The following is a 230,686-nucleotide window of genomic DNA, read 5'->3' as shown; positions in this document are numbered from 1 at the left end:
TAAACATCGATAACATAACGACGTTCTTCTCTTAGCTGCGACAACTGCATTTTCCCCAGGATATCTTCCAAAGTCTTTTTCACTTCTTGTCCTAAAACTTTGCTTCCACAAACGAAAAAACTCGCCCCCTCTTCATAGGCTTTCGTAACAAGATCTCGATGTTCCCTTAATATATCTTGGACATAAACTTTTTTCTCTCCGTCTCTAGAGAAGGCAAGAAATAAATCCACAAGCTGTTGTGCAGCAGCTTGCTTCCAGAAATCCTGGTAATAAAAATTTGCTTTCTCAAAACGCTCACCGAAAAAGAGGATATTCTTTCCAGCATCACCAGTAGCAATACGCTGCTGAACAAAAGCTTTATAAGGAGCTATCCCTGTTCCAGCTCCGATCATGACTAAAGGCTTATTCCTTAAATGAACCCCAAGAGTGAAATGCTGCGTAGGTTGGATAAAAACCTGACAAGACGTATTTAGCTCTAATTCCCTACATAGAAAAAAAGAACACACGCCATAACGTTGCTCATCTACACCAGGATAACTAATTAAACGTACGAGTAACTCCAATTCTTCTTCATTGGCTTCTGGAGAGGACGCTAAAGAATAAAATCGTGGAAGTAATGGTAAGAGAGCACTAGTGAATTGGTCCATGGGGATGTTGGGCCTTTCTTTACAAATGGCTTCATAAAGATTCCCTGAGGCGACCTCTTCGGAGAAAAAAGATTTTAGCTTCCCAGGAAATTTATCTAGATTTGCTCGAGTACGTAAAAATTCGTAGATTGTAGTAGAAGAATCATGTATTTTTACACTATGTTGAGGAGAATACCCTAGAGATGCTAAAACCTTTTCTACTACGTGTTTAGGATTTTTTGGCAAAACACCTAAAGAATCTCCGACTTTATAAGCTAGAGGGTTTTCTTTTATTTGAAACAGCAACTGATAGACATGACCTTCTGCTTCTACCGATGAGGCTGCCGAGGAATCACAACAGGAGAGAAGCTTTCTGGAAATAAGAAATGCTTCTCGAACATCATATTTTTCTAAAAACCGCATGGCTAAAACAAATATATGAAGCCCTATGCCGCCTTAATCTTAATATCAACTCCTGCGGGGAGAGACAACATTTTTAAAGCATCTATAGTCTTTCCTGTAGGATCTAAAATATCTATCAAACGTTTATGCGTACGAATCTCAAATTGCTCTCTAGACTTTTTATCTACGTGAGGAGAGCGTAATACAGTGTACACTTCTCTTTTCGTAGGCAAGGGGATAGGACCTGCAACACGAGCACCTGTTCTTTTAGCAGTCTCAACAATATCTGCAGTTGATCGATCTAATTGCTGTTGATCGAAACCTTTCAGACGAATACGAATTTTTTGTTTTTGCTGCTTCATATATTCCTACTTCTTAACAATCTCTTCTTGAATCTTTTGAGGAACCTTAGCGAAGAATGCTGGTTCCATAGTGGAAGTTGCTCTTCCAGAAGTTAAAGACCTTAGGGAGGTAGTATAACCAAACATTTCACTTAAAGGAACTTCAGCGTTCACTTGTGCCATACCTCGAGAAGATTCCTGACCTAAGATTTTTCCTCTACGACGGTTTAAATCTCCAATAACGTCTCCTAAATGCTCTTCAGGAGTAGTCACTGATATTTTCATGATGGGTTCTAAAATCACCGGCATAGCTTTTCTACATGCTTCTTTGATTGCCATAGAACCGCATATTTTAAATGCCATTTCACTGGAGTCTACTTCATGGTAAGATCCAAACACAATATTTACCTTAATATCCACCAGGCCATAGCCTGCGAGAACACCCGTATTTAATCCCTCTTCTACTCCTTTAATTACTGCGGGGATATACTCCTTAGGGATAACTCCTCCAACAATCTTACTAACAATTTCGTTCCCTTTACCTGGCTCATTTGGCTCAATTTCTAGACATACATGAGCGTATTGTCCGCGACCACCTGATTGCTTAACGTATTTTGTCTCACTATTTCCATTTTTGGTAATCGTTTCTCTATAGGAAACCTGAGGCTTACCTACATTAGCCTCTACTTTAAATTCACGAATCATGCGATCACGCAAAATATCTAAATGCAGCTCACCCATTCCTGAAATAATGGTCTGCCCAGTTTCCTCATTTGAAGCAACCCGAAATGTAGGATCTTCTTCAGAAAGCGCGTTCAAAGCTTGGGCTAGCTTTTCTCTATCCCCCTTAGACTTGGGTTCAATAGCCATGTCAATCACAGGTTCAGGGACTTCTATCCTTTCGAGGACGATCTCTTGATTTTCATCACAAAGAGTGTCTCCTGTCACCGAATACTTTAGTCCTACACAAGCCCCAATATCACCAACAGTAAATTCATCCCGATCTGTTCTTTCATTGGCATGCATTTCTAGTAGACGAGAGATGCGTTCTTTTTTATCTTTCGTCGAATTAAGAATTGCAGATCCTTTTTTCAAAGTTCCCGAATAAATACGAATAAAGGTAATTCGACCAACATAAGGATCTGTCATAATTTTAAAGGCAAGAGCAGCCAAGGGCCCGTCTTTCTTCGGCTCCAAACTCACTTCTTCATTATTTTTAAGATTGACCCCATGAATAACCCCACGATCTAGAGGAGAAGGCAACCATTTTACAATAACATTAAGGAGCTGCTGCACACCCTTATTTTTAAAGGCTGTTCCACATAAAACAGGATTGATCTTATTTTCAATAACCCCTTTACGCATAACAGCATGAATCTCATCTTCAGTAATTGCATCGGGGTTTTCTAGGACCTTCATCATGAAAGCTTCATTACTCTCATCAATAGTAGCTAACTCCTCTAGCAGGGCATAACGGAGCTCAGCGCACTTGTCCTTAAGATCTTCGGGAATCTCTCGCTCTTCCCACTTAGCTCCTAGAGTTTCATCTAAAAAATAATAAGCCTTTTGAGAAATGAGGTCTACCATACCTACGAATTGGCTTTCCGAGCCAATAGGGCAATGCACAGCTACAGCATTAGCTCCTAACTTTTCTTTCATCGACTCTATGGCTGCAAAATAATTTGCCCCCATACGATCCATCTTATTAACAAAGGCAATTCGCGGAACACCGTATTTATCAGCTTGTCTCCACACAGTTTCTGACTGGGGCTCAACTCCAGATACGGCATCAAATACAGCTACAGCTCCATCTAAAACTCGGAGAGAACGCTCAACTTCAATAGTAAAGTCTACGTGCCCAGGGGTATCAATAATATTAATCTTACAGCCCAACCAAAAAACCGTTGTTGCAGCAGAGGTGATCGTGATACCTCTTTCCTGTTCCTGCTCCATCCAGTCCATAGTGGCGCCACCTTCATGAACCTCACCTATCTTATGCGTTCGCCCTGCATAATAAAGAATTCTTTCTGTAGTGGTTGTTTTTCCCGCATCGATATGTGCCATAATACCGATGTTTCTAATTGCGCTTAAATCGAATTCTTTGTCGCTCATGAACTTATTACGCCTCTCCAAATCGAGATTAAATTATTACCATTTATAATGAGCAAATGCTTTATTTGCTTCAGCCATGCGATGTGTATCTTCACGCTTCTTAATTGTTGTCCCTTGCTTATTGAAGCAATCCACAAGCTCAGCAGCTAACCCAACTTCCATAGACTTTCCTGGCTTAGCTCGAGCATGTTTAATAATCCACTGCATAGCCAAGCAGTTTCTTCTTTCTGGGGCAACTTCTACAGGAACTTGATAGGTAGCTCCCCCAACACGACGAGAACGCACCTCCAATAGAGGTTTTGCGTTTTCTAGAGCTTCTTCAAAAGCCTCTAAAACATTATCTGTGCCTAATTTCTTGGCAAACCTTTCTAAGGCAGAATACACGATTCTTCTTGCGACACTTTTCTTGCCGTGCAACATAACCTTATTAATAAATCTTTCTAAAGTTACACTCCCATAAATAGGATCCGCCGGAATTTCCCTTTTCTCAGCGGCATGTCGTCTGGACATATAAACTAACCTCTAATCCTTCTTTGTAAATTAAAGAGAACACGCCCCTACTTAGGACGTTTTGCCCCGTAGCGGGAACGACTTTGCTTTCTATTTTTAACAGCAGCACAATCTAGCGCTCCACGCACAATGTGATAACGCACCCCGGGCAAGTCTTTAACTCTCCCCCCTTGAACTAACACAATACTATGCTCTTGAAGGTTATGTCCTTCACCACCAATGTAAGCGATAACTTCTTGGCCATTAGAAAGACGCACCCAGGCTACTTTACGTAAAGCTGAGTTTGGTTTTTTAGGAGTTTTTGTTTTTACCTGTAAACAGACCCCACGTCTTTGCGGACATCTTTGCAGGGCGGGGGATTTTTTCCTAGACGCGCTAGATTGACGCCCTTTACGTATCAATTGATTAATGGTTGGCATGTATCCTTCTCAGTTCAACCTAACTACTACAAGGGGAAAATATAGATAAGGATCCCTTTGTTTGCAAGGTCTTATTTTGGAATAGAATAGAATAGCTCAAATAGCAAAAATACTTTCTAATTCCCTAGAGTTGTACACTATTTATATAATTAAAACACTACAGCCCCTTTATGTTTCGGGAAAGACTGTAGGTGCTAGCTAGGATTCAATAAGGCAAATAGAGGAATTCACACCAATATCAGCGTGGGTATTGATGTAACTAAAAAGAAAGTTTAATACTATTTCTTGAGAATTGTTTGGTGTATTATAGACAATTTCTTCTCCGTGCTGAGCTACATGCACTTGAGATGGGCTTTGTATAAAAATGCTAGGAACTATGCGAGAAAGGAACTGCTTCCCCTGAAGAACATAAGGGAGTCCAGTTAATTCTTGAATAGAATTTTCAGATAAAAATAAAACGTCAATATAAGATAAACACGACCAAATTCTCTCTCGGAATTGCAAAGCAACTGCAGAATTAATCAAATCGAGAAGAATTTTATTCCCCATTTTCTTTGCTTTATTTAAAAAATTTTCTATAGCACAATCGCAAAGAAATAATTCACCATCAACTAAAAGATACCCAGTATTTCCTAATAGCAATTCCATAGAACGCTGCATACTTTCTTGGACTCCTTTTATAGAATAACAGATGGTTTCTCTTTGACCAGGGCAACGTAATCTCAAGCGTATTTGATCCAATTCATTGAATGCAGGACCATATTCTGTATATTCTAAATAACCATACTGTTGCCCATTCCGAAGACTAGAAATCCCTAGATTAGCAAGTTGTTCTTCGGTAAGACTTAAAGGCTCTTTCCTTGTAAATATACAATTTATGGAAGAGCTTTCTTTATACAGCAAAAAAATACGTTTAATTTCATGACTTGCTATTGGCTGGCTTTCCCCTACCTTGAGACCACAGCTTTCTATAAACTCCTTGGAAGTATCAAGAATAACATCCAGAAAAGGACTCCCTAAAATGGCGAGAGACTTCGGCTCCTCCCAAGGGAAAGAAATTGCGTGAAAACTAGAACTATTAAAAATAATAAAAAATAACAGAAAAAAGCGGTGGTAGCGCATAGAAAACTTTCCGGCAGTGTAATTTAAAAATAGATTTAAAATTTTTCTTTTCAGTGTTGTCTTATGTTTATCTGTTTTATACTCTTGATTTAAAAAAGAAAACTTATGAACATAGCTGCAGCTTCATCTCATTCCCAAGTTAATTATCAAAAGTACATCTACGCCTCATCGCTTAGTATTGCTATGATTGCTATGGCCACGATGTTCTTTATTATTTCCCTGGTTTTATCTGGCGTAAGCCTTCTCCCCCAAACAACCCTGCCATTTTCTGGAGCCTATTTTGTCATAGGTTCGTTCCTTGTTTTTATTGCTGCGGGAATTTTATTAATCAATACATTGTGTAATCACTACTATTTATACGTCACGTAGTTTCATCGTAGAAAGATTTTTTTGCCAAATTACTTATAATGAATCAGTTTTTCTATTAAAAGCAAATCCCCATTCAAGTCCTGAAATTTTCTGTCGATTTTACAAATATCCACGATAAACAAAGATATTTGTAATGATTAAAATACTTCGTCTTTGCACACTTATCCTTGCTGTTCTACCTCGTTTTTCTTTTTGTTCTGAGCTATTACATGAATCCGACATTAGAAAAACTATGGATAAACTCATTGAATATCATGTAGGAACTCAAGATATTTCTTCAGAAATTCTCCTACGTTCCTTACTAGGGTATTCTCAAGCTTTTGATCTTCATAAAGCCTATCTTACTGAGCAAGAAGTAAATAATTTTATCCAATCTACAGATATTAAAAAACGGCTATTAAAAAACTATAAGACGAATAATTTTTCCATTTATCAAAATTTAAATGATATGATTAAGCATAGCATCCTTCGCGCACGTCATTGGCGTGAAGAATGGTTGAACAATCCCCAACAATTAGTTGCCCAAGCACAAACGCATGCGCCAATGAGCAAACTTAAAAAATGGGGAAGTTCTCTTGAAGAGGTTCGCGAAAGACACCGTGCCCTACTTTTATCTTATATTTCTATTTATCTATCTGATAGCAATAAAGAACGCTACCTAGGGAAAGAATCTGCTCTTACTCAGCTCTGTGTTCGTCAATTGGAAACTCATGAAAATGCTTACCTAGGAATTAATAACTATGGCCAGAAAATGTCTATAGAAGAAGAAGCTCACCATTTCCACGTGCGCGTTGTGAAATCTATGGCCCATAGTTTAGATGCGCATACCACATACTTTAGTAAAGAAGAGGCCCTGGCTATGCGTATCCAACTAGAAAAAGGCATGTGTGGTATTGGAGTTATTTTAAGAGAAGATATTGATGGTATCATCGTAAAAGAAATTCTTCCTGGAGGTCCTGCAGCAAAAACTCAAGAACTTCAGGTACACGACATTATTTACCGTGTAAATGGAAAAAATATTGAAGGTCTTTCCTTTCAAGCTGTTTTAGATATCCTCCGAGGAGAGCAAGGATCTGAAGTTATTTTAGATGTTCATAGCCAACAGGGTGATCGCACGATAAGACTGACTAGAGAAAAAATTAGTTTAGACGACCATCGTATTGATGTCTCTTATGAACCTTATGGTGATGGCATTATTGGGAAAATTACATTGCATTCCTTTTATGAAGGAGAAAATCAGATTTCTAGTGAACAAGATTTAAAGCAAGCTATCCAAAATTTAAAAGATAAAAATCTTCTAGGTTTAGTTTTAGATATTCGTGAAAATACAGGGGGATTTCTTTCCCAAGCAATCAAAGTTTCAGGCTTATTTATGACTAACGGTGTTGTTGTTGTATCACGCTATGCTGATGGAAGCATTAAGCGTTATCGCACAATATCGCAGAAAAAATTTTACTCTGGTCCCCTAACAATTTTAGTCTCGAAAAACTCAGCATCCGCTGCAGAAATTGTTGCGCAAACACTACAAGATTACGGTGTGGCTATCATTATTGGTGATGAGCAAACCTATGGAAAAGGAACAATTCAACATCAAACAATCACAACAGGTTCAGAAAAAGAAGGTTTTTTTAAAGTCACTGTAGGGAAATACTACTCTCCTTCAGGAAAATCTACTCAACTGTGTGGAGTTCGATCTGACATTCATGTAGCTTCACATTATGCCGAAGAACCTATAGGAGAACGCTATTTAGACCATCCATTGCCTTCTGATACTTGTGACAATGTGATTAACGACAACTTATCTGATTTAGATATACATGTTCGTCCTTGGTTCCACAAATACTATATTCCTTATTTACAAAAGCAAGAGACATTATGGCGAGAAATGTTGCCACAACTCATTGCTAACAGCCAAAAACGATTGGAAATGAATAAAAATTATAAAATTTTCCAAGAAAAATTAAAACATACGATAGAAGACAACCAAACTTACGGAAGTAATGACTTACAAATGGAAGAAGCTGTAAATGTAGTAAAAGATATGATTCTTCTGTACCATAAATAATGGAAGATTCCCTAGGAGGTTAACACAAGCCTCCTAGAATATACCAATAATCCCTTGGTCAAGGGTACGGCATTTACCCTGTAAATACAATATTCGAGTTATTGCGTTCGCCGTCATCCAATATATCTTCTGCTATCCCTAACAAGTGCTTACACAACCGCCACTTTTCTGGAGTACAGGGAGCTTCCAAACATACCGATGAAATTAGCAACTTAATTAAACCCACTACTGCAGGAATGAGGAACAAGAAAGCATTGCGACCAAGTTCTGCCTGTAAAACAAAGCTTAACACAATACCAGAAAGCAACAATAAGACTCCTAAAACAACTGTCATCACTCGAAAAGCTCTTGATTGAACAATTTTGGATGTTCTTATTGGGTCGACAACATTAGTTTTTAACCAACCCAATGCTATATTAATCATAGAAGCTTGCACAGTCTCGTTGTGTATCAATTCCTCGAGTTCAGGATGCAAGCTGTCAAATGAGGGAGCTGTACCCGTACTCACAGCACTAGAAGAAGTCGCTATGCCTTCCATTGTTCTCTCCTGTATTTTAAAATGAATCCAATATGGAGAAGAAGTTTATCCCACACAAATAATTTATTAAAATTTTAATTTAACTTTTTTGAGGAGATCAGAGAGAAACTGGACAAATAAAAAAGCCATCCTAAAGGTTTTAGGATGGCTTCGTGTTGACAATCTTTAAAAAATTTAAAGATTAATACACATGGGTATTTTCAACATCTGTAACAGGAACAGTCAACGTATCTGATGAAAGAATTGCTTCCCCACGAGCATCTCCAGGAGCAATTCCTTTCAATGTTACAGAAAACTCTACAGATTCTTTTGAACCTAACTTAGGAAGAGCATCAAATACTACTGTATTTCCAGTGATTGTTCCTTTTGTTGGACCTGAAGAAGATACAGGTTGTAACTCCTTAGAAAACTTCAGGATTAATGATACATTCGTATCCTCTGCAGAACCGCGGTTGGTTACACAGATACGATACACTGTATTCTCTCCTACACAAATAGGATCATTGGTATCGATTACACACATATGTGTAGCTGCGAGTCCTTTCCAATGTGTTGTTATGTCAGCACAAGAAGTACAAGATCCACAATCAGACTGGGTTTTTACAGAAACTTGATTTGTGAATTTTCCTGGGTTTTGTGCTTTAACAACAACTTTAAATTGTAAAGTTTCCCCGGGGCATATTTCTTTAATACACCACACGGCTTTATTGCAGCAAATCTCAGCTCCTGCAGCTTCTAAGATTGTAATTCCTGAAGGAAGAAGATCTTCAATAACAACATCGTATAATTTCAAATCCCCTGGATTAGATACAGAAATCATATATTCTACAGGCTTACATACGTAAGACCAGTCAGCTCCAGAGATATTTACTTGTACACAAGGTTCATTCACTATAGTAGTTACGTTAGCGGAACACTTATGTCCTCCACAGTAAGATACTGTAGCTACGTTAGTAATTCTTCCTCGTTTTTGTGGGCAAAACTCCACAGTAAATACTTTAGATTCCCCAGGACGCATATCTCCTAAATTAAAGGAAAGTACACGTTGTCCTGAAGAATGATAAAAACCATCGGGTACAGGATTATCTACAACAACATTACGAGCAATAGCTGATCCTGTATTGCAAACTTCAATTTTGTAGCATACAGGGCAGCGTAGGCAAGCGCATTCAGGGCCTTCTTGCTTGATGCAAATGGCTGGTTGGCCGCATTTGGTATAAGAACGAAGTTCTGGGCAAGCGCATACAGTAGCAGCTGTAAAGCAGCAACCTTCTTTAAGAGGTTTTACCCAAACAGTGATTTTGCATTTTTCACCCTGTCCTAAACGATCAATGGTCCAAATTAATTTTCCATCTGCAGTAGGAGTGGAAACAGGATCACTACTAATAAACTCTACTTCACAAGGAAGCTGTTGAGTAATAACTACGTTTACGCAATCTTTTTTACCCACAGCAAAAATTTCAATAGGATAAGGAGATCCTACTGTTGCATATTCAGGTACAGACTGACTAATTTCTACATTACAGTCATCATTTACCCGTGTGCTGTACATTTTACCGTAGCAAGATTCTTGTTTCGTATCTACGGGTGTTTGGCATCGGTTTCCTTCACATGGATAAAATTCACCATCACAGAAAGAACCTGCCTTATCTCTTTTATTTTGGCTTCTTTGTTTACGATCAAGTCTAACTTTCTTTGCAGTATTTTTTACAACATCCGCATTAGCAACAACTTGTGTGGAAAGAGACTCTGCAGCGGCCTCTATCTTCCCGCTGGCAAAGGAACTCGCCATACTAGTTAGCGCGAGGATCGTAACTACTCGTCTAATGAGTTTGGACATAGGGATCTCCTATCGCGTATTTTATTTTTTCTTCTGCCATCGGGTAGAGATTTTGGTAACTCGTACCCTCAACATTTAGTTTTATTTTCTATTGAAGGCAGTTAGCAGGAAATTAATTCTCTCCTAACTACCTCATGAATTTAAGTAAACAGTGAAAAACTGTTACTTATTGTCTACATCTACCGTCAGGAGATGTACAACCCTTAGCCTGAGGGCCTCGTGCTTCACTTTTATTGCACTCACCGCATGGCTTAGAACAAGAAGGTTGGTAGCCACCACAAGGGTTGCATCCAGTATCTTTCTTTTTCATCATATCGCATGGATTGCATCTAGGACCACAGGGATCTTCAAAACAGCAATCTACAATGCGGCAACAGCTACTTAAGCCAATAACACTGCAACATACCGCAGCTAGCAAAACAGCCTTTTTCATAAGTTTATAACTCCTTTCTAATTAGAAAACCTTTCACGCTTGACTTCTTATTAAAACGATAATTATTTTTAGTAATTAATTAAGCGCTTTCCCATAAACATTATTACAATAGAAAATAAAAATTTTATCAATTATTTTTTCTATTTATATTTTATAAACTAACTAGTTTGTATAAACTTCAGACTGATATTGAGAATTAAAAGAGCGAATCATGAAATGCACTAGATCTAATGAACTAGATAATAAGTTAATTAGGTATGTTTCTAGTTCAAAATACACAATAAAAAGAACGCTCTAAATTACTTAAAATCATTAGGATAGAATTTTATTATAAGAAAGTGCTTTTTTTAACTAATGACCAATAAACAAAAATTAATCTAAGATATAAATAAACAGGGAGTTGAGATATGAAAAGATTTTCTTTTTTATATAGTATATTCTTAACCTCCTTGTGCATATCTAGCTGTGATTATGTCCCACCGCCTCGCCAGTATATCCTTACTTATAAGAATACGGCTCCCCTGACTAAACAAGCACACTTTCTAGGGCTTTCCCTAGCTAAATCCGTATTACGTGCTTCCTATCATTCAGAAAATAAAGTTCTATAAATCATTCTTGAGAAAGACGGAATAACTCGCCCAGCATTTGATTTTCAAGGTCCTCGTCTTTAAAAGCTTTATTGATCTTCTCTTGGATTTTCTTAGTCACACTACCAAGAAGCTTTTGTGCATGAACCAAACGAGCGCGTGTACGAGGTTTCCCCAGTAGCTCCATAGAATCGAATAAGGGCAGCCCCTGTCTTTGTCCTGTAATGGCTACATAAAGCAGAGGAATGACTACTTTTTTATGATGTACTTGAAATGCTTTTGCTAGCCACAATGATCCCTTATAGAATTGGTCCTTAACCCAAAGATCACTCTTTTCTAGATATTTGATATAACTATACAAAAGAACGGCTCCCTGAGTTTCAGAAATCATAGGAGGAAGAAGGGCCTCTTTAGAATACTGAGGAAGAATAGAAAAGAAAAATTCAGTTAATTTGACAAAATCTGCTAGCGTGGTCATCCGTGATTGGCATAAAGAGAGAATCTTTAAAAAAAATGTATCATTCAACATCCATTCTTTTAATAATCGAAGCAAACTTTCTGGCGACCCTTTATGGTTTAAATAATACTTATTCATCCAATCAAGTTTTCGGATATCAAAAACAGCACCAGACTTTCCAAGTCTTTTAGGATCAAAATTTTCGATTAATGTTTCTAAAGAATAAATTTCTTCGTCATTTTCCATACTATATCCCATAAGAGTAAGGAAATTCACGAAGGCTTCTTTAGTGTATCCCGCGTCACGGTAATAAAAGATGGATGTGGGATTTTTTCTCTTAGATAACTTTGTCCCATCAGGATTAAGTAGCAGGGGCATGTGGAGAAATTCGGGGGGCTTCCAGCCAAAAGCTTCGTAAAGCAATAAATGCTTGGGCGTGGAACTTAACCATTCTTCTCCCCGAAGAACATGAGTAATCCCCATCAAGTGATCATCAACAACATTAGCAAAATGGTATGTGGGGAAACCATCGGACTTCATAAGAACTTGATCATCCACATCTGCCCAGGGAAAAACTATACGCCCTCTGCAATAATCTTCGAGGACACACTCCCCTGTCAGGGGAACTTTTAATCGAATCGTATAGGGTTGGCCTGCTTGAGTACGTTCTTCAACTTCTTTAAGAGAAAGATGACGATACCGCCGATCATATCCTCCGCGGTATCCTAAAGTTGAGGCTACTGCTCGCATTTCCTCAAGTTCCTGAGGAGTTGCAAAACATTTGTAGGCGTAGCCTGTTTTCAAAAGAACTTGAGCATACTCACGGTAAATACTTGTACGTTCTGACTGCCTGTAAGGACCGTAAGGCCCTCCAATATCTGGCCCCTCGTCCCATTGAATCCCGCACCACTTAAGTGCGGAGAAAATATTTTTTTCATAATCATCTCGGCTTCTTGTTTGATCCGTATCCTCAATTCTGAGAATCATCTGTCCCTGAAATCTTTTTGCGAAGATCTCGTTGAACAAAGCCATATAAGCAGTCCCTACATGGGGATCCCCTGTAGGAGACGGAGCAATTCTAACACGTACGTTTTTCCAAACCATGTTTTTCCCTAGGACCTAGGGAAACTTTGATAACTGGAATCCCGCTATTTCTTCAAGAAAAATTCTTCAAAGCTCCGCCTTAAGATGTTCTTAAAGAACGACTTCTTCCTGTTATTAACTATACAAACAACCTAGCAAACTAGATTCTAGGAAAATAAAACCGGGTAGAAGCATGTAAATTAAATCGTAAAAGCAGTAGCAGCAGTAGAGGACGAAAAGTAAAAGAGCGAGAGTGAACTAATCATTATCAAATAGAGAGGCCCCTGAGACAGAATCTTCTGCAGTAGAGGCTGAGTTCGCAGTAGCTGTAGTATTTTTGATTTTCTTAGCTGCCTGCTTACTTAGATACTCATTTTTATATCTTTCAATCTCAGAATGATGTATTACCCAAGCAGCACCCTTACGTTCTCCACGCATGGTTCCGGTACGGGTAGCATAGTACACTTTCTGAACCGGAATACCCAACATTTCAGCAACTTGATTGACAGAGTAGCATCCTTTAGAATTATCAAAAAGTAACTCCCCCTGGTACAAGGATTTCTTCCTTGAATAACGATTACGTTTATAATCCTCTAAATCCTTAATATCTATTTCCCAACGGGTTGTCTTAGAAGCTTTCAGTTTTTTTTGTTTAATAGCTACATAAATCGCTTGACGCGTAACATTGTGTAGTCTTGCTGCCTGCGTAATGGAAACCCATTGGATTTCTTGATCTCCGGCCTGCAGCTGTACGTCTTCGTTATTATCTAACTCAACATAGCTTTCTTGTTGTAAGCATTCCATAATGCTAGTACTCCCCCTCAACATATTCTAGAATTAAAATAACCTCATTCAGCTCATTCAGCTCATTCAGCTCATTCAGCTCATTCAGCTCATTCAGCTCATTCAGCTCATTCAGCTCATTCAGCTCATTCAGCTCATTCAGCTCATTCAGCTCATTCAGCTCATTCAGCTCATTTTTTAGAATTTTTAAATAAAGATTTTCCTAAGAAAAGATTTATTAATCAAGCTTTTTTATAATACAAAGTTGCTGTTTTTGTTAAAACTGAATGAAATTAAATTATTCTTTCATTTTATTAATATTTCTTAATATTAAAATAAGAACAGCGGTATGGAAAAGCTGATCTTCGCTCCCGGTGCTTTAACAAAACACGTGCTGTAAATAGGGTCGAAAAAACGTATTTTCCACCGGGCTCCGAGGATCATAACAGGCTCCCCCACAACCATAACTGGAGACGTGGCAAAGTTTTTGCTTAATTAAAACTTAAAAAGACGAAAGAAAATTCTTCCATAAAGCCAAGCTTCTAAAAATTGGGAATTGCAAAGATATCTTTAATCTTCATGAAATTCTACAAAAGCATAAAATCCCTTCTGAAAACAGAATTTGAATGGCTACTTGTGCTTGTCCAATCATCCCAGATCTCTGGATTATAGTTCTTCCTTCTCAGTAGGGGCCTTATCAAAATGCTTTACAATTTCTCCGGCAACCCTGCTTATCTCCTCGGAAGGTAGATTATTGGCGTGATATAAGCAGGGTACACCTATAAAAATTTTATTCTCCACGGAATTTGTATCCAAAAGTGCGCTTGCTAAACACGTGTTTCTAGAGAACACCCCATCGCCAAGTACTTCCCCTTCAAAAGTGCAATTATGAATTAGCAGTGCGGTGGGAAGGGTCTTACTTGCTGATTCAATATCGACATTCCAGCCTGTCCACTTAATCCCCCACTCCCCAAATATTCCGGCCAACTGTTTTGCAACAGCAGCTAAAGACCTTGGAGCACGATCTTGTATGACCATCCAATGTACCCCATCAGAACCATCTGTGACTTCTCTTGCTAAAGCAGCAGACTGCACTGCTGTTCCTAAAGAGTAACCATAGGCAATGATTTCTTTTGCTTGAGGACCTTCGGGATAATCTCGAAGATAAGCCACGCATGCAGCATGAGCTTTAATCAAAGATTCTAAACTCACTTCTCCCTGACTTTGCATCACTCCAGGATAATTCATCATCAAAAAATTCGATTGAGCTTCTGCAGCAATATCCTGAGCCCAATTCCAATTGGAAAGCACACGATGTTCAAAACATTCTGCCTGTCCCGGAGCAAAAATCATCCATCTATCTGGCTTTGCATTAGGGAACGTAATTGCCAATGTATCAATTAGTAAATTATCACATTGAATAGGAATACGTTTTATGGTTTTGACGCATTTCTGTTGTAATAATCGTCGAGCTTTTTGTGCAAAACTTTGCTGTACCTGTTTTTTCACTTCACACAGAGGCTCTGTGATAATCCCCCCGGCACTAGGTGTACAAGCATTTTGACATACTTTCTCTAAAACCCAGTATAATCCCAGAGGAAGACAAATAATTCTAAAAATTGCTTTAACAACTTCCCAAATTAACCTAAGAACTCTAAATAAAGTGGCATGACATTTTCTGAATTTATAATTTGCGTAGGCTTTGTTTGATGAAAAAATAAATACTTCGGGAGTAGCTTGTAAATCTTCTAGCTGAGTACAGGGCCGGCCTTGATTATTACCCGCATATATTATTGAAAGCATAAATTATAGATAAAACATATTAAAAAATTAATTACGCGTTCATTTTATAAAATATGATCAATTAATTAATACTAAAACATTATTAAAAGTGCTTTATAATACACCCAATCAAAAGTAGTTTTGAGAGATAATCAAAAAATATATTTATTATTATAGAAACATAAACTCTGGCCTTCTGTTCTTACGCTTGACATCTTTCCTGTGTAAAAAGATTTTTAAAAATCGAATACTTTGCCTAGAATACAAAAGATCCTACCATTTCTTCCATAATACGAGAAGTAGCTGTCTTAGAGCGGTTGCAATAAAATTTCCCGAAACTCACTTAAATACGTTCTGTATCGCCTTGCAATCCACCTAACGACTTCAGATAAGTGGAATCTATCTAGAAATCTTACTAGAAGACATTAGCAACGATTATTGAAGTTCTTTCTCATTACGCATCATAAATAACAAAAGGGGGGGGGCAATGTATAGAGAAGACAAGGTGCCCAAAAGAATTCCTATAGTTATGATAAAAGCAAAGTTAAAAATCGATCCTCCACCGACAAAGAGTAAGATTAATAAAACGGATAACGTAGTAGCTGTCGTCATAACAGTACGTCCCAAAGTTTTTTGCAGCGCATCATTAATCAAAATTGGCAAAGGTGTGAATAGCTTCTTCTGACGATCTTCACGAATGCGATCAAATATAATCAGAGTATTATTTAATGAATACCCCAGGACGGTCATTAGAGCTCCAATAGCTTGTAAATCTATCTGTATTCTTTGTAAAAAGAAATGAGTGGTTACTAATACAGCACAAGTCGCAATAAGATCATGAATTAATGCAAAAATGGCGCTTAATGCGTAACGCCATTCAAAACGCAAACTGACATAAATCAGAATGACAAATAAAGCTGATGTTAATGCTAAGCATGCCTGTATACGCATTTTATTAGAAAACTGCCCACTTACTTTAACCCAAAAATTTTGCACTTGCTTCAAACTATCATTAGAAGAAACATCAAGACCTGTATCCGAAAGAATCCCTAGGACTCTTGATAGATTTTGATCATGAATATCTTGAGTGCCATTCTCTGGGGTTGGCACGTGAGATAAAGCATTTTGACTAAAGTAAATTTTTATTTTTTCTGAAGAATCCAAACTTTTGATGCGGAAATCCCGTGAGGATAGTCCTAGCTGTTTAAATTTTGTGCTTAATTGTGTGCGAAATTGCGAGACGTCCAAAGATTTTTGCTCCGTCATATTTAAGGTAAGAGCATAACCTCCTTGAAAATCCATACCTAATACGGAGTGCCAAGCACCAAAACCTAAAGCAATGGCTCCTAAAACGATGATACCTCCTGATAGGAACCATAGTTTCCTGCACTCCTTCAAAAAATCATGCTTACTACCTAAAAATTTATTCATCATATGAAGTTGTGTTTCTTGTGTTCTATGCATCCACACAACAAAGAAAAACTTCGTCATGAATAGTGCCGTAAACATGGAAGAAAAGATGCCCAAAATAAGAGTCAAAGCAAATCCTCGAATAGGGCCAGTATCTAACAGCAAAAGAATCACCGAAGCGAATACTGTTGTTAAATTCGAATCTAAAATAGCTCCAAAAGCCTTGCGGTATCCTGCTTCTACAGAATGAGTCAGGCTGTTTGATAAGAGATACTCCTCACGGATTCGTTCAAACACTAGAACGTTAGCATCTACAGCCATGCCCATAGCTAAAACAATTCCTGCTAGCCCTGTCAGGGTAAGTGGTGCATCAAGATACTGTAAAGCAGCCCAAATTAAAAGTAAGTTCAGAAGAACAGCCCCAGAAGCAATGACTCCTCCAAATCTATAGTAAATACTCATCAAAGCCATTAATACAAAAAGCCCGAGACAAATGGAAATAACCCCCTGGGTACGTTGTTGTTTACCTAATTCGGGGGAAATCATCTCCTCACTTAAAATTTCGGGGACAAAAGACATAGCTCCTGATTTTAAATCTGTCGCTAATCGGCTCACTTCCCGATGAGAAAATTTTCCGGAAACGCTTGCGTGATCTCGTAAAGGAGCGTTTAATACGGGATCGCTAATTACATAACCATCGAGGATAACAGCCATACGCCATCCTCTTCCTGAAGAGAATTGACTTTTTTCCGTGCCATAAACCCCATCTTGACAATAGGTAGATGTCCATGCATGAAAACTATCGGTAGGAGATAGATCCTTAACTTGCTTCACGTTGGTATGGTTCTTTACGGAAAAATTCAATACATAACCTTCACCAACAGCAAATTCAGGGCGTATATCTTTTAAAGAAGCCCCATCTAATGCATGATTGCGAAAAACAATCATCAAAGGATTAGCTTCCTTATGATCTCTCTTAATAGCGATCATAGAGTACATCGTATCAAGCAGAGAAGAAGGGCTGTCATGATTTTCCTGACAAAATGCTAAACCTTCTTGTCGCAGCTTAAGAATAGCTTCTTTTACACTCACAGGCAAATGCAAAGCTGCATCATAGTTAAAAATACGATGAGCCAAAGTATTAATATCCTTTGGAGAAGTCATCCCTTGGTTTTGCGCCGTGAACCATAGGTAATCTAAAAATCTTTGCACTTCGTAGCGAAAAGGAGAATAAGGAGAAAACTTCTCATTAACGACATGAAAAGTCATTCTTGAAGTCCCTAGAATCTCTTCCGAAGAAATATTCATAGATCCAGGGACACAAAGATGAAGATTATCTCCTTCTTTGTGTATAGTGACTTCAGAAACACCTAACTTGTTTAAACGAGCATACAACTCATCAGAAACTCGAAGAATTCCTTCTTTATCTGTAACCTGTTTCCCCTGATGATCTTTAAACGCTAACCGAATTTGTTTCCCGCCAACGAAATCAATACCTAAACGTAAGACATGATCACCTCGAGAGTATTTGCGGATATTGAGTTTGAGATTTTCCATAAATGCGCTGCGATGAGGCACAGCAGCTCGTCTCTGTGTTTGTTCATCTACAGAACAACGGGCATGATTATATTGTTCATGCCAACGTACCCACTCGTCTTGACGATGTTTTTCAATACGATTTACAGTATCCAAACGATCCCGGACATTGCGAACCTCAAGACATGCTGTTTCACCTTCATTAACAATCACAAAATCCTCTCCCCAAGCATCAAATAGCCTTTGCAGAGGATCATGAACTTCTAAAATTTCATCATCACCTACGTTATAGGCACGAATATTCATATGTGCAAAACAATTGTAGAGATCCTGCAAGTCTTTATGGAAAATTTCAGCTTCTTCTACTGAGCCTTTCTCATATTTTGCTACAATCGAACGTAGTCCTTTAAGGACAATATACACTGACCCTTTAGCAAAGTGGTTACAACTATGTTGAGGAGAGAAAATAAAACAACCAAAAGTATCACTTTCTTTGGGCAAACGACAATGCACAGGGAAATGCTCACGAATAAGATCACAAGATTGTGCAGGAGGACGATTTAACGCTAAAGTAACTAAATGTTCCACCATGCCTTGATAAATCCGTTGGCAATGTAAAATGATATTTCCACTTACTTCTTTATCATTAAGATAATATAGGAACCCCTGAGGAGATTCTTGCATAGTTTTACAAAACTTTTGTGCTAATCTCTGTTTTTCTTTTGCTAACCATGCATTAAAATCTAAACGCTGTTCTAAGGAGAGCTCGTCGCATTTAGCCATGATATGAGGGTCAAGGCAAAACACAATTTTTCTATCTTCAGCGCAAAACTCTACTGAAGAGAAAAAAGGAGAAACAGCGCTACAATCTAAAGAGGTATCGATAATCTGCGGGGATGCTTTCTTCCAGCGCTGTGATCGACTCTTAAGTATTTGATAAAGTGAATGAAGGATTTGTTGTTCTTCTTCAGAGAGATCTGGATGAGAAATATTGCTTTCTACTCGCGAGAAAAAAGCAATATAATCTTTTTCTGAAGAGAAAAAGTAATTCAAAAGTGCCCCTGTTTTAGATTTCGGGAGGATTTCTAAGCCTAGGGATAAATTCTTTGCTAACTGAATTACTTGCTGTAGGGGAGCACCTTGCCAGAGAGAACTGTACCCACATACACAAGGATCACAAGGTGCTAAGGTTAACGCAGAAGCAATGGTCTTCAAAGATTCTTTCGCTACGGCATCATCACAAGAAACAAAAGAAAAATCATTTTCTGTTAACGCTGTGACTAAAGATCCTGTAACCTGAACGATAGTACTCTGTTCTTTCTTTTCATATCCCAAAACGTAAAGACGAGCAGATTTTATAGGAACTGTAGGCTCTCCATAAATCATATTTTCTAGGAAAATCTGTGCATCTGTATCATCTTTAAAATGCACATTAACTACTCCAGGAATACTAGGATGTTGTTTAATCTGTCCCCGTAATTTTAATACGGAAAGCACAGAAGATATCCTAGGGAACACATCATTTCGCACTTCCATTACTTGATCGGTTAATCTGCGGATAATTTGCTGTGCTTCCTTTTCTTCTATTTTTTTATTTAAAGGACGTGAGTAATACAGACATGTGGGTAGGATATAATACAGAGCTAGCGCAAAAACAAAAATGATTATACCTAAATTGCGTCCAAATCTATGTTTCATTGTGAAGCTCTTTATATTTTGCCTAGGAATACTAACGGATGAAAATACCAAGTAAAAATAAAATCGTCAAATGAAGATCTAATTCTCGGAATTTAATTAATACAATAAAAGTTTCAATTAAAATCTGCTACTTATCTTAACAAACCTCCTCTTGAGAAGGTTCCTAAATTACGAAAAAGATGTCGTCATCAGCTCTGTAAAGCAAATGCGTAGTTCCCTAGAAGAACAGACTTGAGGTGTCTCTATAGCCCGTAAGGGTGCAATACTCTGATGATCAATAAGCACAGCTGTAATGGGAAGGTTTCGTACATCTACGGGGAGAATAGCTTCTGTGGCTAAAAACTCCATAGCTTGTAAAAATGCTATTTTTGAAAGAATTTTCATCATGCGAATTGCTTTCGGAGCTTTTCCCTTTACAACTCCTAAAAGAGGAACTAATAAACAGATTCCTTGTTTTTTGACAAAACGAGATGGCGACGTTCTTTGTATCGCTTCAACAAATGCCTGTGTGTAAACTCTTACGTACATAGTAAGTTGAGAAATCTCTTCTTCTAGACAAAATCTAGGAATACTTGTGTAGATGACCTCTTGGGGGGAGGGCACTAAATTTTCTAACCAAGAAACTGCTACGACTTGTAAACCTGCCCCGGCTGTTTCTAATAAAGCGTGGACACTGGAACGCGTTTTTTCAGGAATATGAAAAATGTTTTGATATTCTGTTTCTATGCCTAACTGGTGTTGGCGCATCGCCTCCAAATCTAATTCTTGAATTAAAAAGACTCCGTTTTCTTTCCCTACTCTTGATGCCAAAATGTCTCGCAATCTTTCTTTCGTTCCCTCACAGATATGCACATGTTTGTTCCATTTACAATGATAACTTCCTAAAGAAGTAACATGCCATGTATGAAATAGTAGAGAATGATATTCTTCCTCGGTAATGGCGGACACTGCATATTTCTCAAACTGCTGCTGAGGAATTTCTAAACGCATCTCTGCTTTTACATAATGACAATACGCAAATATAAATAAAAGCATACCTAGGATTAATAACCCTATGCAGGGCAGAAACGTTTGACACATACCAGCTGCTAAAACGCTACATGCTAAAGCACTGACACCCAAAAGAGCAAAAATACTCGCCAGGATTTTTTTTGCCAAATGACGCGCCACAGGAATGTAATGGTAAATATTTCTTTGTGTTGTGCTCATAAATGTGAACTTTGGCACACATACAAAGCATATTTGCGCCAACTTCATGCAAAACACCCCAGAATATTCAAAGTATTCTCCTTATTTATTCAGAAAATAAAACTAGAATTACATACAACTATACTCAATACAACTAACTATGTAAAATAAAGAAATAAAAAAATATTCTCCTGTATCGACAAAAATATTATCTTAACCTTTATTTTGAATTCTTTTTGTTAACCGTATCGAAGCAAAATAATTAATAAATCAATTATAAATTTTATTTTTGTTTTACCTTATCTATAGTGGGTTGATCTGTACCTAGAAGAGGGTTTATCATAAAAAAGCAAACGATTTGCTTTAAGAATGTCATCTTGTCAAGATATAGGTTTTTCTTCTACTATGCCAGGAGGGTTTTAACTTGATTCCCAGTTTCTCAAATATGTCCGCGGCATAATGTAGGCATAATACAACAGTTCCTGTAATGCTTTGTAGCTACATATTGGGTTGGTTGTAAACTGTGGACTTAAAGTCTCGTCACCAAGTGATGTATAAACATGTCTCTACTTTTAACTCAGGAAGATCGAACAATTTTATCTACCAAGCCCTTACCTAGGCACATTGCGATTATTATGGATGGCAACCGACGTTGGCATCAACAACGGGATACAGATTTGCAAATTAAAGAAAATTCGGCCCACTATTATGGAGCAAAAATTGTACCGAATATCGTTGAGTTTGCATTTTCTTTAGGCATTGAAGTTCTCACACTATTTGCATTTTCTACAGAGAACTTTTTAAGATCAGAAGACGAAGTACAACAACTCTTTTCTATTTTTGATTCACAACTAGATGAACAGCTTCCATATCTTCTTCAAAATCATGTTCGTTTACGTTACATAGGGAATTCCCATGCTTTACCTCAAACAATACAGCAGAAACTTAAAAAAATTTTGAAACAAACTGAAAAATTTTCGAAAAACACGCTTGTTTTAGCTTTCAACTATGGAGGAAAAGACGAACTCGTCCGTGCATTTAAAAAGCTACATCAAGATTTGATAAACAAAAAAATATCTTTAACATCAATTTCAGAAAGCACAATTTGCTCTTATTTAGACACTTCAGGCATTCCCGATCCCGACTTATTAATCCGTACGGGTGGCGAAATGCGTGTCAGTAATTTCCTCTTATGGCAAATAGCATATACAGAGCTGTATGTAACTGACGTTCTATGGCCGGATTTTCAACCCTGCCATCTTGTAGAAGCTATTAAAGATTATCAACAACGACCACGACGAGGAGGCAAATAACTATGAAGCTGACTAAGTTTAAAACTCCTATCTATGGCGATCTTTTTCAACGAGTTGTTGTCCATTCCCTAGTGTTAACTTTTCTCGTACTTCTCTTATATAGTTCGTTATTTCCTATTACTTCCCTGGCTTTAGGATTCACTCTTGCTCTATGTGGCAGCATAGGAACATATGAATACGGAACTATGGCTAAAGTAAAACTAGGTTACACCTACCGCACGTATAGTGCTTGCGGCTCATTCATTTTTCTATTAATGAGCTTTTTTGCTATTCGCTGGCATCCGACTTTTCCTAATCTTTCTTTACTTTCTTGGGTTTTCCTTTTCTCCTGGCTAGTCATCCACACCTTTCAATCTAGGAAACGCTCACCCGGCCCGATAGAAACCACGGGAATTACTCTATTTGCTATTATGTATGTGAGCATCCCCCTACGTTTATTTTTAAATATTCTCTATGGATTTATTCATACTGAAGAACCTTTTTTAGGAGTTTGGTGGGCGAGTTTTCTGATTGCCGTAACAAAAGGTGCAGATATTTTCGGATACTTCTTTGGCAAGGCTTTGGGACAAAAGAAAATTTCTCCAGAAATTAGTCCAAATAAAACTATTGTCGGCTTTGTTGCCGGGTGTCTAGGAGCAACTTTAATTAGTATTCTATTCTTTTTACAAGTGCCTTCGCGTTTTAATCATTACATTACTATGCCCGGGATTCTTATTTTTCTGGGAATAATTTTAGGTATTAGTAGTTTTTTCGGTGATATTATAGAATCAATCTTCAAACGCGAAGCGCGGATGAAAGATAGCAACCGATTACAAGCAGTCGGGGGAATTTTGGATACGTTGGATTCTTTACTACTTTCGACTCCTATTCTATATGTTCTACTTGCTATTACTCAAAAAACTATGTTTATCGGATGATAATTACAATAGATGGTCCCTCGGGGACAGGAAAAAGTACTATAGCACAAGCTCTAGCTAAGGAGTTAGGTTTTAACTACTGCAACACTGGGGCTATGTACCGCGCACTAGCGTATACGCGATTACAAGACAATTGGTCGAATCTATCCATAAAAGAACTTCTCGCTCATCCTCCTTTTTCTTTTTCCTTTGTCCCCGGGCGGCCTTTGGAAGTTTTTTTAAATGGTCTGCAACTTACTACAGAATTAGGGACACAAGAAGTTGCTCGTATGGCATCACAACTTTCTCAGAATCCTGAAGTTCGTTCTTTTATGCAACAATTGCAAAAAAAATACGCTAAACTCGGCAATTGCATATTCGAAGGGCGCGACATGGGGTCGAAAGTTTTCCCTAATGCTGACATTAAAATCTTTTTAACAGCGAGGCCTGAAATCCGAGCATCGCGTAGGTTAAAAGATTTATCCGAAACTTCCTTATCAAAGGAAGAGCTGTTAAAAGAACTCCTCCAGCGTGATGAGGCAGATCGTCAACGTCAACTCGATCCCCTAGTCATTCCAGAAGGAGCTGTAATTTTAGATTCTTCAGAATTGACAATAAGCCAGGTTCTAAAGCAAATTTTAGCCTTAATTTCTCAAAAACAGTTATGATTTTTACCATTTGTAAATTCCTAACCCGTATTATATTTCTTCTTTTCTATAGGTTAAAAGTTTACGGAGTAAAGAAGAACTTAATTAAAGGAGCAGCTATTGTTGCTTCTAATCACAATTCCTATTTTGATCCCATCGCGATAGAATTGTCAGTACGAGGATGTCTATATCATTTAGCGCGGTCCACTTTGTTTAGTAATCCTGTAGTTTCTTGGCTACAAAAACAATGGGGGTGTTATCCTATTAAACGAGGTAAAGGGAATTCCGAAGCCTTTAAAGCTGCGTCTTACTTATTTAAAAAACAAAAAAAGCTAATTATCTATCCTGAAGGTGAGCGGAGCTCCACAGGGCAACTACTTCCTGGGAAAGTTGGCGTAGGCCTAATGGCAATCAAGACTCGCGTACCGGTAATTCCTGTATATATTGGTGGTACGTATGAAATTTTCAATCGCCATCAGAAGTTTCCTAAACTATGGAAAACAATTACCTGTATTTTTGGAACCCCTTTAACTTTTAATGATTTAATTGATAATGACTCTATCAATAAAAAAGAGGCATATCAAATCGCTACAGATAGAATCATGCAAAAGATCGCTGAGTTAAAATCTTGGTATGAAAACGGTTGTATAGGTGAGGTCCCTTAGTTAAAACATATGTCAACTCTTTTGTCTTTTTTATCTTCTTTGTGTACTACAGCAATACGTTCTGCCTTTCCTCAGATCAAGGATATTTCCCCTGATATCACGCAATCAACCAAAGATCTCTTCGGCCACTACCAATGTAATGATGCAATGAAACTTTCACGTACGTTACACATGGCTCCACGAGATATTGCACAAGCTATTATTCGATATATTCCTCAGGAAGCATTCTCTTCTATAGAAATTGCTGGTCCTGGGTTTATTAATTTTACTTTCTCTAAAGAATTCTTATCCCACGCCCTACATACATTTTCTCAAGATCTTTGCCAAGGATTCCGCGTTCCTTATCCTCAAAAGATCATTATTGACTTTTCTTCTCCTAATATTGCGAAAGACATGCATGTGGGGCACTTACGATCTACTATTATAGGGGATTGCCTAGCTCGTGTGTTTGCCTTCGTTGGTCATGAGGTGATTCGCCTGAATCATATTGGTGATTGGGGTACAGCTTTCGGCATGTTAATTACTTATCTTCAAGAACAGGGTGCTGAGAATATACATAACCTAGGAGATTTAACTGAATTATATAAACAGGCTCACATCCGTTTCTCTCAGGATGAGGATTTCAAAAAGCGTTCTCAACATAATGTTGTCGCCTTACAATCGGGAAATCCTCAAGCCTTACAGCTATGGAAATCCATCTGTGAAATCTCTGAACAAGAATTTCAGAAAATCTATACTATTTTAGACATCACTATCGAAAAACGTGGTGAATCCTTTTACAATGCTTTCCTTCCTGAAATTATACAAGATTTAGAAGATAAAAATTTAATCACCATCTCTGATCATGCTAAGTGTGTTTTCCATGAAGGATTTCCTATCCCTCTCATGGTACAAAAAAGTGATGGAGGATATAACTATGCTACTACAGATTTAGCTGCTATGCGCTATCGCGTACAACACGACCATGCAGATCGAATTATTATCGTTACTGACCTTGGCCAATCATTACATTTTCAATTAGTTGAAGCTACAGCATTAGCTGCAGGTTATCTTCCTCGTAAGGGAATATTTTCTCATGTAGGTTTTGGCCTTGTCTTGGATTCTACAGGGAAAAAATTTAAAACACGTTCTGGCACGAATATCAAACTCAAAGAACTACTCGATACAGCTATAAATCAAGCTGAAGCTACACTAAAAAAACACCGCCCTGATATGTCGGAAGAGGAAATTAAAGAACGTGCTCCTATTTTAGGAATTAATGCGATTAAATATGCGGATCTCTCTTCTCATCGTACAAGTGATTATGTCTTTTCTTTTGACAAAATGCTACGCTTTGAAGGAAATACGGCTCTATTTCTACTGTATGCTTATGTACGTATTCAAGGAATTAAACGTCGTTTAGGAATTTTTCAATTAAGCCTAGAAGCTGAAGCAAATATTCAAGATCCCTCTGAAAAAGCATTGGCTATAGCTTTACTACGCTTTCCTGAAGCTATTGAAGCTACCCTGACTAGTCTATGTCCGCATATGCTTACGGATTACTTGTACATGTTAATCAATAAATTCAATGCTTTCTTCCGCGATTGTCATATTGAAGGATCACCTTACCAAAAAGAGCGCTTATACCTCTGTGCTCTTGTTGAAAAAACTTTAAAAACAGGAATGCAGTTATTGGGGTTACAAACACTGGATAAACTATAAAATAGCTGGCTCTACTAAATATATTTGCGCGCCCAGGGCTCTAAGCTTCTCTATCCAATTGTAATATCCCCGATCAAGTATCTGGATATTGTCTATTATAGAAGATCCTTTAGCGATGAGCGCAGCCATAATATAAGCAAATCCCGCACGAAGATCAGGAATAACTAAATGCGCTGCTTTCAAAGGCGTTCCTCCATGAATAACTGCACTATGAGGAAAGTTCCCTGTTGAATAACGGCACGCTTTTGAACTCAAGCATTGATGAAATAATTGACAACTCGCGCCCATTTTCTGTAATCCCTGGAGATATCCCAAACGATTTTCATGAACAGTTTCGTGAATCACAGAAGACCCCTGAGCTTGGGAAAGAAGGACAGAGAAAGGCTGCTGCCAATCGGTAACAAACCCCGGATGTACATCTGTCTCTACAACAATTCCTCCCCGTAAGGGGCCGTTATAAAAAAATTCAATGCCCTTATTCTGTACTGAAAATCCTCCCCCTACAGAGCGTAATGTCTTTAAAAAGGGAATCATGGTATCCTGAACAGCATTCTCAACAAAAACCCTCCCCCCAGTCACTACAGCTGCCATTCCAAATGACGCAGCCTCAATCTTATCGGAAATCACCCAATGATCCACCTCATAAAAATCTTTACAGCCAAAAATTTCAATGGTGCGATCATTTCCCGCTGTGATCTCTACCCCTGCTTTCTGCAAAAATAAAATAAGATCTAGAATCTCGACTTCTAAAGCTGCATTCTTAATTATTGTTCTTCCCTGAGCACGAGCAGCAGCTAAGATAAGATTTTCCGTAGCGCCTACAGAAGGATAAGGCAGAGTTACATAGGTGCCAAAAAGGCCTTGAGGAGCTCGTGCACAATATCTTTCCTGTCCCTCATCATAAAATACTTGGGCACCCAGTTTTTCCAATCCCTCGATATGAAAATTTAACGAACGCTCTCCGATCGCATCCCCCCCAATACTAGGAACCTGAATACCCTCGGGGCAACGAGCTATAAGAGCCCCCAATAATAAAATGGGGACACGATTTACTCGAGAAAACTGTGCTGACACCTGAGTCACATGGATCTCAGGAGTTTGAATTTCAATGATTTCTTCCTGTTTATCCCAAAGCACCTGAGAACCTAGGGATTGGCAAAGTTCTACTGTTAAACGAACATCGCCAATATCAGGAATATTACGTAATATGCATTTACGATTAGATAATAATGAAGCTACAAGCAACTTAGTTGCAGAGTTTTTTGCTCCAGAAACGCGTACTGCGCCTTGAAGTGAACATCCACCGAAGATCTCTGCTGCCAGCATATTCTTCTCCACTACTTTCTCATCATCTTTAAAGAAAAGTTAACCTTCTCTGAAGTTATTTTCCATATAAACTTTCCACGTTCTTGCAAAGAAATGTCGCTTAATTACAACAAGTAAACAAAACCTTATTTAAGATTTTAAAATAAAATAAAAGATAATAATAAATAGTTTCGTTTACAATTTAATTAAAATAAATATTGTTTATTTTAGTTGTAAATCATGACTTCTCCTATTAATAATAATACGTCTACGACAAGTATTACCACTACAACAACGGCTGCACCTACAGTAACAGTCTCAACGTTAGGGGATCATAGTATAACATCCGTTGGCTCAGGAGCTGCTGCAAGCACGGCTGAAAATGTAAGTTCTACAGCAGAATCAGTGGTTTCACAATCAGGATCCTCATCCTCAACAGATAGCGTAATTTTTACAAAAGAACATTCGGTTACGACAACAAGTTCAGGAACTACACAAACTACAGCTACAGCAGCTAGCCTTACGGGTAGACGTATTCTTCTTGGAGATCGCTCTAGAAGCGAAAGCACTTCAAGTAGTGATAGTGATAATTCTATATCCTCAGATAGTACAGTAGAAGGAGCACCAGGAGGAGAAAATCCTGTCAACACTGAGACAGATCTAGGAAATCTTGCAGGACTCAGAGGAACTGTAGTCACCGAAGGGGCAGAACGTGCTGAGGGGCCTGGAGGCCTCCCCGACCTGCAACTCCCTTCTTATGATCCTACAGACAAGAGTTCGATTTTAAAATTCCTTTCGACTCCTTCTGTACAAGCTAAGCTTGTCACTAAAGGAGGCCATATCGTCTATCGCGACCATGCACGAGGAAGTTTTATTTTTGTAAGAAATGGGGATTGGAGTACCGCGTGTTCAATAGCCGTTACTAATGGAAGAACCAAAGCTCCTATTACTGATGTTGGTGAATTAGACAGATGTGTCGCGCGGTTTTGTGTTGGTTATGAAACTTTCCAAGGTGATTTTGAAAACCGAGTACGCCCCAATATAGAAGGGCGCACAGGAGAAACTGGAGACTACTCTCATCTATTAATGAGTATGAAATTTAAAACTGTAGTTGTTTACGGTCCCTGGAATCAAAGGGAAGCTAGTGGTAATTATACTCCTTCTGTATGGCGCCGGGGAACAAAAGTAGAGTCTGGAGAAATTTGGGGTGACATGGGTGGATTTGATGGTATTAACTGGAATACCACAACACGTCCTCCACAAGATGATGGCATCTCCTTCGCTAGTGAAACACATAGGCCTTCGGGTGGGGTTCCCCCAACTCCTTCAGGAATACAAATACCTACAATTAATATTAATTTGGGAGGCATTCATACTCGTGTAGATGTTACTGGTGGAACAACCTCAACATCGGTATCCACAGGAGGAGCTACAGGTGATGATCAGGTATCCAATAATAATAATGTATCAGATGAAAATACTGGTAGCGTAGAAGAAACTAGCAGTGAATCCGCATTTATTTCTGAAGAGGGTAGTGGTGGCAAAGATGTCGAAGCAGGGCCTCCTCTACCCCCAGGGCCTCCCCCACCATCTCAAAAAGGCACAAATATTACGGGAATGTCATCACAAACCCTCACAGAAGTTTTATCTCATGTGAGACAACACTTAGACACTGTCTACGATCAAGAAGGTAACCATCACCAAGGGAACCAAGATTTAGGCACTGTAGTGAGAACAACAGAAAATGGAACCTGGCAACCTACAGTATTACTAAATAAAAATCCACAAACTGACAATACCAGCGAAACAAATAACGATAATGATGACCAAGGTCCAGGAGCACTACAGGGTAGTCCTAGTGATGTTAACCGTGATGCAAAGATTAGTGACTCTCAAGATTCCAGACGTATTGGGGGTGGGAACAACGATGATGATGAACTTACACATATTCTAAGTCATGTTCGTAGCCACCTAGATGTTGTCTATCCCCAAGAAAACGGAGGAAACGCAATTCCTGTGAATCAAAATCTGGGTAATGTTATTGATGCTGTGGAGTCAGGGAAAAAACCAGAACCTACTAAGCCGGAAACGATAACTATAGAAACAACAAGTCAAAGCTCTAGAACATCAAAAACAAATTCTACAGAAGAAGGGGTAAATACTAAAGGAAAGGGACCCAGAACTGACTCTAAACCAACAACATCGAAACTGATTACTCCTCAACAAGGTCCTGAACCCACACCTTTAGAGCATTTACTACCGAGACTAAGAGCCCATTTAGATCAAAGTTTTGATAGACAAGGAAATTTAATTGGAAATCGAGGAAAATCTGTGGGAGGGATTATTTCTGATTTCCGAGCAAGGACAGGATCAGGAGGTCTGGTCGGCTCCCTACTAGCCCACACTGTAGTGACTTCAACAACTCCACAACAGAGTGCAACTATAGAACAATTACCGCGCGCTCAAACAGCACAAGTACTCTCAGCAGAAGAAGGAGGATCTCAACTCAAGGAGGCCGCAGCAGAAGTAACTAGTAGCCTATCTTCATTATTAAGCGCAGCAACACCTGCAACAACAGGGAGAACGGTAAGCACACCAGAACCCGAGACACAAACAGCAGTTTCAGAGTCAGTAGGTGGAACCAGAGAAATGGCATCTCCTCTTTCAAGTGGATCTCCTTCAGAACTGCCTCAAGCAGCAGCAGCAGTCACTCAAACTTTAAGTGCTGTAGTTAATCGCCTCACTTTAATGCAAGCGGGACAAACGATGAACGAGGCTATTTCAAATGCAGAAGACTCCTCTTCTAACAGTCAAGGGTTACAACTTATGCAGGCAGCAAGGCAAGTAGCCCAGCAGCTATCGGCAACCTTAGATAAAGTAACAGAGTAAATTTCTTTTATAAAAGAAATTTACTCTCACATCAAAAAGGAAAACACTTTCTCTTACTTTTTCTATGGAAAAGCTTTATGCCATATTGTGATACACATCATCCACATCATCAATGTTTTCTAACCAGGTGACCAAAGCAAGATTAGCCTCCCCGTCTTTTTCATCACAATCTACAAGACGTAAGGGAAGATAAATAAGTTTTTCTTCAGAACAAGGGACTCCCAAAGCAACAAGCTTTTCTTTAATCGTAGCGAGTTCTGCAGGATCACAGAGAACAACAAAAAACTCTTCATCATCACTCTCTAAATCTTCGGCTCCTATATCAACGACATGAGAAAGAAGAGTAGATTCATCTATAGCATTTTTAGGAACGTAGCATGCGCCTTTCCTTGAGAAATTGTAAAGAACACTTCCAGGTTCTACTAGAGAACCTCCACGCTTATTCACTGCAATACGCATATCCGATGCTGTGCGATTTTTATTATCTGTCATCGCTTCAACAATAATTCCTACGCCTCCATAACCATAGAGCTCGTAGGTAACTGTTTCGAAGTTTTTTTGATCTGAACTCGAAGCCTTTTTTAAATTCCTTTCAATATTCTCATTAGGAATATTTTGATCTCGCGCTTTTTGTATAATAACTCGTAAGCGAGCATTCGTTTTCGGATCGGGCCCTCCACTTTTCACAGCAGCCATGAGTTCCTTTATCGTTCGCGAAAAAATTTTTCCTTTTTTATGATCCGCTCGTTCTTTACGATATTTGGTATTGGCCCACTTACTGTGTCCCGCCATGTTTCTTACCTATTCTTATGATTTTGTTTTCTTCAACAATACATATCTATTAGCTTTTTCCCAGGCGACAGCCTTTTCATACAAAGGGAAACGCCTTTCGTATTCCTTAAACTTTGTCCCATGAAAAATAGTTCTTCCTGAACCCGAATACTCATAAGGCACAACACTGTGAACCATTTCATGATATACAAGGTATTCCATAAAAAATAGAGGAATAGCTTTACGATCTAAAGAACGGTGGATACGAATAGCTTTTTCTTCTTCATGATACGACCCAAGAACTGCCTTACGCACAGATTTCGAGCGTTCTCGCCCGAACCATCCAATCGTCAATTGCAATTCCTCTTTAAAAAATCGTATATTTAAATCTTGATAGATTTTCTTTAAGTCAAAAACTTTACCGGGAGTACAATCTATGGGAAGAATCGACCGAGAGCGTGCTCTTGGATAGGGCAGTTCTTCCTCAGAAGGGGCTGAAGACAAAAACTGCTGAGAAAACTTCCTCAAAACATAACGAGTTTTTGAAAATATCATAGAAATTCCCTCGTAAAAAGAGATTCTTCTTATAGATCCTTCTCCATAGTAATCTTTGCAAGATAACCGATTTCATCCTTATAAAATCGCTTTTGTCTCCCTACTTCTATAAAACCAAAGCGCTTATATAAACTGATAGCCGGATTCTCCTCATATACCTCTAAGTAGAGAATCTCTAAATGGAAGCGTGTCTTTGCTAAATGGCACAAATTATTTAATAAAGCTGTGCCTATCCCCCGATTACGATAAGGCTCTCCCACAATAATTGAGATTAATGCATGGTGAGAAACTTTAATATAGGGATTTAAAATCAGTGTAGCAACCCCGGAAACTTCTCCTTTATACACAGCAGTTAAACTACTATGATAACGATAAAAACCTACCCAAAAATTCACACTATCACGAATTTCTGCTTCCGTTTTCAATGGGAACCCACGAAGAATCTTAGGGTCATTTAACCACTGCTGCATGTAAGTCCCATCACTAGGCAATGTATAACGGATTTCTAGTCCAGGAACTCCTGTCCCCTTATCTTCTTCCATCACGAGACTTCTCCGTATTCTACTAAATATGCTTTAATGAAATCATCTAATAACTCCCCATCCATCATTGCCTGTACATTTCCTGTCTCATATCCTGTGCGCACATCTTTTACCAAGGTGTAGGGATGAAAAACATAATTACGAATTTGTGAACCCCAAGCAATTTCTTTTTTATTTTTTCTATCAAGAAGTTGCTTTTCCAATCGCTCCTGAAGGATCTGTTGATATATCCGTGCTCGTAGCATTTTCATACAGCTTTCTCGATTTTGGATCTGACTACGTTCACTTTGACAAGACACAACAATACCCGTAGGTAAATGAGTAATCCGCACGGCAGAATCCGTCACATTGACGTGTTGCCCACCAGCCCCAGAAGAACGGTACGTATCAATACGCAAGTCATTCTGACGAATATCAATTTCTATCCGGTCATCAATTTCAGGATATACATCCACAGAAGCAAAACTTGTATGACGCTTTGCATTGCTATCAAAAGGAGAAATACGAACTAACCGATGTACTCCACGCTCTGCCTTAGCATACCCATAAGCATACTCTCCAGAAATCTTCATGGTAATATGCTTTATGCCCGCAACATCACCATCCAAACGATCGATACTTTCCACACGCCATTGATGACTGGCTGCCCAACGAACATACATCCGATAAAGCATCTCTACCCAATCACAAGACTCTGTTCCTCCTGCCCCTGCATTAATCGTCAGAAAACATGCATTTTTATCTACTTCTCCAGATAATAAACGTTGTGTTTCCCACTCAGCAAGGATACGCTCGCAATAGGCAAATTCTTTTTCTAAATCTTTCCGAAACTCTGGATTCGCAATAGCATCATTATCATTTAAGAAAAAAGCAAGATCTTCTACCTTTTGCTTTAATTCATGGTAACTAGAAATTTGACGTCTTAAAAACGAAATACGTTCAGAAACTTTTCCTGCCTGAGAGGCATCTTGCCAAAACCCCTCACACAAAGTCTTCTCTTCAAGTTGTGTTAGTTCTTGTGTCTTACTTGTGAGGTCAAAAAAACCTCCTGGCCAAATCTAAGCCTACCAATAGAGCTTCCAACCGCTTATCTAAACTTTCATGCATATGAAGAAATCTCAGTATCTCGTAACTGGCTAGGATTCTAGAAAAGGAAAAATAATAAAGTCAATAAGTCTATATAACACAAATTTTTCTACTACATTCCCCCCAATTTCCCCTCCAAAATACAATTCTTAAAAAAGCTATCAAGCAAAGAAGAACCGCAAACTAAATTTGTTTTGACGAGAAACCTTCTTGAAAGATAAAAAAGTTGTGATGAAGAGCTTAGGTCTCTTCGTACCACCTTTACTAGGAGTAATCGATGAGTGAAAAAAATAAAAACTCTGCTTTTATGAACCCTGTCAATATTTCCTCTGAATTGGCAGTTATTGTTGGCAAGGGACCTATGCCCCGCACTGAAATTGTGAAAAAAGTTTGGGAATATATTAAAAAACATAACTTACAAGACCCAAAGAATAAACGAAATATCCTTCCGGATAGCAATCTAGCTAAAGTCTTTGGTTCGTCAAGCACAATGGATATGTTCCAAATGACAAAAGCTCTCTCTAAACATATCACAAAATAAAATCAGCATAGCAATTCTTTCGTGGGCTCCTCGTCCTAATAAGACGAGGGGGAAATTTTTTATAGTATCAATAGTATCATTGTGGGATTTACTATTTTATCCTCAGCAGCAGTTTCTTTGGCTGTCTTTTCTTGGGCTAATTTTATAGAGCCAAATCATTTGAAAACATCTCATCTTACCTGGAAATTGCCAAAAAAGTATGCCTATTTACACGGCTTACGCATCGTACATATTTCTGATCTCCATTTCCAAAAGAATGTGCCCTCCAGATTTCTTAAAAAAGTTTCTAAACAAATCACTGACCTCTCTCCCGATATTCTTATATTTTCTGGAGACTTTATTTGCCGCTCGCAGATGGAACATAAGGGACGATTAGAAGCTTTCCTAAATACTCTTCATGCTCCTTTAGGAGTATACGCTTCCCTAGGGAATCATGATTATCAAGAATATGTTTCCAGGAATACCCAAGGAAATATCGACATCATTCCCAAAAGTAAAAGTCAACCTTTGAAACGCGCATATGTCTCAATTGCTCAAGGACTTTTTGGTTCAAATCACTACTATTTTGCAGAAAAACTACAACCACAACCTCCCCATCAAGAATTAATCCACGTATTAAAAAATACTCCTATTCGTCTGCTACATAATGAAAGTTACGTAATTCCTGATATGATCAATGTTGTGGGGTTAGGCGATCTCTTTGCTAAACAATTCTGTCCCCAACACGCGTTTACTAACTACAACCCCACGTTACCGGGTATTATCCTTTCTCATAATCCGGATACCGCGCATACACTAGCAGATTATCCCGGAGACTTTATTTTTTCAGGGCATACCCATGGATCACAAATCTGGCTTCCTTGGCCAAAAATTGCCAATAAAATGTTAAACAAAATTTCAGGATTAGAAAATCCTCACTTAATACGCGGGCTTTTCCTATTACCTGACGGAAAAACACAATTATATGTAAATCGTGGCTTAGGAGGATTAAAACGACTCCGATTGCTATCTCCTCCAGAAATTTGTTTACTCAGGTGTATCTATGGACACTAACTGCTCGTTAGTTCTGCTTAGTGGAGGAAAAGGCACACGCTTCAAAGCTTCTCAGCCCAAACAGTACTTCCCTTTACAAGGGAAACCTCTGGTTCTTCATGCTTTAGATGCAGCTTTACAAATCAAAGAAATTACCGAAATTATTGTTGTCAGCCACCCAGACTATTATGATGTTTTCTCCCCCTATCCTATAAAGCTAGCACCCGCAGGAATCCTCCGCCAAGACTCTGTCCTTTCAGGACTACAAAAAGTTTCTCATCCTTGGGTGCTCATTCATGATGGTGTACGTCCCTTTCTCTATCCAGATGATATCTCTCAACTTTTAAAAAAAGCACAGGAAACAGGCGCTGCAGCCCTAGCTTCCGAAATTCCCTACACTATAAAACAACGCGATCCTGTGAAAACAATTAACCGAGATCAGCTAGCCATGATTCACACACCACAATGCTTAAAAACCACTACTCTTGTAGAAGGGATTTCTTTTGCGCAAAAACACCACCTAATCCTTAACGACGATACACAAGCTGCTGAACTCCTAGGCATGCCGATTTCTTTAGTGTTCACGTCTCATCCACAAATTAAAATTACCTATCCTAAAGATTTAGCCATAGCCCAAGCATTACTATGACTCGCGTTGTTTTACTCATTGCCTATCAAGGAACTGCCTATGCTGGATGGCAAAGACAACCTAATGCTCTCTCAGTTCAAGAAGTATTGGAAACAGCATTATCCCGCGTTATTGGCCGTCCTCTTGTTGTCACGGCCTCAGGAAGAACAGATGCTGGTGTCCATGCTTACGGTCAAGTCGCCCATTTCTCGCAACCCGATCATCCGGCATTTGCACAAGCTGCACAAATAAAAAAAATGCTCAATGCTCTCCTGCCCAAAGATATTGTTATTCGTGATGTCGTCATCACCAACACAAATTTTCACTCACGTTTTCATGTTGTGGCTAAAGAATACCGCTACTCTCTAACACGCCTAAGCAAGCCGCTTCCTTGGCAACGTTATTTTTATTATTCTCCTCGGCATATTTTAAAAACTGATCTTATGCGTCAAGGCGCTCAATACCTACTAGGAACTCACGATTTTGCTTCTTTCGCTAACCTAGGACGAGAATATACTTCTACAGTAAGGACCTTATTCGCCTTGGATATCATTGAGGAAAACGACACAGTAATAATTATCTGTAAAGGCAATGGCTTTTTATACAAAATGGTAAGAAATATTGTTGGATCGCTTCTAGATATTAGCAGACAAAAGTACCCCCCAGAATTTCTAATAGAAATCTTAAATAAGAAAAATCGCAGACAAGGTCCCCCAGCAGCACCTAGCTATGCTTTATCTTTGCATCATACTTGCTATCGTCAACCCTACCAGTGGTTTTGTTCACCTACATGTGCCATTAAATCACAGAAAGATGGGAAATAATACAACTCTTTGTCATAAAAATCCTGATGACTCGCAATCGAAAATGTACACTTAGAATTAATACCTACCAAAGCTGCTGGAATTCCTGCAAGAGCACGCAGACCCTTGACACTATCTTCAAAACCAATAACTCTTTCTCCTTCACGAACAAAATTCTGGTATGCATAGCAATAGCTATCACTATAAGGCTTAGGACGCTCATAGTCTTCACGAGTCACGAAAAATTGAAAATGTGCAAAAATTGGAAACATATCATAAAAACGCTCTACAGAAATGCGTGAAGAATTCGTCACCACCCCCAGAGTTTTTTTTTGCTTACTTAACAAGTCTAAAAACTCCTTAACTCCTGGTAAGAGCCTAGGGACCTCGGTAGAAAGAAACCGTTGGTAAAATTTCTCTCTTTCATAAAAACACTGCGGAAACAATGTCTGCATTTCTGGGAAACGAGTGACTATTTCTTTTTGGAATGCGTCCCTACCTAACATAGCGAATCGATAATACGTAAGGAAATCTATCGTGATGTTTACGTTATACTGACGACATACTGACAAAAAAGCACGGTAATACAGAGGTTCTGTATCCACAAGCAAACCATCTAAATCAAAAAAAAATACCTGGTAGTCCTGAATATGTAGAGTCACTGAAATCTCACTCCCATAAAAAGCCTATTAAACATAAAACCCTAACTCAAAATAAAAGATAATCTAAGGCGACCTACGAAAATTAAGCCATTATTTTTTATAAAATAGTATAATGATCCTTATGAGAAGACACTGTCTCCTTCTACTACTGTATATATTATGCGGATGCTCATCATCCTCTACAACTCGGAATATTCACTCCGGAAGAATTACGTCACAGCAAGGATACCCAGTAATTCTCTATCCTCAAGAAAAAGAATGTCCTTCTCCCCAATACCCATGGCCTTCCCTAAAAAAACCAATCATTACCACGTATTCCTTTTACTGTCGCGGAACCTCTCAATTCCTAGAAACAGAAACTGATATTCTCTATGACTGCGATGGTTTTACCCATAGTTTATGTAAAAATTTTCCTTTCCACCCACGACTTATTGATATTACACGTGTTTTAAATAAACAGTATTCCCTTTCCATTCGCGAAGGCTTTTGTTGTCAGAAACACCTAAATTTTCTTCAGGCTTTGGGAATAGCTTTGCCTAAGAAACATCTCCAAGGAAATGCTGTCCGTATCTGGATTTCTGAAACTCCCTCTGTAGAGGAGCTAAACCGCGCGCTACTTTCCTTATACAAAAAAACTTCCACCTATCCCATGACCATCGAGTTCTCTACTACAAATACAACATTGAGTAACGGAGAATTTTTCATTACACTAACTCCAGAAAATTTAGGTACTCTGCTATCCATCGAGCTTCTATACGACATAGAAACCCCCCAGAAAATTTCTTCCTCGCTATCTCATGTAAATTAAGAGATTTCCCTTGCGATTATTAGAAACGAACCCGTAAATTATACTCCAGTTAGTTACTATGCCGGCGTGGCGGAATGGTAGACGCGGTAGACTCAAAATCTACTCTTAGCAATAAGGTGTTGGTTCGAGTCCAATCGCCGGCATAGGTTTCTTCCTTGTTTTTTTCATGTTGCTAATAAATGCACGAGTAGTTTTTTTAAGGAAAAGCTACGTGCGAATCTCTAGTCTTTTATGAAAGAACAAGCTCTCCTTTTACTTTTAAAAAAAAAGAAAGGATTTTTCCTTGCTATTCTTGATCTTACCAAATCAGAGTCGTCTCTATCTACAACAGAGCTAGAAAAAGTATTACGGCAGAAAAAAATCCTTTTATCCTGTATAGAAAAAGTTGATACCAAAATTAAAGAATTTCGGTGTTGTTTTACCTCTGTTCTCCCTCAAGATATTCAAGAAGAACTCATGGAAATCCAAAAAATCATTACTCAAATTCTTGACGCAGACAAAATCAATTACCTGCAGAAAAAAAAGGAGTTAGGAATTTATGAACAACAACGATACACATAATTCCTGTTCTTCAACTCACGAGTTAATAGAAATCAAAACCCGCATTACTCAATCATACAAACAAGCAGATACTATTCTTACCTCAATTCCTGATGGAATTATTTTATTATCAGAATCTGGTCATGTTCTTATTTTCAATTCCCAAGCTAGAGAAATCCTAGGGGTGCCTGAAAATTTACATATTCTTGAACAACCATTTACAGACTTCTTCCCTGATATGTTTTTCGGATTTTCCATTACAGAAGCTCTCAGTTCATTACCTCTACCTAAAACCTTACGAGTCACTCTATCAAAGAATAACCAAGACTGTGAAACAGAAATTTTCGTAAAAAAAAACTCATCTAATGGATATTTATTTATTTTAATTCGCGACCGCTCGGAATATAAACAATTAGAGAATGCTATAGAAAAGTATAAAAATATCGCTGAGTTAGGTAAAATGACTGCTACTCTAGCCCATGAAATTCGCAATCCTCTAAGTGGAATTGCGGGATTTGCTGCTCTATTAAAAGAGGAGCTGCCTTCCTTGCGACACCAACGTATGCTGTCTTCTATCATTGAAGGGACACGTTCTCTAAGTACTCTTGTCTCTTCCATGCTTGAATATACAAAATCCCAACCGTTAAATTTAAAAATTATCGATCTTCAAGAGTTTTTTTCCTCTCTTATTCCTTTACTATCAATTACCTTCCCTTCGTGCCAATATCAACGAGAAACTACGCTGCCTTTAATCCGCTCTATAGACCCTGATAGAATCAACAGTGTAGTGTGGAATTTAGTAAAAAATGCTGCAGAAGCTACAGATCTACCGATGACATTAACATTACATACATCTGGGGACATTTCTGTAACAAATCCAGGGACACTGCCCGCTTCTATTATGGATAAGCTGTTTACACCCTTCTTTACAACAAAAACACGAGGCAATGGTCTTGGATTAGCCGAAGCTCTTAAAATTATGCGTTTACACGGAGGCGACATCCACGTGGAAAATAGCCAAGAACAAGTCACCTTTATTTTGAAAATTCCCTATTTGTAAAAAGTTATAAATCCTTAGGAGCTTGCCATCGAGATGACGAATACCTTTGGGATAGGGTAGCTAAATAAGCTTGGATGGATATTGTACTGAATACAACCTCACTAACACTATGGACATCGATAAGCTCTGGTCCATCTAGCAAACTTCGGATATGCAACAACTTCTTAACAGCTTGTACCACACGATCCCAAGAAACATTTTTAAAGGTAGAATAAGCAAAACTCCCTAAAGGATGCGCAATCCCTTGTCTACCACCAATACTTCCCAAAACTAAAGGAAGATTTCCCGAAAAATAGGATAATGTCTGGAAATAGGCCCGTTCTTTCGGTAAAAGAACACCAAAGGCTCCCTCCGGGCCTTCACACATATTCTGTAATAACTCAAATAAAAAAGCTCTCCAACGTGTAGAAGAATTAAAAATAGGAAGATGCGTAATATAAGGATAGCATTCCTCCAGCCACTCTTTTAAGGTGACTATTGCAGAACTTAATGCGGGGAACTCGTTTTCTAATTTAGACAATCCTTCTGATGAATTCTCTAGTACGGATTCCCGAACCAACTCCTTAGTTATTTTCACTAACGCCTGCACTTGATCAAAAGAAAAATGCCCTAATAAAGCAAATAACCACTCACGGAAACAACGATTACGCACAAGTACACGTTTTTCTTCCTCGGTACCTCCCCATCCTTCTTCCTCTAAGTTCACTCCTGGACGTAATAAACTACAGGAAATCTCAGCACCTAAACATCCAAAAAATCGAGGAGAAACAAATGCAAGTAGTCTATCACAGGGGAACCCCTTGATCTCCTCCTTGACACCTTCCTTAATATAAGGAGAATAAGAAATTAATTGTGATGCTAGCATGCGTAAAGCACCTTCTTCACTACCTTCAGCTAGTGTGAATGCTTCCTGAAGCTGAGTTGTTAGCTGCCGATTTATCGATTGTAAATCCACTACCTCTTCAGCATGGGAAAGATATCTTCGCAAAGCCTCTTCTTCTAACCGAGTTTTTTCCTGATTTAATTGTTCTACCTCAGAGTGATAACGTTGGCTTAATTCTTGCAGCTCTTGCAAAAGTCGTTCTTTTTCTCTTCCTAATTCATGAGAAGATTCTGCTGCAGCAAGATTTTGCTCTATAGCTTTCCTCATTTGCGCTTCAAGTGCCATATAATCATTTTCTAACCGGGATACTAGCTTTTGTAATGATTGATAGGAAACCAATAAGCCCTTGTGATCTGCCATACCTTCTTTTAAAGTACTAACCTCTTCTTCAGAAGAAGAAAGCTGATCCCGTAGTACTATCACTTCACTCCTGCTTTGCATCAATTCATTATCTTTCAACAACATCTCTCCTACTAAACTTTGGATCTTCTCTTGCGCATCACGCATAGTAATTTCAGATAAGTGTAAGTTATCCAGGAGTTCTCTTTTTTCTTTTTCAAGAGCTTGCATATGCTTTTGTGCCTGAGCCAATTCCTCTGTAAGGCGATGTACTTGCTCACTTTCCCAATAATACATTGTATCTCGCAGCTGAGTGTTTTCTTCCTTCAAAGCACGCTCTTGAGCAAGTTTACAGTCTAGCTGCTCCTTCTGCTCATGAATCTTCTTCTCAAGGACACGCTGCTGCCGTTCTAAAGCATCAATCAATAACTGATCCTGATGCTGTTGTTGCATTTTCTCTTCCAAGCGAGCATTGATTTCACCAATTTCTCTAAGAAGATTTTTACTATTCGTAATTTTCTCTTGCAGATCTTCTATCGTCTTTTTCTTAGATTCCACCTCCTCACGTAAACTCTGGAGCTCCTTTATAGTGGCGGCACTTAAAGGAAAGGACTCTTTCAATTGGTCCATTGCCTCACTTAGTCTATCTACTTCTTGAGTTAAAGCAAGTATCGCCGACTCCTTGCTTTGTAGATCTTCACGCAATCGCTGTATAACAAACTTCGCATCAAAATAGTGCGACTTGTAATCACGCTTTAATAAGACAGTTGCCGTCTCCATATCTAAAATACTTTGAATCGCTTTATCCAAATGCAAACGCTGTTGCATTAAATCTTGCTGATGTGAGGAAGACGAAATGAATTTATTGTATCCATCAGCCAGCTTACTTAATAAGTGATTGCGCTCCTGTAATAAATCCTGAAGAGCAAAGGTAGCCGTTTGTTTCGATTCACTAAAACCTAAAGATTCTTCTTCTCCTATTTGCTGTTCTACTTGACGAATTTGTTGAGAAAGAACTTTTAATTTTTCTCTCAGTTCCTCAATAACTTCCATGTTCTTACTTCTAGAAGCATCTAAATCTACTATCTGCTGTATTAATAAATTCCTATCGCTTTCCAACTGCAATAAACGCTGATCATTCGCACTACCAATCACACTATGATCACCATAGCAACTGTACAAAGCCCCTAACTCACTACTTACACGTTCCTGAATCTCACGAAGTTCCGATAAATCAAATAATAACTGATGTCTGTCCTCAGCTTCTTGTGATAATAAGGCATAAAAAGATCTCTCCTGCTCACGTAATTCCTTATCAAAAGTTGCTAACATCACCTCTTTTTCTCGGATGGTTGTCAACGCATCCTCTCCCCTAGGCTCACCTACACTAGGAGTACGTGCTTCTAACATATGACGGAGCTTATCTTGTAAATCACGAATACTTATACGAGGTGGTATAAATCTTTTAGAAAGGCGGATAGCTAAGCCTAGGGAAATACCGGTAATTAAAAGAACAGTTCCTATAGCCACACAAGCTATGCCTATAAAGGTTACAGTTAATTCGGGCAACAAGGTTAAACTTAATAAACCCAGAGAAATGGAACAAATACCCAAAACTAAACTTACTATACATGAAAGGGCCTGACAACGTGATTCCTCTTGTTCTTTAGGAGTTAAATCAGAAAACAAGGATAAAGAGGGTCGTTTCTCTAATGCCGTGATTGCAGGAGATCCACTGATCGCATTTGACGCCATATATAAAACCCAAACAGCAATTAACACAAAAAAGTTTATAGCCGAAAATAGTTGAAAATCAATAAAAAAACTTAATCAGTCAGAAACGACTAGAAAATAAAAATTACATAGACTAATTAAAACAATGAAAAGATTTGGTTATAAACGTTTATAATGGGCATCAAAAATATATTAATAATAGACGATGAACCCCTATTAAGAGATTTTCTTTCAGAACTTCTTTTATCTCGAGGCTATGTCCCCAGCTGTGCGGACAATGTAAAACACGGTTGTCACAAAATTAAAACAGAACAATTTGACTTGATTATTTCTGACATGAATATGCCTGATGGGACAGGTCTCGACATTATTAAAACAACAAAAAAATATGCTCCTCACCTTCCTGTTTTAGTCATTACCGCCTATGGGACTATAGAAAATGCTGTACAAGCTATGCGCTATGGAGCATTCAACTATCTTACCAAACCCTTTTCTTCGGAAGCTCTACTCGCCTTTATCCAGAAAGCCAAACAACTCCAAGATCTTGTCCATGAAAATTTACTTCTCAAATCACAAGTCCCTACAGAATCCCACCCTTTAATTGCGGAAAGCCCCTCGATGAAAGAGATTCTTTCTAAAGCCAAAAAAGCAGCTCGTAGTTCTGCTAATATTTTTATTCATGGTGAATCTGGATGCGGTAAAGAACTCCTAGCATTTTTCATTCATAGCCATTCCCCTCGCTCTTTACACCCCTATATCAAGGTCAATTGCGCTGCAATTCCTGAAACTCTTTTAGAATCTGAGTTTTTCGGTCACGAAAAAGGCGCATTTACAGGAGCCTCAGCAAAAAAAGCCGGGAGATTTGAGCTTGCACACAGGGGGACCCTCCTTTTAGATGAAATCACCGAAATTCCCGTGCACTTACAAGCAAAACTTTTGCGTGTCATCCAAGAAAAAGAATTCGAACATCTCGGAGGAACAAAAACTCTATCCGTAGACGTGCGCATTCTCTCTACATCAAATAGAAACTTAAAAGAAGCCGTTGAAGAAAAAACCTTTCGCCAAGATCTTTTTTACCGCCTGAACGTGATTCCCCTTTATCTCCCTCCATTAAGAGAACGTAAAGAAGATATCCTTCCCCTAGCACAGTATTTCTTAGAAAAATTCTGTGCTTTAAATAATCGTCCATTAAAAACCCTTTCAGAAAAAGCAAAATTGGCTCTAATGGACTATCCCTGGCCAGGGAATATCCGCGAACTATCCAATGTTATTGAACGCGTGGTGATTCTGGAAAATCCTACACACCTAACCGAGTCCATGTTAGCTTTGTGTTAAAAGACAAAGTAGGAAGAATCAGGAGTTTTTCTTGAACTCCAGGGAAACTTTTGCTAAACTCCGCCTCGATTTCTCCTCAGAGCAAGCCGTTATAAGCACCGATAGCTCAACCGGATAGAGTACCTGGCTTCGGACCAGGTGGTTGGAGGTTCGAATCCTCTTCGGTGCGTTAAACATTTTTTCAGAATAAAGATCCCCCCCTTTATAATAGTTCTTAAGGAAAGCCTCTTTTTCTTTTCCTATTTTTTCTAAGTTGCACGTCTTTATTACTCAAAAGGAGAAGGTATGCAAAATCCTCGGCGACGATCAACAAAAAAATCATCCCCCCAGCAACGGAAAAATGTTGAGGTAACCATTACGGGAAAATCCTTTCATATTTCCTCCCCTCTGCGCCAATTAATTTTAGAAAAAAGCCAGCACCTTCCTGTAACATCGATTCATATTGTTTTAATTTCACACAAGGATAAACAGGGAACAGAAGTCCATCTGCTTGCTTCTAAAGGGAAAGAATCTTTCCAAGTACAAACGCACAGCCCTAATCCCTATAGTGCAGTTATTTCTGCGTTTAAAAAAATACGCACACTCACTCATAAGCATCGAGAAATACGTCGCGATAAAAAGAAACATAATCTAGGATTATCAAAAAAAGAAGAACTCGTCCTTCAACTAGAAGAAGCTGATCATCAATATGATGATGTTTTACCCGTAGAAAACCTAGATGCCTGGGATGCTTTAAAATGCTATGGCTTCATTCCTAGTATGCTGAAAAAACACCTGTCTAAGAAAAAAGTCCCTCTTCCTATACTCTCTGAAGAAGAGGCCTTACAAAAATTTTCTTCTTCTCAGGATAAAGCTCTTGTATTCCTAAATGAAAAAGAACATAAAATTCAATTGATCTACAAACAAAACAACGACAAGTATGTCATCATCGAACCCCTTCTCCCCCCAGGATTCCACAATATCACGTAGGCAAAAATCTCCCCCTGCATTTAAATTATTTGATTCCCTACGGGACAAAATCTTAGTATCTACGCCCGAAGAGGAGGTACGACAAAAGCTCATCACCTTTCTTATTGAAGAGCTCCATTACCCCGCTAATCTCCTCATTATAGAAAAAAGATTGGCCTCTCTTTCCCCTCTTCTACAGCAACGACCTTCGCATTATCCTAAAAAATGTCGTCCTGATCTTCTCGTTACAACTCCCGTAACATATACTACTGCCGAAGGGAAAGCCTATAACCTGGGGCAACCCCGGCCCCTACTCCTTATAGAATGCAAAGCTCGCGTGATTAACCAGCGCACGCTAAATCAGGTATTAAGTTACAACTATATTATCGGAGCCCCATGCCTAGCGATTGTTTGTTATAACAAACAAAAAACAGGATTTCTCAATCCTAAAACTCATCAGTTTGATTTTTATCCTGGATTACCCAGTTATCCTCAACTACTTACGTATTATTTACATCTTAAACATAAAGTCTAAGCACTATGTACTGTTATCTACCCGGAATCGTATTACAAAATCTTCCTACAGAGCAAACGCATTGTATAACAACCATCTTTTCCCCCCGGGGTCTATTCACATTCTTCGTAAAACAAGGGCAAACCCTACATTATCCTTTTCGTGAAACCCTAATTCCCTTATCTTTAGGAACCTATACCATTCATTCTTGCCCGCCAAAGATGCCTCGCTTAGCATCCGCAGAATTACATGATGCGTTTACAGAAATTAAAACTACCTATGTCCACTTACAAGCTGCAGGGAAAATTATACAAAGCCTCTTAGCATCTCAATGGCAAGAAAAACCTTCTCCTAAGTTGTTCTGCTTATTATATAACTTCTTGCATCGCTTACCAGAAAGTAAAAATCCTAATATGTTTGCCGCTACTTTTTTACTGAAACTCTTACAATATGAAGGTTGCCTTGATCTATCAGCAACCTGTTCTCAATGTAAGCAATTCATCCATTCTCCCCAGTGCTACCGGTATCAAGGCTTGAAGTTCTGCAAACAACACAAACCTCCGAAAGCCATACCTATAGAATACCAGGAAGAACAGATTCTCCATGCCCTGGTACAAGCTAAACACTTTCACGAATTACTTCATCTATCAGATTTTCCTTTAGGATTATCAAAAAAAATTATTCATATGTTCGAAAGCACATTACCCAAAAACAGATAACTAACGTAAAACAATAGTACCACCAGAGCGACTCTGTACATTAAAAACTAAAGTTACAGGAGCAACATCAACTAAAGAATTACTATACGTCTTTTTCCAAATCCCCCGACCCCGTTGAACAAGATCTCCTTCTACCATGACCTTGCCTTTTGTAGATACTTGGGTGTGGACAACCACTCCAACATTCTTAGGCAGAACTAGGGTTACGCGCTCTGACTCGTTATTCACAGTGATATGTGTATGTTTATGCCATGTACCACGAAAATCCAAATCCATTTTACATGAAGAACAAGAAAACTCTAATGCAGTTAACTCAGGATAATTCCCTGTTAATTTGCCACGTAAAAATCCAAAAGACCCCTGATACACAATCGATGTTAATCTCGGAAAATCTCCGGAAGCATCAAAATAAACACGCTTTTTACGTTGAGCGTGAATTTCCATCGTTTCCATTTCAGGAAAGGCACCAGAAAAATTAAAACGATCTATATGAAATTGCTCGTCTTCAGAAATATAGTGCTGCTCAGAGAATAAAGAACTATTTACTAGGCCCAAAGAAAAACAAAAAAATAAAATAAGAGAAAACAACCTCAAGGTCTACACCTCAAATTTCAAATCAAATTTAATATGAAAATTCAAAACAAAGAAATCAAGAAGAGAAGAGGTGCGATAATCTGTATTGCGAAAGAGGGGACTCGAACCCCTAAGGAAAGCTCCACTACCACCTCAAGATAGCGCGTATACCAATTCCGCCACTCTCGCTGAAGAAACTAGCTTACTGAGAGCCTCCCCTTTAGCTCAAGAAAAAAAATGTTTCCGAGTGAGTAAAAATTCAGTAAATTAAAACTACATAACTTATACACCCTATAGCCTGGAATCATGCGTTGTACTGCCCATTGCACAGCTTCTTCCTACAATTTACATGTTCTCTCTCATCTATTAAAAACGCACTACCCAACCATACTCTCCAGAGAATACGTACTTATTTCTTCAGAAACTCCTGAACAATGCGATAAAATCGCAGTTTTCTTTCCCTTCGGTGTTACCGTATTTTGGGGATGGCAAGAGTCCGAAGAAATCAAAATCCTTCAATCCATTGTCACAGCTTCTCCAGGGATCCTTCCTCTACCTGAAATTGATCAGTATACCTTTCATTATGGAGACAAACTCCAAATTCGTAGGGATCGTCTCATCCTTGCAGATTCGCACTTAAATACGAAATTAGCCATCTCCTTTGGTCTTGCACAATCTGTCAAACTGACAATATTCGAAGCAACAATCTATAAAACCATTGAAGATTCTAAACGCCTTCCCCAAGACCTAGCGACTAAAGGGAAAATTTCCATGTCTCGCAAAGCAATTGCAAAAAAAATTGGCAAATTATTTTTAGACAAAGCCTCGGTAAATCTCCATTCAGATATTCTCGATGAACCCGACTTTTTCTGGGAACACCCAAAAACACAACCTATTTATATTGATGTTTTAAATTGCCTAGATATAAACGCACGGATTAATGTTCTTAACCACCGATTAACCATTCTTGGTGACGTTTTAGAAATTTTAAATGACCAGTTGAACCATCAACATTCTTCTGCACTAGAATGGACAATTATTTGGTTAATTATGCTTGAAGTCACCGTTGCCCTACTTAAAGATGTTTTCAACGTTATTTAATTTTTGTAAAAATTTTCCTCTGCACCTACTCTGCGGCTGTATTTATCTCTACAGATGGACCATCTCTCCTCTATTAGGTTCCCCTTGCCGATTTTTCCCCACATGCTCACAATATGCTTTACAAGCACTAAAACACCATGGATGCATACGCGGACTACAATTAATCATAAAAAGACTAGGAAAATGCGGCCCCTGGCATCCCGGAGGCATTGATCTAGTCCCTACCACGACTTTGGAGGAAGCTTTAGGCGTTTCCCCGGAAGCAACCGATGATGATTCATATGATTCTCACGCATAATGGCTTCTATAGTGACTCCAAAACGCCGCGCAATCAACCATAATGAATCTCCCTCCTGTATCACGTACTCCCTTTCTTCCATTTGCTTGTCCTCTTGATCTATAACCTCCTTAGGATAGTGAAAAAGATGACCTCGCGGCGAAGCAAGCAATCGAGAAACAAAATTTTCACTATAGGAAGATCCACTAGGAAGAAGAGACACAAACGACTGCAAAGCATCGTCAGAGAATTCATGAATCACCCAATCTTCGTCATGAACTAACAAGAGTAGAGCCGCTAAAGGCTCACCTAACTCTATATAGGTACATAAAACTTTCCTGCGTTGTTGGTCAGATATAAACGAAGACCGACTTTGCTGATCACACAGAGAAAAAAACACGTGCTCTCCATGACGTATGACCATACGCGCTAAAGTAGCTACTGTAGCCACCTGTTCCTCAGCACCGCAAAGTAATGTTCTTAGGTAAAGAAATTCTTCCGTAAGACAAAAATGATACAAACACTCTTCATCAACCTGCTCGCAGTCTATAGACCGAGCAAGAATCGAAAATAATCCCTGAGAAGTAAAAGGATACCTCTGGCAAGACAAGTACTGTCGAATACAACGATAATCTGTTTGATCAAGATTAGGAAGCAACCAAGTTTTGTCCTCACTACGCAATTCAGTAAATGTTATGGGGTGAGGAAGTACACTTGCTATATCTACATTATACGTATGCATAGCCACACTTAAAGCCCATACTTTAATGGGGCGACCATAAAGCAAACGATCTTCATCCAATAAACAATACAAATCCTCCAAAGAAGATTCCGATAAATAGTTTAAAAAGTCCTCCGGGATTTTTTGAACATGATAACTTTTAGCAACTAAAGGCCCAGAAAATAATTGCAATTTATAAATATCTTTACGAAAAATCGTTGTGTAAAACAAAAGTAAAAAAACAATATTTAACGCTATACTTAAAGCTAGTGCTTGCCATAACCACCGGGTTTTTTTTTGCGCAGTCATGTTAAAAGATAACTCCAAAAATGAAGACTTTCCCAAGGTACAAAATACTTGCCACTATACACCCCTCCTCGTAAAATGTGTCACAAAAACGTTACTATTCCATGCGAGTTTCTTTATCTTTATTACAAAAATTTTTTTCTTCTTCTTTATCTTTAAAGCAAATTGTAGAAGCTTGTGATCGCATAGGAATCGAAATCGAAACACCCCTATCCCACGCACACTCCTTTATTGTTACAGCCAAAATCATAGCAACTTCTCACCACCCCAACGCTGATCATTTAGTTGTCGCTACACTATTTGACGGAAACGCAGAATATCAAATTGTTTGTGGAGCTCCTAATTGTCATGTAGGAAGCATTGTGCCCCTAGCACTTCCAGGGGCCAAAGTATATGATCAAGCAGGTTGCTTATATACAATAAAAAAATCAAAATTGCGCGGTATAGAATCTCAAGGCATGTGCTGTGGAGCTGATGAACTTGGTTTTCCACATTTACAAGCTCAGGGAAAAAACTTATTTGTATTCCCTGAAACTTCTCCTCTAGGAGAAGACGTCTACACCCTCTTATCTGATACCTCCATAGAATGCTCTCTAACACCTAACTTAGGCCATTGCGCCTCAATTTTAGGCCTTGCTAGAGAAATTACTCATGTTTCTCCAACAACACTCACCATCCCCACAGATTTTTCCTTTTCTCCTCTACCAAGACAAACACAAAATACCCCACAACACGATCTTACAATTTGTCCTTTCTTTTGCTATGTAAAAATCTCTGGAGTTTCTTCGCAACCCTCTCCCCAAGAGCTCCAAGATATTCTCAAAGCCTGTAAATATAAGCCGATAAATGCGATCGTTGATATTACTAATTACATCATGCTTGCTTTAGGACAACCACTTCATGCCTATAATGCGCAAGCCATTGATTATGAATCTCTATGTGCACAAAAAGCAAGTTCTCCTCATAATCTCCAACTACTCAGTAACGAAGAAGTCCTCATTCCTCAAGGATTGCCGATCATCTGTGATAAAAATCATACGGTAGCCTTAGCAGGAGTAATGGGAAGTTTAGAGTCTTCATTCCAAGAGACAACAACAGAAATTATCTTAGAAGCTGCGTACTTTGATCCTAAAGCAATTCGCCAATCACAAACATACATTCCCATCAACTCCGAAGCTGCCTACCGCTTTACGCGAGGTACTGATTCTCACAATGTACTTCCTGCACTGTATGCAGCTATCCACTATATTAAAAAACTTTTCCCCCAGGCTCAGGTTTCCCCTATACGAATTCTTGGAGAAAAAACTCCTACAAAAACTCTTACATTAAGAAAAACAACGGTTCAAAGAATTCTTGGCAACCAAGATTCAGAAGAAACTCTCAAAGTCAAACTGCATACCTTAGGTTTCTCTGTTACCTCACAACACGAAGCTATCACTGTAGAAATTCCTTCCTACCGTCACGATATCCATCAAGAAATTGATTTAGTTGAGGAAATCTGCCGAATCGAACCTTGGCACATAGAAAAAAGACATTCTGTTCCTGTATATACTCCTATCTATTCCCTAAAAAGAAAAATTGTGGACTTCTTATCGCAATCTGGTTTACAGCAATTTTTCACCTGCGACCTTTTAGATACTGAAACAGTAGCCCTTGACAGGCAGCAGAAAAACAACCAAACAATTCACCTTCAAGGATCCAAATACGCAACAAGCTTACGTACTTCATTACTCCCGGGATTACTAAAAAGCACAGCAACCAATCTTAATAGACAAGCTCCTTACGTTCATGCCTTTGAATTAGGAACCACCTATACAAAAGTAAATACACGTTACTGCGAAACCCAAAATCTAGGGATTATTCTATCAGGGCAAGCAGAACAGATTTCCTGGATGTCTCAGAATCGGCCTTTATCTTTCTTCTCTATCAAGGGGTGGGTGGAAAAGTTATTTCATCACTTACGTATTTCGCTATCTGCGTATACAATTCAGGAAGGCCATCATGAAAATTTTCATCCATACCAACAAGCAGAAATTTATTTACATAAGCGCGTAATAGGACAATTCGGAACGTTACATCCTCACCTATGTAAAAAAGCCCAAATCAAGTGTCCTGTATTTTTTGCTGAAATTTCTGTAGATGCTCTAATATCTACACAAAAGAAATCACAAAAACGCTATCAGCCATACCCTATTTACCCCTCATCCTTCAGAGACATAACGCTCACTGTTCCCGAATCCCTTCCCGCAGATTCCCTACGTAGGAAACTTTTAAGTTTCCCATCTAAATGGCTTGAAAGTGTTTCCATTATCAGTATATATCAAAATAGGGACTCTACGACACCTAACAAGAACGTCTCTTTACGCCTTGTATTTCAAGACAAAGAACGAACGTTATCAAATCAAGAAATTGAAGAAGAACATGAGCGTTTACTTGCTAGGCTCAAGCAAGAACTAAACGACACAATAGGAACTATCGAGACATGAAACAACTACTTTTTTTCGTTTACGCGCTCACTTTCTCGTGCTTTACTTACGGATCTATCCTTAAACAAGATGCTTCTATTATGAAGGAAACATTCCGTAATAATTATGGAATTATTGTTTCAGGGAAAGACTGGGTAAAACGTGGTTGTGATGGAACAATTACCAAAGTACTAAAAGATGGGTCTACCCTATATGAGACCTATACCCAAGGGCTTCTCCACGGAAAAGTAACGCAAACTTTCCCTCATTCTACGACCCTTGCCGTAATCAAGACGTACGACCAAGGTCGTTTGGTATCCCATAAAACCTTCTTTTCCAATGGCCTCCCCTCCCAAGAAGAAATTTTCCAAGAAGATGGGGCACTTATAATCACACGCTGGCCCGATAACAATAATAACGACACCATCACTGATCCCTATTTCACAGAAACTACGCATTACGGCCGTGTGATTGAAGGAAACTATTCCTCGTTTAATGGGAAATATTTTTCCTCTATTCGCAATGGAGAAGGAGTACGTTCCACGTTTTCTGTTAATAATGTCCTACTCTCTGAAGAGACATTTAGTGACGGTGTCTTGATTAAAAAAACTACCTTTTATCCAACACGAGATCCTGAAACAATCACGCACTATACTAATGGCCAACCCCATGGACTTCGCCTCACTTACCTCCCTGGAGGAATCCCAAATACTATCGAAGAATGGCGGTATGGTTATCAAGATGGAACAACAATAGTATTTAAAAATGGCTGTAAAGTAGCTGAAATTCCATTTATCAAAGGTATTAAAGAGGGATTTGAACTCCGCTATAATGAAAACGAAATCATTGCGGAGGAAGTCTCCTGGAAAAATAACCGCTTACATGGAATAAGAAAGATTTATGCTGCTGGTATCTATAAATGTGAATGGTATCATCGTGGGCGCCTAGTCTCAAAAGCAAAATTTGAAAGACTGAATAATGCAGGATAAACAGAGTTTTCTCCTTGTCTCTGAAGAATCGAAATCATTTCTAGCGCAAGCCTGTTCTCAAGGCTTGCAAATAGGAAAATACCCCCCGATACAAGTTATTGTCCATTTTCAAAATAACTCAGTAGTGAAAACACGTCTTTCTGTAGCTCCGGTATTCTCCTGTTTATTTCTTAGCGCAGGCTCACATAAAGCTATGCAAGAAATTTATCTCCTATGTACAAAATATGCACAAAAGATGACGTTACCTAAATCTTCTTATATCAATACCTCTATCCTTTCTGAAGTCCAACTGCGCATCTTAAATTGTATAGCGGAAGTCCCTTTTGGAGAAACACGCACTTATGGAGATATCGCTAAGGAAACAGGTACACACCCACGTACCGTAGGTGCTACATGCAAGTATAATCCCTTTCTTTTATTTTTCCCCTGCCATCGCATTATGAGTAGCAATGGAGAACGCCATTATTGTGCAGGAGAACATATCCAGGATATTCTCCTTCAATTTGAAGGATCTTTGCGTTAATTCTGCAGCTTGGGATCTAAAGCATCACGAACTCCATCACCTATTAAAGCTATAGCCATGAGCAAAGTCGTGAGTAAAATCGCAGGAGGCCAGAGAATAGCGCTTTCTGAAGGAAAGGCTGTCACTCCCTCTCTCATAATACTCCCCCATGATGACGAACTTTCTTCTCCCAATCCTAAAAAAGTTAAACCTGCTTCACAACTAATCATTGCCATGACAGAAAAGGGTAACAAAGCAATCGTTGGGACAATGGCATTGGGAAGAATTTGGTGCACCATAATATGGTAATGACTATAGCACATATTCGTAGCAGACAGTACATATGGCATATTTCGTTGTCTTAGAGTTTCAATGCGGATGTAACGACTAAATCCTGTCCACCCGAAACACCCCAACAAGACCGTATCTAAAATTAACGATTTTATCTGGGTAATGGAAACCACTAACATTAAAATAAATAACATGGGCATGGTTTCCCAAATCTCTGTAAATCTAGAAAGGATGATGTCTGTAGTCCCTCCAAAATACCCCGAAATCAAACCAACAACTATTCCTATTAATAAAGCAATCGCTACAGAAATTCCTCCTACAACCAAGGCAATACGAATACCAAAAATTAAAGAAGCTAGAAGATCTTTTCGAGTAATACGCGTGAGTTCCCACCACCGTACATATTTATTCATATCCCGAGATCCCCCAGCATCATCTTCCCAATGAAACGTACTTAATAAAGGACGAAGAACAATGCGTAGTTTTTCAGATTCTTCATCTATCCATGCACGTTTATCCCGAATAAAATCCATGGCACTATAAATCTTATTGTACTCTTCGAGTACCCGATGAATACGAACAAGTTGTGTGCGGATTGGTTCTGATTCCTCTTCTATAGATGCACGAACTAAATATAGACGGTCATAAGGACTATGATTATACGAAGCTAGCTGTAAATCGTGATCAATGCGATCTAAAGCCATGAGAACAGGACGATAATCATCAATAGCCTTATGCCAATCCCGCAAAGCCGCTTCATAAGGAATTTGTAGCTTCTGTAATCTTTGTTTCAGTCTCTCTAAACAAATCTTTTCGTTTTTCTCTTGTAAATAATGCAGTGTTGGCATTGGAGACCCTTTGTGCCCCTCATAAGCCACACAATATCTCTGTAATTTTTCATGCTGAGACTTAAGATATTTTGCTTTGATCAGGATACTAAGCTGCTCATACGTACTCATATAATGCTTTTCTAATTCCCAGGTGCGTTTATCCTGAGGAAGAAGCATTAAAAATTCAGGATTCGTAGAGGTTATTTGAGAAAGAATTTTTTCCGCACGGAGTTTTTTCAAACTTTCATCTCCAGCCGGATCAGGAATACACCCAGAATAAACAAAAATAAACCCCGCTATTTGTGTAAATAGGGCGCTATAAAGAATGACCTTACGTAAACTGCCTCGAAAGCACTTCCACCCTATAAAGAAAAAGGGAAAGGTCACCATCAATACATTAAAAAATAAATCTATGGATTTTGTATAAAATCCTGGAAACCACAAATACCGAAACAAGGGGAAAAAAAACATTCCTTGCCACTTAACAACGAGTGGCTTACTACTTGCAAATAGAGGAGCGTAGACCCCAATAATGGACAAAGCAACAACAAATCTCCATGCAAGAGAAGCTAGGAAATTCCTATGGTATGCTTGCACAAATCTACGATAAAAAGAATGAGATGTCTGCATAAGCCCCTCAAACCCTCCTACCTCCTAGATGCACTCTAGGGTCTAATAATACACAACAAATGTCTCCAAGAAGATATCCCACTAAAGATAATGTTGATCCCACAAGAACAGAAAACAGAACAACATTGTGATCACGATTTAAAATCGCCTGATAAAAAAATCTTCCAAATCCATCGATATCAAACAAAGTCTCTACAACTAAGGCGCCTCCTAATATAGCTCCTAATGAAGAGGTTAACGAAGTCACTAATGAAGAGGCAGCATTTTTTCCTACGTGTTTCACAAGGATATTCGAACGAGGGATTCCACGCGCACGCGCAGCACAAATATAATCTTCTCTAAGAATCTCTAAAAATATGGATCGACTCAATCTTGATTGCGCAGCAAAAGCTCCATAACTTACAGCACAAAAAGGCAGAACACAATGAGTAAGAATATCCAACAGTTTTCCAAATGAACTGAGCTGATCAAAAATCTCTGCAGGCGAGCATAGACCGCTATAAGGCATAGGAATTGATGTAAACGGTATAGTTTTATTAATAACAAAATGATCAATAATCCAAGGGACAGCAACAAATACAGGAATAGAAAACAGAATAAGAAAAATGAAATTCAAGACATGGTCCAACCAGCGATTTCTATTTAAAGCCATAAGCATGCCAAAGACTTGGCACAAAACAAAAACAACAACTAAAGGCAATACAGACAACACCATGGAAGCCCGCAAACGCTTAACTACCTCAGAAATTACTGTTTTATGAGGATCATTACGCAGTGTCCCAAAATCTAAATGAAGAATACGCGACATATAGCGTGCAAATCGCGTCTCTAAAAGTAGTGTCCTCCACGAGATCCCCTGAGCATAGGGGAAGGTTTCCATTCCTCCTTCCTCTTGAAACCATGTTTTCAAAGCTTTTACTTTTACACCAATATCTTCTTCAGAAAGCAATCTCACTAAAAACGCATTACTTTTAGATACTTTATCATTATATGCGTATTGCTCTGAAGACAGGTTCGAGCCAACGATCCCTTGACGAATACCCCCACGAATAAATAAATCCGCAGCTATATGACGATAAACAACACTCTGGGTAGAATCACCAGCTTCAAATAACAATATGGGCAAAATGAACTTCGCACGATCTCCCCAATAAACTTTCAATGCAGATAAAGACTTCCCCTTCGCATTGCGTTGAAAACTTTCTATGATCTCTTGAATTCCCGATTTCACTTTTGCGTGAGAAATGGATGGTCGCGTATTAAAAAAAATAGGTAATGTTAACCCATAGTGCTCACGAAATTGTAGGTAACGATCAGGCCCCTTATAAGAACGAATTTTATCTGATTTTCCTGCTTCACCATGAGCATCTGTGGATAGTTCTTCTATAACATCTCCAGGAGCTGCATTTAATATGACAAAATTAATAGCAATAATAGAAAAAAGTGTTAAAGGGATCAGTATTAAGCGTTTTAAGATATACTTAAGCACTCTTCCTCCTGCCTATCAATCCAAACTGTTTGAAGATTGACCATCTCGTCCTGAGCATCTGGAATTAAATCCGTTCTATTCTTGGGGATAAAGATATTTTTTACATAATCTTTATAAAGCAATGAGTAATTACGAGAGAATAGGAAGGCGTAGGGAGATTCTTCATGAATAATTTCATGAAATCGATGATATAAATCCAAACGTTTCTGAGTATCGTATTCATAACTCAGCTGATCAATAATTTTGTCGGCCTCAGCATTATGAAATCCTACCACATTAGCCGATCCACGTTCCAGAGCCCCTTCAGAATGCCAAAGAGCCCGAGGGTCTTCAGGTGGAGAACCTAAACACCAGCCAGTAAGAATCGCATCAAAATTTTTCTCATCAAAAGCTTGAGAAAGATCTGCTGTATCTAATCCCAGCAAACTACACTCTATGCCAATTTCTTTGCACACAGTAGCTACATAAGATGCAATCGTACGCCCTGTGACACTTTTTACGTAATAACATAATCGAAACCGAAAAGGGACAACGACACCATCAATAATTTTCTCTCGGATCCCATCACCATCGATATCTATCCAACCTTCTTCATCCAATATACGTGCAGCCTCTTCTGGAGAGTAGTGCCACCCCTCTATGTTCTGATTGTAAGCAGGCGAATACGCAGAGAACGGCCCACTAATGACATTAGCACGGCCATCCAAGCACTCTTCTATGATTCTATCGCGATCAATTAGCATATTCATTGCACGACGTACTTGACGATTTTCGAAAAACAACGAATAGCAATTCCAACCGATATAAGCATAAGAACGATCAGGATACACGATTTCTCGAATTGCCTCTCCCCGAGCCACTTGATTTTTATAAGCTGCTGTTTTCATAAAACTGGCTAAATTATCCGCTTGATTTGGGGGTAAATAAGTAATATCTAGTTTCCCTGACTTAAAATCTTGGAATAGGGCGTCGGAACTTTCCTTAATATAAATATAACGCTTTTCTACCAAAGCTTCACTAGGATCATAATGATGCGGATTACGAGTAAAAATAATCTTCTCGTCATCCATACCAGAAAAATAAAAGGCCCCACAACTCACAATGTAATTACTTGCCCAGTGTGATGCAAAATTTTGCGCCCATACCGAATCTTTGCGATAAATATCGGGATCGGAATCATCCTTAATAATCTTTTCTCCATTAGCAAAATACTGATACACAAAACACGGCAAAGGCTCTAGGCCTAAGGTATTAAAGAAAGCAGAATACAAAACTTTCTTCTCTTCTTTTCCCTCTTCATTAAAGATTGTGTGTGCTTTCCAACGCACAACAAATTTTAACTCGTTTTCTACTGTGAAAGACACAATATCTTCAAAATACGACCGTGAGGCTACAGCGCGCATTTCAGACATATAGGGATTCATCACAGCATCATAGTAAAATTTAAAATCATATGCTGTAACCGGATGTGGCTGCAAAAAAGTCTCTGAAAGTTGTACCTGCTTAGGAAAACGCGTGGGATCTATAGATGCCCAAAATACATTGGGACGTAAATATACATGGAATTCCTTATCCCCAGAACCATCCAAAACAGGATGCTCCTCCACTTTCAACGCTAAACCTGGAGCAAATTGTTCATACTTCCCCACATGGCTACTTGCCAATCCAGGAACACATAAATCATACATCTTACGTACATAATCATAGCCATTAAATGGACTGAGATTATTTGGCTTCCCAATATGGGCTGTGCGTAATATGCCTTTAGGAACAAAATTTTCTCCTAACAAACTTCCTAAAGTTTTTTCTTTATAAAGATCCGGAGAAAGAAGGTTCGGATAGCGGGGATCACCTACTTCAATACTGTGTGCTGGTGCAGAAACGATAGAGAGCTTTGTAGAAGAGATCTCCGCTCTACTTTGCCTAATCATGCCGAGAACTTCTTGAATATCTTCACGAACATCTCGAACATCTCTTTTAATGGATTTCACATCTTTTTCTAACAAATCAGATGACCAATACAACAAAATTAAAGAGAGAACAATGCCACAGTTTAAAATCTTGTCGATTATACACCGTTTATTCATACAAACAGCCCCTCTGCCAAAGACGCCTGTACTTCAACAGTTCTAGAAAAAATATGCTTTTCCAACTTTAAGTTTCTCACAATCCCGCCCACGTAAAAATATAACATAACCCCAACAAAAGCAGATAGAAATTTATTGAATAATAAGTTCGTACTAAGAGGAAAAAACCTTATAATTCATTTTTTAAAAAGAAGTACTAAATAATAAACAACACGACTAGCTAATGAAAAAGATAAACACAATCTCAGTTAGAATCGTCCATAATACCAATCGACCCTATGCAAATTAGGGCACTGATCACAAAACCAGACTCATTCATCTCAATGTAAAAAATCGCCTTGTTCGAGTTGTTTTAAATAATTTCTTTTATTAAAGCAATAATTTTAACAAACTAAAATTCAATGCTCAATATATCTAAAACAAGAATTTCTTATTAAAATCATTACAGAGTCCTGTATTCTTAAAAATACTACTCTCTTACTAAACAGCAAGACAGCGCCCAAGAAACACTATCTATAAATGTCTAAGAAAAGGTTTTAACAAAAAATAATGAAGTCGTGAGGAAAAAATCGCTGAAAGAAATTAGTGACAAGAATAATCATCTCAAAGAGCACCTACAAACAGGGAAACTCCCTGTTTGTATTCGTAAAAGGAGTTCCCTTTTAACTTTGGCTTGTGGACTCTTCAGTTTTCTCAGGGCATGTCTCTTGTCCCGAAGTACCACCAGTGTTTTCGCCTTCATCTGCAAATACAGCAGAGGATGCTCCTAAACCACAGAAAGAGGCTAAAAGAAGTGTTAGGATTAATTTTTTCATTTTTATTCTCCTTGTTACATATGCTAGCGATCAAATATAAAAACATCAAAAAGCCTCGCTAACATACAGGTTTTCAAGCACCTTATAGGAAAGTAAGAATAATCTGCAATTAAAAACCTATGCCATTAAAGGCTTATCTTAGAATAAATTACATTTGAACATAAATTTTTTGTTCAAAATTTTCAAAAAAATTACACCCCTACTTCATTTTATGAAGCATAATATTCTACTTTATAAAACCTATTCTTACACTATCTCCAACAAGATTTAATAAAACCACTAGACGATGGTGACAATAACATGGAGCTATCTTATAACCCACTAAAATACCATCGAATCAAAATATGACTAACTTAAAGTACGTAAGAGAAAATTTTCCTTGTGCTGTGGGAGAAGATAAATCCCATAAAGAAGAATAGCTATGCCGAATATTAAAGAAAGTAGCGCTACAGGAATAGGCACCAAACCCAAAGAAATACATCCTTGAACAAATAAATCAGAAATGACACACGAAGTGAAAACAGCATAAACGGCAGCTGATCCGCATAAGGATAAAATCAAACCAAATACTGCTATAGCACTGCCAATTTCATAGCGTGTTCTCGCTGAAAAACGCGTACTCCAGGAAATACTTATCCTCTCACAAAGTCCGACTTGTATAGTTGAAAGATTTGAACATGTACTTGTCATAATAACATTCATTACCAACTATAATGTAGAATAAAATAATAAAAATTAATGACTATTATAATCAATTCCATAAAATTTAATTAACTTTCTTGATTTTTTATAATCTCGTTTTTTCAATTCTTCATATATTCTTAAACCCTTCGCGTTCATTCCCTGTTGGAAATAAAGAATGCCTAATTTCGTCATAATTTCTACATCTGCAGGCTTTACTTTTAAAATCATTTCATACTCATAAATCTCTTCCAAAGGCATTTGTAAATCATGATAACTATAAGCTAATTGCGCATGCACCCAAGCATTTCCTGGAGCATATTCATTTAAAATTTTAAATTCTTCAATAGCTCGTTTTGCTGTTGAGAAAAATTTTTCCTGCACATCTTCTCCATATCTTCCTGGAGGTATCCAATAATTGGCATCAAATTCAGGATACTTTCTGGGATCAGCATAGAGTCCCGATAAAGCTACATAAGCATCAGCTAAAGAAACATGAGCTCCCAAATCCACAGGAATGGATTGAACGACTTTAATATAAGCCTCCACAGCTTTTTGTAATAAACATTCACGGAAAAGGAAATAATCCTTCCAAAAACAAAAACAACTAAATTTTCTTAAAAAATCGTGTTGGGGAAGAAAAGTGAGTACGTGCGATAGCAAAGCGTATTCTTGATTTTGCAAATCTATGGCTAATTTCGTTGCTGAGGAGGCCCGATGTGTTTGCTCTTCAACAACATTCGGTTTTCCTGTAAACAATTCCTGGGAACTATCTAAATATTCATTCGCTAATGACTCTAAAAAATCTGGCTTCCCTGACAACAAGTAGAGACGGATAACTAAGCAAATAAATAAAGTTAAAAAGAAACAGGCTAAACAAAATGCCGGAACCAAGGTTTTCCCTGAGAAAAGAAAAAAATAAAGAAATACTCCTAATTCGATAGTCATCAAAATCAAACAACCAAAAATAAGCAAGCTATGACGAATAAGATAGCTACGTAATTTTTTGTGAGTTTTCTTACATAGAGTTTCTAAAGTAGATAATGCGTCGTATCTCTTCATGCATAAAAATCTTGGAATCGTATTATTATTGAATAATTTAAGTTAAAGATATTTGTTCTGAACACCACAATATAAGTTATGATTTCTGCTTATTTACTAGCTAATTTCGGTGGCCCTCGTCATATACAAGATTGTGAAACTTTCTTAACCACATTACTTACAGATCCTGACGTTACTAGAGATAGACTCCCTTTAATCCTTCATAAATACCTATTTACATTTATCGCTAAAAGACGAACGAAAAAGGTCATTCCTTTGTACAATGCTATTGGAGGACATTCTCCCATATATCAAGATACAGAAACCCTAGCAAACACGTTATCCTCGTATCTACATACTCCTGTCATTCCGTTTCATCGTTATCTACCCGATACACATGCAACCACGATGCGTAGGTTAATGACTTTTAAAAACTCTCGCATTGTTGGTGTTCCCTTATTTCCTCACTTTACTTACTCCGTTACAGGAAGCATTGTACGTTGTATTCACAAGTATCTCCCTGAAGCAAATATCTCTTGGATAGCGCATTTTGGGAATCACCCAGAATTTCTTTCCTGCACCGTCAACCATATCCATACATTTTTACAATCACACAACATTCCTGAAAATGACTGTTGTCTACTATTTTCCTCTCATGGTCTCCCCGTAAAATATATTCAAAAAGGAGATCCTTATCGCCAACAATGTGAGCATTCTTTTCACGCGATCTCCCAACAACTCTACCCCATAGAAACCCATCTCTGTTACCAATCAAAATTTGGCTGGGGAAAATGGCTTTCTCCAGCAACACAAACAATATGCGCAACCCTAAAAACAGAGAAAAAATATGTTCTCATTGTCCCTTTTGGATTTACTTCCGAACACATAGAAACTTTATACGAAATAGAAAAAGACTACCTTCCTATCCTAACGAAAAGAAAGTACGTTGCCTTACGTGTCCCTACGATTTACCACTCCGTACATTGGGTAAAAACACTAGCAACCATTATGCAGAATTCCACGTATATGCAACATCCAAAACTCATCAAATCGTCATCATCTAAGGAAGCCGATTTTGCTGTTTAATTGCCTGATATTTCCCAGAGCGTATACTCTTCACCAAGCCCATATTAAATCCTTCAAGTAAATTATCTTTTGCATTACGAAGAACAACAAGACGTAAGCCTTCTTGATTTAAAGGCTGTGAAATAATTTTTAAACGACCTTTATAAGCTGTTTCTATCAATGCTGTTACGTCAATAACGGGGGCAAGTAGAGCATCATAACAATTCGAAGTCAAAGCTTCTAAAGCAACGGGCACGTGTTGATAAGGGACCAGAACAGCATCAGGAATATCTTGTCCTACTAAAACAGAGGAATCAAATTTATAGACTCCAATTAACTTTCCTCGCAAATCCTCCAGAGACTTATAGGGAGCCCCTTCAGCAACAACAAGAACAGGTCCTGTTAATAAAATAGGATCAGAAAACTGATAATAATCAAGCATTTCTACTGTAGGAGCTATAGAGGTAAATACTCCAGCAGTCTTACGATCATCAAGATTTTCAAAGAGATGAATCCAATCTTGATTTACAATATTGATATTCAAATTCTCACGATAGTTAATCTCAGAAACAAGATCATTGAGAAAAGCATTAATATTTGCAGTATAAATCCCAAACTGCTTAGGGAACCAAGTAGTATCTCGACCAACCAACACAATTTTCTTGTCTCTAGAACATCCTAAAAAAACTAAGAGGACACCGAGAATGGCTAAAAGCATTAGCTTCGATACGTTCTTGATTTTCACACGAACTTCCACATTAGATTTTCAAACTCATTTCCGCATCATATTCTACAAAAGAAATTTTATCTAGTATGCTATCGAGTAGAAACTCAGCTAAAAAATATTTTTTAAGAAAAAATCGAATATCCTTGATTTAAAGTCATTTTTTACTTCATTCGTTATCTTGCCTAGAATCAAAATATTATATAGAAAACTCTTCGGGCGAAGATTCTGTTGGATTATTTAAAAAATATTCTGATAAAAATGTTCCCCCTAGCTTCCTCCTGCGCTTCAAAGTAAGACCATAAATAAGAATCGGCTGCGTAGAGGCATTCTCTAAAAATAACCATCCATCTTCGGCCAGCAAGTGGCCTTCAAAAATAGCACGAAGAATCGATGCTATATATTGATTCGAAAGATCATAGGGAGGGTCAATGTAGATAAGATCAAAAACCTCCCCGTTCTTTGTTAACTTTTGAATCGCTGTACTCACTTCTTGCTTCATAATTGTTACGGGCAATTCAGGATCAACACATTGACAATTTTCACGGATTAATCGTATAGCATAAGGGGAAGCATCCACAAAAGTTACTGAAGATGCTCCTCGACTTAAAGCTTCTAAGCCCACGGCTCCTACCCCTGCAAAAAGATCCAAAAATTTGGCCTTTTCAATGTAAGGAGCACAAATATTGAAAACGGCTTCTTTGACCAATCCACATGTTGGTCGTATTGAAGACGTAGAAATAGTTTTTAAAGATTTTCCTTTATATTTTCCTGATAGAATTTTCACAAAATCCTCTGAGGGACAAAGTCCAGATAATCAGCAGCCACCAAACTATACTGTATACCACGAATGTAGCCAAATCCTTCTAAAGGAACTCGAACCTTATGCATATGCCCAAATATACAATGAGAAATCCGCTTATCAGCTTCTAACATGTGTGCTACAGAACCCAAACTCCCATCACTACTAATAGGGGGATAGTGTGTCATAACAATAATCTGTTCTATATTCTTAGGAACACTATCTAAAGCTCTACGTAATCTACCTTGTTCTCTTAAGAAAATCTTCTCATCCGATTCCCCGACCTCATGATAGTGTGGGTTCCCGGTATCTTGAAAACACTGTGGTGCTATATATATGGAAGAACTATCCCATAACCGTACACCAACAACAGCCAGCTTAGGGTGAATAACACACATTCCCTGAGAGAGATAGTGCAGACTACTAGGAAGAACTTGATTGATTTTTGCTGCTGAAGCAGAGCTCCAGTAATCATGATTTCCACGAATCATATATTTTGTTCCAGGCAAAGAATCTATAAAAGCAAAATCTTTCTTTACCTGTTCTAAACGCATCGCCCAAGAAATATCTCCAGGAAGCAAAACAATATCCTGAGGAGACACCACCTCTCTCCATCGATTCTTTATCTTCTCATGATAAGCAATCCAAGGTTCTCCAAAAACTTCCATAGTTTTTTCAGGCACGCCAATAGCTAAATGAAGATCTGCTATTCCATAGATTCGCATAGAATATCCTGCTAACTTAGGAAGAAAAACACGGAAATACAAACAAGAACAACATTATTAACTTAAAATACGTAGTTATCGGGAATTTTCATTCCCCTAGGAATAATAATAATACCATCTCTGACAACTAACTTGCCATCAGGAGAATCATAATTCTTATAGGCTTGATGATTTGTGAGTTTCACTCCATTACCAATTCTACAGTTTTCATCAATAATGGTCTTATAAATTTCACAACCATGCCCAATTCCTAATCCCTGAGGAGAAGCGCTCCCATAATGATCATTCCCCATAACAATAGAATGATCAATAATCGAGTTCTTTCCAATGATACCACGAATCCCTACAACACTATAAGATACACTACTAGAATCAATAACCGCTCCCTCACAAAGCAAAGAACTAGAAATCGTAGAATCCGTAACTATGGTCCCAGGAAGATGGTGATTTTTACTATAAATCATTCCTTTATCATCGTAACAATTTAAACCACGGACTTGGGGATGAGGTCTTTGTGTTAAAGCTATATTTGCCTCATAATATGATTTGATTGTTCCGATATCCGTCCAATAACCATCATAAAGGAAAATCTTCACAGATCCTCTTTGCTTTTGCTTTTGGATAAGATCTCTGCCAAAATCATCACCTGCTTCTTCTAAAAGCAATTGGAATAAACTTTCCTTACGAAACAGATAGATACCCATATTCCCTAAAAAATTCCCGTGCTCAGGATTCAATTTATGAACACAACAATCCTTTCGGGATAAGCGGAAGCGATTAAGAATGCCCTCTTCTTGAGGCTTTTCATAGAAATCCAAAAGATTAGCTTCTTCATCTATTTGCAGTACTCCCATACGATGGGCGTCTTGTTCTTGAATTAGTTGTGATGCAATCACCATATCTACTTTATATAGGCGAGCATAATCTACAATCTGGCGAAAATCCATATTGTAGAGTTGATCCCCAGACAACACTAAGAAATACTCTATACTTGAATCATCTAGATATACTAAATTCTGACGAATAGCATCAGCTGTGCCCTTATACCATATTTGGCTACCATCACGGCTTTCAGGAGCAAGAAGATGGATTTGATTCTGTAACACTCCATGGTATGTCTTAAGTAAGTGCTGTTGCAATGTATAGGTAAGATACTGTCCGACAACAAAAATTTTAGAAAATCCAGCAGTGATTGCATGAGAAATAGGAACGTCTATTAACTTATACCGGCCTCCAAATGAAACAGTAGGCTTACAACGCCAACACGTTAGCGGAGATAATCTTTTTCCTTCTCCACCGCACAAAACAATTACCCCAACTTTATCTTGATGAAAGTGAGTATTTTCCCAATGTGAAGGATACCCATGAAAATCATTTTCTATCATTTGCCTGCCTTCTATACTTCCAATTTTAAATTAGAAAGAAATAAAAAGGCTACATAAACAAAATAAAAAATAAAATTCTGCTTTTAAAACAAAACTAAATCACAAATTATCTAAATATTCAGAAATAATCGTAGAATCAGATTCTTTTAATCGGCATTTTTCTAACAAAGCTCTTGCAAGCGATTCCAAAGTAAATACCGATCTTAATTGGATCCCAGCCTCTTCTAAAGCTTCTTTTCCTCCTATTTGCCTATCCAAAAATACTAAAGACTCACGAACATATAAACCTTTGTCAGCCAAAGCTTTCGCCGTTTCTAAGATGGATTTCCCAGAAGCAATAACATCATTAATTACTAGACAAGTTTGTCCTGGAGAGTATACGCCCTCAACTTCAATCCTGTCTTCTCGGTTAGGATTTTTTAACTCCTTCCTTCTTAAGACCATAGAAATATTATACTTCAGAGATATACAGGTAGCTAAAGCTAGGGCAGTGTAGGGCACACCACATAATAGACTACTATTAAATGCCGGACGCAAACGCCAAATTAAAGATGCTATTGCTTGTAGTACTTCAGGGAAAGAAATGACTAACCCCATATCCACGTATATAGGTGTTGTCTCTCCTTGCGATAAGGAAAAATTTCCAAACTGAATAGCTCCTATATAATACAGATTCTCAATAACACTATCGCGAAGTTGTTCTTCTTCAAGACTCATCATTTGTTTTATCTCTGGGTGTTTTTGACAAAATATCCATTCTCTTTATAAGTATAAACTATGCTGATCCGTTTATTTTTTGGTATTCCCTCTACTAAAGAGCTGTCAAAGATTCTTACAGCTCCTTTAACTCTAGCGACATTTAAGAACAAAGAATATCTAGGGATTTATAGTCCCCCTATTTCCTCTTTAATGATTTGCGATTTCATTCCCTATTTCTACTTTGCTAAGCAGCAATTAGAGCAAGTACTTTATGAATACTACTTCCTTGATAAAGAAGATACTTTAATCATGTTTCCTGAAATTCTTATAGGATAGCTGTGACACTAAAACACTGACTACCGTAAATTCTTAGCAAAAAAGAACTTTTTCAACAGATGTACTTTTTAATGTAGTAATTGCACATAAAAATCCGAAAATCAAGAAAGTCACGTGTTGCATTAAACAACATAAATCGCAGGTACACTTTCCATCAAAAAACGACACTAACAATTACAAATACTTACAATAAATAGTAGAGAAAGAAACTTATTAACTTATTCTTTTAAAGAAAGTAAAAATTCCGCATTACTATTTGTTTTTTTCAGCCTACCTAATAATAGATGCATAGCATCAATAGCAGTAAGATCAGCTATTGCCTGACGGAATAGGTAGACTTTTTCTAATTCTGAAGGATGGTAAAGTAGTTCTTCTTTTCTTGTACCACTCTTAATAAGATCAATAGCAGGATAGGTCCTTCTATCCGAAAGTCGACGATCCAGTACCAGCTCCATATTTCCTGTGCCCTTGAATTCTTCAAAAATCACTTCATCCATACGCGATCCGGTATCAATTAATGCTGTTGCTAAAATCGTTAACGACCCCCCTCCTTCAATATTACGTGCGGCTCCAAAGAAACGTTTCGGCTTATGTAACGCACTAGCATCCACCCCGCCGGTTAAAATTTTCCCTGAGTGAGGTTGAACAGTGTTATAAGCTCGTGCTAGACGAGTAATGGAATCCAGTAAAATAACAACATCTTTACCATGTTCGACTAAACGCCGTGCTTTTTCAATGACCATTTCAGCAACTTGAATATGTCTTTCGGGTTGTTCATCAAAAGTTGAAGCAACAACTTCACCACGCACTTGGCGGATCATATCTGTGACTTCTTCTGGACGCTCATCAATAAGTAAAACAATTAAAACAATATCGGGATTATTAACAGCAATTGCGTGGGCTATGCTTTGCAAAATTACTGTTTTCCCAGAACGTGGAGGAGCAACAATGAGTCCCCTTTGTCCCTTCCCAATGGGGGCAGTAAGATCTAAAACTCTTTCTGCAAGATTCTCCTTACCCATTTCCATAACAATACGTTCATTCGGGTATAAAGGAGTAAGATTTTCAAATAACACCCTTTCCTTAGCTTTATCGGGAGCTGATCCATTAATCTTATCCACCTTTAATAAAGCAAAGTATTTCTCTTTTTCTTTGGGTGAACGTATTGTACCAACAATTGTGTCCCCCTTTTTCAAGTCAAACCGACGAATTTGCGCAGGAGAAACATAAATATCTTCGGCAGAAGGAAGATAGTTATACGTAGGGGATCGTAAAAATCCAAACCCATCAGGAAGAACCTCTAAAACTCCTTCACCAATTAAGAGTTCATCAGAACGTTCTGATTTTGACTTTACAATCTCAAATACAACCTGGGACTTAGTCAACGACCCAATATTTTTTACCCCATATTGTCGAGCTAATACATTCAGCTCTTCTATTCCCATCCTCTGTAATTTGGCAATTTTGGTAATTGTAACAGGTTGTGCCTCATCAGCTGAACTCGTGACTACTGCACATTCTCCTACAAAAGATTTCTCCTGTAGCGAAGGACCAGCATGTTTTTTATTCTCCTTCACTTTTGGCAAGACCTCTGAAGCACGCTCTTCTTTCATAATGCTCCCTTTAAAGCGTAAAAATATTCTTCAACTTTACGACGTAATTCTTCTTTAGTACCGTTATTTTCTATAACAATGTCGGCATGCCGAAGTTTTTCTTCTTCTGAAGAAAAACGCGAACACCTCTGATAAAAATGAGAATCAGAATAATTAGTTTTCTTAGCAAACCTTTCTCTACGAATATCCCTATCTGCTATGATGAGAATCACGCGATCAAACCATTCCGCATAATGTATTTCATACAATAAAGGTACCTCGGCAATGAACAGAGGATACTTTCCCTCCTGAGATACACGATTATATTGTTCCTCAATAACTCGGCAAACTTCCGGATGTAGAATAGCTTCCAAAGCTTTTAAAAGAGAGACATCACTAAAAACCTTTTCTGCTATAGCTTTTCTATCAAAAGCATTAGCAACAATCACCTCTGGCCCCAGAAGAGCTGTAACACGATGGCCTATATGCGAATTAGGAATAAGAAAACTACGCGAAACTTTATCGGCACTAATTACATAGGCACCTAACTCCTGAAAGATTTGACATGCTTCTGTCTTCCCTGAAGAAAGATCCCCTGTAATAGAAATCTTTAATAATTTTAACATTCTGCCCAATTTTTTCCAATCAAGATATTCACAACTAGTGGGACAGATAAAATCATTGCAGATTCCATGATATCGCGCACTAAAGTTAGCATTTCCTCTTTTTCCTCCTTAGGAACTTCAAAAATCAATTCGTCATGTACCTGTAATAGCATCCGACTCTTTAATCGTCGTTTCTTTAAAGCATCTGAAAGTTGCAACATAGCTAATTTAATTAATTCCGCTGCGCTTCCTTGGATGCGTGTATTTACTGCAAGACGGCCTGAATACGCACGAGAAGCAGAAAATTCTGTCCAGTTGTTTATAACTCTTTCTCTGCCTAATAAAGTCGTCACCTTCAAGTTTTCTGATGCGGAATTCACAGTTTCATGAATAAACTGTGCCACTTTAGGATAACGCTCAAAATACGCATCTATTAACTGTTGTGCTTCAGCAAGAGAAATTTTTAATGTCTTAGACAACCCATAAGCTTGCTGACCGTAAATAATACCAAAATTTACAGTTTTCGCTTGCATACGCTGCTGCTCCGTAACTTCTTCTAAAGGAACATGAAATACTTGTGAAGCTGTAAATGTATGAATATCCTCTCGTGATTCGAAAGCTAACTTTAACGATTCATCCTGACTTAAATGCGCTAAAAATCTTAGTTCGATTTGAGAATAATCTGCTGATAAAAAATACGTATTCTCCTTATCCGAACAAAATGCATATCTTAATAACTTCCCTCTCTCTGATCGTATAGGAATATTCTGTAAATTCGGATCCTGACAAGCTAATCTCCCAGTTACCGTTCCCATTTGATTAAATGTAGGATGAATCCTCCGTGTATGTGGATCAACCTGTTTGGGGAGAGCTTTAACATAAGTAGAAAGTAATTTTTCTACTGCACGAAAAGCAAGAATCTTATCAATAATTTCATGCTCTCCAGACAACTCTTCTAGAACTTCTGCTTTTGTTGATAACGCCTTATCGAGAGGTTTTAAACCAAGTTTATTATACAATATATCAGATAATTGCTTGGGTGATTTGATATTAAAACATCCTCCTGCTGCAATATAAATCTCATCAGTGAGGACTAGCAGCTCTTCTGATAATATTTTCTCAAGATTTTGCAGTACTTCTAAATCTACAGGTACACCATTCCGTTCCATAATAAATAGAACTTTCTCTAAGGGCATTTCCATATGCAGAAAAAGATCTAATAATCCCTTACGCTGTAACTCAGCCAATAGAGTCTCTTTAATCACAGGCAGGCACACAACAAATTCTCCAAAATACTGTGCAGGGTGTGTCGGTGACTTAGTAATAGGCAGACTCAATTGCCCCCACTCTTTACCAAATCTACCTGCTATACTTGTTAAGCCATGATTCACAAGTAGAGACTGAAAAGAATTTTTAGCACCACCATGAATTAAATGCTCTGCTAAAGCTAAATCTAAGGTTATGGCATGAACTTCAATACCAGCATTTTTCAATGCGTGATTATCTCTCTTAATGTTATAGCCGTAAAACTCTGTATCTTCTCTACAGAATAAACTTCTTAATGGTGTTATCAAATCATCTGAAGACTGGTCTATATCAATATAATATACTTCTCCATCACACGCTAAAGCTACCCCCAGCAGAGTAAGTGATGGAAGAAAATGACCTAAATAGCCCACAGAAAAAGCAATACTTTTTCCATATAGAGAAGGAAGTAAATCGAGTAAACCTTGGCGATCACAAATAATTGTAACATCAACACGTGCGTCTTTTTCTTCACAATTTTGCACCAAAGTTTTAAATCCATGCTGCATATAAAAAGTATTAATTTCCTCCTGACTCGCCTCATGGAGAGGGAATACAAAGTCTTCAATGGATGAAGAAATTTCTACTGCATTATCTAAAAGAGCTAGATTCTTACTTAACAGTAGGGTCTCTTTTTGCTCAGAAAACATCTTTTGAGCCGATGCTGTCAACTGATCAAGATTCTGTAAAATCTCTTCAACAGATGCATATTTGTTTAAAAGTGTTTTTGCTGTTTTCGGTCCACAACCAACCACGCCAGGAATATTATCTGAAGTATCTCCAACTAGAGCTAAATAATCGGGGATATTTTTTGGAGGAACTCCATAAATTTTCTTTACATCTTCCTCTGTAATTTCCTTAGAATCTTTCCAAGGATTTATAATAACAACATTGGAGCCTACAAGTTGGAATAAATCTTTATCTACTGTACATATGCAAACCCGATACCCATGCTGCACAGCGTTGTTCGTAATACTAGCAATGACGTCATCGGCTTCTACTCCTGGAACCTCTACATGAGACAGCCCTAATAAAGTACAATATTCTTTAATTAGAGGAATCTGTGAATAAAGATCGTAGACACGATGCTCACGATTATTTTTATAATCTGCATAAATTTGTCTACGACTGTCTTTATTATTGGGACCATCAAATACAGCCACCATATGGCTAGGAGAGAACTCTTTAATCAATTTATTTATAGAACGGATAAAACCGAAAATTGCTTGCGTACTCTGGCCAGAAGAATTTTTCATTTCTGGAAGAGCAAAATACGCTCTAAAAATAAATCCCGCTGCGTCTAATATAAAGACCGTTTCCCTCATTCGCTCGCTCCTATACCAACGCACACTACCTATCTAAATAATAAAACATCTCTGTTGTGTTGTTATTTATATTAGAAAGAATTTGATGTTGCATTTCCCCAGTAACTAAAGGACTATTTGTCACTGATGACATCATCTTTTTCCACCAACCATGGGCTCCTAAACCAATAACACGATAATCATTTTCAATTTGGCAAGCTACCGCCATATCCTGTAGAACTTGTTGTTTTGTTACATTCATAACATCAATAAAGCCAACCGTTAAAGCTTGGGCTGGAGAATATAAACGAGCACCTAAAACATTAACTAACTTCTCTTTAGTTATTAGAGGACGATTTGCAGCCACAATATCCACAAATTGATCATAAAGATAATCAATTATCTCTTGGCGCACTTCACGATCTTGATGTGTCCACGGAGTATAAGGATTCATAGGTGCTTTGTCTTTTCCTGCCGTAAGCAAATCACTTTCAACACCATAACGATGCAATCCTTCTTTTACATTAAAATAGGGTCCGGATAAAACACCTACAGAACCAATGAGAGAACATGAGGAAGAATAAATTTTATCAGCAGCACAAGAAACAAAATATCCTCCCGAAGCACATAAACCATTCACGAAAACATAAATGGGACACTTTGTCTGTTCTTTCCAAAACTGAAAAGCCGCGTAAATTCGAGATATTTCAAATACTTCACCTCCAGGGCAGTCCATGTCAATGATAATCCCCTTCACGCGATTCTTATAGGTATTTGAATTTCTTAATGTGTTAAGAGCATCCTGTATACCTTTTGCAGTCCCTTTACTTGAAGAAATGATATCTTTCATTTCTATAACCGCAATAACAGGAGCTTCTTTACCTAAATCCTTAATCTCCCCCGTAGCATCTGGCATGCTCACAAATTGCTCGTCATTCATCCCACCGCAAGCAGAAGCAACCAGCATAACAATGACAAAGAAAGAAAGAGCTACTCCCACAGATAATCCAAGTATGGATAGGAATCCCCTAGACAAAAAACGCCAAAATGTTTTCATAAACACCACAAAATCAAAAAACTTATAAAATAGATAAAACAAATAAAATAATCGAGAGAAAGCTCAAAAATCAATAATACAGATGAAAAAGAGCTGAGAAGCACCTTTAAGAGATCTATAATACAATAATAATTCCCTTTACTTGATTCTTCTTAGCCTCCGCGCCCTGTGTGTTAATAGCATTTTGTATGCTCTCTACTATAGATTCACTAGAAGAAACCAAGTCTTCCATTTCTACTATTGTAATCAGAGGATCATTCTTGCTCACCTGCCATATCCCTGGTCTTCGCAGAAAAGACCGTCCACTATACTCTTCATAAATAGTAACACCCAACATGAAAGTAAGAAAACAAGCCAGAGCTACTCCTAGAGATGATCCGAATATAAATAAGAACCGTTTAGAAAAGAAAAAACGAAATATCTTCATAAAACCACAAAAATTATAAAATGAATACTACGGAAGAATAATTGTAAGAGGACGAGAGGACCTAATAAATCAATGAAAAGCTGAGCAAACTCTAAAAACTACAGCAAAACGACCTCTTCTTTATCAGAAGAAGCTCCCTCCTCTTCTAAAGATTCGTCAACTACTTCAGTGAATGATGAAGTGACGTTCTCAGCAAGACAACTAGATGCTCGTATACTGTATTCCTTTCCTATTAAAATCACGGAAACAATCCATAAAACCATAATAGCAAAGAGAACTACGGCAATCACATTAACGCTTGCTGCTACAGAAGTAAAAATCACCAATAATCCCTGATAAATTAATGACCCTCCTGATTTACCAATGCGGGAGACTACGCCATCTATGGCTGCCTTACCAAAAATCTTTTCATCATTCGGTAAGGGGATAAAGGCCATTTCTTTTGTTTGATCAAAAAAGGTAAACTTAGCCGAACGAGAAAGGACGTTTTGTATACCGCCAATCCAAGCAACTATTGCCATGGGGGCCATATTAAATAGCCCTCCAAAAATCATAATGTCTCTTTTTACAGCAAAAATGGCTCCAAAAAATAGAATTCCACTCACTAACATAACAATTGGAGTAGTTAAAGCTCCAAAACCCCATCCCCATTTACGAATACTTTGTCCTGAAAGGAAGAGTGCGGCTAATACAGAAACAATACCAATCAAAGTTGTAATTCTACTCATGTAACCATTAAACTCTACATGGGAATTATAAATTTGACTGACTTGATCTTTCCAAACGACCTCAAATAAATGAATGACCAAATTATAGGAGAGAACAATGATTGCCACCCCTAAAAGATAGCGAGAACGTATAAGATAAAGGAAAAGGCTTTTTGCTTTGGTTTTTGTTTTTTTCTTTGTTTTAGTGCTCGCAGCACATTCTTCTACTGAAGAAGCACCTCCAGGAGAAAAACTGTATTGATCCTTTGTAAGAAGATGAACTCGACGATACAGCCAAATCATACTCAATCCAGCGAGCATAATTAGAATTGTCAAGTTTAGCATAACTTCATGCCATCTATCCTTAACAAATGAAAATACAAAGAGGGAGTGTTTGCCCATCCAATAAGAAATTTCTCCTGCGAACACAGAGGAAAGATTTAAACCCGTATTAATTAAAGCATAAAATCTGCCCGCTTCTTTAACACTAGTTACTTGATTAGCCAATCCCCAAAATAGGGTAGAAAGAACAACAGAGCTCCATAACTCAGACATAACATAATATAAGCTGTAGCTCCAGTAACGAATCATTACAATAAAGCCGCGTAATCCTTGAGGTAGCCATTGCTGTAATTTATTCGCCAGGGCATGAAGATGTAAGCTATCTCCCAATGGATAGATCACCAAAGCAAATAAACAAAAGAAACCTAAAAAACTACCAATAAAGCAATAAAAAACGGTGTCCCTAGGACACCGATTACTTAGCCACCCGTAGATCATGGTAATAATTACGGCTCCAGGGACTATTCCCCAGACCTTTAAAAACGGTATAACTTCTGCACCAGCATCAGAACCCACAACAACTAACGTATCCTTCATACTTTTAAGTAGGCAGTAGTTAAATCCCACAAAAAAAGCGAGAAAGAAAAGAGGAATAAATTTGGGAAATTCTGATCGATATATGGGGCAGAGGTAAGCCCGCAGTCTTGAAAAAGGTTTTACTTCTAATGACTGCATATCCTTCCCCGAACCATAGAGCATAAAAATTTATGAATAAACACATCGCACTTAAGAAACAAGGAACTGTTCAACCAATCCCCGAAACACTTATAGAAAAAACAGAAAAACATGTTTTTAAAAAGATCACAGTGTATGTAAAGAACCATTCTAAAGAAACGCGACCTAAAATACAAGCTGTTCCTTTGATATCTTTAATTACTCAAAAAAATTAAAATAAAATTTGAATACAATCAATCAAGACATTGCTTGTTATAATCAATAACGCGCTCAATAAAGTACAAGCACCCAAGAATAATTAACGGAGTTAAGCCCAAAACAGGGATTTTCACTCCAGTAGTAACTCCCAGTAAAATAATGAACTGAGCAATTGTGAAAACCTTACCAAAAAATAGCGCTCGATAGTTATACCCCCGCCACCCACAAACAGCAGAGAGATAAATAGCAAATAAAACTAGAAAAATGTCCCTAGCAAAAATTAATAACAAATGCGAAAGAGATAAAGACCCTTCCCAATAAAGAATTGCAACACAGATGAACACAAAAAACTTATCTGTCAAGGGGTCTAACATTGAGCCAAAACGACTTGTAGCTTTATAACGGCGGGCAAGATAACCGTCTAAAACATCACTCAGCATTGCGCCTAAAATCACCAATAAACGCAAATGCCCCTTTTCCTGAAAAAAAAGCAAAGCTAGCCATATACGTGATAGAGAAAGTAAATTACAGAGTCGTCTCATCATGGTATTGGCTAATGTAATCTTTGCGTAAGGAATCTTAACGCTATTCTAAAACAATTCATTATAGAGCAAGCCTCGTTTTACAAGCAAGAACAGAGTTCCTTCCTTTTCCGAGTAAAACACAATCATGCACGCAATGTTGTCCTATGCTCAAAAACCTAGAAATGAATATAACTTTTGACTACTTAAAGCTCGGAAAGAGTGGGATTCGAACCCACGGTACCCTTTAGGGGTACGCGTCCTTAGCAGGGACGTACTTTCGACCACTCAGTCATCTTTCCTTAAACGTAAATGGAACTTCGCAGGTTAGCGACATCCCAATCAAATAAGCTAGAATAATAGCTGCCTTCAATGAAAGCAAGTGAACTTTTTAAATAGAAGACTTTCAGCCTTTTTCTTTAATAACTTGAGCATATATACACGATGCCCTAACCTGAAATTTCATACAAAAAAAACACCGGTAGCACAACAAAATTACTATGACAGCACAAGCAAATAAAACCTCTCCACTTAAATTGCCCGGTCTTCCCAACTCCAAGGAAGCAGAAATGATTGTTCTTGGAGCTATGCTTACTGGTGTGAACTACCTGAATCTTGCTGCTAATCAACTAAATGAAGAAGATTTTTATTATCTAGAAAACAAAATTATTTTCCGTGTTCTTCAGGATGCCTTTAAACAAGATAGACCTATGGACGTCCTTCTTGCTGGTGAAGAGCTGAAGCGTAGGAATAACCTCAATGTCATTGGTGGCCCAGGGTACTTAATTTCTTTAGCCGACTTTGCTGGAACTACGGCCTATATCGAAGAGTATATTCAAATCATTCTTTCTAAATCCATTTTAAGAAAGATGATTCAAACAGCAAAAGAAATAGAAAAACAGGCAATAGAAGAACCGAAAGATGTTGCCGTTGCTTTAGATGAAGCGCAAGCTGCTCTATTTAAAATTAGCCAAACCACATCCCTCACACCCTATGTCCTTGTTTCTGACAAACTCCAAGGTTTAACTTCTGCACAAGACAAGCCCTTCCTGATTCAATTACAAGAAAAACAAGAGTTTTTTCAACAGCACGCGCATTCCGGAGATGCTCTCCCTATTTCTGGGTTAGCTACACACTTCATTGACTTGGATAAATTGGTTAACGGATTTTCTCCTTCTAATCTTATGATTCTTGCTGCACGTCCTGCTATGGGTAAGACCGCTCTAGCCTTAAATATTGCGGAAAATATGTGTTTCCACAATCGGATTCCAATAGGCATTTTTTCTTTAGAAATGACTGTAGACCAACTCATTCATAGAATTATTTGTTCTCGCTCCGAAGTAGAATCTAGAAGAATCAATGTGGGAGATCTATCCGGACAGGATTTTCAACGCATCGTCTCTGTTGTTAATGAAATGCAACAGCATACGTTATTAATTGATGATCAACCCGGGTTAAAAGTTACTGATCTTAGAGCGCGAGCTAGAAGAATGAAAGAAAGCTATGATATTCAATTTTTAATTATTGATTATCTACAGCTACTTTCCGGCTCAGGAACTTTACATTCTACAGAAAGTCGTCAAATAGAAATTTCAGAAATTTCTCGAATGTTAAAAACTTTAGCCAGAGAATTGGATATCCCCATCCTCTGTCTATCTCAGCTATCTAGAAAAGTAGAGGATAGAGCTAACCATCGCCCCTTAATGAGCGATTTAAGAGAAAGTGGAAGTATTGAGCAAGACTCTGACCTAATCATGTTTCTCTTACGTCGAGAATACTACGATCCCAATGATAAACCTGGGACAGCAGAACTCATTGTGGCAAAGAACCGTCATGGATCCATCGGTTCTATTCCCTTGGTTTTTGAAAAAGAGTTAGCTCGTTTTAGAAACTACTCTGCCTTTGAATTTCCTGGATAATTCTAAATCAAAAATACTAACATCCTTTTCTACCCAAGATCCTTTCTTCCTTCCCTAGTTAAAATCGTCAGTGGACCACAAAATGTCTTTATAGTAACATGGTCCCGATTGTTTCCTTAAAAGGTAATCTCTTATATTTTAGGTACTCTGCACCTGATTTATTGAGGAGCTTACTTAATGTAGGCATAGGGTTTGCCTAGTTTAAGGCATTGTGGAAAAAGATTTGATGTTTCTGATTTTTTTCCAAAATCTTTTCTTTAACAAGAAAAGGTCAAACCATGCATATATCATACGCTAACCATAAATAAAGACTATGTCATCTGTTAAGAAAAAACGAAGACTTAAAATCGCTAAACATAAGCGTAAAAAAAGACGCCGAAGAGATCGTCATAAAAATAAATAATAGCTAGTTTATGTGGACTCACCCTATTCGCTATGACGTTATTGTAGTTGGTGCTGGGCATGCAGGTTGTGAAGCTGCATTTTGTTCTGCAAAAATGGGTGTATCAACATTACTGCTAACTTCCAATTTGGATACGATAGCTAAGCTGAGCTGTAATCCTGCCATCGGTGGTATTGGGAAAGGGCATATTGTGCGAGAGATCGATGCCCTTGGTGGTATTATGGCAGAGGTGGCTGATTTGTCTGGAATACAATTTCGTATGTTAAATCAGACTAAAGGACCGGCTGTTCGAGCCCCAAGAGCTCAGGTTGATAAGCAAATGTATCATATTCATATGAAGCGCTTATTAGAAGAGCTCCCTGGGCTGCATATTATGCAAGGTACGGTGGAATCTTTATTAGATCAGGATTGTCGTATTCAAGGAGTCACAACTAAAGAAGGCATTGCGTACTTAGGAAAGACAGTGATTTTGTCTTCGGGAACGTTTATGCGTGGTTTAATTCATATTGGTGATAAAAATTTCTCTGGAGGCCGCCTTGGGGATCCTGGATCTACAGGGTTATCTTTATCATTAAAACAGCGTGGTTTCCCATTAAGCAGACTAAAAACAGGAACTCCGCCTCGTTTATTAGCATCTTCTATTGATTTTTCCATGACTGAAGAACAGGCAGGAGATATCGGTGTGGGATTTGTTCATAGAGCAACTCCCTTTACCCCACCCCTTCCTCAAGTTTCATGCTATATTACGCACACCACTGAACAGACAAAGGAAATTATCTCTAAAAATATTCACTTATCTGCCCTATATGGGGGACGTATTGAGGGTATTGGTCCTCGCTACTGCCCTTCTATCGAAGACAAAGTCATTAAATTCTCTGAAAAAGATCGCCACCTCATCTTTTTAGAACCTGAGGGCATAAATACACGAGAGGTCTATGTAAACGGACTATCTACATCAATGCCCTTTGATGTTCAATACCACATGATTCGCTCTGTACAAGGACTAGAAAACGCTATCATTACTCGTCCCGCCTATGCTATAGAATATGATTATGTACATGGCAATGTCATTTACCCCACCCTAGAAACTAAGATTATAGAAGGCCTATTTCTGTGTGGACAAATTAACGGAACCACGGGTTATGAAGAAGCTGCAGCTCAAGGTTTAATAGCCGGAATTAATGCAGTAAATAAAGTACTTGCGAATCCACCGTTCATCCCTACCCGGCAAGAATCTTATATTGGCGTGATGATTGATGATCTGACTACACAGGTATTAGATGAGCCTTACCGCATGTTTACAAGTCGAGCGGAACACCGCTTACTTCTTAGGCAAGATAATGCTTGCCTCCGTCTATCCCACTATGGAAGAGAGTTAGGGTTACTAAGCAAAGAACGTTATGAGGTATTTGAAAATCAAAAACGCATTGTAGAAGAAGAAAAGATTCGTTTAAGTAAAACATTTAGAAAATATGGAAATTCTATAGTTCCCCTAACTAAGGTGTTATGTCGCCCCGAGGTATCTTACGCTACCTTAAAAGAAACTTTCCCAGATGATGTGCGTGATTTTGGTAGTATACTCAATGCTTCTTTAGAAATGGATATTAAGTATTCGGGATATGTCGAACGCCAGAAAGCTTTGATTCAAAATTTATCCAAATCAGAAAATATGGTGATCCCTGAAGATATTGATTACCAAAGTATTTCTGCCCTAAGCTTAGAAGCAAGAGAAAAATTATCAAAATTCACCCCAAGAACTATAGGTTCTGCATCAAGAATATCTGGGATTGCTAATGCTGACATTCAAGTACTCATGATCGCTATAAAAAAACATGTTTACCATCAAAAATTGTAACTTCCTTCATCTATCGGGGACTCCAATTTTCACTCAGCTACAATTAGAAGAAGCCCTTCTACGCAACTGTACGGAGAACATATGTCTGATTAATATGAATGTTGCTGAAGCTGTTGTTTTGGGAATATCGCGCTCTCCTAGCGAAGATCTCTATTTATCTGTGTTACAAGCAGATAATATCCCTATAATTAGACGCTATAGTGGAGGAGGCACGGTTTTCATTGATAAAGACAGCATATTAGTCACATGGATCATGAATTCTTCAAAGCCCATGATAAGCTCTCAAGACCTCATGCTTTGGACTTACCAAATCTATGCTCCCATCTTCCCAGAAACATTTGCTATCAATGAAAATGACTATACCCTGGGGGATAAAAAAATTGCGGGGAATGCTCAATATATTCAACGATTCCGCTGGGTGCACCACTCTACGTTCCTTTGGGATATGGATATTAATAAGTTATCCCGCTACTTACCCACGCCCCAAAAGCAACCATCCTATAGAAAACAACGAAAGCACCAGGATTTCCTAACAACGATTCGCCCATGGTTCCCTAGTAAAGAAGACTTTATTAACCAACTCAAAGCTTCGGCTAGTAGGTTATTTTCTTGGAAAGATTTTTCTAATCAAGAAGCCCAGCAATATCTAGACAAACCTCACAGAAAGTCGACGACATTACTCTAATACCTTCTAAATTGTTTGAGAAGAATTTACAATATCAATTTCACTAAAAAAGTAATGAATTTCTACGGCTGCATTTTCTAAGCTATCCGAACCGTGTACTGCATTAATTCCTATGGATTCTCCAAATCGCGCACGAATAGTTCCTTGAGCAGCTTCTTGGGGATTTGTAGATCCCATAATTTCACGATTACGTGCTACAGCATTCTCTCCTTCAAGAACCATAACCACAACAGGACCAGAAATCATGAAATCTACAAGTTCTTGGAAAAATGGACGGGATTTATGAACAGCATAAAAGCCCTCAGCTTCTTTGACAGATAAATGTAACATTCGCATTGCAGCTATACGGAATCCCAATTGTTCAAAAGTCGTAATAATTTCTCCAATATGACCTTTACCTACTGAGTCAGGCTTAATAATTGATAATGTACGTTCCATATGTATGCTGTTACTCCTTTAAACAATGAAATACAGAGAAATTATATCACGATTCGCAGGAAAGTCTAGTCCTTGTTTAAGCCTTTGAGGTTCTTTTTAATGCAATAGGTAGTATTTCTGCTAATGAGGCATTTTCTGGGAGCTCATGCATAGCATCTGCTATCATCTTCTCCGCTATAGATTTAGAATATCCCAATGCGGCTAATGCCTGAATTCCCTCATCTATATGAGAAGGCTTTGCTGGTCGCCAAGAAGATATATGAGTATCTAGAGGAAGTAAATCAGGAAGTTTTTGTTTTAAATCTACCATTAACTTTTCGGCTGTTTTCTTTCCAATACCGGGGACAGAAGCTATAGCTCTAATATCTTCTGTACGTGCAATAGTGCATAATTGACTCAAAGAAAAAGTATTTAAAATAGCCAAACCTGTTTTCGGCCCAATCCCAGAAAAAGAAATCAACATGCGAAAACACTCACGCTCTCCTCGAGAACGAAACCCATAGAGTACATGCTCTGTTTCTCGGACTACTGTAAAGGTATACACTATAAGCTCACAATGTAGCTGACTTGATAACTCCATAGTCCAACGATCAGCTACAAAAATACCAAATCCTAAACCTTGACATTCAATAGATAGATGTCCTTGGCTTATATACGTAAGAATTCCACGAAGATAATCGTACATAATTCTACTCCTAAGAAGAAGTATGTGCATGACAAATAGCCAAAGCAAAAGCATCGGCTATGTCTTCATAATCAGGCCGCAAAATATTTGGTATATGCAAGATTTTGCTAACCATAAGTTGAACCTGATATTTACTAGCTTTACCTTTACCAATAACAGCTCTCTTAGCAACACTTGGAGCATATTCAAATATAGGAATTTTTCTTAGAGCAGCAGCGAGTAACAACACACCTCGTGCCATACCAAGTTTTATAGTGCTTTGTGGATTCTTACATACGTATTGCGTCTCAAGGATAACAACATTTGGCTGCACAGTATCTACTACTTCAGATATTGTATTAAAAAGCTCTGTGTACCGCTGTGCTAACGTTTTCTTTGGAGATAAACGGATAACCCCATAACTATGAGCACGAATTCGATGTTGATGTTCTTTCTCAATAACTGCATATCCAGAAACAAGTGTTCCTGGATCAATTCCCATAATTAGTTGTGCCATAAATCAGCCTATGCAACTCTTAAGAAACTTCCTTTTTAAGGAAAAATAGAGTTCATTCCAGAAGTGGACAACCACTCAAATACACCAAAAATACTTATTTTTGTACTTGTATAGCTTTCTATGCTTTTTCCTCTGATTGCTCATAGCATGGCAGATCTACAGGAAATTTATCGAGATTTTTTGAACAAAGTATTTCTTTCTGTGTCTGATTTTGCCAAAAATTTACTGTGGAATGTGTAGTTTCCATTTTTTTTGACTTCAAGAAATCCTCAGATTTAGCTTTAAATATATTTGTTCCAGATTGAGACATCATCAGTTTATCTATTTGTTCTTCAAGCATTTTAATTTTATGCTCATAACACAAACGTCGTCCTTCACTAATTTCTGTTTGTTGCACACTTTCTATTAAATCGCGTTTCAATTCTTCAATCACATCATTTTGATGGCGCATTTGTTGTAGCTTTTCAGCAAGACGCTTCTGTAACCAAATATTTTCACTTTGGAGTTTTTCTATTTCTAAAATCCGTGTTTCTTCTCGAGACAAAAAATCTTGTTCTAAAACCAAACATTTCTGTTGCCATTCAGAAATCTTCTGCTCTTCTTGAGGCATAGATTCTACTTCTATTAACTTAGCACGCGAAGATAGATCGGCCCCCATTTTAGTACAAACTTCCAATAAAAGATTACATGTAGACTGCCATTCCTTAATATCAGCATCTTTCCATCGACAAAGCAAAAGAAGTGTGAATCGCGGACAAATATTATAATAATGATGAACAAGAAAGAAGTTGCTAAGCCATGAGGTGAGATGCAGCTTAATTACTGATAAAAAACGCTGCAAGGGATACCTCTAAATTCATTCAACTAATTCTTGCTATATCATACATAGGAGTTCTTGTCTCAATTTCATAAAGAAGAGCCTGGAAAGCAAAAACTCCCCAAAACTAATATATATATTAGTGTACAGATACTTAAAACAGATGAAAAAAAGAAAAATGGTGTGAATAAGAATATTTGCTCAGAACAAGACTCGAACTTGCACGGGCCTACGCCCAAGGGATTTTAAGTCCCTAGTGTCTACCATTCCACCATCTGAGCAACAAAATAATTCTTAAACTTCCATAGATACCTAAATTGCTGATACCGATGAAGAAGTCACGAAATATGAACCGGAATGCTATCAGAAGTTCATTTCAAAATCAATGATTTTCATTATCAATGAATTACTTACTCATCTTCCATAGAAGAAGGAAATGGCTGCTCACAAACTGCCTCTTCCACATCCCCTAATACTTTATTCAAATCTTCTTCGGATAGGGTAAGAGATTCCTCATCTGACAATAAAGAATCAATTACTTCAGGATTTGTAGCTAATACTTGTAAAGACTCGTCTAAATCAGCTGCTATAACATCTGAGTCAGTAGCAATTGGCGAAATAATTTCAGAAATTAATTTCGGAGGAGGGGGCAATAAAGAAAATTTCTTTTGCCCTCTAGCTTTTGGCTCACTTATGGTATTTTCTTGAGGTTCTTCAGAAGAAAGCTCATCATAAGTATCTTCAACAACATCTGAAGTTCCTGTTTCCTTACTGGACTTACGACGACACTGCTTTTTCTTCTCTTTCCACTTATCTCCCTTACGTTCTTTTTTTTCCTTACGAGGATTATTATGTAATGGAGTGGAAGGCAATTCAACAGCTTCTTCAACTACCTCCGAAGAACTCTCATCAATGGTGACTACTGGAGCTGCTTTAGGTAATTTAATTAAAGCTTCACGTCCTCCAGCAATTTTAATACCTCGATCCAATCCTACTGCTTTAAGATTGATCTTAGTATCACGAATTTCCATAACTTCATAATCAGCTGCAGGAACAATAAATGGCTTACTATGATCACAATTACGGAAAAAACACGTATTTCCTAAAGAAATAACTTCAACTGCTTCAACAACAAAAGGATCTTGTGAAAGATGCTTTGTATTGCGAACGGATAACTTATATCCTTCTCTAGATGTAATTACAGTTTCAATAACTGGATCTCTTGTAAAATACACTTATAACCCTTTATTCAGAGTGTTTTGCTATATACTCTAATAAATCAACAATACGAGTAGAATACCCTATTTCATTGTCATACCAAGCAATAAGCTTGAAAAAGCGATCATTCAAAGCAATCCCTGCACGAGAATCAAATATAGAAGAATATTCGGAGCCTATAAAATCAGAAGAAACAACTTCTTCATCTGTATAGCCCAAAATTCCACGTAAATTAGTTTCTGCAGCATGTTTGACCGCTTGACATATGTCTTCGTAAGTAGTTGACTTCTGCAACCTTACAGTAAGATCAACCACAGAAACATCGGCAACAGGAACTCGAAAAGCCATACCAGTTAGTTTCCCTTGTAATTCAGGCAAACAAAGTGCTACAGCTTTAGCAGCTCCAGTAGAAGCAGGAACAATATTTTGAAATGCTCCTCTTCCTCCTCGCCAGTCTTTTTTCGACGGTCCATCAACTACACTTTGAGTAGCTGTGGCAGCATGAACGGTCGTCATTAGCCCTTCTTCTATACCAAAATTAGTTAGAAGGACCTTAGCAAGAGGAGCAAGGCAATTTGTAGTGCAAGAAGCATTTGAAACAATCAAATGTTCTTTAGGATTAAAACTCTCTTCATTAACTCCCAAGACAAACGTAGGGACATCTCCCTTTGCGGGAGCTGTAATCACTACACGTTTTGCACCTGAATCAAGATGTTTTTGCGCATCTTCTTTTTTAGTAAATAATCCCGTACTTTCAACGACAATATCTACGCCAAGATCATTCCAAGGAAGATTTTGGACATCTCGTTGAGCAAGCAACTGAATTCGGCGTCCATCAACTACTAAACAACCTTCTTGATAAGCAACTTCGGCATTGAAGCGCCCGTGAGTAGAATCATATTTAAATAAATACGTCAGAGCGTCGCCCGGAACAAGATCATTAACAGCTACGACTTCAAGAGAAGAATGTCTACGTAATATCTGCCTTAAAACTAGTCTTCCAATTCGCCCAAAACCGTTAATTACAACTCTCATCACTAAATCCCTAGTACGCAGTCAGCATTCAAAAAAATAGGCTAACCAGCCAAAAATTCTATAATACACTTTCGCGCATTATCACCAACTCTATTTTGTAATTTTAAAATACGAGTGTAACCACCATTCCTAGAGCTAAAACGAGGGGTTAATTCATCAAATAATTTATTAATTACCATGCGATCCACGTTATAAGAAGATAAATTACCCGCCTTAACCTGACGAATTTCCTTACTAGTAAGTTGATTATATCGGACCATTAATCTAGCAATAGCCAGGCGTCTCGCTGCTAATGTTCCTTTTTTAGCTAACGTGATCATTTTGTCTGCATGACGACGTAGCTCTTTTGCTTTAGGTAAAGTAGTTTCTATTCTTTCTTTATGAATTAGAGACTTTAACATGTTAGCCAACATACAACGATTATGCGCAGAAGTACGGCCTACTCTAAATTTCTTTCTAGCATGTTGCATATCTAACTATCCCTTAACATTTTTCGACCGAATTTTTTCGGCATACCACTTCATTTTCTCTTTAACATTGTCTAAACCAACACCAAACTGGCTAAGGTCCATACCTAACTCCAGTTTCATTTCTTTCAGCTTATTCTTTATCTCACAAAGAGATTTCTTACCAAAATTTCTAAACTGTAAAAGACGAGGCTCTGGCATAATCACTAATTCACCAATCGTCTCGATATTTGCATTGGATAAGCAATTTGTTGATCTCACAGAAAGCTCGATCTCATTAATACCTAAAATTAATTTATGAAGAATATCGTCCTTATTCTCTTTTTCAATAGAAATTGCTTCTTCAAAAACGATCTTCTTCTCGTCCATTTTCTCAAAAATAGAGAAATGTTTAGCTAAAATTTGTGTAGAAAAAGCTAAAGCTTCTTTAGGGGATACTCTTCCATCAGTTTCTACTTGCAAAATTAAACGATCAAAATCCGTATCTTGACCAACACGAGTATCTTCTACAAAATAATTCACCAAAACTACGGGAGAAAAAGCTGCATCTAAAACGATCTCATGCATTCCCTTATCTTCAAGAACAATCCTTTCCGAAGCTATATAACCTCTACCGAAAGCAACGCGTAAAGTAACTTCAAACTGCATTGGCTGTGTGACAGTAAAAATCACGTGCTCAGGATTTACCGCTTCAAATCCTCCCTCTTGTAATAAGTCAGCTAGAGTAACTACTTTTTGCCCTCCAGCCTCTGCCAAGCTAGAAGCATCAATGGAAATAGTAGAGCGTATTAATTGTGCAGCACGTCCTTCATTATTATCTTGAAAAGGATATTTTTTTAATAAAGCTCCCTTCAAATTCAAAATTATATTGGTTACGTCCTCTATGATACCCTCAAGCGCCATATATTCATGTAGAACACCGGTCATAGAAAAAGCAATGATTGCGGGTGCTTCTAAACCAATTAACAATGCGCGTCTTAAAGCATTACCTAATGTATGCCCCATCCCTCTTTCTAGCGGCTCAGCTACAAAGCGTGCTTGCTTATCAATAACGCCACCACAACCTTCTACAGCCATAACTTTGACTGATTCAGGAAGTTCAAATTTATCATAAAGTAAATTTTTTGAATTATCCGACATCCCTTTTCCTCTCTCCTTCCAACTATACTCTTCGTCTTTTTCTTGGACGACAACCGTTATGAGGAACAGGAGTTTCATCACGGATGACCGAAACCACTAAACCAGCAGCTATGAGAGCACGAACAGCTGATTCTCTCCCAGCTCCAGTCCCCTTTAAACTTACCTCAACTTCTTTAAGACCGGAATTCATTGCTATTTTCGCAGCATCTTGAGCCGCAACTGTCGCGGCAAAAGCGGATGACTTGCGAGATCCAGAATATCCCACTTTTCCAGCAGAAGCCCAGGAAATCACGTTTCCGGCAGGATCTGTTATAGACACAATCGTGTTATTGAAAGTAGCCTTAACATGAACAACACCTGATGGAATATTCCTTAACTGTTTTCTTTTTACGCCTTTTTTCTGCGTTTGATGCTTAACCAAGACACACTCTCCTAAAAAAATTATTTCTTCTTACCAGCAACCGTTTTACGCTTACCTTTACGCGTACGAGAGTTAGTTTTTGTTCTTTGACCTCGTACAGGCAACGAAAGCCGATGTCTTTGCCCACGATAAGCATGTATAGCAATTAACCTTTTAATATCTGACTGTACGCGACGCCTTAAGTCTCCTTCAACTACATACTCTGTCTGTAGGAGAGAATTGAGACGACCAATTTCTTCTTCAGTCAACTCAGCAGCCCTAGCTTCGGGATTTAATTGCAATTTAGCAATGATTTCCTCAGAAAGAGCTGGCCCTATTCCATAAATATATCTAAGACTTATTTTTAATTTTTTCTTCGCAGGAATATCAATTCCAATGATGCGTGGCATACGTAGGGCCTCCATTAAAGTAGTATAAGCATCTTAGGTCAAAAATTGTTATTTTTCAATGCCTTCCTTTGGCACGATCTTTTTTCAAAAAGCCATCGTACCGACGCATAAGTAAAAAGGCATCTATTTGTTTCATTGTATCTAAAATCACACCAACGATAATCAAGACTGCTGTGCCACCTAAAAAATAACTTACATTAGCATCTATACTAAGCACTCGTCCTAAAATAGATGGCAAAATAGCAATTACAGCTAAAAAAACTGCTCCTAATAACGTGATACGATTCATGGTATATTCTAAATATGTTTGCGTGGGCTTCCCCTGTCGAATCCCAGGAATAAAAGCGTTGTTTTTTTTCATTTCTGAAGCAATTTGTTCAGGATGAAACTGAGTTGCAGTCCAAAAATAAGTAAAAAATATTATAAGCAAAACATAGCATACAGAATACACCCAGCTCCCTGGAGATAACATAATAGCAACACGCTTTAACCAGGAAGTATCTGAAGTTATAAATTGCCCTATAGTTGCAGGGAACATAAGTAAAGATGAAGCAAAAATAACGGGAATAACTCCTGCGTAATTTACTTTTAACGGCAAATAAGATGCTCCACCTGGCGATTCTCTTCTTCCAATTACCCTACGAGCATATTGCACAGGAATCTTTCTAACTCCTTCAATAATCAAAATTGTTGTAACAAGGACAAATATGAAAATACAACACAACAACAGTATAGAAAATAAACCTAGTTGAGAGGGATCTTGTGAACCTAAATTAAGTTTATTCACTATAGAACCTAAAACGGAGGGAAACGAAGCTAGAATTCCTAAGCTAATAATTAAACTTACACCATTACCAATTCCTTTATCTGAAATCTGTTCTCCAATCCACATAAGTAATAGGGTCCCTGTTGTCATAACAACAACTGTAGTCATATAAAACATCCAGGGTGCACCAAATAATCTTGATGACAACAACACTGGGAGAACGATTCCTGGAATCGATAAATTCATTTTTAAGGCAAACTTAGCAAAAAGCGAAGATTGAATTACTGCTAAGCCTACTGTGAATAGACGAGTCAATCTACCTATTTTCCTTTTTCCACGATCAGGGCTTTCCCTCATTTCTCTTTGTATCGAGGGCATAAATACTAGAAGTAATTGCACTATGATGGATGCAGAAATATAAGGAACAACGCCTAAAGCAATTACCGTCATCTGAGCAAAAGCTCCACCAGAAAAAATATCTGCTAATTGAAATAAATTCTGACTTGAACCTAGTAATTGCTTAAAATAAGCTAAAGCGCGCTCTCCATCAATTCCTGGAACAGGAACAAACACACCAACTCTACAAACTGCTAATAAAGCAAATGTAAAGAATAACTTTTTTCTCAGCTCAGAAATTGAAAATATTTGTCTTAAAGTAGTCATAGCTAGCCTAAAATTGTAATCCTTAAGCAACTCCTATACGACTTGCCACGCCTTGAGATAATACTACTTTAGAGTCATTCCAAATGAATGTTTTATCTAGCTCGCCTTTAAAAATTACCTTAACTTTAATAGCATGCTTACTTACAGCTTTCATATTTTTCAAAGCTTCCAATGTGATGGCATCACCATTATTAAATAAAGCATTCAAACGCTGTGTTGTAATTTCAGCAATACACTTATCAAAACGTAAATGAGAAAAACCTCTGGTAGGCATTCTCCTATAAAGAGGAATTCCTCCTCCCTCATATCCAAAACGGCGCTTATAACCAGAACGACTCCCGTCCCCTTTGTGCCCTCGACAACTAGTTTTACCGTGACCTGAGGAGGGACCGCGCCCTAATAACTTTGTTCTACGTTTACGTGGTGAAGGATCTTGTAACTTTTCTAATTTAATCATTCGCTACCGATCTCCTTTTTAAAACTTCTTTTCTCGTAGTAAGCTGAAGAAGAGCCTTAAATGCTGCCTTGACCTGATTCATAGGATTATTCGACCCCAAACTCTTAGCAACAACATCTTTTACTCCAGCCATTTCCAAAATTAAACGAATACGAGAACCAGCTACTATTCCCGTTCCCGGTTTTGCAGGCTTTAGAAGTAATTGAGCCCCGTCTTGATCAACAAGAATTTCGTGAGGAATGGAACCATTTTCTAAAGATTCAATAGTAATTAAATTTTTCCGAGCAACTCCCCCACCTTTACGGATAGCATCAGTTAACTCATTCGCTTTAGCAAAACCATAACCCAAACGCCCTTTCCTATCTCCAACAAGAATAAGAGCAGAAAAACTAAATTTACGGCCACCTTTAACTACTTTTGAACAGCGATTAACAACTAAAACTTTTTCTTCAAACTGTTCTTCTTTTTCCTTATGAGAATTCTTTGATACCGTCATCCTAAACCTTTATTAAAACTCTAATCCACCTTCTCTAGCACCATCAGCTACCATAGCAATAACCCCATGGTATTTGAAAGGACCACGATCAAAAACTACTCGATCCACTTGAAGATTCTTTCCTAACTCTGCAATCTTTATTCCCAGACTTTTCGCAACATCTTGATTCTTTTTTGTTAGCCCAGAAACTTTACTTGATTTGGCTATAGTAGAAACAGAAGCTAAAGTTTTACCGATCGAATCATCTATTAACTGCACGTAAATATGTTTATTCGTCTTTACAACAGATAGACGAGGCTTTAAAGAAGAGCCTTTTAAAGGTTTGCGTACTCTTAAAGCCCTACGCTTTTTCTTTTCAGACTTCTTGAACAACGAACTTTCCATGACCTAACTCTGCCTTAATACCTTAATAATTACTTCTTACCTGTCTTCGCGGCTTTTCCTGCCTTACGACGTACGTATTCATTTTCATAACGGATCCCCTTACCCTTATAAGGCTCTGGAGGACGCTTTGTCCGAATACTTGCAGCAAATTCTCCAACTAATTGCTTATCAATACCCTTAATTGAGATTAATGTATTCTTTTCTACACTAACTTCTAAACCTTTGGGAATGGGGATTTGCGTAGGGTGAGAAACCCCAATAGATAAATCTAATATAGTTCCTTGCACAGCAGCCTTAAAACCTACTCCAATCATTTCTAAGCGTTTTTCAAACCCTATGTGGACTCCACGAACCATATTAGAAATTAACGCCCAAAATAGTCCCTGTAGACGACTAGGCCGATCAACAACATGAGAAGCTGCACGAACAATAACTTGTTTATCATTAATATCTATATCTACTTCTGGAGCCAATTTTTGAGCCAAAGAACCCTTTGGACCTTTGACTACAATTTCATCATTGTGAATGGAAACCTCTACTCCTTGAGGGAGCACAATAGGTTCTCGAGCTTTACGAGACATTCCTTACCATCCTATATATTCTTTTATCCTGTTACCAAACTAGACAGAGTAGTTCACCACCAATATTTTTAGACCTTGCTACGGACCCCTCTAGAACACCCTGAGAAGTAGAAAGAACTGAAACACCCATATTACCAAAAACATAGGGAATTTTATCTGCAGAAACATAAATCCTTCTAGAAGGCTTAGAAACACGTTTTAACTGTCGAATCGCAGGCTTACGATCATCATCATATTGTAAAAAGATACGCATCGTTCTTTTGCGATTTTCTTCTTTTACCAAATAATGGGCCAAAAACCCGTGATGTTTTAGGATCCTAACAATCGACTCACGCATTTTACTATGTTGTAGATCCACGTAAATATGCTCTGCCTTTAAAGCATTACGAATCCGCGTTAATAAATCAGCTATAGTATCACTTGTCATGCCCTAACCCTTATTATCTCCCTTATTATGCCTTCTTAAAGCGCAAACCCATCAACTCTAAAAGAGTTGTGCATTCGATATTTGTCTTTGCTGTAGTTACCCAAGTAATGTTCATTCCCTGAGTTCTTTTGACACGATCTAAATCTATTTCAGGGAAAATCTGCTGATCATCTAACCCGAGGGAGTAACATCCACGTCCATCTCCCTCACGAGAAAATCCACGAAAGTCTCGAATTCTAGGAGAGACTATATTACAAAACCTATCCATAAAATCGTACATACGTGTACCACGTAATGTCACCTTAGCCCCAATACCCTGTCCTGCACGAAGCTTAAAACCAGCAATAGAATTCCTCGCTTTAGTTACTAAAGGTTTTTGCCCAGAAATCATAGAAAGTTCTTCTAGGTGAGATTGAAAAAGGTTTTTATCTTTAGCAGCCTCAGCTAATCCCATACTGATCACAATCTTCTTAAGAACGGGAATCTGCATGGCATTTTTATAATTAAACTTTTCTTGGAGACTCTTTCGGATCTCTTCAGTATAGAGTTTCTTTAACCGGCTCATATTAACCTTTTTTACCTTTTACTAAACGATATAGCGAGGAAGTACCATCAGCAGTTGTATTCCACAACTCACGCCCCTTCTCAGCATTCTTAACTGAAAGCTTTGCTCGCGCTCCATTTATACTTAAACAAACATTAGAAATATGTATCGGAGCCTCAATACTAATCCTTTTCCCCTTAGGATTTTCTTGAGTACGTTTGATATTTTTTGTACGAACGTTAATTCCTTCAACGACTACTTTATTTTGTTGTTTGAGATAAGACAAAACCTTTCCCTGTTTCCCCTTATCATTACCAGCTAATATATATACAGTGTCGCCAACACAAATACGTCTTTTCATATCCTTATCTTATCCTTAAATCACTTCAGGAGCCAAAGAACTAATTTTTATAAAACCACGATCACGGATTTCTCGAGCTATTGGGCCAAAAATTCGCGTTCCTTTAGGATTGCCCTTTTCATCGATAATCACACAACTATTAGTATCAAATTTTAAAGTAGAACCATCCTTTCTACGAATATCTCGACGGGTTCTAACAATTACAGCCTTCACCACATCGCCTTTTTTTATAGAACTATCGGGCTCAACATCTCTAACGGAACACACAATAATATCACCCACTACAGCGTAACGTCTACGAGACCCGCCCAATACTTTAAAACACTTTACCTTTTTAGCCCCAGTATTATCGGCAACTTTTAATTGACTTTCCTGTTGAATCATAATGCTAACCCACACAACTAACTTATACGCTCAATCACACGCCATCTTTTTAACTTAGAGAGAGGGCGCGTTTCTTGAATTCTAACTTTATCACCTTCAGAAAGTTCTAAATCATTATGCGCATAGTACTTTTTAGAATCTCTAACAACTTTAGCATATTGAGGATGTGAGTATACTCTTTCCACTCGAACAACCACGGTTTTATCCATTTTTGACGAGACAACAGTACCAACTTTAATTTTTCTATAACCTCTTTCTTCACTAGCCATTAGCTTTTTCCTTTTTTTCGCGCTTGACTGTCAGAGATCGAGCAACATTTTTCTTATATTCAGAGAATAAATGTGATTTCACTGCTTTGCTTTGCAGAGCAACCTCTGCCCGCAAATCAAAAAGAGCTTTTTTATTTTCATGAATAAATGCATCTAGCTCTTCTACACTTTTCTCTCTAAGTTCAGCCAATAACTTTTTATTTTTTGCCATGATTTACACCCTTTCGACTCGCTTAACAAAACGTGTCCTTATACCTAATTTTGCCGCAGCCCTTCTTAAAGCGTCTTGAGCATCTTCTTTAGACACATTAGCCACTTCAAAAAGAATGCGTCCTGGGCGCACTACTGCCACCCAATGGTCGGGAGCCCCTTTACCTTTACCCATACGAGTCTCTGCAGGCTTTTTACTTACACTTTTATCTGGAAAAATACGAATCCAGACCTTTCCTTTACGTTTTAAGTATCTATTAATTGCAACCCGACAAGCCTCTATTTGTCGACTGGTAACCCATCCCCTATCTAAAGCTTGCATTCCAAAGTCACCAAAGTCAACAAAAGTAGCACCCTTACTCAGGCCAGCAAATTGACCCTTTTGTTGCTTGCGAAATTTCATTCGTTTAGGCATCAACATAGCAATTCACACATCCTTGATTTACACCATTATTGCGCAATTGGAGCTGGAGCACTACCGTTATTAGCTGTAGAGGATTTCTCTCCAAGATTAATCCAAACCTTTACCCCGATAATTCCATAAGTAGTTTCTGCAGAGGCAGTGGCATAATCAATATCAGCTCTTAAGGTATGCAAAGGCACCCGACCATTTTTATACCATTCTGAGCGAGCAATTTCTGCACCTGCTAATCTTCCAGAAACCTGTATTTTAACACCTACAGCCCCACCATCCATGACAGACTGCATGGCCTTTTTCATGGCACGTCGAAAAGAAACACGACGTTCAATTTGTTTAGCAATGTTGTCAGCAACTAACTTTGCATTTAATTCAGGACGCTTAATTTCCGAAATTTCTACCCAAACTTCTTTACCAGTAAGTTTTTTAAGCTCTTCCTTTAAAAGGTCGACTTCAGCACCTTTTTTCCCAATTACCAGTCCTGGACGAGCTGTTTGAATAGTAACTTCTATTTTCCCACTCATTCGTCTTACGACAAAACCCGCAGCTCCTTGACAAGAAGGCTTTTTTCTCAAAAAATCTCGAATTTTTACATCTTCAATAAGAAACTTCCCAAACTCTTGGTTGTTTCCATACCATAACGAGCGCCATTTCTTAGTAACGCCCGTACGAAAACCAATTGGACATCCTTTCTGACCCATAGCCTCTCCTACCGCTTTTTCTCTCCGACAATCACAGTTAGATGGCTAGTACGCTTTAAAATTGGAGACCTTCCTCCCCGACTTTTCGACTTAGCCCGTTTATATGTAGGACCCGCATCCACTCTAACTTCGATAACGCTTAACTCCTCACGCTTCACATTCTCATTGAGTTCAGCATTAGCTACAGCACTATCTAAAACTTTTTTTAAACACCTTCCAGCCTTTAGAGAAGAAAAATCTAGCTGTTGTCGCGCCTCTATTACACTTAAATTTCTCATAAGCCCAGCAGCTAATCGTGCTTTGCGGGGCTGAACCCGTATGTAACGAGCGGTTGCTTTAAACATGACTCGTCTCCTTTACCCTTTTTTCACGGGATGACTTTTAAACATTCTCGTTGGAGAGAACTCTCCTAATTTATGCCCTACCATAGTTTCTGAAACAAAAACCGTTAAAAACTTTCTCCCATTATGCACTTCAAATGTGTGACCAATCATTTCAGGAGTAATCATAGAACGACGAGACCATGTTTTAATCGGAGATTTTTTTTCTCCCAAGTTCATCGCACGCACTTTTTTAATTAGGTGGTGATCAACAAAAGGACCTTTTCTTAACGATCTACTCATAAATCCCTATTTCCTACGATCTTTAACTATCCATTTATTACTTTTACGCTTATCGCGAGTTTTTAATCCTTTTGTGACCTTACCCCAAGGAGTGCGAGGAATATAGCCATTATGTCGACCTTCACCACCTCCATGAGGATGGTCTACAGGATTCATAGCGGTACCGCGAACCGTGGGGCGAATTCCTCTCCAACGCTTCCTTCCAGCCTTACCATCTACACATAAACTATGATCCGCATTAGAAACTTCACCTATAGTCGCTCGGCAGCATTCATTTAACATACGAAACTCGCCCGAAGGCATTTTTAAAGTCACATATCCCGCACTTTTCGCTATAATCTGAGCTGCTAAGCCTGCAGACCGAACTAGCTTCCCTCCAGAAAAGGGACGCATTTCAATATTATGTACCGATAGTCCTAGGGGCATGCTTTTTAATGACATACAGCAACCTACTTTAAAAGGACTACCTTCTCCAGAAACAACGTAATCTCCCCGTCTAATTCCTTTTGGAGCCAATATATAACGTTTTTCCCCATCAACATAATTAAGCAATGCAATGTAGGCCGAACGATTAGGATCATATTCGATAGATACAACTTTAGCTTCAATCCCATCTTTATTGCGTTTAAAGTCAATAATCCTATACAAACGTCGAGCTCCTCCGCCTCGGTGACGACAAGAGATATGCCCTAAATTATCGCGACCACCCGAACTCTTTTTGAAAAAAGAAAGCTTTTTATTGGGCCGAAGACTTTGCCTGGACCGCTTCTTGAGAGAATTTTCGCCACCATTCTTAGCTAATTTCCCCTGCTTTCCTTCTTGCAAATCTCCTTTAGTGGTCAACTCATCAAAAGCCGGAAGAACTAATTGTCTAGTTCCTGGAGTTATCGGCTTAAATTTTTTAAACATGTCTTTCTTTCCTCAATCAATAAGTTACCCGATAGAATGGCCTTCGTAGAAGGTTACAATAGCCTTCTTAAATCCTGCAGTTCTCCCTCTTCGCTTTCCACGAAACATTCGGGCCGGCTGAGGTTTTACACACATTGTGTTTACACTCTTAACTTTTACTTTTTTATCAGCATATATCGACTCGAGAGCTTGAGCAATCAAAGGCTTGGTTGCATTGCCATCCACAATAAACGTGTATTTTGGATGTTTGCAATAAGCACCCTTCTTCTTACCTTCGCCATTACCAAGACTCAAACCTTCTAAAGTTTTTGCCTTCTCAGTCACATAATGCCGCTTGATTACATCATAAGGATCTTTCATGTCCTAATTTTCCTTTTAACCTTTCATTCCACCAGAAACTAGGTGCTCGGCGAGCCCACTCAAAGCTTTTTCAGAAATTACTATACTATGAGCAGAGACTAAATCATAACCATTAACGTTCATACCGTATGCAAACCCACGAACAGCGGGCAAGTTACGCACACTCATTCGCAAATTCATGTTGCTTCCCGAATGACTAAGATCGTCGATAAAAAGCACTCCACGACACTCAATATTACAATCTTTCAAAAACCGTAAAACTTCTTTAGTTTTTGGGGCAGACAGGCTACTTGTAAAGACACTATCATCAGCAACCACTAAACGATGCGATTGAATTTTTTGAACAAACAATAAACGAATAGCAGCTCTTTTTTCTTTACGATTAATACGCACGTGCTGATCAAACTTAGGCCTAGGGCCGAAAACAATCCCCCCACCACGAAACTGGGGAGCTGCTAAACAACCTTGTCGAGCATTTCCTGTCCCTTTCTGACGAAAAGGCTTTTTTGTAGTATGACTAACCTCAGAACGATTTTTTGTGCACGCAGACCACTGACGTTTATTTGCCTGAATTGCCACCAAATAATCCTTTATCAATTGCAGCCCAGAATCTTCTTGAACAAAAAGAGCGTCGGACAACTCAACGTCCCCCACCTTATTCCCCAAAAAATCAAATTTTGACAATAAAACCATCAGAACCCTCTTCTATTTACACCTTTGAGGAACGTCTCACTACAACAATAGACCCCTTAGCACCGGGAATAGCTCCCTTAACTAAAAGAACTTTCTTCTCTGGATCTACTTTAACTACTTCTAAATTTTTCACTGTCACATTGACAGCACCCATATGACTAGGACGCTTACTTCCTGGGAAACACCGCCCTGGCGTAGATCTCATTCCTATAGAACCAGCATGTCGATGAAATCCAGAACCATGACTTCCGGGGCCTCCACGAAATCCGTACTTTTTCATTACCCCCTGAAATCCCTTACCTTTGGAAACACCACTAACATCCACAGAGGTAACATTCTCAAAAGATTCTACACCAAACTCATTCCCTAGAGAAACTTCCTGGATTGCTTCTTCAGAAAGACGAACTTCTTTTAATGTACGAAAAATTCGCGAGCCAGATTTTTTACAATGACCTATTTCTGGCTTATTCATACGCCTTAACAAAGTTTTCTCTTTAACATTAAGTTCGTCTACTCCTAACTGAACAGCGTTATAGCCATCGGTCATTTTTAACTTTACTTGAGTAACAACATTAGAACTCATGCTAATTACCGAGCATGCTACTAGATTTCCTTCTTTATCAAAGACATGAACCATGCCTTCCTTTTTTCCCATTAAGCTAAGCTGAGATCGCATACAGTACCCATTAACAAAACAATGACTGAAAACACCGAAGTGAACACAATCAGACAAACTATTTTAGCATTTTGCTCGTAGAATTTCCTAAAAAGAAAAGGAACCTTTTCATTAAGAAAATAAAGGGGTAGGTTATCAGAGGAGGAAGATTTTTACAATAAGAAAAAATGAGACTTCTGAATAAGAACGTATAACTTCATTCTTATTAAAATTTTTATTTACTAATAAAACAAAAAAAACGCTTCTAGAAAATCTAGAAGCGTTTTCCCAATACTATAAAAACTAGGAAGTTTCCTTATGAACTTGTCCAGAGAGAATAACAGCCAAGAGCACTGGATACTGTTACTAACCCAGAAACCACGACAAGACGTAAAGCAGTATAATGAGGCATAGGAACAAACTTCACAATATCGGCAATAAGCTCAAAAGCCTTCTCTAATAGAGCAAGAATTGTTTTCTTCAAAGCCTGAAGATGTGATTGTCGTAAGCTGCCCAACATTTCCCCATGACGTGAAACATCTTGCTCTGCCTGGATAAGAGAATCCAATTGTTCTTTTGCTCGACTATAGGCACGTGTTTCATAGGCTAAAACCGCTATCTTACCAACAACTCCCGCAGCATGATTTGCGGTCATCATGTAATCAACACTACTACCTAAAGCCTGTTTAAGTTCTGAGCGCAAGAAGGGCGTATTAGCAAGTTTATTAGCTAGCAGCACAGGACGAACAACACCAAACGTTGCTACATAGGTCGATGCCCCTACAGCCACACTTAAAGAGTCAATAGCTGCCAATGCATGATCCGCTCTATTGATATAGCACTCATTATAAGCAATAACTTTTTCGCTGCCATAGCGATTAGGAGAAATACACTGTTTTATATGCTGATAGCAACTTCTAACAGCACTTACAAATCCAGGGATTGCTCCATTATACGCATTAGTTAGGGCTATCACAGATCGTGCCGTGCTTAGCGTACTCGTTGTATTTTGCAGCGTAAGCGAAATCTCTCCTGAATTCCCCGTAAGATCTAGCAGACGATAAGAGAACTCCGACGCAGACTTAGCAAACTTAAACGCCTTATCTATATTCTTTGTTTCCTTAACGTAACGGGCTAAATGGTTCGATCTACTTGTCAAAAATTGCGAGAAGCAATTCCCAGGCAATTGAAGCTTTTGTTTTGACGAACCTAAGGAAACCACTCTCCCAGCGAGACAAAGGGTGGGTACTGCACGTGATGCTGCAGAAGCCATATCCACCTCCTCGATTCAAAATTAATAAACTTAATTGAAGCACTTTCAAGGGGAAAACTATATCACAGATGGCACTTAATTGCTAAAGTAAATTAATAAACACATTAGAAATGCTAATTTTTTAATTAAAAAAATTTTTAGAAAATTATTTTAAAGCCAACTTTCTATAAAAGCTCACCTATAGTTGACCTCGATTTATCTCATCATAAATACGATAATCTACCTATAACACTTACAAATCTTAAAAAATAAAAACCAAAGCGAAGCGATAATAGACCATTCTATGAGTTTCAGAAGAAAAATCTTATATTTTAAGATTCAACTAAGACTTCCTTACTCAATATTTCATCTTGGAATGCGTCTTTATCAGCACCCCGCTCGATACCTCGTTTACTTGGATGCTGACAAAAATGAACAAAGCTTTGCACTTCAGGAATGTGACCATATTCTTCCTGAGCTTCTAATAAAGCTTCCGAAAAACTTCTCGTACTACGATATACCTTTTTAAACACTTTAATTAAAATTAAACGTGTTTCAAAAGGTACCTGTCTTCTCTGCAAACCTATTTTATTTATCCCTCCCAACTGGTAGGGATTCCCTGTTCCTATAGTATAGGGGGGAATGTCACGACGAACACCGCTTAAGGCACCCACCATAGCGTGCGCCCCTATGCGGACAAATTGATGAACTCCAACCATGCCTCCAATGATAGCATAATCTCCTACAAACACATGACCAGCTAACTGCGCATGATTACTCAAAATCACGTGATTTCCAATAGTACAATTATGAGCTACATGAGCCCAAGGCATAATTAAACAATTATTTCCTATGGAAACTGTCGTCCCTTCAAACGTTGAGGAAGTAATAATAACAAATTCTCGGATCTCACAGTTTTCACCAATAGTCACATAGGTTTTTTCCCCCTGATATTTTAAATCCTGAGGTTTATTGCCTATCATTGCCGATGGCCAAATTGTCGTCCCTTTACCTATAGTAGTGTGCCCGTCAATATAAGCATATGATTTAACCACTACATTATCACAAAGGGTCACCGTAGATTTGATCACTGCATACGGCTCAATAACAACATTCTGACCGATTTTAGCCCCAGATTCAATAATTGCTGTTGGGTGAATGTTCGTCATATGTCTCCGTCAATCTAAAGATTCTTTATCTACTAGAGCAAAACTCAGTTCGCCCTCAGCAACAACTTGAGAACCTACACAAGCCTTCGCCATCGCCTTACCCCCTCTGGGAGAAATTAGGGAAAATTCTGCATGAAGCGTAAGAACATCGCCAGGTCTTACCGCCTGACGAAACTTTGCTTTTTGTATCCCTAGAAATAAAGCCAACCTCTTATGTCGATCATTTTCTAAAATTAAGCCCAGCAATACTCCGGCTGCTTGTGACAAAGATTCTAATATCAACACTCCAGGCATGATGGGTATTTCAGGAAAATGCCCTACGAAAAAAGGCTCGTTTATCGTTACATTTTTTTGTGCAACTATCGACTTTTTTTCTAAATCATAAGACAATACACGATCCACAAGTAAAAATGGATAGCGATGCGGAAGTAAGTTTAATAATTCTCGTAATTTAATTACAGGAGCCTCTTTCATTCACCACTCATTTCTTAAGATTGCAATACTTCTAGAATTTTTCTACCTAAGGCAACATTTGAAGAATGCCCTGATCCTACAGCTACAATATGTGCTTTAAAAGGCTTACCAACTAAAGATAAATCGCCTATTAAATCCAAAACTTTATGCCTCACAGGTTCATCTGCAAAACGTAGCGGACCTCGACTAATAATACCATCATCTTTAAACACAACGGCATTCTCTAAGCAGCCTCCTCCTATTAATCCCTTATCCATCAAAAAACACAACTCATTGTATAGAGCAAATGTTCTACAAGGAGCAATTTCCTTGCGAAAAGATCCTTCAGTTATCACGAAAGAACGATATTGAGTTCCTATAGTAGGACTTTGAGGATAATGCAAAGTATACGAAATTTTCAATTCATCACAGGGAAAAGCCGCAAGAAAAGTATCTTGGGTTTGATAGTACACGGGCCGAGATAGTTGCGCAATAGAGACTTTAGCATTTTGCTCGCAAATACCTGCATCATCAATAAGCTGCATAAACACCTGTGAACTCCCATCCCCTATAGGGACTTCTTCTTCACTACAATGAACAATCACATTATCAATATTACTAGACCGCAAGGCAGCCATGAGATGTTCAACAGTTGCAATAACAGAATCCCCTGAAGATAATGTAGTACTTCGCCCTGTACTACACACATGAGAAAGCAATGCTGGAATATATTCTCCTGCAGTATCTGAACGGGAGAAAACGATTCCCGTATTTTCTTCAGCAGGCTCTAAAGTTAAAGTCGCTGACTTTCCAAAGTGAATCCCCACTCCAGAGTAATGCACTTCACGCTTTAACGTTCTTTGAGCTCGTTCTAACATGTAAAAACCTGAGAAAGAGTGTTTGTATATTATCCTTTTTCTTTTTTAGCAAGCAAGCGATATCCAAAATAACATCCCATCCAACTAAGAGAGATTATAGATAAAATGATCATAGGTAGATCTCCCCACCAAGAATATAAAGTAAAATAATTCTGCAAAGGAAGATCGATTTGCAGCACCCCTGGAAATGCTTTTCTAGAACAAGTTTCATATGGAAGCATATGTAAAACTCTACCTAAAGCATCTGCTGCTACAGTAACACCCGTATGGCAAGAACGTACACAAGGCATACCTAATTCTTGATTACGTAAAATTCCATGAAAAAAATGCACTTGAGGAAGCCTTGAAGAAGGATACCAGCCATCATTAGTTAAATTTACAAGAAACTTTGCGCCTTCATTTTTATATTGTCTAAGTAAATTCCCAAAAGTTTCTTCATAACAAATCGATATTCCCATCTTAGGCAAGTTCTGTATTTTTAGTACTCCAGAACGAATTCCTGGAAGACGGCGACATGTCAGTGCGTACTCAGGAAAATATTTCTTACAAAAGAACCAACCTAATCTACCGCAAGGAATGTACTCTCCCCCGGGGACGAGAATACGTTTATCATAACTAAACACCCCTCCTTCATGAGAAAGGCATGTGGCAGAATTATAAACATATACCTGAGAATCTCTTTCTTCAAACCTCTCCAACCCCATAAGAACCGGGCAGTCAAAATAATCAACAAGCGCACGCATCCAATCAATATTTGTTAAAAACTCGTCTCGTTGTTTCAAATCTACTAAAGGAGCTAGTATGCTGCGACTCTCATCATAGGAATAGACTTTTCTATCCTGAGCAAAGGGGAGAACAGCTTCTGGGAAAATCACAAGATCTACTGGTTTTTTTACTATAGATGCAAGATGAATTAATCTCTGCCATGTGCAAAAAGCTCCGCCTGGCGTACAGTTCGTATAAGGTGAGCTTGCTGGCTGAATTACAGCTAGTCGTAAGCTATCTCGATTAGAAAATCCTACTTTCAGATATTCATAATGCAATCCACCTACAACATATGGAAATAGAGCACATATTAACCACAAACGAAAAGAATAACGTTTTCTTAGCAAAACAAGATAAAAGCTAATTCCCGTCATGACTAGTAAAAAACTTTCTCCTGCCCAACCAAAAATTCCTCCGAATTGTCTTCCATAAGCCGTAGCTGTTATTGGCCACCCTAAATAATCTAGTGACATTCCGGATAAGAGAAAGTAAAATCTTAACATCTCTATACCTACCCAAAATCCGGGGAAACACCAGAGAATAGCGAACATTTTTTTTCTAATCGCATAAATAAGACAGCAAGAAAATAGTGACAATAAACATGCAAGTAGTCCGCAAAGCATTGCCCAAACAAGGTAGATAAATTTTCCTACATAAAAATCAGATAACATCCAGGAAAAATGCCAACCGTAGAGAGTTATACCCCAGAAAAATACTATTAGAAATACTTTCTTCCAAGAAAGAGAATGCTGTGTGCAGGGTTCTAAACTATACCAAAGAAGACCGTAGCCCCATGCGCTTCCCAAACAAGAAAATAGTATACTGCAATCCGGTTGAGCAAAAGCTATAAGAATCCAGGAACAAAAAAAACTAATAATCCTAAACAAAACGTTCCTATTTATTCATATTTAATCGAGCCTGCCTACGTTGATCAGCTTCGTTATACCGCCGTTGTTCTTCAGTGGTTTCTGGTACAATTTGATGGACAGGCGTAGGGGCATTATTTTCGTCTACAGCAACAAAAGTAAAATATGCTGAAGTAATATGTCTTCTTTCCTGTTTGTAAATATTTTCTGCCCAAACCTTAACGCCTACTTCTAAAGAAGTTTTCCATGTGCGATTTACGGCTGCTTTACATATTAAATTCTCTCCCATATATGCAGGAGCATAAAAACACAAAGCATCGACAAATGCAGTGACACAAATACATTCTGCGTGTCTTTCCGCAACAACAAGAGCCAGGCGATCTAATAAACTCATTAATAAACCACCAAACACTGTATTATTTGCATTTAAATCATTGGGGAAAATTTTATAAATATGGCCATCTATACAACTAAAAGATACGGGCTTTTTCTTTAGCATGAGATATTCTCTTTATGACGAAGTGTCCCTTTACCACACTTTGTTGGATAGTAGCCTCCGAATTAAAGAAAATCAAGAGATTACTTGAAAATAGAGAGAGAGAATTATAAGCCAATAAATGGATTATTTACCTGAGTAAAACTTACTCCTTTTTGGCGATGTTTAATTTCATGGCGAATAGAAAAACGTAGGTCAGGATCAAAATCCATTTTTGCAGCCCATTGTAGATAGGATAGAGGAATTTCCGAAAAACAACGTCCTTTATGCTTCCCTAAAGGCATATATTTCATTTTAATAGGTTTAGCCAAAACCTGTTGTAGTTGCTCAATTGTACGAAAACGCCTACAAAAATGCTTGAAAATGCTGATATTAATTTCGACATCCTTCATAGCACGATGGTTACCATCATAGGGCACATTAAAATGCACAGCTAGAGCTTCTAAAGAATTATTTGGACTATCGCCATATTCTTTTGCCAATCGTAATGTATCAATAATGTGGTATTTTGAGAGAAAAGAGCTCCCTATTCTTTCTGCTTCCTGAGACAAAACCTGTATATCAAACCCTACACTGTGACCAACTATATAATCTCCTTCTTTTAAAAAGGCTTTAATCTTAGGAAATACAGTAGCCATAAGAGGCTGATTTTTTAACATAGCATTAGAAATTCCGTGTATTTTCTGTGATTCAGCAGAGACAACACGCTCGGGATTAATTAAACATTCTATTGAATCAATTACCTTATCAAAAGTGAAACGTACTGCAGCAAATTCAATAATACGATCTTTTTTTATATCCAATCCTGTCATTTCACAATCTAAGCAAACAAAAACCGTATCTTTAAGTAATGCCATGTTTATTCCTTGAACGAAATTAATAAGAAAGGTGAGGCGTATATGCTTACCTCTCTTTGAATGCTGGTTAATGTTTTTATGTCAACTCGTACCGTCTCACGAAAACGTGGAGGAGTCATTTTATCAGGCCATTCCACGCATATAACATCATCTTCTTCAGTATCGCGGAATACTTCCTGATAAACATCTTTATTATCTACCAATCGATAAAAATCATAGTGGCAAATTCTTCGAGGTTCGCTACCATATACATGTAAAAGAGTAAAAGAAGGGCTAGCAACATCTTGAGCTAATGCATCTCCGAGATAGCCCTGTACAATACCACGTACAAACTCCGTTTTTCCTACTCCGTAATCACCAAATAACAATACTACGCTCCCCCTAGGAAGGCATTTACCAAGTATCTTACCTAAACGTAAAGTTTCTTGAGCAGAATTTGTTATTCGTCTGTATCTATCCATTGACTAATGTACACATGAAAGGCGGTATCATCCGCTAGGCTTTCTACGAACTCAGCTATTTTGTCTTCCACTAAAGCATCTTGTAACAAGGATAAAAAGGAATTTTCTAATTGGAATTTATTTTGATTTTGCACTTCCTCTAAAGTCATTGGACGTAAATAGTTTGCAGTAAATTCTTCTATAAGAGCTGGTAAACTATGGAATAATTTTCCTGTAACTACAGAAGAAAAAACAGTTTTAATAATGGGCTCTTTCGGAGGTACAATATATTCTTGGATCATTTTGGGATCATCAGAAACAAGAAAACGCTTTACACGAACACCGCTTTGACGCTCCGTATTCTGAGGGCACGAAGATAGCCAATCATAAATAGCATCTTGAGGATTCGCATATACATTATCTGCAAAAACTTTCCCTGTAAAAGGGCAAATATAGATCCTTTTTGTATGTTCATTAACTTCTGGTTTACCAGAACAAATTTGTATTTCTGTTTCTCGCCAAATTTTTTTATCTGCTTCTAAAATGCGTACAGCATCTTCCGGAGTTTTAAAAATCATTCTATCACGAACAAACACCACGGGACGTAGTCCCAGAGCTTGCTCTAAATAAAAAAGATACGTGCCTAACAATTCTGGTTTTTTTTGCTTACCCAAAAACTGGAGAAGTTTTTTCTTGATGCTTCCGGAAATATCCATGCTCACCCTTTTTCCATCTAATGAAGCAACCGAATCGTTTCTTAAATTTATTGCAGAAAAACAGATGAACAATAAATCAAGAATCTTTTCGCAACTTGCACATTAAATCAATCATACTAACATAAGCCTAGAATTATATTGAACATAAAGCTCTAACCCTGCCTCCCATAAAGAATCCTTTTCCTATTAATTAAAGAGCGAAGAAAGACTCTCGAAATTAAAATATTTAATTACATATTATGCTTTTATCCTCATGAACAAACAATTCTATGTCGATTGTCATTAAGAAATCCTAACACTATAACCACAACCTCTCCTTATCAAAGAAGTCGTCTCGCATTCCCTCAAAACTAAGATCCTTATTCTCGAGAAATTACGCCTTTTTCACTTGCAATTATCAGTTCTTTTTCTTTGAAAAAGTTTCTGAATTGTGTTTTTTTTACCCTATGTCTACAATCTGCCATCATGCAGCTATGGCGGAATCGGTAGACGCGCTAGATTCAGGTTCTAGTGAGCTTATGCTCATGGAAGTTCAAGTCTTCTTAGCTGCAGTAAAATAACTGCCAAAGCAAATTAGGAACATTATGGTTAAAATTGTAACTAACGAAAACTTCAATTCTTTTATTGCCTCAGGACTCGTATTAATAGATTTTTTTGCTGAATGGTGTGGCCCTTGCAAGATGTTGTCCCCTGTGCTCGATGCTGTAGCCTCAGAACTATCTAATGTGTCTATTGGTAAAGTTGATATTGATAATGCTTCTGCTACAGCAGAAAAATATGGTGTTTCTTCTATTCCTACATTAATTTTATTTAAAAATGGTGAAGAAGTCGACCGTGTGGTTGGATTAAAAGATAAAGATACCTTAGTGAAGCTAATTACTAAGCACGCTTAATCCCTTACGAATATAGCTACTATAATTATTTTGTCGTACCACTTCAAATAGGACTACACCCACAGTTGTTGCTAAATTTAAAGATCGAATTCCAGGTCTCATTGGTAAATAATAACAGTGGTTGTAGTATTGTTTTAGCATTTCTTCAGGCAAACCTTTAGATTCGGAACCAAAAATGTATGTCCCATCTATAGGTAAAGAAGCCTCTCCATAGTATTTCGAGCCTTTTGTTGATAAAAAAAACATTTTATCTAGACTGACACCGGCCAAGGCCTCCTCTAAAGAGTCCACTACGGATACGTTTACTTGATCCCAATAATCCATGCCCGCACGTTTAACAAACTTATCAAGCAAAGAAAACCCTAGAGGTCTCACTAAAATCAAGGAGGCCCCTAAAGCTAAACATGTCCTACCTATGTTCCCCGTATTCTGAGGAATATCGGGATTATAAAGAACTACCCTCATGCAGGATTCTTTGTCTCCATGGAATCTGCAGCTGCTACGGATTCCTCTATAGTCTCAATTAATTGAATTTCAAAAATTAGCAAGGAATTCGGAGGTAATTGTCCCGCAGTACCATAAGCTAGGTCAGGATGAATGTACAAAATGCGTGTTTCTCCTTCCTTCATTCCTTGCATACCTAGAGCAAATCCAGGAATAGTTTGCCCAAGAGGCAGAAGAATTGGTTCCTTATTTGTATCTGAACTACTGAAGACTTGCCCATCTATAAAACTACCTTTGTAATGTAATAAAGCTGAGGGTTTCCCAGTTAAAACTTTACCCGCCCCCTCTTTCACAATACGGTACTGCAATTTATTTGCTTGAACTTCAATAACATCAGTATTTTTTTTATTTTCTCTTAAGAACCTTTCAGCAAGAGATAGATTCTCTTTAGCCTTCTTCTCAAAAATCTTTTGCTGTATTTCCGCCATTTTTTCCTCATATTCTGATTCTGTTAAAGGCGCGCTTTTACATGCTAATTCTTCTTGTAAACCTTTAGCTACTTCTGCAATATCCATCATAACATCTTCAGACTTACGTAATTGTCTTGCAAGCAGGTGTCCAAAGGTACGTGATATCTGCTGATATTCGGAAAGCTGTGAATTTTCATTCGTGTTTTTTTCACTCACTTGTAATGGCTGAGTCTCACTTTTTTGACTCCAATCACAAGAGGCAATGAAAAAAGACATTATCATTGTTATTATAACATGCCACCGTGTTTTCATACTTTCTCTCCTATAGTTGGTTGCTTTGAACTCAAATGAGTACTCGCTCCAAAACGGTATAATGATTTAAGAAGTTACCTTAATATTTAGTTCTTTTAATTGGGAAGTCATAATTTCTGCAGGAGCGCTCATCATGAGATCTGCAGCCTTTTGGGTCTTAGGGAAAGCAATAACCTCACGTATACTATCAGCATGAGTCAATACCATCATAATGCGATCCAAACCTAGAGCAATTCCTAAATGCGGAGGCGTACCAAAACTTAACGCATCAACAAAGAAACCAAATTTTTCTTTAATATCTGTAGGAGTTAATTCTAAAATAGAAAATATTTTATTTTGTAAATTAGCGTTGTGAATGCGTTGTGATCCCGAAGCTATTTCATAACCATTTAATACTAGATCATAACTCGAAGAACGCACAGATAAAGGATCCGTATCAAGAAGAGGAATATCTTCCTCTAAAGGAGAAGTGAATGGATGATGCTCTGCACATACCTTACCTTCTTCCTCAGTAAATAAAGGGAAATCTGTTATCCAAACAAAATTATACTGTGATTCATCATATAATTGACGTTCTTTAGCAATCAATCTACGTAAGTGATCTAACGATTGATTTGCAATTGCCTCCGGAGCTGCTACTAACAATAAAATATCATTATCCTTAGCTTCAAAATCAGAAAACATATCTTGAAATACAGATTCTGAAGCAAATTTCGCTACATTAGAAGCAACAGTGTTCCCTTGCTTTTTGATCCAAACAAGCCCCATGGCCCCATAGCGTTTTACAAATTCCGTGTATCCATCCAATTGCTTACGAGAAATATCTGCCCCTCCAGGAACACAAAAACCTTTAATTACCCCCCCATGAGCCAATTGATCTAGAAATATGGAAAAAGTAAATTTCTTAGCATGCTCACAACAATTGCGTAGTTGCAAACCAAAACGAAGATCGGGTTTATCTGTGCCATAGAGATCTTTAGCCTCTTTGTAGGTCATTCTGGGTAATGGCAATTGAATAGAAACCCCCTGCGTTGCAAACATCTCCACGAGCAGCTTCTCAATAATAGGAAATAAGTCGTCGGGAGAAGCAAAACTCATTTCAATATCAATCTGGGAAAATTCCGGCTGACGATCTGCGCGGAGGTCTTCATCTCTAAAGCACGTGGCAATTTGGAAATAACGATCCAGGCCACCTATCATTAAAATTTGTTTAAATAACTGAGGAGATTGAGGCAAAGCATAAAAACTCCCTGGATAGATTCTGGAAGGAACTACATAATCTCGTGCCCCCTCAGGAGTTGATTTACCCAATACTGGAGTAACAACTTCAGTAAATCCTTGCGAATCCATATACTGGCGACATGCTAGCATAACTTTATGTCGACAAATTAATCTATCCAAGATATGCCCTCGACGCATGTCTAAGTAACGATATTCCAAACGTAATTCTTCGTTAACATTAATATGCTCATCTGCAATAGAAAAAGGTGTGTTTTTTGCTTCCGATAATACAGTCAACTGCTCTATCTCTACCTCTATATCCCCTGTCTTCAGACTAGCGTTCTTCATACCTTCCAAGCGCTGACAAACACGCCCTTCTATAGATAACACCCACTCAGAGCGTAAGGAATCTACTAATCGATGCAAAGTAGGATTATCACTCTCGCGACAAACTATCTGTGTAATACCAAAGCGATCACGCAAATCTATGAAAACGACCCCTCCATGGTTACGATACCGGTGTACCCAACCAGATAAGCGTACAGTCTCTCCAACATTACTTAGAGAAAGTTCATTACAATGATGTGTTCTGTATTTCATATAGCAACCTTTGCTCTATCTCCTGCTTCGAACCAGAGAACTCTTGATGTAAAGACATATTTTTCATAATGAATTGCTCGGAAAGCAACTCCCTTTCCCCTATGGGACAAGTAAAAGTTACTTGTTCTACATCTGCTATTTTCAAAGCCATTTTCAATTTTTTATGTGTCCAATCAACTTCTGTGGGAACTCCTAAATTACGTAAATGCTGGGCCCATAAAAAACAAAATGTGTCTGCTTGAGGTTCTAAAGAAATTAATCGGCACTTGTGAGAACGGGGGAGATGGAGATTCCCTTGAGCCAACAAAGTCTGTATCACTCTTTCTAACCCTACGCCAAATCCACAAGCAGGGGTTCTAGGGCCGCCCGAAGCACCTATCAGACCATCATACCGACCGCCTCCTCCTAAAGCATAAGAATGCCCCTCACAAGTAGTTACTGCTTCAAAAACAATATCTGTATAGTAATCTAGCCCACGGACCAGTCGGGGATGAATTGTATAGGGAATATGTAAATCTGTTAATGCTGACAATACTTGATCAAAATATTTCCTATCTTCATCAGAGATATAATCAAGAATCACTGGTGCGGAAACTATGATATCCTGATCTTCAGGTTCTTTGGAATCTAAAATTCTCAATAAATTTGTATGGTACCTTTCTTGACTCAGCGCAGACAATGAAGAGAAATACTTAGAAAAATACTCACGCAAAACCGCGTCGTAACGCTTACGCGCCCCCTCCCCTCCTAAAAAATTTAATTGCAGCAACATATTTTGAAGACCTACAGAAGTATAAAACTGCCAAAGCAAACTTAAAACTTCTGCATCACGTAAAGGATGTTTTACTCCTATAGCTTCGAGGCCAAATTGATGATGCTGTCGATATCTTCCTGATTGCTGTCGTTCATAACGAAACATAGGCAGAATATAGTAGAATTTATTTTCGTGACGCTGATGAGCAAGGTGATCTATGAATGCACGTACAATGGGAGCCGTGCCCTCAGGGCGCAACGTTAATGACCTCCCCTTCTTATCTACAAAAGTGTACATTTCCTTCTTAACAATGTCACTTTGTTCTCCTGCATGCAAAAACAAGGAAGTGCTTTCAAACACAGGGGTACGAATCTCTGAAAATCCATACAATGCACAAACTTCATGCACTACATGTTCTACTTTATGCCATAGGGAAGTATTCCTCCACATATGCTTGGCATCAGCAATGTAAGGAAATATATCAAAAACCCCTTTGGGCAAAGCTGTTTTCACTATACGCCTGTTATTTATCTAATTGGAAAACAGAATACCACAATCTAGATAAAGAGCAAAATTAAACCCTGTTCAAAGAATCTCGTACATCTAAGAGGGGCTCAATAATTTCCTGGGGAGAAAATTCACCTTCTTGTCCATAGATATGCACTACGTATGTTTCATCCCTTGGATCATAAAGAAAAAATTCTCTATTTTCCTCAATCGCTAAAGGAAATAACAACATACTGACAAAGGCAAAAATCATTTTTCTCATTGTATTGCACCATAAGGCGACTCGGAATTCTTCACATAAAACATAGTACCTAGTTTGGAGAACAATCTTTACTTGTATTCTTATTATCTACGTTATCCAACACACTACTTTCTTGTTTTTTCACAGCCCATATGTTAACCTGAGGGATTCTGCCTCTTATATAGATTATATTAAATATTTAAATATGAGATCTCGTAATGAATATTTGGACTAAATTCTTTCAACCTCCCAAGCCTATTAAGGAAATTGATGATCCAGAATTGGTCAAAAAGAAGTACAAATATTGGAGAATGAGAATCTTTTATAGCATGTTTGTGGGGTACATCTTTTACTACTTCACGCGAAAAAGTTTCACATTCGCTATGCCAACTCTTATGGCAGATCTAGGCTTTGATAAAGCACAGTTAGGAATTATTGGGAGTACATTATACATCACTTACGGCATCAGTAAATTTGTCAGTGGTGTCATGTCTGACCAATCTAATCCTCGTTACTTTATGGCTTTAGGTCTCATTATTACGGGATTAACAAACATCTTCTTTGGAATGTCGTCTTCCATTTTTTTACTTGCTCTATGGTGGGGACTGAACGGTTGGTTTCAAGGATGGGGCTGGCCTCCATGTGCTCGCTTATTAACCCACTGGTATTCTAAATCTGAACGAGGTACTTGGTGGAGCGTATGGAGTACTTCTCATAATGTGGGAGGCGCTCTCATTCCTATTCTTACGGGATTTGCTATTGATTGCTGTGGATGGCGTGGCGCTATGCTGATTCCTGGTTTTTTGTGCATTGGCATGGGTTTTATATTAATTAATCGTCTTCGTGACACGCCACAATCTTTAGGGTTACCTACAATTGAAAGGTATAAACAAGAACAAGAATCACAAAAACACAAGGAAACTACTGCTGATATTTTAGAAGAAGAGATGGAAAAAGAGCTCTCAACTAGAGAAATTCTATTCTCTTATGTTCTAACAAATAAGTGGATCTGGTTACTATCTATCGCTTCTTTCTTTATTTATGTTGTGCGCATGGCAGTGAATGATTGGAGTGCCCTATTCTTAATAGAAACTAAGCATTATGTTGCTGTTACAGCAAATTTCTGTGTGTCTCTATTTGAAATCGGGGGCCTCTTCGGCATGTTAATTGCTGGCTGGCTATCAGATAAAATTTCCAAAGGAGAACGCGGCCCAATGAATGTAATATTCTCCTTGGGCTTACTGTTTTCTATCCTACTCATGTGGTATAATCGCGACCAAAATCTTTGGTGGTTAGATGGAATCTTTCTCTTTATTATTGGATTCTTTTTATTTGGGCCACAAATGATGATTGGTTTAGCAGCTGCTGAATTATCTCATAAAAAAGCAGCAGGAACTGCCAGTGGTTTTACTGGATGGTTTGCTTATTTCGGCGCTGCTTTTGCAGGTTATCCTTTAGGAAAAATAGCTCAAGACTGGGGTTGGCAAGGCTTTTTCTTGGCTTTATTAAGCTGTGCTTTAATATCTCTTGTCTTATTTCTCCCTACATGGAATGCTTCTGAAAAGAATTTTAGAGAAAAAACCTAGTAGTAAAGATGAATGAGGCTATCTTATGACTTGGATTCCTCTTCATTGCCATTCGCAATACTCAATCTTAGACGCGACCAGCTCAATTAAAAGCTTTGTAGCTAAAGCAAAGGAATATCGTATTCCTTCCTTAGCATTAACTGATCACGGCAACCTCTACGGTGCTATTGAATTCTATAAAGAATGTGAACAAAATGATATTAAGCCAATTATTGGCTGTGAAGTTTATGTAGCGCCTACATCTCGTTTCGAGAAAAAAAAAGAAAAAAAAAGTCGCGTCGCCAACCATCTGATTCTTTTATGTAAAAATGAAGAGGGCTATCGTAATCTTTGCACTCTATCTTCTTTAGCATTCACAGAAGGTTTTTATTATTTTCCAAGAATAGATCGTGATCTTCTTACTCAGTATGCACGCGGATTAATTTGTCTTTCTGGTTGTTTATCGGGATCTGTTGCCCAAGCAGCTTTAGAATCCGAGGAAGCTCTTGAAAAGGACTTACTTTGGTATCAACAACTATTTCGTGATGATTTTTATACTGAAATTCAGCTCCATAAAATGTCTGAAGAGAAAATTTCATCTCTCAATGAAGAATGGCTCAAACACGAGTATCATCAGTTTATTGATAAGCAAACTCGAGTGAATTGTGCTGTATTAGAAGCAAGTAAACGCTTAGGTATTCATACAGTAGCAACAAATGATATCCACTATATCCACCCCGATGATTGGCTTGCTCATGAAATTCTGCTTAATGTGCAATTTGGTGAGACTATCCGTATTGCAAAACAAAATACTTATATCCCTAATCCTAAAAGAAAAGTGTATTTGAGCCGGGAGTATTATTTTAAATCTCCCGAAGAAATGGCTAAAATATTTAGCGACCATCCGGAAACCATTACCAATACTTTGGAAGTTGCAGATAAATGTAATCTTAAATTGAATTTTTCAAATAAACATTACCCTATTTATGTCCCAGAATCTTTAAAAGAAAAAGGCGCGTATACTGAAGAAGAACGCTATATTGCCTCCTCTGAATTCTTAAAATATCTTTGCGAACAAGGATTATCTACAAAATATACTAAAGAAGCACTAGCACACATCGCAAAAAAGTTCCCTAATCAAGATCCCCTGGAATTGGTGAAAAAACGTCTGGAGACAGAAATGTCTATTATTATTCCCAAAGGGATGTGTGACTATCTTCTGATTGTTTGGGATATCATCCATTGGGCAAAAGATCACGGTATTCCTGTAGGTCCAGGAAGAGGCTCGGGAGCCGGCTCAGTGATGTTATTTTTACTAGGTATTACAGAAATTGAACCCATCCGCTTTGATCTGTTCTTCGAAAGATTTATCAATCCCGAACGTTTATCCTATCCAGACATCGATATCGACATTTGTATGGCAGGTCGAGAACGTGTAATTAACTATGCTATAGAGCGACATGGCAAAGACAATGTAGCGCAAATCATTACTTTTGGAACCATGAAAGCCAAAATGGCCGTAAAGGACGTAGGAAGAACCTTGGACGTTCCCCTAGCGAAAGTCAATCAAATCGCCAAGCATATCCCTGAGTTACATGCGACTTTAACCAAAGCATTAGAAACAGACCCTAATTTATATGAGCTGTATACTCATGATGCCGAAGCTTCTCAAGTTATTGATATGGCCATGCGTTTAGAGGGATCAATTCGTAATACGGGGGTGCATGCTGCTGGAGTAATTATTTGCGGTGATCGCCTTACTGACCATATTCCCATCTGTATTTCTAAAGATTCTACGATGATTACTACACAATTTTCCATGAAACCTGTGGAAAGTGTGGGCATGCTAAAAATCGATTTTCTTGGATTAAAAACATTAACTAGTATCCACATTGCTATTCAGGCAATTTATAGAAAAACAGGGAAGCTATTGCACATGGCTTCCCTGCCTTTGGACGACAAAACAACTTTTGCCCTTTTACACCAAGGGAAAACTATGGGCATATTTCAAATGGAATCCAAAGGTATGCAAGAATTAGCTAAAAATCTTCGCCCAGATTCTTTTGAAGAAATCATTGCGATAGGTGCTTTATATCGTCCTGGTCCCATGGACATGATTCCCTCGTTTATTAATCGTAAGCATGGGAAAGAAATTATCGAATATGACCATCCCTTAATGGAGCCTATTCTGAAAGAAACCTATGGAATCATGGTCTATCAAGAACAAGTAATGCAAATTGCAGGTTCTTTAGCAAGCTATTCCCTAGGTGAAGGTGATGTTTTACGTCGTGCTATGGGGAAAAAAGATATCAATCAAATGCTCAAAGAGCGCACCCGGTTTTGTGAAAGAGCCTGTAAAAATGGTATTGACACAGAATTAGCAACGACAATTTTTGATAAAATGGAAAAATTTGCTTCTTACGGATTTAATAAATCCCATGCGGCTGCTTACGGTTTAATTACTTATACAACGGCCTACCTTAAAGCAAATTATCCTAAAGAATGGTTAGCTGCCCTACTGACTTGTGATTCTGACGACATTGAAAAAATCGGTAAGCTCATCCATGAAGCACGTAGCATGGATATTTGTGTTTTACCTCCAGATATTAACGAATCAGGAACAAATTTCGTCGCTACAGATCAAGGAATTCGTTTTGCTATGGGAGCCATTAAAGGTATTGGTAAAGGACTTGTAGAAAGTATTATCGAAGAACGAGAAAAACATGGTCCTTATTTAAGCATTCGAAATTTTATCCAGCGTTCTGACTTAAAAAAAGTCACAAAGAAACACGCAGAAAATTTAATCGATTCTGGTTGCTTTGATATTTTTGAACCCGATAGAGACCGGGCTCTTGCCACATTAGAATCTATGTATGATGCCATTGCAAAAGAAAAAAAAGAAGCTGCCTCAGGAGTCATGACATTCTTTTCCTTAAGTTCCATGCATCAAGAGGAAACAGAGACCCTCGCTCCCGATACCCTTGTAATACAAAGATCAAAAAAAGAAAAACTCAAGAAAGAAAAAGAATTACTCGGTATTTACCTTACTGAGCATCCTATGGATGCTGTAAAAGATATTTTGCCCAGGTTATCTGTAGTGAGTCTTGGCGAGTTTGATCATCTTCCTCATGGTGCAGTAGTTCGTACTTTATTTATGATTGACAAAGTGACTACACGCCTTTCTTCCAAAGGGCAAAAAAAATTTGCTATATTACGCATTAGTGATGGTATTGATTCTTATGAATTGCCTATATGGCCAGAAATGTATGCAGAACAACAGGAACTATTAGAGGAAGATTGCTTAGTTTATGCTATTTTATCTATTGATAAGCGTAGCGACTCCTTACGACTTTCCTGCCGATGGATGAAAGATCTCTCTCTCATCAACGAACAAATTCTACAAGAATGCGATGAGATGTTTGACAAAATCAAAGAGCAAATGCAAAAGATGTCGTTCTATGTCAACTCAGGGAAAAATAAAAATCAGGAGAAAACAACGATGTCAAAAACTGAGAATTTACGATCACCCACTTCCGTGGTAAAGCTGTCTCTTGACCTTGGTGAACTCCGTCACAGTCATATATGTACTTTAAAACATATCTTAAGTAAGTACCCTGGGTCACGAGCATTATCATTGATTTTCACTAAAGACAATCAGAAAGTGGCTTCCATCTCTCCAGATACAGACTATTTTATTTCTGAAGACACTGCCAATCTACAGAAAGATCTAGAACATGCTCAGCTTCCTATACGTTTGATTTCCATTTAAAGATTGTGGAAAGGCTTTCCTGTAATCGCATTAATATACTCTATACGTTCACTATGATCTTCAGCTTTGATTAATACTTTATAGACGGGAACATAAACAGTATCTTTATTTAAAATTAAAAAGTTATCTCCAAAAATCATTTTCACAAAATTACATATCCGATCTTCAGAAAACTGTGGAGAAATTAAAGAAGCTCCCCGAGGTTTTTTCAACCATACAGGAGAAGAAGGCATTTCGGTTGTACAGCCTTGAATAGGTTGTAATTGTTGAAAATGACTACCTATTTGGCTTCCTGTTGAAAAAATTAACTTTTTTTTCTGACAGGATTTAATTACTTTATCCGCGCGCATATTCTTCATAGATAAGGCATGAGATAAAGATTCTTTAGATGCTGCTCCCCCTAAATGTGCTAGCTCCTGCATCACACTCACATCTTGTCTTCCTGCTCTAAGTAGCAAACATTCTCTTAATCCTTTAGAACACAACCACGTGCCTGTATTGAGGACCATTTCCCCACTAGATAAATTCCATAGAATTTCTCCTTCCTTACTTACCATAGATTTTTTCACGGGGTCTTCTTGAGAGAATCGCACACACATTAAGGTATGAGGCACAAATGTCAGTTCTACAGCTACCTTACCATCAACATGCTCTGGAAAATAACTTAATATCTGGTCAGCAGAAAATTTTCTTTCAAATACACGAAGTTTTTCAAATCCAGAAATCTTACGAATCATTTGACAACTTTTTTCAAAAACTTCGGTACTGCAGCTTGCAGTTACTTGCATGGCTTTACGAGCGCACGGAACATTATCCCATAGAAATACACCGCAAGAAAACGATAGAATAAAAGTACCTAGATAACAAACTAACTTTTTCATAAAAGAACCTTTTTATTTATTTTAATAAATAAAAAAATGTTTTATCAAACAAAAAGTTGGTTTTTTAAATAAATACTAACAACGTATTTGACAAATTCTCTTTTTCTTTCTTATGATGACGTTTTATTATCGTAGACCCGCACTGGATTTATGAGATCTCTTTTACAGTTGATTTTTGCCTTACTGCTTGTGTCTTCTAGTTGTTATGCCGGGCCGATTTCTTTCGAACCTTTTTTAGGAAAACTTTCTCCTCAAAAATTTACCCCCAAATACTCTGCTCAAGACTATCTTTCTGTAGGTATCCGCAATCTAGAACACCAAAATTACCATAGAGCATCGTTATGCTTCAGAATGATTACCCACCATTTTCCGAAAGATCCTTTATATTCTGAAGCCTTGTATCTTACGGGTGTATGTTACTTTAAAAGAGATCAACCGGATTTAGCAAATAAGGTATTTTCCCTATATATGGAACTTCCTGATGCTAAATATTCTGAAGAACTCTTTTCCATGAAGCTTGCTATAGCTCAAAGCTTTGCTCAAGGTAAACGTAAGCGGATTTTCCTTTTAGAAGGCTTTCCTAAATTAATGAACGCTGATGAAGATGCTTTGCGTATTTACGATGAAATTCTTGCGGCATTCCCCCACAAAGATTTGGGAGCGCAGGCCTTATATTTTAAGGGAGACCTGCTTATTATGAGGAAAGAGCTCGCGGAAGCAACAAAAGTATTTAAAAAATTAACACTACAATTTCCCCAACACTCTTTATCTCCTAAAGCATTTGTACGTTTATCTGAAATTTATCTTATCCAAGCTAAAAAAGAAGATCATAATGCCCAATATTTAAAATTAGCTAAAATGAATGAAGAAGCAATGAGAAAACAACATCCCAATCATCCTCTCAATGCTGTAGTTTCTTCTAATGTACGCATTATGAACGACTTATATGCCTCAGGATTGTATCATTCTGGACGCTTCTACGAAAAAAAGAAGAAATTACGTGCTGCAAGTATTTATTATACTACAGCGGTAGAGACTTATCCCGATTCACCATTCGTTGCTAAATGTCTCAAACGATTAGATAGAATAGCAAAACACTCTTAAATTACTAGACATGTTCATGCGTAAGATATTAAGTTTTTTATTGTTTTGTTTCGTCAGTTGTGGGTGCACCTCGTGTGTTGGCTATAGGCTAGTGAATTCTTCTAATGTACTCTCTGCTTTAGGAAAATCCATCCGCTCAGAAGGCATTGATCTTTCTCCCATAGATAATGATGTTTTAGGACAACTGACAGCAGCCATTATTTACGAATTAAGCAAGCGTTCTTTAACAGCACATAGTGGAGAAACAAACTCTCGCTATCTTCTGAAGGTCCGCCTCTTGAATGAGATTGACGAGAATGCAGGTTTTACGTATGCCCCAAATAAAATTAATGATAAGACTCCTAAGCATTTTATAGTTTCTAATGAGGGGCGTTTGTCTTTATCAGCGCAAGTACAATTAATCGACAAGCACTCGGGACAAGTAGTAATTGATGAACACGTCGCACGAAAATCAGTTGCTTTTGATTTTGAACCTGACTTAGGTATCACTAACGCTCATCAGTTTGCTTTAGGACAATTCGAAATGCATAATGAAGCTATAAAGAGCGCTCAGCGTGTATTATATGCTCATGTAGCAGAGACTATTGTTCAACAGGTATACTATGACCTCTTCTAGTGGAGAAGCTGTCTTTCCCGCTCTCCTTAGTGAACTTCACAATATGTTAGACTTTGTTAAACATACTGAGCAACTCCAAGCTTTCCCCAAAGATAAACTATTAAAACTCGAACTTGCCTGTGAGGAGTTGCTTGTGAATATTATTTCCTATGCCTATCAAGACTCTGTCTCACCTGGGACAATTACAATTTCTTGTGATGGAGATCCAAAAGAATTTTGTGTAACCATTAAAGATTATGGGACTTCGTTTAATCCCTTAACTGCAACCATTGATATACAAACGTGCGTGCCTCTAGACGAAAGAAAATTAGGCGGACTAGGGATCTTCCTAGCTAAAAACTCTGTAGATGAACTTCAATATGAACGTCATGCAAATGCTAATATTGTCCATTTAAAAATTCATAATACTTAAAGTAAAAACTACAAATAAAAAGAACGTAAACTATCTTCCGTATCTTGAATATCTTGAAGATACAAATGTAAAGCCTCCAGAATTAATGCAGACTGGTTATATTTTCCTGAAGCTTGGAAAGCAAGTTCCGGAGTATAACCCCTAGACGCATGATATAATGCAATATATCCGCGAGTAACAGCTTCACCCTGGATAACTTCTGGAACAAGCCATACAGCAAAGTCTGAGTTAAATAAAGTGAGTTTATCTATAGTTTCTGCAATAATGAAATTGTTCATGGGGCGACTACTCGTTGAGGTGCTGAGAGAAGCTGTAGACAGGATATCTGCAATATCTGCGAATCCTTCACAAAAAGCTTCACAGTTGCAGATGGTATGACGATAAAATTCTTCTAAAAAATCTAAACTCATAGCATTTTCCCTTGCCCCATGGTAATTCTTTATTTTAAAGGGAGTCAAGAGCTTTTCTTGAACCCCTATAAAACTAAGTAAATAAACAAATATCCCCCAATGGCTAAGGCATTTTTTCACTATGGACTGCTGAGCTTGCTGACATGGCTAGGGACTTCTCTCATTTATGCTGACATTGTTTTCCCCGAAGTTCAAGGTTCTTCAGCGGCGGTCATTCACGAAAACACTGGTAAGATACTGTATTCCAAAAACATAGACGCGAGGATTTATCCAGCGAGCATGACAAAAATTGCTACAGCCTTATTTATTTTACGTCGCTACCCCGAAGTCTTGAACAACTTTATTGCAGTGAAGCAAGAAGCAATAGCTTCCATCTCCCCGCAAGCAAAAAAGCAATCCGGATACCGTAGTCCTCCCTATTGGCTAGAAACCGACGGAGTAACCATACATCTACGTAATAAAGAAGAAGTCTCCGGAATAGATTTATTTCACGCCCTATTAATTAGTTCCGCTAACGATGCCGCAAATAGCTTAGCAATAGCCTGTTCGGGTTCTATTCCTGAATTTATGCATCAATTAAATACATTTTTACGAGAACTAGGCTGCCACGATACTCATCTAAATAATCCTCATGGATTGCATCATCCGAATCACTATACAACGGCCAGAGACTTGCTTTGTATCATGCGTGAGGGATTGAAGGAACCCTTATTCCGCCAAGTAATTCATACGTCAAGCTATACCATAGCAGCTACAAACCTCAATCCAGAAAGAACACTATGCACAACGAATAAATTACTCGTCACAACATCTCCTTATTACTATCCTTCAATTATCGGGGGAAAAACAGGAAGTACAGAACTTGCAGGGAAAAACTTAATCGTATCTGCTTGTAAAAACAATCGCTCGATCATCACCATTGCTACAGGATACTCTTCCATGGACAAGCTCTATCATGATATTCATGCTCTATGTGAAGCTGTGTTTAATGAACTTCCCTTAAGGCGTTACCTTATACTTCCTACAGAGAAATATCGCTTATCTCTAGGAACCTTGGGCTCTATTTCCTTGCCTCTTCCTGAAGGCGTGTATTATGACTTTTATGCTTCAGAAGGTGAAGATCCCTGCACTGTGACTTTTGTTCCCCATGTTACAAGCTTTCCTATTCATCAAGGAGACCTTATCGGCCATTGGGTATTTCGCTCCTCTAAGAAAGAAACTTTCTCACGTCCCGTATACTCTCCCTATGATATAGTTCCCTCTCCTTTACAACGATTTTATATTGCTATCCGGGCACTCATGTTTTCCCAAAGGACATATGTTATTCTGGGATTATTAGGATTATATTATAAAAAAACACGGCGCAAGGTACGCAAGCCTGTGCGTTATTATTGAAAATGAATAATTTTTATTTAACTTATATAAAAACTCTGTTTTTGCATAAGCTGTTGCGAGTTCATGAGATCGGAGAAAAATTATGCGTAGGTATGTCTGTTTTAGCTTATGTATCTTTATGTTTTTATCTCTGGGGCTGGGGGAAGCTGCTATGCCAACTTTAGATCATTCCTCAAGACATTTCTGTTTAGGAATAACCAAACATTGGTTGAAAAATTATAAGGAAATTCAAGAAGAACAATATACTCATTTCTTACACCATGTCATTACCGCAATTAAGCGGCCTGAAATTTGGAATAATCCGAGTCACTTGCTGCACATTTTATTGCAATTCGAGCAATTTTCTGAAAAAAGCAGTTTGTGTCATCACTTATTGGTTTCTATTATTCTAAATAGAATTACATTGCTCACCACGGGCACATCTTCATAGGTAGGGAAAAGGCCATCTTATTATTTACGAATAAAATGCGCGGCAAAAAAACTATCCCCTCGGTTTGGAGCAAGTATATGAGTAATGCGCTCTGGCTTCCATCCTAAAGACAACATATAAGCACTATGTTTTTCATTTTCTAAGGAAAGTAGGGAACAGGTAATATAGACAAGTCTTCCTCCCTTCTGGACATAGCGAACTGCTTCTTCTAGAATTTGTCTTTGTGCATAGGAATGTTGTAGTAACTCTTGGCGTGAAAATAAAATTTTCTTTTCTGGATGGCGTCGGAATACCCCACTTCCTGAACAAGGAGCATCAACAACAACTAGGGAAAAACGCTGATTCTTTAAAGACTTTGTTCTCTGAATAGAAAAATTTCTTAACCCTGCACGTAATAAACGATGTTTTGCCTCTTGCAATATCTTTTGACGACAATCATGTAGAACAACATGTCGTGCTTTTTCAGCAAGTATAAGGCTCTTTCCTCCTGCTCCGGCGCAAAAATCTAAAACACGGTCCTGTTTTGTTACAGGAATTTCTAAAGTAATTTTTTGTGATGATTCATCTTGAATTTCAAATAATCCCTGACGAAATGCCAAACTCGACTGTAAAGGATATCTCTTTAAAAAATTTAGTGATCCAGGAGTTTCTCCCAATGTACAAGGATAACCTAAAGATTGTTGAAGATCCTCTACGGAAATCCTACGTGTGTTCACACGAATAGACAGGGGAGCTTCCTGCAAAAACCACTTAGCAATTTCCTGAGCTTTTTCCTCTCCATAATCCTTGATTAAGCATACGGCAAGATCATCAGATACAGAATACCGTATAGGCCAGGGGAACTCTTTATAGGCAGCAATATTTTCCAGAGCTCCCTCGTCCAACTTAGAGACTAAATTCTCGGGAGATATTTCTTTATTTTCCTTTGTAAGTAGGGCTTCTAACAAACGTTGGTGACGAAGAACTGCAAACAGGCGTGAGCTAATCCACTGACGATCCTTAGACCCCAGGGAGCGGTGCTGTTTAAAGTACATGGCCAAGCGATTTGCTTCCCCTAGGGGAGTGCTATGCACTGCCTTCAGCAAGGCATAGAGATGATACAAGCGAAATGGGATCATAACACAACAAGTATACACCTCAGTAGGTTTATTGTGCTTTTGAAAAAGTTATAAATATTTTTTAACTTTGCGGATTATTGACTGCCACCACGTAGGATGGGGAGTAGAAGAATTGATACTTTTTTTCAAAAGAGAGTACACTTTGTTGTCATAGTCTAACAACCAGCGCATAAGAAGTAGGCGAATCATTTTGCTCCAGAGGATAGGATCGACATCGCGAATACTATATAAATTCCCAATTTGCTCAGGAGTCGCATCATAAGTAGTAGAAGTGGCTGCGCATGTTTGAATGTCCTCAGCAAGTAGATAGCGTAAAATTTCTGCTAAGAACCCTTTAGACATGGCACTTTCCTGAGGGGAATGCTCTGTAAATTCCTGCCAAGCATGTACCCAAGTTTTTCCCTGAGCCGTGAGTATCTGTGAACCTACCAAAGAATTTGTAAGAACTTCGGTTAACGAATTTGTCAGCATTCCTACGATAATCGCCTGAAAATCTTCGCGACTCCTGAGATACACATTCTTTAGTTGAGATAAAAAATAATAATTTTTCTCCGATAAGATATGTAAAGGCGTACTTTTCTCAGAAATAAACTGCTCAAGTAATTCTAAACTTAAGGGATGGTGTCCTGAGCGTGTTTCTAACAGGGTCATTAATGCATCCATTAGCACTTGAGAAGAAGATTCTGCAGCTAGGCTCTCTTGCACAATAGAAGTAGGCGTTTGTATTTCTGTTGTTGGTAAGGTCACTTCGTGGGAAAAATCCTCCCAAGAAGAAAAGTTTGTTTTTGCCTTTGTAAGCGCCCTATCTGCAGAAATAGAAATTTTTCTAATCAGACGGTGATACTCAAGAAAAAGAATCTCCTTCAAAGAGAGCAACTTCTGAACAACAGCTTTTTTACTCTCATAAGTTTCTCTACGAAATAGCCAATAAAATAAACGCGTATAGGATCGTTCCTGACGCAAACGCATATCGATAATAGATAAAAGCCTTCCCGATACAGAATAAGAAATTGCTGTTCGAGAAAAAATCTCTTGAATTGCTTGTTTTATAGTTGCTAATGAAGCGTCCTGCGCAACAGATACAGGTTGATGACGAGGCCATGCCTCTAAAAGCAGCTGTTTTTGATCATACACAAGAATTCTAGATTCATCGCGAATAGCTAATTCTAACACACGAAGATAGTAATCTACAGAAAATCGTAAATCTAACATCATAAAAAAATCATGCAACCCTATAGGTTTTGTGTTTATTCTCTAAAACACATAATTGCATTATTTTTATTTCACTATTGTTATTATCTTACAAAAAATGTCGTTCCTCCACCTAACAACAATTAATTTTCATTTACCTGAGGAACAAAGAAAAAATGACAAATAGCATCATCTAACATACGCTCATAAAGCTGGGGGTTCAAAACATAGGCTTCCTGCAAAATAGGAAGATTAGCTTCAACTACTTGAACAACAAAGTCATACCGAACTCCTGTAGGATTGTTTTGTATGGCATCTCCCCATAAACTTAGAAACTCTCCTAATAACTGATTGTAAGTGACACATAATGACATCATCATGTGTTTTAATGTCATTTGCTCTTCAATTCCTTTACTTGCAAGAATATCGAGTTGCTTAGCTCCTAAAAGAATTTCAGAATAATCACGCTTATAATCTCTTTTACTTAGAGATTGTACGGCTTTTTGGTAGTTTCCCTGGTAGCTAGATACTGAGCAGGCTAATTTCGCTATTCCACGTATGACTGTTAAGGAATCTCCTGTAGATCTCCCTTGGATTAACTTTTGAAATATAGTCATAATTTTAAAAGAATCTTCGGCGTCTTGTAAGAGAAATGCATGCTGATCTTGAGAAGTTTGTGGTTGTTGCTCAAGAGAGGAGAATTCAGTTAATGCCCACTTACTTGCCATGCGTAATAATAAAGCAATGGCTATAGTCCCTTCAGGACTTTCTGGATCTAAACCACAAAAATTGATGAGGGATGCGGATTTCTTTTTATAAATACAGCTACACATCTTTCTAAGTGTATCTAAGAAAAACTGCCTTATAGAAGCTAAGCAGCCTCGAGCAGGAGGAGGAACACTTTGCGCTTCAGAAACAAGAGTTTCACGTATTTCTGTATCTTCAAACAGCGCACGATAACTTGAAGTACATTCATCATGAGGAGCTTTTGATCGTAATGACCAGATTCTAAGCACAGCACGCTGTATTCTTTGAAGAAGAGATTTAAAAAATCCTTTGCTATGAAGACTCGCTTCTAAACGCTCAGGAAGATCACTGGACATCTCAGAAGATGGACTGGCCTGAGGAATGCCAGACTCTGGATGAGAACTAAAAACAGAACTCACATGATCCGTAATCCGCTGATCTACATCAGCCTCTTCTCCTTCAGAATTAGAATCTGTACGGTTGTCGAAAAGGTCACGCCAAGGAGGCTCTACGCCTCCATTACCGCCTTGCACAGGAGATCCCATAATTCTTTTATTTCCCTTTTTCTATACTATAAAACATCCGAAGCTAAGACTCCCATGGTCGTTACAAATACATCAGGATCAAGTTGTTGCAATGAAGTTAATGCAGATAAATTCCATTCGACATTTTCTTGCATATCCGCATGATCATATTTACCTACATTGGCTGCTAATTCTCGGTTAGCAACCCCCCGCACAGCGACTTCGCCTCTGTTAATAAAATTTGCCCATGCGCGATTCGCATCATTCAATGAACTACTTCTTAAACTGTCCATCTTCTCTGCAAATTCAGAAAGCATATCCTGTGCCTGTTCATCTAAAAATCCATCTTCACTATGGAGATCAACAAGGTCATCCGCATAATCTTGTATTGTAGTAGAAGAATCCAAGGAGGGACCCCCAAAAGATAGGTGGACCAACAAGCTAAATAATTCTGATTCCCCATTTTGATCATGATCTTTAGCAGCGTAACTCCAAAGTGATTGGGATAGTGTTTTCATCTCATCAATAGTAGAATCATTCGCACCAGATCGTGTTAACTGTAATTCTCTAGTCAAAGCTCGACGTGTATTAGCTAATCCCCCAACTAGTGTTTGTAAACCTGTTACTGTATAATTCACCTCGTCTGTATTTTCTAAATTTGTCCAACGAGATTTTATTTGATCTGCTAGTTTGGATACTTGTTCTTGTCTTGACTGTGCACTTGCTTCTAAATGAGATTTTAATCCCTCAACGATAGGAATAGAAGAAGAAGAGCCTGTACTATCTGTATCTGTTGGTGTAGGAACTGTTGGGATAGAAACAGGTTTCCCTGGAGTATATCCCTTTTTTTGTAATCCTCTCGCTGCACCTTCTGTTGCTCGCGCATCACCCGTAGCTTCTACAGAAAGACGCGATCTTATGGAAGATTCTGTGGAAGCTTTGCCCCCTTTACCAGCAGAACTTCTAGTAAAAATACTAAAGAATGACCGTACAGTAGAAGCAATTCTACTTAATATACCTGTGGATGTTCCCTTACCTGATGTAGAAATCCTATGAGAACCCAATTCCCCTGATACAGACTGGGATCCTTGCGTCTCTTCTCCGTGATCAGGCGTCCTGGAAATCCATAGGTCGTTATTTCCTCCACGATGACTTGGATTAATTCCCATAATTTTCTCCACATTTATATTTTTAATTTTAAAATGAAGAACAATTAAGCGAACACTTTTTAAAATAAAAAAATAAATGTTTATTAAAACTTAATAAAAAATGATGGATAATTAATTCATGTATAATAATTTTAATTATCTTACAAAATAGGCGCAGATCCAACTGAAAATCAAAGATTTAGCTAGATAGAATAAAGAAATCCCCAGACACTAGGATGCCTGGGGTTATCTAAACAAGATCTATAAGTTAAAAGCTAGAAAACTCAAAAGATGGACAAAATGAGACCTAATCCGAAGCAGAATCCTTTGTATTTTCCGGAGCAGGAGAGAGAACTTCTGTCCCTGGTAAAAAGCCTTTTTCTAAAAACTCAAGAGACGCCCCTCCCCCTGTGGATACGTGAGATACCTGAGTCGAACACCCCGCCAACGCAACAACAGCAGCAGCATCTCCTCCCCCCACGACTGTAATAGCTGAAGGATGGCGAGCTAAGCAATTCGCAATAGCCATAGATCCTTGATCAAACGGAGGAACTTCATAAACTCCAACAGGGCCATTCCAAAATACTGTAGCTGAGGCGTCAATAATCTTACAAAATTCTTGAACTGTTTTTGTTCCAATATCTAGACCTTGAAAACCTTGGGGAATCCCCTGTCCTATCGACGCTTCTTGCCAAGAAACTCCGGGAGCACATGTCTTAGCAATTTTAACGTCACTAGGTAAGAAAATACGCACTTTGTTTTTTTCAGCAAGTTCGATTACACGCCGCGCTAGTTCTACACCTGACTCTTCAACTAGAGAATTGCCTAAGGATTTTCCTAAAGCTTTTAAAAAAGTAAATCCCATACCGCCTGCCAGTAAGAGATTATCTACTTGAGATAACAGAGCTTCGATAACACCAATTTTTGATGATACTTTCGCTCCACCTAGAATGGCAGTAAAGGGACGTTTAGGAGAAATTAACAAATGGTTACCAAGAAATTCTAGTTCCTTTTCCATGAGGAAACCTGCAGCTGCTTTTCCAGGGAAAGCTTGAGGCACTGTGTAAACAGAAGCATGTTTCCTATGAGAAGTCCCAAAAGCATCATTCACATACAAATCCCCGTAAGAAGATAACTCTGCCGCAAACTTGGGATCTTCTTCTGGATGTTCTTCTCCATAATGAAATCGTAAATTTTCTAGTAATAAGACTCTACCCGGAGATAACTGCGCTACAGCTTGGCGAGCGACTTCTCCTACACAAGCAAGAGCCAAGGGAACATGGTGTCCCAAATAGCCCTCGAGAACCTCAACAATCGGCTGTAGTGAATACTTCTCTTCAAACCCATTCCCCTGAGGACGCCCTAAATGGCTCATTAAAATGACAGCAGCACGCTTTTGTAATAAGTAATTAATCGTAGGCATAGCACTACGAATGCGTATATCATCGAGAATTTTTCCATCTTTAATGGGGACATTAAAATCAACCCGTACCAATACTTTTTGTTCTTCTGGGGAGAGATCTCTGACTGTTAACCTATCCATATGCCTTGAAAAATTACTAAGATGATTTCCCTATTTTTAATGGAAAAGCACTCTTAAAGCAAAGAAAAATAGAATAGAGAGTATAGCTCCTGCTGGCAGGGTAATAAACCAGGACATGATGATATCTTTAATAATATTTAAATTAATCGCGTGAATCCCCCTGGCAAGACCTATACCTAATACAGCACCAACAACCACATGTGTTGTGGATATGGGTAACCCTAATGCTGATGCTAGAGCAATAGTAATTGCAGCTCCTAGTCCTACAGAAAATCCTCGAGAAGGCGTAAGCTCAGTAATTTTACATCCTATAGTTTCAATAACACGCCATCCCCAAATAGATAATCCAATAATTAAGCCTATACCACCAAATATCATTAACCCAAACAATGTATAAGAAGAGTACATTTGAGGATAGAGCTGGCGCAATACCCCAGCTACAGGAGCTATAGCATTGGCAACATCATTAGAACCATGAGCAAATGCCATGAAACAAGCAATGATAATTTGTAAATAAGCAAAAATTCTTTCAACAACCAAATATTTTCTTCCATAATTACCGCCACACTTTTTTAGGCGATACACTAAGCTCCCTACCTTAGGAGAATCAGAAATATAAGAACACCGAGAAGTATGTACATAGCCAAACATAAGCATGTAACTTAATCCTCCCAAAAAGAAGACAATACCTAATGCCCAGGCATAGGGAACAAAACGTGTGATTAATCCTCCACAAACGATAATGACTCCTAACACAATAATGACAAAAGCTACCAGAAAAGGTGCGATACGTAAGATAGCTTGAACAGGATCTCCTCGATACAGGATACGTTTTCGTATAAAAGAAAAAACAAGATAAGCAATACATCCCCCTAGCACAGGCGATAATATCCAACTAATGACAATTGTCCCTATAGATCCCCAATAAATGACAGTTCCTTTTCCTAAAACAAGTCCAAAGCCTATAACTGCCCCAACTATAGAATGCGTTGTTGATACAGGCCATCCGAAATACGAGGCTAGCTGTAGCCAAACTCCCGTGGCAAGTAAAGCGCCTGTCATTCCATAAACATAGTCTCCAGACGCAATTAAAGGATCAGAAACCGAGACAATGTGGCTCTCTATGGTTCCTGCAACGCGGTTACCAAGAAATAAAGCTCCTAAAAATTCAAAAATAATCGCAACAATTACTGCTTGTCGTAGAGTTAATACTCCAGAACCCACACTAGGCCCCACAGCATTTGCTACATCATTTGCGCCTATATTCCATGAGGTATAAAAACCGCATAAAAGAACAAAAATGACTAGAGCAAGCATGACATTCTTACTTTTCTTCTAACGTCATGTTAATGCGATAAGCAAGTTTTTCTGAACTATTCGAGATACTCGCTACACGCTTAATGATTTGCAACCACAAGTAAAACTCCTTTGTAGAAATTGCAAATTCATCTGAAAAGAAAATTTGCATCAGCTGACGCTGAATTACATCACATTCATGCTCTGCTTTTGCTACACGACTAACTAAAAAACGGACTTTATCCGCTTTACGTCCCCCGAAGGAGCTTTCAAGCAATTTATTGAATTCTTGGATAACGGCCATAATAAAATCAAAAGTTTCTACACTTTTATGTAAAAATTGAGAAAAGACGGATTCAAATTCAGGATAAAAACGCAACTCCCTGACAGTAAGCAAAATCGCGACATCTTCAGTCGTATCCGCAATACTATCCTGAATAGAAATAATTTCTAAAATTCCTGCCCGAGATATAGGCATGAATAAGCCTACGGGAAGATGGTTACGCATATCATTTTTGATACAATCCGCCTGGTATTCTTTATCTGAAATCGTCTTAGCAAGAGCATGGACTTGTGGATAATCTTGGTCACGCAAAGCAAGAAACATCGGCAACATCTGCCGAACACAAAATGCAACTACTTCTAAATGCGCTTGCAAAGGAGCAAAAGGAGATTGGCCAAATAAGCGAGCAAGAGTTTGCATAAGAATACCTTTTTGGCAATAATAGCCAGCTTTAATGATCTTGTAAATGACTTATGATTTCACCCATCTTACAAGTTAAAAATCTTACAGTACATTTAAACCAACGACGCGTACAGTATCCCCTAGTTGAATCCCTATCGTTTGATCTTTATCCAGGAAGAACCCTAGCCATTATCGGAGAATCAGGATCGGGGAAATCTGTAACAGCACAAGCCTTAATGCAATTATTACCCACACCTTTATTTTCTTTATCAGGAAATGTTGTTTTTCAAGAAACAGAGTTATTATCTGCCTCTCGAAAAGAATTGCAAGCCATTTTTGGCACAAAAATGGCTATGATTTTTCAAAATCCTCATACTTCATTAAATCCTGTATTTACCATAGGCAAACAATTTCAAGAACTCCTTGACACCCACTTACACCTTTCTCGCCAAGCAGGGCGAGAAAAAATTATCCAAGCCCTAGTGGATACAGGATTTCACCATCCGGAGCTTTGTTTAAACCTCTACCCTCACCAGCTTTCTGGAGGCATGTTGCAAAGAATATCCATAGCGATGGCTCTGCTTTCCTCTCCTGAAATTGTTATTGCTGATGAACCTACAACAGCTCTAGATGTTTCTGTGCAATACCAAATCCTACAACTATTAAAAAAATTACAAAACAAACTAGGGATGAGCTTACTCATTATCACCCATGACATGGGTGTCGTTGCAGAAATGGCTGACGACGTTTTAGTACTGTATGCTGGAAAAATGGTGGAATATGCTTCTGTTTACGATATATTCCACCATCCCCGCCATCCCTATACTCAGGACCTCCTTGCCTCCCGCCCCTCGGCAAAAGAAAAGACATTTAGAACCATTCCTGGGCAGCCCCCATGTTACGATAGCCTGCCTTCTGGATGTTGTTATTCCCCACGTTGTTTAAAAACCTACCCTAAATGCACTCTAAAGCCACCTCCTCTCCATAACATAAATACAAATCATAAAGTGAGGTGTTGGTTATATGAATAAACCTTTTCCTTTAGTGCAAGTTGACCAAATAAAAAAATATTATTACAAACGCTCCTTTGGATTTAGAAAAAAAATATTAACCACAAAAGCTATTGATAATATTTCTTTCTCTATTCCTGCAGGGAAAATTATTGGTCTAATCGGAGAATCAGGGTCGGGGAAAACAACGCTTGCTCTTGCGCTTGCGGGCCTTTTACCTTTAACCTCGGGGTATATGTCATTCAACAATCTCCCGATACAACTGCAGTCTAAGCAAGACTTAAAACGATTACGTTCTTACGTACGGATGGTTTTCCAAAATCCTCAAGCTTCATTAAACCCTAGAAAAACTATTTTTGATAGTTTAGGACATGCTCTCATATACCACCGTATTATCGCGAAAGAACATGTGACATCAGTTGTTGAGGAATCCTTGAATCGTGTAGGGCTGTCTGCAGAGTATTTTTACCGTTATCCTCACCAACTCTCTGGTGGCCAACAACAACGTGTCTCTATAGCACGAGCCCTATTAGGAGCACCTAAGCTTATGATATGCGATGAGGTGGTCTCTGCTTTAGATGTATCTATGCAAGCGCAAATCTTAAAAATGCTAGCTGATTTACAAAAAGAACTCCAAATGAGCTATTTATTTATTTCTCATGATCTCGCTGTTGTACGCTCATTTTGTTCTGAAGTCATCATTATGTATAAAGGAAAAATTGTCGAATCAGGACCAACAGAAAGCATCTTTTCCCATCCTCGCCATCCCTATACACAAATGTTACTAGACTCTCGACTTCCTGATCTTCCTGAACACCGAAATACCCAAAATAAATCCTGCATACAGCCTCCATTCCAAGAAGAACCAATAACTTCAGGATGTATGTTCTATCCCCGCTGTTCTAAACGCTCTAACTCTTGTCTTCAAGAACCCATTCCTAAGCACATAACCCACGGGAAACATGCATATCATTGCATTCATGCTCCTGAGAAAACAGAGAAGTCCTAAAAATATTTTGTGTCGTTGCTAGCGGTCTTTCAATACTATATTAGCTAATTGCTGAAACTGTTCTTCATCTGGGACATGAAATGTTACACAAGGTCGACTACCGTGATATTTCACTGTGACTTTATAACCTAAAGACTGACTCAAACGCTTTTGTATTTTATCATATTGTGTAGGAATTTCTTGCGTATTCTCCTTACGCTTAGATTCAGAGAAAGATTCTCCTGATAAAAGCTTTTTAGCTTCCTGCTCAGCCTCACGGACAGCAAGACGTTGTTGAATAATCCGTGTATTTAGAAGCTCGCGTAATTGGGGATCCTCTATAGTAAGTAATACTTTAGCATGTCCTAAAGTAATTTCCCCTGCATGAAGGCTTTGTTGGATAGCCTTGGACAAAGAAAACAAACGTAAATAATTAGCTACTGTTGAGCGTTTTTTCCCTACACGACTGGCTACTTTATCTTGAGTTAAACCAAATACCGTAATGAGTTTCTTAAAAGCCTCTGCCATTTCCATAGGATTTAAATTCACCCGTTGGATATTTTCAATGAGAGTAGCTTCAGCAGCAATATCATCAGCAACTACTTGCTTAAGAATCACTGGTATTGTGGTATATCCTGCTAACTGTAAGGCCCTCCATCGTCGTTCTCCAGCAATCAATTCATAATAAAGCACGCGATCTCCATTACGAATCTCTCGCACTACAGGAGGATGGATCAAACCTACAGCTTTCAAAGAAACAACTAATTCTTGAAGTTCCTCTTCTGAAAACACGCGACGCGGCTGAAAGGGACTTACTCGAATATCGTCTATAGACACCTCAATAATGGCATCTTTGTTGATAACTCCACTCACAACGTACCTGAGCTATTTTTTATATCTCCAAAACTAAAATCTTCTTTCTATTTTTCGGAGATAAGGATTGCTTCAACTCCGAATAAAAACAGATTCAGAAGCTTTTCTATCAAAAGAGCTTGTAGAAGTGAAGAGTTTTTTATTGTGCTTAGTACTGAGAATTTCGTGATAGCCCGAGGTTTACGAAAAAAAAAAATCTAGATAGACTAAGGATATTAAGCGCTTTATCACTAAAAATTATGAAGAATTTATTCCTATCTTTAGGGAAGCGAGTTTGCTCTTATGCGTTTGCTTTAACCTTTTTAGTCACTCTAGCTGTAGTGCTTACAGGAAAAATTATTTATAATTTTCAAAAAAGTTCTCAAGAAAAGTATGACAGTATCCTTTTATTAACAAAAACAGCAGAAGCAGCTATCTTCCAAGGCTTTATTCCCCCAAAAACAACTTTACCTATGCTAGAAAAAGCCTATCGCTTAGGGGGGGCTTCTGTAAAACCTTACGCAGGGTTTCTTTCTTCATGTTTTTATATTCATAATGAACCATTACGTGGTGCCTACTACGCAGGTCTTGCCTACAGCATCGGCTCTACATTCCATATGCCTTCACCTGCCCAAGTCCTACTTAAAGAAATCGCAGATGCACAGTCTGTAGGGAACTACTCCTCAGCACTGGAAAAATCTACTCAACTTCTTGAACTCACCGCATCTTCTGCCACAGATTATCCTACATTACGTTTCCTGACTCTTTTAAGAATCATAGAAATCAAAGAAATTCTTAATCAAGATACTCAAGCGGATTTTGAAGAACTCAAAACTCTTCCCATGTTTAAAGAATTCGAACAATTTTATAAAGACGGAGCATGGACATTAACTGATCGTTTTGGTAAAAAACGTTAACTAACTCTATAGCAAGGATTTCTATGAGCTTTTCTTCACTCACTGATTCTCCAATTGTCACAGATCCAATCCCTGAATCTCCCTCAACGCCTCGAACAACCCCAGAGCTTTCCACTCAATCCCCTAAAGTCATCTCAGGATCTTTAACTATATACCCCGATACTACTGACTCTACTCATACATAGTTTATGTTTATTGTTCTTGCCTTCCGTCAGGTTTGTTTTTCAAAAGAGGCTGCTCTCCTTAAGAAATTCTACAGATATTTACTATTCCTTAAACATACCTATTCTTTAGCTCTTCCCGGTAGCCTAAAGCGACGATTTTCTGTTATCTTAACTTTTGATCATGCTTCTGTAGACTTCTACTCTCATGTTTTTCCCTTCCTTCAAGAGCACAACATTCCCGCAGTTGTAGGTATTGCGTGGAGATACGTCGCCAATAATTCTGCATCTTCCCTCCCCTTAGATCATCGCTTGGCCCCTAGCGATACGCTAGCTTTCCAAGATGAAGTGTTTGCTTCTCACCAACCTTTCTGCTCACAACAAGAACTGCAAGTCATCGCTGCATCTCCCAATATACTACTCGCTTCTTCAGGATTTGCGATGCGTAACTTACGTCACTCTCCGCCTTATTTAACAACAGAAATTTTTCTTTCTAAGTTTTCTATTAAAACTGCCTTAGGTAAAACACCTATAGGTTTCTTTTATCCTTTTGGTAAATATGATTCTTCTTCTATGCAAGTTGTGAAAAAATACTATCCATTTTCTTTCATACTTGGAAATTCAGTAAACAGAAACGCTAAACAACATAATATCTATCGTGTAGATATTAAGCTCTCTCATGAGAAACTGCCTAAATTCCTCTTAAAACCCCAGTATTTAAAAAATTGGATAATAGATAGATATCGCCAAAGGCGTGCAAAAACATGAATACAAACAGATTATACACGAATTTTTTCTAAAACATCTTGTAAAGCTGTTATAAAGATAGAAATATCTTGCTGGTCATTATATATTCCTAAAGAGACCCTGAGCACGTGGCCTACGCTCCATCTCTGCATCGCAGGCTGTGAGCATTGATGTCCCGAACGAACTGCTATCCCTTGCAGATCCAATAAACACCCTATATCTAAAGGGTGTGCTCCTGCTATTCTAAAACTAATCAAAGCTCCTCGAGGCTGTCTAAAACCAGGACCAAGAATGCGAATTTCTGGGATTTCCATTAATTGTGCATAAAGATCACAGATTAAATCTTCTTCATGTTGATACAATAAAGAAACATCTTCTACTAATACATTTTGTAAATAATCCAAAGCAGCCCCAAAGCCTAAAACAGAGGCTATGGGGGGTGTTCCAGCTTCAAATTTAAGAGGCGCAGGATAATACTCCGGGGAATTGCTATCATACACAACAACCATGTCCCCGCCCCCCTCTACAGGAGGAAGCTTATGGAGTAATTCTCTTTTTCCATAGAGGACACCTACTCCCGTAGGGCCATACATTTTATGAGAAGAAAACGCATAGAAATCAATATCATCATGTACAACATGAATAGGAGCGTGTACTACTCCCTGAGCACCATCAACAGCTAGATATGCCCCATAGCGATGAACAAGATGAGAAATTTCTTTTAACGGTTGTACAGCTCCAGTTACGTTACTTACATGCGCTATACTAACAAAAGATGCTCCTTCCTGGAGTAAAGACTCCAAATGATTTAAATCAATGTAACCAAAATCATCGACAGAGATTTTTTTAACTTGAGATCCGCGACGACGACAAGCAATTTCCCAAGACAAAACGTTCGCATGATGCTCAGCCTCAGAAACTAAAACACAGCCACCTGAAGGAATTAGGACATCATTAGCAGACAACGCGAGTAAATTTAATGCCGCTGTTGTTCCTCGTGTAAAAACAATCTCATCATCATGAGCCGCATGAATCCATTGACTCACCTTATTCCGTACTGCAGTGTAGTTTTCTGTAACTAATCGCGAAGAACTGTATACATTACGATTTACAGTTGCGTAATCCACACTATAAAAATGTGTAATAGCATCAATAACTTGCTGAGGTTTATGCGTAGTTGCCGCAGAGTCTAAATAAATATAGGGCATCCCTTGGCGTTGTTTATTAGCAAAAATAGGGAAATCCTCTTTTATCTTCCTTTTACATAATGTCAACACTCACACCCCTACTATCTTCTTGTTGTTTCTGAGCTGCAAGCTTGGGGAAGAACTTTAAGGAGGGCTGTATCATTAAAAATCCCTGGACCAATTTTCTCTGGGCTTCTTCACGAGTCATTCCTCGCGATTGCATATAAAACATCTGTTGTCGATCCAAAGGCCCCACTGTAGCTCCATGAGAAGCCTTTACATCATCAGTGAGAATTTCCAATCTTGGAAATGTTGTTACCGAAGCTTGGTCACTAAGCAATAACGTATCATGTTTCTGATAAGCATCGGAAAATATTCCTTGAGAAGATATATGAATCCCTCCGGAAAAAGAAAAGCTGCCGGAATGTAAAATAGACTTAATTAATTGTTGTGACATAGTCGACTCGGCATGATGATGCACACGATTCCGCATCCATGTATTCCTAGGAGACAGAATAGAAACTAAAGCTTCCCCATATGCGCGCGCACCAACCAAAGAAAACGTATTGTCAAACCAGCCAATCCCCTGAACATCTTCTAACAGATCATACTGTATAGAACAGGCTCCTTGCTTCTCTACAGTAACTGTATGAGACCAGCTAACTCTTTCTTCTTTGACATATTTAGAGCACATCGTTAGGGCAACTTCTGCTTCTTCTGATACAAAAATTTCCGTGACACCATTGACAACAGTAAAACTCTCCATCACTCCGCTGTTACGCTCTGTATGATGAGATATATGAACATTGCAGCTTGCCCGCTTTCCTATAATTAAAACAATCTTTGGAGAATAAATCACCCTATCATCATGAGATAGGGGAAAACACACATGACGAATACTCAGTACTTCACTTATCTGCAAATCTTCGGGGACATAAATAACAACCCCGAAATCATGAGCACAGACAGCATTAAAAAAAGCCAGAGGTTGCTCATCAATATCATATACACGAAGTAAATTAGAAAATACCGATTGTGCCTCCCCTAAAGACATAGCAAGAACCCCATCCGGTAACTGGGAAAGCGAAGCTTCATATTTTCCATTAATCAATATACATTCCGCAGATAAAGAATAATGATGGTGTAACCATTGTTGTTTTGCCGTTTCTAAAGCTCCGTGAGCTAAATAGTACTTCTCCGGAGATAACGATATATCCTTTATCCAAGAAAACCAACGAAAGAAGTCCTTAAGCTCCTCAGTATTTGCATGGCGATACCAACACGCTTGAGCAGCTTGATGTACAGAAGAATCTTTCACAACAGGAGAACTATGTTCTAATGAACCTAACATATGCCCTTCGATAACTCCTGAAATACTTCATGATAACTTTTGTTTTCCAACTCCTGCATTAAATCAGCTCCTCCAGAACACGCAATACTACCTTCCAATAAAATATGCACATGATCAGGACGAAGAAGATTCCCAAGTTTAGGATTATGCGTAACTATGCATAATGTACTTTTAGGATGCAGATCACGATATTTCTCAAGCACTCTACACAAACATTTTAAAGCAACAACATCCAAACCAGAATCTGGCTCATCAAGCACGATCATTTCTGGCTCTAAAACAAGCATTTGCCAAATCTCATTTTTCTTCCTTTCTCCCCCAGAAAATCCTTCATTCACGTTTCTTTCTAAAAACTGATCTATTAGAGGAAACTCATAGGTCTCTGCAATAGAAGATAACAACATATCAAAAGCCGCATCAGATAGCTCTTCTTCCTTTCGGGAGCGCTTACACGCATTATACGCGTCTTTTAAAAACAAGCGATTATTCACCCCCGGGATTTCAGGAGGTTGCTGGAAACTAATAAACAGCCCAGATTGTGCACGTTCTTCAGGAGCTTTCTCTAAGATATCCTGACCTAACAAATATATGTCCCCGGAAATAACCGACACACTATCGTCTCCAGAAAGCACTTTAGCCAAAGTCGATTTCCCTGCGCCATTCGGCCCCATAATTACATGTAATTCTCCTGGACGCATGTGAATGTTGAAATTATCTAATATTTTCACATCTTCACAACATACATGTAAGTTTTGTATCCGTAGCATTTGACTAACCCACGCTATTTTCTAACTTAACAAACAATAACTTTAATGCCTCGCGAGCAAACTCTAGAGGCAACTGATCTATAATTTCACGGCAAAAACCATGAACAACCAAACTCACAGCTTCCTCAGCACTCAACCCTCGGCTACGCAAATACAGCAATTGCTCAGCTCGCAACTTTGATGTCGTTGCCTCATGCTCAACAGAAGACTGTGGATTTTTCACAATAATCTTAGGATCCGTATAAGCTCCGCACGATTTCCCTACCAGCATGGAATCACATTGCGTATAGTTACAACTACCACGCGCACCTTGAGATATAGATACAAGACTTCTAAATGTATTTTGCGACTGATCAGCAGAAATTCCCTTGGAAACAATTGTAGATGTCGTATTCTCTCCAACATGCATCATTTTTGTCCCGGTATCTGCTTGCATCCTCCCATTAGTTAAAGCTATGGAGTAAAATTCTCCTACACTTTCACGTCCTTTCAAAATACAACTAGGATATTTCCACGTAATTGCTGCACCTACTTCCACCTGAGACCAAGAGATTTTAGATTTATCTCCCGCACATAAACCTCGCTTAGTCACAAAATTATATATGCCCCCCTGACCCGTATTCTTATCCCCAGAAAACCAATTCTGAACAGTAGAATAACGAATAGTTGCCCTTTCATGAGCCACTAACTCAACAACAGCAGCATGCAACTGATTGGAAGAATATGACGGGGCCGTGCATCCTTCTAAATAACTTACAAACGAGCCTTCTTCAGCAATAATTAATGTACGCTCAAACTGCCCTGCTTCTTTATCATTAATTCTAAAATAAGTAGAAATTTCCATAGGACAATGCACGCCTTTAGGAACATAAACAAAAGATCCGTCACTAAATACGGCAGCATTCAAAGCGGCAAAATAATTATCCCGAGAAGAAACAACAGACCCTAAATATTTCTTTATAAGATCCGGATACTTATGAATTGCCTCAGTCATTGAGCAAAAAATCACCCCGGCCTTATCCAAAGATTCTTTGAAAGTTGTGCCTATAGAAACAGAGTCAAAAACTAAATCAACGGCCACATTCTGTACATTCAGCAAACGCTTCTGCTCATCTAGGGGAATCCCTAATTTTTTAAACGTATTTAAAATTTCAGGGTCCGCTTCTTCCAAATTTCCTAAGGGTTTTTTTTGCTTAGGAGCAGAAAAATAGACAATATTCTCATAATCCACAGGATGGTAGTTCAACCGCGCCCAAACAGGCTCTTGCAGACTCTTCCAATATTGGTAGGCCTTTAACCGAAAATCTAAAATAAACTCAGGCTCTTTACGTAAAGAAGAAATTTTTTTAATCACTTCTTCACTAAGACCTTTCGCAACTCCTTGAGACTCTATTGGCGTGACAAAACCGTAGGGGTAATCTTCACGGTTATGTAAAAATTCTTCTATAGATTGATCCATTATGCCCCGTCTTGGTGCACCATAACATTTGCTTGTGTAGAGCCATATAAAAGAGCAATCACGTTAGCATATTTACAATATTTTTCAAAACACGAAAGAAGGAGGGGAGAAGCCGTAGCTCCTACTTCCCTCCTATTAGAAAAGAATGTTAACACAGGACATTCTTATTGAGATCACACATTAAGCTTGAAAGATCGAAAACCTTACAAACTTGCTACCATTTTAATACTTATATATTTTTTGTCTTCTAAGTTTATGATTTTTTTATTTTTTCTACAAAATTCCACTCGCAGAAACAAGCCAATTCACTCCAAAATGCCTGAGGATCCTGAAGAAACCGTTTTCTGTAATAAAGGGGCAAACATAGAATCCTTAACAGTTAAAAACTGTAACTCCTTCTCTGCTTTTTCTGTCTGTCCTTCCATGTGATACAAGTAGCCAAGTAAATAATGAGATCGTTCGTGTTCCAAATTAATCCCTAAAGCACGATGAAATGCTTCAGAAGCTTGCTGATTTTGCTTGAGATCCATGTAGGCAAGCCCTACATAAAAATGTGCATCTGCATCTTCGGAATTTAAAAATAACGCTTCCTGAAAAGCCTTTAATGCCAAACGGGTTTTATCTAAAGTAAGATAACACAAACCTAAGTTATAATGACCATCTGCTAAATCAGGACGCAATTGCACCACTCTCTCATAAGCTTCTGTAGCTTTATCCCATTGCTTATGCTTAGAAAGTAAATACCCTAGCTTTATCCAAGCTTTCCAATATAAAGGATTCTTATTTACCGTGGACTCTAACAAACTGATGGATCCCTGTTCATCACCTAAATCCGTTAAAACTACCGATTTGTTATATAAACTCTGTGGGTTCCAAGGATCTAACTCTAGGATCTTATCAAAGCAAGCCAAAGCCTCATCATGCTTTCCTAAGCGATGATACACGCCTCCTAGACTAAACCAACACTCGATGTCCTCAGGATGTAAAAGAACATAGGCACGGTAGTGCTCAACAGCCTCCTCATAACGATGATCTCGATCTAAAGCTACTCCATAGCAATACCGTAAATAGCTATCCCCAGGTTCAGATTCCAACCCCTTAGCACACCACACCAAGGCCTCGGATACTCTTCCCGTCTCTAAAGCAATAATCCCTAAATAACAATAAGCCAGCGCTGCTGAAGGATCTAGCTCCAGGGCTTCTTGTAATCTTCGTTCTGCTTGTTCATATTCCCCACTCAAAAAGAAATTAATTCCTGAACAAAGGAATTCTTTTGCTAGATGTTTCGCAGCGTCTTCCATGAATGCTTCTCCTGCACACAAATTGTCTTTGCTATTTTACAGGAGCGAAAAGCATGCCAAACTCACGAATCCTGAGAAAAAATTTCTCTTTTTTTTATTTTATTCCACTTATCAATCATCTTCACAGCCATAGGTGCGGCATCCCTACCAAATTCTCCTAACCGCAAGTAAACAATCACAACAATATCTGGCTGTGTGAGTTCCTTATCTGCAAACCCAACAGCAGCAAACCAAATATGTTTCATTTTCATACTACCATACTGCCGATCTAAACCGACACGTACAATAGATTCTGCTGTACTCGTTTTACCAATGATACGTGAAAGCAATTCAGGACAAAACTGATTCTGAATACTACGCGTTGTTCCATAATTCCCCCAAATCACATTACGCATACCTAATTTAAATAAATTCGCAATCACCTCTGGCATAAACACATGACGCTTCTGCTTAGAAACTACAGGAGAAAAACAGTCTCCCTCCCACGAACCTAAAACTAAATTAGGAACATAAAGAACACCGCCATTGACTATGGCAGCCAACATCCCTGCTGTCTGTAAAGGAGTAACAACTAAGGTATGTTGACCTATAGCTGTAGCATATAACCCCGAGCGATTATACGAAACATCCTGAGGAATCATTCCTGGGTATTCTCCAGGAATCCCTATACCCGTTTTTTCACCAAAACCAAATAAAGTCGCAGCATGACATAGATCCTCAGGATCAGCAAGATAATCACCAACCAACAAAGAAAAATAGGGATTACTTGACATCTCTAAAGCTGAAAGCAAATCAATACAGCCACGACCTACATAATCATTCTTAGGCAAAACACCCCCACGATAAAACACAGGAATCGGCATGCCACTCTGAAAAAAACCTACATGAGGCTTCGCACTGGAATGCTTACAAGACTGCCGATCTAAAATCACCAATAATTTAGAAAGATAGTCTATATCCTCATGTCCCCGTAACACTTCTTGTGATAACACAGAATAAGCAGAAACTAACTTGAAAATGGACCCCAAAGTTGCTGCTTGCGCAAAAGAATGCGATCGCAAATACCCATAACCATATGTAGGATAAAATGCTGATGCCAAATCTTGTTCTTTTTGCGGCATATTTTTAGTTAGCATCAGTGGATATTCTCCATACAAAGGCCGCTGTAATTCGGAAAACTCACGAAATGACAAAAACAAGTGCAAAAGGTGACTAGAAAAATAAGAAAGATGCTGCTGTAAAAATCGATAGTGCTCATACCAAGGCAAAGCCTTGTGCGCACCACTTCCTAACTCTTGCTTCCACAGAGACAAAGCCTCATAATAGGGTTGCAAATCTTCTACAATGTCAACATCAGAAAACAAGTATACTAAAAATGCATCCAAATAACGATAACGAAAATCCTGATACTGCTTTCGTTTTTCTTCTAAAAGATAATCCACATAAGGTGTGGGGTACCGTTGCTTACGTTCTTTTTCTTGTTTCCTTTTCATTTCTAGAAGTTTAGCAAAGGACTGCTTTCTCCAATTTTTAAAATCTATCTCAGAAAACATAGTCTCTACAATTTTTGAAAAAGCACTACGTAAAGCAATATAATGCCCCTGCAAATCAAAAAAGGTAGATAATGATAAACAGTCAAAAGACGCAAGCAACTCTGGATGTATGCGTTCCGGATCTACAACTAATTGAAATAAATCCACAAGAAGAATTTTATCATAATTTGCAGGAAGCCCTGCAAAAAACTCCAAAAGTTCTCCCTTAATTTCAGTGATCTCTTGCTGATGTTCCTGACAACAGCGTGCTATCCATTGTTGTTGTTTAACAGAAATCACTTTCCCTATAGCATGATGACCTTCTTCAGGAGAAAACACAGCATCAAAAATAGAAGAACATGGGCAAGACTCTTGAGAATAAGAAAAACATTGCAATAACTTCGTAACACACTGCTGCAGTCGTACTGCATTGCCTAAAGTTCCTCGTTGTTTGATAATATTTTTAACTTCAGAAATATCAGGCAAAATGAAATCCAAAAAATAATCGAAAGTTAAAAGAAGCTCTTCATCATAATATTCTCCTGTACTAGGATCCTTTTTTTCCCTCTTTAGAGGGACCTTCCTATCATATAATTCAGCAAGATGTTCTGTATTTTCTAGCCAGCGACACACAGAAGATCTCTCTTCGTTGGATTCAGAATTGATCCGCATATGTACGAAATCGTTCCCTTCATAACGAGGAGATGAAGCCATAGCCAGTATCTGGCCATTATTAGGATCTAAAGCAATAATAGCCCCGCCCTTAATCCAAGGAAATAAAGGAGGTAATAACTTTTGCTTTTTTAAAGACTGCACAGAACGAAAGGATTCTATTTTCTCATGCTCCATAAGCAAAGAATCCGCAAATTCTTGTAATTCCGCTGATAATGTTAGCTGCAGCTTCTTCCCTGGAACTGCAGATACATTCTGTAGTTCCTGAATAAAATTTCCCCGACGATCTACAAGAACTGTTTTTTTTCCTAATTGCCCTCGCAGCTGTCCATCCCACGAAGACTCGATTCCCAATTTTCCTACTAAAGCGTTTAAACTATAAGCATTATTTTCTAGGGAGTGCAATAAAGAACGCACTTGATCAATACTTGCCAAACCATCCGGGAAACTAGGGTTTTCTCCTTCTTCATAGGCACGCACGCATTCACGCAACCTACTCAATTCATGCATCACACGTTTATATTCCTGAGCACTAATGGGACCCACATAACCTAAAATATCCGCAGCCACCTTTCCCAAAGGATAATAACGATATACCGAAGGCTGAACATGCAAGCCTGGCCAATGCTTAGCTAGCATTTTTAATTTCAGGTAGGTGCGCTCAGGAACATTTGCCTGCACTAAGTAAGGTATAGAACCTAATACAGATGCCTTAGCATGGATATTATCTTCTATTATCTCTTTATCAAGATGCAATTCCTGAGCAAGCAACTCTGCTAGCCGACTAATATAATTTTTCCTTACGAAAACTAGCTCTTGTTCTCCTTGGTCGTTCACACGCCAAGCTCTCGAAGGCAAATCATGAATAGCTCCGTAAGTCACGCTCACATCATACTGCATTCGATTCTCTGCCAATACCTTGCCAAAACGGTCACAAATTGTCGCGCGCTCTACAAGTTCAGGAATCACTCGTATCTGTGGTTTATATGCTTCTTCTAGCTTTTGATCATGTTCTACAACAGCTAAATGCCACAAACGCACAGCAATAATAGCGAATACAATGATAATCCCTAACAACATCCTGTTCGTTTTTTCAAGAACAGTAAGATAAGACTGACGTTTTTTCTGGTATTTCATATACCTCATACTAGGGCCTCAACTATATGTCTGGCAAGGAGATTGGCTATACAACACAGATGACAAACATAAGCTGGTTCAGCTAAAAACAAGAATACAATGAGATAAAATAGCTAAGAAATGAACACATCTAACTAAAATAAATAAAAAAAATCGCTAGAATAGATAGCCTGAGAAAGTCTTTTTATAGTCCTATGTGAAGGCAATTCCAACTTATTCTAAGCAGCATAAGAAACAAAAAAGTATACAAAAATTCCTAGTCTCACTTATTAGCAAGCATAAGGAATGATTGCTTAAAACTTATGCCAGAAAATAGTCTTTATTCTTATCGTCTTTACTATAATAAGAAAAGTTTGTTATGTTTTCGAGTAGTGAACTGTATGTTCATGCTTAAGGCTGTTTTTACTTGCAAGACATTCCTCAAAGCCATTAATTGCCTACAGGATATCTTGTCTGGCTTTAACTTGGACATGGTGCCGCCAAAAGAGAAAAAATAGCGAGCACAAAAAGAAAAAGATACATAAGCATAATCTTTAGAGGTGAGTATGAAAAAACTCTTGAAATCGGCATTGTTGTTTGCCGTAGGTTCTACTGCCTCCTTACAAGCTTTGCCTGTAGGGAATCCAGCTGAACCAAGTTTATTAATTGATGGGACAATGTGGGAAGGCACTTCTGGTGACCCTTGCGATCCTTGCGCAACTTGGTGCGATGCTATTAGCATTCGTGCAGGATTCTACGGAGATTATGTTTTCGACCGTGTATTAAAAACAGATACTACTAAAACTGTAGAGGATATGGCTGCAGCTCCTACTACTAGTAATACACAGGCTGGTACTGGTGGTACTCCTGGTGTAGGAACTACAGTCACTACAGCTGCATCAAGAGCGAATGTCGCTTACGGCAAGCATATCCATGATGCTGAATGGGCAACAAATGCTGCATATCTAGCTTTAAATATCTGGGACCGTTTTGACGTTTTCTGCACTCTAGGAGCTTCAAGTGGATATTTTAAAGCTGGTTCGGATGCTTTTAGCGTAGTTGGTTTGTTCGGACTTGGCAGTAAAGACGTAGCTAATAGTATTCCTAACGTATTCTTAACTCAAGGTGTTGTTGAGTTATACACAGATACTTCGTTCTCCTGGAGTATTGGTGCTCGTGGAGCCCTTTGGGAGTGCGGCTGTGCGACTTTAGGAGCTGAATTCCAATACGCACAATCTAAGCCTAAGGTTGAAACATTAAATGTTCTGTGTACTCCTGCGCAATTCACAGTACACAAGCCTAGAGGATATAAGAATCAAGCTTTCCCTCTACCTAAGGAGGCTGGGACAGATGCAGCTACAGATACAAAATCTGCAACCATTCAATACCATGAATGGCAAGCTGGTTTAGCTTTGTCTTACCGCCTCAATATGCTAGTGCCTTACCTCGGAGTGAAATGGTCTCGCGCTTCTTTTGATGCAGATAATATCCGTATTGCACAACCAAAATTAGCCTCCCCAATTTTAGACTTGACAGCTTGGAACCCATCCTTCTTAGGATCAGCTGATGCTCAAGCTACACTTGTTGACTCTGTACAAATTGCTTCTATGCAAATTAATAAGATGAAGTCACGCAAAGCTTGTGGTATTGTCGTTGGAGCCACTTTAGTTGACGCTGATAAATGGTCCATTACTGGTGAAGCACGCTTAATTGACGAAAGAGCTGCTCACGTCAATGCTCAATTCAGATTCTAAGGATTGTAGTTTTACTATTTCCAATTTTGTGTCTCGTTATCAGAACCGAGAGAATTCGGTTCTGATTTTTTCTTTTATAGGGATTATCTATTGTACAATCTATTCTGCAATTAGAATAATTTTTTATACTTTATATGCTTTAGAAGCTTAAAGATTACTTCCTTGCGTTAAAAGGTTTATTAGATTAACATCCTTCTTTAAGTCGCGCCCGTAGCTCAATGGTAGAGCTGTAGCCTTCCAAGCTACCGGTGTCAGTTCGATTCTGATCGGGCGCTTTCTTATCAACCCCAAGACTGAAATCTTGATACAGTATCAAGATGCCATTGTTAACATATTCAAGAAATAGAGGTACAAAGCTTGGAAGAATCTTTTTGTGATTTATCAATTAAAGACTTAATAGAAGTTGGCGCGCATTTTGGGCACCAGACTCATCGCTGGAACCCCAAGATGAGAATTTACATATTTGAGGAAAAAAATGGTCTTTATATCATTGATCTAGCGAAAACACTTAACCAATTGCGTAAAGTTCTCCCTCAAGTATGTAAAGTAGTTAAAGAGAACAAATCTATTCTTTTTGTAGGGACAAAAAAACAAGCAAAATGTGTCATTAAAGAAGCTGCTATAGAAGCTGGCGAGTTTTTTGTAGCTGAACGTTGGTTAGGCGGTATGTTAACCAACATGATCACCATTCGCAATTCTGTTAAAACCTTAAATAAAATAGAACGAGATTTATCTCAGCGTACATCTTACCTTACAAAAAAGGAAATTGCCTTACTAGCTAAACGGCGTGACAAGTTATTAAAAAACTTAGAAGGTGTTCGTTATCTGAAAAAAAATCCAGGATTGATGATTGTTGTTGATCCGGGTTATGAAAAGATTGCTGTCGCAGAAGCAAAAAAACTCAAAATTCCTGTCCTGGCTTTAGTAGATACAAATTGTGATCCTACACCTATCGACTACGTAATTCCTTGTAATGATGATTCATTAAAAAGCATTCGCTTAATCATTAATGTGATTAAAGACAACATCATCAAAACCAAGAAACAGCAAGGTATTGAAATTGTCTCTCCCATCAGAGTCATTGAACAGGATCTCATACAAGATCTCCCTCCTCCAGCTATATATCCTGAAGAAGAATTTAATTCTTCTCTCTCAGCTAGCCTTCTTGCGGGTGTAGATGGTTTTGATAATGACAGCGAGAAAGATGAAGACTGTGTCAAAGACGGTATATTAGTAAAACAAGACGTTAGTAGTGAGGACCCTTCATGAGTGACTTTTCTATGGAAACCCTCAAACTTTTAAGACAACAAACTGGCGTAGGGTTAACTAAATGCAAAGAAGCCTTAACAGAGTGTCATGGAAATCTTGAAGAAGCTGTTGTTTACTTGCGTAAACTAGGCCTCGCTTCCGCAGGCAAAAAAGAACATAGAGAAACTAAAGAAGGTGTAGTTGCAGCAAAAACAGATGCTCGTGGCACAGCCGTAGTTGAGGTAAATGTAGAGACAGATTTTGTAGCTAATAATGCAGTATTCCTTTCCTTTGTTGATAGCCTCGTAGAGAGTGTATTAAATCATCGTACCGCAGATTTAGATGCATTACTTCAACTGCCCTCGTCTCAAGATCCTTCGATTACCGTAGATGAATTACGTGCTATCACCATGCAGACAGTTGGGGAAAATATTCGTATTCGTAGAATTGCTTATCTACCAGCTGTATCTGATGAAAGTATTGGTATCTACTCTCATGGAAATGGAAAAGTACTTGCCATAACTGTTCTTTCTGGTAGCTCAGATCATGTGGATTTAGCTAGAGATATTTCTATGCACATTGTGGCAACTCAACCACAATTTGTAAGTAAAGAAAGTATTCCTGATGACATTTTAAGTAGGGAAAGAGAAATCATTTGCTCGCAAGTCCAAGGAAAACCTCAAGCAATTCTCGATAAGATTGTTCAAGGAAAGTTAGAAACGTTTTTCCAAGACTCCTGTTTATTAGAACAGGCTTTTATTAAAAATCCTGATGTCACGATTCATCATTTAATTAATGAAGCTCAAAAAATGAGTGGCCGTTCCATTAAAGTGAAGGACTTCGTTTTATGGAAAGTTGGTCTTTAAAAAAGAGGTCGTATGTCCAAAGAAGTGAAGCGCGTCTTATTTAAGATCTCTGGAGAATCTCTTGCTACGAATGAAGATGGATCGAATCGTATTGATGAGATCCAACTATCAAGATTAGTGGGCGAGCTTAGGGATGTCCGTAAGTGTGGTGTTGAAGTTGCCGTAGTTGTAGGCGGAGGCAATATCATACGCGGGTTAGATCAGCAAAAAATGTTACAAATTAACCGCGTATCTGCTGATCAAATGGGTATGCTAGCTACTTTAATTAATGGTATGGCATTATCTGATGCTTTAAAAGCAGATAACATTCCCTGTTTATTAACCTCCACTCTTTCTTGTCCTCAATTAGCTGAGTTGTATACCCCGCAAAAATCTTCTGAAGCTTTGAAACAAGGGAAGATTTTAATCTGTACAACAGGAGCTGGTTCCCCTTATTTAACTACAGATACTGGAGCGGCTCTACGTGCCTGTGAGTTGAACGTAGACGTTTTATTTAAAGCAACTATGCATGTAGATGGTGTCTATGACAAAGACCCTAGAGTTGATAAAGATGCTGTTCGATATGATGCAATTACTTTTAAAGATTTCCTTAGTCAGCAACTAGGTGTTATGGATCCCGCAGCTATTTCTTTATGCATGGAAGCGAATATCCCTATTCGTGTCTTTAATTTTGCTAAACACTCTTTAAAAGAAGTTCTTCTCAATGAATATGTAGGAACATTAATTCATAGTGGAGAGGATGCTTAGTATGACTATCTTGCAAGATACAGAGAAAAAGATGGCTGCTGCCTCTGACTTTTTTCACAAAGAAGTCAAAGCATTTAGAACCGGAAAAGCGCATCCTGCTTTGGTAGAAACAGTAAGTATTGATGTGTATGGAACAACTATGCGCTTAGCAGATCTTGCCACGATTTCTGTTGCAGATACACGTCAATTAGTTATTTCTCCCTATGATGCAAATAATGTATCCGCTATTTCTAAAGGGATTATTGCTGCAAATCTTAACCTACAACCTAGTGTTGAGGGAACTTTAATACGTATCAAAATTCCAGAACCTACAACAGAATATAGAAATGAAGTTGTTAAACAACTTCGTCGCAAGTGTGAAGAAGCGAAAATAGCGATTCGTAATATACGTAGAGAAGCTAACGACAAGTTAAAAAAGAGTATTGATTTAACAGAAGATGCTGTTAAGGGAATGGAGAAAAAGATCCAAGAATTAACAGATAAATTTTGTAAACATATTGATGAAATTACCAAGCAAAAAGAAGCTGATATCTTGTCATTGTGATGTATTTCTTTCCCTCTCCTGCTTGTTGTTCTAACTCTTTCATTTTCATAGGGAGTAAGGAGAGGAAAAGATTGCTCTTAAAGGAGTAGAACGAGTAATATTGTAGTTGTCTTGGCCCCATCGTCTAGCCCGGCCCAGGACATCGGATTTTCATTCCGGTAACAGGGGTTCGAATCCCCTTGGGGTCAAAATATAAAATCAGTCAACATTTTCGGGCCTTTAGCTCAGCGGTTAGAGCACCTCACTTTTAATGAGGGGGTCGAAGGTTCAAATCCTTCAAGGCCCAGTTGGTTTTGTAAGTTTCTTTAAAAAAGATTTCTCTCCTTTGTCATTTTTTTGTTATTGCTATTTGTTGTAAGGGTATTCAACGGCAGCAAATATCTATGATGTTTCAAAAACCTTCTCATTTATGTTACCTATGTCATAAACCTGCCTCTATTTGTTATACTGAAGTGGATCAGAACAGGGTAATTCGCTCTTACGTATGTGATTCTTGTCCATGTCCAAGTGATTACTACAGTCGTGTTGCGGTTCCTTTATCTTCTTTGGAATCATCTTTAACTTTAGAATGTGGGAATTGCAAAACCATTTGGCAGCCATATACTAATGAAGATCGACTATTCGGCTGTCACCTATGTTACACAAATTTTAAAACTCCGTTGATTGCCGAGCTTATACAGAACAAAGCTCTTTTCTCTTCATTAACAGAGAATAGCCAAAGTTCTTTGCATATTGGCCGAGGACCTGGAGAAACAGCGAATATCAATCCCCTTCTTAAACTCATTGCTTTAAACGAGGCTCTTCAAGATACACTATCTCGGGAAGACTACGAGCAAGCTGCGTTAATACGTGATCAGATTAACCATTTAAAAAATCAAAATTCTCATGACTCTACCCAATGATTTACTGCTTAATTTTGCGCATAAAAAATATGCTCTTCCTGCGAAGGTTGGGCCAATAACGACATTCTCCTTATCTAGGAATCTCTCTATAGCTAAATTTCTTCCTTGCTTATCCAAAGAGAAAAAACAAGAAATTTTAGAAGCTATAGCTTCTCATTTTAATCATATTGAAGGCTTTGACGAGTTCGTCATTTTACCTCTAAAAGACGCCCCTGTATGGCAAAAAGAATTTCTAATTGAACATTTTTTATTCCCTTATGATATGACAGGCAATCCCGAGGGAGAAGCTTTTATTGTTAATCGCTCTGGGGACCTTCTTGCTGCTATTAATTGCCGCAATCACATAATTCTACATGCTATAGACTTTACTTGTGAGCCTGAAAAAAGTTTAAATACTCTAGTGAAATTAGACTGTTATTTAAATAATAAATTAGAATTTGCATTTTCTTCCGATTTCGGTTTCTTAACTACACACCCCCAAGAATGTGGTACGGGACTCAAGAGTCAATGCTTTCTACATACTCCTGCATTAATTTACTCTAAAGAACTACAAGATCTTATAGACGAAGATACAGAGATTTCCTGCAAGAGCATGCTTCCTACGTCTTCTGACTTCGTAGGAAATATGATTGCATTATCTAATAAATATTCTCTAGGACTTACAGAAGAACAGATTTTATCTACTTTAAGGATTTGGTCATCCAAAATTTCCTCTGCGGAAACATCAGCAAAAAAACAACAAGTTGAACAAAATACTGGGGATTTGAAAAATCATATTTTACGTTCTTTAGGTCTATTGACACATTCCTATCATTTAGATCTTCAGGAAACACTAGATGCATTAAGCTGGGTTCACTTTGGTATGAGTTTAGGATGGATTCAAGGTGGGGACCAACATACTCTATGGAATCCTGCCTTTTGGCAAGTGCGCCGCGGCCATCTAGCACTTATGGAACAACCTGAAAATAATAAAAACCTGCAAAAAGAGACCATCACGCAACTACGTGCTGACGTAGTAAAAAAACTTGCAGAACAGCTATCTCCTGTAGATTAGTTTTTATGGAAAACACATCCCTAGGATCTTGTTCACGTTATTATAGAATTTCTAACAACATTAGGCTATTGCGCTGATGTTGTAGGGTTTTGCTGAATATATCTGCCCAAAGCCGGGCTCGAACCGACGACCTACGCGTTACGAATGCGTTGCTCTACCAACTGAGCTATTTAGGCAAGTACAAAGAAAAGTATAAAGTGAAAAAATAAAAAAGCCAAGAAAACAACATCATACGGCAGACGCTGCTTTCTTGGCTTTCCCTCTGAATACATCCAGAGTTGAAGCTATTCCATGGCGTAGAATATCATCTTATTTTTTTATATAACATTTATTGGGCTTCCATTTCCAGTATTTTAAAATCACTTTCTGCTTGCAAAACAGGAGCGTGTTGACATTCAGGAGCATGGCGCGGTGCTACTTGCATCGATCCTTGGTCTGCTTCCCAATTATATCTGTAACCTTCTTTATTCGTTAATGCGGTACCATCTTCAAAACTACTGATCACTTTAGGCTTAATAAACATCATGATATTGCGCTTCTGCCTTTGATCTATCGTCCTGCTAAATAATCCACGAATTAAAGGTACTGAGCTCAATAAAGGAACTCCTGTTACGACTTTTGTCGTTTTATCACGGATATGGCCGCTCATGACCAGAAAACATCCATCAGGGACTTGCAAACGCGTGGCAGCATAAGTTTTATCTGTGACTGGGGTAAGAACTCCCTGAGCGGAATGCAATTCAGAAATGGTTTGTTCTATCTGCAAAGTAACTACGTTATTAGGAGCTACTGTGGAAGCAACAACAAGGTTAACACCAATATCTTCATACTCGATATTTTGTGTTACCGTTCCTGTTTCCTGAATAATTGTACTTGTAGTTTGAAATGGAATGGTTTGCCCCACAAAAAAAGAAGCTTGTTGCGTATCCTGTGCCATAATTCTTGGATTGAGAACAATGATTGTATCTCCATCTTGATCCAAGGCACTGAGGAGCCCTCCTAATGTTAAGAAAGACTTTCCTTTGTGGCTCAATACATTCCCAATAATCCCCAAGCCAAACGCAGACGATGCGTACATCATATCGCTAAATCCTGCGAGTTGGCCTGGTGTGGGTAAAGGAATAGTCGCGGGACTTGGCGTTGCAGGAGGAATGGTTCCCTGAGCAGGTTTCGATAATCCCGTATTGCTTAATAATCCCGAAGCATAGGCAACTTTTCCTTGTTCATCACCAAGAGCTACCCATTGTACACCAAAATCCCAGGATTTCTCTAAACTAGTTTCTAAAATCAGGACTTCTATATAGACTTGCTTAGGAGGTAAATCCAAACCATTTAACAAACTGACAACTTTATCTACATTCGCCTGATTTCCAATAACAACAATCGAATTGTTTACATCTAGCCACTGAATACTATTTAGTGTATTGATGAAATCCTCATCCATAGCTGTTGTAACATACAAATTATATCCGATGTCTTGAATAGCTTGAGCTATGGCAGCACCATTTTGGTACTTGAGCTTATACATAAAAAAACGCAAGCTCTTAGGATTAGCGGCGCCCGAAGCGCCTAATGCAGCTGCTGGGCTAGTCACATCATCTAAGGTATGAGCCATTTCAGGCACATCTAAAGACTTTAATAACTGGATAGCTTTTCCTGTTAAACGTGGGGAGGAAATCACAAAAATTTTATTTGTTCCTGGCTGTATGAAAATTTGAAATGCTTCATCTTCAGCCATAGCTCCCAATACATCCTGACAATAGCTCACTAAGGCAGCGGGATTTGCGTAATGTACTTCATACTCCGACATATCTACCGAAGTCCCAGGGCCATCCAAAGCTGCAAGTAGTTCACCTACTTTTTCTACATTTCCTGCAATATCGGAAACAATAACATGACGAGTAGCTTCTGAAGCGCTTACAATAGCATCGTGGGAAAGCAAAGGTTGAATAATACTCACAGCAGCTGTAGGGTTCACGCTGTACAAGCGAAATACACGTGTGACAACTACAGCCTCACAGTTATCTTTTGCAGAACCATCCGTAACCACCGTAGATAATTTCGATACACGCGGATTACGATAAATAAGAACATTATTTCCTTGTTCTACAACTTTCAAGTCGTGCATTTTTAAGACTTGCAGAAGAATCGTTGATAGATCATCCACAGATGTAGGATCATGAGACACAATAGTCACGTTGAAATTTAAATCATTGCTATCAAAAACAAAATTGGTTCCTGAAATTTTGCTGACAAACTGTAATAACTCTAAAACAGAAATATCTTCAAAATTCACAGTGTAGCCATTATCTTTAAGATCTTCACACGTGATTTGTTTTCCTTTGAATGTTAAGGGTTCTGTTTTCTCTTCATCCTTATTATTTGAGGGGATAGCTACTGTTTCTAATGATGTTTGTTTATCCTTAAGAGGAGCTGCTTTAACTGCTTCTTTCTCTGTGGACTTGCTCTCTTCTTTTGGATTCTTTTTCTGCAGCTCTTCTACTTGTTTTTTCACGCTAAAATTGATAGCGTTTACGGCACGCTTAGCATAGGCTTGTTTATTTTCCCAAATTTGTGCTTGTTCTGTTTGTTCTTCTTTTGGGTTGGTTTCTTCTTTTTTAGGTAAGAAGCGAGCTGTTTTTTTGCCTAAAGTAGTTTGTACATGGCGATTATCTTGACGTTTTTTTGCCTCAGGTTTGGCAAATCCAGAGCTTTCAGAAAATTCAGGAGAAAATGTTTGCGTAGATTTTTTAAAATGACGGGACTGTACAGAGGCTTGAGGAAAATTTTTTGCAGTTGACGTGGGTTTGGGTGACTTTTTTATAGAGTTCTGGCTAACAACATTTTTTGGACAAGCAGCAACATAACTCTTATCTCCTTGGGTTTGCTCTTGTAGTCTCGATTCCGAATGAGGTGCTTTATTAGAATTCACGCTAAGTAAAATCAGGTCCAAACAAAGCAAAAAAGAAAGCGCTCCCCACTTCCCTTTTTTTCTATTGATGACCTGTAAGATCTTTCTTCCAATGTTCGAAGTCACTATTTTCACCGGATTCTTTTTAAGCTGATAAGTGTTGAGGGACAAAGAGTTCTGTCATTTTTTTTCGTCATCCCATGCTGTACGCTCTCTATTGGGCAGAATATAGCTGTTTGCTTCCTATCTTTCAACTCTGTGGATAAAGGGCAATACAAAGATTGCTCATAGCCGTCTGCCTGTAAAGTACGTAATATTGCTTCATCGCCTATTTCCCATGCAACCTTGGTTTCCTGAATTTGTAAAGAACAAATTTTCCCTACTCCCATAGAAGTCGTAGTGAAATTCTGAGGAACCTTTTTTTGCTTTTTTAACCAGAAACTAGTTTTCCCACAAGAGGTCCACGATAGTTCTTGTTTTTCTCGAGGAACAGAAACACAAATTATGGCAATTCCCAGGGAATCTACCGGGGTATGCAGACGAATACATTCCCGGTGAATTTTTCGAATCACCATTCTTGCATTATCTTCATACGCCCACTGATTGATCAATCCTTTGATTAGGGTTAAAGCAAGTGTATCCTTTCCTGATAAGCTATAACAAAACCAAAGCTTGAATACTCCTTCGCTTACAAAAGACTCATGATACACATAAGGAAGGACAGGGTAGCCTTGCTCGTGCAAAGATACAGATATATACTCAGGCACGGCGATTTCCAAAGGAGACAACCACAAGCGTTGCTGAGTCAATTCTTCATAAGCTGTGATAGAAAAGTCTTTTTGTCGTGTATCTTTGTATATATTTTCTCCATAACGATAGATACGTAGGTCATTAAGAAAGCTCGTTACAGAGTCATAGCGATCCTTCGGTGAAGGTTGCAAAGCTTTTGCTAAAATTTTTCCTATTTCTTCAGGAATTAACGAAAGCAGTACTCTACCGTGGGCTAAATTCCCTAATAATAATTCATAAGCAATTAACCCTAAAGAATAGATCTCTGACTGTTCAGAAATCCCCTCTCCTTGTTTTTGTTCTGGACTCATATACGAGGGGGTTCCCCAACACCTGGGATAATTAGCAGCAGATAAAGAAGGTCTTCCCGCTAATCCTAAATCAATTAATGTAATTTTGCCCTGAGGAGTGATTAAAACATTTTCAGGTTTAAGATCCCCATGGAGTATCCCACGACTATGCAAATATTCCAAAGCATAACCAAGAGAGAGTATATGATCTATAGCTTGGAATAAAGAAATTCCTTGAGAAAGAATATATTCTCGAAGAGAAATTCCTGGAATATACTCCAAAGCAATATACAGACCATCTCTATATTTCCCCGTTTGATGTAATTTCACTATATGAGGATGGGACAACTGGGCAAGAACTTGACCTTCTTTTAAGAATCTACAAACACGCTCGTTATCAGAACGTATGGGCTGAGTAAGAACCTTAATAGCAAGATACTTGTGCGTTTCGGAACAAAATCCTTGATATACCGCACTTCCTGATTTTTCTCTTAAAATTCCGTGGATAGCATATGCGCCCACGTAATGAATAGGAGCTTTGGATTGACAATCCATAAGAAAACATTACGATTATACTTCCAAAACGCGGATACCTAACACATCGCCCAAAGAGACAATTTCTCCTCGTCCTACTTTAGCTCCATTAAGAATCAAATCAATTCCTCGCGCGGGATGAGCCCCGGGGAATTGTAAGATACTACCTTGTGTAATTTTTAAAAATTCTTCAACAGTTAGAGAATACCGAGCGACTTCTGCTACTAATCTGCATTGTCCTGGCAAAGGAGCTGCAGGAGAGTCATGTGTTGTTTCTTCTGTAGGTTCTTGTTGTTGTAGGTTGGGGTAGCTAGTAATTTTAAACTCTCCAGATTTAGCATCTAGAAAGCGCCCTCCGAAAAACTGTTGATTCTTTATAGTCAGCAATGCACCACTTTCTTCTGTATCAGGATCATATAAACAACTATCTAACAAAATAAAGCTTCCCGGACGGACTTGCTGCCATTCATCTTGAGAAAGCTGACAATAGCCAACTTCTACAGATAACATTAAAGGAACAGAAGCAAGTTGTTGCATATCTAAACTTTGTTCCGAGCCCGACAACAATTTCTTACAGCTATCACACAAAGCACTAGGAAATAGCAAACGCAAACACAACGTTTTTCCATCCAATACACAAGTAACGTCTATAGCTTCATAAGAACCTTGCAAATGCTTTCCTGAGAATTTTGTGTCATTTACCACCTTAATGGATAACGTAGGGATCCATGGCAATTCTTGAATAAGCTTACAAAGTTCAGCACATAGGTAATAATGAAAACCTAAAAGTTTATCCTTTTCATAAAAATACGAAGCCAAACTTGCATCATTGAACACAGCAACCATAAAGGCTTGGAGATCTTCTTCTGAAGTAACTAAAAAGAAATTACCTGATTCCAAGGGCTGGGCAAGAAAAGTTTGCACCAAGATATGCATACCAAAATCTTGAACAGCTTGAGCAGCAGATACAGAACCTCGAGATTGAATACGTATATTTGTTTCTTCAAGACGAAACTTGTCTTTCAATTTTCGCTCACACTCTTCCTTAGGAAACTGAGGCAAGATGATACCTTCCTCAGTTGTTACTAAAGAGCTCAAAAAATCATTACGAGATTTTAACCAACTAGCGCTAGGTTCCGCTACTGCTGTCATGAGAAACCACCTTTATAACTGTGCTTCTTCAATATGATATTGGTTGTGTTCTTGTTCTTGTTCCTGTTGTTGATCTCTTCCTTCACGCTGTTGATCCTCTTTGCGATGAATAGATGCAGCAATCATATGTAAAGGAGTTTGGGCTTCTTCGATCGTGGGCAGTTGTACAACACTCGAGCCAACCATAAATTCTTTTAAATTTAGCTGATGACCTTTCAGAGAAGAGATTAAATTAACTAATTGTTCAGGATTACTATTAATAACATTAACCGCTTCTGCTATCTGAGCATTATCCATAAAATTCGAAAGTTTAATAGAAAGATCAGCTCCTGACTGTACTAAAGTTAAATTAGCTCCAGAAAAGACTTCGGGGACACTCCCTTGGCTATCTAAAACTAACTCGACAAGTTGCTCACCATTGAGCTCAGCAACAACCATAGATTCCACAGTACGAGCAATGACTTCTTGAATCCACTGTAAATCTGGACTAGCAACAGTAACTGCTGCGCTTTCTGCGACTACTTCACTTGCTAGAGGGGCTGCAACATCAACTAATGCCATGCCTGCTGTAGGGTTATCCCAAGCAAAGAATTTTTCGTCGTGATCTTTATCTTCTTGGACACACACAGCGTCATCAATATGTTTCTCATCTACTCCACGAGCTTCTTGACGAGAAGTTACTTTTCCCTTACTTGAAGTGCTTTCTTGACGTCCTTGGCGTGATTGCTGGCGTCCCTCTAAAGAGAATACTTTCACTTCACGATTGTCTCGTGGAGCTGCCTCCATATCATGTTGTGGCAAATGGTTTTCAGTTTTACAATTATACAAAGATTCTGATGTTTTATTTAATTCCATGCGACTCCCCCGATTCACGTTGTTTTGTCTTGCGTAATTGATGAAGCAGCTGCCCCATTTCATCTTGTTCTTTTTCGATTTCTCTTTCTTCTTCTTTTAAAGCTTCCTTCATCCACTCTTCTTTGTGTAAACGCGTTTTTTCTTCTTCTTTCCTTCGTTTTGCTAATTCGACTTCTGCTTTTTCTAATTCTTTAGCAGCTGCCAATACATTTTCTTTTTGTTTATTTACTTTATCTTCTTCCTCAGCAAGCTGTATCGCCACAACTTTGATATAAGCTTTTCTCTGTAAAATGGCATCACTTGTTGTGCCTTCATCTAGCAATTCACGCAATTGCTGAATCTTTTGCATATAATGATTTTTTACTTTATCACGGGCAGCTTCTAATTCGCGTAGCTTTTCTTGTTCTATTTCTAAAAGTCGTCGTTTTTCTTTAACAACTTTCTCAGCTCTATCAACACGATCTTTTTTAATCGATAGAACAGGCTCTAATGGATATTTAGGCACGACACTTTAACCTAGAGTTATCGGAAAATGGCTCGCAACTGCTGTGCTGCCTCCTCATAATTTGTTTTTTCATGGATATCTTGTTTTAAGAACCGATTCAATTTATCTATATGGTCGATAGCAAAGTCGACTTCACGATCGGATCCCCGCCGATACTCCCCAATGCGTATGAGCATTTCATTTGCTTTATATTTTGCTAACACCTCACGTGCTTTTCCTATAATGCGACGTTGTTCTTCAGGAACAATGGCAGTTAACAATCGGCTAATAGATGCCAACACATCAATAGCGGGATAATGATACGCCTGAGCTAAAGCATTAGATAAAACAATATGTCCGTCTAAAATAGATTTAACCTCGTCAGCGACAGGCTCGTTCATATCATCTCCTGCAACTAACACGGTATAAAACGCAGTAATTGTGCCTTTATCCGATGCTCCTGAGCGTTCTAATAGTTTGGGTAATGTAGAAAAAACTGAAGGAGTATATCCTGCTCGTGCAGGAGGTTCTCCCGCTGCCAATCCTACCTCACGCAATGCTCTAGCAAAACGCGTGACCGAATCCATCATCAAAATGACTGTTTTTCCCTGGTCACGGAAATATTCTGCTATAGCTGTACCCACGTAAGCCGCATTTAATCTTAATTGTGAGGATTGATCGGATGTGGAAACGACAATTACTGATCGTTTCATTCCCTCTTCTCCTAAATCCCCTTCAATGAACTCACGAACTTCCCGTCCCCGCTCTCCAATCAACGCAATGACGTTAACATCGGCCTCTTCAGCATTTCTTGCAATCATTCCCAAAAGAGAAGATTTACCAACTCCAGCGCCAGCGAATATCCCTATACGCTGCCCTCGAGCCACTGTAAGCACGCCATCAATACAACGGACGCCTGTAGATAAAATGGTTCGTAGTTTCCCTCTATGCAGAGGGTCAGGAGGAGCACGAAACACTGGATAGGTTTCGTTTACATCAACAAGAGGCCCTTTTTGTTCTGTATCTATAGGTTCTCCTAAACCATTTAATACACGCCCCAGCAGTCCCTGGCCTGCACGAATATACAAAGGCATACCTGTAGGAATTACTTCTGAAGAGGGGCTGACTCCTGTAAGTTCTCCTAAAGGAGATAGAAAAGCAAAATTCTGTGTAAAACCGACAACCTCAGTAACCAGAGGTTCCATGTCATGACGCTTAACCAAGCACACTTCCCCAACGCGTACATTAGGAACAACGGCTTTGATTAACATACCAACGACTTCAATAATACGGCCAACAATAGTAGTGAGATGCACGTCGTTTAATTGCGACATGAGCATATCAAAGTCTGAAGTCAAATTATTCATGTTAACCTAATTGCGTAGTCATTATCGTTTTTATACTACTTACTGTAGTTCCTACGATACTAGCAAACAGTTCTGCTCGTTGCGTAGCTCTTTGCACAGCATACTGTACCTTTAAAAAATTAGCTAAATTTTCACGCTCTCCATTTCTATCAGAAAAATATAAAAGCGCCCGATTAAGAATTTCTTCTCCTGAGGATACCCAGTTAATTACCTTGCGCGTGACAGAATCGTGTTTCTCCTCATCAGTAGCCTTTTTGAGTTCTTGTTGCGTATGGTTGGCAATATCTGTAAGGTCGTCATTAATTAAATCAATAATGACATTCATAGCTTCGAGATGCTCAGGAGATAAGGAATTCGTCTCCTGATTTTGTACTGTAGATTGCGCGTCCCACAAGCGCTTCTTTAGATTATGCACTTGTTCTTCAAACTCTTCAGAATTTAAAGCCTCCTGCAACTCAGAATCCATAATACCAGAATTTTGATCCTGCATCATTGCCATAGGATTTAGTTTTACATTTTCTATATTTCTATCCTGTGCACTTGTAGGTGCTCCTAAAGCAAATACAGGAACTTCTTTATTCAGCTCACTGGCTAGTGGAGTTCCTGAAGATTTTTGAATCGAAGCTGTTTCTTGATCAGAGTCTAACTTTGGAAAAAGCTGCAAGGGATCAATCATAGATAAACCATGGAGTTACTTAAAGTGTAGAAGTGTTAACCTAAAGGTCCACTGCTCTTAGCTACTAATGTATCATGCCAGTCTAAAACAGATTGAGCAAGAAGTCGTGTAGATTCTACTTCACAATTTTCTAAAACTTGATCTGCTAACTTTAAACAACTTTCTAGACTCTCACGACGAACTTCAAATGAACTTCCTTGATGCAACACTATCATCATATGGGTAAGAGAGAGAAAGGACTTAATGCTCCAATTATCTACTTCTTTTTGAGCTAATGCGCTCAAGCGCTCTTCAGCAGCAAAAATTTCCATTTTATGCAAATCAATCAACGCTAAACCTAACTCATATCCATAATGATCAGGATTTAAAACATGTAAGGAATGAAATAGCTTTCTTGCGCTGTCTTCATCACCCTGTTTAACTGCCAACATACCCGCTTCAAACAACAAAGCAAAATCTGCTTTAAATAATTCCAAATCTGCCATGATCTTTCTCTTAATTTATTAACTTCCTTTAATAGCTCTTGCCATGGTGATCATTTCTGTGTTCACCGCTGTCAAAATGTTTGATACAGCTTCCATATATTGAGATAAAATTTGCATACGAAATTGTAAGTTAAACATCGTACCCAAATCGACTGTACCCTGCGTTGACGTCTCTAGTTCCGCTAGGTATTGTTGAACACCCTGAACGTATTTACATACGCCATTGAGCATTTCATTGAAATTAAATGCTGAGCAACTGCTCCCGCTACCACTACTCATAAATTCTCCCTATCTAGTCGATTAAACCATTTTGCGGTTGATCCGCCCGAGAACTTTCTGAAGGGCTAGATATCCTGCTAATAATGCTTGTTGTTTCTCAAAAGATTCTTTATCAGAACCTTCGCGAAGAGAAGTATTCAACTTATGCAATTTTTCCTGCACGTTCGCATTCATCTCCTGAAAGGCGCGGAGATCCTGCATGTCTTTTTCTAAATCAAACAGCTGGCGCGAAGATTTATCTTCTTTAGCAACTGTATTTTCCATATTAAACATAATGCTTCTTCCTAAAGACAAAAGAATTAATAAGCTTTAACATCAACTATTTATTGTACTCGATTTTATATTTCAACCCTTCCCTCTCTAAAAAGATGCAATGGGGTTGTATGCTAGTTATCGTCATGCCATCAATAACATCACCACGAGTTAAAATCCTACCGTTAACAACGACATTGATACTTACATCACCATATTTTGAGTATCCTGTCACGCGATAGCGATTTGGATGCCGTAAATTTAAGTCTATGATCCCTTCTTCTGCAGGAAGCAAAACAACAAAATTCTTTACAAGACGCACACCAGGAATAGACGAGATCTCTTGAACAACTACACGGAACTTCTCTCCGTCATCATTATTCACATAACCTGTAAGGACAACCTCTCCATTAATACAAGCTACCTGAATATTCGGAAACCCGGCTTGTAGGAGATGACCTACAATCGATTTTAACATTTGCGATTCTATGATAACTTTATTTTCCAACAGAGAAAGATAGTTAAAATGAATGTTCAAGTAATCAGAAAGACAAACAGCTTGTTCTTCGGTTTTTAAATATCCTGTAATGACGAACTTCCCAGGTTCAGGAGAGTGCATACTGACCCCCTTAAATTCGGGCCTTTTAGACAACAAGATATTCATCTCTTGCCACACAGCTTCATCATCAATTACATTATCATCTACGGATTTAATAAAAGATAAAGCATCTACTTTATAAAGAAGCTCGCTTTTATCTAGACTATTCTTTACATGCCCGATTAAAAATAACTGCCCATTATTTTTATTAAAGGTATAGCGTACTGTAGGGAAAGCATGAACCACACGCTCAATATCTTCTTGAAAATCAATATGATCTATAGAAACAACTTCTTTCGTATGGAATAACGATGCTGTTCCTATGCCGAAGAGAATTGCTAATCCCCCAATAAATAATGTTAAAATAAAAGATCCTGTGGGCAACGTGGCGCGCCTACGTTTTTCTTCTTCTTCTTGAGCTGCTTGCTCTGCAAGAGCTTCCGCATCTTGAGGTCGCCCAAACAAACCATAGTCTTCAGGAGCAAATGCAGCCACTATAGTATCTGCAGGAGCTAAATGATCGATTAATAAAAATAACGTTGTTCCTAGAGCAACAACCTGATTCGAACTTAAAGTAGAATTATGTTCTATTTTTCTTCCTTCAACGATGACCCCATTTTTACTTCCCAGGTCTTCTAACATAGCGGAGCCATCACTACTGACGATAATCTTCGCATGTTGATGGGACACACTAAGATCATTAAATACAATATCGGCTGCCTCAGGATCACTACCTAAAATATACGAACGCCCAGCATCTAAATGAAATTCAGCACCAATATTGGCCCCTGCCAAGACTTTTAATACAAAACGCGAAGGCTGTGAAAGATCTACAGTCACATTTTTCTGCGCTATTTCGTCTATTTCCGCAGGAAAGATGCCTTGATCAAAGCGAAAAAGATCCTGCACATTAAAAGGTGCTAAAACATCAGGCTTATGTCCCTGTGTTTGAGATTGTGCTGATGCATCAGCTTCCTCATTTTCCGTAGCTTCTTCCTGCTGTTCTCCTGTACTTTCTTCTTGGCCCTTATCCTGACTATCTTCTTGAGAAGACTGAAATTCTTCAGAATTGTCAGAAGACTCCGCGCGCGATTCCTTATCTGCTTCTTGCTTATCTACTGCGTCTTGATCTGCAGAAGCTTTGTGTTCAGAACTCCCTTCAGCAAAAGGTTCCCCCTCTGGCGTGAGACTCCCTTCCTGAGATTGGGTCGGACTTGTTTCAGGATCTGGATTGGGGAGCGGCTGATTTTGATTAGGTAAAGCTCCGGTTTCTTCCATAGTAACGTTTTGGGTTTGATTATTTTTCACATCTCTTGATTGAGGCTTACTTTGTGCTTTTTCTGGACTTAAAGAAGAAGCACTTGCACTTTCCTTATCCTGCGTAGTCCCGTTCGAAGCCCTATCTGCCTTTGCAGAAGCTAAAAACGCATCTGCGAGCTCTTGATCGGCATTAGAGGCCGTGGACGAGGTTCCCACAGATGGGGATGTCGCTGCTGCTTTTACATTTTCTTGAATAGGCTCGCCTACTGTCTTCTTATTATCGGCAGGTTCTGCTAAGACATTAGTCGTACTTTCTGAAGAGACGCTGAAATCATATACAATATCATCTGTGTCAAATTCATGCGTAAAAAAAGAATATTCATTACTCCCGAACTGAAAGACATCCCCATTATGTAATTGGGTAGAATTTGTGATTGCCTTTCCATTTACTAAAACGGGAAATTTTAAATTGATATTACTAATATGGTAGGCATCCTGCTCTTTAGTAATTACCACTTGCGCATCGGCAAGTTGAGGGTCCTCCAAAGGAATATCATTGACTGTGGCATCCTTTCCTAAAGACCAACTGGTGCCTTCTTCTAAAACAAAACTCACTCCTGACAACGGGCCTTTAATAATAACTAAACGTGCACCCATGCTTCTCTACCCCTGCTGCCTATTCTCTTGTTTTATTTAGATCTAAATCCCCAAACCAGGTCTCAGAAAAATTCATAAAACTCTCTATATAACGTGCAAAATCTTCATAGGAAACTTCTGCGGGAATTCTACGAGTCATCACTACATTTCCCTCAGCATCCAATCCCAGAGCACTACCTCCTGTTTCTCTTCCAAATAAGTTCGCTATCATCATTTGTAAGTAGACTTTATTGGCATCTGCCGAAGGAGCTATTTCCCCAAGAGAAGCACTAAATACGATCTCATTATCCGCATTTTCTCTTACACGAATCTTCACAAGATCACTTATAGGTAAAACATAAGCTCCATCGGAATCAAATTCGAGAGTTGACGTTATACCAATATACGCGGCAAAATTTTTTATCAATTTTTCCAACATGTATGCTCTTCCTAGTCATTAGGAATAGCTGTCTTTTTATTACGCACAAGAAGACAGCCCCCTTTCTAGAGTTAGCTTTTCCAGCTCTTAAATCGAGTTATGCCAATACAAACTTTAAAAATAAAAACGATTTCTTATTTCTTTAAATAATACTATGCTCGCTTTCTTGTTCATCTTTTTCACTATGAAGCACAAAAGACCCAAGAAACTCGGATGGATTTTTATTGTATTTGTTATCAGTTTAACTTATCAGGACTATAGAATATCCATAGTCAATGATGAAAGCTTAGAGTATTTTCGCCAGCTGTATATGTCAAGAGATGAATTTAGGTGCTAAAGAATCAAAGACTTCGATGAAAAAACTCGAATCTGCTCTGAGGCTATGTAAGAGTGTTTTTTTTCATAAGCTTCCCATTGCTTTCTTGCTACCAATGCTAAAAATGGTGTGTCCTTATTTGTAGAGGGTAAATACTTTTGTAGTTTTTGCTGTACGCACTCACTAATAAAATCCATATCTAAATATATAGCATCTGTTGGAGTATGGCATAAAGCCAAGGTACGCGGAACATTAAGATCAAAAATTAAACGATTACGAATACTTGCCAAGCTTTCTAGAGATAAGTTGGGGAAATCTCCAATGGATTCAGCAAAGCCAAAGAAAATAACATCATAAGGATCTTCGAAAGATAACTCATTACGAGAGATCATGTTATAAGCTACCGAGCGCTTCTTACGAGAACAAAACGTTAAATTAAGATAACCTCGTGCTTTTAAGCCTCGTGCAATTTTTCGATTAATTACAGAATAGCCAATAAATAAAAATGTATCCTCTCGAGACTTACCACATTCTGTTATAATTTCTTCTATCACAGATTCCATAATATCTTTAGGATGCGATATCACTAATTGCGAGCGAAAGCCTTTGCCCTCTTTTAAAGCTTTTTGAAACAGGAAATGCAAAGCAAACGGTAGCTCACGTTCTGCTTTTGCTGTCATATAGGCCCGCTTCACTTGTCCTTGAATCTCGGTCTCTCCAAAAATCAAGCTATCCATACCACTAGTTACTGTAAATAAATGACGGAAACACACAAATCCCTGATAGCAATAGGGCGTTACCCCAGATACTTCAGAAATAAGCGCCGTTATCTCCGGAACAATCTTATGACCTATTGGAGAAAAGAAGTACATTTCTGCACGGTGACAGGTGAGCAACAAAACAAACGACCCATTCTCTCCTAAAAAGCGCTGCGCTACTAAGGGATTTGTTTCAAATTCTTTGAAAAGACGGATAACCGCTTCTCTTGCTTCTAAGGCAGCCTCACGAAAGCTAACACCAACAACTCCTAAAACCATAAGCTCGTTATAATTACTTTTTTTAGATGTCCAAAGCTAAAATCAAGGCTTCTTTCTACGACACACAAAAGTCAGCCAGCTATATAACCCAAGATAAAATTAGATACCACTTATTTCCGTGGATCGGATAGGCTTAAGGCTTCAAAACCTTATGCTGGGCCTTCTTTACCTACTTCTACAACTACCTTTCAAGCAAAGAATACAAGGATTTCCTTAGGGGATGAGCTGTATTGGATTCCGTTGCCTACGCAAAACGCTATACTGCATAATGGAAAATTCCCATCCGGAGAATTTTAAGAATTTCTCTACCTTGATCGAGAAACAAAAATGTCGTAACCTAAAGTTTTTATGCAAAAAGAAAGTGCTTTGTCTAGAAAAAAGAAGGCAATAAAATAGCGAAATCTTTATTGCAATTCGTAATGTAACCAATCTCCTTTGGTAAAGCTTACTATTCCTGAGAACCCAAATTAAGAAAATTCTATGGCACTCTATACTGAAGCTAGCATTGTTTCCCTAGCATCTTTGGATCATATTCGTTTGCGCGCGGGCATGTATATAGGCAGATTGGGAGATGGTTCGCAAGCTGAAGATGGTATTTATACCTTATTTAAAGAGGTTATGGATAATGCTATCGATGAATTTATCATGGGTCATGGCGATACCATCACGGTTACCCTGGATCCACATTCCATAACTATCCGTGATCGAGGCCGCGGAATTCCTCTAGGGAAAATGATTGATTGTGTATCTAAAATCAATACGGGAGCTAAATATACACAAGATGTCTTCCACTTTTCCGTAGGGCTTAATGGTGTGGGATTAAAAGCTGTCAATGCGCTGTCAGAGAAATTTATAGTCCGTTCTGTGCGCAAGAAAAAATACCACTACGCTGTATTTTGCAAAGGTGTTTTACAGGATACGCGTCAAGGATCTACAAAAGATCCGGATGGTACAGAAATTACATTTTCTCCTGACTCGACTATTTTTCATGCGTTTTCTTTTAATCATGAATTCTTAAAACACAAAATTCGCCGATATACTTATTTAAATCCCGGATTAAAAATTGTCCTAAATGATGAGATATTTTTATCTCACAAGGGACTCCAAGACTTGTTCCACGAAGAAATTTCTGACACAGCACTATACCCTCCGCTGACTTTTCAGCATTCCACACTATCTTTTCTTTTTACTCATGTAGAAACACATAATGAACGCTATTTTTCCTTCGTCAATGGTCAAGAAACGTTAGATGGCGGGACCCACCTTACTGCATTTAAAGAAGGAATTGCCAAAGGTATTAATGAATATTTTAATAAGAACTTTATAAGTAATGATATTCGTGAAGGACTTATCGGTTGTATTGCGATAAAAATTGCCTCTCCTATTTTTGAATCGCAAACCAAAAATAAACTGGGAAACACACATATCCGTACGGATATCATTAAAGATGTAAAAACAGCTATTATCCAAGAATTAAAAAAGCACCCTGTTTCTGCCGAGCGATTAATAGAAAAAATTAAGCTTAATGAAAAAACACGAAAAAATATGCTATTCATTAAGCAAGAACTTAAAGAAAAACAAAAAAAACTCCATTACAAAATTCCTAAATTACGGGATTGTAAGTTTCACTACATGGAGAATTCTTTGTATGGAGAAGCCTCTTCTATCTTCATTACAGAAGGGGAATCGGCTTCTGCTTCAATTCTAGCTTCAAGAAATCCTCTAACTCAAGCAGTATTTGCTCTTAGAGGAAAACCGTTAAATGTGTTTTCTATTGAAGAAGAGAAAATATATAAAAATGATGAATTATTTTATCTTGCTACAGCTTTAGGCATTACTAAAAATACCCGGAATTTACGTTATAATCGCATTATCCTAGCGACAGATGCCGATGTGGACGGCATGCACATTCGTAATTTGTTAATTACCTTTTTCCTCAAAACCTTCCTTCCCATTGTTGAAAATAACCACGTATTTATTTTGGAAACCCCTTTATTCAAGGTTCGCTATAAAGACACAACACGCTATTGTTATACCGAACAAGAAAAGCTACAAATCATTCAACAATTCAAGAAAAAAGAAACCTCCTTAGAAATCACCCGGTTTAAAGGCTTAGGAGAAATTTCTCCTCATGAATTTAAGACGTTCATTGGTACAGATATGCGTTTAACTCCTGTAACCATCACTTCAAAAGAATCTCTAGGTCCCCTAGTACAATTTTACATGGGAAAAAACACTAAAGAACGCAAACAATTTATTATGGATAATCTCATTACCCATTTCTAGCTTATGCACGACATTTCTGATCTTTTAAAAAATCATTTTATGCACTATGCATCCTATGTGATTTTAGAGAGAGCTATCCCCCACATTCTTGATGGCTTAAAACCGGTACAACGACGATTACTCTGGACTTTATTCCAGATGGATGATGGGAAAATGCATAAAGTTGCCAATATTGCGGGCAGGACAATGGCCCTACATCCTCATGGAGATGCTCCTATTATTGAAGCCCTCGTTGTATTAGCTAACAAAGGCTATTTACTTGACACTCAAGGTAATTTTGGGAATCCCCTTACGGGAGATCCTCACGCAGCAGCACGGTATATTGAAGCTCGGCTCAGCCCCTTAGCAAAAGAGATCCTCTTCAATACAGATCTCATGTCTTTCCATGATTCCTATGATGGAAGAGAAAAAGAACCCGATATCCTTCCTGCAAAACTCCCTTTGTTATTACTACATGGTGTTGAAGGTATTGCCGTTGGCATGACAACAAAGATTTTTCCTCATAATTTATGTGAAGTTATCGAAGCACAAATAGCAATTTTAAATAACCATTCACATGTTCTCCTTCCTGATTTCTCCTCGGGGGGGATCATGGACGCTTCTGAATACCATGATGGTTTAGGTTCTATAACCTTGTATGCTTTGATTGAAGCTATAAATGATAAAACACTCATTATCAAAGAAATCTGCCCTTCAACAACAACAGAAACAGTAATTCGTTCTATAGAACATGCTGCAAAACGTGGTGTAATCAAAATAGATTCCATCCAAGATTTCTCCACGAGTACACCTCATATAGAAATCAAGCTGGCTAAAGGTGTCTACGCTAAAGAAGCTATAGAAGCTTTATTTCAACATACAGAATGCCGAGTCACTCTCACATCAAAGCCCACAGCTATTGATAATAATGCGCCCCGAGAAGCTTCAATTTCTGAAATTTTACAACGCCATACAGAAACTTTAGTAGGCTATTTACAAAAAGAATTGCATATTCTTCAAGAAACACTAGCACAAGAACATTATCATAAAACCTTAGAATATCTCTTCATTAAGCATCGCTTGTATGATCAAGTACGTGAACACCTTGCGCATCTGGGGAAGAAAATTTCTCAGGAGGATGTACATCATACTGTGGTTTCTTCTTTAGAACCTTTTCTTTCTAATTCTAACTATGCCTCTCCTAGTAAAGAAGCAACAGCACAATTAGCATCACTAGCTATTAAAAAAATTCTTTGTTTTAATGAGCAGCATTACACCAAAGATTTAGCCAACTTAGAGAAAAAGCAAACTGCTGTAGAAAAAAATCTTAACAACATGAAGAAATTCACTATAAAATATTTAAAAGACCTTCTAGACAAATACAAGCATTTAGGAACAAGGAAAACACAAATTTTAGCTTCCCCTGAGCAGAAGCAAGCCTTTCTACAACAAAAAGTTGTCTGCAAATAAAAAATCAACAATAGGTTTTCTTACACAAAGTATGTTTGCATGACCATAGAAAATAACTTCTTTTCATAGTAAAATGCGTATAGAATTCAGTATACCGGTGGGTAGGATATGGAACCGCGCTACATCAATACGGAAAGTACAGAAACACAACAAACATCTCCTGTACAAGAAGCCTCTCCAGAATTTCTTTCCCCCTCAAATGCGACATTCCAGGGTCCCGTGAAGACATTAGATCAATTACGCCTGGCTCTAATCCAAAAAATGGGAGAGGAAAAAGGTAAGGAAATGTACGATAGCTTTATTCAATCCATTTTAATCTCTTCATTTGGCAATATTCATAGAGAAATGGACCGAGCCCAGAAGGCATCTAAAAAAATGCGCTCCATATATAAAGAATAGCATCATGGTACCTACGTATTTTTTAGCCCTTCCCCTGCAGGAAAAGGAATTGATACGTTTCACCAGCTCTTCCCCTCGGTGGTCTTTGGTAATCAATGATCCTTTATACTTATTCTTGATTTCTTACCAGGGCAATCCTTACTTAGCTAAAGAACTTCTCAAGTTTCCTTATACCATGAAGGAATGGGAACAGCACGTCTGCCACGTGCAGAGTTTACTCCAGCATACCTTCTTGTGTACTGATATTTCTCTTCTTACGCTTCTAGTGTGCGAACACTTCCACTATATCTCTCTTTCTTCCTTGAAGACAAATTCTTAACTCAAAACAAAATAATTCACTATCGTGATTTATTTAATCTTTTTATAAAGAAGTCTCTTTATTCTTTTTTCTAGAACCATAAATTATTTTATTTTAAAATCTTAAAATAAAAAAAATTATAAATGAAATCCCTTTGCTTTACTGTTGATGAGACTACCGCAAATCGCCTAGATAAATTTCTAGTTTCTCAGCAAGGACAGTATTCAAGAACTTTTTATCAACACCACATTGAAAACCAATGCGTTCAAGTGAATGGACGTGTGCAAACAAAAACTTCTACACAAGTGGTTGCTGGAGATTCTGTGGTGATTACCCTTTGTGAAAAAGAAGAGCTTCTTGAACTTACTCCAGAAGCCATTCCCCTAGATAAAGTGTATGAAGATAATCAGATCTTAGTAATTAATAAACCTCGGGATATGGTCGTGCATCCGGCTCCAGGCCATACCCATGCTACCGTAGTACATGCTTTACTTCATGAAATCGGGGAAAGACTAAAACAAGAGTTTCCTGAAGAACCTTGGCGACCAGGAATTATTCATCGTTTAGACAAAGATACTTCAGGATTATTAATTACAGCAAAAACACGCCAAGCAAAAGCTATTTACAGTGAGTTATTTTCAAAGAAACAAATAAAAAAAGTTTATGTTGCCATTTGCATAGGGAAGCCAACACAAACAACAATTCGTACAAAATTAGCTCGCCACCCTAAGAAAAGAAAAGAAATTACCATCGCTTCTGCAGGAAAAGATGCAGTTACTCACTGTGAAATACTTGCTTTTAATGAGAAGCTTAGCCTTGTTCTTCTCTATCCAGAAACAGGACGCACCCACCAATTACGCGTACATATGAAATACATAAATACACCTATTTTAGGCGATCCCGTTTATGGACTTCCATCTATCAACAAAAGTTACCATCTTGACAAACAACAATTACATGCCTATAGCCTAGAGTTTATTCATCCACAAACTCATGAACCCTTAAAACTCACTACGCCGCTGCCTTGCGATATGAAACTCTTAATAAAAAAAGAATTCCAAGATATTAATAGTAATACTAACAAACAATTATTTGAATTTTTTAACAAAAACTAATAATTAGTTTAATTAATTCTACACACAAACTAGAATTAAATTAATTAGAGTTCGATTTTTTCTGATCTCCTGCAGACAGTGAAAATTTAGTTATAGGATGACCTTATGAAAGAATTTTTAGCCTACATTATCAAAAACCTTGTAGACCGCCCAGACGAAGTGCATATTAAAGAAGTTCAGGGGACGCATACCATTATTTACGAATTGACAGTAGCAAAACCTGATATAGGTAAAATTATAGGTAAAGAAGGGCGAACAATCAAAGCCATACGTACTTTACTTGTTTCTGTAGCAAGTAGAAACAATGTCAAAGTCAGCCTAGAAATTATGGAAGACCATTAAGCCCAACGCCATGTTTTCCTCATCCTGTGGAAATTCCACAGGCAAAGAAAAGCAAACTTGTAAAAACAAAAAATCGGACCGAGCAGGATTCGAACCTGCGACCATTCGCTTAGAAGGCGAATGCTCTATCCACTGAGCTATCGGTCCAGATTCACAAGAAAACTTGAGTTAGCCTAAAGAAATTTCCTTAGATATAGGAAAACCTGGAAACTTAGTATAAGCTCAAAACTAAAAAAGTCAATTTAAGACTCATTTTCCCGAGTGTTCCTCAAAGAGCATTGGACTAAATCCTCTATAGACTTGTTTCACATAAACCTCTATAGTGGCTTTTTTTAATGATCAAAAGTAAAAATGATGTTCTCAGATAAAATGCTACTCATTGCAGGTCCCTGCGTTATAGAAGAAGAGAGCACTACAATAGAAATCGCTAGGAAAATTCAAGAAATCGTTACCCCCTACGCGGATCGTATTCATTGGATTTTCAAAAGTAGTTACGATAAAGCCAACCGCTCTTCTATCCATTCATATCGTGGTCCTGGTCTCATACAAGGCCTAAAAATCCTGTCAAACATTAAAGAAACTCTAAATGTCGAAATCCTCACGGATGTACACTCGCCTGTCGAAGCGCAAGAAGCTGCTCAGGTGTGCGATATTTTGCAAATCCCCGCATTTTTATGCCGCCAAACAGATTTGCTCGTTGCTGCAGGAGAAACTCAAGCAACCATTAATATTAAAAAAGGACAGTTCCTTTCCCCTTGGGATCTCCATGGCCCGATTGAAAAAATTCTTTCCACAGGGAACAAAAAAATCATTCTTACAGAAAGAGGCTATTCTTTTGGATATAATAATCTGGTTTCAGATATGCGGGCTATTCCTATTTTAGCACGTCATGGCTTCCCCGTTATTTTTGATGGTACACATTCAGTACAGCTTCCAGGAGGACGACAAACAGAAAGTGGAGGCCAAACAGAATTTATCCCTGCATTAACGCGAGCAGCCTTAGCAGCAGGTGCGCACGGTCTTTTCGTTGAAGTACATGCAAATCCCTGCACAGCAAAAAGCGATGCAGCTTCTATGCTCTCCTTAGAAACTTTTGCAGAACTCATTGCTTCATGGGATCAGCTGTACTCTTGTGTACGTTCATTTACTCCGGCATTAGTATGACAAAATTTTGGTTCTACGGTTTGCTCTGCTCCTTAGGCATTTTAGCTATCGCCTGTTTTACTATGATTGCTATGATTAAAGTAGACAGTATCTGTGATGTCTCTTGTATGAACAAGCACTTTGATACAGCGCCTCCCTTCCTAAAAATCAAAAAATTAGGAGTTCACAAGCAAATTACTTCGCCAGAAAGAAGGTTTTTTAATTGCCAGGTGGATAAATCATGCATGGAGTTACACTTAACAAGCACGAATTATGTGTGTAAAGAAGCCTTATCCAAACTTGCAGGCCATATCCACACGCAAGATTTAAATAAATTAATGACTTTCCAAGGCAAAGGAGGAATGTTAAATTATCAAGATTGTTCACTCAATATTTATGACTGTTCCTTTCATGTGGATCCTATCGACCCAGATCCCCAAATTCCTAAGGAACGAGTTGAAGGCGGTATGAAAACTCTATCACTATCTCTATTCAAAAAGTAGGTAACCGTGCCTGTACTTTCTGTATGCAACTTAATAAAAAAATATAATAAAAAACCTGTGACTAATGATGTCTCTTTTGAAGTTAATTCAGGAGAAGTGGTAGGACTGTTGGGCCCCAATGGCGCGGGAAAAACAACTGCTTTTTATCTTACTGTAGGATTAATTCGCCCAGATTCAGGGAAAATTATTTTTAAAAATAAAGATATTACAAAAAAAACAATGGATTATCGTGCAAGACTCGGGATCGGTTATCTTGCTCAAGAACCTACAGTTTTTAAAGATTTGACAGTAAAAGAAAACCTCATCTGCATTTTAGAAATTATTTATAAAGCAAGAAAACAACAATCCCACCTGTTAGAAACCTTGATAGATGATCTTCAATTATCTTCATGCATCAATAAAAAAGCAGGCACCCTTTCTGGAGGAGAACGTCGGAGACTAGAAATTGCTTGTGTATTAGCACTTAATCCCAGTGTGCTCCTTTTAGATGAACCTTTTGCTAATGTGGATCCCCTTGTAATTCAAAATGTGAAGTACTTGATTAAAATCCTTTCTAGCCGCGGAATTGGTATTCTCATTACCGACCACAATGCTAAAGAGCTGCTTTCCATAGCAGATCGTTGCTATCTCATTATTGATGGAAAAATTTTCTTTGAAGGCTCCTCATCACAAATGATTTCCAATCCTATGGTAAAGCAACACTATCTTGGTGATTCTTTTTCCTACTAATCTAAAAAATCCTCCTCAGTAAGCACTTCCTTAGCAATTGCTTTAATTGTAGCGAGTCCTTCAGGAAACCCTATATCACATAATAATGTATGAACGTAATGCAGCTCCGTAAGCAACTGATCATTAATAAACTCTAAACGAGCTAGCTCTTGTTGCATGTGTGGTGTTGACATGATTTCCTCTCAATTTTCCTGCTTTCACAAGAATTTAAGGAGCGAAAATCATGCCAATTTCCTATATAACTAGAAAAAATCCTAACCTACGAGACTTCGAGCTAAACTTAAATACATTTGGTTCAACAACTGTAAAGAAGTAGCAACTACTGTCCATTCCTGCTGCATCGAGGTTAAATGCATCTGAAGCTCTAGCTGATAGTTCTGCCCCATATCGGCATACGATTGTTGATCGGATTGCACAAGAGCTTGAACAGGGAACATACCCCCGCCAATGGCGTTTCCTGGCAATCCAGAAATCAGAGCGTCTTCCAAAATTTCTAATCGTGACTGCCATTGATCTTGGCCTCCCGTTACTTTAAACGTTCCTGCTACAGTACCTTCGGTAACTGATAAGGGAGAAAGGTAGTTTTGTAATAATACTAATGAGCCCGATATAGAATTTAAATTATCTTTGTAGTTTTCCAAAGTATCTAAAATTCTCGTACGCTGTTCATTGGTGATTTTATCATCTGCATTGACTCGATCTACTTGCTCACCAATGACGACTAAGGCATCTTGCGTACTTTTCAAATAAGCAGCGGCCTTCTCTCGCTCTGTATTTAACTTAGAGAGTGCACTTTCTGCAGATCCCGGGAATACATCCTTATTATCCGCACTACTTGAACTCCCTACGCCTACTGCAGGTTGTTGGCCCACATAACTTGCAAAAGTAAAATACGTAGCTGCGTTCACGTATTGTGAAATCGCATCAAGAACCGTGTTTCCTACTGAGGAACCCAAGTTGCTATAATATAACTGTCCATAAATCTCATTTAAAAAATCGACCTCCTTAGGCATATAGCGATCAATTAATACAGTAGCTACAGCAGAAGGCAGGGCCATCGATTTTAACCCTACAGCCTGAGACATCAATTGCTCAGCATAGATATTCGTTTGCATCGTCTGAAAATCTTGCTTTTGAGTTTGAATTTCCGCAATGTTGGTCTGCAACTTTGCATCTTCTACTAAAGCTAAACCCTTAAATTGAAAATAAGCCCGTGCTGTTGCTTCGGCTTGACCTTGAGCTGCTGTAGTAACCTGAGGGAGGAAACCTATGGATCCCCGATTCAAAAGTATATTATTAATAGTTACTGACCCATGGCTCTGAGAATAAATAGTATAGGTCTCTGCTGGCGAACTATTATTAATGGTACATGAACCATTAGCACCAGCAATCGCGTCCATTTCTGTTTTCAAAGATTTAGCAAGCTCAAAACTTGAATTCTCTACTTCCTTGGCAGCTTCCTTAACAGCAGAGTTAACTTGTTGAAGTGTCACTGTAGGATTATTAGCTAGCGCTGTAGACGCTACAAAATATGCCCATATAGCTCCTATATATTCATCCCCATGAAAACTCTGTAATGTCTTTGTTGCATTGTTAACTAGGGTCTGTTGTTCCTTTGTTAACTCGTTGAAACGGGAATTAATGGCTCGTACTGTTTGTAAAGCCCCAGATAACGCAGCACTACTAATTCCTGTATTTGCTTGGCCTAAATTAATCGGAGAAAAAACTCCCATTAATGATTCTACTAAACTTGACACAGTACTAAATACAGAAGCTTGATGCTGATTAACAAAATTTACAGCAGATAAAACTACATCGAAGGATTTCAAAGCTTCTACTTGATCTTGATATAACCACGATAACTGATCCGTAAGAGGAATCTTATCATTCCTTGATAAGACTGATTCAGAAATAGCTAAAGACAAATCATCTCCCACCTGGGCTATTTGATTTAATTCATTTTCATCATAAGGTTGCACGGCATTCTTTAAATCATCTAGCTTCTCTTCTAGAGGGAGGAAACTTTCAAATTCTTCTGTAGTTAATTTGGATTTAACTACATTGAGCACATCCCGAAATCCTTCTATACGGCTATCGGCAAACACTTGTATTAACTGCTGCGATTCGCCATAGCAATCAGCTAATTCATTGACAAACTCGGTTTTTTGCGCTCCTGTAAAAATAGTTGCTTTTTGTACAGTAGTGAAAATGGTTTCTGGCAAACCATATAAACTCGAAAAATCTGCCTCCGTTAATTGTGTTCCCGCAGTAACTAAACGATTTACCTCATCAGCAATTTTTTGTAGGGAAGTCTTATCTGAAGAATCTGCTGTTGCCTGACCTAAAATTTTCGTCATAACAGTCTGAATTTGCGTTAAGAGATCATGTGCCCATTTCTGTTTTGTCGCATTATAATACGGATCCTCGGTTTGTGGTTCGGTTCCTCCTGTAGAAGGAACTGAAGCTGTTACTTGCATAAGAGAAGTTGTAGAGGGAGAGTGGCCTATGATTTCTTGATTATGGATCCCTTTATGCAACTTATTCACAAGTTGTCTGTATCTTTCGTCAGATTTTTGATCCAAAATATGGAATAAACATTGAATAGCATGCCGCTCCATCTCAGTCTTTTCATAATGAAAAATACTTTCTAATAAGTACTGTGATTTTTGCGCTACTAGAGGACTAGATACAATAGAGAACTTTTTATAAGTTGCTGAAACAAAAGAACTATTCGAAATATCCATAAGAAAACAGGATTGTTAATTTTTATTTTTAATAAAATTAACATGAAAATTATTTATTTTTTTAATTAAAAATTTTTATTTTTCTTAAAAACCAAATTAACAACGCTATAAGAACAATAAAATATTTTTATAAGAAAAGCAGAATGAAAAAATTTTTTTTAAATAGGATAATAAAGAAAAACCATAAAAAATTTTTTTCCTATGTCTTCACTTCGTATACAAACTACATGCAACACAGTTCCTGGAAATGCTTTATTTAAAATTAAATTAGATCATAAGTTTTCTAATTTTAATCCTAAAGCACAGCCCGCAATAGACATAGAAGCAATTAATTCTGGTTTATATGCTTTAAAACGTTTAGCTACTGTTTTAGATGCAGGGACTATTCACGCGTCTTCTTTATTCAACCCGCAAAATACGATCTTCCCTTCTCCTCCTACACAACCAAAACGTCCCAAAACTGTTCCTGCTCCTAAAGATATTACTAAGACCACTCAAACGATTGCCTCTATTCAAGAACAGACAGCAGTTGCATTGGTTCCCACGATTTTAGATGGCCTGAACACGTTAGTTGACTCAGTAACTGAAATCAATCTTTCACAAGTATCTTCAATAACTCTAGCTATTGTTCTAGTCACTCCTTTCAAAGACATGACTTCTCTCAATGAGACGCAGCAAAAAACTGTGTTTAATAATAGTTATGAACCTACGGATGACGATCTCCTAGGACAAATCAAAAAAGAACAAGCAGAAGCAATTCAAACTGGTCAGCAGGCTCTCCGAGAAAAATTAGCCGCTGCAGGAGCTACAGAAGAAGCCATTACAAAAGCTTTACAAGAATACGAAGATACTTTTGTAAAAGATTTTTTTGATGCGCACGTTTCTAAACAAATCATGACTTATCGTAGCTCCATAGGAGAGCAAACGCTAAAAATGATGCAAAGCATGTCAGAGATTGCTACACAAATTCCTACGCCCACACAAAGCAACATAGATGAGGTAAATGCTCGCACTGTTTTACTTGCTATTTTCAATGGCCTTAAGGATGCCGTACAGAAAAATCCTGCTCTTGGAGGAGATAGTGAGGTAATTCAAACACAACTAGCATTAAGCAAATATTTAACACAAAGCACCTTATCTTCAAATGATATAGACACCATCTATACAGCTAGTGTGTTACCAAGCCAAGCCACTTTAGATAAATATGTATCTTCCAGAGATGGAGCATTATATCGTGAAGGCATCACTAGTGCTTACCAAACAGCAGTGCAAAATTTAAATACTGTACGTTTATCCATTGAAAATGAAAAAGAGACGTTAGAAAACCAATTAGAACTCTTTCAAAGAGCGCAAAGTTGTTTCTCTTCTTGGGTAAAACTCACCGATACAATTTACAATCAAAAGCAATATACTTCTGCAATTGTTACTGCAGCGATGGAATCTTATGCTGGATTAATGAGTTTATCGCAGATTTATGGCTATCTGCAACCAAATGAAAAAAACTTAGTGGAACCTTACGTAAATAAGATCCTTGCATTAAAAGTAAAAAATACTGACGTCCCTATGAGCACCTTTATCGCTCGTACTCTTGCCTTTCAAGAAATTGCTGATTATACACTGCAAAACTTTATAAATAATAAAGACACTATAAAAAACTATCTCAATCAGAAAGGACAAATGATTTCTACCAATTATTCCTTTTTCTCTAGTGTTGGGCGAGCAGTGTCTAATATTTCTGTAAGCAGTCTAGATAGTTACATTAAACAAATCCAATCCGGACAAGGGCAACAGGGACAAGCAAGTAGTTATTATATTCCCGACTTTGAGCAATATGTAAATCAAATAAATATTGCCGATAATGCGAATTTACCCTCAGAGGCTACTACGATTCTACAACAATTTTCACAAGCAACCTCAGCACACGTAGAGCAGTTACAACAACAAATAGCGGCTCTGGAAAAAAAATACGAAGATTTAGATCCTTCAAAAGCTAGCTTCACAGAAGAACGAGCAAATGCTGTTACCAGTTGGTTAAATTCGGAAAGTTTAGGATCTGCCTTTATTTATCTGATATTACACTCGCAACTGCCTAAACAATCCATTCTTTTAAATCCTCTGATTGAAGAAATTAACTTTAACAACCTCGCCGCGAATGCTATTAATGAATTACTCGAAATTACTAATACCTTTTCTACAACAGCAGTATACTATAATTTCTCCTCCTATCTTGTTGAAAGTAAGGAAGGCCAAAATTTATTTTGTGGAGATTACTACGAAACTCTTGTAGCTCTATCAAAGGAAAAAGACCATATCTTTTCCGATATTGAGCTTTGCCGACGTGCTTATGCCCTTGTACAAGCATTACTGACAAAAATTAACAATTTACCAGGAGCCTCAACTTCTCAAATCACAGAAATGCGTAATGCTACGGAAAATTATAGCTATGCTCTAAACATCACCTTTGGTCAGCTAAATATGCTAAACGCCTTACTAGCTAACCTCACTATCTCCCCTCAAATGGCAAACAACCAGGTCAAAGAAAATGTATTTCAAATTACAGGACCGAAGGATTGGATCTCTACACTAGCCTCTTTGGAAGGATTTATTGCGAATGGTTTCCCCGATCTTAGTGTTACTGGAGGCTTAGGTCCTTTATTCACTCAAATTCAGTCGGACCAGCAAAATTACACGACACAGAGCCAAACTCAACAACTAAATCTACAAAACCAAATGTCTAACGTACAACAAGAATGGACATTAGTATCCACATCTATGCAGGTGCTAAATAAAATTCTTTCCCATTTAGCTGGTGAAATTTATCCTAATTAGGTGAACTTTTTCTACAATGGATAATTTAAGTAAGAATACTTTTTGCTAGCTAATCCTAAATGTTCTCTCGCTGCTTACTAACAAAAATCCTGGGAACATCCCTGAGGAGTTGTAATTAAGAAAAATAAACATAGAAAAAAGCTTATTTCGCCTAAGCAAAGTAAGCTTTTTCCTTTAACTAAAGACTATTGTAGATACCCTGAAAATAGAGAGGCTACGTTAACTAATACTTGTTGAATAAACTGTGGCTGCTTTTGGAAAGTTGCCGTTTGCAATTCAGCAAGTCTCTTCGATCCTGAAGCAAATTCTGCTTCTAACTGTGCAATAAATTTCTGAGTAGAATCACTAGAAATTTGTACGAATGGGTAACCAGATTTCTCTATTTTTGTGGCTCCTGCAGTAAATGTCGCTCCTGCAGAAGTTACTGTCGCTGCGTCTCCTGTCACAGTAGCCAGCTTATCTTCTAAAGCGGATATTGCAGCGTAAACATCTCCGAGAGTTTTACTATTATCAGCAACCATGCGTGCGACGTCAGAAGCAGTATCACGAGAATTACGATCATCATTACGTTGTGTATCTGTATTTCTCGTAGGACGTGATTGCAATGTTGACGAGGTTGTTCTATCTAAAATCTCACGATTTGCAGCTGAACTTTCCGCATATACAGTATTGAGTCGACGATAAGCATCATACCCTTTAGAAAAACTGGATGAAGAACTTGAACCCTTCGAGTACACGACCTGAGAAAGATCAGAAACAACACTTCCACTCATATTAGCAACTTCAGTAGAAGATCCTGTAGCAAGAGAGGCCGCTTTTGCTATAGCTCCTAAAGCCTCAGAAAAGTCCATTCCTTCTCCTTGCAAGGCTTGTTCTATAGCTTGACTTTGCTCCGTGGGTGGTTGTAGCTGGCTCTTCACTTCAGCAGCAAGTTTATCTATAGTGCCTGCAATATCAGGGTCATCTGCGTGAAAGAGTTCGATCATTCTTCGGAATCCTTGCATTAAAGTTGCTGCTGTTTCATTATCAGCGTCAGCAAGTAACATAGATACGCGAGCTTCTCCAACAGTTCCCCCTTTATTTTGTGAGGTTCCCACACTGGCAGGTCCTCCAGGACCTCCTAATCCAATATCACCTCCACCACTAGGAGTGATTTGCTCTATAGCAGTTGCAGCTTCTTGTTGCTGCTTTAAAGCTTCTTTAACGATAGGAGAATCTGGGGCTTGTGCTAAGGCTTCATTAATTGCTTTACCTGCATCTGCAATGATTTGTTTACAAGATTCGATATTCGCCGGGCTATTATTTTCTTGTGCCTGTTGTAAAGCAGCTGTACTTCCTTGACCTGCATTGTAAGCTTGTTGGATAGTCGTGGATAGATTCGAAATAGCTTCTGTAGAATCATCTATTTCCTTCTGTAGACTATCTGCGAGAGTAGAATCAGGATAATTTTTCTTTAATTCTTCTATTAGTTTTGTGGCGTTTTCTTTGTTAGTCTCAGCTAAACCCTCCGCTCCTATAATCTGATCTAAAGATGAAGAAGTTTTAATAGCTTCTAACAAGGTTTGATTTGATTCTAGTAAACTTCCAATTGCAGTAACTTGAGAGATATAATCCTGTTGACTATCTAATTTCGTTTGCCATTCCCCAGCAACTTGCTTCTGAGCATCATCAGCTGCATTTGCATTCATATACTCCACAGCTTCCTGCAAAGAAGTTACAGCAGTTTTAAACTCTGCATATGTTGTTGCATTTTGTAAAGCTGTCCATGCAGAATCCGCTTGAGTTTTAGCGTCATCAAAAGAAGCAATCGTACTTGATTGTGTGGAGAATAAGTTACTAATTTTATCAAACAAACTTGCTAAAGCCGACTTTGCAGAAGCCAACAAACTCCAAGTTCCAACAGTATTGAGTGTAGACTGTGTTTTCTTAGCATTTCCATCCACACCGGCTATTTTTTGAGCTTCTGCACTACGATTAGCTGCGCTAGCCTGCATCCCTAAAGTAGATAAGTCTGCGGGAGCAGTTGTCTTAGATTCATCTATGGGGCCAATAGGATTAACCATAATAATAAAAAACTCATTAAATCTTTTACTAATTATAAAATAATAAGAAAAAGCCCACATCTTTTAATTCAAAATGTGAGCTTATTAATGAGTTTTATTAAAAAAAGATTAAAAAGCAGAAATTAACCCAATATCAAACTTTCTATAGGTAAATTCACTTCCCAAACGGTTATCTGCGGGCTTGGAGTAAGCTCCGTAAACCCTTAAAGACAAGGAGTTTGTTATTCCGTACATGAATAAATAGGAGGCTCCTTTATAATTCGTAAATCCATTAGCATCTTTGGGATCATAATTACCCGCTATGGCTTGCGAGAACCAAAATTTCAGTTGATTTCCCCGACCAATACCAGAAACATCAATCTCAGGAATAGCCAAAGCCTCTACATATTCGTAACGTATTGTGGCTGACCAATCTCCTGCTTTTCTGAGTGCGCCTAAAGTTCCTCCAATAAACCAACCTTTATTTTGTTTTTTATTTAATGTTGTTTTTGTCGCTTTCGCCAAAGTATTAGTTAGGTAAGCACCATACAAGTATAGAGGTTTTTTGTTTCCATTCACCCAAGAAATTTTCGAGTGCTTCCCTATTAACCATTGCCATACACAATATTTATACTTAGGATCTTTTTGATTTCCTGGAGACGGGGAAGTACTGGAAGTTACGACGGGAGAAAAAGAATTCCAGTCAATCACACTGCATTTTACAGAAAAATTACCAGGAAGCTGATTTACAATCCCTTCTACAACCCAGGCATAATGTTTTTTTGTCATATTTACGACAAAAGGTCCTCCATGAAGAATAGCATGATAAGGGTACTTACCACTCAAACGACGACTAGCATACAGATGCAAACCATCAAAATTACTGTTAAATTCGAGTTCTGATTCAAAGATATCTCCTAAAGAAGAGCGCCCGATTTCAGCGAAGATCTTAGTAGAAGGATCTTCATAAAAACGATAACCTAGAAAAGCACGATCAATATCTACACCAGCAGCTGTAGATTCCCCACCAGCAATAGCTGTCCAATTCATTTTTGAAGTTAACCAGCTTTTCCCTGTGGTGTAATCTACGTAAAGATGAAATTCACTACGATAACGATTTACAGGTAAAGGCATCTTATCCGAAACAACAGGATTTTTAATATCTTCCTTAGCATAAATCCATTTAGCACGAACATCTCCAGCTAATCTCAATACACCTCCTCGTTTTCGTGTCTCTACAAAACCTCGAGTATCTAGATAAGCTTTTACTTCATCCAAGCTAGTAAACACGGGAGAATGTACTGTTTCTTGTTCTTTCATGAGAGTCTCCGCATAACTTGTGGATACTGCGGAGGCAAACATACACATTAACCAGGGATAGATGTATTTCTTCATAGCTTCCTTAGTGTCGATTTAGTTATTCAAATTCAGAAGATCGAAACAGATGGTTATTCGTGCAAAATAGCGCGCAGCCACACAGAAGGAAAAGAATAAGTCACTAATTTTGATTATCTTGCATAACTTGTGAACTGTGCAAGAGACTTTGACGCCCTTTCCAATATTGAAAAGATGTTAAGTTTACAAGATCTTCTACGCGAAGTAGTTTTGCAAAACCAAACAAAAAAGCCAAGAAAATGACGCTTTCAGAAAAAAAAGCTGTACTTTGAGCAACAAATGAAGATAACGACCAAGGCAAGGGAGTGTAAGGCTCAATAAAAATAATGTATGTTGTTTGTGTGACAATGTTCAAGCCAATGGTCACAATAAAGGCTAAACCTACTGTGGCGATTACCTTTACAGAACGCCTCAGAGTGATCCACATCAATCCGGAATATCCTGGATGATGTTTCGCAGCATATTTCCATAGATAATACAGCTGTCCCCAAGAAGCAATCGAAGTCGCATATGCAAGTCCCGCGACATGTTTAATAATCCAACAACCTAAAAGCACATTTAAAATCATGTTGCCTATAGCGGCTATAATTCCAATGACCAAGGGTATTGTATAATGGCGGCGTGCATAAAATAGGACGGAGATCAGAGGAATCAGCGCCATGGGAATAATGCTCCCACTATACCCACGTAAAACTTCTACAATAGCGTATACTGCTGTGGTAGGAAATAAACCATGTTCATATAAAATACGCACACCAGGGAGAGCCAGCAATAACAATCCTAGTGTCATAATGACCATAACAGAAACTGTAAGATTCAGAGCGAATTTCATTAATTCATAACCTTCTTCATGTCGTTCATCCTGCACACAACGAGAAATCGCAGGTAATAGAACTGTAAACACTCCGAGCCCAAATAAATGTACAGGCAACTGTTGTATTCTTACAGAATACATTAAATAGAGAGGACCAATAGGATGAATATAGCGGGCTAAACACATATCGCTTAGAAGATTCATTTGAAATACTCCCATAGAGAGCAGTCCTAACGATAATGGAGCAATCAATGCTCTAATACTATCCCGTTCCTTAGGCTGTGTTGTTGCTGTACCTAAAAATTTTCTAACTCCAGGAACAGTAACTAACCACTCAATGATAAATCCAAAAACAAGAATAATTGATAATCGTATAATCCTTTGCCTTGGATCACTATTTCTAGCTAAAAATACGGTACAAATCCACAAAATATTGACAATAGCAGGAGCTAATCCCACACTGAGAAATCTCTTCTCACAATGTAATAAAGTAGAATTCACTGTATACATCATGAGAAAAATCCCTGAAGGAAGAAGAATCATTGTCAAGAGAAGAGCATCAGCAATACTTCCCTGCGAATAATACAGCCAAATTCCTAAACCTATTTCGATGAACAAAGTGAATCCACAAGCACTCCAACCAAAAAATTTAGAGAAACTACGGAAAAAAAATGCTGCGCGATTTTCGTCTTTAGATCGTAAAAACTCAAAATGTGGAATAAAAGCGAGCCCTAAAATGGGTCCTCCAAGAATCTTTCGTAAAAAGAAAATCGTACGAAAAGCCAGCCAAAAAGCAGCTACTAGGGGATCAGCTCCAAAATATGCAGCCATAACGATTTCACGTAGCATCCCCGTTACCCGACTGAAAAAGGTTCCTGAAAGCAAGTTAAACAGGGAACTGGCTACCGATCCTTCGTTATCTTTTTTATTCATTAAAATATCGTACTCCCCTAATACTTGGTTTATCCATAACAGATAGAGATTTTTTTGAAGTATGAAAATACACCTACTCCCTCCTCCACAAATCCCAGTATTAGGCGCCCATACATCTACATCGGGAGGTTTGCACAACGCACTATATGAAGGACAGGCTATTGGTGCCTCTACTGTGCAACTATTCACAGCGAATCAAAGGCAGTGGCGTAGGCGTCCCTTGAATGGTTCTTTGATCTCTTCCTTTAAAAAAGCCCTAGAAGAGACATCTCTATCGTATATTATGAGCCATGCCGGCTATTTAATTAATCCGGGCTCTCCAAATCCAGAAATTTTAGAAAAAAGCCGTATCTGCATAAAGCAAGAAATTGAAGATTGCATATCTTTAGGCATCAATTTCGTTAATTTTCATCCTGGTGCAGCAGTGCATGACTCAAAAGAAGCTTGTCTGGACCGTATTGTTTCTAGTTTTTCTTTAATGGCACCTTTATTTGAAGACTCCCCCGATCTTATTGTTCTTTTTGAAACTACTGCTGGTCAAGGTACCTTAGTTGGCAGTAATTTTGAAGAACTTGGTTATCTTATAGACAAACTCAAACATCGCATTCCCGTAGGAATTTGTATCGATACTTGTCATATCTTTGCTGCTGGTTACGATATTACGTTACCCAAAGGATGGGAGCAAGTACTTAAACAATTTGATGCACAAATAGGTCTGTCCTATTTGCGCGCCTTTCATCTCAATGACTCCTTATTTCCTTTAGGAAAGCATAAAGATCGCCACGCTCCTCTTGGCGAAGGAGATATAGGTATAGAAAGTTTTAAATTTCTTATGCAAGATAAACAAACAAAAATGGTTCCAAAATATCTAGAAACCCCAGGAGGGCCACAGTTATGGGAAAAAGAAATTCGCCTGCTTCGTAGTTTTCAAAATTAAATATACAAAAAAAGACGCTAATTTCTTAGCGTCTTAAATTTGCATCAAAAAGAAATATTTTTCTTTAGACTAGGTTCTGTGAGATAGAAACTCGCAAACAACAGATACATCAATGGGTAGAGGAAGTTGAGCTTCTATTTGATCTTGCTCAGGAGAAATTAAAAGCTCTCCCTTACACGCTGCTTTATCTAAAGAAATATACGAGGGTAAAGAACTTTCATCTTTATTTTCTAACGCTTCTTTTACCGACTGCATTTTCTTAGACTTTTCTTTTAAAGAAACCTGCATTCCTGGACGTAAAAAAAACGATCTTCTATCTACTTTCTTCCCATTTACCAAAACATGTCCATGAGAAACCAGTTGCTGAGCAGCAAAAATTGTCTTTGCAAAACCCATACGATACACCATGTTATCGAGACGACACTCAAATCTCTCCAAAAACATTTTCGTAACGCTGCCTTGCTTATTAGCAACTTCTTTAAATGCTTTAACTAGCTGCTTTTCTAAAAGCATGCCATAACATGCTTTTAATTTCTGCTTCTCCTCTAGCTGTAGACCATAGTCAGACTTTTTCTTTCTTTGCATACCGTGCTGACCTGGAGGATGAGGCTTTCTCAACAAAGGATTTCGGCTTCGTCCAAAAAGATTCGCTCCAAAACGCCTTGCTATTTTATTTTTAGGGCCACAATATCGAGCCATGTACTTCAGTCCTTTATTTAGCTTAAGAGATTATTTACGCCTTCTTGGTCTATCTTATTACTAAGATTAGAATATACACAAGGATAGCGGCCACAGTACCCTAGGAAATTTTCCTCATCGTCAAAATGGGTACCTATTTATTCGAAAATATCAAAGGGCATTTTAGTCCCCAACCTAATTTTCTACAATGGAATTATTTCCGAGGATTTGTTAGGATGCTTCACATGAAAAAGAATTATTATGCCCTAGCCTATTATTATTTAACTCGTGTAGATAATCCTCACCAGGAAATCGCTTTACACAAGGAATTTTTTAAACAATTGGATGTTGCTTGCCGCATCTATATATCAGAACAAGGGATCAATGGTCAATTTAGTGGCTACCAACCGCATGCAGAACAGTATATGGCTTGGTTAAAACAACGCCCTGGGTTTTCAAATATAAAATTTAAAATTCATCACATTAAAGAAAATATTTTCCCCAGAGTAACTGTTAAATACCGTAAAGAGCTTGTTGCCCTTGGACACCAGGTGGATCTCTCTAAGCAAGGAAAGCATATTTCTCCTCAAGAGTGGCATGCAAAACTCGAAGAAAATCAGTGTTTAATTTTGGATGTACGAAATAATTATGAATGGAAAATCGGTCATTTTGAAAATGCGATTCTCCCCAACATTCAAACGTTTCGTGAATTTCCAGATTATGCGGAGCGTTTATCTCAAGAGTACAATCCTGAAACCACACCGGTGATGATGTATTGTACAGGCGGTATTCGTTGTGAGTTGTATTCCTCTCTCCTTTTAGAAAAAGGATTCAAAGAAGTTTACCAACTTGATGGTGGTGTAATTGCTTATGGGCAAGCTGTAGGGACAGGGAAATGGCTTGGGAAACTTTTTGTATTCGATGATCGCTTAGCTGTACCTATTGATGCTACCGATCCTGACGTGTCTCCCATTGCTACTTGTTTGCATTGTTCAAGAGGATGTGACACCTATTACAATTGTGCGAACACAGATTGCAACCATTTATTTATTTGTTGCCATGAGTGTATTTCCCTAAACGCAGGTTGTTGTTCTCAAGAATGTGCTCAGGCACCTCGAGTACGTACTTTCTCCTCATCTAGGGGAAACAAACCCTTCCGTCGTATGCACTTATGCCAATCCGATAAAAACACTTGCAACTGCAGCTGTTAGGTTTTTTTATTTTTAGGCTAATCTGTTCGTTAGCCTAAAGATAAATGGTATGTTGTTTTATTATTTAAATACTCGCATGACAGATGTAGCATCTGTAGAGGAATGCCTTGTTCTATTAATGTACGGGAGAAGAAAGCAACATTTTCCTCTTTTCCCAGACAAATAATACATAAATCGGGTTGTTGTTTTAATAACGCACGTACGTGTTGTGCTTGGAGTACAGCCCAAGCCGTTTTTACCCTCCTATCCCCTAGAGCATTGGTGAATACTATTGTAGGTACACAATAAGAAATTAATCGCGTTGTCCATCCTGGTTGTAAAGTCTGATCTAGGATAACAACAAGACTACGTACAGTTTTGGGCAGCATAGCTAAAACACGACGTGTTTCTCTATAAGATTGTGTGGATACAAAATAGCATGCAGGCACTGAAGAGCGGGGTAATCTTAAAAACTCTCCCAATTGTTTTCTTAATACAGCGCTCAGAAATAAGCGATAGACAAGCTCTTTCCATACCCATAGCAAGCAGAGGCCAATACAAAAAACAAAGATCCCCATAAAACAAAAACTCATTTCTGGAGATAAACCAAGTCCAGATCCCAAAATGCGGACAATTCCTGCGGAAATTAACACACCTAAAAAATCAAGAAAATTATTGGCGGCTAAAATTTGCCCCCTCTTATGTTCTGGACTAGCATATTGTAAATAGGCATGCAGAGGTACTTGGTACATCCCTCCTAAGAATCCCAATACAAGAAGAGAAAACATCACCCCAATTAGAGAAGAAGAAAACACATACAAACCTATAAAAGCTAACCCTAGTCCTAAAGAGGTGACAGGAACATAACCCAACTTAATATCCTTCCCTGATATCCATCCAGCAACATAAGATCCGACTCCTACGCCTAAAGCAACCAAAGGAAAGAGATAGCCTCCATAGTGCTTGGGGTACCCAAGAGTAAATTCAACAAAGGGAATAATTTCTACTTGTGTATAGGCTCCAACAAGAAGAAAAAAAGCAATTAAGAAAATGGATAACATCAAGTAACTCACTTGACGAGTTTCCTTGAGAATTTCCCAGAGATCTTTAAAGCTAACATAAGTAATTTTCTGCTCACGATTCTTAATATTACTTGGACGTATATGCCAAGAAACAAACAAGCTACATATTGAAGAGATAACGCAAAACGTTATTGAGAAAACATAACCATTTATAGTGAAATTCTTTGTAAGATCTACAAGTAACGGAGCACAACACGACCCAAGAATACTTCCAGCATATGTCATTGCTGTCATGATTCCATTTGCTTTAGAAAGATAATCTAGGGACAACATTTCAGGAAGTATCCCCATCTTTGCAGGACCAAAAATCGTGGTGTGGCTAGCCAACAAAATTAAAACAAGATATCCACCCCACACAGACTGTATATAAAAAAAGTACCACCCAAGTAACATGCAAATAATTTCAACGACTCGCGTAGCTAAAATAATATTTCGTTTCTGATATCTATCAGACAAGCTTCCAGCCAAAGGAGCCAACAATAGAAAGGGCAATGCGAAAAAGAAACTGACGTAGGATAATATCTTAGCATTCTCTGTTAAACTTTTTCCCTCAAGGAGAAAAAACACTAGAAGAAACTTATAGAGATTATCATTTAATACCGTCAGGAAATGCGTTATTATTAACGCGCGAAAAGATTTTTTGTGTATTAAAACATCCATGAATGCGACCAAACATAGCCAAGCAATTTTTAGCAATTCACCCAATCATCTACTTGCAAAACTTGCTAAAGATTTATTTTCTACCCATCAACATCCCTTTACAAAAAGATGGATTCTTGTTGCCAATACAGAAATTGGGCACTGGTTACGTAGAGAATTGATTCGTGCGACTAGTAATCGCACTTTCATGGGGTCAATTATTTTCTCTTCTTATGATTCACTTGTCAAACATTTATTTACTGAAGTCTGCCAAGAGAAACCATTGACTCCCGATTACATAACACTTCCTCTATTTATACATGAAATATTAAATAATTTTAATTTAACTCAATCTACTGATAGTCAACTGCCCTCTCAACAGCCGCAGTATGCATTCATGAAAAAACTTGGAAGTATTTTCAAAAAATTCTATACATTTTCACAAATTCCGTCAGGAGAAAACCGCTACTACCAAGAGATAATTTCTCAGTTAATTTCTCAGTTTACTCCTCTTCAAGAGGTATGTGATTCCATCATCACAACACTGCAGACAATGGAAGCATTGGACTATTCCTTACACATTTTTGGTTACTCCCGTCTTCCCAAATCTGCTATTTCTTTTTTCACAAAATTAAACTATTTTTTCCCTGTATATTTTTATTGTTTTTCTCCCACGCAAGAATACTTCGGGGATTTGCTTTCAGATAAAGCAATTGATTTTCTTTGGCGCCGTTTACATAACCATTCTAATCGTCATGCTTGGGAACAGTACGTTCTTGCAGACCGACAATCCCTTCTCGCTAATCTGGCACAGAAATCCCAAACCTTTCACAACTTTTGTTTAGATAAGGAAATAGATTATTGCGAAGAATTTATTCCTCCTCAAGAAGCAACAACATTAGGAAAAGTACAAAATACGATATTCCATTTACATCCCAATACACCACTCAATCCAGAAGAGAACGACTCTACGCTCACCTTGAGCACCGCGACACATCCGTCTCGAGAGGTTCAGGAGGTATTCTCAAAAATTTCACTGTTGATACATCAAGGAGTGCCTCCAGAAGAAATTTTTATTTTATCATCACAAGTATCTACTTATGAAGTGTATTTAAAAGCGATATTTTCCCCACACCTTCCTTTATATTTTACTCATACAGAATCTACACACGCAAAAGAATTAAAAGAAAAACTTCTCCTCCTATCCGCTTTACTCCAAACACAAGGGAACTTACACTGTTTACTACAAATTCTTACACATCCAAAATTACACTACCCTATAGAGTCGCAGCAGATTCCATTTCTTTGGAAAAAAATTTCTCAAGAATGGAATAAAACCTTCAAAAAACAAGGAAAGGTCATTCAAGATATTGGAGACTCTATTCTTAATGAATATCCTTTCATTGATGCATCAGGAAAAGTGAATCCAACAGAACTTTGGGAAACACTTCTTCCTTTCCTTTACGATTTACAACAATTTATTGAAATCTACTCAGGGAATCAGGACAAAACTTATGAAGAACATGCAAATAGTATCTTCTCTTTTTTAGAAACGGTGTTTCTTTTATCTTCGAATGAATTGTCCTATATAACTTCACTAAGAAACTCCTTATTCCCAAAATTTTCTTCTTTAACATGTTCTCTGACATTTTTTTTCGATTTTTGCTTAGATTTCCTTTCCCATTGTTACAGTAGTAGCCCTCTATATAACCAGCCAGGACCCTTTGTCGGATCTTTAGAAAACTTGAGTTTTCTCCCCAAAGGGCATACATTTATCTTAGGAGCAAATAAAACTCCTTTTATAGACTTCCTAGACCTAGTAGATACTTCCAACCACGAAGAGCTCCTTTTTTCTTCTTTTGAAGACGAAGAGAATTTTCACTTTCTTCAAACACTCATCTCTACTAGACACTCTCTACATATTAGTTATCTCTTTTCTTCCAATACTCCTGCTTTACCCAGTGCTTATGTAAAGCATATTCAAAATACTCTTTCTCTCCCTATCCGTCATTTACCTTCCAAATCTTACCTACCATCTTCATTCAAAGAAAAAACATTTCTACACACATCGCAGGCACACCATTATAAACTTGCCCAATCCTTCTTTTCTGCTAAATCCCCGTTGCCTGCAATATTTCCTACTTCACCTATTTCCAGAAAACTTCCTGAACATGTAGATGTTTCTGAAATACTTCATGCTTTTGTTTCTCCTTTGGATTTTTTTTTACAAGCAAACTATCAGATTTCCTTACGTCCTCCCCGCTTATTGCAAGCTCAAAGTCAACTTTTCCCAACAAAAAAAGATATGGTGTTTCTTTGGGAAAATTACCTCGCACGTTCTGAAAATCATGTAGAATACAATTATCTATCTGAATTCTCTAAAGAAGTATTTACTTCTCAGGCAAATCTTGTACACCAAAGGATCATCAACCTATACTCCAATCCCAGCACAACACCCCACATAGCGCTATTTTCTTCTTCTCTCTTTCATGATCTTCATGATAAAGATATTCTTCTTCCTCCTGTAATTTTACCTTGGAATAATTGTACGATCTCTTTACATGCGAAATTTTTAGGGATATGCTCTTCGGGAGTTTATCTCTGTGCTTTAGATCCTTCTCCTTCAAAAAAAATGAAACACAAAATTTCTGAAATCCCAGAAACTATATTTGCTATACAAAATTATTTGCAGGCGCAAATTGCTTTAGCTATGTTACAACATGCGGGTATCTTAAATTCTCAAGCAGTAATCTACCGAGTAACTTCAGATGCTCAAGAAACAATTCCCCCGGCATTTTCAAACCCTGAAGAGTATTTACACCGTGTATTAGATGTTTATCATCTGATCCAAGAATACCCTATCCCTTTAGTTTCCTCTAGTTGTTGGCAAGCATTAACCCAGGGAAAAAAGTTAAACGAAACAATACAAAAAACTATTTCTGATAATCTCCATGATCCTTCTTCAGATATTTTTTGGAAATTTCATAACCGCACTCCTTTAGCGTTCACTATAAGTGAAGAGCATCGTTTATTGATTCTTTCGTTATTTAAGGAAATCCATGCAACCTTTTGATATCTTTGAGCCTCAAACTTCGATTCATGGAAAATACTTTTTAGAAGCATCTGCAGGAACAGGAAAAACCTTTACTATAGAGCACATCATTCTTCGTGCTATTTTAGAAGGATCCGTTTCTCATGTAGAACACATTTTAGCCGTTACCTTTACTAATGCAGCCACAAATGAATTAAAAATTAGAATTCAAAATAATTTTAAGCATATAGTAGAAAAATTAAAATCCTCTCTCGAGAACACAACAGTTTCTCTTCCTTCCTACCTACCTCAAGATGATGTAAAGCTGCTTTACATGCGCGCTCGAAATGCTTTAGCTACTATAGATCGTATGGGAATTTTTACTATTCATGGATTTTGTAATTATATTTTACAAGAGTACTTTCCCTCCGCGCGCATGATACAAAATCCTTCTGCTTTTACCCATTCGCAAACTATTCTGCACTACATACAACGCTATCTTTCTCAAGACCTTTGGAAAAATGTCCTCTTCCCAGAACAATGGTATTTACTTCTTGCTCGTTATCCTATCCATACAAAACACACAGCTTCTTTAACTGAAAAGCTGTTATCAAATTATACAACAGATACCAGCGAACATCTTCCCGATATACAAACTACACTCATGCGAGCACGGGAATGGCATATTTCCATTCAGAAAAAAGTGCTGACGATGCCCAAAGAGGAATTTTTAGATCAATTACTTCATTTATCGAGTAGTTATAAAAAACAACCTTTCTCTATATCGCAAGACATAGAACAATTTGTTGATCTTCTATATCATCCTGTACCTTCAATAAAGCTCTTTTCTTTTTCTAGGATTGCAGAAACATTCCACCCTAAAAATCGATTAGCGCGTTATCAATCTTGTCCTGCTTTTAATTTAATAGAAGAAACTCCTTGGTTGCATTATACAGAGCAGTTTTGCAACTTAGATCTCATTTTCTCTACTGTAATAAATGATCTTCGCGTTTATTTAAAAACGCAGTATACCCCCTGGATATCTCCCGATGAAAGTATCTCTGCTGTAGACAATCTCATAACATCAAAACACGCAGAAGCTCTTCTCCTTTCTCTAAGAGAGCGTTTTCAATTAGTTCTTATTGATGAATTCCAAGATACAGATAAAAAACAATGGAATATTTTTTCTAAACTGTTCGCTACTAACGATTTTTCTGGTTCTCTTTTTCTGATTGGAGATCCTAAGCAATCGATATATGAATGGAGAAACGCTGACCTTCCCACATATTTAAAAGCAAAATCTACTTTTCCTAAGGAATCTCAATTACATCTAATAAATAATTACCGCTCATCTCCTAAGCTTATGGAGGGAATTAATATTCTTTTCAGCAAATGTTCTTTATTTTCAGAAATTCCTGGATATCCTCCTATAGAATACTATCCTCTTAATCCCAAAAGCACAGAGACCTTTTCAACTGTTTTATATTCTCCAGTACATTTTTTCCCCTACGATACTATGCAAGATCAAGCTAATTGGATAGCAAACACAATTGGGTACTTACACCAAACTCATAGTATTCCCCTGGGACATATAGCAATTTTAGTTACAGATTCTTTACAGGCTTTTGATCTCATTACCCATTGTTCCGTTCCCATAGCGTTCTCAAAAACCAAATCGATATTCCATCTAACAGAAACTCCACTTCTTACACTGATTCTCATCGAAGCCATTCTCTATCCCGAAAGTGATGAAAAAATACAACGAGTTCTGCTCAGTAGCTTATTCCGACTAACCTTAAAGGATGTAATTGAAAAAAAAGCGTATTATTCATCTTATTTCTTTTCTTTACGCGGCTACATAACTTCCCATGGATTATTAGCAACTTTTTATCACTTCATGACTCGTCAAGGCGAGGCTTTACTCCAAACACCTCAAGGAGACCTCGTTTTTCAAGAAATGGAAAAGTTATGTGCTTATCTAGAATCTAAATCGCCGTATCCACATCATCAATTACTTTACTTACATTACTTTTCAGAAACAGGACTTTGGGAAGAAAATCTCTCATTTTCTTCTTATTCTGAAGATAAAGACATAGTAAAAATGACTACCATTCATGCATCTAAAGGGTTAGAGTACGATATTGTTTTTTGTCCCGGATTGGATAAATCCAAAAAAAATAAAAGTTCTTCAGAATGGATGCGGGAGATGTATGTAGCCTGTACGCGTGCAAAGAAGCAATTATTCCTTCCCATACACAATGCAAAATCCCAAAGAAAAAACTCTGCATGGACAAACTACATACAACGCGTGGGATCGCATAATTCTATTGTTGAATTTGCACAACACCTATCTAAAGAACACCCTGATATTTTTTCCCTTTCTTCGTATTCTGTCCCCTCTACCCTTTCTCCGGCATCCTTTGTACAACCGGAGACATTTACTATCTCCCCACCTTCTTCAAAACCAATGTGTTCTTTTTCTTCATTGAAATCTCTGCTTGATGATACCTCTTCCCACGATATTTCCCTACCAGAAGAAACTGAAAGCTCTTCTTTTCTACCCCTAGGGAAAAAAACAGGAATTTTGATTCACAAAATTTTAGAAACCATTTCTCCCAGATTCCATACTCCCTATGAGAAAATCTTAGATATAGTCATTCGAATAGTGAAAAATACACATTTAGAAGGCTATGAACAACTCATCACACAACAACTACAATACACTTTTTCTTCTCCCTTAACTTTTTCTGAAGATACCTTCTCTTTAAAAAATATTTCTCCTCATAAGATCAAAAGCGAAGAAGCTTTTCTTTTCTCTCATGAAGAAGATCTATGGCAAGGAAGCATAGATTTATTTTTTGAGCATAACTCGCGATATTACATTATTGATTGGAAAACTTCATTTTTGGGAGAAAGCAGCCAAGATTACTCCAAGGAAAATCTATGGAACTATATAAAAAAAGAAAAACTAGATTACCAAGGGAGCATTTATATCCATGCTGCACAAAGATTTTTACAACAATTTGATATCTCGAATAACGTGGAAATGGGATTTATTTTCATTCGTGGCATGCATCACGAAGACAAAGGATTCATTTGTTTATCGAACCAAGATCATCCCACAATAATCCAAAAATATCCGGTCTATCATTAGGGTTAAATTCCATGGCTGGTAAAATGAAAACAGAAGACAAGTATGTCAAATCCTTAGCTAAGGACTTTGCTTTTATGTTATAGGAGCACGCGCCTTCTCGAGGTGGACTTACATTAACAATCTCAGCTACAAGTAACCCTGGGGGGAAAATACCATCTAATCCTGTAGTAACTAAAACATCTCCCTCGCATAAATATTGACCTTCAACACTACAAAAACCTTCCCCATGTAACACCAAAGTCTCTTTTTTCCACAAAGGACCGCCATGACCTGATAGCGTACCGCGCAACAAAAATGCATGTTCTTCAGGACAGTTAAGAGAAACAAAAAGATCATTTAGCTGATCTATTTTTTCATACTTATCCTTTTCCAGGAGATATGTGTTAGGTAGCTTTTCAAGATGGCACTGTAAATCCTTGATCCTATCCTTGACTATAGCGGCCTGTAGTCCACCACGCACAGCAACTACAGAGGGTTGCATACCAGCGTCAGTAATCAAACGAATTCGCGATTGCTGTTTTCCGACATAATCCACAAGTCCTACAAGAACATTTCCAGACAGAACGGGAGAATTTTTTTTTATGTTCTGTAATTTCCCTACATTTACCCAAATGGAGCTCCCCCAATAGGCAGGATCACGATAAATAACATGAGATAATATCAAATTACGAAAATAGGGGGTGAGAACCTCAGGAAACATAGGGGGAGTAGAGTGAACAACCTCATAAGCATGTAAACGTTCCTCTAAAACTCGCACTTTTTCCTTCAATGACAAGTTTTCAATCTCTTGTGAGTAGGCATTCAAAGAAGGGGCATCGATTTTTTTACAGCATAATGGTGAATAAAGTGCTACTACATGGTGTTGAATATTTTCATAGAAATTTCGCGGCAAGCTCCAACATAAAGCGACAACGGCTACAATGAAAATATAAACATACAATTGACTCTTTTTAGAACGACGATAAACAAAAGAATGAACTTCCTTTACTTGTGTATGTTGTTTACTGAAATCTTCACTTGCACACATAACCCTGCAGATTTACTCAAAGCTTCCTATAATCTTCGTCTCTACCTGAGTGCGGCTACTTATTTCTTCACTACATTGCTTTTTTCTATTTGATAAGCTTCTGCAAATCCCTGCGCCACTCGATCTATTGTATCTTCTGTTATTCCCTTGAGATTAAAACGAGCTCCACTTGTAGTATAAATTCCTTTTTCTACTCTTAAAAACCTTACTTGATCTTCAGAAAAACCTGGATACCCGAAAAATCCTTTTTGCGACAAAATAAAATCAAAGGAATGCCCAAGGTAATTACGCATTACCTGAACAAACTTTTCACGAATTCTTCTTATATCCTGACGAATAGTTTCTAATTCACACAACCATTCTTTTCTTAATAAAGCATCGGATAAGATCGTAGAAACAATAGAAGCACCGTGTCTGGGAGGAGAAGAATATTCCCCTCGAATTTTCTCCTCTAGGCAACTAGAAATTTTTAATAAATCCTCAGGATGTTGGCTATATGCAGCAAAATATCCTACACGCTCTCCATATAGTGAAAAATTCTTACTAGCACAAGCAGCGACAAAAACAGGAATTCCCTGCTGTATAAATATTCCTAGAGGGCGCTTATCTAACTCAAATCCCTCCCCAAAACCCAAATATGCAGTATCAAAAAAGGGAATCAACTTCCGTTCTTGCATTAACTTTGCAAGCGATTGCCACATTTCCTCCGTAAAATCTTTACCAGTAGGATTATGACAACAACACTGCAAAAGAACCATAGAATACTGGGGTATCGACTTCAAACACGCTAGTGTTTCCTCAAATACTAAAGCTTTAGTAGAAGAATTATAGTAAGGATACCTTAATACTTCTAAGCCTTGCTGAGAAAAAATCCGTATATGATTTCCCCACGTCTGTTCAGGAATATAAACTCTCCCAGATGGATAAGCTATGGAAAATATTTTTGCTCCAAGGTGTAGGGCTCCTGTACCACCCAAAGCTTGAGAATCAACTAAATACTCAGAAGAAATAGTACCAAAAATGAGCTTTCGCATTTCTTCTAGAAATAAGGATAGCCCCCGAATAGGTAGATATCTTTTATTCATTTCATCTTTCAATAAAAGATCCTGAGCTTTATGTACACAAGAAAGCCCTCCATAAGACCGTTGTGGATCTTCATAAGACCCAATAACAAGATTCACCTTATCTTCTCGACTATCTTCTAAAAAAGTCTTTTGCAGCCCTAAAATACTATCAGAAGGGTACGTAGGTAGTTGATTAAAAAAACTCATAAAGAAAATCCTTTATAACACACGAAGATTGATCCAAAACCTCATCTCGTGTTAATTTTGTTTCCTCGGGGTATTAGCTCAATTGGTAGAGCGCAACAATGGCATTGTTGAGGTCAGCGGTTCGATTCCGCTATGCTCCATTTCTTATGTATCCCAAAAGGATTGTATTTTACTTACCTTGTAATCCTTTCCCTGAAACTGCAAGCTCTCTTCAACATGTTTCCCTATCATTGCTTGAGAAAATTTCGATTTTAAAGACAAAATGTGTTTGTCCGGATCTGCATCCCAGGGCCCTAAGATAGAATAAGTAACTAGGTTTCCCTCACTATCCTCTAAAGAAACCTTACATCCCACACCCACGGTATCAGTAAAAACCATATCTTTGGTTAAGATACGAGCACGATTGATTTCTTCTGAAAGAACACTTATTTCTTTTTGTAAGCGAGATCGTTTCTCTAAAGCAAACTTGTATTCCGAATTTTCCCTAAGATCACCCAAAGATCTTGCATCCTCAATTTCTTTGGCATTCTCAATTAATTCCTTGCTCACAAGTGACTGTAATTTATTTTTCATACGTGTAAAGCTTTCAGCTGTTGTCCATAAAACATCCTCTTCAACAACAACATTATTTTTTTTCAAATTAGGCTGCACAACTTCAGCAAGATTTTGCAAAACACCAAGATCTCCAGAGGAAAACTGGCTACACTTTGTCGATAGCAAGAGAATTTCTTTTAAATAAGTCAAAGGAGCTCCCTCGATTATATTACGAAAAATTAAAAACCTTTGACCCGTCAAAAAATGATAGATCTTTTTTCCCAAATCTTTATACGAAGTTGTAGCTACTTGATGCATAAACACTAAAGCAGATTCTAAAAACCCTCTCTCGATCTCTTTATCCTCGGGAGAAAAAACTCCATCTCCATGTACCCCAAACTTCAAGAAAAACCAAGTAAAAGCTTCAGGATACATCATGGGATTTTCAATAAATTTAAGAATAACGCTCTTTAGATTTTCCTTACATGACTCTGTAGATCGCAATACTTTAAATGTAAGTTCTCTAAGAGTAGACGAAGTTGTAGAAAGGAAAACTTTCATAAATATCCCCTCCCATAAAGGAGAATATTGTTTTACCAACATTAAAAATGTCTTTTGTAAAGCAGTGATAGAAATATTATGCACAAGGTTAAGAATATCTCCCTCTGACAGAGAAGAGATAAACTCTTTACTCAATCGACTACTCGACGAACCTCCTAAAAAATTAGTAAGGAGGATATCTCTTTGAATTTCTAAAGACAAAGCCTCTTCCAAAGGTAACTCTTGTAACAACTGCACAAGAAGTTTTTTATTCTCAGGATTTTTTAACTCGCTGGGCAAGTCACGAACAAATTGGTAAATCTCCGCTATCTTCTCTGCATTATCTTCTAGATGAGATAAACGTTGTTCCAGTTGTGAGGTCAAAGACCCCCCTTCAATCTGAAAACGATAAGGCTCTTTTATTGTTTTAGGGGAAATAATCCGACTGCTTTTTTTAACCTTATTCTTAGCTGCTTGCCACCAACGATTCCAATCTTTTTCAGGAATAACTAAATCTACAAGCTCATCCTTGATTTCTTTTGCCGTTTTAGGTCCTAAATCCTTAAGTAACATCTCAATAACTTCTACAGGATGTTCTTTAGCATAAGACTCGAAACCATCAGGATCCCCAAACCTTCTTGAAAGGAAATGTTCTCTAGGAAGAGGAACTAAACTCTTGAAAGCAGTTTCAAAGGAGATATCCTTAGACATCATTACTCCCTCAAACTCTATCAATGCCTTTTGTTGAAGAAAAGACACTCCCATGACCTCCCCAACTCCCCAACCTCCTGAATGAAAGACAAAATTGCCTTCCTTTAAATGCATTAAAAAATCAAAACGACTGAGGCTATATTGAAATTCTCGACCATCGCGAAGACCAACAACTCGCAAGGCTTCATTAAAGTTATCCCTATCTTTGTACTTCCTATTCACATAGTCCACAGCAACAGCATAAAGTTGCTTATTATTTGTAGTTTGTAAATCTAAAACTAATTGAAGCACCCGATCCTTTTCCTCTCCTTCAGGGAGAGTTTCCCATAAAGAAAGTACGGTGTCTGCGATTTTTCCAAATAACGGCGCTAACGAAGAATTCTTGACTCTTTCCAAAATTGCAATAAGTTCTTCTCCTCGTACTACATCGTTAAAACAATATTCCTCCCACAAATTAAAAAAACTTGAGGACTGACCTTCATCCAAGAAGACTTGCAATTTTTCTAGATAGTCCACGATGCCACCCGTTTTTAGCGGGAAATATACTCCGAATTATAAAAAATATCAACAACCCCACACAAAAAATAACAATATTGTTTTATAATAAATTAAAATTCATGGTGTATTAATGAATAGTAATTCTGCGCAAAAAATAATAGATTCTATAAAACAAATACTTACTCTTTATAATATAGACTTTGATCCCTCTTTTGGTTCTGCGTTATCCTCTGATTCTGAAGTAGATTACGAGTATCTCATGGAAAAAACCCAAGAGAAAATCCAAGAACTGGACAAGCGCTCCCAAGAAATCCTTCGTCAAACAGGAATGACAAAAGAGCAAATGGAAGTGTTTGCAAACAATCCCGATAATTTCTCTCCAGAAGAATGGTTAGCATTAGAAAATATTCGAGCTTCTTGTAACGAATATAAAAAAGAGACAGAAGCCATTATTAATGAAGTGTCTAAAGAGCTAGGATTTGAAGATTCTAAAAAAAACACAACTAAGAAACCCAGAACAACATCAACTAAAAAAAATAAGAAAAAAAACTGGATTCCCTTATAAAAACTCCTATAATCCTAGAGTATGAAGATTACTATTACTCAGGGCTTAGATTTATCTTTACAAGGGTCTCCCAAAGAATCGGGGTTTCTAAAAAGAATAGATCCTGCCTTTGTTTCTGTAGACTTACGTCCCTACTCTGCTTTAGCCTTAAAACTTAAAGTAGAACCCGGTGATGATATTCATTCAGGAGCACCTGTTGCTGAATATAAGAATTTCCCTGGAGTATTCATCACCTCTCCTATATCTGGAACCGTAACGGAAATCCGCAGAGGGGAAAAACGCTCTCTTCTTGATGTCTTGATTCAAAAAACTCCAGGACAATCGCAAACAAAATATTCTTACGACCTAGCTCAACTTACACAAAAAGATTTATTCGAAGTCTTTAAACAAGAAGGGTTATTTGCTCTTTTTAAACAGCGTCCTTTTGATATTCCTGCTTTACCCCATCTACATCCTAGAGATGTTTTCATTAATCTTGCAGATAACAGTCCTTTTACCCCCTCTACGGAAAAACATCTTTCTGTTTTCTCTTCTAGAGAAGAAGGCTTTTATGCTTTTAATGTTGGAGTACGCGCTATAGCTAAACTTTTTAGCCTGTGTCCCCACATTATTTCTACGGATCGCCTTGTTCTCCCAGAAAAAGATTTAAAATCTTTAGCACACTTACACAAAATTACAGGACCCTATCCTTCAGGATCTCCTTCTACACATATTCATTACATCGCCCCAATCACTAACGAAAAAGACATTGTATTCACAATAACTTTCAAGGAAGTCCTAGCTATCGGCTACCTATTCCTCAAAGGAAGAATCCTTAACGAACAAGTCGTTGCTCTAGCAGGATCAGGATTAAACCCCTCCCTAAGACGCTACATCATTACTACTAAAGGAGCTGACATCCCCAGCCTCCTGCCACTAGAAGCCATCTCCACAAACGTATCCCTAATTTCTGGTGACCCTTTAACAGGAAGACTTTGCAATGAAGAAATTCCTTGTTTAGGGATGAGAGATTCAACGGTTACCGTTATTCCTATTCCTAAACAACGCGAATCCTTTAGTTTTCTACGATTAGGAATCAATAAACCTACTCATACCAGAACCTATCTTTCAGGATTCTTAAAAAGAAAACACACTTATATGAATCTTAGTTCCAATCTTCATGGAGAACCCCGTCCGATCATAGACACAGATATCTATGATAAAGTTATGCCCATGAAAATTCCTGTAGTTCCTCTGATCAAAGCAGTAATCACTAAGAATTTTGAGCTAGCGAAAACATTAGGGTTTTTAGAAATATGCCCAGAAGATTTTGCTCTCCCTACATTTATAGATCCCTCTAAAACAGAGATGGTAAAAATTATTCAAGATGCTTTACTAGAATACGTAAAAGAATCTGGAATCTTAGTTCCAGAATCAACATAAATAGTTCTTCAAAGAACTATAACTACTATTGAGATAGCATTTCTAATATCCTAGGCGTTCCATAAGAAATCACCATATCAGCTCCAGAACGTTTAATTGCTATCAAGGATTCATATAATATAGCCTCTTTATCCCCTCCCCCTAATGTGGAGGCTGCTGCTATCATAGAGTATTCCCCACTCACCTGGTAAGCAGCTAAAGGTAATGTCGTGTTCTGACGTACACGATGTAAAACATCAAGATAAAATCCTGCGGGTTTGATCATTAATATATCTGCCCCCTCCTGTTCATCTAAAGAACACTCTAACAAAGCTTCTAAAACATTTGTTGGGTTCATTTGATAATTACATTTATCCCCTAGTTGCACATGAGAGCCTAAAGCATCCCGAAAAGGACTGTACAAAGAAGAAGCATATTTAACACTATAAGAAAGAATCAAAACTTGGCGCCAACCTGACTGATCTAACATAGAACGAATATAAGATACTCTCCCATCCATCATATCACTAGGAGCAACAATATCTACCCCCATTTCTGCATGTAAAGTTGCGATATTTCCAAATATTCTTACACTTTCATCATTAAGAACCTCACCAGTGTCTAAATCTAAAATACCATCATGACCATGAGTAGTATAAGGATCCAAAGCAATATCACTGATTACACATAGATGAGGAAAGGCTTTCTTAATCTCAAAAATACCTCGACACAAAATGTTTTTAGGATTCGAAGAGTAGGAACCATAGGCATCTTTTAAATGATCTGGAATTACAGGAAATAGAATAACAGCACGTAGACCTAATAAACATAATCTTTCGATCTCTTTAAGTAAGAGATCCAGGCTCCATCGGTATACTTGTGGAAGAGTAGGGATTTCCTCCTTAAGATTCTTCCCCTCTTTAATAAAAAAAGGACAAATAAAATCTTGGGGAAGTAAGCAAGTTTCTGCTACTAGATCTCTGATAGCTTTAGTTTTCCTATTTCTACGCGGCCGTCTAAGCAACCCTAAGGAACTCATGTTAGACATCCTTCAACAATTTCCACAAACTACGAAAAAAAGATAATATTTATATTAATCTTTTTCTTCTTCTTTTTATGGTGTGGAAAATGTTTAAAACTTGTTTTTTAGAGGGGAAAACACGTGGTTAAATTGTTTAAAACTCTGTTAAAACACTGTTCGTTTTGTAAATAAAACTAGATTTTGCATGCTTATAAACACAATATCAACTTTTTTCCCACCAGGTTTTGAGTAAAAACTCCTTTGTTTTTTCTAATTCTTGTGGCAGGCTCTTTTAATTTTGAGGTTCTTTTATGTTGGGTAGAGATGAAGAGTTTTCTACAGAGCAAAAGAAGAGTTTATCTCATTTCGTTACTAATTTAGAAAAAAACATTTTTGCGTTAAAGAACCTTCCAGAAGTAGTTAAAGGTGCTTTATTTTCTAAATATTCTCGATCAACATTAGGATTGCGTTCTTTATTGTTAAAAGAGTTTCTTGAGGGGGAGGGAAGTTTTTTAGATTCCCCTGGAGATGATTTTGAAAAAGGAGTGCAAAAGGCTTCAGATTTTTATCGTAGAGTTCTTGATGGATTTGGAGATGATTCTATAGGCGAATTAGGTGGAGCGCACCTAGCTATAGAAGGCATTTCGATGCTAGCGGCTAAGGTTTTGGAAAATGCTCGTATTGGAGGATCTCCCTTAGAAAAGTCTTCTAGGTATGTGTATTTTGATCAAAAGGTAAAAGGCGAGTATTTATACTACCGTGATCCTATTTTAATGACCTCGGCTTTTAAAGATGTGTTTTTAGACACTTGTGATTTTCTATTTGATACCTATGCAGATTTAGTTCCTAAAGTGCGTTGTTATTTCGAAAAAATCTATCCTAAAGAGGATGAAGTTTCTCAATCTGCATATAGCATTTCTTTAAGGGCTAAAGTTCTTGATTGTTTACGAGGTCTTCTCCCCGCAGCAACTCTGACAAATTTAGGATTTTTTGGTAATGGGAGGTTTTGGCAGACTTTATTGCACAGGCTTCAATGCCATAACCTAACTGAAGTTCGTCAAATTGGAGAAAGTTCTTTAACAGAACTAATGAAAATAATCCCCTCATTTATTAGTCGTGCTGAGTCTCATCACCACCATCACCAAACTATGTGTAATTATCAGCAGATACTAAAAAAACAGTTGATGAGTTTGTCTGAAAAATATGGTGCTGGCGCTCCTATTTCTCAGCAAGAGGGAGTTCGTTTGATTTATGGAGATTCTGAAGGAATTTATAAGGTAGCTGCTGGATTTCTTTTCCCCTATTCAGAACATACTTATGCGGACTTAATCACTATTTGTCGGTCGTTACCTAAGGAAGATCTTACATCAATTTTAGAAGCTGGAGCTTTTGTTAGGGAAAATCGTAGACATAAGTCTCCACGCGGTTTAGAGTGTGTTGAATTTGGATTTGATATTACTGCTGATTTTGGCGCTTATAGAGATCTTCAGCGTCATAGGACTCTTACTCAAGAACGCCAGTTACTCACAACAAAGTTAGGCTATCATATTCCTCACTCGTTACTTGATACCCCTATGGAAAAGGATTATAGAGAAGCTATGGAAAAGGCTGATAGTGCTTATAATCAAATTGCTGTAGAATTTCCTGAAGAAGCACAATATGTTGTTCCTCTAGCATATAATATTCGTTGGTTATTCCATATTAATGGGAGATCTCTTCAATGGCTTTGTGAGTTGCGATCACAAGTTCAAGGACATGAAAATTATAGAAAAATTGCCATTGATATGGCTAAAGAAGTGATAAAGTTTGATCCTGCATACGAAACATTTTTTAAGTTTGTAGATTATTCTGACTGCGACTTAGGTAGATTAAAACAAGAATCACGAAAAAATATGTAATATGTTTTTTAAATAAAATCTTTGCGTTTACAGGAACAAAGTGGGTTTGGTATTTTCATTTCTTTCTTAACGAAGGTTGCAAAATGAAAACCCTTATCGATAATAATTTAGTCAAGTTTAAGAATATCTCTAAAACTAAACAGGGCATCTTCGTAAATTTTCAAGTTAAGGGAGAAAGAGGAGGAGCATCGTTTACAGCTTCTATAGCTGTCGATATAGAATCAGCTGATGTTTCTTCTGGTGATACCTTAGAAACCATCATTGAAAGATGTGCTCATATAGGAGTTACGGAATTTAAAAAGTGTGAGTTTCAATTTGAAGGGATAACTTGCTTATAACAACATTTTCCTGGGTGTAGCGCAGCCTGGTAGCGCACTTGCATGGGGTGCAAGGGGGCGGAGGTTCAAATCCTCTCACCCAGATTTTTTCTTACAATGAAATACTAGTAATTTCGAATACTCATATATTCTATAAGCATTTCTATCTCAGACGAATCTTTAAGACCGTGATTTTTTAAATCGTGGAGTAAGTGCATGCAGTTGGTAATAGAAGAATATAAAGTCTTTTCTGCAGCATCTAAACCAAATAATAAAGCATAATTTAAACCCACATCTTTGTGGTCTTGATGCATGTCTAAAATGTCATCTCTTAATTGAAAAAGAAGGCCAAAGTATTTAGAAAATTCTAAAATTTGGGGAATACATAAAGTTGTTCCTCCCCCAAATAACCAGCCAGATATACAAGCAACGCCAAAAAGAGACCCTGTTTTTTTATTTATTATAGACTGGACATATTCAGGGCCATGATTTGTAAAAAACATGTCTTCATATTGTCCTGCCAATACACCGTTTGCTCCTATGTTGGTATCTATGATTTCGGAAATCGTGTTATAGGCAGTATTGATTTCTTCTGAATCAATCCCAAGTTGTTTTAATTTTTTTGCATTTAATCGGATATGGGCATAAGCAGAGGGAATTAAGGCATAGGAAGCAAGGAGAGCTGAAGCTTCACAAAATACTTTATGTACTGTAGGTCGACCTCGACGTTCATCATCATTGTCCATACAAGGGAGATCGTCAGCAATTAGTGTTGAGGTGTGTATAAATTCTATAGCTATAGCAGAATCAAGAACATCTCTGTTATTTCCTAACCCTTTTGCCATCATACACGTTAGCATAGGACGAATACGCTTTCCTCCATTGGTTAAAGCGTATTCTACAGGTGCTCGTATGGATTGCCCTGGAGAGCCAAAAGATTCTAGAGAATTTTTAATTCCCTCTTCTATCATGATTTTGTAAGATTCAAATAACTCCATCACAACCATAGAAATTTCCTTAAATTACTCTCCCAGGATAAATTTTTGTATGGGCAGGGGAGCAATGCCCAGGATTAATGACAACATTGCACCCCACAGATACCTGCTTTCCAAGGAAAGCCCCCACTTTTCTCAATTGCGTATTGATTCGTCCCTCTTCACTAGTTATGGAAATCGTTTTTCCATCCAAACGGAAGTTAGCGCAACGCACCCCCGCGCCAAGATTCACTTCAGCAGATAATACAGAATCCCCTACGTAGGCAAAATGGCTTGCTTTGGTATGATGACCTAAATAAGAATTTTTTAATTCACTGCAGTGCCCAATAACACATTGGGTTCCTGTAATCACTCCTCCTCGTAGATATGCTCCATGACGTATTTCTGTTTGAGGACCAATAATGCAAGGACCGGAAATATAAGCACCAGATTCTACGTAAGCACCCTCACCTATTTCTATACTTTGAATATTTTTTAAAAATGCTCCTTTTTCTACAGTTCCGTGAATTCCAGAGAAGGTGTGTGTAGATAATTTTTTAGATAGTAACGCTAAGATATCCCATACATAATGGGCTTCCGTGATGAGCTCGGGGAAAGGAAAATCTTCAGGAGAAAATAAAATGGACGCTAGCATGGCTGATTACAGTTTTACAAATATTGTCGGATTATGATGATTTAGTGACAAGAGTAATCAGATAATCAAAAGAAGAAAGGAAATCCTTCGGTAGTTTTACAGGTCGTTGTCAGAAAATACATAGCCTATCCCACGAATAGTAGAAATTTTTTTTCCGTAGGAGCCAAGTTTTTTTCTTAAAGAAGCAATATGCACGTCGACATTTCTTGATATAATTTCTTGAGAATGGTCTTTAATTTCTTCTAATAAATGTTTTCTTAAACAAGGACGACCCCGATTTATAAGAAGTTGTTTTAGTATGCCAGCTTCAGAAGGTGTGAGATGTATGGTGCCCTCTGGAGAGGTGACAGTAAGATTTAAAAGATAAAAAGTACAATTTCCAAAAACAATAGATTCCGGGATAGTGTTTTCGAAGTTATTTCTTCTTAAGAAAGATTGAATTATTGCCTTAATAACACTAGCTGTTACAGGTTGCAGGATATATCCTAAAGCTCCTTGGTTTAAAATTTGAATGATCTTTTCTTCTTCAAAAATATTAAACAAAACAAAGTAGTTTGCTTGTTGAGGAAGGAGTTGCCAATAATGTTCTGGGAGAAGAGAATAATCGAAGAAGATCAAATCAGACTTTATATTCGCTGAGAACTCAGAAGAAGTGATCACTTGATATTTGTCTTCAGAATGAGACAATTCTTTTAATTGCAAAGGTATATTATTGTTTTGAGTAACAAATAATATAATTCTATCCGTAATCATACGTGAATTAACTTAGAGCACACTACCTGATTCAATAATACAATATCATTTGTTTTTCAAAGATTCTTTACTATTTTTTAGTTTTTTTGATTAAAAAATAATTTTGCATAAAGACAATCCTATAGATATAATTTATCTTTAATGAGTTAAAGTTCTTCTAAAAGACACAGTTTAAAGCAAAGTTAATGAGGGCTGCACATGATTCGCTATATGTTGTTTTGTGTATTTTTTTTCTCATGCTTTGCTGTTGGAGGAGGGTTATATTTTCTGTGCTCCATTATTCCTTCAAAGACGTATGTAGATAATAAGAAAATAGTTGTGGGGAGAGGAGAAAGTTCTTTATCTGGCTCGCAGTGTTTGCTTGCGAGTCAACAAGAGAAAAGTTTTCTGTATTGTCAGGGCTTTCTTCTGCAAAAGCAAAGGAATTTACACCAGTCGGATAAGATTTTTACTAAGATTTATGATGAAAATACACGCGAATCCCCTGTATTTCGGGGAGAGGTTCTAGGAGGGCGTATCCTTAATGCATTTTTCTTAGAAAACATCGAGCTGATGCAGGAATTGATTGAAAACCTAAAACAAGAGTTTTCTCAATCTCCAACCTTATCGTTGTTTGAATTTTTATTGCATTACAAAAAAAAACATTTTCGTCAGGCGTTAGATTCTTTATCTTTGTGGAAAGAGCATTCGCAAAGCAAAACGACGTCTTTGCTGCATGAAAATATCCAACTACTGCTGTCCAATTTGTGTTTAGAAAACATGGAAGCTCATTGTTTAATTGAGATGGGGGAGTTTTCTTTAGGTAGGGTCATTCTTAACCGCATTATTGGACAACTGTTAAAAAGAGCATGTGAGTGGGACTCTAATATTTATGATCGTGCTGTACTGCTTTTGGCAAGAAGTTATTTTTTAGAACTCCAACAATCTCGTTCACCTAAGATTTATCCTGATTATTATGAAACAATCCTTTTTTATAAGAAAAAAGTACGTTCTATGGATAAGAAATGTTATGAACAATTCCTTCCTCAAGAAGATTTGTTTTCTATGTTGATGGAACATATGTTTCTTATTCCTGAATCACGACTTTCTCCTTTGTTGCAAATTATAGAAAATTGGGGGTGTTTCTATTGTAATCCTAAGTATGAATTGGTTATTCAACCTTTGGTCAATCATTTTTTCTCTTCTCCCGATAGAGTCACACGCATTTGTTGTTTTATTTCTAGTTGTGGAGGGGAAGAGGTTATAAAGAAGAAACTCATCTATACCTTTCGGACCATTTTATCTGAAACTGTGCTTCAATTAAAAACTAATGAAGCGCAACAAACCCTATCTTTATTGAAACAACTTGATTCAGATATTTTTTTGAGTAAAAAACTCATTATTTCACTCGACACTCTGCGGGAAATTATTTCTCACGATGATTTGAGTTATACCAACTTAAGAAAGTATTTAAATTTTTGGGAGGAAATACAGTCTTGCGATATTGATAGGCAGTCATTAGTAAAACATTTAATTAAAATAGCCTATCAACTTTGGCAATTAGGTTCTTGTGATGATAAAGCATTAAATTTACTTCGTGTAATTTTGCAATTTACTAATTATGATATAGAAAGTGAAAATACTGTTTCTCGTTTTATTAAACAGGCCTATAAAGATTTATTGTCGGGACACGAGATTTCTCGAATATTGCAGTTAGAAGATTTTATAGGAGATATAGGACTTCAACCAATCACTGTAGGTGAAGAAGATATTGCTAATTTCATTGCTGATGCTGAATTTTTGTATTCTCAAGGTGAGTATCAACAGAGCTATCTGTATGGTCAGTGGCTAGTAAAGATGTCTCCTTCTCCAAAGACCTATCGTTTACTAGCGTTATGTCTTGTGGAACATAAGCGTTATGCCGAAGCTTTGGAATATTTTAACTTATTATCTACTTGTGACCGATATGATTTTAAAGTACAGCAAGCGTTAGCTTTATGTCATAAACGTTTGTCCAAGAATGCTGGAATGCATTATGAAAAATAAGGCGCCTATTTTTATATCGTCCTTAAATACAAATATTCCTTTTGTTCTTCAAGAAGCCGTGCATCGGCAATATATTTTACCTCTAGATTTAGCATTTGCTAGGAAACATTCACGAGCACATGTAGAAGCAGATTTTGTGTTTTTGGCAGTATTTTCTTCTCTTTTACGCTCTGGTTATCCTTTTCTTGTTATAGAAAAGGATCGCTTATGTCCTTCAATTCCTGGAGTGCCTGAGCAGTGTTTTTATGAGTATTTTTTACGTCTTTCTAAAGAATTACTTTCTTCTTTATTCGTAGTGAAGAATAACAGAATTTATTTATCTTCACTGTATCATACTCGTGAAAATCTCTTTTATAAGTTATCCATATTGTCCAAAGCCTTGCCAAAGTACTCTGTGAGTGATGTAAAAAATGATTTGTTATCCGAAGAACAAAATCAGGTTTTTCAAAAAGTATTTCATTCTTGTTTTTCTTTGATATGTGGTGGTCCTGGAACAGGGAAAACTTTTCTAGCAGTTCAAATTCTTCTTACTTTACTCAGAAATCATCCTCAAATGCGTATTGCTGTTGTTGCTCCCACAGGTAAGGCAACTTCACACATCCGTCAAAAACTTTCTGGTTATCATGTTTTTGAAGACAAAATATATATCCAAACCATACATCGTTTTTTACAAGAATATGCATATAAGCGACGTTTCATTGATTTTTTATTAGTAGATGAAGGATCTATGGTGACTGTAGAGCTTCTTCATGGCTTAGTGAATACATTATCAGGAATACGCACAGCAGATGCTCATATTCTTGCAGATAACTTTATTATATTAGGAGATGCCCAACAGCTTCCTCCCATAGGCTTAGGAGCAGGTAATCCGTTGCAGGACTTAATTACGTATTTCCCTGAAAACACTTTACGTTTACAAGTATCCCATCGAGTAAAAACAGATCAGATACATACTCTTTCACAAGCTATTTTAAATAGACAAGTTCCTCCTTATACGCCTCTTCCTTCTCTCTCATGTACTGTTACTATGATTAAAAATGCATATATCCAAGCATTTTCTTCTCAAACGTCTTTATGTGTACTCACTCCAATGCGCCATGGAGCGTGGGGATATTTGCATTTGAATCATCTCGTATTTCAGGAAATGCAAAAAACCGATCCAGACATACCTATTCCTATTATAATTACTGAGCGTTATGCTACTTGGGGTGTATCCAATGGAGATACAGGGATTCTTTGTCCGAAAACGCGAAAGCTATTGTTTCGCCAGTGTCCCGCTATAGATGCTACGATTTTTTCCCACTATGCGTATAACTATGTTATGTCGGTGCACAAAAGTCAGGGCAGTGAATACGATTGTGTTATTGTAATCATTCCCCAAGGGTGTTCTACTTTTGATGTTTCTATGCTTTACACGGCTATTACGCGGGCAAAACATTCTGTTACAATTTTTGCTGATGAATCTACACTAAAAGAAATCATAAAAAAACCCCATAAATATACTTATGGGGAGATAAAGCCTTCGTAAATAGATTTTTATATTATCCAGTGACAATATCTTGGACTAAATTAAGTACTGAAGATAGGAGTGAGAAAATACCTAAAATCAGTAAAGCATGTGTTCCCAATAAAACAGGAGCAAAAGAAAATACTATGGAAACACCGGCAGTGGCTATGTCTACGAGATTGCAAATAAAGGAAAAAATTGTTTCTCGAATTACTTGTCTTAGCTTTATTTTGTCTTCTTGTGAATGATAGTATTTATCAGGATGTATCGAAGCTAAACAGCATGCATCGTTAATTAAGCTACAGGTGGAGCTTAAAGCGCCAAGACCAGTGCCTATTCCTCCGACTATTTTGGCGTGAGCCCCTAATCGTATGATTTTCAAGTCAGAATGGCCCAAAAAATGTGCGGAGTTCAAAGTTTTAGAAAACAAACGTAAAAGCTTGCTAATAATCACTAAGGGAGGTCTAACTACCCTTCTTACTGTCATTGTAAGGGGGTCGAGTTGTACTGTGAAATTTCCTTCCTCGCTTTCATACAAGATAGCCCCAGTTATAAGCTGAGAAAATAGAGCTCCAGTACTAATAAGGTTGTTGACTCCTGACGCCATAAAACAAGCAGATTCTATGTTCCTGAGCGTTGGCAGCGCACTTGAAGAAGAGCTTAGAGAGGCTAGAGCAATTGATGAGGAAGAACCTGCGGAATCAATAAAACCAGTTGCGATTCTTAATCTATCATAAACACTACAAGATAATTTTCTTGCTTTTGTTGCTGCGGCTGACGATAAATAACCAGCACTACAGCAAGATAACCTAGTTAGAGCTGTCATTTTAACCTAATTAATTTAAAGTTATATACAATTAAATGCTTGCATCGGCGCGCTTAGTGGCACGAGATTTAATGCGAGAAGCTTTATTTGGTTTGAAAATTCCTCTTTTTACAGCTCGATCGGCTACACTATAAACTAAACGTAACCCGGTAGCAATATTGGCCTGATCTCCCTCTTTCAAAGCTAACTCAAATTTTTTAATTAAAGTTTTTACTTTAGATTTAAAACTCTGATTGATTCGAGCGCGTTTTTGCGATGTAAGGATACGCTTTTCAGCAGAAGATCGTTTTTTAAGATCGTTTTTCTTAGTATTTTTTTTTGTCGCCATAATCACTCCGCGGGTCTGGCATTGTTAGCAAAGGCTAAGAAATTTAAATTATAACTGTATAAAATAACGAAGTCGCCAGTCCGACTTATTACTTAAGTTGAGAGTTGGAATTGTAAAAGACGGCAAAATAAAAGGAAACAAAAATGAGGAAAAGCAGTTATTTTATGGAAGAGATAAATAAAGTTTTATGTAAACATAAAACTTTCCCGGGGTGTTTTAAAAATTTTAATGTGCAGGCGTGTATTTTTCGAAATTGTGTAGGGGTTTGAATTCTTTATGTCATTTGTGAAAAAAGTTTTTCACCAGGCGCTGAAGTGTTATTATTATGTTTTTCCTTTAGCAGCGTTTCTTATTCCTCTAAGTTTTTTTTCACATTTTTCTGACAATTATTATCCAAGCAATTATCAATATTTTATTTGCTCCATTATTTTTTCCTTAGGATGGTTTTGTGTTATTCTTTGTAAGGAAAGGCAATTGAAGGCTGCTGCTAGCCAGCTATTACAAGCTAAAATTCGTAAAATTATGGAACAGGATGAGGGATTGCGTAAGGTATGTGCCTCGGTTGAGGAAAATAGGAGGGAAAGCTTGCAATTGCGCGCGCGTAATCAAGAACTCTCTAGTCAATTACTTCTAGCTAGAAATGCTTTTATAAAAACTAAAACGGAATTTCAACAATTGGAAGGTTTAATTTCTCAATTAAAAGAGGAAAATCAATGCTTACATTTACAATTGGATGCGTTGTCACAGGAATGTGGAGAAAAAGATAGGGAGGGGCAACGGTTACATCGTGAGCTCACAGATGCTTTAGCATACCAACAGATTTTGAATGAGGAATATCAAGCTACTTTTGAGGAACAGCATAATATGCTCGATATGCGTCAGGCATATATTGCAAAACTCGAATCTAAAGTACAAGATTTGATGTGTGAAATTCGTAATTTATTGCAGTTAGATGCAACAGCATTAGAAAATTTTCCTAAACAATCTCTTCCATCTTTTAAGGATTTGCCCAACCAATTATTACTAGAATTAAAAAAAATAGCTTTTAAGGTGGAAAACACCGAGGCAGCCTCTTCATTAACAGCATCGCGTTACATAAGATCAGAATCTTCGGTAAGGAACTATTCTTTAGAATGTCGACAATTATTCGATAGCCTGCGAGAAGAAAATTTTGGGATGCTTTTTGTCTATGCTCCAAAGAGCAAACGGGCCGTTTTTGCCAATTCTTTATTTAAAGTTTGGACAGGGCATGGAGTAGAAGATTTTTTTACTATGGATGAAGATCTTGTTGTTTCTGGCTTGTCTCAGTGGGAAGCCGACTTATGTATGCAAAATGGTAAAGAACGAGCAGGAAAGTTAGTCATTAAAACAAAAAATCGTGGCCACACACCCTTTTATTATTGTTTAACTGTTTTAAATAAGGGGCCACTTCATAGCCATGTTTTAGGAGTTTTGCATCCTGTACACAAGGATATTGTATAAAGGATACATCAAAGAAAAATCCCTAGATTTCCTATCTTTCTTTGGCTACACTATTGCCTAAAGGTTTGGGGTCTGTATTTGTTAATAACTCAATAATTAGCTCATGAATATGCAAAATGGTCAAGCTGTAGATGCAGCTCATGAAGAAGATCAAAGAAAATTAGAAGAATTAGTTACTCTTGCTAAGGATCAGGGCTTCATTACATATGAGGAGATTAATGAAATCCTCCCCATGTCTTTTGATACGCCTGAACAAATTGATCAGGTTCTTATTTTTCTCACTGGTATGGATATTCAGGTCCTGAACCAGGCAGATGTTGAAAGACAGAAAGAGAGAAAAAAAGAAGCTAAAGAGCTTGAGGGATTAGCAAAACGTACCGAGGGAACACCTGATGACCCTGTGCGTATGTATTTAAAGGAAATGGGGACAGTTCCTCTATTGACTCGGGAGGAAGAGGTAGAGATTTCTAAGAGGATAGAAAAAGCACAGGTGCAAATAGAACGTATTATTTTACGTTTTCGTTACTCTACAAAAGAAGCGATTTCTATTGCTCAATACTTAATTAATGGGAAAGAGCGTTTTGATAAAATTATTTCTGAAAAAGAAGTTGAAGATAAGGCGCATTTTTTAAAACTTCTTCCTAAATTAATTACTTTACTCAAAGAAGAAGATACCTATTTAGAATCGTTACTTTTAGCCTTAAAGCAGGAAAACTTATCTAAACAAGAGATCGCGAAATTAAATGATGATTTAGAAAAATGCCGTATTCGCACACAAGCTTATCTACGTTGTTTTCACTGTCGCCATAATGTGACTGAGGATTTTGGAGAAGTTGTTTTTAAAGCCTATGATTCTTTCCTTCAGTTAGAGCAGCAAATAAATGATTTAAAAATTCGTGCAGAAAGAAATAAATTTGCAGCAGCAAAATTGGATGCTGCTAAACGGCGGTTGCATAAACGTGAAGTTGCTGCAGGAAGAACTCTAGAAGAGTTTAAAAAAGATGTACGTATGTTGCAGCGCTGGATGGACAAGAGCCAAGAAGCAAAAAAAGAAATGGTAGAATCGAATCTTCGCCTTGTTATTTCCATAGCAAAGAAGTACACCAACCGTGGTTTGTCCTTTTTAGATTTAATTCAAGAAGGGAACATGGGCTTAATGAAAGCAGTAGAAAAATTTGAATATCGTCGAGGATATAAGTTTTCTACTTATGCTACTTGGTGGATTCGTCAAGCGGTTACTCGTGCGATTGCTGACCAGGCACGGACCATTCGTATTCCTGTGCATATGATAGAGACAATTAATAAAGTTCTTCGAGGAGCAAAAAAATTGATGATGGAGACAGGCAAAGAGCCTACTCCAGAAGAATTAGCTGAGGAATTAGGTTTAACTCCTGATCGTGTAAGAGAAATTTATAAAATCTCTCAACATCCTATCTCTTTACAAGCAGAAGTAGGGGAAGGAGGAGAAAGCTCGTTTGGAGATTTTTTAGAAGATACAGGAGTCGAATCTCCAGCAGAAGCTACTGGGTATTCCATGCTTAAGGATAAAATGAAGGAAGTATTGAAAACACTTACAGATCGGGAACGTTTTGTATTGATTCATCGTTTTGGTCTTTTGGATGGCAAGCCAAAAACATTAGAAGAAGTGGGCTCTGCTTTTAATGTCACTCGTGAGCGTATTCGACAAATTGAAGCTAAAGCTCTCAGAAAGATGCGACACCCCATTCGTTCTAAACAATTACGCGCTTTTCTTGATCTTTTGGAGGAAGAAAAGACGGGTTCCCAGAAAACAAAAAATAGTAAAGGTTAAGCGTGAGTTCTTCTCAGTTACATGCTGTAACTTGTCAATTAATTATACCGAATTTTCGCGTGTGGGTGCGTTTAGGGTGTTCTTCTGAGGAGCGTCATTTTAAGCAGCCAATTTTAGTCTCTCTTTCTCTTTCTTTTAAAGAGGAGCCTCGTGCTTGCGTTTCCGACGATCTTAATGATGCTACATGTTATGTTAAATTGACTTCATTAATTGAGGAAGTTGTGGATACGCATTCCTGTGCTTTAATTGAGCATTTATCTGCATTAATCATGCGAGCTTTAGAAGCGGAATTAGCCGGTCAAGTATCTCAGATAGATCTTGAAGTTTCTAAAGAGCGTCCCCCGATTCCTAATGTACTGCAGCCAATTTGTTTTAAAATAAGCAAACAGTTCTTTGGATGACATCTTTACATTTTGTTTGTTTGTCCTTAGGGTCAAATTTAGGAAACCGATTTGATCATTTTCGTAAAGCTTATTTTCATTTAAAAGAACTGGGTATTAAAGATTTAAAGAGTTCGGTTATTTTAGAAACACAGGCTATAATGCTTCCTGGTTCTCCAAAGATCTGGGATTTGCCTTTTTTAAATTCCGTAGTTATAGGGAAAACAGAGTTATCACCCACACAGTTGTTGAAAAAACTGAAAAGCATTGAAAGTCTTTTAGGTAGAGATCTTTGTGCTCCTTCATGGTCTCCCCGTACTTTAGATATCGATATTTTGTTATATGGAGATCGTGATTATCAAAATGATAATGTTGTTATTCCTCATTCACGTCTTTTAGAAAGACCTTTTCTTATTTCTCTTATTGCCGCGCTTTGTGAAGATCTTCAGTTCTATCAACCCAGCTCACCGTATCATTTGAAAACGTTTGGAGAAATTGCTCATTTATGTCCATGTCCTGAAGAAATGATTTTAAATGCATTTTCACCTCAAACATTTTGCATGGGAATTGTCAATATTACTGATAACTCTTTGTCAGATGGAGGGAGGTATTTAGATCCTGAGCATGCTGTTACACATACAGAAAAGCTATTTGCTCAGGGCGCGAGTATAATAGATTTGGGAGCACAATCAACGAATCCCAAGGTACAAAGATTTCTTTCTTTAGAAGAAGAATGGGCGCGTTTAGCACCTGTTTTACAATTATTATCTTCTCGTTGGTCAGGATATGCACAATATCCTGATATCTCTATAGATACATTTTATCCTGAGATTGCTATGAGAGCTAGCGAACTTTATCCTATTCGTTGGATTAATGATGTGTCTGGAGGATCGAAAGAAATGATCCAAGTGGCTAAAGAATTAGGGACATTTTTAGTAGTGAATCATTCCTGTTCTTTGCCTCCGTGTTCTGAGGATACGTTAGGTTTTACTTCTTCTCCTTTAAGTCAGTTATTCGATTGGGGAAAGAGAAAAATAGACTTTTGTGATCGTTTAGGATTGGATTGTTCTCAAATTATTTTTGATCCAGGAATTGGTTTTGGAACAACATCCATACAAGCCATGCGTATATTACGAGAAATGCAGGTGTTTCATGGGTTAAATTGTCCTTTATTAGTCGGTCATTCAAGAAAGTCCTATCTTTCCTTATTAGGGAAATGTGATCCTAAAGATCGTGATTGGGAAACAGCATCTCTTTCTGTTTTATTACAGCAACAAGGAGTCGAGTATTTACGAGTACATGATGTTGCTCATAATCAGCGGGTGCTATCTGCAGCTGCATGGGGCGGGTTATCTATATGAAAATGATTTTTGGAATAGCAGCTTGTGATCCTCGAGGTATTCTTGGCAAAGGGAATCAATTACCTTGGGATTATCCTGAAGATAGGCATTTTTTTTCTCATGTAATAGGGAAGCATCCTATTGTCATGGGCAGGAAGACATGGGAGAGCCTGCCCAAACATTATTGTTTTCATCGTAAGGTAATTGTCTTTTCGCAACGCACTTATGATTCTTCGCATTGTCTTTGGGTGTCTTCGCTAAAAAAATTTAATGATTTGATACTACCTTCTCCTATTTTTCTTTTAGGAGGTGGGGAGATTTTTTCTCTATTTTTAGAAAATCACAAAGTTAAAGGATGTTTTCTTACTCATATCCAGAAGTATTATGATGGAGACACAGTATTTCCTTTATCTTTGTTAGAGGGCTGGAAATCGATGGTGATCCATCAGACACAGGATTTAAAATTTTGTTATTATGAAAATTACTCCTATCGTTACACGAACGATTTTTGCACATGATGATTTGTACGCTCTTTTACAAGAATCACTTCCCAAGTTAGAGGAGCAATCTATTGTCGTTGTATCTTCTAAGATTGTGAGTCTGTGCGAAGGTGCTATAGTTGATAGTAATGTGATAACGAAAGATGCCTTGGTGAAGCAAGAAGCAGATGCATATGTTTATTCTATGCCCGGTCTGTATTTAACTAAAAAACAAGGAGTTTTGATTCCTTCTGCAGGTATTGATGAATCCAATGCGTCAGGTGCTTATATTTTATATCCTCGAGATTTGTTAGCTTCTACTAATACTTTAGGGGAGTGGCTTAAGAAAACTTATTCTGTAGAAAATCTTGGTGTCATTATTGTTGATAGTCATACGACTCCTATGCGTCGTGGTGTGTTAGGTTTAGGATTATGTTGGTATGGTTTTTTTCCTTTGTATAGTTATTTAGGAAAGAGAGATTGTTTTGGCCGTCCTCTACAGATGACATCTATAAATCTTGTGGATTCCTTAGCTGCATCTGCTGTTCTTTGTATGGGCGAAGGAGACGAGCACACACCTTTAGCTATTATTGAGCATGCACCGAAAATTTCTTTCCATTCTTCTCCTACTTTGCAAGAGGATATAGCATCGTTAGGTATAAATGAAACCGAAGATATTTATGGACCTATCTTGTGTTCTCTGGCTTGGCAATCTACTTAAGAAAAATTGTGCTAACCCACCTAAACATACGTAGCTAACTCCAATTTTCATGAAATAGATCAAGGTGAATCTCCACGATACTTTGTATCGTGGAGAGGGAATTGTTTAAGAAGCAACGGTTGCTAATAAAGGTTCTTTATTATCTTCTGTAACTAAAGACTTGGCAGAGGTTGCCTCTAAAATACACTTTTCTAGCTCATCAAAAAGTTTTTTATTTTTTTTAAGTTCTTCTCGTACAGCTTCTCTTCCTTGTCCTAGTTTACGTTCTTGATAGTTGAACCAGGAGCCTTTTTTCTCAATAATGTTATGTTCAACCGCCAGATCTAAAATACAACCAGCTGAAGAAATTCCTTCATTAAACAGAATATCAAACTCAGCAGTTCTAAATGGAGGAGCTAATTTATTTTTAGCAACTTTGACTTTAACACGATTTCCGAGATCGAAGTTGTCATTCCCTTTTATTGCGCCTATGCGGCGAATATCAATGCGAATAGAGGAATAAAATTTTAATGCACGGCCTCCTGTTGTTGTTTCGGGGTTGCCAAAACTCACACCAATTTTTTCACGAATTTGGTTAATAAATATAGCACAAGTCTGACTACGCGCTAGTGTTGCTGTAAGTTTTCTCAAAGCTTGAGACATCATACGTGCTTGTAATCCCACATGCATGTCGCCAATGTCTCCTTCAAGTTCACTTTTAGGAACTAGAGCAGCGACAGAATCGATAACAATCACATCGACAGCTCCTGATCGTGCTAATAATTCAGCAATACTTAAAGCGTCTTCACCACAGTCTGGCTGGGAAATCATGAGATCGTTAATATTCGCACCGATAAGAGAAGCATAGCTAGGATCAAGAGCATGCTCAGCATCAATATATGCGGCAACGCCTCCCATTTTCTGAGCATTAGCAACAATATGTGTGGCTAATGTTGTTTTTCCTGAAGATTCGGGACCGAAAATTTCTACAATACGTCCTTTAGGAACTCCTCCGATACCCAAAGCTAAGTCTAAAGATAGTGCTCCTGTTCTAATTGTTGAAATTTCATGAGAGGCCAAGTGTTTTCCTAAACTCATGATAGATCCCGAACCAAATTGTTTTTCAATATAAGCAATCGCTGCTTCTAGTGCTTTTTTCCGATCTGGTAAGTTCATTTTAGGTGCTCCTTGTTCCCACTCTGCTTTTATTCATAGTAGAAATGCTTTCAAAAGGGAAGGAAAGATAGATATTCATGATTCCCTACTGAGTGTGCGAGTGGTTATTTTTGAGATGGTTAGGGTTGTTTTTTGGTTTGTATGGATAACTCAATTTTGTCCCCAAGTCAAGATAGAAAGTCATGGAATTACGGGAGATACTTGTAGATATTATTGCATTGTCAGTATTCATAAGAAAGTTAAGTTGCCTTGATGGGAACGCTGCCATCATACATAGAGATCGTGTTATTGACAATTCACGGATTGTATTCAAAAGCAAGTTATATCAGAAAAGTGGGACATTTCCTATTGTCGTAGACATAGTAAATTTGTCTAATTAACTAATACAGCAGGGGTTTCCCGTCTTGATAGGGAATTTTCTTTGTTATTGTTCCTGATGGTGTAAAAAACATGGCCGTGCCACATCCCTTCTCTACTTTAGAATATGGCTGACGATCGCCTGGACGGAAATACTCACCTTTAATTAATAACTCGTTGTCGTATTCTTCCGTAGCCATGATTTGGCCTTCGGGGTAATACAAAGTCAATAAACCTGATTTTTTAGTATTCATTAATTCTCTGCAGCTTTCTAAATTTCCATTAGGATACCATGTCTTTGCAGGTCCTTGGAGAATACCGTGATTCCATGTGAGTAAAAGTTTGGGTTTCCCCGAATCCGCATAGAAAAATATTTCTTCTCCGTGCTTTGCCCCTTCAATCAAAGTATACGTTTGAGTAATTGTTTTCCCTAACGAATCCCAGAGAGTAACCTTACCACAAGGATGCCCGTGTGCGAATACGCGTGTTTCTATAATCGCATGTTTTCCATAGAGGGCTTGTAGACCTTGGCCATCGCGAATTTCAGAAAATTGTTGATGCGTTTGAGGATCTAGATAATATCCTTGCGTAAGAACACCTTGGCTATATTCCTCTCGACAAAGAATGATTCCAGATTGCTCTTCATAGCGTATAGAAATGCCATGCTTTTCACCATTTTGATACGCTTGTTTCTTTAATAAATATCCTTCACATGTATAGGTAAGGAAATCTCCGTGTGCCTGTCCTTTGTGATAAGGACATTCTTTCCATATTTGTCCATTCGGATGGTAATAGTAGGAAATCCCTTGTAGCAACCCTTTATTATAGGTAATAGCTGCTTCTAGTACTCCTTCATCATTATGAGCTAGCGTAGTTCCATGAAATAACCACCCTAATTCTGCTGAAGGGTGAAGATCGGCAATGCCTCCGATAACTTCTGCTTGAATACGGATTTTCCCATTAGAATGCCATTCTCGATAACGTCCACAAGCACGATTATTGACACATTCTAGATACTGTTTTATCTGGCCGTTGTTATGGTATGTCGTTAGACACGACACATTCTCGCCCCTAGTATTTTTATACATACGCATAACTTTTTGGTAAGGCTGAGGAGAGAGGAAATCAATTTGAGCATATTTTTTGAGTTTCTCTTTAGAACCGATGGTTTCAGATAGACCGTTTCTATCAATAATATTAATTCCTATAAGAGTAAGTTTTTCATATGTACCTGCTGCGTAGAGTTCTTGTAGTGGGGAGACGATCCATAGAAAACATAAGATGAGATAATAAAGATATGTTTTTATAACCATCGACTTATAGCCTCTGCATTTATAGACCAAACTTGATTATTTAAGGGTGTGGTCAATTTTACCATTTCCCAATGCGTGAAGAAAGCTAGAGGAGCGAGAGGGTTTTTCTCGGGCTCTAAGAGATAGAAGATATTTTCGATATCACAACCATCCGCTTCTATAGGATGTTTTAAACGTAATGATACGAGATCATCAGCTATACGAGAGACGGACCAGGAAACATGATTTTTAGATGAAAGAAACATTTGTTTGCGTGCCCATACTTCTTTACTTTGAGAAATTAGGGAATTTTTATTGAGGGATTCCAAACGTTGCTGTTCTTTACTCAGTAATTGGAGATTCTGACTTGCTTGCGCGAGTTCCTGGGGCGAGATATTTTTATATTGTTGCTTAATCTGGCCATTTGTTTTTCGTATGTGATTTGCTTGGTCTTTTATGACTTTTAACGTAAGAATACGAACATTGAGGTCTTTCCATTGGTTTACTGTGTAGATATGGTGATATACAATACCGGCGATGGGGAGACAACCTAAGCAACTTAGGGCAAAAGCATAACAGATGACGAGCCACTTTTTCATAGGATTTCCTCAGAAGCCATTTTGAATTGTAATTCGAAGGTATGACCACAATGGGTTTTTGTAATCTTAGATAATTTCGGGTGTTGACAAATTCGTTGGAGAAATTGTGATATCTCGTCAGCATTTCCTTCTCCTTTAATAGATACGATGGCTTCGTAGGGAGCCTTTGGCTCTTGTTTCGAAGGAAAAGAAATTAAGGAATAGCAGAAGTAGGATAGCTTGATTGAGGGTGTGCTCTCAGATACTTTAGACAGGAACTGCATGGTTTCTTTCCCTGTAGGTATCGTAGGTAAGTACGGGTAATCGTTATACATGGTACTAGAAGATAGGGCAGAGTCCAATGCCTTTTTTGTAGCGTGTAAAGAAGAAGGTCGTTGAGTATTTTCAGGACACACTAGGGCAAAATGATCTCGAACACGATGAGATAAAGCGGAAAGTTTTAGCATCGACCCTATGCCGACAAGCAGAGAGGAAGCCAATGTTAATTTGCCAATGAGGAATGCTGTGCGTTGTAACCAGTGCTTTTGTGAGGTAATACTATTGAAAACGGGATTATAGGGAAATGTCACTGCTTTTCTAGAGGTCCCATGATAGGCAGCAAGAATAGCATCACCATAATTTAGCCAGGTATCTTTTTCCACATCTAGGGCAGTGATTTGGCAGGGCACGATTGGTAAGTTAATGGTTTGTTCTAGAGATTTTGTAAGTTCTTGGGACAGGTGTATTCCATGAATTACAGACAAAGTTATGGTGGGGTAGGTGTCTTTGACATAATGCAAAGTCGTTAGAATATTTTCCTGGTATTCTTGAGAAGAATTGGGAAAAGAGCGCGAGACGAGTACGGCCCCGTTTTTGACAAACAGGCAGGTTGTTTCTACAGACCCCACATACACTAAAAAATAGACGGGTAAAGCTTTTAATGGTGTTTGTTGAGCTATAAAGAAAATGTCCGCGGGTTGGCAAGAGAGTGTGTCGGGGAAGACTTGGGCTTGGTGCAATAAATTTATTTCATGTTCGATCGTTTCTTTTCGCGTGATCCAAAGTGTAATGGGAGTTTCTCTAAAAGAATCTTTCTTCCCTATACAGGGGGTGATGACTAAGGATTCTCGAGAGAAAATAGTATGTGTTTCTAAATCTGTTAGTGTGGTTTTTAAAATATTTCTTTTCTTCTTTAGTGAAGATATGGCACTTTTGATTAAGCTGTTTGTACCTTTTAAAGAAAAAGTACATGGAGCAACCCGGTATTTTTTCGGAAGATGCCATGAATTTCCGCAAATTTGCGCACAATAAGCTACTACCCATTCTTTACATGTTTTCTGCAAGATTGCTATTTTAATAGTATTCTCTATATCTTGGGTTACCCCAATGCGGTATATAGGTAATTTAAAATTCATAGCGTAACATGTTAAAATAAAGATAATCATTTTAAGGAATAAATGACTGTTTTTCAAGGAAAACACATATTAATTGTTTATAAAGGGAAAAGAAATGGTATCTTATTTTTTGAGAACCGCTATTAATATTTATAGTTTTTTAATTTTAGTGTATATTTTAGCTTCTTGGATTCCCGAATGCCGGCACATGTCCTGGTATCGGTATGTTTATAGGTTAGTAGATCCGTATTTAGCTTTGTTTAGAAGATTTATTCCTCGAATTGGTTTTATTGATATTAGTCCCTTGGTTGCTCTCTTTTGTTTAGAAGCCGTTCCTTTTATTGTGATACGAATCCTACGGTTTGTGGTTATTCATATTTTTTAGTCTTCATGGCGTCTTCAATATATATAAAAAATCTTTGTCTTCGTTCTCCTGTAGTTTATGCTCCTTTAGCAGGATTTTCAGATTATCCTTATAGAAGAATGTCTTCCATATACCATCCTGCTTTGATGTTTTGCGAAATGGTCAAGGTGGAAGGACTTCACTATTCTCCCTTGAGAACATTAAAATTACTAACCTATTCTGAAGATATGCGTCCGATAGGGGGACAGCTATGCGGGAGTTGCCCTAAAATGGCCGGGGAAGCTGCTAAAATGTTAGAGGATTTAGGTTTCGATATCATTGATTTAAACTGTGGGTGTCCTACAGATAGGATTACTAAGGATGGTAGTGGATCTGGTTTGTTGAAATCCCCGTCGCTCATAGGGAAAATAATAGAGAAAATTACTACATCTGTGTCTCTTCCTATTACTGTAAAAATACGCTCGGGATGGGATGAACGTAGTATTAATGTTGAAGAAACTGTCCGTATTATTAAAGAGGCAGGGGCGAGTGCTGTTTTTGTACATGGAAGAACGCGAGCTCAAGGTTATGTAGGAGTAAGTAATTGGGAGTATATAAAACGGGCAAAAATTGCTGCAGGCTCCGATTTTCCTGTATTTGGGAATGGCGATGTTTTTTCTCCAGAAGCAGCCAAACATATGTTAGAAACCACGAAATGTGACGGCGTGCTTATTGCTCGAGGAACCATGGGGGCTCCTTGGATTGCTCAGCAAGTGCAGGACTATCTTACAACAGGCACCTACCGACACATTTCTTTTTCTCAAAGGAAACACGCCTTGATGCAACATTTACAGTGGGTGGATGAGTACTATCAAAGTGAAGCGAAGCTTTTGATGGAAACACGAAAATTATGTGGTCACTACTTAAAATCCGCTTTTAATGTACGTTTATTGCGTTCTGCACTATCTAAAGCTACTACAGCACAAGAGGTATATCAACTTATCGATTCTTATGAAGAATCAGATGAATAGGATTAGGATTCATTTATTTTAAGTAAGTGTTCGCTTAATAGCTTAGGTAATTGAAACATGTCAATAGGCTCGGATCCAATAATTTTTTGAAGTTTATCATCAGGAATTAGTCGTTTTTTATTCATTGGATCCTGAAGATGGGACTTTTTAATATATTCCCATATCTTTTTGGTAGCCTCTCCACGTGTTATGGGTTCTTCACCAAGGATTTGTGCTAATTCTGGAGAAGGTCTAAGCAAAGAACCTTTGCGTGAAGAAGTTTCTTTCTTTTTCTTTGTAGTATTTTTGGCTTTATTTTTATTGTTTTTCTCTAGTGTTTTTTTCTTTGTAGTTTTCTTTTCATAGGGAGTCTTTTCTGTTCCCGTGTATTTGCTAATTACCGCATCTATGGTATTGCCAATCACGCTACAATTGGGATACTCCGAACATGAATAAAATGTTTTATTGTATCGTGAGCGCTTTTTCAAAATTTTCCCCGAACATCCAATAGCGGGGCAAGGGATAGCTTCTTCTTCTTCGATTTCCTCTCCTTTTTTATGCAAGGTAATTGTACCACGACATTTGGGGTAATTTAAGCATCCTAAAAATGTACCAAAACGCCCATGACGGATTTTCATTGGTCCGTGACATACAGGACAAGGACTATCCCAAGCTGTTGCTTCAGCATAATCATCTTTATTAAAGGTTAGCTCTTCTTCCGAAGTTTTAAAGTCACATTCCGGATATTCTGAACATCCGTAGAAATAGCGGTTTTTAGCCCAGATTTTTACGAGTTTTCCTTTATGGCACGCTGAACAGGGGATATCTGTCACGATACGGGGAATCACAGCTTCTTTTTCTACTTTGGTTACCACAGGAAAGAACTGATCCCAAAACTCTTTAAGAAGCAATTTCCAAGATTTTTTATTGTCAGCAATCAATTCTAGTTCATCTTCCATGAATGCTGTGAAGCCAATATCCATAATGTTAGGGAAGTTAGTTTCTAGAAATTGTGAAATAATTTTCCCTAATTCGGTAGGATGTAAACGTTGGTTTTCTTTAATTGTATATTCACGATTCTGAATTTTATTCATTATCGTTGCATAAGTTGAAGGACGGCCTATACCAGATTTTTCTAGCTCTTTAATTAAAGAAGCCTCTGTAAATCTTGGCAGTGGCTTGGTAAATGCTTGCTCGGCAGTAACTTGAATTTTTTCCAAAATGTCTTGGGCATGTAATTGAGGAAGTAAAGGATTATCTTCTTGGCTAGGATCATCATCGTGTTTTTCTTCATATACAACGAGAAAACCACGGAATTTTAATACAGAACCCGAGGCACGTAAATCGATTTTCTCATTTGTGGAAATCGTTAATGTTAATGTATCATAGATCGCTGGATTCATTTGTGAAGCAACGAAGCGTTTCCAAATCAGAGAATATAATTTAAACTGTTCATCGGATAATTTGTTTTGTAGTTTATCAGGGGATAGCCGGATATCTGTAGGACGAATGGCTTCGTGAGCATCTTGTGTCATTTTTTTTGTGGAAAAGAGATTTGGAGCCTGAGGTAAATACTCTAGTCCAAATGTTGTTTGAATATAGTTTCGAACTGTTGCTAAAGCTTCAGGATCAGTACGCGTAGAGTCCGTACGCATATAAGTGATTAATCCTGTTGCGTCTTCATTGTCTAGTTCTACACCTTCATATAAAGTTTGAGCAATGGACATAGTTCGGGATGAGGAAAATCTAAAATGTCGACTAGCTTCTTGTTGGAGTGTAGATGTAATAAATGGGGGAGAGGCATGACGGCGCTTTTCTTTTGCTTCTACGCGTGTTACGCGATACGAAGCATTTTCCAAACGTTGCACATAGTATTCGGCTTTCTCTTTTGAATTAATTAATAGAATTTCCTCTGGGTTTTTTCCTTTAGGAAGTTCTTTTTCCCATTTTTTCCCATCAGCAGCATATAAATGTGCCCAGAACGTTTTTTCTGTTAGTGCATCTTGGAGAAGAACACGAATGTTCCAATATTCTGTAGGGATAAAAGTTTCTATAGCTTTTTCTCGATCCACAACAAGTTTTAATGCTACAGATTGCACACGTCCGGCAGATATTCCCGATCGCTGTTGCAGTTTACGACTTAAAATAGGGGAAATCTTATAGCCCACGATACGATCTAATAGGCGCCGGGCTTGTTGAGCATTAACTAAAGCCATGTCAATAGGTCTTGGATGTTTTAGGGCTTCAGTAACAGCATTTTTTGTAATGGCATTAAAAGCAATGCGCTGTATTTTCGTATGTTTGGGGAGTTGCTGGGCAATATGCCAGGCTATAGCTTCTCCTTCTCTATCGGGGTCGGGAGATAGATAAACAACATCACAACTTTCAGCTAACTTACGAATGTGATTAATCACTTCTTGTTTATCAGGGAGAACACGGTAAATAGGCTCGAAGTCATGATTAATATCGATGCCAAATTCTTTAGCAGGAAGATCAACCACATGTCCTAGTGATGAAGCGAAAATAAAACTTTTCCCTAAGAGCTTCTGTAGAGTTTTAATTTTAGCTGGGGATTCCACTACGATTAAGGACTTTTTCATTAACTTAATGGCGAACTCCGCGCTTGCACTCGGAGAAAAACGCCCTCTCCTTTTTTATTGTTTTTGTGCCTATCTAAAACAATTCTCATGCAGCCATCTAGTATTTATTGCAAGTTTTCTACCAAAATTACTACTTTATCGTCGAATAGGTAAAAAGAATTTTCAGACAGAGTTTCTCTCGAAAAAGAGTTTTTCCCAATCTAAAGAAATTATTCTCTTGTTTTTCTGGGACTTGTGATGAAGAGATAACCTGAAAAGTATGTCTTTCAAATTCTTTAAATTAAAGATTTCCTAAGGCCTTGCATGTCCTAATGGTTATTCAGTATAAGGTAGATTCTTTTCAAGGGAATAATGTAATACTTAAAGAATACGAGTCCTAAAAACTTATATAAAAAGAGAGGCGTCATTAGTTTTTTTGAAATTTATTACACGGTTTATTAGATAAAGAATGGTCACAATGTGAAAAAATTAGAGTTCTTAATTCCTCAAAAATCTTTAGATGATGATTTGCTTAATTTGAATAAGCAAGGGATTATTGCAGGTCCTGAAGAATTAAAACCTCCCTTTTTATATCGTGCTGAGGAAATCTTAGAAAATGCTCCGGAGCATCCTACGGCATTTCCTTCGAGACTTCAAGAAATGTTTGATATTAACCCGACACATTTGGAAGTCATTTATTCTAATGAAGGTATGGATGTATGGGAAGCAGGATGTACATGGATAGCAAACAATCAAGTTACAATTCAACTTCGCGCACATTTACGTAAAGCCGCACGGTGGTTTTGCATATATTCTAAAGAAGAAATCCTTGCACATGAAGCTGTGCATGCCGTGCGTATGAAATTTTATGAACCTATGTTTGAAGAAGTTTTAGCGTATCAAACATCCCTTTTTGTTTGGAGAAGATTTCTTGGCCCATTGTTTCGTTCTCCAGGTGAAAGTTATTGTTTGTTCTTTTTTGTTCTTTTAGGTTTAGGCATTACTTTTTGGGCTCCAGTACTAGGATTACTTTGTCTTCTTGCCACTCCTATATATTTTGGTGCGCGATTGTGCATAGTTCAGCGTTATTTGTATCGAGCTAAGAAAAAGATTCGTAAGATGTTAGGCATTCCTCCTTTATGGGTTTTACTGAGACTCACTGATGCGGAAATTCGTATGTTTGCCTCCCAGCCTATTCCTGTTCTTGAGCACTATGCTAGAGAACAAAAATTAAAGAGCGTGCGTTGGCAGCAAATTTATATTTCTTATTTTGCTTAATTCTAATTGTAAATCCGCTTTACATGTTTGTTTCGTTTATGTGCAGGTAGAATATTTAATTGTGCTCGGTACTTAGCTACTGTACGTCGTGCGCAAGGTATACCATGTTCTGCAATTCTTTGACTAATATCTGCGTCGGATAAAGGAGAAGTTTCAGATGCTATCCATTGATGAATCCACTGTAAAATCATTTCTTTAGATTGAGATGTATTATTAACAGCAGACTGAGGGAATAAATACTTTAAAGGAAAAATTCCTTGAGGAGTGGCAATAGTTTTATTTTCTATAGCGCGGAATAAAGTAGATTGGTGGTAGGGAAGCTCATTCGCTAAAGCTTTTACAGAAAACGCTTGAGGTGCAGAAGTTCTCCCGAGAAGAAAATTTTCTTGGTAAGGAAGCATTTTTTCAACAATAGCACAGAGTAATTGTTCTCGTTTTTTTAAGTTTTTGATTAGCCATTTTGCAGAAAGAATTTGGTGTTTTAGATTTTTTTTTTCTTGTTTTGGGAGCTGTTCATAAATATGTAAAATCGAGGAGTCGATTTTAATTGGGGGTAAACCTCGAGAGCTAATACGAATCTCCCAACTACCTTCTACATATTTAAGATACACATCGGGAAGAGCTGGCTGAGAGGCTACAGAAGATGTATAGCCAGAAGCAGGAGCCCAAGGAATGGATGCTAACGCATTTTTTAAAGATTCAAGGAGGTAGTTAGGAGAACAGCGAAATTTTTTCGCTAGATGAAAAAAATCGCAATTCCTTAGGGCAGAGTAGTGCTCCTTGATCAGAGTATAAGCCAGTGTGTGGTGAGAATCTTTCAAAAGGAATAACCAGTAGTCTTGTAGAGAAGATGAAGCTATCCCTAAGGGGTGGAAATATTGAATTTTAGTTTGTATACGAGAAATTTCTTCTATAGTTACTTCTAGTTGTAGTGCCAACTCTTGAAGAGGAAGTAACAATAAACCTTGCTCGGACAGATTTCCTATAATGTGTTGAGCGATATAGATATCTTTAGGATCATCAAAAGCATGTTGTATTTGAGTACATAAATGTGACAAAAGAGACTCAGGACGCGATACTTCTATAGAAGGCAAGGACAGACAGGGCGACCAATCCTCTTCTTCTAAAGAGCAAAGGTCAAAACAAGGGTTATGTATAATTTGTTGCAAGACATAGGAAGATAATTCAGTAATGGGAAATTGAAGCATATGCAATCCTTGTTGCATACGCAATGAGGGTAAGTATTTTAAAGAAAGTTTTTGTTCTTGCCGAAACATACTTACTTAATGTACTTGCACCCAGCAATCTTTAGGAAGTTCTGAGAGGAATCGGCTAGGCCTCATGATACGAACTGCATTCCAAAGAAAACGTGTTTGTGCTGCGGTTAGATAAAGGAGATCTTTAGCTCGAGTAATTCCTACGTAGCATAAGCGACGTTCTTCTTCAAGATTTTCATAAATGTTATTTGAATTTGCATGGGGAAAGAGTTTTTCTTCCAAACCTACAATGAAGGCGATACGAAATTCGAGTCCTTTACCATTATGAATAGTCATGAGATTAACACGGTCTTCAGTTACTAGAATTTCTTCAGTGGAACTTTTTAATGCTAGGTCATCTAAGAATGCTTCTAAAGAAGGATCAGAATTTTGTTCCCATTCAAAAGTTTTTGCAACAAGTGCGTCAAGATTACTTTTTCTGTCCTCATACGTATCAGGGTCTTCTTGTTGTAATATGTGGAGATATTCAGTGATGCGTATAGTAGCTATGACAAACTCACTTAATGAGAGGGTTGCTTGAGCATCTTCTAAAAGTTTAAAGGTATGTACATACTGCCTTAATCCTTCGCTTTGTTTTTTGGAAAGTTTAATGCTTTGAGTTTCTAAAACCTGCGTGCATGCCTTTAGGATGGGGAGGTTATTGCTTAAGGCATAATCAATTAATGCTGATATCGCTGTTGGGCCTATACCTCGTTTGGGTAATTGGATCGTCCTTTCAAAAGCGATGACATCGTGTTTTGAGACTAACATTCTAAGAAAAGAGAGAATATCTTGGATTTCTTTACGTTTGTAAAAGGAAATGCCTCCAAAAATTTCATAGGGAACCCGGTGACGCAGCAAAGCATCTTCAAAAGTACGGGATTGGCTGTTCGTGCGATAAAAGATACAGATATCTTGCAAGGGAATCTGAGATTGCCTATGTAAACGGGAGATTTCATTAACAACAAATTCTGCTTCATCTCGATCTGTTTTTCCAAGGAAAACACGGATTTTTTCTCCTGGACCTTTGACACTATGCAGATTTTTAGGGAGTCTTGATGTGTTATTTTGAATCAACGTATTCGCTGCATGTAAAATATTTGCACAACTACGGTAATTATCTTCTAAATATATGATCTGCGCTTGAGGATAATCTTTCTCAAAATTTAAAATATTATGAATGTTTGCTCCGCGCCAAGAATAAATAGATTGGTCAGGATCTCCTACAGCAAAGATGTTTTGGTATTTCTTTGCTAGCGTTAGTGCCATTATATATTGTGCGTGATTTGTATCTTGGTATTCATCAATAAGTAATGCTTTCCATAATTCACTGTATTCTGCTTTTGCTTCTGGGTAATCTTGAAACAGTTTCACTGAAAGAAAAAGAAGATCATCAAAATCAACAGCATTTGCTTCTTGCAAACGTTGTTGGTATTCTTTGTAAATAGGTATTATCGGGTGAATGTAATCCTCAGGATTGAGATCTTCAGGTAGGAGTAAACGATTTTTTGCTTGAGAAATTGCGTGTTGGACTTGATTGCTCAGCGCTTTTTTTAAGTTCATTTTTTGTAAGCATTGTTTGAGCAGCTTGTC

General features: G+C 37.9%; 213 protein-coding genes, 13 tRNA genes and 3 pseudogenes (2 of these 229 only partly in view). 88 read left to right on the top strand and 141 right to left on the bottom strand.

Annotation, left to right across the window (positions count from 1 at the left end; genetic code table 11):
• The 6 genes from M787_RS02900 to M787_RS02875 all read right to left on the bottom strand — a co-directional run.
• Positions 1 to 1,049: the 5' portion of a ferredoxin reductase domain-containing protein gene (locus M787_RS02900; protein ID WP_021828963.1), read on the bottom strand. Its footprint begins 4 nt before the window's first position; the window shows 1,049 of its 1,053 coding nt (coding positions 1-1,049); the start codon lies at positions 1,047 to 1,049; the stop codon falls past the left edge of the window.
• Positions 1,050 to 1,072: 23 nt separating this feature from the next.
• Complete coding sequence (rpsJ, locus tag M787_RS02895; protein ID WP_021828962.1) at positions 1,073 to 1,390, bottom strand: 30S ribosomal protein S10; 318 nt, start codon at positions 1,388 to 1,390, stop codon at positions 1,073 to 1,075.
• Between the two features lie 6 nt (positions 1,391 to 1,396).
• Positions 1,397 to 3,481, bottom strand: coding sequence for an elongation factor G (gene fusA / locus M787_RS02890; RefSeq protein WP_021828961.1), 2,085 nt, complete (start codon positions 3,479 to 3,481; stop codon positions 1,397 to 1,399).
• Between the two features lie 36 nt (positions 3,482 to 3,517).
• Complete coding sequence (rpsG, locus tag M787_RS02885) at positions 3,518 to 3,991, bottom strand: 30S ribosomal protein S7 (RefSeq protein WP_021828960.1); 474 nt, start codon at positions 3,989 to 3,991, stop codon at positions 3,518 to 3,520.
• 47 nt (positions 3,992 to 4,038) lie between these two features.
• Entirely contained in the window at positions 4,039 to 4,410 is a 372-nt protein-coding gene (rpsL, locus tag M787_RS02880; protein ID WP_020355892.1) for a 30S ribosomal protein S12, read from the bottom strand.
• A 198-nt stretch (positions 4,411 to 4,608) separates the two neighbouring features.
• On the bottom strand, positions 4,609 to 5,532 hold the full coding sequence (locus M787_RS02875; protein WP_021828959.1) for a hypothetical protein: 924 nt from the start codon (positions 5,530 to 5,532) through the stop codon (positions 4,609 to 4,611).
• 105 nt (positions 5,533 to 5,637) lie between these two features.
• Here M787_RS02875 and M787_RS02870 point away from each other — a divergent pair, with 105 nt between their 5' ends.
• Positions 5,638 to 5,901, top strand: a complete 264-nt coding sequence (locus M787_RS02870) for a hypothetical protein (RefSeq protein ID WP_021828958.1) — start codon at positions 5,638 to 5,640, stop codon at positions 5,899 to 5,901.
• Between the two features lie 133 nt (positions 5,902 to 6,034).
• A complete protein-coding gene (gene tsp, locus M787_RS02865; protein ID WP_021828957.1) occupies positions 6,035 to 7,966 on the top strand; it encodes a tail-specific protease Tsp in 1,932 nt (643 codons plus the stop codon).
• Between the two features lie 73 nt (positions 7,967 to 8,039).
• Here tsp and M787_RS02860 read toward each other — a convergent pair whose 3' ends face one another.
• The 3 genes from M787_RS02860 to M787_RS02850 form a co-directional block, all read right to left on the bottom strand.
• Positions 8,040 to 8,504 (bottom strand): cysteine-rich outer membrane protein, encoded by a 465-nt coding sequence (locus tag M787_RS02860; RefSeq protein ID WP_040429843.1) that lies wholly within the window; start codon positions 8,502 to 8,504, stop codon positions 8,040 to 8,042.
• Positions 8,505 to 8,685: 181 nt separating this feature from the next.
• Positions 8,686 to 10,344 carry an outer membrane complex protein OmcB gene (gene omcB / locus M787_RS02855; RefSeq protein ID WP_021828955.1) on the bottom strand — a complete coding sequence of 553 codons (1,659 nt, stop codon included), beginning with the start codon at positions 10,342 to 10,344 and terminating at the stop codon, positions 8,686 to 8,688.
• Between the two features lie 166 nt (positions 10,345 to 10,510).
• A complete protein-coding gene (locus M787_RS02850; protein ID WP_021828954.1) occupies positions 10,511 to 10,777 on the bottom strand; it encodes a small cysteine-rich outer membrane protein in 267 nt (88 codons plus the stop codon).
• 407 nt (positions 10,778 to 11,184) lie between these two features.
• Here M787_RS02850 and M787_RS02845 point away from each other — a divergent pair, with 407 nt between their 5' ends.
• Positions 11,185 to 11,385 (top strand): hypothetical protein, encoded by a 201-nt coding sequence (locus M787_RS02845; RefSeq protein ID WP_021828953.1) that lies wholly within the window; start codon positions 11,185 to 11,187, stop codon positions 11,383 to 11,385.
• A gap of 1 nt (position 11,386) precedes the next feature.
• Here M787_RS02845 and gltX read toward each other — a convergent pair whose 3' ends face one another.
• The 5 genes from gltX to M787_RS02820 form a co-directional block, all read right to left on the bottom strand.
• Positions 11,387 to 12,925, bottom strand: coding sequence for a glutamate--tRNA ligase (gene gltX, locus M787_RS02840; protein WP_021828952.1), 1,539 nt, complete (start codon positions 12,923 to 12,925; stop codon positions 11,387 to 11,389).
• A 237-nt stretch (positions 12,926 to 13,162) separates the two neighbouring features.
• Entirely contained in the window at positions 13,163 to 13,708 is a 546-nt protein-coding gene (locus tag M787_RS02835; RefSeq protein WP_021828951.1) for a helix-turn-helix domain-containing protein, read from the bottom strand.
• Positions 13,709 to 14,353: 645 nt separating this feature from the next.
• A complete protein-coding gene (locus M787_RS02830; RefSeq protein WP_021828950.1) occupies positions 14,354 to 15,490 on the bottom strand; it encodes a CPn0927/CPn0928 family alpha/beta hydrolase fold protein in 1,137 nt (378 codons plus the stop codon).
• A gap of 414 nt (positions 15,491 to 15,904) precedes the next feature.
• Positions 15,905 to 20,113: a protein translocase subunit SecDF gene (locus M787_RS02825; protein ID WP_021828949.1), complete on the bottom strand. Its 4,209-nt coding sequence runs from the start codon at positions 20,111 to 20,113 to the stop codon at positions 15,905 to 15,907.
• A 168-nt stretch (positions 20,114 to 20,281) separates the two neighbouring features.
• Positions 20,282 to 21,370 carry a hypothetical protein gene (locus M787_RS02820; protein ID WP_034734537.1) on the bottom strand — a complete coding sequence of 363 codons (1,089 nt, stop codon included), beginning with the start codon at positions 21,368 to 21,370 and terminating at the stop codon, positions 20,282 to 20,284.
• Positions 21,371 to 21,861: 491 nt separating this feature from the next.
• Here M787_RS02820 and M787_RS02815 point away from each other — a divergent pair, with 491 nt between their 5' ends.
• The 5 genes from M787_RS02815 to argS are packed head-to-tail and all read left to right on the top strand — an operon-like array spanning position 21,862 to position 26,523.
• A complete protein-coding gene (locus tag M787_RS02815; RefSeq protein WP_021828947.1) occupies positions 21,862 to 22,614 on the top strand; it encodes an isoprenyl transferase in 753 nt (250 codons plus the stop codon).
• Positions 22,615 to 22,616: 2 nt separating this feature from the next.
• On the top strand, positions 22,617 to 23,531 hold the full coding sequence (locus M787_RS02810) for a phosphatidate cytidylyltransferase (RefSeq protein ID WP_021828946.1): 915 nt from the start codon (positions 22,617 to 22,619) through the stop codon (positions 23,529 to 23,531).
• Positions 23,528 to 24,178, top strand: a complete 651-nt coding sequence (cmk, locus tag M787_RS02805; RefSeq protein WP_021828945.1) for a (d)CMP kinase — start codon at positions 23,528 to 23,530, stop codon at positions 24,176 to 24,178. Before M787_RS02810 ends, cmk begins: the two co-directional genes overlap by 4 nt.
• Positions 24,175 to 24,822 (top strand): lysophospholipid acyltransferase family protein, encoded by a 648-nt coding sequence (locus M787_RS02800; RefSeq protein ID WP_021828944.1) that lies wholly within the window; start codon positions 24,175 to 24,177, stop codon positions 24,820 to 24,822. The genes cmk and M787_RS02800 overlap by 4 nt, the downstream gene beginning before the upstream one ends.
• A 9-nt stretch (positions 24,823 to 24,831) precedes the next feature.
• Complete coding sequence (gene argS / locus M787_RS02795) at positions 24,832 to 26,523, top strand: arginine--tRNA ligase (protein ID WP_021828943.1); 1,692 nt, start codon at positions 24,832 to 24,834, stop codon at positions 26,521 to 26,523.
• On the opposite strand, the gene murA is transcribed toward argS, so the two are convergent.
• Positions 26,518 to 27,849: a UDP-N-acetylglucosamine 1-carboxyvinyltransferase gene (murA, locus tag M787_RS02790; protein WP_021828942.1), complete on the bottom strand. Its 1,332-nt coding sequence runs from the start codon at positions 27,847 to 27,849 to the stop codon at positions 26,518 to 26,520. The two genes, argS and murA, sit on opposite strands and share 6 nt — an antisense overlap.
• A gap of 219 nt (positions 27,850 to 28,068) precedes the next feature.
• Here murA and tarP point away from each other — a divergent pair, with 219 nt between their 5' ends.
• Positions 28,069 to 30,717 (top strand): type III secretion system actin-recruiting effector Tarp, encoded by a 2,649-nt coding sequence (tarP, locus tag M787_RS02785; RefSeq protein ID WP_021828941.1) that lies wholly within the window; start codon positions 28,069 to 28,071, stop codon positions 30,715 to 30,717.
• Positions 30,718 to 30,792: 75 nt separating this feature from the next.
• Here tarP and M787_RS02780 read toward each other — a convergent pair whose 3' ends face one another.
• From M787_RS02780 to prfB, 4 genes and pseudogenes are all read right to left on the bottom strand, one after another.
• The gene (locus tag M787_RS02780) at positions 30,793 to 31,509 is read right to left on the bottom strand and encodes a YebC/PmpR family DNA-binding transcriptional regulator (protein WP_021828940.1); all 717 of its coding nucleotides are present in this window, start codon (positions 31,507 to 31,509) and stop codon (positions 30,793 to 30,795) included.
• A pseudogene (locus tag M787_RS02775) lies at positions 31,493 to 32,043 on the bottom strand (hypothetical protein). The gene M787_RS02780 and the pseudogene M787_RS02775 overlap by 17 nt, the downstream one beginning before the upstream one ends.
• Before the next feature lie 29 nt (positions 32,044 to 32,072).
• Positions 32,073 to 32,585 (bottom strand): GNAT family N-acetyltransferase, encoded by a 513-nt coding sequence (locus tag M787_RS02770; protein ID WP_021828938.1) that lies wholly within the window; start codon positions 32,583 to 32,585, stop codon positions 32,073 to 32,075.
• A protein-coding gene (prfB, locus tag M787_RS02765) for a peptide chain release factor 2 (protein ID WP_169814965.1) occupies positions 32,585 to 33,692 on the bottom strand; the annotation gives its coding sequence in 2 pieces (ribosomal slippage) (positions 32,585 to 33,634 and positions 33,636 to 33,692; 1,107 coding nt in all). Before prfB ends, M787_RS02770 begins: the two co-directional genes overlap by 1 nt.
• A 256-nt stretch (positions 33,693 to 33,948) precedes the next feature.
• Between prfB and M787_RS02760 the strand changes: the two genes are divergently transcribed.
• The 4 genes from M787_RS02760 to truA all read left to right on the top strand — a co-directional run bounded on the left by M787_RS02760 (position 33,949) and on the right by truA (position 36,696).
• Positions 33,949 to 34,212, top strand: a complete 264-nt coding sequence (locus M787_RS02760; protein ID WP_021828936.1) for an SWIB/MDM2 domain-containing protein — start codon at positions 33,949 to 33,951, stop codon at positions 34,210 to 34,212.
• Between the two features lie 78 nt (positions 34,213 to 34,290).
• Positions 34,291 to 35,265, top strand: a complete 975-nt coding sequence (gene lpxG, locus M787_RS02755) for a UDP-2,3-diacylglucosamine diphosphatase LpxG (protein WP_034734542.1) — start codon at positions 34,291 to 34,293, stop codon at positions 35,263 to 35,265.
• Positions 35,255 to 35,893, top strand: coding sequence for a 2-C-methyl-D-erythritol 4-phosphate cytidylyltransferase (gene ispD / locus M787_RS02750; protein WP_021828934.1), 639 nt, complete (start codon positions 35,255 to 35,257; stop codon positions 35,891 to 35,893). Before lpxG ends, ispD begins: the two co-directional genes overlap by 11 nt.
• The gene (gene truA / locus M787_RS02745) at positions 35,890 to 36,696 is read left to right on the top strand and encodes a tRNA pseudouridine(38-40) synthase TruA (protein ID WP_021828933.1); all 807 of its coding nucleotides are present in this window, start codon (positions 35,890 to 35,892) and stop codon (positions 36,694 to 36,696) included. Before ispD ends, truA begins: the two co-directional genes overlap by 4 nt.
• On the opposite strand, the gene M787_RS02740 is transcribed toward truA, so the two are convergent.
• Positions 36,639 to 37,337, bottom strand: coding sequence for an HAD family hydrolase (locus M787_RS02740; RefSeq protein ID WP_021828932.1), 699 nt, complete (start codon positions 37,335 to 37,337; stop codon positions 36,639 to 36,641). The genes truA and M787_RS02740 overlap by 58 nt on opposite strands.
• Positions 37,338 to 37,458: 121 nt before the next feature.
• On the opposite strand from M787_RS02740, the gene M787_RS02735 reads away from it, so the two are divergent.
• The 4 genes from M787_RS02735 (at position 37,459) to M787_RS02720 (ending at position 39,745) form a co-directional block, all read left to right on the top strand.
• A complete protein-coding gene (locus M787_RS02735) occupies positions 37,459 to 38,145 on the top strand; it encodes a hypothetical protein (protein ID WP_021828931.1) in 687 nt (228 codons plus the stop codon).
• Positions 38,146 to 38,205: 60 nt separating this feature from the next.
• Positions 38,206 to 38,288: transfer RNA gene (locus M787_RS02730), tRNA-Leu, on the top strand.
• Positions 38,289 to 38,376: 88 nt separating this feature from the next.
• Positions 38,377 to 38,706, top strand: coding sequence for a hypothetical protein (locus tag M787_RS02725; RefSeq protein ID WP_021828930.1), 330 nt, complete (start codon positions 38,377 to 38,379; stop codon positions 38,704 to 38,706).
• Complete coding sequence (locus M787_RS02720; protein WP_021828929.1) at positions 38,684 to 39,745, top strand: two-component system sensor histidine kinase NtrB; 1,062 nt, start codon at positions 38,684 to 38,686, stop codon at positions 39,743 to 39,745. The genes M787_RS02725 and M787_RS02720 overlap by 23 nt, the downstream gene beginning before the upstream one ends.
• A gap of 4 nt (positions 39,746 to 39,749) precedes the next feature.
• On the opposite strand, the gene M787_RS02715 is transcribed toward M787_RS02720, so the two are convergent.
• A complete protein-coding gene (locus M787_RS02715) occupies positions 39,750 to 42,722 on the bottom strand; it encodes a coiled-coil domain-containing protein (protein ID WP_040429841.1) in 2,973 nt (990 codons plus the stop codon).
• A gap of 153 nt (positions 42,723 to 42,875) precedes the next feature.
• On the opposite strand from M787_RS02715, the gene M787_RS02710 reads away from it, so the two are divergent.
• The 5 genes from M787_RS02710 to recO all read left to right on the top strand — a co-directional run bounded on the left by M787_RS02710 (position 42,876) and on the right by recO (position 46,217).
• Entirely contained in the window at positions 42,876 to 44,036 is a 1,161-nt protein-coding gene (locus tag M787_RS02710) for a sigma-54-dependent transcriptional regulator (RefSeq protein ID WP_021828927.1), read from the top strand.
• Positions 44,037 to 44,131: 95 nt separating this feature from the next.
• Positions 44,132 to 44,205 (top strand) — tRNA-Arg (locus M787_RS02705).
• 116 nt (positions 44,206 to 44,321) lie between these two features.
• Positions 44,322 to 45,005 (top strand): HPF/RaiA family ribosome-associated protein, encoded by a 684-nt coding sequence (locus M787_RS02700; RefSeq protein ID WP_021828926.1) that lies wholly within the window; start codon positions 44,322 to 44,324, stop codon positions 45,003 to 45,005.
• Complete coding sequence (locus M787_RS02695) at positions 44,956 to 45,519, top strand: type I restriction enzyme HsdR N-terminal domain-containing protein (RefSeq protein ID WP_021828925.1); 564 nt, start codon at positions 44,956 to 44,958, stop codon at positions 45,517 to 45,519. The genes M787_RS02700 and M787_RS02695 overlap by 50 nt, the downstream gene beginning before the upstream one ends.
• 5 nt (positions 45,520 to 45,524) lie before the next feature.
• Positions 45,525 to 46,217, top strand: a complete 693-nt coding sequence (gene recO / locus M787_RS02690; protein WP_021828924.1) for a DNA repair protein RecO — start codon at positions 45,525 to 45,527, stop codon at positions 46,215 to 46,217.
• Here the strand turns inward: recO and M787_RS02685 are convergent, their stop codons facing one another.
• Complete coding sequence (locus M787_RS02685; protein ID WP_394809851.1) at positions 46,218 to 46,793, bottom strand: hypothetical protein; 576 nt, start codon at positions 46,791 to 46,793, stop codon at positions 46,218 to 46,220. It abuts the gene before it with no gap.
• 104 nt (positions 46,794 to 46,897) lie between these two features.
• A tRNA-Leu gene (locus M787_RS02680) sits at positions 46,898 to 46,979 on the bottom strand.
• Between the two features lie 117 nt (positions 46,980 to 47,096).
• Here M787_RS02680 and M787_RS02675 point away from each other — a divergent pair.
• Together M787_RS02675 and yidD are read left to right on the top strand one after the other, a co-directional pair.
• Entirely contained in the window at positions 47,097 to 47,891 is a 795-nt protein-coding gene (locus tag M787_RS02675) for an RMD1 family protein (protein ID WP_021828922.1), read from the top strand.
• A complete protein-coding gene (gene yidD / locus M787_RS04810) occupies positions 47,872 to 48,189 on the top strand; it encodes a membrane protein insertion efficiency factor YidD (protein WP_021828921.1) in 318 nt (105 codons plus the stop codon). The genes M787_RS02675 and yidD overlap by 20 nt, the downstream gene beginning before the upstream one ends.
• Here yidD and M787_RS02670 read toward each other — a convergent pair.
• Positions 48,113 to 49,198, bottom strand: a complete 1,086-nt coding sequence (locus M787_RS02670) for a LysM peptidoglycan-binding domain-containing protein (RefSeq protein ID WP_021828920.1) — start codon at positions 49,196 to 49,198, stop codon at positions 48,113 to 48,115. The two genes, yidD and M787_RS02670, sit on opposite strands and share 77 nt — an antisense overlap.
• Before the next feature lie 101 nt (positions 49,199 to 49,299).
• Between M787_RS02670 and pheT the strand changes: the two genes are divergently transcribed.
• The 3 genes from pheT to M787_RS02655 are packed head-to-tail and all read left to right on the top strand — an operon-like array spanning position 49,300 to position 53,172.
• On the top strand, positions 49,300 to 51,681 hold the full coding sequence (pheT, locus tag M787_RS02665) for a phenylalanine--tRNA ligase subunit beta (RefSeq protein ID WP_021828919.1): 2,382 nt from the start codon (positions 49,300 to 49,302) through the stop codon (positions 51,679 to 51,681).
• Positions 51,678 to 52,649, top strand: coding sequence for a toxin-antitoxin system YwqK family antitoxin (locus M787_RS02660; protein WP_021828918.1), 972 nt, complete (start codon positions 51,678 to 51,680; stop codon positions 52,647 to 52,649). Before pheT ends, M787_RS02660 begins: the two co-directional genes overlap by 4 nt.
• Complete coding sequence (locus tag M787_RS02655) at positions 52,639 to 53,172, top strand: MGMT family protein (protein WP_021828917.1); 534 nt, start codon at positions 52,639 to 52,641, stop codon at positions 53,170 to 53,172. Before M787_RS02660 ends, M787_RS02655 begins: the two co-directional genes overlap by 11 nt.
• Here M787_RS02655 and M787_RS02650 read toward each other — a convergent pair.
• The 6 genes from M787_RS02650 to M787_RS02630 all read right to left on the bottom strand — a co-directional run bounded on the left by M787_RS02650 (position 53,169) and on the right by M787_RS02630 (position 61,036).
• A complete protein-coding gene (locus M787_RS02650; RefSeq protein ID WP_021828916.1) occupies positions 53,169 to 54,902 on the bottom strand; it encodes an ABC transporter permease in 1,734 nt (577 codons plus the stop codon). The two genes, M787_RS02655 and M787_RS02650, sit on opposite strands and share 4 nt — an antisense overlap.
• 7 nt (positions 54,903 to 54,909) lie before the next feature.
• Entirely contained in the window at positions 54,910 to 56,391 is a 1,482-nt protein-coding gene (locus M787_RS02645; protein WP_021828915.1) for an ABC transporter permease, read from the bottom strand.
• Positions 56,373 to 58,463, bottom strand: coding sequence for an ABC transporter substrate-binding protein (locus M787_RS02640; protein WP_223200939.1), 2,091 nt, complete (start codon positions 58,461 to 58,463; stop codon positions 56,373 to 56,375). The genes M787_RS02645 and M787_RS02640 overlap by 19 nt, the downstream gene beginning before the upstream one ends.
• A 677-nt stretch (positions 58,464 to 59,140) precedes the next feature.
• Complete coding sequence (locus M787_RS04905) at positions 59,141 to 59,293, bottom strand: hypothetical protein (protein ID WP_021828913.1); 153 nt, start codon at positions 59,291 to 59,293, stop codon at positions 59,141 to 59,143.
• Between the two features lie 348 nt (positions 59,294 to 59,641).
• Positions 59,642 to 59,983 (bottom strand): hypothetical protein, encoded by a 342-nt coding sequence (locus M787_RS02635; protein WP_040429840.1) that lies wholly within the window; start codon positions 59,981 to 59,983, stop codon positions 59,642 to 59,644.
• Positions 59,984 to 60,028: 45 nt separating this feature from the next.
• Positions 60,029 to 61,036, bottom strand: a complete 1,008-nt coding sequence (locus tag M787_RS02630; protein WP_021828911.1) for a tetratricopeptide repeat protein — start codon at positions 61,034 to 61,036, stop codon at positions 60,029 to 60,031.
• A gap of 78 nt (positions 61,037 to 61,114) precedes the next feature.
• On the opposite strand from M787_RS02630, the gene hemH reads away from it, so the two are divergent.
• Positions 61,115 to 62,101, top strand: a complete 987-nt coding sequence (gene hemH / locus M787_RS02625; RefSeq protein WP_021828910.1) for a ferrochelatase — start codon at positions 61,115 to 61,117, stop codon at positions 62,099 to 62,101.
• Here hemH and M787_RS02620 read toward each other — a convergent pair.
• From M787_RS02620 to M787_RS02600, 5 genes are all read right to left on the bottom strand, one after another.
• Complete coding sequence (locus tag M787_RS02620) at positions 62,076 to 62,798, bottom strand: transporter substrate-binding domain-containing protein (RefSeq protein ID WP_021828909.1); 723 nt, start codon at positions 62,796 to 62,798, stop codon at positions 62,076 to 62,078. The two genes, hemH and M787_RS02620, sit on opposite strands and share 26 nt — an antisense overlap.
• A 205-nt stretch (positions 62,799 to 63,003) precedes the next feature.
• Positions 63,004 to 63,591: a 16S rRNA (guanine(966)-N(2))-methyltransferase RsmD gene (gene rsmD, locus M787_RS02615; RefSeq protein WP_021828908.1), complete on the bottom strand. Its 588-nt coding sequence runs from the start codon at positions 63,589 to 63,591 to the stop codon at positions 63,004 to 63,006.
• On the bottom strand, positions 63,588 to 64,331 hold the full coding sequence (locus M787_RS02610; RefSeq protein ID WP_021828907.1) for a metallophosphoesterase: 744 nt from the start codon (positions 64,329 to 64,331) through the stop codon (positions 63,588 to 63,590). The genes rsmD and M787_RS02610 overlap by 4 nt, the downstream gene beginning before the upstream one ends.
• Before the next feature lie 62 nt (positions 64,332 to 64,393).
• Positions 64,394 to 65,716, bottom strand: a complete 1,323-nt coding sequence (locus tag M787_RS02605; RefSeq protein ID WP_021828906.1) for a sugar phosphate nucleotidyltransferase — start codon at positions 65,714 to 65,716, stop codon at positions 64,394 to 64,396.
• Between the two features lie 99 nt (positions 65,717 to 65,815).
• On the bottom strand, positions 65,816 to 66,436 hold the full coding sequence (locus tag M787_RS02600; protein WP_021828905.1) for an orotate phosphoribosyltransferase: 621 nt from the start codon (positions 66,434 to 66,436) through the stop codon (positions 65,816 to 65,818).
• 57 nt (positions 66,437 to 66,493) lie between these two features.
• Here M787_RS02600 and M787_RS02595 point away from each other — a divergent pair, with 57 nt between their 5' ends.
• Positions 66,494 to 66,751, top strand: coding sequence for a hypothetical protein (locus M787_RS02595; RefSeq protein ID WP_021828904.1), 258 nt, complete (start codon positions 66,494 to 66,496; stop codon positions 66,749 to 66,751).
• Positions 66,752 to 66,969: 218 nt separating this feature from the next.
• On the opposite strand, the gene rho is transcribed toward M787_RS02595, so the two are convergent.
• The 6 genes from rho to npt2 form a co-directional block, all read right to left on the bottom strand.
• Positions 66,970 to 68,364 (bottom strand): transcription termination factor Rho, encoded by a 1,395-nt coding sequence (gene rho / locus M787_RS02590; RefSeq protein WP_021828903.1) that lies wholly within the window; start codon positions 68,362 to 68,364, stop codon positions 66,970 to 66,972.
• Positions 68,361 to 68,969, bottom strand: coding sequence for a dephospho-CoA kinase (gene coaE / locus M787_RS02585; RefSeq protein WP_021828902.1), 609 nt, complete (start codon positions 68,967 to 68,969; stop codon positions 68,361 to 68,363). Before coaE ends, rho begins: the two co-directional genes overlap by 4 nt.
• On the bottom strand, positions 68,963 to 71,578 hold the full coding sequence (gene polA, locus M787_RS02580; protein WP_021828901.1) for a DNA polymerase I: 2,616 nt from the start codon (positions 71,576 to 71,578) through the stop codon (positions 68,963 to 68,965). The genes coaE and polA overlap by 7 nt, the downstream gene beginning before the upstream one ends.
• Before the next feature lie 25 nt (positions 71,579 to 71,603).
• The gene (locus M787_RS02575) at positions 71,604 to 72,614 is read right to left on the bottom strand and encodes a S49 family peptidase (RefSeq protein ID WP_021828900.1); all 1,011 of its coding nucleotides are present in this window, start codon (positions 72,612 to 72,614) and stop codon (positions 71,604 to 71,606) included.
• Between the two features lie 115 nt (positions 72,615 to 72,729).
• Entirely contained in the window at positions 72,730 to 73,041 is a 312-nt protein-coding gene (locus M787_RS02570; protein ID WP_021828899.1) for a hypothetical protein, read from the bottom strand.
• A 98-nt stretch (positions 73,042 to 73,139) separates the two neighbouring features.
• A complete protein-coding gene (npt2, locus tag M787_RS02565; RefSeq protein WP_021828898.1) occupies positions 73,140 to 74,765 on the bottom strand; it encodes an NTP/H+ exchange transporter Npt2 in 1,626 nt (541 codons plus the stop codon).
• Between the two features lie 32 nt (positions 74,766 to 74,797).
• On the opposite strand from npt2, the gene M787_RS04900 reads away from it, so the two are divergent.
• Positions 74,798 to 74,980: a hypothetical protein gene (locus M787_RS04900; protein WP_021828897.1), complete on the top strand. Its 183-nt coding sequence runs from the start codon at positions 74,798 to 74,800 to the stop codon at positions 74,978 to 74,980.
• 18 nt (positions 74,981 to 74,998) lie between these two features.
• Here the strand turns inward: M787_RS04900 and M787_RS02555 are convergent, their stop codons facing one another.
• Together M787_RS02555 and M787_RS02550 are read right to left on the bottom strand one after the other, a co-directional pair.
• Positions 74,999 to 75,505, bottom strand: a complete 507-nt coding sequence (locus tag M787_RS02555) for a CDP-alcohol phosphatidyltransferase family protein (RefSeq protein WP_021828896.1) — start codon at positions 75,503 to 75,505, stop codon at positions 74,999 to 75,001.
• A gap of 193 nt (positions 75,506 to 75,698) precedes the next feature.
• A tRNA-Ser gene (locus M787_RS02550) sits at positions 75,699 to 75,786 on the bottom strand.
• A 198-nt stretch (positions 75,787 to 75,984) separates the two neighbouring features.
• Between M787_RS02550 and dnaB the strand changes: the two genes are divergently transcribed.
• From dnaB to M787_RS02535, 4 genes are all read left to right on the top strand, one after another.
• Complete coding sequence (dnaB, locus tag M787_RS02545) at positions 75,985 to 77,403, top strand: replicative DNA helicase (RefSeq protein WP_021828895.1); 1,419 nt, start codon at positions 75,985 to 75,987, stop codon at positions 77,401 to 77,403.
• 313 nt (positions 77,404 to 77,716) lie between these two features.
• Positions 77,717 to 77,806, top strand: coding sequence for an AURKAIP1/COX24 domain-containing protein (locus tag M787_RS04955; RefSeq protein ID WP_072054076.1), 90 nt, complete (start codon positions 77,717 to 77,719; stop codon positions 77,804 to 77,806).
• A gap of 10 nt (positions 77,807 to 77,816) precedes the next feature.
• A complete protein-coding gene (gene mnmG / locus M787_RS02540) occupies positions 77,817 to 79,661 on the top strand; it encodes a tRNA uridine-5-carboxymethylaminomethyl(34) synthesis enzyme MnmG (RefSeq protein WP_021828894.1) in 1,845 nt (614 codons plus the stop codon).
• The gene (locus M787_RS02535) at positions 79,639 to 80,346 is read left to right on the top strand and encodes a lipoate--protein ligase family protein (protein ID WP_021828893.1); all 708 of its coding nucleotides are present in this window, start codon (positions 79,639 to 79,641) and stop codon (positions 80,344 to 80,346) included. The genes mnmG and M787_RS02535 overlap by 23 nt, the downstream gene beginning before the upstream one ends.
• Before the next feature lie 6 nt (positions 80,347 to 80,352).
• Here the strand turns inward: M787_RS02535 and ndk are convergent, their stop codons facing one another.
• From ndk to M787_RS02340, 39 genes and pseudogenes are all read right to left on the bottom strand, one after another.
• Positions 80,353 to 80,784, bottom strand: coding sequence for a nucleoside-diphosphate kinase (ndk, locus tag M787_RS02530; RefSeq protein WP_021828892.1), 432 nt, complete (start codon positions 80,782 to 80,784; stop codon positions 80,353 to 80,355).
• A 76-nt stretch (positions 80,785 to 80,860) separates the two neighbouring features.
• The gene (ruvA, locus tag M787_RS02525) at positions 80,861 to 81,469 is read right to left on the bottom strand and encodes a Holliday junction branch migration protein RuvA (RefSeq protein ID WP_021828891.1); all 609 of its coding nucleotides are present in this window, start codon (positions 81,467 to 81,469) and stop codon (positions 80,861 to 80,863) included.
• A gap of 10 nt (positions 81,470 to 81,479) precedes the next feature.
• Complete coding sequence (gene ruvC, locus M787_RS02520) at positions 81,480 to 81,965, bottom strand: crossover junction endodeoxyribonuclease RuvC (RefSeq protein WP_021828890.1); 486 nt, start codon at positions 81,963 to 81,965, stop codon at positions 81,480 to 81,482.
• A gap of 301 nt (positions 81,966 to 82,266) precedes the next feature.
• A pseudogene (locus tag M787_RS02515) lies at positions 82,267 to 82,806 on the bottom strand (hypothetical protein); the annotation flags it as partial.
• A gap of 174 nt (positions 82,807 to 82,980) precedes the next feature.
• A tRNA-Leu gene (locus M787_RS02510) sits at positions 82,981 to 83,063 on the bottom strand.
• Between the two features lie 129 nt (positions 83,064 to 83,192).
• Positions 83,193 to 84,017, bottom strand: coding sequence for a GrgA family transcription factor (grgA, locus tag M787_RS02505; protein WP_021828888.1), 825 nt, complete (start codon positions 84,015 to 84,017; stop codon positions 83,193 to 83,195).
• A gap of 10 nt (positions 84,018 to 84,027) precedes the next feature.
• Entirely contained in the window at positions 84,028 to 85,035 is a 1,008-nt protein-coding gene (gene gap / locus M787_RS02500; protein WP_021828887.1) for a type I glyceraldehyde-3-phosphate dehydrogenase, read from the bottom strand.
• A gap of 41 nt (positions 85,036 to 85,076) precedes the next feature.
• Positions 85,077 to 85,505 carry a 50S ribosomal protein L17 gene (gene rplQ, locus M787_RS02495; RefSeq protein ID WP_021828886.1) on the bottom strand — a complete coding sequence of 143 codons (429 nt, stop codon included), beginning with the start codon at positions 85,503 to 85,505 and terminating at the stop codon, positions 85,077 to 85,079.
• Between the two features lie 6 nt (positions 85,506 to 85,511).
• Positions 85,512 to 86,642 carry a DNA-directed RNA polymerase subunit alpha gene (locus M787_RS02490; RefSeq protein WP_021828885.1) on the bottom strand — a complete coding sequence of 377 codons (1,131 nt, stop codon included), beginning with the start codon at positions 86,640 to 86,642 and terminating at the stop codon, positions 85,512 to 85,514.
• A 22-nt stretch (positions 86,643 to 86,664) separates the two neighbouring features.
• Positions 86,665 to 87,063, bottom strand: a complete 399-nt coding sequence (rpsK, locus tag M787_RS02485; protein WP_021828884.1) for a 30S ribosomal protein S11 — start codon at positions 87,061 to 87,063, stop codon at positions 86,665 to 86,667.
• 20 nt (positions 87,064 to 87,083) lie between these two features.
• Entirely contained in the window at positions 87,084 to 87,452 is a 369-nt protein-coding gene (gene rpsM, locus M787_RS02480) for a 30S ribosomal protein S13 (RefSeq protein ID WP_021828883.1), read from the bottom strand.
• 55 nt (positions 87,453 to 87,507) lie between these two features.
• Positions 87,508 to 88,881, bottom strand: a complete 1,374-nt coding sequence (gene secY / locus M787_RS02475) for a preprotein translocase subunit SecY (RefSeq protein ID WP_021828882.1) — start codon at positions 88,879 to 88,881, stop codon at positions 87,508 to 87,510.
• Positions 88,882 to 88,903: 22 nt separating this feature from the next.
• Entirely contained in the window at positions 88,904 to 89,338 is a 435-nt protein-coding gene (rplO, locus tag M787_RS02470; RefSeq protein ID WP_021828881.1) for a 50S ribosomal protein L15, read from the bottom strand.
• Positions 89,331 to 89,834 carry a 30S ribosomal protein S5 gene (gene rpsE, locus M787_RS02465; RefSeq protein WP_021828880.1) on the bottom strand — a complete coding sequence of 168 codons (504 nt, stop codon included), beginning with the start codon at positions 89,832 to 89,834 and terminating at the stop codon, positions 89,331 to 89,333. Before rpsE ends, rplO begins: the two co-directional genes overlap by 8 nt.
• Positions 89,835 to 89,846: 12 nt before the next feature.
• A complete protein-coding gene (gene rplR, locus M787_RS02460; RefSeq protein ID WP_021828879.1) occupies positions 89,847 to 90,218 on the bottom strand; it encodes a 50S ribosomal protein L18 in 372 nt (123 codons plus the stop codon).
• A 29-nt stretch (positions 90,219 to 90,247) separates the two neighbouring features.
• On the bottom strand, positions 90,248 to 90,799 hold the full coding sequence (gene rplF, locus M787_RS02455; RefSeq protein WP_021828878.1) for a 50S ribosomal protein L6: 552 nt from the start codon (positions 90,797 to 90,799) through the stop codon (positions 90,248 to 90,250).
• A 31-nt stretch (positions 90,800 to 90,830) separates the two neighbouring features.
• Positions 90,831 to 91,226: a 30S ribosomal protein S8 gene (gene rpsH, locus M787_RS02450; RefSeq protein WP_021828877.1), complete on the bottom strand. Its 396-nt coding sequence runs from the start codon at positions 91,224 to 91,226 to the stop codon at positions 90,831 to 90,833.
• A 25-nt stretch (positions 91,227 to 91,251) separates the two neighbouring features.
• On the bottom strand, positions 91,252 to 91,791 hold the full coding sequence (gene rplE / locus M787_RS02445; protein ID WP_021828876.1) for a 50S ribosomal protein L5: 540 nt from the start codon (positions 91,789 to 91,791) through the stop codon (positions 91,252 to 91,254).
• 1 nt (position 91,792) lies between these two features.
• Positions 91,793 to 92,131, bottom strand: a complete 339-nt coding sequence (gene rplX / locus M787_RS02440) for a 50S ribosomal protein L24 (RefSeq protein ID WP_021828875.1) — start codon at positions 92,129 to 92,131, stop codon at positions 91,793 to 91,795.
• A 15-nt stretch (positions 92,132 to 92,146) separates the two neighbouring features.
• Positions 92,147 to 92,515, bottom strand: a complete 369-nt coding sequence (rplN, locus tag M787_RS02435) for a 50S ribosomal protein L14 (protein ID WP_021828874.1) — start codon at positions 92,513 to 92,515, stop codon at positions 92,147 to 92,149.
• A 17-nt stretch (positions 92,516 to 92,532) separates the two neighbouring features.
• On the bottom strand, positions 92,533 to 92,784 hold the full coding sequence (gene rpsQ, locus M787_RS02430; protein WP_021828873.1) for a 30S ribosomal protein S17: 252 nt from the start codon (positions 92,782 to 92,784) through the stop codon (positions 92,533 to 92,535).
• Entirely contained in the window at positions 92,777 to 92,995 is a 219-nt protein-coding gene (gene rpmC / locus M787_RS02425) for a 50S ribosomal protein L29 (protein WP_021828872.1), read from the bottom strand. Before rpmC ends, rpsQ begins: the two co-directional genes overlap by 8 nt.
• Positions 92,996 to 92,998: 3 nt before the next feature.
• Positions 92,999 to 93,415 (bottom strand): 50S ribosomal protein L16, encoded by a 417-nt coding sequence (gene rplP, locus M787_RS02420; protein WP_021828871.1) that lies wholly within the window; start codon positions 93,413 to 93,415, stop codon positions 92,999 to 93,001.
• A gap of 29 nt (positions 93,416 to 93,444) precedes the next feature.
• Positions 93,445 to 94,113 (bottom strand): 30S ribosomal protein S3, encoded by a 669-nt coding sequence (rpsC, locus tag M787_RS02415; RefSeq protein WP_021828870.1) that lies wholly within the window; start codon positions 94,111 to 94,113, stop codon positions 93,445 to 93,447.
• A gap of 8 nt (positions 94,114 to 94,121) precedes the next feature.
• Positions 94,122 to 94,457 carry a 50S ribosomal protein L22 gene (gene rplV / locus M787_RS02410; RefSeq protein WP_021828869.1) on the bottom strand — a complete coding sequence of 112 codons (336 nt, stop codon included), beginning with the start codon at positions 94,455 to 94,457 and terminating at the stop codon, positions 94,122 to 94,124.
• Positions 94,458 to 94,469: 12 nt separating this feature from the next.
• Positions 94,470 to 94,736: a 30S ribosomal protein S19 gene (gene rpsS / locus M787_RS02405; RefSeq protein WP_021828868.1), complete on the bottom strand. Its 267-nt coding sequence runs from the start codon at positions 94,734 to 94,736 to the stop codon at positions 94,470 to 94,472.
• Positions 94,737 to 94,742: 6 nt separating this feature from the next.
• Positions 94,743 to 95,645, bottom strand: a complete 903-nt coding sequence (rplB, locus tag M787_RS02400) for a 50S ribosomal protein L2 (protein WP_021828867.1) — start codon at positions 95,643 to 95,645, stop codon at positions 94,743 to 94,745.
• Between the two features lie 24 nt (positions 95,646 to 95,669).
• A complete protein-coding gene (locus tag M787_RS02395) occupies positions 95,670 to 96,005 on the bottom strand; it encodes a 50S ribosomal protein L23 (protein WP_021828866.1) in 336 nt (111 codons plus the stop codon).
• Between the two features lie 15 nt (positions 96,006 to 96,020).
• Entirely contained in the window at positions 96,021 to 96,698 is a 678-nt protein-coding gene (rplD, locus tag M787_RS02390; RefSeq protein WP_021828865.1) for a 50S ribosomal protein L4, read from the bottom strand.
• 16 nt (positions 96,699 to 96,714) lie between these two features.
• The gene (gene rplC, locus M787_RS02385) at positions 96,715 to 97,374 is read right to left on the bottom strand and encodes a 50S ribosomal protein L3 (RefSeq protein ID WP_021828864.1); all 660 of its coding nucleotides are present in this window, start codon (positions 97,372 to 97,374) and stop codon (positions 96,715 to 96,717) included.
• A gap of 295 nt (positions 97,375 to 97,669) precedes the next feature.
• Entirely contained in the window at positions 97,670 to 98,626 is a 957-nt protein-coding gene (locus M787_RS02380; RefSeq protein ID WP_021828863.1) for a CT529 family inclusion membrane protein, read from the bottom strand.
• Between the two features lie 311 nt (positions 98,627 to 98,937).
• Complete coding sequence (gene lpxA / locus M787_RS02375) at positions 98,938 to 99,774, bottom strand: acyl-ACP--UDP-N-acetylglucosamine O-acyltransferase (RefSeq protein ID WP_021828862.1); 837 nt, start codon at positions 99,772 to 99,774, stop codon at positions 98,938 to 98,940.
• 9 nt (positions 99,775 to 99,783) lie between these two features.
• Complete coding sequence (fabZ, locus tag M787_RS02370; protein ID WP_021828861.1) at positions 99,784 to 100,248, bottom strand: 3-hydroxyacyl-ACP dehydratase FabZ; 465 nt, start codon at positions 100,246 to 100,248, stop codon at positions 99,784 to 99,786.
• A gap of 14 nt (positions 100,249 to 100,262) precedes the next feature.
• Positions 100,263 to 101,105 (bottom strand): UDP-3-O-acyl-N-acetylglucosamine deacetylase, encoded by an 843-nt coding sequence (gene lpxC / locus M787_RS02365; protein WP_021828860.1) that lies wholly within the window; start codon positions 101,103 to 101,105, stop codon positions 100,263 to 100,265.
• Positions 101,106 to 101,134: 29 nt separating this feature from the next.
• The gene (lnt, locus tag M787_RS02360) at positions 101,135 to 102,757 is read right to left on the bottom strand and encodes an apolipoprotein N-acyltransferase (protein ID WP_021828859.1); all 1,623 of its coding nucleotides are present in this window, start codon (positions 102,755 to 102,757) and stop codon (positions 101,135 to 101,137) included.
• A 7-nt stretch (positions 102,758 to 102,764) separates the two neighbouring features.
• A complete protein-coding gene (locus tag M787_RS02355; protein ID WP_021828858.1) occupies positions 102,765 to 103,235 on the bottom strand; it encodes an acyl-CoA thioesterase in 471 nt (156 codons plus the stop codon).
• A gap of 104 nt (positions 103,236 to 103,339) precedes the next feature.
• A complete protein-coding gene (locus M787_RS02350; protein ID WP_021828857.1) occupies positions 103,340 to 104,089 on the bottom strand; it encodes a putative quorum-sensing-regulated virulence factor in 750 nt (249 codons plus the stop codon).
• Positions 104,090 to 104,091: 2 nt separating this feature from the next.
• Positions 104,092 to 104,550 carry a tRNA (adenosine(37)-N6)-threonylcarbamoyltransferase complex ATPase subunit type 1 TsaE gene (tsaE, locus tag M787_RS02345; protein WP_021828856.1) on the bottom strand — a complete coding sequence of 153 codons (459 nt, stop codon included), beginning with the start codon at positions 104,548 to 104,550 and terminating at the stop codon, positions 104,092 to 104,094.
• Complete coding sequence (locus M787_RS02340; RefSeq protein ID WP_021828855.1) at positions 104,529 to 105,245, bottom strand: DUF2709 domain-containing protein; 717 nt, start codon at positions 105,243 to 105,245, stop codon at positions 104,529 to 104,531. The genes tsaE and M787_RS02340 overlap by 22 nt, the downstream gene beginning before the upstream one ends.
• Before the next feature lie 467 nt (positions 105,246 to 105,712).
• Here M787_RS02340 and M787_RS02335 point away from each other — a divergent pair.
• Both M787_RS02335 and trxA read left to right on the top strand, forming a co-directional pair.
• Positions 105,713 to 105,796 (top strand) — tRNA-Leu (locus M787_RS02335).
• A gap of 33 nt (positions 105,797 to 105,829) precedes the next feature.
• Positions 105,830 to 106,138 (top strand): thioredoxin, encoded by a 309-nt coding sequence (gene trxA / locus M787_RS02330; RefSeq protein ID WP_021828854.1) that lies wholly within the window; start codon positions 105,830 to 105,832, stop codon positions 106,136 to 106,138.
• Here the strand turns inward: trxA and M787_RS02325 are convergent.
• From M787_RS02325 to hisS, 4 genes are all read right to left on the bottom strand, one after another.
• A complete protein-coding gene (locus M787_RS02325) occupies positions 106,118 to 106,603 on the bottom strand; it encodes a tRNA (cytidine(34)-2'-O)-methyltransferase (RefSeq protein ID WP_021828853.1) in 486 nt (161 codons plus the stop codon). The two genes, trxA and M787_RS02325, sit on opposite strands and share 21 nt — an antisense overlap.
• Positions 106,600 to 107,364, bottom strand: coding sequence for an FKBP-type peptidyl-prolyl cis-trans isomerase (locus M787_RS02320; protein WP_021828852.1), 765 nt, complete (start codon positions 107,362 to 107,364; stop codon positions 106,600 to 106,602). The genes M787_RS02325 and M787_RS02320 overlap by 4 nt, the downstream gene beginning before the upstream one ends.
• Before the next feature lie 66 nt (positions 107,365 to 107,430).
• A complete protein-coding gene (gene aspS / locus M787_RS02315; protein WP_021828851.1) occupies positions 107,431 to 109,185 on the bottom strand; it encodes an aspartate--tRNA ligase in 1,755 nt (584 codons plus the stop codon).
• Positions 109,160 to 110,452 carry a histidine--tRNA ligase gene (hisS, locus tag M787_RS02310; RefSeq protein ID WP_021828850.1) on the bottom strand — a complete coding sequence of 431 codons (1,293 nt, stop codon included), beginning with the start codon at positions 110,450 to 110,452 and terminating at the stop codon, positions 109,160 to 109,162. The genes aspS and hisS overlap by 26 nt, the downstream gene beginning before the upstream one ends.
• A 453-nt stretch (positions 110,453 to 110,905) precedes the next feature.
• On the opposite strand from hisS, the gene pgtP reads away from it, so the two are divergent.
• Positions 110,906 to 112,273, top strand: a complete 1,368-nt coding sequence (gene pgtP, locus M787_RS02300) for an MFS transporter (RefSeq protein WP_021828848.1) — start codon at positions 110,906 to 110,908, stop codon at positions 112,271 to 112,273.
• 25 nt (positions 112,274 to 112,298) lie between these two features.
• Positions 112,299 to 116,021, top strand: a complete 3,723-nt coding sequence (dnaE, locus tag M787_RS02295) for a DNA polymerase III subunit alpha (protein WP_021828847.1) — start codon at positions 112,299 to 112,301, stop codon at positions 116,019 to 116,021.
• On the opposite strand, the gene M787_RS02290 is transcribed toward dnaE, so the two are convergent.
• A complete protein-coding gene (locus tag M787_RS02290; RefSeq protein WP_021828846.1) occupies positions 116,018 to 116,902 on the bottom strand; it encodes a hypothetical protein in 885 nt (294 codons plus the stop codon). The two genes, dnaE and M787_RS02290, sit on opposite strands and share 4 nt — an antisense overlap.
• A 150-nt stretch (positions 116,903 to 117,052) precedes the next feature.
• On the opposite strand from M787_RS02290, the gene M787_RS02285 reads away from it, so the two are divergent.
• From M787_RS02285 to M787_RS02275, 3 genes are read left to right on the top strand one after another with little or no spacing between them, the layout of a single operon-like run.
• Positions 117,053 to 118,006, top strand: a complete 954-nt coding sequence (locus M787_RS02285) for a tetratricopeptide repeat protein (protein WP_021828845.1) — start codon at positions 117,053 to 117,055, stop codon at positions 118,004 to 118,006.
• 16 nt (positions 118,007 to 118,022) lie between these two features.
• Positions 118,023 to 118,622 carry an LPS assembly lipoprotein LptE gene (locus M787_RS02280; protein WP_021828844.1) on the top strand — a complete coding sequence of 200 codons (600 nt, stop codon included), beginning with the start codon at positions 118,023 to 118,025 and terminating at the stop codon, positions 118,620 to 118,622.
• Positions 118,609 to 119,034 (top strand): ATP-binding protein, encoded by a 426-nt coding sequence (locus tag M787_RS02275; protein WP_021828843.1) that lies wholly within the window; start codon positions 118,609 to 118,611, stop codon positions 119,032 to 119,034. Before M787_RS02280 ends, M787_RS02275 begins: the two co-directional genes overlap by 14 nt.
• Positions 119,035 to 119,042: 8 nt before the next feature.
• Here the strand turns inward: M787_RS02275 and M787_RS02270 are convergent, their stop codons facing one another.
• Entirely contained in the window at positions 119,043 to 119,444 is a 402-nt protein-coding gene (locus tag M787_RS02270; RefSeq protein ID WP_021828842.1) for a hypothetical protein, read from the bottom strand.
• A 99-nt stretch (positions 119,445 to 119,543) separates the two neighbouring features.
• On the opposite strand from M787_RS02270, the gene M787_RS02265 reads away from it, so the two are divergent.
• Together M787_RS02265 and M787_RS02260 are read left to right on the top strand one after the other, a co-directional pair.
• Positions 119,544 to 120,839, top strand: coding sequence for a D-alanyl-D-alanine carboxypeptidase family protein (locus tag M787_RS02265; protein WP_021828841.1), 1,296 nt, complete (start codon positions 119,544 to 119,546; stop codon positions 120,837 to 120,839).
• An 82-nt stretch (positions 120,840 to 120,921) separates the two neighbouring features.
• Complete coding sequence (locus tag M787_RS02260; RefSeq protein ID WP_021828840.1) at positions 120,922 to 121,269, top strand: hypothetical protein; 348 nt, start codon at positions 120,922 to 120,924, stop codon at positions 121,267 to 121,269.
• Positions 121,270 to 121,289: 20 nt separating this feature from the next.
• Here the strand turns inward: M787_RS02260 and M787_RS02255 are convergent, their stop codons facing one another.
• The 7 genes from M787_RS02255 to M787_RS02225 form a co-directional block, all read right to left on the bottom strand.
• Positions 121,290 to 122,387: an RsmB/NOP family class I SAM-dependent RNA methyltransferase gene (locus M787_RS02255; protein WP_021828839.1), complete on the bottom strand. Its 1,098-nt coding sequence runs from the start codon at positions 122,385 to 122,387 to the stop codon at positions 121,290 to 121,292.
• Positions 122,388 to 122,435: 48 nt separating this feature from the next.
• Positions 122,436 to 123,602 (bottom strand): hypothetical protein, encoded by a 1,167-nt coding sequence (locus M787_RS02250; protein WP_021828838.1) that lies wholly within the window; start codon positions 123,600 to 123,602, stop codon positions 122,436 to 122,438.
• Positions 123,603 to 123,721: 119 nt separating this feature from the next.
• Positions 123,722 to 124,870 (bottom strand): TmeB family type III secretion system effector, encoded by a 1,149-nt coding sequence (locus tag M787_RS02245; protein ID WP_021828837.1) that lies wholly within the window; start codon positions 124,868 to 124,870, stop codon positions 123,722 to 123,724.
• Between the two features lie 26 nt (positions 124,871 to 124,896).
• Entirely contained in the window at positions 124,897 to 126,018 is a 1,122-nt protein-coding gene (semD, locus tag M787_RS02240) for a SemD/SinC family type III secretion system effector (protein ID WP_021828836.1), read from the bottom strand.
• Positions 126,019 to 126,304: 286 nt separating this feature from the next.
• Positions 126,305 to 127,540 (bottom strand): phosphoglycerate kinase, encoded by a 1,236-nt coding sequence (locus M787_RS02235; RefSeq protein ID WP_021828835.1) that lies wholly within the window; start codon positions 127,538 to 127,540, stop codon positions 126,305 to 126,307.
• A 36-nt stretch (positions 127,541 to 127,576) separates the two neighbouring features.
• Entirely contained in the window at positions 127,577 to 128,857 is a 1,281-nt protein-coding gene (locus tag M787_RS02230) for an inorganic phosphate transporter (protein ID WP_021828834.1), read from the bottom strand.
• A 7-nt stretch (positions 128,858 to 128,864) separates the two neighbouring features.
• Entirely contained in the window at positions 128,865 to 129,539 is a 675-nt protein-coding gene (locus M787_RS02225) for a TIGR00153 family protein (RefSeq protein ID WP_021828833.1), read from the bottom strand.
• Between the two features lie 53 nt (positions 129,540 to 129,592).
• Here M787_RS02225 and M787_RS02220 point away from each other — a divergent pair, with 53 nt between their 5' ends.
• Together M787_RS02220 and M787_RS02215 are read left to right on the top strand one after the other, a co-directional pair.
• On the top strand, positions 129,593 to 130,552 hold the full coding sequence (locus tag M787_RS02220; RefSeq protein ID WP_021828832.1) for an ABC transporter ATP-binding protein: 960 nt from the start codon (positions 129,593 to 129,595) through the stop codon (positions 130,550 to 130,552).
• Positions 130,545 to 131,540: an oligopeptide/dipeptide ABC transporter ATP-binding protein gene (locus M787_RS02215; protein WP_021828831.1), complete on the top strand. Its 996-nt coding sequence runs from the start codon at positions 130,545 to 130,547 to the stop codon at positions 131,538 to 131,540. The genes M787_RS02220 and M787_RS02215 overlap by 8 nt, the downstream gene beginning before the upstream one ends.
• Before the next feature lie 18 nt (positions 131,541 to 131,558).
• Here the strand turns inward: M787_RS02215 and M787_RS02210 are convergent, their stop codons facing one another.
• The gene (locus tag M787_RS02210) at positions 131,559 to 132,392 is read right to left on the bottom strand and encodes a ParB/RepB/Spo0J family partition protein (protein ID WP_021828830.1); all 834 of its coding nucleotides are present in this window, start codon (positions 132,390 to 132,392) and stop codon (positions 131,559 to 131,561) included.
• 239 nt (positions 132,393 to 132,631) lie between these two features.
• On the opposite strand from M787_RS02210, the gene M787_RS02205 reads away from it, so the two are divergent.
• Genes M787_RS02205 through M787_RS02200 form a run of 3 tightly spaced genes read left to right on the top strand, consistent with a single transcriptional unit; the run spans position 132,632 to position 134,217 of the window.
• Positions 132,632 to 133,288: a hypothetical protein gene (locus M787_RS02205; RefSeq protein ID WP_021828829.1), complete on the top strand. Its 657-nt coding sequence runs from the start codon at positions 132,632 to 132,634 to the stop codon at positions 133,286 to 133,288.
• Positions 133,289 to 133,311: 23 nt separating this feature from the next.
• Positions 133,312 to 133,473 carry a hypothetical protein gene (locus M787_RS04895; RefSeq protein WP_021828828.1) on the top strand — a complete coding sequence of 54 codons (162 nt, stop codon included), beginning with the start codon at positions 133,312 to 133,314 and terminating at the stop codon, positions 133,471 to 133,473.
• Between the two features lie 3 nt (positions 133,474 to 133,476).
• Positions 133,477 to 134,217, top strand: coding sequence for a polysaccharide deacetylase family protein (locus M787_RS02200; protein ID WP_021828827.1), 741 nt, complete (start codon positions 133,477 to 133,479; stop codon positions 134,215 to 134,217).
• An 11-nt stretch (positions 134,218 to 134,228) separates the two neighbouring features.
• Here M787_RS02200 and M787_RS02195 read toward each other — a convergent pair whose 3' ends face one another.
• The 7 genes from M787_RS02195 to M787_RS02170 form a co-directional block, all read right to left on the bottom strand.
• Positions 134,229 to 135,404: a SufS family cysteine desulfurase gene (locus M787_RS02195; protein WP_238582554.1), complete on the bottom strand. Its 1,176-nt coding sequence runs from the start codon at positions 135,402 to 135,404 to the stop codon at positions 134,229 to 134,231.
• Between the two features lie 52 nt (positions 135,405 to 135,456).
• Positions 135,457 to 136,734, bottom strand: a complete 1,278-nt coding sequence (locus tag M787_RS02190; protein WP_021828825.1) for a SufD family Fe-S cluster assembly protein — start codon at positions 136,732 to 136,734, stop codon at positions 135,457 to 135,459.
• Positions 136,728 to 137,501: a Fe-S cluster assembly ATPase SufC gene (gene sufC / locus M787_RS02185; RefSeq protein ID WP_021828824.1), complete on the bottom strand. Its 774-nt coding sequence runs from the start codon at positions 137,499 to 137,501 to the stop codon at positions 136,728 to 136,730. Before sufC ends, M787_RS02190 begins: the two co-directional genes overlap by 7 nt.
• A 4-nt stretch (positions 137,502 to 137,505) precedes the next feature.
• Positions 137,506 to 138,960: a Fe-S cluster assembly protein SufB gene (gene sufB, locus M787_RS02180; RefSeq protein ID WP_021828823.1), complete on the bottom strand. Its 1,455-nt coding sequence runs from the start codon at positions 138,958 to 138,960 to the stop codon at positions 137,506 to 137,508.
• Positions 138,960 to 139,115, bottom strand: coding sequence for a hypothetical protein (locus M787_RS04890; RefSeq protein ID WP_169814964.1), 156 nt, complete (start codon positions 139,113 to 139,115; stop codon positions 138,960 to 138,962). The genes sufB and M787_RS04890 overlap by 1 nt, the downstream gene beginning before the upstream one ends.
• A gap of 150 nt (positions 139,116 to 139,265) precedes the next feature.
• The gene (locus M787_RS02175) at positions 139,266 to 140,261 is read right to left on the bottom strand and encodes a tetratricopeptide repeat protein (RefSeq protein WP_021828822.1); all 996 of its coding nucleotides are present in this window, start codon (positions 140,259 to 140,261) and stop codon (positions 139,266 to 139,268) included.
• 62 nt (positions 140,262 to 140,323) lie between these two features.
• Positions 140,324 to 143,602: a penicillin-binding transpeptidase domain-containing protein gene (locus M787_RS02170; protein WP_021828821.1), complete on the bottom strand. Its 3,279-nt coding sequence runs from the start codon at positions 143,600 to 143,602 to the stop codon at positions 140,324 to 140,326.
• Positions 143,603 to 144,147: 545 nt separating this feature from the next.
• Between M787_RS02170 and M787_RS02165 the strand changes: the two genes are divergently transcribed.
• From M787_RS02165 to M787_RS02120, 10 genes and pseudogenes are all read left to right on the top strand, one after another.
• Positions 144,148 to 145,335, top strand: a complete 1,188-nt coding sequence (locus M787_RS02165) for a porin (RefSeq protein ID WP_021828820.1) — start codon at positions 144,148 to 144,150, stop codon at positions 145,333 to 145,335.
• A gap of 204 nt (positions 145,336 to 145,539) precedes the next feature.
• Positions 145,540 to 145,610 (top strand) — tRNA-Gly (locus M787_RS02160).
• An 82-nt stretch (positions 145,611 to 145,692) separates the two neighbouring features.
• Positions 145,693 to 146,421, top strand: a pseudogene (rpsB, locus tag M787_RS02155) (30S ribosomal protein S2); the annotation flags it as partial.
• A gap of 179 nt (positions 146,422 to 146,600) precedes the next feature.
• Positions 146,601 to 147,449, top strand: coding sequence for a translation elongation factor Ts (gene tsf, locus M787_RS02150; RefSeq protein WP_021828818.1), 849 nt, complete (start codon positions 146,601 to 146,603; stop codon positions 147,447 to 147,449).
• Between the two features lie 12 nt (positions 147,450 to 147,461).
• On the top strand, positions 147,462 to 148,196 hold the full coding sequence (pyrH, locus tag M787_RS02145) for a UMP kinase (protein ID WP_021828817.1): 735 nt from the start codon (positions 147,462 to 147,464) through the stop codon (positions 148,194 to 148,196).
• Between the two features lies 1 nt (position 148,197).
• Entirely contained in the window at positions 148,198 to 148,740 is a 543-nt protein-coding gene (gene frr, locus M787_RS02140) for a ribosome recycling factor (protein WP_034734595.1), read from the top strand.
• A gap of 113 nt (positions 148,741 to 148,853) precedes the next feature.
• A tRNA-Glu gene (locus M787_RS02135) sits at positions 148,854 to 148,928 on the top strand.
• Between the two features lie 25 nt (positions 148,929 to 148,953).
• Positions 148,954 to 149,026: transfer RNA gene (locus M787_RS02130), tRNA-Lys, on the top strand.
• Between the two features lie 97 nt (positions 149,027 to 149,123).
• Complete coding sequence (locus tag M787_RS02125; protein WP_040429830.1) at positions 149,124 to 149,642, top strand: UvrB/UvrC motif-containing protein; 519 nt, start codon at positions 149,124 to 149,126, stop codon at positions 149,640 to 149,642.
• Positions 149,626 to 150,696 (top strand): protein arginine kinase, encoded by a 1,071-nt coding sequence (locus M787_RS02120; RefSeq protein ID WP_021828814.1) that lies wholly within the window; start codon positions 149,626 to 149,628, stop codon positions 150,694 to 150,696. Before M787_RS02125 ends, M787_RS02120 begins: the two co-directional genes overlap by 17 nt.
• A 103-nt stretch (positions 150,697 to 150,799) precedes the next feature.
• Here M787_RS02120 and M787_RS02115 read toward each other — a convergent pair.
• The 14 genes from M787_RS02115 to hemA all read right to left on the bottom strand — a co-directional run bounded on the left by M787_RS02115 (position 150,800) and on the right by hemA (position 165,056).
• A tRNA-Thr gene (locus M787_RS02115) sits at positions 150,800 to 150,872 on the bottom strand.
• A 152-nt stretch (positions 150,873 to 151,024) separates the two neighbouring features.
• Positions 151,025 to 153,742: a secretin N-terminal domain-containing protein gene (locus M787_RS02110; protein ID WP_021828813.1), complete on the bottom strand. Its 2,718-nt coding sequence runs from the start codon at positions 153,740 to 153,742 to the stop codon at positions 151,025 to 151,027.
• Positions 153,739 to 155,241 carry a serine/threonine protein kinase gene (locus tag M787_RS02105; protein WP_021828812.1) on the bottom strand — a complete coding sequence of 501 codons (1,503 nt, stop codon included), beginning with the start codon at positions 155,239 to 155,241 and terminating at the stop codon, positions 153,739 to 153,741. Before M787_RS02105 ends, M787_RS02110 begins: the two co-directional genes overlap by 4 nt.
• Before the next feature lie 15 nt (positions 155,242 to 155,256).
• Positions 155,257 to 156,372 (bottom strand): type III secretion system cytoplasmic ring protein SctQ, encoded by a 1,116-nt coding sequence (sctQ, locus tag M787_RS02100; protein ID WP_021828811.1) that lies wholly within the window; start codon positions 156,370 to 156,372, stop codon positions 155,257 to 155,259.
• A 12-nt stretch (positions 156,373 to 156,384) separates the two neighbouring features.
• Entirely contained in the window at positions 156,385 to 157,227 is an 843-nt protein-coding gene (locus M787_RS02095; protein ID WP_021828810.1) for a DUF5421 family protein, read from the bottom strand.
• Positions 157,214 to 157,732: a hypothetical protein gene (locus M787_RS02090; protein ID WP_021828809.1), complete on the bottom strand. Its 519-nt coding sequence runs from the start codon at positions 157,730 to 157,732 to the stop codon at positions 157,214 to 157,216. The genes M787_RS02095 and M787_RS02090 overlap by 14 nt, the downstream gene beginning before the upstream one ends.
• A gap of 17 nt (positions 157,733 to 157,749) precedes the next feature.
• Positions 157,750 to 159,078: a type III secretion system ATPase SctN gene (sctN, locus tag M787_RS02085; protein WP_021828808.1), complete on the bottom strand. Its 1,329-nt coding sequence runs from the start codon at positions 159,076 to 159,078 to the stop codon at positions 157,750 to 157,752.
• Between the two features lies 1 nt (position 159,079).
• Complete coding sequence (locus M787_RS02080; protein ID WP_021828807.1) at positions 159,080 to 159,754, bottom strand: CT668 family type III secretion system protein; 675 nt, start codon at positions 159,752 to 159,754, stop codon at positions 159,080 to 159,082.
• Positions 159,755 to 159,789: 35 nt separating this feature from the next.
• Positions 159,790 to 160,239 (bottom strand): CdsG family type III secretion system protein, encoded by a 450-nt coding sequence (locus M787_RS02075; RefSeq protein ID WP_021828806.1) that lies wholly within the window; start codon positions 160,237 to 160,239, stop codon positions 159,790 to 159,792.
• Between the two features lie 18 nt (positions 160,240 to 160,257).
• Positions 160,258 to 160,518, bottom strand: coding sequence for a DUF5407 family protein (locus M787_RS02070; RefSeq protein ID WP_020355735.1), 261 nt, complete (start codon positions 160,516 to 160,518; stop codon positions 160,258 to 160,260).
• A gap of 21 nt (positions 160,519 to 160,539) precedes the next feature.
• Positions 160,540 to 160,791 (bottom strand): DUF5398 family protein, encoded by a 252-nt coding sequence (locus M787_RS02065; protein ID WP_021828805.1) that lies wholly within the window; start codon positions 160,789 to 160,791, stop codon positions 160,540 to 160,542.
• 46 nt (positions 160,792 to 160,837) lie between these two features.
• Positions 160,838 to 163,285, bottom strand: coding sequence for a type III secretion system inner membrane ring subunit SctD (gene sctD, locus M787_RS02060; protein ID WP_021828804.1), 2,448 nt, complete (start codon positions 163,283 to 163,285; stop codon positions 160,838 to 160,840).
• A 19-nt stretch (positions 163,286 to 163,304) separates the two neighbouring features.
• On the bottom strand, positions 163,305 to 163,703 hold the full coding sequence (locus M787_RS02055) for a CesT family type III secretion system chaperone (RefSeq protein WP_021828803.1): 399 nt from the start codon (positions 163,701 to 163,703) through the stop codon (positions 163,305 to 163,307).
• A gap of 333 nt (positions 163,704 to 164,036) precedes the next feature.
• On the bottom strand, positions 164,037 to 165,056 hold the full coding sequence (gene hemA / locus M787_RS02050) for a glutamyl-tRNAGlu reductase (protein WP_021828802.1): 1,020 nt from the start codon (positions 165,054 to 165,056) through the stop codon (positions 164,037 to 164,039).
• 480 nt (positions 165,057 to 165,536) lie between these two features.
• On the opposite strand from hemA, the gene M787_RS02045 reads away from it, so the two are divergent.
• The 5 genes from M787_RS02045 to M787_RS02020 all read left to right on the top strand — a co-directional run bounded on the left by M787_RS02045 (position 165,537) and on the right by M787_RS02020 (position 170,945).
• Entirely contained in the window at positions 165,537 to 167,342 is a 1,806-nt protein-coding gene (locus M787_RS02045; protein WP_021828801.1) for a toprim domain-containing protein, read from the top strand.
• Between the two features lie 3 nt (positions 167,343 to 167,345).
• Entirely contained in the window at positions 167,346 to 168,791 is a 1,446-nt protein-coding gene (locus M787_RS02040; protein WP_021828800.1) for a DNA gyrase subunit A, read from the top strand.
• A gap of 108 nt (positions 168,792 to 168,899) precedes the next feature.
• Complete coding sequence (locus tag M787_RS02035; RefSeq protein ID WP_021828799.1) at positions 168,900 to 169,190, top strand: CT656 family putative T3SS effector; 291 nt, start codon at positions 168,900 to 168,902, stop codon at positions 169,188 to 169,190.
• A 441-nt stretch (positions 169,191 to 169,631) separates the two neighbouring features.
• Positions 169,632 to 170,603 (top strand): RluA family pseudouridine synthase, encoded by a 972-nt coding sequence (locus M787_RS02025; RefSeq protein ID WP_021828797.1) that lies wholly within the window; start codon positions 169,632 to 169,634, stop codon positions 170,601 to 170,603.
• A 105-nt stretch (positions 170,604 to 170,708) separates the two neighbouring features.
• The gene (locus M787_RS02020; RefSeq protein WP_021828796.1) at positions 170,709 to 170,945 is read left to right on the top strand and encodes a KH domain-containing protein; all 237 of its coding nucleotides are present in this window, start codon (positions 170,709 to 170,711) and stop codon (positions 170,943 to 170,945) included.
• A 74-nt stretch (positions 170,946 to 171,019) separates the two neighbouring features.
• Here the strand turns inward: M787_RS02020 and M787_RS02015 are convergent.
• A tRNA-Arg gene (locus M787_RS02015) sits at positions 171,020 to 171,092 on the bottom strand.
• A 207-nt stretch (positions 171,093 to 171,299) separates the two neighbouring features.
• On the opposite strand from M787_RS02015, the gene kdsA reads away from it, so the two are divergent.
• Genes kdsA through lptB form a run of 3 tightly spaced genes read left to right on the top strand, consistent with a single transcriptional unit; the run spans position 171,300 to position 173,320 of the window.
• A complete protein-coding gene (gene kdsA / locus M787_RS02010) occupies positions 171,300 to 172,109 on the top strand; it encodes a 3-deoxy-8-phosphooctulonate synthase (RefSeq protein ID WP_021828795.1) in 810 nt (269 codons plus the stop codon).
• Positions 172,106 to 172,591 (top strand): DUF1137 domain-containing protein, encoded by a 486-nt coding sequence (locus M787_RS02005; protein WP_021828794.1) that lies wholly within the window; start codon positions 172,106 to 172,108, stop codon positions 172,589 to 172,591. Before kdsA ends, M787_RS02005 begins: the two co-directional genes overlap by 4 nt.
• Positions 172,592 to 172,597: 6 nt before the next feature.
• Entirely contained in the window at positions 172,598 to 173,320 is a 723-nt protein-coding gene (lptB, locus tag M787_RS02000) for an LPS export ABC transporter ATP-binding protein (RefSeq protein ID WP_021828793.1), read from the top strand.
• On the opposite strand, the gene M787_RS04885 is transcribed toward lptB, so the two are convergent.
• Together M787_RS04885 and M787_RS01995 are read right to left on the bottom strand one after the other, a co-directional pair.
• Positions 173,317 to 173,493 (bottom strand): hypothetical protein, encoded by a 177-nt coding sequence (locus M787_RS04885; RefSeq protein ID WP_021828792.1) that lies wholly within the window; start codon positions 173,491 to 173,493, stop codon positions 173,317 to 173,319. The two genes, lptB and M787_RS04885, sit on opposite strands and share 4 nt — an antisense overlap.
• Before the next feature lie 81 nt (positions 173,494 to 173,574).
• Complete coding sequence (locus tag M787_RS01995; RefSeq protein WP_021828791.1) at positions 173,575 to 176,064, bottom strand: CT620/CT621 family type III secretion system effector; 2,490 nt, start codon at positions 176,062 to 176,064, stop codon at positions 173,575 to 173,577.
• Between the two features lie 201 nt (positions 176,065 to 176,265).
• Between M787_RS01995 and M787_RS01990 the strand changes: the two genes are divergently transcribed.
• Entirely contained in the window at positions 176,266 to 178,893 is a 2,628-nt protein-coding gene (locus M787_RS01990) for a CT620/CT621 family type III secretion system effector (RefSeq protein ID WP_021828790.1), read from the top strand.
• A 185-nt stretch (positions 178,894 to 179,078) separates the two neighbouring features.
• On the opposite strand, the gene M787_RS01985 is transcribed toward M787_RS01990, so the two are convergent.
• The 3 genes from M787_RS01985 to M787_RS01975 form a co-directional block, all read right to left on the bottom strand.
• Positions 179,079 to 180,956 (bottom strand): hypothetical protein, encoded by a 1,878-nt coding sequence (locus M787_RS01985; protein WP_021828789.1) that lies wholly within the window; start codon positions 180,954 to 180,956, stop codon positions 179,079 to 179,081.
• A 108-nt stretch (positions 180,957 to 181,064) separates the two neighbouring features.
• Complete coding sequence (locus M787_RS01980) at positions 181,065 to 182,330, bottom strand: hypothetical protein (RefSeq protein WP_021828788.1); 1,266 nt, start codon at positions 182,328 to 182,330, stop codon at positions 181,065 to 181,067.
• A gap of 103 nt (positions 182,331 to 182,433) precedes the next feature.
• Positions 182,434 to 184,077 carry a lipid II flippase MurJ gene (locus M787_RS01975; RefSeq protein ID WP_021828787.1) on the bottom strand — a complete coding sequence of 548 codons (1,644 nt, stop codon included), beginning with the start codon at positions 184,075 to 184,077 and terminating at the stop codon, positions 182,434 to 182,436.
• Positions 184,078 to 184,144: 67 nt separating this feature from the next.
• Here M787_RS01975 and M787_RS01970 point away from each other — a divergent pair, with 67 nt between their 5' ends.
• On the top strand, positions 184,145 to 185,014 hold the full coding sequence (locus M787_RS01970) for a deoxyribonuclease IV (RefSeq protein ID WP_034734889.1): 870 nt from the start codon (positions 184,145 to 184,147) through the stop codon (positions 185,012 to 185,014).
• A 69-nt stretch (positions 185,015 to 185,083) separates the two neighbouring features.
• On the opposite strand, the gene rpsD is transcribed toward M787_RS01970, so the two are convergent.
• Positions 185,084 to 185,713 (bottom strand): 30S ribosomal protein S4, encoded by a 630-nt coding sequence (gene rpsD / locus M787_RS01965; RefSeq protein ID WP_021828785.1) that lies wholly within the window; start codon positions 185,711 to 185,713, stop codon positions 185,084 to 185,086.
• A gap of 224 nt (positions 185,714 to 185,937) precedes the next feature.
• Between rpsD and trhO the strand changes: the two genes are divergently transcribed.
• Entirely contained in the window at positions 185,938 to 186,903 is a 966-nt protein-coding gene (gene trhO / locus M787_RS01960; protein ID WP_021828784.1) for an oxygen-dependent tRNA uridine(34) hydroxylase TrhO, read from the top strand.
• A gap of 29 nt (positions 186,904 to 186,932) precedes the next feature.
• Here the strand turns inward: trhO and M787_RS01955 are convergent, their stop codons facing one another.
• On the bottom strand, positions 186,933 to 188,624 hold the full coding sequence (locus M787_RS01955) for an MFS transporter (protein ID WP_034734617.1): 1,692 nt from the start codon (positions 188,622 to 188,624) through the stop codon (positions 186,933 to 186,935).
• Between M787_RS01955 and M787_RS01950 the strand changes: the two genes are divergently transcribed.
• Together M787_RS01950 and recB are read left to right on the top strand one after the other, a co-directional pair.
• Positions 188,623 to 191,676: an exodeoxyribonuclease V subunit gamma gene (locus M787_RS01950; RefSeq protein ID WP_021828782.1), complete on the top strand. Its 3,054-nt coding sequence runs from the start codon at positions 188,623 to 188,625 to the stop codon at positions 191,674 to 191,676. The two genes, M787_RS01955 and M787_RS01950, sit on opposite strands and share 2 nt — an antisense overlap.
• A complete protein-coding gene (gene recB / locus M787_RS01945; protein WP_021828781.1) occupies positions 191,663 to 194,788 on the top strand; it encodes an exodeoxyribonuclease V subunit beta in 3,126 nt (1,041 codons plus the stop codon). The genes M787_RS01950 and recB overlap by 14 nt, the downstream gene beginning before the upstream one ends.
• On the opposite strand, the gene M787_RS01940 is transcribed toward recB, so the two are convergent.
• On the bottom strand, positions 194,727 to 195,815 hold the full coding sequence (locus M787_RS01940) for a rod shape-determining protein MreC (protein WP_021828780.1): 1,089 nt from the start codon (positions 195,813 to 195,815) through the stop codon (positions 194,727 to 194,729). The two genes, recB and M787_RS01940, sit on opposite strands and share 62 nt — an antisense overlap.
• 59 nt (positions 195,816 to 195,874) lie before the next feature.
• On the bottom strand, positions 195,875 to 197,086 hold the full coding sequence (locus M787_RS01935) for an aromatic amino acid transaminase (RefSeq protein WP_021828779.1): 1,212 nt from the start codon (positions 197,084 to 197,086) through the stop codon (positions 195,875 to 195,877).
• A 67-nt stretch (positions 197,087 to 197,153) separates the two neighbouring features.
• On the opposite strand from M787_RS01935, the gene M787_RS01930 reads away from it, so the two are divergent.
• A tRNA-Ala gene (locus M787_RS01930) sits at positions 197,154 to 197,226 on the top strand.
• Positions 197,227 to 197,230: 4 nt separating this feature from the next.
• Here M787_RS01930 and M787_RS01925 read toward each other — a convergent pair.
• Positions 197,231 to 199,387: a GreA/GreB family elongation factor gene (locus tag M787_RS01925; protein WP_021828778.1), complete on the bottom strand. Its 2,157-nt coding sequence runs from the start codon at positions 199,385 to 199,387 to the stop codon at positions 197,231 to 197,233.
• Positions 199,388 to 199,499: 112 nt separating this feature from the next.
• On the opposite strand from M787_RS01925, the gene M787_RS01920 reads away from it, so the two are divergent.
• A complete protein-coding gene (locus M787_RS01920; protein WP_021828777.1) occupies positions 199,500 to 199,934 on the top strand; it encodes a hypothetical protein in 435 nt (144 codons plus the stop codon).
• A gap of 21 nt (positions 199,935 to 199,955) precedes the next feature.
• Positions 199,956 to 201,356: a Na(+)-translocating NADH-quinone reductase subunit A gene (locus M787_RS01915; protein ID WP_021828776.1), complete on the top strand. Its 1,401-nt coding sequence runs from the start codon at positions 199,956 to 199,958 to the stop codon at positions 201,354 to 201,356.
• 25 nt (positions 201,357 to 201,381) lie between these two features.
• Here the strand turns inward: M787_RS01915 and hemB are convergent, their stop codons facing one another.
• Complete coding sequence (hemB, locus tag M787_RS01910; protein WP_021828775.1) at positions 201,382 to 202,374, bottom strand: porphobilinogen synthase; 993 nt, start codon at positions 202,372 to 202,374, stop codon at positions 201,382 to 201,384.
• Positions 202,375 to 202,667: 293 nt separating this feature from the next.
• Here hemB and M787_RS01905 point away from each other — a divergent pair, with 293 nt between their 5' ends.
• From M787_RS01905 to M787_RS01895, 3 genes are all read left to right on the top strand, one after another.
• Positions 202,668 to 204,254: an FAD-dependent thymidylate synthase gene (locus M787_RS01905; protein ID WP_021828774.1), complete on the top strand. Its 1,587-nt coding sequence runs from the start codon at positions 202,668 to 202,670 to the stop codon at positions 204,252 to 204,254.
• An 83-nt stretch (positions 204,255 to 204,337) separates the two neighbouring features.
• A complete protein-coding gene (locus M787_RS01900; RefSeq protein ID WP_021828773.1) occupies positions 204,338 to 204,592 on the top strand; it encodes a hypothetical protein in 255 nt (84 codons plus the stop codon).
• A gap of 10 nt (positions 204,593 to 204,602) precedes the next feature.
• Positions 204,603 to 204,676: transfer RNA gene (locus tag M787_RS01895), tRNA-Pro, on the top strand.
• A 20-nt stretch (positions 204,677 to 204,696) separates the two neighbouring features.
• Here the strand turns inward: M787_RS01895 and M787_RS01890 are convergent.
• The 3 genes from M787_RS01890 to M787_RS01880 all read right to left on the bottom strand — a co-directional run bounded on the left by M787_RS01890 (position 204,697) and on the right by M787_RS01880 (position 206,953).
• On the bottom strand, positions 204,697 to 205,578 hold the full coding sequence (locus M787_RS01890; protein ID WP_021828772.1) for a polyprenyl synthetase family protein: 882 nt from the start codon (positions 205,576 to 205,578) through the stop codon (positions 204,697 to 204,699).
• 10 nt (positions 205,579 to 205,588) lie between these two features.
• Positions 205,589 to 206,200 carry an LbetaH domain-containing protein gene (locus M787_RS01885; protein ID WP_021828771.1) on the bottom strand — a complete coding sequence of 204 codons (612 nt, stop codon included), beginning with the start codon at positions 206,198 to 206,200 and terminating at the stop codon, positions 205,589 to 205,591.
• A 96-nt stretch (positions 206,201 to 206,296) separates the two neighbouring features.
• A complete protein-coding gene (locus M787_RS01880) occupies positions 206,297 to 206,953 on the bottom strand; it encodes a winged helix family transcriptional regulator (protein ID WP_021828770.1) in 657 nt (218 codons plus the stop codon).
• Between the two features lie 198 nt (positions 206,954 to 207,151).
• Between M787_RS01880 and M787_RS01875 the strand changes: the two genes are divergently transcribed.
• Complete coding sequence (locus tag M787_RS01875) at positions 207,152 to 208,978, top strand: DUF1347 family protein (protein WP_021828769.1); 1,827 nt, start codon at positions 207,152 to 207,154, stop codon at positions 208,976 to 208,978.
• A 13-nt stretch (positions 208,979 to 208,991) separates the two neighbouring features.
• On the top strand, positions 208,992 to 210,506 hold the full coding sequence (gene recD, locus M787_RS01870; RefSeq protein WP_040429862.1) for an exodeoxyribonuclease V subunit alpha: 1,515 nt from the start codon (positions 208,992 to 208,994) through the stop codon (positions 210,504 to 210,506).
• Positions 210,507 to 210,519: 13 nt separating this feature from the next.
• Here recD and M787_RS01865 read toward each other — a convergent pair whose 3' ends face one another.
• Both M787_RS01865 and rpsT read right to left on the bottom strand, forming a co-directional pair.
• Positions 210,520 to 211,311: a hypothetical protein gene (locus tag M787_RS01865; RefSeq protein WP_021828767.1), complete on the bottom strand. Its 792-nt coding sequence runs from the start codon at positions 211,309 to 211,311 to the stop codon at positions 210,520 to 210,522.
• 31 nt (positions 211,312 to 211,342) lie between these two features.
• Entirely contained in the window at positions 211,343 to 211,639 is a 297-nt protein-coding gene (gene rpsT, locus M787_RS01860) for a 30S ribosomal protein S20 (protein ID WP_021828766.1), read from the bottom strand.
• Between the two features lie 276 nt (positions 211,640 to 211,915).
• Between rpsT and M787_RS01855 the strand changes: the two genes are divergently transcribed.
• The 6 genes from M787_RS01855 to M787_RS01830 all read left to right on the top strand — a co-directional run bounded on the left by M787_RS01855 (position 211,916) and on the right by M787_RS01830 (position 217,851).
• Entirely contained in the window at positions 211,916 to 213,121 is a 1,206-nt protein-coding gene (locus M787_RS01855) for a hypothetical protein (RefSeq protein WP_021828765.1), read from the top strand.
• Between the two features lie 103 nt (positions 213,122 to 213,224).
• Positions 213,225 to 214,931, top strand: coding sequence for an RNA polymerase sigma factor (locus M787_RS01850; protein WP_021828764.1), 1,707 nt, complete (start codon positions 213,225 to 213,227; stop codon positions 214,929 to 214,931).
• A gap of 65 nt (positions 214,932 to 214,996) precedes the next feature.
• Positions 214,997 to 215,332: a dihydroneopterin aldolase gene (gene folB / locus M787_RS01845; protein WP_021828763.1), complete on the top strand. Its 336-nt coding sequence runs from the start codon at positions 214,997 to 214,999 to the stop codon at positions 215,330 to 215,332.
• On the top strand, positions 215,329 to 216,672 hold the full coding sequence (gene folP, locus M787_RS01840) for a dihydropteroate synthase (RefSeq protein WP_021828762.1): 1,344 nt from the start codon (positions 215,329 to 215,331) through the stop codon (positions 216,670 to 216,672). Before folB ends, folP begins: the two co-directional genes overlap by 4 nt.
• Positions 216,669 to 217,169, top strand: a complete 501-nt coding sequence (locus M787_RS01835) for a dihydrofolate reductase (protein ID WP_021828761.1) — start codon at positions 216,669 to 216,671, stop codon at positions 217,167 to 217,169. Before folP ends, M787_RS01835 begins: the two co-directional genes overlap by 4 nt.
• Positions 217,126 to 217,851: a putative folate metabolism gamma-glutamate ligase gene (locus M787_RS01830; protein WP_021828760.1), complete on the top strand. Its 726-nt coding sequence runs from the start codon at positions 217,126 to 217,128 to the stop codon at positions 217,849 to 217,851. The genes M787_RS01835 and M787_RS01830 overlap by 44 nt, the downstream gene beginning before the upstream one ends.
• A 105-nt stretch (positions 217,852 to 217,956) precedes the next feature.
• Here M787_RS01830 and recA read toward each other — a convergent pair whose 3' ends face one another.
• The 4 genes from recA to M787_RS01805 form a co-directional block, all read right to left on the bottom strand.
• Positions 217,957 to 219,006 (bottom strand): recombinase RecA, encoded by a 1,050-nt coding sequence (gene recA / locus M787_RS01825; RefSeq protein ID WP_021828759.1) that lies wholly within the window; start codon positions 219,004 to 219,006, stop codon positions 217,957 to 217,959.
• Between the two features lie 380 nt (positions 219,007 to 219,386).
• The gene (locus tag M787_RS01815) at positions 219,387 to 220,676 is read right to left on the bottom strand and encodes a toxin-antitoxin system YwqK family antitoxin (RefSeq protein ID WP_021828758.1); all 1,290 of its coding nucleotides are present in this window, start codon (positions 220,674 to 220,676) and stop codon (positions 219,387 to 219,389) included.
• Positions 220,667 to 221,254 carry a hypothetical protein gene (locus M787_RS01810; protein WP_021828757.1) on the bottom strand — a complete coding sequence of 196 codons (588 nt, stop codon included), beginning with the start codon at positions 221,252 to 221,254 and terminating at the stop codon, positions 220,667 to 220,669. Before M787_RS01810 ends, M787_RS01815 begins: the two co-directional genes overlap by 10 nt.
• Positions 221,251 to 222,648 (bottom strand): hypothetical protein, encoded by a 1,398-nt coding sequence (locus M787_RS01805; RefSeq protein ID WP_021828756.1) that lies wholly within the window; start codon positions 222,646 to 222,648, stop codon positions 221,251 to 221,253. The genes M787_RS01810 and M787_RS01805 overlap by 4 nt, the downstream gene beginning before the upstream one ends.
• A 94-nt stretch (positions 222,649 to 222,742) precedes the next feature.
• Here M787_RS01805 and M787_RS01800 point away from each other — a divergent pair, with 94 nt between their 5' ends.
• Positions 222,743 to 223,012: a YggT family protein gene (locus M787_RS01800; protein ID WP_021828755.1), complete on the top strand. Its 270-nt coding sequence runs from the start codon at positions 222,743 to 222,745 to the stop codon at positions 223,010 to 223,012.
• 5 nt (positions 223,013 to 223,017) lie between these two features.
• Positions 223,018 to 224,001 carry a tRNA dihydrouridine synthase DusB gene (dusB, locus tag M787_RS01795; protein WP_021828754.1) on the top strand — a complete coding sequence of 328 codons (984 nt, stop codon included), beginning with the start codon at positions 223,018 to 223,020 and terminating at the stop codon, positions 223,999 to 224,001.
• 2 nt (positions 224,002 to 224,003) lie between these two features.
• On the opposite strand, the gene topA is transcribed toward dusB, so the two are convergent.
• Complete coding sequence (topA, locus tag M787_RS01790; protein ID WP_021828753.1) at positions 224,004 to 226,580, bottom strand: type I DNA topoisomerase; 2,577 nt, start codon at positions 226,578 to 226,580, stop codon at positions 224,004 to 224,006.
• 459 nt (positions 226,581 to 227,039) lie between these two features.
• Between topA and M787_RS01780 the strand changes: the two genes are divergently transcribed.
• Entirely contained in the window at positions 227,040 to 227,837 is a 798-nt protein-coding gene (locus M787_RS01780) for a hypothetical protein (protein ID WP_021828752.1), read from the top strand.
• Positions 227,838 to 227,839: 2 nt separating this feature from the next.
• Here the strand turns inward: M787_RS01780 and rpoN are convergent, their stop codons facing one another.
• Positions 227,840 to 229,114 carry an RNA polymerase factor sigma-54 gene (rpoN, locus tag M787_RS01775; protein WP_021828751.1) on the bottom strand — a complete coding sequence of 425 codons (1,275 nt, stop codon included), beginning with the start codon at positions 229,112 to 229,114 and terminating at the stop codon, positions 227,840 to 227,842.
• Positions 229,115 to 229,120: 6 nt separating this feature from the next.
• Positions 229,121 to 230,686, bottom strand: the 3' portion of a protein-coding gene (locus tag M787_RS01770) for an ATP-dependent helicase (RefSeq protein ID WP_021828750.1). It continues 348 nt past the right edge of the window; the window shows 1,566 of its 1,914 coding nt (coding positions 349-1,914); its start codon lies off the right edge, out of view; the stop codon is at positions 229,121 to 229,123.

This window comes from Chlamydia gallinacea 08-1274/3 (genome assembly GCF_000471025.2).
Classification (GTDB): domain Bacteria; phylum Chlamydiota; class Chlamydiia; order Chlamydiales; family Chlamydiaceae; genus Chlamydia; species Chlamydia gallinacea.
This window is presented reverse-complemented; position numbering and strand designations above follow the sequence as displayed.

Bases quoted from the DNA above. Each gene is read 5' to 3' on its own strand.
- M787_RS04905 (WP_021828913.1), bottom strand. From the start codon at position 59,293: ATGAAAAAATTAATCCTAACACTTCTTTTAGCCTCTTTCTGTGGTTTA.
- M787_RS02700 (WP_021828926.1), top strand. From the start codon at position 44,322: ATGCAAAATCCTCGGCGACGATCAACAAAAAAATCATCCCCCCAGCAA.
- M787_RS02395 (WP_021828866.1), bottom strand. From the start codon at position 96,005: ATGAAAGATCCTTATGATGTAATCAAGCGGCATTATGTGACTGAGAAG.
- rplP (WP_021828871.1), bottom strand. From the start codon at position 93,415: ATGTTGATGCCTAAACGAATGAAATTTCGCAAGCAACAAAAGGGTCAA.
- ruvA (WP_021828891.1), bottom strand. From the start codon at position 81,469: ATGTACGATTATCTTCGTGGAATTCTTACGTATATAAGCCAAGGACAT.
- M787_RS02770 (WP_021828938.1), bottom strand. From the start codon at position 32,585: ATGGAAGAAGATAAGGGGACAGGAGTTCCTGGACTAGAAATCCGTTAT.
- M787_RS02760 (WP_021828936.1), top strand. From the start codon at position 33,949: ATGAGTGAAAAAAATAAAAACTCTGCTTTTATGAACCCTGTCAATATT.
- M787_RS02250 (WP_021828838.1), bottom strand. From the start codon at position 123,602: ATGATGTTAGATTTACGATTTTCTGTAGATTACTATCTTCGTGTGTTA.
- M787_RS02175 (WP_021828822.1), bottom strand. From the start codon at position 140,261: ATGGAAGACGCTGCGAAACATCTAGCAAAAGAATTCCTTTGTTCAGGA.
- M787_RS02020 (WP_021828796.1), top strand. From the start codon at position 170,709: ATGAAAGAATTTTTAGCCTACATTATCAAAAACCTTGTAGACCGCCCA.
- M787_RS01990 (WP_021828790.1), top strand. From the start codon at position 176,266: ATGTCTTCACTTCGTATACAAACTACATGCAACACAGTTCCTGGAAAT.
- rpsT (WP_021828766.1), bottom strand. From the start codon at position 211,639: ATGGCGACAAAAAAAAATACTAAGAAAAACGATCTTAAAAAACGATCT.
- M787_RS02720 (WP_021828929.1), top strand. From the start codon at position 38,684: ATGAACAACAACGATACACATAATTCCTGTTCTTCAACTCACGAGTTA.
- rpsG (WP_021828960.1), bottom strand. From the start codon at position 3,991: ATGTCCAGACGACATGCCGCTGAGAAAAGGGAAATTCCGGCGGATCCT.
- M787_RS04955 (WP_072054076.1), top strand. From the start codon at position 77,717: ATGTCATCTGTTAAGAAAAAACGAAGACTTAAAATCGCTAAACATAAG.
- hemB (WP_021828775.1), bottom strand. From the start codon at position 202,374: ATGAGTTCCTTAGGGTTGCTTAGACGGCCGCGTAGAAATAGGAAAACT.
- M787_RS01800 (WP_021828755.1), top strand. From the start codon at position 222,743: ATGGTATCTTATTTTTTGAGAACCGCTATTAATATTTATAGTTTTTTA.
- M787_RS02215 (WP_021828831.1), top strand. From the start codon at position 130,545: ATGAATAAACCTTTTCCTTTAGTGCAAGTTGACCAAATAAAAAAATAT.
- M787_RS02570 (WP_021828899.1), bottom strand. From the start codon at position 73,041: ATGAAGATATTTCGTTTTTTCTTTTCTAAACGGTTCTTATTTATATTC.
- M787_RS02630 (WP_021828911.1), bottom strand. From the start codon at position 61,036: ATGAAGAGATACGACGCATTATCTACTTTAGAAACTCTATGTAAGAAA.
- M787_RS02040 (WP_021828800.1), top strand. From the start codon at position 167,346: ATGCACGACATTTCTGATCTTTTAAAAAATCATTTTATGCACTATGCA.
- ndk (WP_021828892.1), bottom strand. From the start codon at position 80,784: ATGGAACGTACATTATCAATTATTAAGCCTGACTCAGTAGGTAAAGGT.
- M787_RS02535 (WP_021828893.1), top strand. From the start codon at position 79,639: ATGTTTACCATCAAAAATTGTAACTTCCTTCATCTATCGGGGACTCCA.
- rplN (WP_021828874.1), bottom strand. From the start codon at position 92,515: ATGATTCAACAGGAAAGTCAATTAAAAGTTGCCGATAATACTGGGGCT.
- M787_RS02220 (WP_021828832.1), top strand. From the start codon at position 129,593: ATGATTTCACCCATCTTACAAGTTAAAAATCTTACAGTACATTTAAAC.
- M787_RS01955 (WP_034734617.1), bottom strand. From the start codon at position 188,624: ATGGATGTTTTAATACACAAAAAATCTTTTCGCGCGTTAATAATAACG.
- M787_RS02725 (WP_021828930.1), top strand. From the start codon at position 38,377: ATGAAAGAACAAGCTCTCCTTTTACTTTTAAAAAAAAAGAAAGGATTT.
- M787_RS02650 (WP_021828916.1), bottom strand. From the start codon at position 54,902: ATGCAGACATCTCATTCTTTTTATCGTAGATTTGTGCAAGCATACCAT.
- M787_RS02380 (WP_021828863.1), bottom strand. From the start codon at position 98,626: ATGGCTTCTGCAGCATCACGTGCAGTACCCACCCTTTGTCTCGCTGGG.
- yidD (WP_021828921.1), top strand. From the start codon at position 47,872: ATGTTTTCAACGTTATTTAATTTTTGTAAAAATTTTCCTCTGCACCTA.
- rpmC (WP_021828872.1), bottom strand. From the start codon at position 92,995: ATGGCAAAAAATAAAAAGTTATTGGCTGAACTTAGAGAGAAAAGTGTA.
- hemA (WP_021828802.1), bottom strand. From the start codon at position 165,056: ATGGTTTTAGGAGTTGTTGGTGTTAGCTTTCGTGAGGCTGCCTTAGAA.
- ispD (WP_021828934.1), top strand. From the start codon at position 35,255: ATGGACACTAACTGCTCGTTAGTTCTGCTTAGTGGAGGAAAAGGCACA.
- pgtP (WP_021828848.1), top strand. From the start codon at position 110,906: ATGAATATTTGGACTAAATTCTTTCAACCTCCCAAGCCTATTAAGGAA.
- polA (WP_021828901.1), bottom strand. From the start codon at position 71,578: ATGAGGGAAACGGTCTTTATATTAGACGCAGCGGGATTTATTTTTAGA.
- M787_RS02800 (WP_021828944.1), top strand. From the start codon at position 24,175: ATGATTTTTACCATTTGTAAATTCCTAACCCGTATTATATTTCTTCTT.
- M787_RS02120 (WP_021828814.1), top strand. From the start codon at position 149,626: ATGACTCTACCCAATGATTTACTGCTTAATTTTGCGCATAAAAAATAT.
- M787_RS02255 (WP_021828839.1), bottom strand. From the start codon at position 122,387: ATGATCCCATTTCGCTTGTATCATCTCTATGCCTTGCTGAAGGCAGTG.
- M787_RS02275 (WP_021828843.1), top strand. From the start codon at position 118,609: ATGACCTCTTCTAGTGGAGAAGCTGTCTTTCCCGCTCTCCTTAGTGAA.
- M787_RS02325 (WP_021828853.1), bottom strand. From the start codon at position 106,603: ATGAGGGTAGTTCTTTATAATCCCGATATTCCTCAGAATACGGGGAAC.
- M787_RS02350 (WP_021828857.1), bottom strand. From the start codon at position 104,089: ATGGCATTACTTAAAGATACGGTTTTTGTTTGCTTAGATTGTGAAATG.
- pheT (WP_021828919.1), top strand. From the start codon at position 49,300: ATGCGAGTTTCTTTATCTTTATTACAAAAATTTTTTTCTTCTTCTTTA.
- M787_RS01830 (WP_021828760.1), top strand. From the start codon at position 217,126: ATGAAAATTACTCCTATCGTTACACGAACGATTTTTGCACATGATGAT.
- M787_RS02165 (WP_021828820.1), top strand. From the start codon at position 144,148: ATGAAAAAACTCTTGAAATCGGCATTGTTGTTTGCCGTAGGTTCTACT.
- M787_RS02710 (WP_021828927.1), top strand. From the start codon at position 42,876: ATGGGCATCAAAAATATATTAATAATAGACGATGAACCCCTATTAAGA.
- M787_RS01975 (WP_021828787.1), bottom strand. From the start codon at position 184,077: ATGAATAAAAAAGATAACGAAGGATCGGTAGCCAGTTCCCTGTTTAAC.
- M787_RS02245 (WP_021828837.1), bottom strand. From the start codon at position 124,870: ATGGGATCTCCTGTGCAAGGCGGTAATGGAGGCGTAGAGCCTCCTTGG.
- M787_RS01810 (WP_021828757.1), bottom strand. From the start codon at position 221,254: ATGAAAAAGTGGCTCGTCATCTGTTATGCTTTTGCCCTAAGTTGCTTA.
- sufB (WP_021828823.1), bottom strand. From the start codon at position 138,960: ATGGATCAATCTATAGAAGAATTTTTACATAACCGTGAAGATTACCCC.
- M787_RS04885 (WP_021828792.1), bottom strand. From the start codon at position 173,493: ATGTCAACACCACACATGCAACAAGAGCTAGCTCGTTTAGAGTTTATT.
- M787_RS02600 (WP_021828905.1), bottom strand. From the start codon at position 66,436: ATGATGAGTCTTGAAGAAGAACAACTTCGCGATAGTGTTATTGAGAAT.
- M787_RS02320 (WP_021828852.1), bottom strand. From the start codon at position 107,364: ATGAAAACACGGTGGCATGTTATAATAACAATGATAATGTCTTTTTTC.
- M787_RS02025 (WP_021828797.1), top strand. From the start codon at position 169,632: ATGAAATCCCTTTGCTTTACTGTTGATGAGACTACCGCAAATCGCCTA.
- hemH (WP_021828910.1), top strand. From the start codon at position 61,115: ATGATTTCTGCTTATTTACTAGCTAATTTCGGTGGCCCTCGTCATATA.
- lpxA (WP_021828862.1), bottom strand. From the start codon at position 99,774: ATGACGAACATTCACCCAACAGCAATTATTGAATCTGGGGCTAAAATC.
- M787_RS01950 (WP_021828782.1), top strand. From the start codon at position 188,623: ATGAATGCGACCAAACATAGCCAAGCAATTTTTAGCAATTCACCCAAT.
- M787_RS02270 (WP_021828842.1), bottom strand. From the start codon at position 119,444: ATGAGTTTAGATTTTTTAGAAGAATTTTATCGTCATACCATCTGCAAC.
- M787_RS02195 (WP_238582554.1), bottom strand. From the start codon at position 135,404: ATGCCCTATATTTATTTAGACTCTGCGGCAACTACGCATAAACCTCAG.
- M787_RS01980 (WP_021828788.1), bottom strand. From the start codon at position 182,330: ATGAAGAAATACATCTATCCCTGGTTAATGTGTATGTTTGCCTCCGCA.
- M787_RS04900 (WP_021828897.1), top strand. From the start codon at position 74,798: ATGAATAAACACATCGCACTTAAGAAACAAGGAACTGTTCAACCAATC.
- rplV (WP_021828869.1), bottom strand. From the start codon at position 94,457: ATGTTTAAAGCAACCGCTCGTTACATACGGGTTCAGCCCCGCAAAGCA.
- rpsQ (WP_021828873.1), bottom strand. From the start codon at position 92,784: ATGGCTAGTGAAGAAAGAGGTTATAGAAAAATTAAAGTTGGTACTGTT.
- M787_RS01940 (WP_021828780.1), bottom strand. From the start codon at position 195,815: ATGTGTGCAAGTGAAGATTTCAGTAAACAACATACACAAGTAAAGGAA.
- pyrH (WP_021828817.1), top strand. From the start codon at position 147,462: ATGTCCAAAGAAGTGAAGCGCGTCTTATTTAAGATCTCTGGAGAATCT.
- M787_RS02080 (WP_021828807.1), bottom strand. From the start codon at position 159,754: ATGATTGATCCCTTGCAGCTTTTTCCAAAGTTAGACTCTGATCAAGAA.
- M787_RS02190 (WP_021828825.1), bottom strand. From the start codon at position 136,734: ATGTTAGGTTCATTAGAACATAGTTCTCCTGTTGTGAAAGATTCTTCT.
- M787_RS02835 (WP_021828951.1), bottom strand. From the start codon at position 13,708: ATGGAATGCTTACAACAAGAAAGCTATGTTGAGTTAGATAATAACGAA.
- dnaE (WP_021828847.1), top strand. From the start codon at position 112,299: ATGACTTGGATTCCTCTTCATTGCCATTCGCAATACTCAATCTTAGAC.
- trhO (WP_021828784.1), top strand. From the start codon at position 185,938: ATGAAAAAGAATTATTATGCCCTAGCCTATTATTATTTAACTCGTGTA.
- M787_RS02605 (WP_021828906.1), bottom strand. From the start codon at position 65,716: ATGATAGAAAATGATTTTCATGGGTATCCTTCACATTGGGAAAATACT.
- M787_RS02820 (WP_034734537.1), bottom strand. From the start codon at position 21,370: ATGAAGTTGGCGCAAATATGCTTTGTATGTGTGCCAAAGTTCACATTT.
- M787_RS01880 (WP_021828770.1), bottom strand. From the start codon at position 206,953: ATGATTACGGATAGAATTATATTATTTGTTACTCAAAACAATAATATA.
- semD (WP_021828836.1), bottom strand. From the start codon at position 126,018: ATGGGAATTAATCCAAGTCATCGTGGAGGAAATAACGACCTATGGATT.
- M787_RS02655 (WP_021828917.1), top strand. From the start codon at position 52,639: ATGCAGGATAAACAGAGTTTTCTCCTTGTCTCTGAAGAATCGAAATCA.
- gap (WP_021828887.1), bottom strand. From the start codon at position 85,035: ATGAGAGTTGTAATTAACGGTTTTGGGCGAATTGGAAGACTAGTTTTA.
- gltX (WP_021828952.1), bottom strand. From the start codon at position 12,925: ATGGTTTGGAAAAACGTACGTGTTAGAATTGCTCCGTCTCCTACAGGG.
- rplB (WP_021828867.1), bottom strand. From the start codon at position 95,645: ATGTTTAAAAAATTTAAGCCGATAACTCCAGGAACTAGACAATTAGTT.
- M787_RS02715 (WP_040429841.1), bottom strand. From the start codon at position 42,722: ATGGCGTCAAATGCGATCAGTGGATCTCCTGCAATCACGGCATTAGAG.
- rplC (WP_021828864.1), bottom strand. From the start codon at position 97,374: ATGCGATCTCAGCTTAGCTTAATGGGAAAAAAGGAAGGCATGGTTCAT.
- rpsS (WP_021828868.1), bottom strand. From the start codon at position 94,736: ATGAGTAGATCGTTAAGAAAAGGTCCTTTTGTTGATCACCACCTAATT.
- rpsC (WP_021828870.1), bottom strand. From the start codon at position 94,113: ATGGGTCAGAAAGGATGTCCAATTGGTTTTCGTACGGGCGTTACTAAG.
- M787_RS02045 (WP_021828801.1), top strand. From the start codon at position 165,537: ATGGCACTCTATACTGAAGCTAGCATTGTTTCCCTAGCATCTTTGGAT.
- M787_RS02070 (WP_020355735.1), bottom strand. From the start codon at position 160,518: ATGAGTAGTGGTAGCGGGAGCAGTTGCTCAGCATTTAATTTCAATGAA.
- M787_RS01995 (WP_021828791.1), bottom strand. From the start codon at position 176,064: ATGGATATTTCGAATAGTTCTTTTGTTTCAGCAACTTATAAAAAGTTC.
- M787_RS01855 (WP_021828765.1), top strand. From the start codon at position 211,916: ATGTCATTTGTGAAAAAAGTTTTTCACCAGGCGCTGAAGTGTTATTAT.
- M787_RS04895 (WP_021828828.1), top strand. From the start codon at position 133,312: ATGAGCTTTTCTTCACTCACTGATTCTCCAATTGTCACAGATCCAATC.
- coaE (WP_021828902.1), bottom strand. From the start codon at position 68,969: ATGTTAAAATTATTAAAGATTTCTATTACAGGGGATCTTTCTTCAGGG.
- M787_RS02670 (WP_021828920.1), bottom strand. From the start codon at position 49,198: ATGACTGCGCAAAAAAAAACCCGGTGGTTATGGCAAGCACTAGCTTTA.
- recA (WP_021828759.1), bottom strand. From the start codon at position 219,006: ATGAACTTACCAGATCGGAAAAAAGCACTAGAAGCAGCGATTGCTTAT.
- M787_RS02230 (WP_021828834.1), bottom strand. From the start codon at position 128,857: ATGCTTGCTCTAGTCATTTTTGTTCTTTTATGCGGTTTTTATACCTCA.
- dusB (WP_021828754.1), top strand. From the start codon at position 223,018: ATGGCGTCTTCAATATATATAAAAAATCTTTGTCTTCGTTCTCCTGTA.
- aspS (WP_021828851.1), bottom strand. From the start codon at position 109,185: ATGAAATACAGAACACATCATTGTAATGAACTTTCTCTAAGTAATGTT.
- M787_RS02875 (WP_021828959.1), bottom strand. From the start codon at position 5,532: ATGCGCTACCACCGCTTTTTTCTGTTATTTTTTATTATTTTTAATAGT.
- sufC (WP_021828824.1), bottom strand. From the start codon at position 137,501: ATGCTACGGATACAAAACTTACATGTATGTTGTGAAGATGTGAAAATA.
- M787_RS02660 (WP_021828918.1), top strand. From the start codon at position 51,678: ATGAAACAACTACTTTTTTTCGTTTACGCGCTCACTTTCTCGTGCTTT.
- frr (WP_034734595.1), top strand. From the start codon at position 148,198: ATGACTATCTTGCAAGATACAGAGAAAAAGATGGCTGCTGCCTCTGAC.
- M787_RS02555 (WP_021828896.1), bottom strand. From the start codon at position 75,505: ATGAGACGACTCTGTAATTTACTTTCTCTATCACGTATATGGCTAGCT.
- folP (WP_021828762.1), top strand. From the start codon at position 215,329: ATGACATCTTTACATTTTGTTTGTTTGTCCTTAGGGTCAAATTTAGGA.
- M787_RS02095 (WP_021828810.1), bottom strand. From the start codon at position 157,227: ATGGAATTAAATAAAACATCAGAATCTTTGTATAATTGTAAAACTGAA.
- M787_RS02815 (WP_021828947.1), top strand. From the start codon at position 21,862: ATGTCTCTACTTTTAACTCAGGAAGATCGAACAATTTTATCTACCAAG.
- secY (WP_021828882.1), bottom strand. From the start codon at position 88,881: ATGACTACTTTAAGACAAATATTTTCAATTTCTGAGCTGAGAAAAAAG.
- M787_RS02825 (WP_021828949.1), bottom strand. From the start codon at position 20,113: ATGAAACATAGATTTGGACGCAATTTAGGTATAATCATTTTTGTTTTT.
- rpsM (WP_021828883.1), bottom strand. From the start codon at position 87,452: ATGCCACGCATCATTGGAATTGATATTCCTGCGAAGAAAAAATTAAAA.
- fabZ (WP_021828861.1), bottom strand. From the start codon at position 100,248: ATGAAAGAGGCTCCTGTAATTAAATTACGAGAATTATTAAACTTACTT.
- M787_RS01905 (WP_021828774.1), top strand. From the start codon at position 202,668: ATGTTGGGTAGAGATGAAGAGTTTTCTACAGAGCAAAAGAAGAGTTTA.
- recB (WP_021828781.1), top strand. From the start codon at position 191,663: ATGCAACCTTTTGATATCTTTGAGCCTCAAACTTCGATTCATGGAAAA.
- topA (WP_021828753.1), bottom strand. From the start codon at position 226,580: ATGAAAAAGTCCTTAATCGTAGTGGAATCCCCAGCTAAAATTAAAACT.
- M787_RS01900 (WP_021828773.1), top strand. From the start codon at position 204,338: ATGAAAACCCTTATCGATAATAATTTAGTCAAGTTTAAGAATATCTCT.
- recO (WP_021828924.1), top strand. From the start codon at position 45,525: ATGTACTGTTATCTACCCGGAATCGTATTACAAAATCTTCCTACAGAG.
- M787_RS02870 (WP_021828958.1), top strand. From the start codon at position 5,638: ATGAACATAGCTGCAGCTTCATCTCATTCCCAAGTTAATTATCAAAAG.
- M787_RS02235 (WP_021828835.1), bottom strand. From the start codon at position 127,540: ATGGATAGGTTAACAGTCAGAGATCTCTCCCCAGAAGAACAAAAAGTA.
- M787_RS02620 (WP_021828909.1), bottom strand. From the start codon at position 62,798: ATGCTTTTAGCCATTCTCGGTGTCCTCTTAGTTTTTTTAGGATGTTCT.
- M787_RS02225 (WP_021828833.1), bottom strand. From the start codon at position 129,539: ATGCAAACTCTTGCTCGCTTATTTGGCCAATCTCCTTTTGCTCCTTTG.
- M787_RS01985 (WP_021828789.1), bottom strand. From the start codon at position 180,956: ATGGTTAATCCTATTGGCCCCATAGATGAATCTAAGACAACTGCTCCC.
- M787_RS02850 (WP_021828954.1), bottom strand. From the start codon at position 10,777: ATGAAAAAGGCTGTTTTGCTAGCTGCGGTATGTTGCAGTGTTATTGGC.
- M787_RS02675 (WP_021828922.1), top strand. From the start codon at position 47,097: ATGCGTTGTACTGCCCATTGCACAGCTTCTTCCTACAATTTACATGTT.
- kdsA (WP_021828795.1), top strand. From the start codon at position 171,300: ATGTTCTCAGATAAAATGCTACTCATTGCAGGTCCCTGCGTTATAGAA.
- rplF (WP_021828878.1), bottom strand. From the start codon at position 90,799: ATGTCTCGTAAAGCTCGAGAACCTATTGTGCTCCCTCAAGGAGTAGAG.
- M787_RS01920 (WP_021828777.1), top strand. From the start codon at position 199,500: ATGAATAGTAATTCTGCGCAAAAAATAATAGATTCTATAAAACAAATA.
- rpsD (WP_021828785.1), bottom strand. From the start codon at position 185,713: ATGGCTCGATATTGTGGCCCTAAAAATAAAATAGCAAGGCGTTTTGGA.
- rplR (WP_021828879.1), bottom strand. From the start codon at position 90,218: ATGGAAAGTTCGTTGTTCAAGAAGTCTGAAAAGAAAAAGCGTAGGGCT.
- M787_RS01850 (WP_021828764.1), top strand. From the start codon at position 213,225: ATGAATATGCAAAATGGTCAAGCTGTAGATGCAGCTCATGAAGAAGAT.
- trxA (WP_021828854.1), top strand. From the start codon at position 105,830: ATGGTTAAAATTGTAACTAACGAAAACTTCAATTCTTTTATTGCCTCA.
- M787_RS02595 (WP_021828904.1), top strand. From the start codon at position 66,494: ATGCTGATCCGTTTATTTTTTGGTATTCCCTCTACTAAAGAGCTGTCA.
- M787_RS01805 (WP_021828756.1), bottom strand. From the start codon at position 222,648: ATGAATTTTAAATTACCTATATACCGCATTGGGGTAACCCAAGATATA.
- rplO (WP_021828881.1), bottom strand. From the start codon at position 89,338: ATGATTAAATTAGAAAAGTTACAAGATCCTTCACCACGTAAACGTAGA.
- M787_RS02260 (WP_021828840.1), top strand. From the start codon at position 120,922: ATGCGTAGGTATGTCTGTTTTAGCTTATGTATCTTTATGTTTTTATCT.
- truA (WP_021828933.1), top strand. From the start codon at position 35,890: ATGACTCGCGTTGTTTTACTCATTGCCTATCAAGGAACTGCCTATGCT.
- rpsL (WP_020355892.1), bottom strand. From the start codon at position 4,410: ATGCCAACCATTAATCAATTGATACGTAAAGGGCGTCAATCTAGCGCG.
- M787_RS02290 (WP_021828846.1), bottom strand. From the start codon at position 116,902: ATGAAAAAGTTAGTTTGTTATCTAGGTACTTTTATTCTATCGTTTTCT.
- dnaB (WP_021828895.1), top strand. From the start codon at position 75,985: ATGACAGCACAAGCAAATAAAACCTCTCCACTTAAATTGCCCGGTCTT.
- M787_RS01815 (WP_021828758.1), bottom strand. From the start codon at position 220,676: ATGGTTATAAAAACATATCTTTATTATCTCATCTTATGTTTTCTATGG.
- argS (WP_021828943.1), top strand. From the start codon at position 24,832: ATGTCAACTCTTTTGTCTTTTTTATCTTCTTTGTGTACTACAGCAATA.
- fusA (WP_021828961.1), bottom strand. From the start codon at position 3,481: ATGAGCGACAAAGAATTCGATTTAAGCGCAATTAGAAACATCGGTATT.
- tsaE (WP_021828856.1), bottom strand. From the start codon at position 104,550: ATGGATAGATACAGACGAATAACAAATTCTGCTCAAGAAACTTTACGT.
- rplE (WP_021828876.1), bottom strand. From the start codon at position 91,791: ATGAGCCGGTTAAAGAAACTCTATACTGAAGAGATCCGAAAGAGTCTC.
- tsp (WP_021828957.1), top strand. From the start codon at position 6,035: ATGATTAAAATACTTCGTCTTTGCACACTTATCCTTGCTGTTCTACCT.
- M787_RS01885 (WP_021828771.1), bottom strand. From the start codon at position 206,200: ATGCTAGCGTCCATTTTATTTTCTCCTGAAGATTTTCCTTTCCCCGAG.
- M787_RS02200 (WP_021828827.1), top strand. From the start codon at position 133,477: ATGTTTATTGTTCTTGCCTTCCGTCAGGTTTGTTTTTCAAAAGAGGCT.
- mnmG (WP_021828894.1), top strand. From the start codon at position 77,817: ATGTGGACTCACCCTATTCGCTATGACGTTATTGTAGTTGGTGCTGGG.
- M787_RS02340 (WP_021828855.1), bottom strand. From the start codon at position 105,245: ATGGATATTTCCGGAAGCATCAAGAAAAAACTTCTCCAGTTTTTGGGT.
- omcB (WP_021828955.1), bottom strand. From the start codon at position 10,344: ATGTCCAAACTCATTAGACGAGTAGTTACGATCCTCGCGCTAACTAGT.
- M787_RS02205 (WP_021828829.1), top strand. From the start codon at position 132,632: ATGAAGAATTTATTCCTATCTTTAGGGAAGCGAGTTTGCTCTTATGCG.
- lpxC (WP_021828860.1), bottom strand. From the start codon at position 101,105: ATGTTAGAACGAGCTCAAAGAACGTTAAAGCGTGAAGTGCATTACTCT.
- murA (WP_021828942.1), bottom strand. From the start codon at position 27,849: ATGCTGGCAGCAGAGATCTTCGGTGGATGTTCACTTCAAGGCGCAGTA.
- M787_RS01865 (WP_021828767.1), bottom strand. From the start codon at position 211,311: ATGACAGCTCTAACTAGGTTATCTTGCTGTAGTGCTGGTTATTTATCG.
- M787_RS02780 (WP_021828940.1), bottom strand. From the start codon at position 31,509: ATGGCGGGACACAGTAAGTGGGCCAATACCAAATATCGTAAAGAACGA.
- M787_RS02055 (WP_021828803.1), bottom strand. From the start codon at position 163,703: ATGTTGGAAAAATTGATAAAAAATTTTGCCGCGTATATTGGTATAACG.
- rplQ (WP_021828886.1), bottom strand. From the start codon at position 85,505: ATGCAACATGCTAGAAAGAAATTTAGAGTAGGCCGTACTTCTGCGCAT.
- M787_RS02355 (WP_021828858.1), bottom strand. From the start codon at position 103,235: ATGCTAAAGAAAAAGCCCGTATCTTTTAGTTGTATAGATGGCCATATT.
- M787_RS02065 (WP_021828805.1), bottom strand. From the start codon at position 160,791: ATGTTTAATATGGAAAATACAGTTGCTAAAGAAGATAAATCTTCGCGC.
- M787_RS02735 (WP_021828931.1), top strand. From the start codon at position 37,459: ATGAGAAGACACTGTCTCCTTCTACTACTGTATATATTATGCGGATGC.
- M787_RS02075 (WP_021828806.1), bottom strand. From the start codon at position 160,239: ATGGCAGATTTGGAATTATTTAAAGCAGATTTTGCTTTGTTGTTTGAA.
- M787_RS02635 (WP_040429840.1), bottom strand. From the start codon at position 59,983: ATGACAAGTACATGTTCAAATCTTTCAACTATACAAGTCGGACTTTGT.
- M787_RS02695 (WP_021828925.1), top strand. From the start codon at position 44,956: ATGTCATCATCGAACCCCTTCTCCCCCCAGGATTCCACAATATCACGT.
- M787_RS02285 (WP_021828845.1), top strand. From the start codon at position 117,053: ATGAGATCTCTTTTACAGTTGATTTTTGCCTTACTGCTTGTGTCTTCT.
- cmk (WP_021828945.1), top strand. From the start codon at position 23,528: ATGATAATTACAATAGATGGTCCCTCGGGGACAGGAAAAAGTACTATA.
- tsf (WP_021828818.1), top strand. From the start codon at position 146,601: ATGAGTGACTTTTCTATGGAAACCCTCAAACTTTTAAGACAACAAACT.
- rpoN (WP_021828751.1), bottom strand. From the start codon at position 229,114: ATGTTTCGGCAAGAACAAAAACTTTCTTTAAAATACTTACCCTCATTG.
- rplX (WP_021828875.1), bottom strand. From the start codon at position 92,131: ATGAAAAGACGTATTTGTGTTGGCGACACTGTATATATATTAGCTGGT.
- M787_RS02170 (WP_021828821.1), bottom strand. From the start codon at position 143,602: ATGAAATACCAGAAAAAACGTCAGTCTTATCTTACTGTTCTTGAAAAA.
- rpsJ (WP_021828962.1), bottom strand. From the start codon at position 1,390: ATGAAGCAGCAAAAACAAAAAATTCGTATTCGTCTGAAAGGTTTCGAT.
- M787_RS02860 (WP_040429843.1), bottom strand. From the start codon at position 8,504: ATGGAAGGCATAGCGACTTCTTCTAGTGCTGTGAGTACGGGTACAGCT.
- ruvC (WP_021828890.1), bottom strand. From the start codon at position 81,965: ATGGCACAACTAATTATGGGAATTGATCCAGGAACACTTGTTTCTGGA.
- sctN (WP_021828808.1), bottom strand. From the start codon at position 159,078: ATGAATAATTTGACTTCAGACTTTGATATGCTCATGTCGCAATTAAAC.
- rpsE (WP_021828880.1), bottom strand. From the start codon at position 89,834: ATGACGGTATCAAAGAATTCTCATAAGGAAAAAGAAGAACAGTTTGAA.
- sctQ (WP_021828811.1), bottom strand. From the start codon at position 156,372: ATGACAGCAGTAGCGGAACCTAGCGCTAGTTGGTTAAAATCTCGTAAT.
- M787_RS02830 (WP_021828950.1), bottom strand. From the start codon at position 15,490: ATGCTTTCAATAATATATGCGGGTAATAATCAAGGCCGGCCCTGTACT.
- M787_RS01890 (WP_021828772.1), bottom strand. From the start codon at position 205,578: ATGGTTGTGATGGAGTTATTTGAATCTTACAAAATCATGATAGAAGAG.
- rplD (WP_021828865.1), bottom strand. From the start codon at position 96,698: ATGGTTTTATTGTCAAAATTTGATTTTTTGGGGAATAAGGTGGGGGAC.
- sctD (WP_021828804.1), bottom strand. From the start codon at position 163,285: ATGGGTGCACGTTTAGTTATTATTAAAGGCCCGTTGTCAGGAGTGAGT.
- M787_RS01875 (WP_021828769.1), top strand. From the start codon at position 207,152: ATGATTCGCTATATGTTGTTTTGTGTATTTTTTTTCTCATGCTTTGCT.
- M787_RS02105 (WP_021828812.1), bottom strand. From the start codon at position 155,241: ATGGATTGTCAATCCAAAGCTCCTATTCATTACGTGGGCGCATATGCT.
- M787_RS02610 (WP_021828907.1), bottom strand. From the start codon at position 64,331: ATGCGAATCTATGGAATAGCAGATCTTCATTTAGCTATTGGCGTGCCT.
- M787_RS02575 (WP_021828900.1), bottom strand. From the start codon at position 72,614: ATGAAAACATTTTGGCGTTTTTTGTCTAGGGGATTCCTATCCATACTT.
- M787_RS02280 (WP_021828844.1), top strand. From the start codon at position 118,023: ATGCGTAAGATATTAAGTTTTTTATTGTTTTGTTTCGTCAGTTGTGGG.
- rho (WP_021828903.1), bottom strand. From the start codon at position 68,364: ATGAAAGAAGAGCGTGCTTCAGAGGTCTTGCCAAAAGTGAAGGAGAAT.
- tarP (WP_021828941.1), top strand. From the start codon at position 28,069: ATGACTTCTCCTATTAATAATAATACGTCTACGACAAGTATTACCACT.
- M787_RS01915 (WP_021828776.1), top strand. From the start codon at position 199,956: ATGAAGATTACTATTACTCAGGGCTTAGATTTATCTTTACAAGGGTCT.
- M787_RS02265 (WP_021828841.1), top strand. From the start codon at position 119,544: ATGGCTAAGGCATTTTTTCACTATGGACTGCTGAGCTTGCTGACATGG.
- M787_RS01935 (WP_021828779.1), bottom strand. From the start codon at position 197,086: ATGAGTTTTTTTAATCAACTACCTACGTACCCTTCTGATAGTATTTTA.
- M787_RS02845 (WP_021828953.1), top strand. From the start codon at position 11,185: ATGAAAAGATTTTCTTTTTTATATAGTATATTCTTAACCTCCTTGTGC.
- M787_RS02005 (WP_021828794.1), top strand. From the start codon at position 172,106: ATGACAAAATTTTGGTTCTACGGTTTGCTCTGCTCCTTAGGCATTTTA.
- M787_RS02490 (WP_021828885.1), bottom strand. From the start codon at position 86,642: ATGTCGGATAATTCAAAAAATTTACTTTATGATAAATTTGAACTTCCT.
- M787_RS02125 (WP_040429830.1), top strand. From the start codon at position 149,124: ATGATGTTTCAAAAACCTTCTCATTTATGTTACCTATGTCATAAACCT.
- M787_RS01835 (WP_021828761.1), top strand. From the start codon at position 216,669: ATGAAAATGATTTTTGGAATAGCAGCTTGTGATCCTCGAGGTATTCTT.
- M787_RS02810 (WP_021828946.1), top strand. From the start codon at position 22,617: ATGAAGCTGACTAAGTTTAAAACTCCTATCTATGGCGATCTTTTTCAA.
- npt2 (WP_021828898.1), bottom strand. From the start codon at position 74,765: ATGCAGTCATTAGAAGTAAAACCTTTTTCAAGACTGCGGGCTTACCTC.
- rpsH (WP_021828877.1), bottom strand. From the start codon at position 91,226: ATGACAAGTGATACTATAGCTGATTTATTAACGCGGATTCGTAATGCT.
- M787_RS02035 (WP_021828799.1), top strand. From the start codon at position 168,900: ATGGAACCGCGCTACATCAATACGGAAAGTACAGAAACACAACAAACA.